This is a genomic window from uncultured Tateyamaria sp. (assembly GCF_947503045.1).
Taxonomy (GTDB): Bacteria; Pseudomonadota; Alphaproteobacteria; order Rhodobacterales; family Rhodobacteraceae; genus Tateyamaria.
In genome coordinates this window covers 1-224,535 of the sequence record NZ_CANNCF010000005.1, presented here as the reverse complement: position 1 = coordinate 224,535, position 224,535 = coordinate 1, and the positions used below count along the sequence as shown (strand labels likewise).

Below are 224,535 nucleotides of genomic sequence, written 5' to 3'. Positions count from 1 at the left end.
CAATCCCGCCAAAAAGGTTGTTCAGCACCAGATCGCGTGCTTGCTGCGCGGCTGCAGTCAGCGTCGTTGCAACTTCGGGCAAAGACGTGGCGAGCGACAACAGCAACAGGCCGACCAGCGACTTGGCCAGCCGGAACCGGTCCGCCAGCGCGTCCGCCGTGTAGGCAAGGCGCGCGCCCGCAATCCACACGCAAGCCGCGCAGGCCGCGAAGACCAGCAGACTTTGACCAAGCGTTGTGACGGGAATGTGCATCGCATTGGGTTAGCGAGATCTGCGCCCATGCCCTTGATTTTCCTCAATCGCCTGTCGATGCCGTATCCTATCGTCCGGCCATGACCATTGAGCATGGGCACAGCCCGCAAGAGATCACGCGTCGCCTGTCCGAAGGTCAGCGCTACAGCCCGTTAAAGGATATGATCTACGGCGGGATCGACGGCGCGGTGACGACCTTTGCCATTGTCGCAGGGGTGGAAGGCGCCGGGTTGTCGCACAGCATCATCGTCGCGCTTGGGCTGGCAAACATTCTGGCCGACGGGTTTTCCATGGCCGCCAGCAACTATTCCGGAACCAAGGCCGAACTGGATGACCGCAAACGCATCATCCAAATCGAACAACGTCACATCGCCAACCATCGCGAAGGCGAGATGGAGGAATTGCGCCAAATCCTTGCCTTGCGCGGATTGTCCGGCATCGTTTTGACGCAAGCCACGGCCGCGATTGCACAAAACGAGGAGAATTGGATCGCTCTGATGCTGACGGATGAATACGGTCTGACGCGAGATGATCCCAACCCCTTGCGCGCGGCACTGGCCACTTTTGCCGCGTTTCTGATGGCGGGCGCCGTGCCCCTGATCCCGTTTGTCTTTGGCCTGCACGACCCGTTTGCCCTGTCCGTCTGCGCAACGCTGATCACCTTCTTTCTGATCGGGGCCGGAAAGAGCCGCTGGTCCTTGGCCAAATGGTGGAGGTCAGGCGCCGAGACGCTGTTGATCGGCGGGGTCGCTGCACTATTGGCCTATGGCGTCGGCGGCTTGTTCCACCCTGGCTGATCTTACTTGAGCAAAGTCAATGCATTGCAAGTCTTGCAGGCTAGGATCGCCTTAAGGATAGGCCTGATCATGTTCGCAAGCTCCGTAAAACTCTTTTCCATCAACACATTCGATATCAGGATCGATCCGAGTTGGCTGATCATTGCGGCCCTGATCACCTGGAGCCTGTCGCAGCAGTATTTTCCTGACGCGGTGCCGGGCCATTCGGACCATGCCTATCTTGCGATGGCGGTCATCGCGATGCTGGGTCTGTTTGCGTCGCTACTGGTGCACGAATTGGCCCATTCCATTGTCGCCCGCCACTTGGGGGTGCCAATCAAATCCATCACATTGTTCCTGTTCGGCGGGGTGGCCGAACTTGAGGCCGAGCCGAAATCGGGGCTCAGCGAGCTGTGGATTGCACTTGCCGGTCCGCTGGTCTCGTTTGTTTTAGCGTTCGGTTTCTGGGGCATGTCCGGAGTGGCCAGCCTGACGGGCCTTGGGTCGGCGAGTGTCGAAATTCTGTCCTATCTGGCGCTGATCAATCTGCTGCTGGCCTTGTTCAACATGGTGCCCGCCTTTCCGCTGGATGGCGGTCGCGTGTTGCGGGCCTATCTCTGGCATCGTTCTGGCGACGTTCTGGCGGCGACGCGCACAGCCACGCGATCCGGCACGTTCTTTGCGTATTTCCTGATGGCGCTTGGGATCACGGCCATGTTTCAGGGCGCGCTTGTCGTCGGCCTGTGGCAGATGTTGATCGGCGGCTTTGTCCTGATGGCGGCGCGCGCGGCCTACACGGCGCAACTGACAAAATCGGTGTTGGAGGGGCAGGACGTCGAGACGTTGATGACCCGTGACCCGATCACCGTCAGCCCCGAAACGACCCTTGCCGCCTTGGTCAATCAGATCATGCTGCGCCACAATGTCAGTTTCGTGCCCGTCGTGGAGGGGTCGGTGTTGTTGGGCCATATCGACCGTTTGGTGCTGTCCGGCATTGATCGGGAAAACTGGGCCAGCACCCGCGTGGGCGACGTTTTCGTCGGTCTGCGGGACGACGTGATGGTGACGCCTGACACGTCCCTGCCGGACATACTGAATAGGATCAGGCAGACGGGGCGTCGAAAATTCCTCGTTGTGTCTGAGCACAGCCTGAAGGGGGTGATGACATTGTCCGATTTGACCCACGGCCTGACAGCAGAAACGCTGAGGCAAGATCAGAGGGGCACCGCCGAATCCTCGTAGATGACGGCACAAACGGGTTTGATTGAGCGCGGAATGAACAAGACTCCGATCCCTAGGCAATTTGAAAGCGACCTAAGGCAGGAAACGCCGAAAACTTTAAACCACTGACAGGCAAGCACATTTCGCAAGGTGATTGATGCGCTGGGTTGTGCTGCCAAGAACCAGACTGGACAGGCCGCTGAGTCCGCGACGCCCAGTCACGATCAGGTCGGCACCGATCTCTTCCGCATGCTGCAGCAGTTCGGTGGCCGCCTCGCCATGCGGCATATGGGTTTTGACCTTTTCAAACCCCAGGTCGGCGGCGATGGCCAGAACCTCGTCCAGAACATGCTGCCCTGCCTTTTCGATCTCGTCAAAGCTCGGCAAGGTGATTGCCGCGCGATAACCCGAAACCGCGCCAACCACGAAGGCGGCCGTTTCCGCATGCGGGACATGAACCAGCGTCACAGTACCCGAATAATACTTGCCAAGATCAAAAGCGATCCGGGCCGCATCCTTGGATTTCTGCGAGCCGTCCAGGCCAACGATGATGTTTGTGAACATGGTCTTTTTCCTTTGATGATGCCCTAGCCTGCAAAAAACGTGCGCGCACGCCGATGCGGGACAGGTCCCCACTATGTCTTCCCGAGCTTTGTCACGGCAAAATCGACGACCCTTGATGCATATCAATTCCAGCTTGCGCCACAGGCGCAGCATTTGGCAGGGTCAGTCAAAAGGGACACCTGTCATGGCCGATACTGCAACCGATAGTGCCGTCTTGCATGCCATCATGGACGCGGCGGTGGATGCGATAGTTGTTTCGGATCAGGCAGGTAAGATATTGCGCACAAACGCCGCTGCCGCGCGCATGTTCCAATTCGACGTGGCCGACATGCTGGGCCAGAGCGTCAACATTCTGATGCCCAAGGCCCTGGCCGCATTGCACGACGGGTTCATGTCCCACCACATCAAGACGGGCGAAAAGCGGATCATCGACATCGGCCGCGACGTTGAGGGGCAGCGCAAGGACGGTACCGTGTTCCCGCTGCACCTGTCCGTGGGCCATTCGCGGGTCGAGGGCAAGCGCCTGTTTATCGCAATCCTGCATGACCGCACCCACCGCAAGGCAACCGAGGATGCACTGGCCCGCTCGCAGCGCCTTGATGCCATTGGCGCGTTGACCGGTGGCATCGCCCACGATTTCAACAACCTGCTGACCGTGATCATGGGCAATCTGGAATTGCTCGAGATGCGCGGCGCGGATGAGCGCCAGATGCCGTTGATCAAGGACGCGCTGGCCTCTGCCGAAATGGGCGCTGACCTGACGACGCGGTTGATGGTCTTTGCCCGGCAGAGCAATCTCAAACCGGTCAAATCCGACCTGCGCGAACTATGTGCCAACACCCTCTCCCTGCTCAAACGGACCATCGGGGCGACCTATCGGATTCAGTCCGATTTTGCCGAGGACCTTGCGCCGGTAATGATCGACCCGGTTCAACTGCAATCCGCCCTGATGAACCTCGCGCTGAATGCCCGCGATGCGATGGGTGCGGGGGGAGAGTTGCTGGTATCCATCGCCAATGTCACCATCGACGACAGCTATATGGCGCAGGAAACCGATATCGCGCCGGGGGAATACGTGCGGCTGTCTATCAGCGACGATGGTGCGGGCATGAGCATCGAGGCGCAGCGCCGCGCGTTCGAGCCGTTCTTTACCACCAAGGCAGACACAGGCGGCACGGGATTGGGACTGGCGATGGTCTATGGCTTTGTCCGCCAATCCGGTGGTCACGTCACGCTTTATAGCGAGCTTGGTCTGGGTTCGAGTTTCGGTCTCTATTTCCCCGCCTTGGTTGAGGAGTCCACGACAGGCAGCGCCGGTCACACAACAGGCGAAAAACAGACCCCGCCCCGTGGCAACGGCGAGACGATTCTGATCGTCGAGGACAACGCGCGCGTGCGCCAACTGTCGATCGAGCGCATTCGCGATCTGGGATTTGCAACCCTTGAGGCGGAAAGCGGCGATCAGGCCTATGCGATGCTGAAGGGCGGCACGCAGGTCGACGTGGTGTTCTCTGATCTCGTAATGCCGGGCGGGCTGAACGGCTATGATCTGGCAGCGAAGATCGCGGCTGAATTTCCCAAGCTCAAAGTGTTACTCACCTCGGGATATGCCAGTGACGTGGTCACCGGGTCGATGGCGCATGACACGCCCTTTGACATCCTGCACAAACCCTACCGCCAATCAGAATTGGCAACGCGTCTTCAGGCGCTTTTGGCTGGAACCGTTGAGGGCTGAACGGCCTCCACATCGCAGGCGAACGTATACCCCACACCGCGCACCGTCTTGATCAGTTTGGGGTTTGACGGATCACGCTCGATCTTTTTGCGCAGACGCGCGACCTGATTGTCGATGGTGCGATCCAGCGGGCTCCATTCCGTGCCGCCGGTCCGGTCCATCAGCTGGTCCCGCGACAGCACCCGCTTGGGGCTGTTGAGAAACACGCTGAGCAGTTTGAAATCTCCGCTGGTCAGATCGCAGGACGCATCCTCGCGGTCGATCAGCTCAAGCCGGTCGGGAAAGGCTGTCATGCCATCGAAACAGAACTGTGCCCGTTCGGATTGCCCGTCACGGATCGGCGCGCCCGCCCCCATAGCCGCAGTGGCGGACCTGCGCAGGACACTGCGCACACGGGCAATAAATTCGCGCACATGAAAGGGTTTGGTGATGTAGTCGTCGGCGCCAACTTCGAGCCCGACAACGCGGTCAATCACGTCGTCCTTGCCGGTCACCATGATGATGGGCACGTTTGACGCCGCGCGAATCTGGCGGGCGATGTCGACCCCGTTGTCAGCCCCCAGTTGAAGATCAAGCGTGACCAGACCGACAGGCATCTCTGCGAGAATGCGCATGACCTCGGTGGCGGTTTCCGCCTCGACGACGCGCGCGCCCTCATCCTCAAGCACGTTGCGCAACAGGTTGCTGATCTTGGGATCGTCCTCGACCACGAGGACTGTCTGATCTTTCATTCCGATCTCTTTTCGCGTGTTTGTGCGGCGCACCGAAACACTCAACCGCCCGCCCGCAAACCCCGTGCCGGATCTGCGCGTTACAAAACGATACAAAAAACACCACATGCACAATAATTCAGATTACACAGGCGGATCAAGGTGACCTCGACTAACCGGAGGTCTGCCAGATGTATGTCACGATACCATGCGACATTGCCCCCTTCCCGTCCACCGCACCCCTTGCCTGCAGCGCGCCAAAAGCCGCCGAAGCACGCCTGAAACCGGGTGCATACCTGTATTTCGAAGGCGACGAGGTCGAATGGTTGTACCAGGTCACCAGCGGCGTGCTGCGTCTGACCCGGCTGTTGGCAGATGGTCGCCGGCAGGTCATCGCCTTTGGCTATCCCGGCGACATCGTGGGATTTCCGGCGGCGGGGTTGCATCACACCGATTGCGAGGCCCTCACGGATGTGCGCCTACAACCGTTCCGCCGGTCCCATCTGGAAAACGGTGAGGGTGATCCTGAATTGCACCGCGCCTTGTTGCAGGCCGCTTTGCGCGAAATCAGCGCGATGCAGGATCATTTCATGATGCTGGGGCGCAAATCGGCGACGGAAAAGCTGGCCTCGTTTTTGTCCGTTCTGTCGGACCGGGTTGGTGAGGATCTGGGTGCCTACCGCCAGATCAACCTGCCGATGAGCCGGTCTGACATTGCCGATTTTTTGGGACTGACCACAGAGACCGTCAGCCGCACATTCACCCAGCTGCGCAAAAGCCAGATCATCGCGATCCACAACATTCACACGATCATCATTCAACGCCCAACCGCCTTGCGAGGCCTTGCGGAAGGCAGCGACGACTGATCTGCAAGGATTTGTGCTGCAGGGACAAGCCGGGAAAGCCTCGCAAGGTTTGTGTGGCTTTCATCCGTTCAAGGCCGGGGCCACAGGTCACGTAGATCTTCCGGCAGATTTGCGCGGACATCCTCCACTTCGCCCCGGCTGATCCGGGCGTTGAGCAAATCGAACACACACCTGATGTCCTCGCCGCCGCGATACTCTGCCGTGTCCGCCATATGGTGGCCGATGAAGGCGGTGAAATCCGCCACCCGTCTTTCCCGGATCGGCGTATTCTTGGGCACCCAACCTTCATAGTAGAAACCGCGGATCAGGACCGGCAGTTGCGCAGAAAACTGGGCCACCTCATCGACCAGCAGATGGTCGCAGATGCGGTGCAAGGTCACGCGCATCAGCCGCAAAGCAGAGCGCTTCGAGGTCCAGTCCAACCGCCCTGCCAACTCGTTGATCCACTCATGGGTCAAATGAACGCTCTGATCGATCACTTCGAGGCCCTGCGCTGTCATGGTGCGTCTCCTTTGTATGGGTCAGTCTTCGATCGGCCTCATGTCCACGTCGAGGGCGAGGTCCGGATTGCCCATCAGGGACAGGAACACTGCGCGGGTCATCGCACCGATGCCCAACAGAACCAGCGTGTAATTCGCAACCCAGCCGACAAAGGGGATGAAGTTCAAAAGGGCGACAAAGATGATCGCTCCAGCCAAGATCAAGAGGCGTGCGACAATGCTGGGATCATCCGCTCCGCCCAGCCCGATCCAAAGGCGCATGGCGACGCTGTAGGCCCCAAGCGCATAGCCCAGGATCCAGGCCACCACGATGGCAAGCAGGGCGATGGGCACAAATGGGAGACCAATGATGGTCAGCCCGATGATCGGCACCATGCCAAACAGCATCGACAGGCCAATCACCCCCAGCATCACGGTCTGGCCCGGTGCTGACGCGATGCTGCGGCGCATGCGCGCCAGCCGTTTAGGCATGAAACCCAGCATGAGCGCGCCGAGGGCCATGAAGAACAGCAGGGACACGATGAAGCCAAAGGTCATTGAGGCAAAACCCGGCAAGCCGGGCATCTCTTTGCCGACCGTCTTCCATTCCTCAAAGACGCGCCCGCCGGTGAACTCTTCGAACGTGACGCGGTCCGGCGATGCCACGTGCGCGGGCACCTTGATCTTGTCCTTGGTGCTGTAGGTCAGCGTACCTGACACCACCGCATCCGGCCCAAGCGACAGCGTTTGCGCCACAATGCGCACATCACCCGAAATCTTGGCGTTCAGGATCACGTCTCGCCCGAGCACAGACAGCGCCCCGGCGACCGGTCCCTCAATCGTGACCGAATTGCCCATCAGGCGGGCATTGCCACGGGTGTCGGAACCGCTGTCGGTGCGCGCAGAGAACGCCATGACCGACAGATCCTCGCCGATGGTGCCTTGGATCACGACGGTTGCGCCCATGGCGTAAAGGTCCTCGGCTACGTCAACGTCCACCGACACATCAAACCCCGACAGATGCATATCGCCAAACGCCGCGCCCTTCACCCGGGCCGACCGTGCGGTGACAAAGGTGTCCCCCTTGGTATCGATCGCCTGGTTGACGAGACCGCCTGCAAAAAACGTGTCATCGGCGTTGCGGGTGGTCGCGGTTTCGGCAAGGGCCGCGTGCGCAAAGCCGATCACGGCCAGTGCGGCAAAAATTTTCGGGAAAGCAGACATCGTTGGCCTCTCTATCGGTCGTCTTGGTTCCCTCGTGATCTATGCCAAAGCCCATGCCTTCGATTGATCGGGATCAATCGGACCCAATCTGCGCCTTGTTAGATGGTGGCGGACACAAACAGTGTCGCCCGTTTTGAAAAGGAGTCTGCAGATGACACGGCAAACGCTTCCCCAGAACCACCGCACAGGTGGTGAAACCGCTCTGTTTCCTTCGTTGCAAAAGGAAATGAACCGCCTGCTGGACCAGTTCAAATCCAGCTTTCCGATGCTGGATGATGATGCCCAGCCCTTTGGTGCTGGCCCATCCTTTCCCGCCATCGACGTGGTCGAAACCGAAGAGACGATTGAGGTCAGCGCGGAAGTCCCCGGCGTCAAGGAAGACGATCTGGACGTGACGGTGTCTGGAGAGACGCTGGTGCTAAAGGGTGAGAAAAGCGCCGATCACGAGGAAAAGGACGACAGCTATCACCTGATCGAGCGGCGCTATGGCAGCTTCCGCCGTCACATCCCGCTGGGCTTTGCCCCTGACGAGGGCGCGGTGCATGCGGATTTTGCGGACGGGATCCTGAAACTCAGCATCACAAAACCCTCAACCGCCAAAGCAGCCGTTCAGAAAATAGCCATAAGGAAAACCTGATCCTCTACCGGGCGTGCCGCGCACGCCCCCGTTTCAAAGGAATAGATCCATGGCCCCCAAGACCATTCTGGTTTGTCTCACCACACCCGATCATGCCGAGACCCTACTCAAGGTTGCGGTCCCTCTGGCGCGCAAACACGACTCGCATCTGATTGGCCTGCACACGGTCGAAGCGCTGGTCGTCTACCCCGGCATCGCCATGCATATTCCGGACACTGCCTTTGCCGCGTTCAATGCAAGCCAGAAAGAAGAGGCCGAAGCCATCAAGGCGGTGTTTGAAAAACGCACTGGTCCCGAGGATTTCGTAAGCGAGTTCCGTCTGGTACGCGCCGAGGCGCAATCAGCCAGCGAGCGCATGATCGAAAGTGCGCGCGCGGCTGATCTGGTGATCATGGCGCATGAGGACAAGAACAGCGACCGCTATGACCAGCGCCATGCCCAGACGCAGGTGATCCGTGAAAGCGGGCGGCCCGTGATCGTGGTGCCGCTGGACTATGACGGCCCCGAAATCGGTGCAAACATCCTGCTGGGCTGGAGCGACACGCGCGAGGCCGCCCGCGCCGCCCATGACATGCTGGGCCTTGCCGATGAGGGGGCCGAACTGACCGTCTTGCGGGTCGGGCAAAGCAAACAGGATGCGTTCAAGGATTCCGACGCCATCGACATGGTCGAGATGTATGCCCGTCACGGCCTCAAACCCACGCTGGAGCATCGCGACCCGATGGGCGACAGCATCGCCGATGTGTTGCAATCGGTGGCCTTTGAAAAGGGTGCGGACCTGATCGTGACGGGGGCTTTTGGCCATTCCCGCGCCTATGATTTCGTGCTGGGGGCCACCACCTATGCCCTGTTGCGCGACCAGAAACTGCCAGTCCTGTTCAGCAAATAGCGGCAGGCACCAGGATGTCGGACCAGATCGGCAGATGGTCCGATGCCACCCGCGCAAGCGCGCTTTGCGCGACGCCCGCATCATCCAGTTCCACCCCGTATGACAGCGCAAACCTGTCCAGCGCCGCAATCGGGCGACGGGCGTGAAAGGACCGCCCGGGGCTGTGTGTCTCAAACCGCGCGGCCAGCGGTTCAAAGCCTCGTGTTTGCGACCATTCGTTGAAATCCCCGGCGAGGACGCAATACTGATCCAGATCAGTGGCGTGATTGAGAGCCGTGAGTTGAGCCCGCCTGTCGCGCCTGCGCAGCCCGAGATGTGCGGCCACGACGGTCAGCCCTGCGCCAACACCAAGGGTGAGGCGCACCGCTCCGCGCGGCTCAAACCCCGGAAGGTTCAGGGTTTCCACCTCCTCGACGTCGATCCCGGCGCGCACCATGATGGCATTGCCGTGCCAGCCGATGCTGATCCCGTTGCGGGAGACGTCAACCAGATCAAAGTCCGTCTCGGCCGCGATCATCGCACGTGGCAGGGCCGGTTGACGTGGGCCCATGCGTTTGTCCGCCTCTTGCAGTACCACGATATCCGCGCCCAGCGCGTTGATGACCTCCAGCGTCCGCTCTGGCCGTCGCTTTTGGTCAAGGCCGCGGGCCTTTCGGATGTTATAGCTGGCAATACGTATGCGAGAGGGCTGCATTCACACAATATAGGGATCTCCATGGCTGTTTGTACCGCCCAACCACGAACAGGCGCGCAATGAAACTGATCCGGGACAGCGGCGGCACCATGCTGGTGATCTGGGCCATGCTCTTGGGTACCGCGCTTGTCGCCCTTGGGCTTGCGCGCTGGTCGTTGGCATTTGTCAGCTTTGCCACGCTTGTCCTGTCGCTTGTGCCACCGCTTCTGGCGGCGCGCTGGTCGCTGAAACTGCCCCTGCCCTTTTTGCTGTTCACAACGCTGTTTTTCTTTGCCTCGATCTTTCTCGGTGAGGCGTTCGACTTTTATGAGCGCCTCTGGTGGTGGGACATCGCCTTGCACGGCCTGTCGGCGGTTGGCTTTGGCCTCACCGGGTTTCTTTTTGTGTTCATGTTGTTCGAAGGCGACCGCTTTGCAGCACCGCCTTCAGCCATCGCGTTCATCAGCTTTTGCGTGGCCATGACTGTCGGCGCCATCTGGGAAGTGTTCGAATACATGATGGACCTGTCCTTTGGGCTGAACATGCAAAAGTCCGGGCTGGACGACACGATGGGCGATCTGATCGTGGACGCATTGGGCGGACTGCTGGCCAGCGTAACGGGCTATTTCTATTTGCGCCGCAATGCCGCCGGTCTGCTGGGGCGTGGGTTGTCGCAATTCATCCAGATGAACCACCGGCTTTATCGCAAATACAAAGAACGTCTGAAAAAGTGACACCATCCACTGCGCCGCATTGAGCAATCTCAATCGGTGCGGTCCCGGTTGGCCCAAGATGATCGAACGCACGCGTATCAGGAGGCATCGCACATGGTCATCGCACCGCATTTCAACTCTGCACCCGAGCGTTCGAAACAAGGCCATCGCCAGACCGCCTGCACAATTCCCTTCGATCTGGATGTCAGCCTGTGTGGGCCAAATTGGTTTTGGCTGGGCATCACAATCGTAAGCGCGGCCGCTCTGGGGTTGTGAATGAGACTTGTCGTTGCCTTGGGCGGGAACGCCCTTTCCAAACGTGGGGAAGTGCTGACCGCCGCAGGCCAGCGCGCGAGCATTCGGGTTGCGGCCAAATCACTGGCTCAATTGCTTGAGGCGGGCCACGAGGTCGTCATCACCCACGGCAATGGCCCTCAGGTGGGATATCTGGCGCTGCAGGGTGGGCCATTTCCACTGGATGTGCTGGGGGCCGAGACCGACGGCATGATTGGCTACGTTCTGCAGCAGGAATTGGACAACGCCTATGCGCCCGACGCCAAATACGCCACGCTCCTGACCCAGATCGAGGTTGATCCGGATGATCCGGCCTTTCAGGCCCCGACGAAATTCATCGGACCGATCTATGACGAGGCCGACGCGGCCAGCTTGAGCGCAGAGCGCGGCTGGACCATCGGCAAGGACGGCGCGCACTTTCGGCGCACGGTTCCGTCCCCGCGCCCCCGACGTATTCTGGAACTGGACGTGATCAACCTGCTGCTTGAGCAAAAGGTGATCGTCATCTGCGCAGGCGGCGGCGGAATCCCGGTAGTCCAGAAACCCGACGGCACGATGATCGGGGTTGAGGCTGTCATCGACAAGGATCACGCCAGCGGGTTCCTTGCTCGGGCACTGAACGCCGATGCCTTTCTGATGCTGACTGACGTCGAAGGCGTGTTCGCCGATTGGGGCACAGCGGATCAGACTCTCATCCGTCATGCTACGCCTCGAGAGCTGTCAAAAATGTCGTTTCCCGCCGGGTCGATGGGACCGAAGGTCGAGGCCGCTTGTGACTTTGCCACGGCCACCGGCGGGTTTGCCGCCATCGGACGGCTGGCCGACTGCATGGCGCTGGTGAACGGCGCCCGAGGCACCCGCATCAGCCCGCAGGCCTGATCGGGTCCAGGGTCGCTTCGTACTGCGCCAGACGGCGCAACATGGCATCGCGTTCCTCCAGCAGGTCCAGAACAAGGGCAACTCCGGCCGTGTTTACCCCCAGGTCACGCTTCAGACGACCCGCTTTCTTGGCCCGGCGGATGCTCGTGCCGACAAAGCGCCAGTTGCTGCTGTTCCCGCCAATCGGATCCAGCACCCCGTGCTCGACCAGCTCGATCACCCATGCCTCGTCTGTCTGACAAAAGCGGCACAGGTCCTGCAATGTGAGCGTGTCCACAACTTCACTGCGTAAGGTCGTCTTTTTCATAGTCTAACCTCCTAGATGCGCACGGGGATCAAAGGGCATCTCACGTGCCATCCTTTCAAAGAATGCGCGGGCCTCCGATGTGTCCGCCTTTGGATTGACGATTTTAAGGGTGGCGTAGATGTCGCCTCTCGGCTGTCCCGGCAGGCCCTTGCCTTTGAGCCGGAGTTTCTGACCGGTGCGGGCGTTTTTCGGGATGCGCAGATCGATCCGGCCGTCGGGGGTGGGCATCGTCACGTGCCCGCCAAGGGCGGCCTCCCAAGGGGCAATGGGCAGATCAAGGTAGAGGTCCCTGCCATCGGGGCGATAGATGGGATGCGGAGCAAAAACGATTTCGAGAAACAGATCACCCGCGCCCGCTTCTGGCGCACCTTCGCCCGGCAGCCGGATGTGCTGCCCTTCTGTCACGCCCTTGGGCACGTGTACGGAAATGGCGCGTGTCTCCAGTGTGACCTCGCCATCGGGACTAAGGACAGGCGATCGCAGGCTCAATGTGCGCGCAGCTCCTTCATAGGCCTCTTCGATAGTGATCTCGATCCGCCCGTGACTATCAGCGCCCCAGCCTGTGCCCCGATCCGTCGCCGGATCAGCCCCGCGTCGAAACAGCGTTTCGAAAAAATCGCTGAACGTTTCACCCTCCCTTGGCCCACCTTGCGAAAAGGAAAAGCCGCTGTCCCATCCGGGGGGCGGTTGATATCGACCGTCGTGTCGCGGCGGTTCGCGCCCCAACTGATCATATGCGGCGCGGCGTTCGGGGTCCTTCAACACCTCGTAGGCCTCGTTTACTTCCTTGAACTTTGCTTCAGCTTCCGGGCCGGGTGCGATGTCCGGATGATACTTGCGCGCGGCCTTTCGAAACGCTTTTTTGATCTCGTCCGCGCCCGCATCTCGGGCGACCCCCAGCACCTTGTAATAGTCCTTGAATTCCATCAGCCTGCCGCCCGCCTGGTCCGGTCTAGGCATAGGATGCCACGCACTTTGCCTGGCAGGTTTGATCTGTATCAGTCGGATATCTGCCTGCGGCACGACGGGCACTAGAAGCGAAACGGTGGGCGTCCAACACACGTCACGCGTCCTATCTCCTTGCGCGCCCCCGCCCCACTGTCCTACATGGACATGGCAAGAAAATGTGAAGGACCAGCATCATGCGCCGCGTCAAACCAGAGGTTTGCAGATGAAAAGAGTCGTCGTCACCGGATTGGGCATCGTCTCATCCATCGGGAACAATGTGGACGAGGTTCTGGCCTCGTTGAAATCAGGCACGTCCGGCATCGTGGCCAGCCCCGAGATGGCCGAGCACGGCTTTCGCAGCCAGATCGCGGGCACGCTGAAACTGGATGTGGCCGAGCATGTCGAAAAGCGCAGCTTGCGTTTCATGGGACCGGGGGCGGCTTATGCCCATATCGCGATGAGCCAGGCGATTGCGGATGCGGGCCTTGAAGAAAGCGACATCGTGAACCCGCGCACCGGTCTTGTGGCCGGATCGGGGGGGCCGTCGACATCTGCCATGCTCGCCGCCCACCAGACCGTGCTGAAGACCGGCGCGACCAAGCGGATCGGCCCCTTTGCGGTGCCCAAATGCATGTCCTCGACGATCAGTGCGAACCTGGCGACAGGGTTCAAGATCAAGGGCATCAACTATTCCATCACGTCCGCCTGCTCGACCTCGCTGCATTGTATCGGCAATGCGGCTGAGCAGATCATGCTGGGCAAACAGGATGTGATGTTTGCGGGCGGTGCCGAAGAACTCGACTGGACCCTGTCCTGCCTGTTTGATGCGATGGGCGCGATGTCGTCCAAGTACAACGATGCCCCTGAAACGGCGAGCCGCGCCTTTGACGCCAATCGCGACGGGTTCGTGATCTCGGGTGGCGGCGGCATTGTCGTGCTCGAAGAGCTGGAACATGCCCGAGCGCGCGGCGCCAAGATTTACGCCGAAGTGACGGGATATGCCGCCACCTCGGACGGGCACGACATGGTGGCCCCCTCCGGCGAAGGTGGCGAGCGGGCGATGCGCGTTGCACTTGAAACCCTGCCCGAAGATCGCCGCGTCAGCTATATCAACGCCCACGGCACCTCGACCCCGGTCGGCGATGTGGGCGAGATCGAGGCCGTGCGCCGCGTATTTGGACAAGGCGCGACCCCGCCCGTCAGTTCGACCAAGTCGATGACAGGGCATGCGCAGGGGGCCGCAGGCGCGCTTGAGGCGATCTTTAGCCTTTTGATGCTCGAACATGATTTCATCACCCCGTCGATCAATGTCGAAACGCTGGACCCCAACCTTGATCCTGCCGAAATCGCGACCGATCTGCGGCTCGATGCAGGACTTGATTGCGTCATGACAAACTCTTTCGGCTTTGGCGGTACGAACGGGTCGATGATCCTTTCCAAATTTCATGGGTAAGCACTGAACATGTCCGATTTGCTAAAAGGAAAACGCGGCCTGATCATGGGGGTCGCCAACGATCGCTCCATCGCGTGGGGGATTGCAAAAGCGCTGCATGAGGCGGGCGCGGAACTGGCGTTCACCTATCAGGGCGAGGCGTTTGGCAAGCGGCTTGAGCCGCTGGCAGCGTCCGTTGGCTCTGATTTCATGGTCGATGTGGATGTGACGGATGATGACTCGCTTGATGCCGCCTTTGATGGGCTTGGCGCACGTTGGCCGACCATTGATTTCGTCGTGCATGCCATCGCCTTTTCGGACAAGTCCGAGTTGACCGGACGGTTCCTGAACACGTCACGGGCCAACTTCAAGCATTCGATGGACATCTCGGCCTACAGTTTCATCGAAGTCGCGCGACGCGCACATCCGCTGATGATCGACAATGGCGGCACGCTGTTGACCCTGACCTATCAGGGCAGCAACCGGGTTGTGCCGAATTACAACGTGATGGGTGTGGCCAAGGCGGCGCTGGAATCCGCGACCCGCTATCTCGCCAACGATCTGGGCCCCGAGGGTATTCGCGTGAATGCCATTTCACCCGGCCCTATGAAGACGCTGGCAGGTGCGGCCATTGGTGGCGCGCGCAAGACCTACAAGCACACGGATCTCAACGCACCTTTGCGCAGCAATGCGACCCTAGAAGCAGTTGGCGGCACGGCCGTCTATCTGTGTTCGGATGCAGGCGCCTGCACTACCGGAGAGATCATTCGCGTCGATGGCGGCTTTCACGTGCTGGGCATGCCGCAGCCGGACTACCTTTAAGGGTTTTTTCACCCTCTCGCCCAAAATTTGCCAACTTGAGCCGCTAGGCCACGTGCCATGGATACGGCTGAACTTGATCGCGCCCAGTCACTGGAGCGCACCTATGCGCGGCGCGCGGCGCGGACGCGTCGGTCCAAATGGCTGAGCGGTGTGTTGTTCTCACTGACCGGTATGGCGTTGATGCTGGTCTTGCGCCTGAACCCTGATCTGGTTGACGGGATAGCGGCCCTAACTCCCGGAACACCGGTTCCGAATGATCTGCGTACGATCGAAGAGCCGGTCGATATTCACCTGCGCGCCATGCCGCGCGATGTGGTGCCGGTGCGGCGCGGCGGTGCCCTGCCGGGGAATGGGCTGAGTTCAAACTGAATTTCTCATCTGAATCAGAGATTTAGTTGTGACGATCTAGCTCACTTTGTGGGCGCGTTGACGCCTGCCCCAAGCCGAAGGTCTTCTCCAAAATCGGTGTAGTGTTCTTAAACGAAAAAAAACATTTGACCGACTCGCGAATTGTTTATTATCGATTAAATACCGATGCGAGCCAAATGGCTTGCGTCATGCGGGGGAACAAATGACACAAGCGGACACGGCCACACCCCTTCTCAGGGCGCGCGGGATCACCAAGCACTATGGCGCGGTTGTTGCCCTCGATGCGGTTGATCTGGACCTGCACGCGGGCGAGGTACTGGGTGTTGTCGGCGACAATGGCGCAGGCAAATCGACCCTCATCAAGGCCCTGACCGGGGCCATCTCCAAAACCGCCGGAACCGTCGAGATGGACGGCAAGGACATTCAGATCACCACCCCGACCGAGGCCAAGGCGGCAGGCATCGAAACCGTCTATCAGGACCTCGCGCTGGTCAACGAATTGTCCATCACCAAGAACATGTATCTGGGCCGCGAGATCGTGCGCGATACGCTGTTTGGGCACCTCTTTGGCACGCTGGATTTTGCAAAGATGGACACCGAAATCCGCGCCCTGTTCCAGAAACTCGATATCCGCATCACCGATATCTACCGCGAGGCCGAGGCCTTTTCCGGTGGGCAGAGGCAGGCCGTGGCGCTGGCCAAGACGGTGATGTTCGGCAAGCGCATCGCCATTCTGGACGAACCCACTGCGGCCCTTGGGGTGCGCGAAAGCAAGATGGCGATGGATCTGGTCAGATCGCTGAAAGATCACGGCCTGTCGGTCATCATGATCACCCATAACATGCAGCATGTGATGAATTATTGCGACCGGGTGATGGTGCTGCGCCTTGGCCGACTGGCGGCGGTGCGTGATGTGGCGGACGTTGACGGCGACACGCTGGTCGGGCTGATCACCGGTGCTGCCGAAGACAAGGTGGCCTGAGATGACTGACCTGCCGCGCCCATCCGCCCCGCCAGTGTCGGCCCCCACCCCGGGTGGGTCCAACCTTGATGTGCTCAAGCACCAGTTCCAGCAGATCTGGCAAGTGCTGGCCGCCCTTGCGCTGATCTATATGGTGTTCTTTGTCCTGTCAGAACCCTTTCGCAGCTTTGATACGTTGTTGTCGATCTTTGGGCAGGCCGCGATTTTGGCCATTCTGGCCTGTGGCACCACGGTGGTGCTGATCTCGGGCGGGCTTGATCTGTCTGTTGGGTCGATCTTTGCCGTGGTCGGCGTGATCGTGGGCATCGTGCTGGCCGAATACCGGTTGCCCGTGCCCGTGGCCGTTCTGATCGGTCTGGCCGCCGGAGCACTGATGGGGGCACTCAATGGCACCATTCAGGTATTGACCAAGGTACCGGCCTTTATCGTCACGTTGGGCGGGCTGACCGCCTACAAAGGCATTGCCGAGATCCTCGCCAGCGGGCGCGATCTATCCCGCTTTCCCGAGAACTTTCAGGTGCTTGGATCGGGTTACCTTGTGCCCATGGGCATCATGTTCGGCGTCGCTCTGCTGACTGGGCTGTTTCTGACCAAAACGCGGCTCGGCAATCATGCATTTGCCATTGGCGGCAACGAAGAGGTGGCGCGCCTGTCAGGCGTGAATGTGCGCAAGAGCCGGATTTACTATTACATGATCGGCGGCGTTCTGGCCGCGACGGCTGCGATCCTCGAAGTGTCCAAACTGAACTTTGCGATGCCCGCCCGCGGCCAAAGCTACGAGCTGTTTGCCATCGCGGCGGTCGTCATCGGTGGGACCAGCCTGTTTGGTGGGCGCGGCGGGGTCGGCAAGACGCTGATCGGCATGCTGATCATGCAGACCATTATCGTCGGGCTGTCCTATCTCGGCGTTGGCACCTCGGTGCAGCGCATTGCCATCGGCATCATCATCATTCTGGCCGTCTACTGGGACGTCTGGCGACGGCCTGCGCGTTAGCGCGTCCACACAAGAATTCCGCCCGAAAGCCCGGGCACAACATCCCAAGGGAGGGAACCCATGACACTGAAAACCTTGAAGACCGTGGTGGCCACGGCGGCCCTGACGGCCACCCTGTCCGGTCCTGCGCTGGCCGAGAACCTGCGCATCGCCTACACTGGCTATTCCACCGACAACACGTTCTGGATCGGTGTGGCCAACTCTGCCGCCGCCAAGGCCGAGGAGATGGGTGTCGAGTTGCTGGACCTGACCGCGTCCTCCCCCGATGCTGCCGCGCAAAAGGACGCCGTTGATCGCGCCATCACCATGGGTGTCGATGGCATCATCATCGGCTCGGTCGACAACCGCGCCTTTGACGCCTCGCTCGACAATGCCAAGCGCAAGGGCATTCCGGTTGTGGCCGTTGATACGGGGATTGAGCACGAACATGTTGCAAGCCTTGTGCAGACCGACAATCTGGCCGCAGCCGGTATTGCGGGCGAATATATCGTCGGCCAGTTGGACAAGGGCACGGTCCTGATCCTTGGCGGCTCTGCCGGCCACCAGACCGGCAATGCGCGCCGCGACGGGGTCAAGACCGCGGCCGAGGCTGCAGGTCACGAAGTGATCTTTCAGATCTGCGACTGGCAAGATGCCTGTGCCTATGAAACCACGGTGAACTTTCTGCAATCCAATCCCGACATCAAGGCGATCTTTTCGGCCTGGGATCCAGGCGCGCTGGCGGCTGTTTCTGCTGCGACCGAACTGGGCAAGATGGACGATCTGGTTATCGTCGGCTTTGACGGCAATCCGGCCAACCTCGTGTCCATCGAAGCAGGCGAACAGGCGGCGACCATCAAGCAGGACAATGTGCGTATGGGGGCCGAAGCGGTCGAAAATCTGGTGGGCCTGATCAAGGGCGAGGAGGTCCCGGCCTTTACCCCGATCGACGGCATCCTGATCACTTCTGACAACGTGGCGGATTTCAAGTAAACCTGTCCCAAGGGGCCGTCCGCGCGCTGTGAGCGGCCCCGCACTTCTTGTTCAAGGACGCATCCCCCCATGCAAGTACTGGTCATCACCGCCGTCGGCCAAACCGGGTTCAGGACGGTCGACACCCCCAGACCGGGTCGGGCCGAGGTTTTGCTGGATGTGGGATTTGTCGGACTCTGCGGCAGCGATCTGAACACCTATCGTGGGGCCAACCCGCTTGCCACCCTGCCCCGCATTCCCGGCCACGAGATTGGCGGCACGATCCTGTCGCGCGGTCCTGATGTCCCGCCCGATTTCAGCCCCGGCAAGCGCGCCATCGTCATTCCCTACACGACCTGCGGCACCTGTTCTTCTTGCGCGATGGGCCGCCAGAACGCCTGTCGCCACAACCAGACACTGGGTGTGCAGCGCGATGGCGGTATGTCGTCACGCATCGCCGTGCCACACAACCACCTGATCCTGAATGATACGCTGTCCCTGTCCCAACTGGCGCTGGTCGAACCGCTCTCGGTTGGCTTTCACGCCGTCGCCCGTGGGCGCATTGGTCCCGACGATACGGTTGTTGTCCTGGGCGCAGGCATGATCGGCATTGGCGCGATCCTTGGTGCGCTGGCCGTCGGCGCGCGCGTGATTGTCGCCGAAATCAGCGCCTCGAAGCACGCCACGCTGATCGATTTGGGTGTGGATGCGGTGATCGACCCAAGCGCCGAAGACCTTGCCGCCCGCGTCGACGCGCTGACGGACGGCCAAGGCGCTGATGTGGTGATTGAGGCCGTTGGCCTGCCCGAGACCTTCCGCGCGGCCATTGACCTCACCTGTTTCGGCGGGCGCGTTGTCTATGTCGGCTATGCCAAGGCCGAGGTCAGCTACAACACCGCCATTTTCAACCTCAAGGAACTGGACATCATGGGGTCGCGTAACGCCACCCGTACCGATTTCGAAGCGGTGGTGACCTATCTCGAAGGCCACCCCTCCCTCGCCAGCCAGTTGATTTCGCGCATTTTCCCATGGGCCGAGGCAGAGGACGCCTTTCCCTATTGGGAGGCGAACCGGCAGGAAACGTTCAAAGTGATGATCGACTGCCAAGGGCAGGATGATGTCTGACGCCGCTATTCTCTCCCGCCGCTACGGCCTTGAGGGCAAGACCGCTCTGGTCACCGGCGGCGGCACGGGATTGGGCAAGGCCGTTGCCACAGCACTTGCCCAAAGCGGGGCGCGCGTGGTCATCGCGGGGCGCCGTGCCGAGGTGCTGGAAGCCACCTGCGCCGAGATCGGTCATGGGGTCAATCATCAGGCCATGGACCTCACGGACATGGCCGGGATCGCGGCGGTTGCCAGGGATTTACACGCCACTCACGGCACTTTCGACATCCTGGTAAACAACGCAGGCAACACGCTGAAAAAACCGTTCCTGGACTCCGACCTTGACGAGTTCGACAGTGTTTTTGACGTCCATGTGCGCGGCGCACTTGAACTCAGCCGTGCGGTCATGGGTCAGATGCAGGCCGATGAGACGCAGGGCTCAATCCTCTTTATCTCGTCGATGACGGCCTATATCGGGCAGCCCAACGTGTCCGGCTATACCATCGCCAAGACGGCGATCAACGGCGTCATCCGCGCCCTGTCGGCCGAGGTCGCAGGCAGCGGCATTCGCGTCAACGGCGTGGCACCGGGCTGGATCGATACGGATGTGTTTCGCACCGCCACCAAAGGCGATCCCGACCGCAAGGCCAAGATCATGGGCCGCATTCCGATGGGGCGGCTGGGCGAGCCTGAGGATATCGGCTGGGCCTGCGCCTTTCTGGCCTCGCAGGCGGCGCGATACATCACCGGGCAAGTGCTTCTGGTCGATGGCGGTGGTGCCACAGGGTTTTAACGGGGGAGAGACAGATGACCGATCAGGACATGTTCGCACAGATGAAGGAAACGCTGTTCACCGCCGTGATCGGCGACGTTCTGGACGTGCTGGGCTATCGCAATCAGTTCCTGCCGCAGCCCATCAAACCGCTGGTTCCCGGCACGAAACTGGCCGGACGCGCCATGACCGTGCTCGAGGCCGACTATCCCGGCGCGGGCGGTCCGGGGCCTCTGTCGGGCAAGCCCTTCGGGCTCATGTTCGAGGCCCTTGATGATCTGAAAGAGGGCGAGATTTACATCGCCTCCGGATCGTCCTTTGAATACGCCCTGTGGGGTGGGTTGATGTCGACCCGCGCGCTGCATCTGAAGGCGGCAGGCGCGATCCTTGATGGCTACGTGCGTGACACGGACGAGATCCGCGCGCTTGGCTTTCCGGTGTTTTCGCGCGGGGCCTTCGCGCAGGATCAGGGCATTCGCGGCAAGGTGCTGGACTACCGTGTGCCCATCAACGTCAAGGGCGTGCAGGTCGCTCCGGGTGATATGATCTTTGCCGATGACGAAGGGGTTCTGATCATCCCGCAAGCGGTCGAGCAGCAGGCGATCAGCGACGCACTCGCCAAGGTCGCCACCGAAAACGAGGTTGCCAAGGCGATCCGCGCGGGCATGTCCACGCAAGAGGCCTTTGCCACATTCGGCGTCATGTAGCACACTCAGCGCCACCACTCACACGCCACCGGGGCCTTTAATGTCGCGCGACAATTCAACCTACAAGGACAGCCTGAACCGCAGCCTCGATTACGTCGCGGCCTTGGGGATCGAGAACACGCTGCCTTCGGAGGTCGAGTTGACCCAGCGTCTTGGCATCAGCCGCACCACCGTGCGCGCCGTGCTGTCCCATCTGGACGAGGTCGGCATCATTTCGTGGTCAGGACGCAACAAGACGGTGCTGCGCGCCCCGAAGCCAGCCGACTATTTCGCCAAGGCCGAGACCCTGTCGACCAGCGAACGGGTGGAGACGCAGTTCATGGAATACCTGCTTGGGGGTGATCTCAAACCCGGCGCCATCCTGCACGAAAGTGATATGGTCCGCGCCTTTGGCGCCAGCGCGTCGGTCCTGCGTGAATTCCTGATCCGCTTTTCCCGCTTTGGCCTGATCGAGAAGGAACCAAACCGCCACTGGGTGCTGCGCGGCTTTACCCGCTCGTTCGCGATCGAGCTGTTCGACGTGCGCGAGATGTTCGAATTGCGCGCTTTTGCGACGCTCACGGCCAAGGGACCAGAGGGCGAAGCGCGGGCACGTCTCATCGCCCTTGAGGACGCCCACGAGGCCATCATCGCCGACATCGACGCGCAATATCTGAGCTTTCCCCGTCTGGATGAGCAGTTCCACCGGGTGCTGATGGAAGACCTCGGCAACCGCTTTGTCGATGACTTTGTTGAATTGGTTTCGGTGATCTTTCACTATCACTATCGCTGGAACAAGCGCGACGAGCGCGACCGCAACCTGGCCGCGGCGCGTCAGCATCTGGCCGTGATCCGCGCGTTGAAGGCGGGCGAGACCGACCGCGCGATGGACCTGTTTCAGGAACACCTCAATGCCGCACGCAGCACCTTGCTGAGCTCGGTACCGTGGGACCCGGAACCATGAACGCACATACTGATCCCCGGCTTTTGACCCTCGCGCCGGGCGACAATGTCTCTGTGCTGAAGGCCACAGTCGCGGCGGGCGAGGATATTCTGATTGGGGGCCAGTCGGTCCATATGCCCCAGACATTGGGTCTGGGCCACAAACTGGCTGTTGCGCCAATCCCCGCCGGGGAAGATGTGATCAAATACGCCTTTCCCATCGGCTTTGCCGCGCAGGATATCCCGCTGGGCGCACATGTTCATATCCACAACCTCACCAGTCGGCACACCACTGTCGAGATCATGGAGTAGCGCCATGTCACAGATGACAGCCTGGCCCCGCAAGGACGGTCGCAAGGGCATCCGCAACGTGGTGGTGGTCGCCTATCTTGTGGAATGCGCCCATCACGTCTGCAAACAGATCGCCCGCCCATTTGAGGAAAGCGACGTGCAGGTCATCGGCTTTTCGGGCTGTTTTCCGTCCCAATACGGGCAGGAGATGATGGAGGCGCTCTGCACTCATCCCAATGTGGGCGCAGTGCAGCTGGTGTCGCTGGGTTGCGAGAATTTCAAGAAGACGCAATTGGCCGACGCCATCCGCGCATCGGGCCGTCCGGTGAACGTGATCACCATTCAGGACAGCGGCGGGACGGCAGCGGCGGTCGCCGCAGGGCGCGATTGGGTCCGACAGGCCCAAGACCAGATCGCGATCTTGCCCAAGGTCGCGATGGACGTTTCCGAGCTGGTGATCGGCACCATCTGCGGCGGATCGGACGCGACCTCGGGTATCACGGGCAACCCTGCAGCGGGCATCGCCTTTGACCAGCTGGTGGCTGCCGGAGCCACCTGTATTTTCGAGGAAACCGGCGAGTTGATCGGCTGCGAACATGTCATGGCGGCGCGGGCCGCGCACCCCGATCTGAAACCACACATCATCGAAATCGTGGACAAAGCCGCCGCCTATTACGCGGCCATGGGATACGGATCCTTCGCCAACGGCAACGCCACAGGCGGGCTTTCCACCATCGAAGAAAAGTCGCTGGGTGCTTATGCCAAGTCCGGTCAAAGCCCGATCAGCGGCATCCTGCGTCCGGCTCAGCAAGCGGCAACTGGTGGTCTGTACCTGCTGGATGTGGTGCCTGACGGGCCGCCAAAATTCGGCTTTCCCAACATCAACGACAATGCCGAGATCATCGAACTGATCTCTTGCGGGGCGCATGCGGTGGTTTTTGTGACCGGGCGCGGGTCGGTTGTGGGTTCGGCCATTTCGCCGGTCCTCAAGGTCTGTGCCAACCCAGAAACCTATGCGCGCATGGCCGGGGATATGGATGTGAATGCGGGCCGTATTCTGGACGGCGCGGCCAGCCTGCAAGAGGTAGGGTCGGAGATTTTCGACAAGCTGATTGCCCTTGGCGCAGGCGCGCGTACCGCCTCGGAAACGCTGGGCCATGTGGAATTCGTGCTCACCTACAAGACCGCCACCCCTGCGGAACCCGGGTGCCATCCGAATTGAGGATTTCACGATGCTGAACGACACACACCGCCTGTCCTTGGGCACGGCAGCCCTGTCCGGCCTCTACCGCCCTGTTGCCCGCGTGGATGCCCAGCAAGTTCTGGAAACCGCATGGGATCGTGGCATCCGCTATTTCGACACCGCACCGCATTACGGCAATGGCGCCTCCGAAGGGTTGCTTGGCGATTTTTTGCGAGAACGCAGTGGCTGGGTGCTGTCCACCAAGGTGGGGCGGGTGCTGTCGCCGGACGCCAATCCGCCGCCTGTGGTCAACGGCTTTCACAACGCATGGCCCCTGAAACAGCGCTTTGATTTCACCTATGACGGCATCATGCGCTCGGTCGAGGACAGCTTTCAGCGGCTTGGTCTCAACCGCATCGACATCCTTTACGTACATGACATCGGTGACCCCGAGGCAGGCACCGACACCCCGCATCACCGCGCGCAACTGCTCGACAGTGGCGCGCGTGCACTTGAGATGCTCAAGGCCGAGGGCACCGTCAAAGCCATCGGTCTGGGCGTGAATACGGTCGAGATTTGCCAGGAGCTGGTGGGCGTCTTTGATATGGACCTGATCCTGCTGGCCGGGCGCTATACACTGCTCGACCAATCCGCCCGTGCGCACCTGTTTCCCAAATTGCGTGCGCACGATATCCGGCTGGTGATCGGCGGCGTGTTCAATTCAGGCATCCTTGCTACCGGCCCGGTACCGGGCGCGCATTACAACTATGCCCCTGCCCCAGAAGAAATCCGTGCCCGCGTCAGAGAGATCGAGGCGATCTGTGCCCGCCATGACACGCCCCTGCCGGCAGCCGCATTGCAGTTTCCAGATCAGGACCCGCTGATTGCCTCGACCCTGATCGGCACCACCAAGGCGTCCTCGCTCAGCCGCAATATTGCGCAGTTCAACGCGGACTTGCCAAAGGCCTTGTGGGAGGATTTGCGCGCCAACGGGTTTATCCAAGCAGGCAATTGAGTGACGTCGGCGCTCAGCGAAACGGCAATGGTCGTATCAGCGCGCCTTAGCCCGCCTCGACCGAGACCACTTCGAAATCAAACACCAGATCGCGCCCGGCCAGCGGGTGGTTGGCATCCAGCATCACCTGTTCGTCGTCGACCCCCGTCACCGTGACCGGCATCGGCTGGCCTTGCGGTGTCTGCATCTGCAACTGCATGCCGACCTCAAGCGCGATTTCGTCGGGGATCGCATCGCGTGGCACGCCCTGATGCAGGGCCGGGTTGATCGGGCCATAGGCGTCGGCACAGTCAATGTTCACCGTCTTTTTCTCGCCCGCCTGCATACCCGGCAAAGCCGCATCAAGACCCTTGATGATATGCCCGGCCCCGACCACGAATTCGAGCGGATCACGCCCTTCGGAGCTGTCAAAGGTGGTCCCGTCGGTCAGTGTGCCCGTGTAGTGGATGCGCACTGTGTCGCCGTCCTTGATCTCGGCCATATGGCGTGCTCCCTTCTCTTCGCGCAACACCCTGCCTGTATGTGGCCGCGTGGTAAACCCCACCTGCCCCCTTTTCGTCCCCGTGCACCCGTGCCACTCTGCGCCCACCAAGCGAAAGGTCCGGCCATGCCCATCACCACCTGCATCTTTGACGCCTATGGTACGCTGTTTGATGTGGCGGCCGCCGCCCGGCAGGCTGCAAGCGATCCATCCTTTGCCGCGATCAAGGACGATTGGCCCGCGCTGGCCGAACACTGGCGCGCCAAGCAGTTGCAATATACGTGGCTGCGCGCGGTCACCGACGCACACACGGATTTCTGGGAAGTCACGCAGCAGGGGCTCGACTGGGCGCTGGAAAAGACCGGCCATGACGGCGATCTGGCCCTGCGCGAACGCCTGCTCGCACTTTATTGGGAATTGCAATCCTATCCGGAGGTTCCGCTGATGCTGCACAGCCTCAAGGATGCCGGGTTGAACACCGCAATCCTGTCCAACGGCTCGCCTGACATGTTGGATGGGGCAGTGCAATCGGCGGGCATCGCGGATGTGCTGGATGATTGCCTGTCGGTGCAATCGGTGGGAATCTTCAAGCCCGACGCACGAGTCTATGATCTTGTGGGCCAGCGTTTTGACTGCGCAAAAGACGAGGTGCTGTTTGTGTCCTCCAACGGTTGGGATGCCGCCGCCGCCACGGGGTACGGATTTACCACGGCCTGGGTCAACCGCGCGGGCGAGCCAGTGGACCGCCTGCCCTGGGTGCCTGCACACAAGCTAAGCGATCTGAGTGGCATTCCGGCACTGGCGGCGGTCTGATGGCGCAGTTCACCACCTCTGACGGGCTGGATCTGTTCTACACGGATGAAGGTGAAGGCCTTCCCCTGCTGTGCCTGCCCGGCTTCACCCGCACCACGCAGGATTTTCAGTACGTCACGCCCCACCTGCCGCCCTGCCGCCTGATCAAGATGGACTATCGCGGGCGCGGGCAATCCGCGTTTGACCCGAACTGGCAGAACTATGACCTGCTCATCGAGGTGCGTGACGTGATGGAGCTGATGGATCATCTGTCACTGCCCAGTGTTGCGATCCTTGGGACCTCGCGAGGCGGCCTCAATGCGATGGGACTTGCCGCGGCCGCGCCGGATCGCCTGATCGGGGCGGCCCTCAACGATGTCGGGCCGGCACTGGATCCGGCGGGATTGGCGGGCATCATGGTGTATCTCGGCCGCCGCCCTGCGGCACGCAGCTTGGCCGAGGCTGCGATGGCCCTGCCATATGTCCTCAAAGGGTTCGAGGATGTGCCTGAAAGCCGCTGGATGCAGGAAGCGCGCACGCATTTTGTGGAAACCCCGGATGGTCTGGACATCACCTACGACCCGCATCTGCGCGACGCGGTCGAAGCGGGCGGCGAGATCCCTGACCTCTGGCCGCTTTTCGACGCGCTTGCGGGCAAGCCGACTTGCCTGATCCGCGGGGCCGGGTCGGATTTGCTGAGCGCCCAAACAGCCCAAAAGATGCAGGACCGTCGCCCCGACATGATCTTTGCCGAGGTGCCAAAACGCGGACATGTGCCGTTTCTTGACGAACCCGAGGCGGTGGCCGCGCTGTGCGCATGGATGGAGCAAATGCAATGAATATCGACATGATCCGCGCCGCCGCGCAGCGCCTAAAGGGGCATGCGCGAGTGACCCCGTTGCTCAACTCGCCTTTCATCGACGAGATCGCGGGACGCCGGGTCTGGATCAAACCCGAATGCCTGCAGCACACCGGCAGCTTCAAGTTTCGCGGCGGTTGGTCGGCCTTGTCCGCGCTTGACCCAGAAGTGCGCGCGCGCGGCGTCATCGGCTATTCCAGCGGCAATCATGCCCAAGGGGTAGCCCACGCCGCAACCCTGCACGGCGTGCCGTCGGTGATCGTGATGCCGTCGGACGCCCCGACCCTCAAGATCGCCAACACCAAGGCGCTGGGGGCCGAAGTGGTGTTGTATGACCGCGCCGGCGAAGATCGCGATGCCATTGGCGCGCGCATCGCCGAGGAACGTGGCCTGACTTTGATCCGCCCCTATGATGAACCGCAGGTGATCGCGGGCCAAGGCACCACCGGCCTTGAGATCGCCGAACAGGCTGCTGCCCATGGGGTACGCGAGGCCGACGTTCTGGTCTGTTGTGGTGGCGGGGGTCTGACCAGCGGCATTGCACTCGCCCTCGAGGCCGACGCGCCGGGCCTGCGCGCGCGCCCGGTTGAGCCCGAAGGGTTTAACGACGTCGCCCGCTCGCTGCGCTCGGGCCAGATTGAGCGCAACAGCCGGACCTCGGGCAATATCTGCGATGCGATCATCTCGCCCCAACCGGGTGACATCACGTTTCCGATCATACACCGCCTTTGCGGCCCCGGCCTCGTCGTGAGCGAGGACGACGCCTTGCGCGCCATGGCACAGGCCTTTTTGCGGTTGAAACTGGTGGCGGAGCCCGGGGGTGCGGTCGCCCTTGCTGCCGCCATGTGTCGGCAGGACCAAATAGAGGGCGAGGATGTGATCGTCACAATTTCGGGTGGCAATGTCGACCCGGATATCTTTGCACGGAGCCTCCAGACCCTCTCATGACCCAGTTTTCCATAGCCAGTTTCAACGTCAAAAACCTGATCGGACCGGATCAGGAATATTACCGTTTTCAAAGCTACACTCCTGAGGAATACGCTTGGAAAGCCGACTGGCTGGCCGAACAAATCCAGACCATGGACGCCGACATCGTCGGCTTTCAGGAGATTTTCGAGGAAAGCGCGTTGCGCGATGTTCTGGCCAAGTCGGATGCGGGCGGGATCGAGGACAATGCCGCCCATATTCCGGGCCCGAACAAGCGCTATCGGCGCAAGGCGATCTTTCGCAAGCTGGCCTACAGCCCCTATACGGACGCCGCACTGGCCGTCGCGCCAAACGTCAATGATGGTGGCCCCGGCCAGCGCCGCCCAGGTGTCGCGATCCTGTCGCGCCTCGGCTTTGTCGGCGCGCCCGAGATCATTCAGGACCTCGAAGACCCGCTCGACATCGGCTTTGGCCCGATGGGTCCCGAGGGCGGGGGCAGTTTCCGCCTGACTCGCCTCAGCCGTCCCATCCTGAAAGTGCGCGCGCCTGTGGGCAGCCATGTGATCACGGTATTCAACTGCCACCTCAAGTCCAAACTGGGCGAATTTGTGCGCCCTGCCGACGGCAGCGCTCCATCAGAAATCGACCTTACTCAATACGATGCCGTTGGGCGGGCCCTTGGTGGCTTGCGCGCCGCCTTGCGCCGCATGGCCGAGGCCTGGGTGCTGCGCCGCGCAATTGTGTCTGAGCTGCAGGCAGGTAATCCAGTCATGGTGCTGGGTGATTTCAACGATGGGGAACATGCGGTCAGCTCCGAAATCATCAGCGGTGAGACGCCGTTCAAGAACTACGCCTGGATGCTGCGCCACGACGCCAAAACGCCAAGGGACCGCTATTCCGAGGCGGAAGACACCCAGATCCGCGAGGACATCGAGGCCGTGCACCTGCATTCCGCCGAGCGGCAATTCGTCAAGAAATCCGCCCGCGACATGGTCTATACGGCTGCGTTTGGCGGGGTGTATGAAAGCATCGACCAGATCTACATGTCCCGCCACTTTCTGCCTGACGCACCGGAAAGCATCGGGCAGATGGACTATTTTTCCGTGTTGAACGATCATCTGACCGATGGCAGCCACCCCGAGGCACCGTATAACAAACTGGCCTCCGATCATGGGCAGATCATTGCCCATATGAAGCTAAAGGACTGAATTCTCATGCATATGGCAGATTTGGGTGACGTGCGCCTGCACTACCGGATTGATGGGCCCGATGATGGCGCACCCGTGGTATTTGCCAACTCGCTGGGCACGGATTTTCGCCTGTGGGACGCGATCATGCCGCTGTTGCCGGCGGGTCTGCGCATCCTGCGCTATGACAAGCGCGGGCACGGCCTGTCGACCTGCCCCGAAGGGCCTTACGCGATGGGCGCGCTGGTGTCGGATGCAGAAAAGCTGATGGATATGCACGGGTTCAATGACGCGTTCTTTGTCGGCTTGTCGATCGGCGGACTGATTGCCCAGGGCCTCGCCATCAAGCGACTGGACCTGATGCGCGCGATGGTGCTTTCCAACACAGGCGCCAAGATCGGGACCAAGCAGATTTGGGATGACCGGATTGCGGGCGTGAAATCGGGCGGGATCGAAGCCCTTGGTGACGCCACGATGGAGCGGTGGTTTTCCAAGGCGTTTCGCGACACGCCCGATCTGGAGTTGTGGCGCAACATGCTGGTGCGTCAGCAGGACGACGGCTATGCGGGCTGTTCGGCGGCGATTTCGGGCAGCGATTTTTATGCCACCACTGCAACCCTGCGCCTGCCCACGCTGGGCATTGCCGGGTCCGAAGACGGGGCGACGCCCCCGGACCTTGTGCGCGAAACCGTCGATCTGGTTCCAGGCAGCCAGTTCCACCTGATCCGCCGCGCAGGCCACCTGCCCTGCGTCGAGCAGCCCGAGGAATATGCGCGCGTCATCACCGACTTCATGCGCGCGACGGGGCATATCTGATCCATGGCCGCCAGCGTCTTTGCCTCGGCCCTCTACGGCTCTCTGTTCGACACGGGCGAGGTTGCGCGGCTGTGGTCCGACAGCGCCGAAGTGCGTGCAATGCTGCTGGTCGAAGGCGCCTTGGCCAAGGTACAGGGATCACAAGGCATCATCCCGGAATTGAGTGCTGCCTTCATCCACCGCTCAAGCCTTGAAGTGCAGATCGACCCGGCGGGGCTCGCGCGCGCGACAGCCACCAACGGGGTGAGCGTGCCCGGCCTTGTCACCGCCTTTCGCACCGCAATGGAGGCACCGGAACATGCCCAATACGCCCATTGGGGCGCCACAAGTCAGGACATCATCGACACCGGGCTGATGTTGCGCCTGCGTCAGACGCTGGCCGCACAAGAAGACACATTGCGCACCATCCTTCAGATCATGGGCCCGCAGGCCGAGGCCCATGCCGACACGCCCGTGGCGGCACGCACCTATGGCCAGCACGCCACCGTGACCTCTTGGGGGGCGATGCTGGCGCATTGGGGGCAACCGCTGGCGGACGCGCTTGAGCGCCTACCTGCGCTCCGAGATGCCTCCCTCTGGGTGAGCCTGAGCGGGGCCGCGGGCACAGCCTCCGCCCTTGGGACCGAAGCCGCCGAAACGCGCTCCGCCTTGGCCGAGGCACTGGGTCTGGGCGATCCTCGCCGCAGCTGGCACACCGACCGCGGGCCCGTTTTGCGCATTGCCGAATGGATGGCGGAAGTGACCGCGACGCTTGCATCCTTGGGACATAGCGTGATTGGCCTTGTCGGCTCGGACACCGGAGAATTGCGGCTGGACGGGGCGGGCAGCTCATCGACCATGCCGCAGAAACAAAACCCCGTGGCACCTTCCGTGCTTGTGGCACTGAACCACCAGATGGCGGGCCTGCGCGCCAGCCTGCAGGCGGCCAGCGCACATCAGTACCAACGCGACGGGGCGGCGTGGTTCACCGAATGGATGGTCTTGCCACAGGTGGCACTGGCAACCGCAGCCGCGCTTGAAACAGCCCGCGGGCTGGTCGAGAGCATCCGCCCCGACACAACGCAAATGCGTGCCCATGTTGACGGGCTGGGCCTGCTGCACGCCGAAGCGCTCAGCTTTGCCCTCGCGTGCCAGATGTCGCGGCCAGATGCACAGGCAGCGACCAAGGCACTGGTGGCGAAGGCTGTTGCCGACAATGTGCCGCTGAAACAGGTGGCGCAGGCCGCACATCCTGATCTGGCGGACAATCTGTTTGATCCAGCCGCGCAAATGGGTCTGGCCCCTGCGGATGCACGCGCCTTTGCCAAGCGGGTTGCCCGCCTTTGAAACTGCCGGTTGTCTTCATCCTGTTCACTGTGATGCTGGATGCAATGGGCATCGGGTTGATCGTGCCGGTCATGCCCGACCTGATCCTTGAGGTTGGCGGCAGCAGCCTTGGCTCAGCCGCACTTTGGGGTGGGCTGCTTTCGACGATCTTTGCGCTCATGCAATTCCTGTTTGGACCCGTGATTGGCGCATTATCTGACCGCTTTGGACGCCGCCCGGTGTTGTTGCTTTCGCTGGTGGTGATGGCGGCGGACTATCTGGTGATGGCGGTGGCAGGATCGATCTGGCTGTTGCTGGCGGGCCGGGTCGTGGGCGGGATCACGGCCGCCACGCAATCTACGGCAAATGCCTATATGGCCGACATCTCGAATCCGTCGGAAAAGGCTGCGAATTTCGGGTTGATCGGTGCGGCGTTCGGAATGGGCTTTGTCTTTGGCCCGATGGTCGGAGGGGCACTGGCCGAATATGGCACCCGCGCGCCGTTTTATGCGGCGGCGGGGCTCGCGGCACTCAATGCGGTGTTTGGCTATTTCGTGCTCAGGGAAACGGTGGACGACCGCATCCGCCGCCCGTTCGAATGGCGACGCGCCAACCCGTTTGGGCTGTTCAAATACCTGGCCCGCCTGCCGGGTCTGGGCCCGCTTCTGGTGGTGTTCTTCATCTACCAGGTGGCCTTTACGGTCTATCCCGCGATCTGGAGCTACTACACCCTTGAGCGTTTTGACTGGTCGCCGGGCATGCGTGGGCTGTCGCTGGGGCTGTTCGGGATATCCATGGCTATCGTGCAAGGCGGGCTGATCCGCCCCATCCTGCGCGTGATCGGCGAACGGGGATCGGTGATCTATGGTCATATCGCCGATGTCGGAGTGTTCTTGCTGATCGGTTTTGTCAGTTCAGGCACCTTCCTTTTGATCCTGACGCCGTTGGCGGCCCTTCCTGCAGTGATCACACCTGCGCTGCAGGGGATCATGTCCAAGGCCGTCGACGACAACCAGCAGGGTGAATTACAGGGCGCGCTGACCTCGGTTTCTGCGCTGGCGATGATCATCTCGCCCATGGTCATGACCTATGTGTTCTATTCCTTCACCGGGCCTGCCGCACCGTTCTACATGCCGGGGGCGTCGTTTTATCTGTCCGCCATCCTGATGGCGCTGGGGCTGATGGTCTTTCTGCGGGCTGGCAAAATCGCTGTGTCGTCGGACGCAACCGGTCAACCGCGCCCATAATCCGTCGCATTCGAGCTTGCAGGGGCGCCATGGCTGCGCCACCGTCCGGAAAAGCGCAACGCAAAATGCGCCTCGGCCATGACGCGACAAGGGAAGAATATGCAAACCATCAAAGCAGCCGTCTGCCACGAATTTGGCGCCCCTCTGGTGATCGAAGACATCCACCTGCGCGCACCTGATGTCGGCGAGGTCGAGGTGACCCTTCATGCGGTGGCGATCTGCCATTCGGATATCTCCTTTGCCGGTGGGGCCTGGGGCGGCAGCCTGCCTGCGGTCTACGGTCACGAGGCGGCGGGCAAGGTCAGTGCCGTGGGACCCAATGTGAATGGGGTGGCCGAAGGCGACAGCGTCGTCGTCACCCTGATCCGGGCCTGTGGCATCTGCCGGTCCTGCGCCGGGGGCAAGCCGACGATTTGCGAGACCCCCTATGACGGGGATGCAGGTCCGATCCGCACCACGGAGGGCGGCATGTTGCACCAGGCGATGGCCTGCGGGGCCTTTGCCGAAAAGGTGGTCGTAGATCAAAGCCAGTTGGTCAAAGTCTCGGACGCGATCCGCATGGATGCCGCCAGCCTGATCGCATGCGGGGTGATTACGGGCGTTGGAGCGGTCGTTAACGCCGCCGGGTTGCGCGCCGGGCAAGACGTCGTGGTAATCGGGGCCGGTGGCGTCGGCCTCAATGCCATTCAGGGCGCACGGATCGCCGGGGCACGCCGCATCGTGGCCGTCGACATGACAGAGGAAAAACTGGAGGACGCCAAGGCGTTCGGCGCAACCCACGGTGTGCTTGCCACGGGCGACACCCCGTGGCGCGCGGCCTTCAAGGCGCTTGGTGGCAAAGGGGCTGATGCGGTGATCGTGACCGTCGGAGCCATCCCCGCCTATGATCAGTCGCTGAAATACCTCGGCCGAGGTGGCAAGGTTGTGATGGTCGGCATGCCCCATTCCGGTGCCATGGCCGAATATGAACCCGTCACCGCCGCTTTCATGGGGCAGGGTCTGGTCGGTTCAAAAATGGGGGATGTGGTGATCCAGCGCGACATTCCGTGGATGGTCGATCTGTATGAACAGGGCCGTTTGCAGCTCGATTCACTGATTTCGGGCCGCTGGTCGCTGGAGCAGATCAACGAGGCGATTGCGGACACCAAGGCGGGCAAGGCCCGGCGCAATGTGATTGTATTTGACCACTGAAGGGGGGCTCTGCCCCCGTCCCGTGACGGGACTCCCCCGGGATTTTTTAAAAACAGAGAAGAGGGACGCGCACATGAAGCTTCGGGATCTCGAGATCATTGTCACCGCCCCTCCGGCGCCGGGCTGGGGCGGGCGGTATTGGACATTGGTCAAACTGACATCGGATGACGGGATTGTCGGCTGGGGTGAATGCTATGCTACAAGCGTGGGACCAGAGGCGATGCGCGCTGTGATCGAGGACGTGTTTGACCGCCACATGGCGGGCGAGAACCCCGAAAACATCGAGCTGATGTTCCGCCGCGCCTATTCCTCGGGCTTTACGCAACGCCCGGACCTGACTGTGATGGGCGCGTTTTCGGGACTGGAGATCGCCTGTTGGGATATTCTCGGCAAAGCGCGCGGGCGTCCGGTGCATGCGCTGCTGGGTGGGCGGATGAATGACCGCATCCGCGCCTACACCTACCTTTATCCCCTGCCCCATCATCCGCTGGATGAATTCTGGACCTCGCCCAAAATGGCCGCCGAGGCAGCACTTGATTGCGTTGATCGTGGCTATACAGCGGTCAAGTTCGACCCTGCCGGCCCCTATACAATGCGCGGCGGGCATATGCCGGGAATGCGCGACATTTCCCAGTCGGTGGCGTTCTGCAAGGCGATCCGCGACGCCGTGGGCGACCGCGCCGACCTGCTGTTCGGCACCCACGGCCAGTTCTCCACGGCGGGCGCGATCCGTCTGGGACAGGCGCTTGAGCCCTTTTCCCCCCTTTGGTTCGAAGAACCTATTCCGCCGGATGCTGTCGAAGAAATGGGAAGGGTCGCGCGCGCCGTGCGCATCCCCATCGCCACGGGCGAGCGACTGACCACCAAGGCCGAATTTGCCCCCATCCTGCGCAGCGGAGCCGCCAGCATCCTGCAACCGGCATTGGGCCGCGCTGGCGGTATTTGGGAGATGAAAAAGGTTGCCGCCATCGCCGAAGCCTACAACGCGCAGATGGCCCCACATCTCTATGCAGGCCCCATCGAGTGGGCGGCCAATGTGCAGCTTGCCGCCTCGATCCCCAACATCCTGATGTGCGAAAGCATCGAGACGCCGTTTCATGACCGGTTGATCAACGGCACAATCCGGGTCGAAGACGGATACATCACCCCATCCGACACGCCCGGCCTCGGGATCGAAGTGGACGAGGATCTTGCCCGCGCACATCCCTATACCGGCGACGAGTTGCATCTGCAGATGCAGGAAGACCCTTGTGATTATCAGAACGGCAACAATTTCGAAGGCGGCGCGCCTGCGCCGCGCGAGGGCTAGTCGACCTGCACCACTTCGTAGGCGATGCGCGGAGCATCACCCGAAGCAACGCCGCCCAGCGCGATGGAACCTGTTCCCGTCAGCGCGACAGTCTGGCGGCAAATGTAGAATTCGGGCGCATTACCGATGGCCAGCGTTGTGCCCGCCGAAGAGCTGTCTTTGAACTCGACAATGCCGCCGCGCACCGAAATGGCGGCATGTACGCGCGACACCCAGGCCTCGGGCACGACCAGACCGCAGGCCGAGGACCGGCCCACCGTGATATGATTGCCCTCATGAATGTCCTGTGACCAGTTCATCCACGACAGGCGCACGGCAGTCCTCGCGACTTGTTCCTTGCGTTGCGCCTGGAACATGGTGGGCTGGGCGGCAAAATTCGTCATCTCGCCGTCATCATCGCCCCCGGCCATCAGGGCAAAAATCTCGGTAGGCATGTTGATGCCGCGCAACGTGTGTTCGCCCAAGGACCGCAGCGCGCCCCGATCGGTATTCTTGGCATAGTTGACGAGGCTGCGGCTCATCAGCACTTCATTTTCCTTGGCCTGGCTGGACAGGCGGGCGGCGATGTTGATGGCATCGCCGAACAGTTCCGTGCCGCGATGAACCACCAGTCCCCAATGCAAGCCTGCGTGCAGCGACACCTCGCCCCGCGCGCCGTGGGTCATCATGTCACCTGCCGCTGCAATGGCGGAATCAGCCGATTCAAACAGGCACAGCACGTCATCGCCCTTGGAGCGCACAAATTCACCGCCGTGAATGGTGGCGATCTTTTGCATCCCCTCGACGCATTCAAACACCAGCTGGCTGGCGCGTTCGTCGCCGTGGGATCGGTATAGCGCAGTGCTGCCGGACACGTCCGCCAGCAATATGGCACGCTCAACCCTCATTCCAATGCTTCCCCCAATTTCGCGGCCCCCGCCCCAGACAGGCGCCGTCGGTCATTCGGAACAAAAAATAACAACCGTAAAAAGTAATTTCCGTATTTAGCGCCATATCTCGAAAGAAAGAAAGGGGGAGCGCGCGCTGATAAGCATCTGCCGGGGCAACAAGTTGTGATGCACCCTGATGGGCATCCCTTATCGGTAGAAAGAGACTGACGCCACAGCAAGATCCACCCGCATTTCGCGCCCTACCGCCAGGATGCCGATCCGGCGCAACCTCTCAGGCTCAAACGTGGCCTCCGTGCGATGGGGGATCAAGTCTGCAAAAGGCACGCGCACCGTTGTCCACGCGGCAGGTGCTTTGAACTCCGCCCGAAAGGATTGCCAAGGGCGGGTCAGCGCGTCCGTGCGCACCCGCAGATCGTAGGTCTGCTCATTGCCGAACACGTCAAATGCGATGCCGGTATAGGCGCTGGCATCGAATTTGCCCCCGTCGGCCAGATCAAAGGCGATCTGTACAAAGCCGCCATTGTTGTCGAGAGACACAGCGCCCGTCAGGTGCGTGGCGGTGCGCCCGGCAATGACTGCCTGCACGGCACTGCCCTGCGACACGCCGCCCATCACCGTGTCGGCGACATATTCCCAGTTCGGGGCAAGGTCCATGGCAGCCTCCTCAGCAGATAGCGGCAGGCAGGGCAGCACACAGAACACCGCCAAAACGCTACGTTTTGACAAGCGCCGCCCCGGTCGTGAGTGCATTGAGCTTGGCATAGGCGATGTCGGGATCAACCGCGCCAAAACCAGCAAACGTACCAAAGCCGCAATCGCTGCCTGCAATCACCCGGTCTGCCCCGACGATGCCGGTGAACCGCTCGATCCGCTGGGCCACCACCTGCGGGTGCTCGACAAAGTTGGTGGTGGTGTCCACAACGCCCGGCACCAACACCTTGTCATCCGGAATTTCGGAGCGGCGATCACGGAACACGGTCCATTCATGGGCATGGCGCGGGTTCGAGGTTTCAAACAGCACATAGCGCGCCTTGGTCGACATCAGGGTGGGAAACACCGTGTCCATGTCGATATCGCAGACATGCGGCCCCTCGTAATTCCCCCAGCAGATATGCACGCGCACCTTTTCGGCAGGCACATCCGACAGGGCATGGTTCAGCGCCTCCACATGGGCATCGGCGATCTTGATGAACTCGGCATCCGAAAGGTCCGAAAACAACATGTGACGACTGAGCGCGAGGTCAGGGCAATCCAGTTGCAGATCAAGGCCCGCGCCCACGATGGTCTCGTACTCCGCCTTCATCGCATCGGCGAGGGCGGCAAGGTAGGCATCGCGGGTCGGGTAAAAGTCGTTCTGCAGGAACAGAGAGATCACGCCCGGTGAGGCCGCATTCATGAAACCCTGTGTCGCGCCGTGTTTGGCCATTGCCGTCTTGAGGTTGGCGATATCCGTTTCCAACTCGCCCTGACCGCGGCTTTTGACCTCGCCTGTGCACATCGGGCGCGCATATTTCGGTGTTCCGCCATCGTCGGCCAAACGCTTGAGAAAGCTGGGGAATTGCTTGAGATCGGCGGGCGGATTGCGCGGGCTGTCCCCGGAAAAGCCGGTATAGCGGTCCTTGACGTAAGTCGCATAGGAAATCTTGGACGTCTCGCCATCGCTGACCACATCCACGCCTGCCGCGACCTGTTTGGCCACCGTTTCATCCACGGCCTTGGTCATCGCAGCATCAAAAGCGGCGGCGTCATAGTCTTCGCCCCGTTCGCGCGCAAAGATGAAATCGACGACCTCTTGGGTGCGTGGCAAGCTGCCGACATGGGTGGTGAGAATGGTCAATTTAGGTCTCCTGCTCGTGGTCTTTGCGCGCCATCAGCACGCTATGTGCGTTCGTTTCGGGGTCTTCGGCCAGAAAGCCGGTCATGCGCAGCCCGTTGTCCTCGAGACATGTCGCATAGCCCGCAGGCGACAAGGATGCGTGATAGACCGTCTCGCCCGCCACGGTGCCTGTCACCTCCCCGGCCTTGTGCCCCACGGTTACCAGCAGCGACCCGCCCGGGGCAAGGTGGCACGCCAGATGGGAAAGGCAGATGCGTTGTTCTTCGGGGCGCAGGTGAAACAGGCTGTTCCATGCGATGATGCCGTCAAATGTCTCACCCAGATCAAGGACGCGCATATCGGCCTGCCGCCAGTCTCCACCTGGCCAGCGGGCACGGGCGATGTCCAGCATTGCCTCGGCATAGTCGATGCCCGTGACACGGAAACCCTCGGCCATGAACCACCGTGCAATGGGCTCGCCCGCGCCACATCCAAGATCCAGAACGCGCGATTGCGCAGGCAGGCTTGCCGCAAAACGGGCCAGCCACCGCGCCTCGAACAGCGCCCGCGAGCGCGAGGTGTCATAGGCCGAGGCGTGGCGTTCGTATACGCGCCGGGTCTCATCGGCGAGAGGGTCGAGGTCACTCATGGTCAGGTCACTTCAATTCAACAAGGTCCGCGCCGTTCCAGTACCAGATAAACCGGCAACCGCCACTGCCTTGCCCTGCCGCATTGCACATCGACAAAGACCCGCCAACGGACACGCCCTGAAGGCCGTTGGTCAGCGGCAACAGATCCACTCCAAGTGCCAGCAGACCAAACGGCCCGCCGCGGCGGCCATAGGCACTGCTGAGGTAAACGTCAGCGCTGCACATCGACGCTCCGCAAAACGGACGGGCGAGGCCCTGGCTGCATGTCACACGGCCCCAGTTCAAAACGGCATCTTCAACCCCGTCTCCGTCGATCTCGCCCAGAAGGATCGCGCCCTCTTCGATCTGCGCCGCCCCCGAACAACCGTTGGAGATATGCGCACGGGCGTAATCGACCATGGCATCCGGCGACCCCGGTCCGGTGTCGTCATAAAGCACGCTGTTGTCGGCCCCCGGCCAGTACTGATCAAGTGGCGATGGCGCGGTCAGACCCGCGCGGCGGTATTCCGCGACGCAAAAGGCCATCGCCTCGGCCACGGACTGGTTCATGTTTTCGATTGTTATGCGCGTGTGCGGGCCAGCCTCGGCCCCGACGATCAGGTCATTGGCTGTCATCAGCGACAGAGGCAGCGCGTCGGTCATCGCCACTTCGGCCTGCCATTCACCGTCCAACTCGTTCCACGTGGTCACTGGCAGTCGGTAGCCGGTGGCGCCAGACCACACCACCACATCGCCGCGTTGGTAATACGTCTCGGGGACAGCAAGCAGTTCCGGGCGCAGACTGAAGATCAGATGAAAGGGTTGCGTGCGCGCCTCTTCATGGGCGCCGACGCTGACGGGTGGCAGGCCTTGTCGGGAAGGCCCGTTGCAGCGCACTGCAAAACCAGTCCCTTCCGCAATCGCCAGCCCATAAAACAGCGCTCCGTCATCCGCGGTGCGCGCCACCCAACCCGCATGGGCGGGCAGAACGGCGGTCGCAAGGATGCAGACCGCCGCCGCTATGGCCGTGCTCAGCCGGTCCATGTGGGTCCGGCAGGATCATCGGTCGCCACGATATGATAAAGCGACGCCTCGCCCGTCATCGACGGCACAGCACTGTGGCGGATATTCTCCGGCATGCTCATCGTGTCACCCGGCGCAAGGGTCGTGGCCCCGCCGTCCCACGTGATCCGCCAATGCCCGCGCATCGGCATCAGTACGGAAGGGCGATCATGCGTGTGCATCTCGTCTGTCGCACTGCCACGGGTGATCAGATCAACCTCGAACCCCGGCTTGTCGCGGATGATCCCGGTCTCGCCAATCACCTTGCAGGGCTGATGCTGGCCCAGCGCCATCATGTCGTAATAGCGGCGCACACCCATTCCGACGACCTGCATCGGCGTCATTTCGGGATAGGTTTTGAGGTCCTCCTCGCTCAGCAGCGGCATGGGCGCAACTCCATCAGGCAGGCTCTGGCCCTTTTTGCTGTCATAAAGCTTGCCGTTTTCGCCCAGCACCAACCCATGATCAGCGGCGTCTTCGATCACCTGCGGCGCCCAGATCACGCCGCCGCCCGCGTCGTCACCGCCAAGGATCGCCATGATCATCCCGTAATCGGTGCCGATATTCTCGAACCCCCGGAAAATGCCGGTGGGGATGTTGATGATGTCCCCTTCTTCCAGCACCACCTCGCCCGCCGTGCCCCAGCGCCCCCAAAAGAACCGCCAACGCCCGGACAGGACAAAGAACACTTCGGCCGTGCGGTGGCTGTGCAGCGAGTTGCGGCATTTGGGCGGTTGACCTGCCGCCCCGATGTTAAAGCCGTGTGGAATTGCGATATGCACATGCTGATCAGGCGATTCCGACACTCCGCCCCCGATGATGGTAAAGTTCTCCTTTTGATCGGAGCCGGGCGTGTGCGCGTCGATAAACGCGGTCTTGCAAGGCATCAGATCGCCGTAACGCACGATGCGCGGCTCCATCTCGGCGGGGGTCATATCGGGGTCCTTTCAGGTGGTAAAAGCGGTGTGGCAAGGGGGGTGCCGGGCGTCGTTCCGGTCAGCTCGGCATGGATCCAGACCATACGGTCGCAGAACCAGACTTTGGGCAGGATGGTGGCAACAAGGCCTGCAAGCAGGGCAAAGGGCTCAAGCGCGATCAGCCCGTAAACCAGCGGCACAACCCCAAGGGCGGACAGTCCCGTCAGCACGTGCGCGGCGCGGATGTGGTGCGCGGCGATGTTGTGACGGTCGCGCGCCAGAAAAACACGCTCGCCCAAAGTCGCGCGCGATGCCCAGCTGCCAAAATCCGCCGGCGGCGGAAACAGGCGCGGGTTGATCCATGTCCAAAGGCAGGCCAGCACAAACAGCGCCAGCGCCCACCAGCCAACCCAGATCCGCGCCCAGATGGCCAGCACGAGCAGCGGCAGACAACTGAACCGGGTCCAGACGCTCAGCGGGTTCGCATGACGCCGCCAATCGGCATCCTGCATCCCCATCAGGCGTTCGGCCGCGCGGTATATGTCGCTCATCCCTGCCCCTTCAGCGCTGCATTTTCGGCTTCAAGTTCGGCGATGCGCGCACCCAGCTTGTCCATTTCGGGACCCACCAGCTGCGCGATCTCTGCGGCATCAAAGCGGGGGGTGATGAATTGCGGGCAGTTCCAGTCAAAGGCGGCCAGCCGGATCGTCACCAGCCGCTCGACCGGCCCCTGCCCGTCCACAGACAGTTGCGCAGCAAGGTCCGGGTTGTCGCTTGCATCCTCGAACACAGCGTGGCCCTGCAATTTCATCCGGGCCTTGCGCGGATAATCCATAAGGAACAGCGACACGCGATCATCGCCCAACACATTGCCGTGGCTGATATGCTGCTTGTTGCCCTTGTAATCCGCAAAAGCCAGCGTGTGGTCATCCAGCACTTTCAGAAACCCCGCCGGGCCGCCCCTGTGCTGGACATAGGGCCAGCCGGTTTCAGACACCGAAGCCATGTAGAACGACGTCCGACCGGAGACAAAGGCGATATCATCCGCGCCCAGCGCCCGGGTGCGCGGCCCATAACCGCGGGCATACTTTTCACGCATGCCCTCGGCCTCTTGCAGGGCCTGCACGGCAGAGGTGAACATCAGCTCGTCATATCGCTCCATCAGTCCTGCCCTTCATTGTTCCGGAAAATATGCAAAATCCGACCCTATCCGGTCTGCAACAGGATTTGCTTCCAGATTGCTGTCTCGTCAAACAGCGCATATTCGCGACGCAGGCCCCATGGGCCAAACTCGGCATGGCTGATCCCCAACACATAGACTTCGGCCCCCGTGGGGGCCCCGAAATAGCCCCAGCCGTCATGCTTGCCATGCAAGGCCCAGCGGATTGCGGCCCGCGGCGGCATCAGGTCATCATCGCGCCCGATCTGGTGGTCAATGGTGAAGGTCGCATCCGGAAAAGAGGCCCGCAGACCCATCCAGAACCGATCCACCGGGCCGTGGCCGTGGCCGGTCACTCCACCGGGATATTCGGATTGCACCGCGCGATCAAATTCGCCCGGAATCGCCGCCATGTCCGCACCCATGATGCGGGTCAGGATATCGGCGTATTTCGCGCCCCACTCGTTGTCATTGCCGCGCCCCTTGTAGGGGCCGGGTTGGTCAGTGGCGGGGGTCAGCGGGGCCACGGCCCGGTCCGGGCCACCCTCGCGGGCGATCAGATCGGCGGCGTAGTCCTTGGCGTTCCAGCCGATCTGGTTCACGATGGCCGTCTGGTCCCGGATCAGCCATTCATCATTGATCTGATCATTGATCGCGTGGCAGTCCGCGATGATGCGGTATTGCAGCTTCTTGCCTGACGCCTTGCCATAGACGCCATCCGCCGTGTGCGTTGCCGTTGACAGGATGCGGTGGGAGGACAGCATGCCCTCGTCCGGGGTGCCCGACCAGATCACATCCTCGCCCAGCAGGGTCCGGTCGGGGAATTCCGCCAGCGTCGCCATGGTCGCCCCGATAACCTTTTCATTGCCGATGACCACCGACCCGGGCGCGCGCACAACAATTTCGGGGCTGTAATAGTGGTGCAGGGTCGCGATGCCGCGATCTTCCCAGATCTCCTTGGTGATACCGATGATGTAATCGGGGAAGTCTTTCCACCGGTTCGAAAAACCCTTCATGCGTTCCATCCTTTGGGTATGCGGGCAGAGCCGCGAATAATCAACGGCCCGTCCAGTGCGACGCGGCGTGGTTTGGTGTCCGGATCGGCAAGGCGATCCATCAGAATGTCGATGGCAGCCTCGGCCATCTGTCCGGCAGGCTGGCGCACGGTGGTCAGCGCATAGCTGGGCCAGGCCGACAGGGTCACGTCATCATAGCCCACAACCGAAACATCCTCCGGCACCGACAGACCCAGCTCAAAACGCAGCACATCCATCACCGCAAAGGCCATGTGGTCATTGGCGCAGAACACCGCATCGGGCCGCTCGGGGCCTGCGAACATCTCCCGTGCCACTTCCTGCGCCTTCTCGAACTGGAATTCGCTGACACCGCGCGCAAACAGCTTTTGGCCTGCCGCGCTCAGACCCGCGACAAAGCCCGCCTCGCGGTCGCGCTGGGTCGACGCGCCTTCCCACCCGGCGATATGGGCGATGCGGCTGTGCCCGCCTGCGACCAGGAATTCGGCCAGCTTGCGCCCGCCGTGATAGTTGTCCGACGTCACCGCAGACAGGCGATCATCATCCTGCGCGCGGTTGAACAGCACGATGGGAATGCCCGCAGCCTCGCAACGGCGGGTCACATCATTGGACATACCCACGCTGGCGGCGATGATGCCGTCGACCTGATAATCCAGCAATTCGTCCATCACCTCATCGGCCTCTTCGCCCGAGTTCGACGCCATGAAAACCAGCACGTGATAGCCCTGTTTCTGCAAGCTCCGGCTGAGCCGCTCGATGGCTTCGGGATAGAAATGGTTTTCGAGATACGCGACCAGCAGCCCGACAATCCGCGACCGCCCCGTGATCAGCGAACGCGCCAGCACATTTGGTCGATACCCCAGCGCCTCGGCAGCTGTGCGCACCTTTTTGGCCGTGCGTTCTGACACCGACGCCCCCGGCGTGAAGACGCGACTGACAGCCGAACGGGACACCCCCGCCCGTTCGGCCACATCCAGCGCTGTCACTTTCTCTCCCATCTCACCCCTGCTCGCACAGACGCTTGTAAACATGGGGGTTGGACACCAGCCCAAGCGGGCTAAAAACGTTGGCCCGGGCAATCCTGCGCCACAGTCCAAAAGCAACCTCGCCCGGCATCTGCCTTGGCGCGGTGGCCGCGCGGCTCCGCTGGATCACCTCGATATTGGGCCCGTTGTCGCGCATCAGTCTGCCGTCCAGCCTCCGTCGATCAACATCGAGGTGCCCGTGACCATGGCCGATGCGTCGCTTGCCAGAAACTGCACCGCCCCCATGATGTCACTGACCTCACCCGCGCGGGGCAGCTTGATCTTGTCCATGATCCACGCAAACCGCTCGGGGTTGTCGAATGTCGGCTGGCTCAGCGGCGTGCGGATGAAGGTCGGGCAAATCGTATTGATGCGGATGCCCGACTTGCCCCACTCGATGGCCATCGCCTTCACCATGCCCTCGACCGCATGTTTCGTGGCGCAATAGACGGCACGGTCAACTCCGCCCACATGACCCATCTGCGACGAGATATGGATGATCGACCCCGACTGTCCCGCCTGGATCAGCGCCCGCGCCGCCGCCGTCGACAAAAAGAACGCGCCTTTGACGTTGATGTCGAACACCGCGTCATAGTCATCGGGTGCCGTATCCACCGCCGCGCTGTGTCGCGCCAGACCGGCCGAATTCACCACCACGTCAAACGGGGCCTCAAACGCGGCATAGACCGCCGTCACGTCCGTCTGATCCAGTTGCAGCGCTTCTGCCGAGAACCCGGCATTGCGCATCGCGGCCACCGCATCCTCCAGCACATCGCCGCGCCGCGCGGCACAGACCACATGGGCCCCTGCCTCGGCCAGCGCCACGGCACAGCCGAGACCAATGCCGGATGAGGCGCCTGTCACCAGCGCCCGTTTACCAGCCAGATCCAGCGAGGGGGTCTTGGGCAGCGTACTCATAGCGCCCGCCCGGAGTCGCGATCAAAGCCCGTGCGCGCCTTGTTGAACTCGCGCATGCGCGCCAGCACGTCCACGCCAATCTGATCATACATGTGCAGCATATCCACCATCACCCAGTTCTCCCGTATCAGGCCCCCTTCCATACGCCAGAAATCAAGGCTGCGCATCGCCACTTTTTTATCCGTGGGTGGCAGGCCCAGCCAGCCGCCATGGGTGATCGTCTGGTACATGTTCGGCCAACCCGTCACTGCGGCGTATGCCCGGTCACCAAAGAAGTGATAGGTGATCTCGTCCACATAAGCGCCGCGATCCGGCATCGCGTTCAGAAACGGGATCTGGTGCCAGTCGCGAAAGCCCTGAATGCCCCGCCCGGTGCCGATGCCGGAAGGACCATACCACGTCATGCGCGGATGCCAGAACCGCTCCATCTCCATCACTTCGGGGCCGCCTTGGGAGGGGTGGCGTTTCATATGGGTGAGCATGTCGATGATGTGCTGGCAGGTGGCAACCCCTTGCGTAGCGTCATAGGGCCCGGGCACCAGCCCGTCACATGTGGCCGGCCCCGGCACATGCCACTCGCGCCCAAGGCTGGGCACCATCGGCCATGCCCCCGCCTGCATCATCACCTCGGGAAGGTCCCACAGCGCCTGCATTTCGACGATCTTGTCGCCCTCAAAGCGGTAAAACTCGTGAAAGCGCATATGCATCACGTGGCCTGTGGCCGGAATGTCGAGCCATGGGCGCCGGAACGTGCCGGTGTAATAGCCACCGCACCCAACCCAATTGTGCCCCTCCGGAGTGGGGCCCGCCATCACGATGTGATCGCGCCGCTCAAGATCGGGGATGGCGCCATGCAAGGGGGCATAGACCTTGTCCACATAGGCATCGACACCGACCGTGGTCTCGAACGGAAAGGCGAGGTTGAACTGAACATCCGGGGCACACAGCGCGCTCAGTGCCACCCGGACAGCATCGAGATCAAAGTCGTACATCGCAGCCCGCACTGGCGCCAGCAGGGCCTTGTGGGTGCTGTGGGCGTCGCTCATGCCAGGCGCTCCTGGACGCGGGCAAACAGATCAATCCCCATTTGGGCAAACAGGTGTATCATGTCGACAAATACCCAGTTCTCGGTGAATTGCCCGCCCGAGCGCAGCCAGAAATCAAGGCCCGACACCTCGATGCGTGCGCCGCTGGCCGGATGGCCCAGATAAGGGCCGGTATGGGTTGCGACTACGCCCTTGGGGCCAGAGGCGGCCACCATGCGGTCTTCTGCAAACAGGCTTTCCAGATGCATGACCTTGCGATCGGGAAAGGCGGTCAGCCACGGGCGTTGATGCAGGGTTTCAAATTCGGGCAGGGACAGGCAAGCCCCGATACCGCCGGGGCCGTACCACTTGATGTTGGGATGGAAAAAACGGGCCATGCCCATGCTGGACAGATCGTTTTCGTCAAAGGTGTTGAGACCGCCAAAGATCAATGACCGGCCCAACACCAGGCTGGTATCGCCCGCCTCGTCGTCCTGCGGTCCAACCAGCACACCGTCATAGGCCGTTGGGGCAGGATAGACGTGGGCCGCCCCGCGCGGGCGCGGCAAAACCGGCCAACCGATCTGGTCAAACCAGTCCACGAAATCCCAGATGGTCTGGGCATGGGTGATCTGGCCCTGCGCATCAAAGCGCAGGAATTCGCCCCAGCGAATTCGCAAACCCTGCGCCGTCGCCGGGATACCAAACACGTCGCTGCTGGCGTGACCAGTGTAATAGCCCGTTCCGGCAACCCACCATGCGCCATCACCGGCCACATCTTCGTGGGGCGAGGATTGACTACCCATCAGGATGTGCGTCTCACGACGCAAATCGGGGATGGCACCGCGCAAAGGTGCAAACATGGCCGAGACGATGCCAGTGGCTTGCGTGTGAATGCCAATCGGTTCCGGCCCCTGCCACTGTTTCAGCGCGCCCAGCAACGGCAGCGCCGTGTCCGGGTCGCGGTCAAGGGCTGCCCACAAGGTCAGCGCCGCGGCCTTGTTCCTTTGATTGATATCGCTGCCCATCAGGTCATCTTCTCTGATTTGAAAAATCCTGGGGGAGTCCGCAGGACGGGGGCAAAGCCCCCTACTCCGCCGCATCTCGTGCAGGCGCACCGGTGCCATATGGCACGTTCACCCCACCATAGCGGCGCACCCGCAGATTGCATTGCTCGGCGTGACCCACGAACCCTTCCAGCATGCACAGACGCGAGCCATAGGCGCCGATCTCGGCTGCGGCCTCGTCCGTGGTGACCTTTTGATAGCTGTGCGTCTTGAGGAACTTGCCGACCCACAGACCACCCGTGTAGCGCCCGGCCTTCTTGGTGGGCAGGGTGTGGTTGGTGCCGATCACCTTGTCCCCATTGGCCACATTGGTGCGCGGCCCCAAGAACAGCGCGCCGTAACAGGTCATGTTCTCAAGGAACCAGTCATCGCGATCCGTCATCACCTGCACATGTTCCGAGGCGATGTCATCGGCCACCGCCAGCATCTCGTCATAGCTGTCGCACAGGATCACCTCGCCGTAATCCTCCCAGCTTTTCGCAGCCGTATCGGCGGTGGGCAGGATGGTCAGAATGCGGTCGATCTCGACCAGCGTCGCCTCGGCCAGTTTGCGCGAGTTGGTGAGCAGCACGGCGGGCGAGTTGTAGCCATGTTCGGCCTGCCCCAAGAGGTCAGTGGCGCACATTTCGGCGTCCACCGTGTCATCAGCAATCACCATGGTCTCGGTTGGACCCGCGAACAGGTCGATGCCGACCTTGCCGAAGAGTTGGCGCTTGGCCTCGGCCACAAAGGCGTTGCCGGGCCCCACCAGCATGTGCACGGGGTCGATGGTTTCGGTGCCGATGGCCATCGCGCCGACGGCCTGAATGCCGCCCATGACATAGATTTCATGCGCGCCACCAAGGTGCATCGCCGCAATCACAGCCGGGTTCGGCTTGCCCTGCCAAGGCGGAGTGGCAGCGATGATGCGGGGCACGCCCGCCACGCTGGCGGTTGCGACGGACATATGGGCCGAGGCGACCATGGGAAACTTGCCCCCCGGCACGTAGCAGCCCACGGATTGCACGGGGATGTTCTTATGACCAAGGATCACACCCGGCATCGTCTCGACCTCGATATCCAGCATCGAGTCCCGTTGCGCCTGGGCAAAGTCGCGCACCTGCTGTTGCGCGAACTTGATGTCCTCCATCTCCCGCGGGGTCAGCTCAGCCATGAGCGCCTCGATCTCTGGCAAGGTCAGGCGAAAGCTGGCGGGGCTGTAATTGTCGAACTTTTCGGACAATTCGCGCACGGCCACGTCCCCGCGCGCGGCGATATCGGCAAGGGTCGCCTCCACGATGGCCCGGGTCTTGGCGTCATCTTCGGCCCGCTCGGCCTCGGGCTTGCCGCGTTTCAAATGTTCAATCGTCATCTCGTCACCTCATACGTCCGGGCGCGGCGGGGTCTTGTCGCCGCGATCAAAGGCTTCCCAGCCCTCACCATCAAAAACATCCCGCCCCAACTGGGCGAGGACATGGGGAAAATCGACCATCACGTAGTTGTCGGTGATCCGGCCGTCCTCCACTTTCCAGAAATCCATATAGCGGATCTCGATCCGCTTGCGGGTGGGGGCGATCCCCATGAATTCACCGGCATGGGTGGCCTCTTGCCGGCCAAAGGCCGCCGCCCATTCGCCCATGTAAAGGCGGGCCTCATCCACGCAGACCTTGTCCCGGAACGCGGCCTGAAACGGGCGCTGCCAGTTGTCCTGAAACTCCTGCAGACCGGTCTTGGTGCCGCAGCCGGTGTTGCCCATCCAGCGAAAGCTTTGGGCAAAGAACTGGCCGATGTCGTCGATGCGGTGGTCGTTCAGACCATCCACCATGCCTTCGATCACGGCGCGGGTTGCGTCGGTTTTGCTGAGGTCAGTGTCGCGGGTCAGAACAGCTTGGTCGGGGCGGGATCCTTTCATTGGATCATCCTTTCATATGAGGTTGGAATGGCGTCAGTGATCTGGCGCCCCCGCAAATGAAATCCCGTGGCATCCTGTTCAGCGCCGGGTGGCGTTGCATCCGGCCAGAGCGCGATGATTTGCTCATCAGCCTTTCACCGCCCCCGCTGTCAGCCCAGATACGATCTGGCGCTGGAATACCATGACCAGAAGGAACAGGGGCGCCGTAATGCTGACCGCCGCCGCCACCGCCTCGACCTGATCGGTCGTGGTGGTTTCGCGGTTGAAATAGCCCGCAATGGCCGGAACCATCGTCTGGTTCTGGGCATCCAGCAACAGGGCGGTGACGAGGAAATCGTTATAGCCCAGCAGGAAGCTGAACAGCCCCGTTGTGATCACTCCTGGCCACATGACCGGCATGATCACGCGCCGGAACGCCTGAAAGTGGGAACAGCCATCAACGCGGGCCGCCTCGTCCAACTCACTTGGGATGTTCTGAAAGAACGAGCGCAGCATCCAGATCGTAAAGGGCTGGTTGATCGCCACGAGCACCGCGATGATCGCCCAGGGCTGACCATAAAGCGTCGGACTGAGATCACCCAGGATCGGGCGCAGGATTTCCGCCGAGTTGATGAACCACGGCAAATAGCCCGCCACCAGCACCGAATGCGGCAGCGCGCGGAACACCAGCGCGACGATCAGCAGCCAGAAGGCCAGGTTCGATCCCGACCGTGCCAGCCCGTAGCCTGCAAGCGTGCCCACCGTCAGCGACACCGTCACCACGCCAGCGGTCACGATCATCGAGTTCATGAAGTTGCGATAGAACTGGTTCTCGCCCCAAACGGCCACGTAATGCTCAGTTGTGAGGCCGATGATCGGCGTGCCGAGCGGGCCAAGGATGCTGTTGAGCGCGCCGAACACGTAAGGCAGCACGCCAAAGAAGATCAGCACAAACAACAGGCCATAGACCAGCGCCCCGATCAGCCATCCCAGCGCGATCATACCGGGCGGCGTGAATCGCTCCACCAGTCCGGGCAGACGGGTGAACGCCCAACGGATCGCAAAGAACAGGAACACGAGGCCCAGCACGATGTCGATGAGGCTCAGCCCGTTTCCGGCCGCCCGCGTGGCAGGCCCGGTGATCACGTCCCACGCACTGGCCGCAAAGGCGTCACGCGGGGATTTCACGCTCATCACGGCAATCCACACGATGGGAAAGGCCGCGATCAGGCACCAGAAGGCGAGGAAGGCACCGGACGCAAGTTTGAGCGACAGCGGCTGTGCGGTGGCTTTGCTGGACATCAGTGTGCCCCTCCCTTGTGGTCGCGCCATGTGCGGCGCAGCGGCAGGATCAGCAGGATCACGATCCCGATCATGGTCAGCATCGAACTGGCCGCAGCCCGGCTGATGGCGCGGTTGCCCGCATCATCCGGCGTGAGGAAATTGAAGGTCAGCCATTGCAACGAGATCACGTGCGCCTCGCTTCGGAAGCCGATGATCTCGTCAAAGACCCGGTAGCAGTCCATCAGATGGATCAGCGCGATAAAGATGATCAGCGGCATCAGGTGCGGCACGATCACATAGCGCAGCCGTTCAAACCGGTTGGCCCCGTCGATGATCGCGGATTCCAGCGTGTCCATGTTCACGGTCTGCAGGCCTGCATAGAAGATTACAAAAGCAAAAGGCGCCACGTGCCAGACCCTGTAGAAATACATGAGCAATTCGATCGTCCAGGCCTGCGCAAACATGGCAATGTCCTGCCCGGTCCAGCGTTCCAGCGTGGCAGTAAGGATGCCATCCCCCACAAATAGCCAGTAGATCGAAAGCGACCCGATCACCGGCGTGATGATAAAGGGCAGGAGCGAGATAAAAATCACCGGCCCCCGCACCGCCTTGGTCGCATTGTTGACCGCGAGCGCAATGATCAGCCCGACGCCAATCACCAGTGGCAAGGTCAGCAGCGTGAACACCAGCGTAAAGCGCAGCGCCCGCCAGAAATCGATCTGCAGGATGTCACGCAGCGCGCCATTGCTCACTGCCTCCCAGACTTTGTCCATCTGCAGCACGTTGCGATAGCTTTGCAGGCCGACCCACGACGTCGTGGTGATCGTCTTGCCGGTTTCTTCGTCGATGGTGGGCACCGTTTTGACTTCGGTGGTGCAGGTCTGGGTCAGGAAACCGGGCGTGCAGGTTTCGACCTCGACCTGCTGCATGACCGGTTGGGTCACCTGAAAGGACTGGATGAACACCGAGATGAGAGGGGCCGCGATAAAGAGAAGCATCATGAACACGGACGGGGCGACGAACCAGAAGAATGTCTTGAATTTCATGCGGCAAGCCTTTCTGCGGCAGCGGCGGCGACAAAGCCTCCGATCTGCCATCCAATCATCATCGACGGGGCATTGGTGTTGGCCGAGGTGATGCGCGGCATCACGCTGGCATCGGCGACCCAGAGGTTCTGCACACCCTTGAGCGCACCCTGCGCATCAAGCGGCCCGCCAAGGGCCACGGTGCCCACCGGGTGATAGGCGGTGCCCGCGCGCATGCGGATCGTTTCGCGCAGATCATCGCCCGTCACGTCAGGGCCGGGAAAGGCCTCGGGCGCGCGGCGGGTGCCAAAATCGGCCTGCGCCAACAGCGCACGCAGCCGCGCCACACCGGCCACCATCATGTCAAGATCACGAGCATCGCCAAACAGGTTCAGATCAATCAGCGGCGTAAATCGGTCCTTGCCGATCCGCAAACGTCCGCGCGAACGCGGCTGGCACAGGCACACATCCGCAAAATAGCCCGCCCCCCAGACAATCGCCCGCCCCTTCCAACCCATCATGAAAGGCAGGAAATGGGTCTGAATCTCGGGCGTTTCACTGTCGGTGACGCTGTAGAACGCCCCAGCCTCGACCGTGTTTGAACTCAGCCGCCCGGAACGGGTCAGCAGCCATTGAAACGGCGACAGCGCCCAAAGGGGGAGCTGCGCCAACGTCAGCCCATAGCCTGATCCTGTGCCTGCAAAGTGCAGTCCGAACCCCGGATGATCATGCAGGTTGGCCCCGACTCCCGGCGCATCAAGTCGCACGTCGATTCCCGCTGCGCGCAGGTCGTCGGCAGGGCCAATGCCAGAACGCATCAGGATCATCGGCGATTCAATGCTGCCCGCAGACAGAACCACCCCGGCCCGCGCGATGATTTGCCGCCCGTCGCGCAGGGTGACCCCGGTGGCGCGGGTGCCATCAAAGCTCACACGGTCCACCTCCGCCCCGGTCAACGTCATGGCGTGCGAGGGGCGCAGGAATCCATCAGCCGCCGACCAACGCGCGCCGTTGCGCATGTTGCAGTGAAAGACACCCGCACTTTGGCGTTCAGGCGTGGGCGGGGCGTTTGGGTCATTGGCGGCAAAGACCGCGCCAAAGACCTCGGACAGCGGATGGGGATGAGGCAAACGGGCGGGCGACATGCGCGCCTCCACGTCGTTAAAGGCCGACCAGACGGTGTCACTGTCCCAGCCCGGCAAGTCCCAGGCATCGAAATCGCCACGGGTGCCGCGAAACCAGACCATGGAATTGATCGACCCCGACCCGCCCAACATCTTGCCGCGCGGCACGCTGACGGAACGACCGCCCGCGGTCTCCATCGGCACGGTCTGACGTTTCCAGTTCCGCGTGTTCGAGCGCATGAGGTTCACCAGCCCAAAGGGCACCTTGACCCGGATATCGCGATCCGATGGCCCCGCCTCGATCACACAGACCTGTGCGCCCGGTTGTTCGGCAAGACGCGCCACAGTCGCGCATCCAGCAGAGCCACCGCCCACAACAATATGATCAAATTCGGTTTGCATCTGTCCCCCGGAAGATCGGCTGGCCAGAACGTATCCGGCCAGCCGCATGGTTTGCTTATTCCAGCACACCGGCCTCTTTGGCCGAAGTGGTGTAGGCCTCTTCGATGGCCACCAGCGTCGCTGCAGCGTCACGCTCACCTGTGAGGAACGCAGGCAATTCGTTGCCCAGTGCCGTGTGCAGCAGACCCATCTGCGTGGTCGACGGATAGGCCGGTGCGGCAGGGGACGCGGTTGCCGTGGCAATTGCGCCTTCCGCCAGTGGGCCGGGCTCATAGCCTTTGACCAGCCAAATCGCCGCCTCGTTGTTGGCCTTGACCATCTCTTCGTCCAGACCTTCCATCGCCAGACGGAAGGCGGCGTCAGCCTCTTCGTCGGTGATGTTGGCGGCGATCACGATGCCGTCCCACCACAGCGTGGTGGCAGGTGCGCCGCCGTCCATCGCCATTGGGGCTGCGGCCATCTTGACCTTGCCCACAACCGAGCTTTCGGCTTCGTCATCCATGGCTCCGCCACGGCTGGCCCAAAGGTTGGAGATGGCGATCTTGCCCTGCTGGAACTGCTGCTGGACGTAGGTGGAATCGCTCACCAGCACTTCTGGGTCAGTATAGGCCAGCGTTTTCTCCATTGTTGCCAGCGCCTTGAGGCCAGCATCCGAGTTCACGGCCGTCGTGTTGTCGGCGTTAAAGAACGCGCCGCCAAAGCCGGGATACATGTTCACGAATTCCTGCGCGAGGTTCCAGCCGGACTTCATCGTGGCCCCGATGGGGTGATCCACAACGCCTGCGGCCTTGATGGTTTCAGCAGCAGCAAAGACCTCGTCCCACGTGGTCGGCACGTCGAGGTTCAGCTCTTCGAAGATGTCAGAGCGGTACATCAGGTGCTGAGTGTTGACCATCATGGCAATCGCCATGGTCTTGCCATCCACCTTGATCAGCTGGTTGGGCGACAGGTTCTGACCGTACTTGGCCACCAGATCGTCCAGCGGGCGGATCGTGCCTGCGTTCAAGAGCGGCGTGACGGTCCCGTTGGACACCCCACCAATGTGATAAAGCGACGGGTTGGCTTCAAAGGCGGCAGGCTGCTTGGTGCGGAATTCCTGATCAAGCTCGGCCTGGAAATTGCCGCACTCGGCCATGGCGTCGGTGACGGCTTTCCATGCTTCGAACCCTGCGGAGAGCGATTTCAGAGGCACCTCGTTTTCATAGGCGCAGGCCGCAAAGGCCGATGTGCCCATAAGCGAGACAGCGCCCGCCAGTGCCAGTTTCTTCAGATACATTTGCAAACTCCCTGTTGCGTATGTGCCGGTGCATCTTGCAAGTCTGCACCGACGTGGATTGGCCCGCGCCCCGGGTGCCCCCGGAGGTCGGGCAGGTCCGTCAGGCGAGGCGTTCGCCGGACGTACTGTCAAATGCGTGACAGATCGCGCTCGGGACGGAGAACGACACGGTGTCGCCGATCTCTGCCCGGAATTCCTTATGTGCCTTGACCGAAACCAATTGCCCGCCTGCGCGGACGGTCAGCATGGTCGCGTCCCCCAGCAATTCGATGGTGTAAAGCGGTGCGGTGATCTCGCCGCCCTTGTCGGCGACAGCAGCGTCCTCAGCCCGGAACCCCATAGTGACGGGGCCATCGGGTGCCGACAGGCCCGTGATCTCGACCTTGTCGCCGGTAAAGGTGCCGCCCGACATGGTGCCATCCATCAGGTTCATCGCCGGAGAGCCGATAAAGCTTGCCACGAACGTGTTGGCCGGGTTGTCATAGATTTCGGTTGGCGTGCCGACCTGCTGAACCTTGCCCTGTTTCATCACGACAACCCGGTCCGCCAGCGTCATCGCCTCGATCTGGTCATGGGTCACGTAGACGGTCGTGACCTTGAGCTCATGGCTGAGATTCTTGATCTGGGCACGGGTGCTGACCCGAAGCTTGGCGTCCAGGTTGGACAATGGTTCGTCCATCAAAAACACGTTGGGTTCGCGCACAATGGCACGGGCGAGGGCCACGCGCTGGCGTTGCCCGCCGGACAGTTCCGCAGGTTTGCGGTGCAGGAAGTCATCCAGTTCCACCATTGCGCTGGCGCGGCGCACCCGCTCATCATGGGTGGCGGGATCAGCCTTGCGCACTTTCAGCGGAAAGCGAATGTTTTCATAGACATCGAGGTGCGGGTACAGGCCGTAGGACTGGAACACCATCGCCACATCGCGGTCCTTGGGGTCCAGATCATTGACCCGCTTCCCGTCGATGATGATGTCGCCTTCGGTCGCGTCCTCAAGACCGGCAATCATGCGCATGGTCGTGGTCTTGCCACAGCCCGAGGGGCCCAACAGCACCAGGAATTCCTGATCAGCGATGGTCAGGTCAAAGTTATCGACCCCCACGAACGTCCCCCAACGCTTGTTGATATTGCGGAGCTGAATTTCGGCCATCGGAGTCCCTCGCAGCAGCTTGTTAACCAAGGCTAGACACCGGGTATGCGACTTGGCAACTGTTTTTTGCACACGTGTGCAAAATGACCGCCGGATCAGGGTTTGGCAGCGAAAATTCGTGGCGATTCCTTGCGCAAGGCGCGGACTCAGCCCTTTCTCAGGACCTCTACCGCGGCGCGAATCCCCTCGGCCGAAGGCAGCGTATCGCCATAGGCGCGGCCCGTGGCGATGAAACTGTCCTCTGCGGTGTAGCGTGCAATCTTGCGATGCCCGGCCTCGAAAAGTGCTGCCATGACCCCTTCGGCCACCCCACCCGAGCGCCGCGTTTCGTCCACCACCAGAATGTGGCTGCACCCTTTGACCGCATCCAGCAGGCTTTCGAAAGGCAAGGGGGCCAGCCAGCGCAAATCCACAAGCCGAGCGCCTTCGACCTGCGCCTGCGCCTGCGCGGCCAGATATCGGCCATTGGCAAATGTCACGATGGCCAGATCTCCGCTGCCCTCGACCCCGACCTGCCCCAACGCAATCCGTTGATCCGGTGCAGGATAGGTGCGCATCCACGCTCCGTCCCCGGGTTGTACATCCCGCATTGGATAGAGTGCGATGGGCTCGACAAAAACGCACAGCCGGTTTTCCTCGCGCGCAAGGCGATGGCATTCGCGCAGCATCATCGCCGCCTCCGCCCCATCCGAGGGGCAGGCCAGGATCAACCCGGGAATGTCGCGCAATACGGCCAACGCATTATCGTTGTGAAAATGCCCCCCGAACCCCTTTTGATAGCCCAAGCCCGCAATGCGCAGCACCATCGGGTTGGCCCACTGCCCGTTGGAAAAGAACGGCAGCGTCGCGGCCTCGCCCCGGATCTGGTCTTCGGCATTGTGCAGATAGGCCAGGAACTGGATTTCAGGCATGGGAATGAACCCATTGTGGGCCATGCCGATGGCCAGCCCTAGGATCGACTGTTCATCCAGCAGCGTGTCGATCATGCGCGACGGACCAAAGCGGTTCAGCAGCTTTTGCGTCACTCCATAGACCCCGCCCTTGCGGCCCACATCCTCACCCATGATCACGGTTTCGGGATGGGCAAGCATCAGGTCCGTCAGCGCCCAATTGATCAGCCGCGACATCGGCTGAGGTGTGTCCAACTGTGCAAAGTCTGATCCAAAGGCCGCAGCACGCGCCTCCGGGCTTGGCCCATTGCTTGGCGTGCAGTCCCGTTTGGGCGGAACAATGGCCGCCATCACCTCTGCGGCCCCTTTCAAGGGTGCCGCCTTGGCCACTTCGGCTGCTTCGGTACGACAACGCGCGAGCGCGGTCTCGTAAATGCCGAGAACATCGGCCGCGGACATGCCCTGCGCGACCAGCCCTGCGGCCGAGTAAAGCAGCGGATCATTGGCCTCATCCGCTTCGACCTCGGCGCGCGGCAGGTAACTGGTGGCGACATCCGCACCGGCATGCCCATACAGACGCACCGTGCGCAGGTGCAGCACGGCCGGTTTGCGATGGGTGCGCACATATGCGGCAGCTTCGCTGGCCGCGCGATGCGCATCCCAAAGATCACAGCCATCGCCCGCGAAATAGGTCAGACCCGGACGATGCGCGAGGCTGGCAGCCACCCACCCGGCAGGTGATTTCGTCGAAATCCCGATCCCGTTGTCCTCGCAGATGAACAAAAGCGGCAGGGGCACGCCCTGCACGCTGGTCCAGCCTGCGGCATTGATGGCACCCTGTGCTGTGGAATGATTCAGCGAGGCGTCGCCGAAACTCGCCACTGTAATGCCGTCGCGTGGCAGGATCGCCGCCTCGGAACGGATCTTGCGCGCCAACCCGATGCCGAACGCCGCACCCAGCGCCTTGGGCAAATGGCTGGCAATCGTCGAGGTCTGCGGCGGAATGAACAGATCGCGGCTGCCCAGCACCTTGTGCCGGCCCCCGCTGGTCGGATCATCGGCCGCACAGGCATAGCTGAGCAGCATGTCGCGGCACATGTCCTGCCCTTTTTGCGCGGCCCGGGCCACCTGAAACGCACCGTCGCGGTAATGAAGAAAGGCGATGTCATCGACACGCAGCGCATGGGCCACCGCCGCCATCCCCTCGTGCCCGGACGAGCCGATGGTGTAAAACCCCTGCCCGGCCTTTTGCATCTCCCGGCTGACGATATCGAGCGCGCGCGTCAGGCACTGGTGCTCAAACAGTGCGCGCGACGTGGGGCTATCAAGGCCCTGCGGCACCACCTCAGGCAGGTTGCCAGCAGTCACCCGGGCCAGAAAATTGTCGTGAACGATTGAAACGCGGTCCATGAGGCCTCTGTCGGAGTAAAGATTTCAATGCCTCCGGCGTTGGTATTTTTGGTCAGAAGAAACATACTCCGCACTTCTTCTGACCCGAAATACCATCGGGGGTCAGGGGGCAGACAGCCCCCGGTCATGGCTTTAGAAAAAGGCCTGCAGCCCGGTCTGCGCGCGCCCGAGGATCAAGGCATGCACATCATGGGTGCCCTCGTAGGTGTTGACCGTTTCAAGGTTCATCATGTGACGCATTACCTGAAACTCTCCCGATATCCCGTTGCCGCCATGCATGTCGCGGGCATGGCGCGCGATCTCCAGCGCCTTGCCGCAATTGTTGCGTTTGACGATGGAAATCATCTCCGGTGCGGCCTGGGCTGCGTCCATCAACCGGCCGACCTGCAACGAGGCCTGCAGGCCCAGCGCGATCTCGGTCTGCATATCGGCCAGTTTCTTCTGAAACAGCTGGGTCTGGGCCAGCGGCTTGTTGAACTGTTTGCGGTCCAGACCATATTGGCGCGCCGCGTGCCAGCAGAACTCTGCCGCGCCCAGCGCCCCCCAGCTGATGCCGTAGCGGGCCCGGTTCAAACAACCGAACGGGCCCTTGAGGCCCTGCACATCGGGCAGCAGCGCATCTTCGCCCACTTCGACATCCTTCATCACGATCTCGCCGGTGATCGAGGCGCGCAAGGACAGCTTTTGCTGGATTTTCGGCGCGGACAATCCGTTCATCCCCTTTTCAAGGACAAAGCCGCGGATCTTGCCGCCATGGGCGTCGGATTTGGCCCAGACGACAAAGACATCCGCAATAGGCGCGTTTGAAATCCACATCTTCGCGCCGTTCAGCACGAAACCACCGTCAGTCTTTCTGGCGGTCGTCTTCATCCCCGCAGGGTCAGACCCCGCGTCGGGTTCCGTCAGGCCAAAGCAGCCGATCCATTCGCCGCTGGCGAGTTTGGGCAGGTATTTCTGGCGCTGCGCTTCGGAGCCATAGGCATAGATCGGATACATCACGAGGCTGGATTGCACCGACATCATCGACCGATATCCCGAATCGATGCGCTCGACCTCGCGCGCCACAAGCCCATAGGACACGTAAGAGCCGCCAAGTCCGCCATATTCCTCGGGCAGCGTCACACCCAGCAGGCCCATCTCGCCCATTTCGCGGAAAATGTCCGGGTCTGTGGTCTCATCGGCAAAGGCCTCGACAATGCGCGGGGCCAGCTTTTCCTGCGCATAGGCGGCGGCGGAGTCCTGGATCATCCGCTCGTCTTCGCTTAGTTGCTGGGACAGGCGGAACGGATCGGCCCAGTCAAAGCTGCCCAGATCGGGGGCATCCTTGGCCTTGAGGATCTTGGCTTCTGCATTCATCAGAACTCTCCTTTGCGGAATTGGCGCGCAGCACAGTATGGCAGCGATCAGTGCAACATTCTAACCTGGCCCCGTTGTGCCGCGAACCGATGCGCAAAGGCAACGTATGTCGGGGTGTTTTTTGCACGGTCTGCCCGCCCGCAAGACCGACACGACGCCTCGCCGCACTGCCCGCATTTCAGACAAGTGCCCAGACGCTGCCGTCCTGTCGCCCCATTTTCGCCCCATTATACGCCCATACACTGACACATATGATTCTGACTTTCGGGTGGGGCCGAAATAAACAAGGAGTGCTGCCATGAAGCGCGCGTTTTCCATAGTGGCAACGGTTGCCGCCCTGTCCGTTGCATCCGCTGCGGCTGCAACCGAACACACTATTCTCATTCTGCCGGATGCCTATTTCCCGCAGATCACCTATGTCGACAACGGTGACTCGGTCCGCTTCGTCAACGTGTCGGGTGCAGAGCACAACATCATCGCACAGGACAGCAGCTGGGAAATCGGACCCATTGCTGATCAGGGCGAAGCTGTTCTGTCAGTCAATTCGGTCACCGAACGGTCCTTCTTCAACAAGGACGCCACCGGCGAAGACGGCACCTATATCGTGCAAGGCGACATCAGCTTTGACACCGCACCCCTGAACTAAGTCAGGGACGGGTCAATCGGTTCAATCAGATCAGGCCCGCTGGCCCTGTTCGAATTGACGCTTTTGTCGACCCGGTGCCAGTACAGTGTATCATCAGTGGCCGCACGCATCAGCGTCGCGGCCCCTTTGCCCTGTTCGCCCAGCCATAACGGAATATCACCCGGTTCCAGTATCACCGGCATGCGGTGATGGATCGCTGACATCGGCGCATTTGCACCTGTCGTCACGATGGCCGCCGTGCGCATGCCTTCTGTTTCGCCCTTGACCGTCCAGTCCTGCCAGATCGCCGCAAAGGCCAATGGCGCGCCATCGCTGCGACGAATGTACCAAGGCAGGCGCGCATCCCCGTCCCGCGTCCATTCATAAAACCCTGATGCCACGATCACGGCCCGCCGCGCGCGGCAAGCGGCGCGAAAGGCGGGCTTTTCCGCGATGGTTTCGCTGCGCGCATTGATCAGCAGCGGGCCATCATTGGGCTTTTTGTACCAATGCGGGATAAACCCCCAGCGCATCGCCGTCAGCCGCCGCTGCCCGTCCAGTGTGCTGACCACATGCACCGCGTTGGTCGGGCACACGTTGTAGTTCGGCACATCAGGCAAGTCATTGGCCGGCACCGCATTAAACAGCTGCGCCATGGCGTCACTCGGCAAGGTGATGGAAAAGCGGCCACACATGGGGACAGAGCATGGAACGGCGCGGCGGCGCAGGCAAGCCGCTTGCAGCGCAGGCAAGCCGGCGGCATGGTCGCGCGATGACACGCACTCCACTGAACATCGCCCTGCCTTATTATTCCGGCGCCGGTCACACCGCCCAGATAGCGAAGGCCATCGCCGAAGGTGCCTTGGGCGACGGTGTTGTGGCCCATGTGCTGGATGTCGAAACCATCTGCGCCGCCGACTGGGCCACACTGGATCAGGCCCACGCCATCCTGTTTGGCGCACCAACCTATATGGGGTCGGTCGCCGCCCGCTACGGTGCCTTCCTCGAAGAGGCGGGCGAGCGCTGGATGGACCTGGGCTGGAAGGACAAGATTGCAGGCGGCTTTACCGTCGCCACCTTTCCGTCCGGGGACAAGCTGGCCACTTTGCAGCGGTTTTCGGTCTTTGCCGCGCAAATGGGCATGATCTGGCTGGGCCCTGCCGAAATCGGCGCACCCGTCTATCCCGAGCGGGAAGGGGCGAATGCCGATGGCAGTTGGTTGGGCCTCATGGCCAGCAGCGCACGCACCCCGCGCGGCGCAGTGCGCGCAGGTGATCTTGAAACGGCAAAGCGGTTTGGGGCGCGCGTGGCGCAGATGACGATCCGGTTCAACTCATAGGGTGCAGGACACCTGCACCTTACGCGCTCAGCCAATGCGGGCCGGCCAAGAAAAGACCCCGCCTGCTTGGCGCAGACGGGGCCGTTGTCAGAAGCCGTAAGGCGCACCCATTGGTGCGCCCGCCAATTTACTTCGCAGTGATGCGTCCATCCGTGTAGGGCGTGAACGGCCCCTTGGCGGCCAGAAATTCTGCCGTGACGTCGGCCAGATCAGGGCCATAGTCATAGGCATTGGCCGCGTCCTTGAACATCGCATAGCCGTCGCCGCCATTGCGCACATAGTTGTTGGACACAACGCCGTACATCTTGGCCATGTCGATTGGCGCACCGCCAACCATCACGTCGCTCACACGGCTGCCCGCAGGCTGGGCCGCGTCAAAGGCATAGCTCATCCCCGCCACTTGCGGGAAACGCCCGGCCCCATCTTCGATCTGGCTCACGCCGTTTTCGAGGGCGGCGACAATGGTTTCACCACTGACCTGGAAGGTGGATAGCGTGTTCTGGAAGGGCAGCACGGTCAGCACCTCACCCATGGTGACAGGGCCCGCATCGATCGAGGCGCGGATACCGCCCCCGTTCTGGATGGCGATCTCGATGCCCTGATCCTTGACCCTGTCCAGCATCGCATCGGCAATGAGCGAGCCCATCGAGCATTCCTTGGCGCGGCAAACCTCGCGGTCACCGCCAATGGGCTCTGCAGCCTCGGCCACCACGCGGTTGCGGATCTCGTCCAGCGGCTCGGCGGCTTCGGCGATGCGGGCCTTGACCCCCTCATCCTCGGTGACGGCCGCGTCGATGATCAGCGGCGCGCCCGCAGCCTCGGTGATTTCGCCCGCCTCGTTGAAGGTCACATTCAACTCGCCAAGGAACTTGCCATAGGCATAGGCCTGCACGATGGCCGTGCTGCCAACCATGGTGGGATAAGGCCCCTCGGCGCGCTCCATATCACCCAGCAACGTGTTGGAGTGGCCGCCCACGATCACGTCGACGCCCGTTGTTTCGGCGGCGACCTTCTGATCGACGCCATAGCCCGAGTGGCTGAGCACGACGATCTTGTTCACACCCTGCTCGGTCAGCTTGTCGACCTCGCCCTGCACTGCCGCAACCGGATCAGAGAAGGTGATGTTTGGACCCGGGCTTGCCAGTTCATGCGTGTCTTCGGGGGTCAGGCCAATCAGGCCGATCTTTTCGCCACCGCGCTCGATGATCACCGATTTTGGCAGCTTGTCGGCAAGCAACGGCTCTTGGGTCACATCCGCATTGGACATCAGGATCGGGAATTCGACCGCATCCATGAAGCCGCGCAACACTTCGGGGCCATCGTCGAACTCGTGGTTGCCCACGGTCATCGCGTCATAGCCCATCTGGTTCATCATTTCCGCCGCCAGAGCACCCTTGTAATAGGTGTAAAACAGCGTGCCCTGGAACTGGTCGCCACCGTCCACAAGGATCGAATTATTCGACCGCCCGCGGGCGTCGTTGATCGCCGTGATCAGCCGGGCCGAGCCGCCAAAGCATTTGCCTTCGGCGTTGTCTTCCGCACCGCAGCCGCTGTCATACTTGTTGATGGGCTCAAAGCGCGCATGAAAGTCATTGGTGTGCAGGATGGTCAGCGTGTAATCCGCCGCCGCGGTGCCTGCGCTGAGGGCCAGCGCGGCGGCGCCCATTAGAAATCGGGTCATTTGGAGTCTCCCAGGTTGGTTATGACGGTATCGTGACTCCAAGTCGCGCCGAGAGTCAAAGCCAGATATGATCCGCTGACGCAACGGAGAGGTGACAGCGCGCTCTTGACCGTTTGCTGGGCGACAGGCATCAGGTGCCCATGCTGATTTACAAGATTTTCCGCGCCCCCGAATGGGCCACACTGCGCCGCGACGGGACCACCACGGGCGCGCCCATCGACGTGGCTGACGGCTATGTCCACTTTTCCACAGCAGAACAGGCAGGCGAAACAGCGGCAAAGTATTTTGCCGATGTGGATGACCTGTTCCTGATCGCGGTCGAGACGGACAGCCTAGGCGACGATCTGAAATGGGAACCCTCGCGTGGAGGTGCCCTCTTCCCCCACCTTTACCGCGAATTGGCAATCGCCGATGTCCACTGGGCGCAACCCTTGCCCATCGTGGACGGCGTGCACCAGTTTCCCGTCGGGGGCGGGTTCGACACATGAGCGACCACCATATCGATCCGACCCGCGCGCAGTTCCAGGCCTTCAAGGGTCTCGACCGGGATCACCCTATCGACATGCTCAATCTGGTGCGATTCCGCGATCTGGCCAACTACCCCGGCGATCACGAACTGGCCCGCGACGGGCTGACCGGGGCCGAAGCCTACGCGCTATATGGCAAGCAAACCGCTGCCATCCTGAAAAAGGTCGGCGGCAGCATCCTGTGGCGCGGTGGTTTCGAGACCACCCTGATCGGCCCCGAGGGCGAGGCGTGGGATGCGGTGTTCATCGCCCGCTATCCAACCGCACACGCCTTTCTCGCGATGATCTCCGACCCCGACTATCAGCGCGCCGTCGTGCACAGGCAGGCTGCCGTTGCCACGTCTCGCCTGATCCGCACCCAAGGCGCAGGTGGCGGGGACAGCTTCGGATGAAGCGCGCCATCGAGCAGTTCGGCGTCGCGGCCCTGCGCCGTCTGGATCCCGAAACCGCGCATGGGCTGGCGCTCAAGGCTTTGCACACTCCGCTGGCGCACTTGCCGGGTCCGGTGACAAGCGCGCGCTTACGTTGTCAGATCGCCGGTCTGAGCCTGCCCAACCCCGTGGGCCTCGCCGCTGGCTTCGACAAGAACGCCACGGCCACTGCCCCCCTGTCACGCGCCGGTTTTGGCTGGATCGAGGTGGGCGCCGCCACCCCCCTGCCCCAACCCGGCAACCCGCGCCCGCGCCTGTTCCGTCTGTCCGAGGACAAGGCCGCCATCAACCGCTTCGGCTTTAACAATGACGGGATGGAGGCGATCACCCGGCGCCTGTCCAAACGGCCCAGGGGCGTGCCCGTCGGCCTCAATCTCGGGGCCAACAAGGACAGCGCCAACCGGGCCGAGGATTTCGCCCGCGTGCTCGCCCACGCCGCACCCCATATCGACTTTGCAACCGTCAACGTCTCCAGCCCCAATACCGAGAAACTGCGCGACCTGCAGGGGCCGATGGCACTGGCAGCCCTGCTGGACGGCGTGATGCAGGTGCGCGGCAAAGTGCCCGTGTTTCTCAAGATCGCGCCCGACCTCACCGATCAGGATCTGGCCGACATCGCCAAGGTGGCGACCGACGCGCGCATCGCCGCGATCATCGCCACCAACACCACGCTGGATCGCGCGGGCCTCAACAGCACACATGCACAGGAAAAGGGCGGCCTGTCCGGCCAACCTTTGTTTGAAAAATCCACCCGCGTTCTGGCCAAACTGCACAATCTTGCGAACATCCCGCTGATCGGGGTCGGCGGTATCTCTTCAGCGGAACAGGCCTACGCCAAAATCTGCGCCGGGGCCTCGGCGGTGCAACTCTATACCGGGCTGGTCTATGGCGGGCTCAGCCTTGCAGCCACGATCGCACGCGACCTCGACACTCTGCTGGAACGCGACGGCCACGCCTCCATCGCGGCAGCCACAGGCACAAAAGCCAAAGACTGGCTCTGATCCAACTTCACTCGGCCAGATAAACTCCGGGGGTCTGGGGGCTGGCCCCCGGTCAGGAAAATACCTTCAATTTTCCTGCCCCGCCCCACGTTCAAGCGCGGGGTAGCGCGCGCCCAAAGTCAATCCGCGCGCCACAAAGGAAATCAGCAACGCCGCCCACAGCCCATGGTTGCCCATCACCGGCAGCATCACCAGAATCGCAATCCAATAGATGGCGAACGAGACCGCCATCATGTTGCGCATATCCCGCCCACGCGCGGCACCGATGAAAATGCCATCCAGCATCCAGGCGGCACAGCCCAGCAACGGGGCCACAACCATCCACCACAGATAGGCACGTGCCTCGATCTGCACATCCACGTCCTTGGCCATCAGATCGATCAACCACGGCCCGGCGAACAAAAACGCCGCCGCCGTCACCACACAAACCACCAGCCCCCAAAGGCTCGTCAGCAGCGCCGAGCGGCGCACGCGGCCCGGATCGCCCCGCCCATAGGCGCGCGCGATCAGCGTCTCGGCGGCAAAGGCAAAGCCATCCATCGCGTAAGCCGTGATATACATGAACTGGATCAGCACCTCATTGGCCGCCAGCGTCACATCGCCAAACCGCGCGCCGATAAAGACAAAGCTGGAAAAGATGATCATCAGCATGGCCGAGCGCAGCAGGATGTCGGTGTTGAGCAGCGCCATGCGGATCAACTTGGCCCGCTCCAGCACACGACTCCAGTCGCGCCAGGCCGGACGGACAAAGGCCGCACGGCAAAACCACAGCCCCAGTCCCGCGCCCAGCAATTCCGCGATGACCGTAGACAGCGCAACCCCGGCTACACCCCAGCCAAACCCGAGAACAAAAAGAAAGCTGAGCGCGATATTGACCCCGTTCATGCCGAGCTGAATCCAGAACACGGCACCCGTGCGTTCCATCGCAACCAGCCAGCCGGTCAGCGCATAGACCGCAATGGCCGCAGGCGCGGTCCAGATGCGGATATGCAGGTAAGTGCGGGCAAGGCTTTCGACCTCGGCACTGGCGGGAGAGAGCTGGAACGCCGCCCAGAACAGCGGCACCTGTAACAGGATCAGACCCAGGCCCCCAATCGCCGCCACCATCAGCGCGCGGGTCAGCCAGGCCGACACTTCGTCGTCATCACCAGCCCCGGCGGCCTGCCCGACCAGCCCCACCGTGCCCATGCGCAAAAAGCCGAAAATCCAGTAGACCGTTGTGAGGATAATCGCGCCCATTGCCACGGCCCCGATGGGTGCGGCCTCGCCCATCTGACCCACGACACCCACGTCCACGGCCCCGAGGATGGGCACCGTGGCATTGGACAACACGATGGGCAGCGCGATCTTCAACACCCTGCGATGGGTCAGCGGTGCGGGTGGCACCGATGGGGACACGGCTGTGCTCACCGGCGCTGCGGCATCACGAAATGACCGGTGGCTTGGGCAAACAGCCGGTCACGATTGTCCTGCCAGCCCTCGACATGAACGGACGCATAGCGCCGCCCGGACCGGTTGATCCGCGCGCGCGCATAGGCATCACGCGGCAGGCCGGACCGCAGGTAGTCAATGGAAAAATCCACCGTCTTGGGCAGGCGTGGCAGCGGCGGCCCGCCGGGCAAATCGAAATCCAGCGCACCGCTTTCGATATCCTCCCACAGGTAGGACCAACTGAGCGTGATCACCGCCGTAACCTCGAGAAATGCGGCCGTCACACCGCCATGCAGGGCGGGCAGCATCGGGTTGCCGATCAACTTGTCGGCAAAGGGCAGAACGGCCGTCAGCTCGTCGCCGCGCCGGTCGATGCGCACGCCGAGATACTGGATGTAGGGCACCCCTTCGACCAGTGCACGTAAGGCTGCATCGCGACGTTGTTTGACCACCTGAACCGGCTCGGGACGTTTCATCGCGTGCCCTCCACGGTAAAGGCGCCGGTGGCGGTGGCCACCGGGTTTTCCGTATCCTCATCCGTGGCCGTGGCACGCACAAACGCGACCGAGCGGGTGACGTGATAGCACACCGCGCGGGCCGTGATGGCCTGCCCTGGCGTGGCCGCGCGCATGTAGTCGATGCGCAAATCCAGCGTTGCCGTGCCACCTTTTGTCTCCGGATGGCACATCACCGCCGCCCCGCAACAGGTGTCCATCAGCGCCGACACCGCCCCGCCACTGATCACCCCGGTCTCGGGATCACCGATCAGGCGCTCATCATAGGGCATCGACATCACCGCCTCACCATCCTCCATCTGCGCCATTTCCATCCCCAGATCGCGGGAATGGGGCAGTGCCTCGAAAAACTGGCGGGCGGCGTTGAGAATGTCGGACATTGGGCTCACGTCTTGCTGAACTGTCATCACGTTATGGGCAAGCGTCCGGATCAGGGCAAGGCGGCTGTTGCCCTCGGCCCGGTCCCGCCTTAGGATTCAACCCAAGGAGTGAGACACGCATGGCCGACGACCGCCTGAGCTTTAAGCAGATGTGCGCCGAGTTCGAAGTGACGCCGCGCACGTTGCGCTATTACGAATATATCGAACTGCTCAAGCCCGACCGCGAGGGTCGATCCCGTTTCTATGGCCCGCGCGAACGGGCGCGGATGAAGCTGATCCTGCGCGGGCGCAAGTTCGGCTTTCAACTTGAAGACATCCGCCAATGGCTGCTGATCTATGAAAACGAGGGCAACGAGGCGCAAATGCGCGCATGGGTGGACCTCGCCGACGGGCAACTGGCCGAACTCGAGGAACAGCGCAAGCAACTGGCCAACGCCACGGCCGAGCTGAAGGACCTGCGCGACAGCGTCGCCAACGAACTTGCCTCCAAATAGGGCAAAGGCGGCCCCGGGCGTGACCTGAACACGCGCCATATCCGCCCATCGATTTGACCTGTGCCAACGACGTCCTAAACCATATCGGGCACGGGTAAGGGTAAAGACGTCATGACAAAAACGGCAAGAACGGTTCTGATCCTTGGTAGCGCGCCCAACGTGCTTGCCGCCCGCGACCTGCCCAAATCCCTGTTTTCCTCGATCGTGGCGATCAACAACGCCTGGAACGTGCGCGAGGACTGGGATTATCACATCTCGCCAGACGATTTCCCCGACATCCGCAAGCCAGACCGCCTGCGCGCGGGCCAGTCCCTGATCGGGGCCAATGACTATGTGCCGGCAAACAATGCCTATGGCGGCATCGTCTATGCCGGGGCAACGATGGCCTTCACCGCGGGCTACTGGGTGCTGGCCGCGTTGCGCCCGTCGGCCATGGTCTTTGTGGGCTGCGACATGGTCTATTCGGGCACCGGCAATCCGCATTTTTACGGCAAGGGTACGGCTGATCCGCTGCGCAACGACATCACCCTGCGCAACCTCGAAGCCAAATCCGCCCGCCTGATGCTGCACGCTTCGCAACAAGGGTGCGCCTGCGTGCGCGCACCCGGCGGAGAAAGCCGGCTGGTCTTTCCCCCGATGGCGCTTGAGGACCTCGGTCAGATCGACATGCCCCGCATCCGCGCCAATCCCACCGCCTTCAACCGCGCGCAAAGCTATGAGGACAGCCTTGGCTATTTCGTCGAATCCGGTCGGTATTGGGATGCGGCGCCGAATTATTCGACAGATCATCTGGACGCGATTGACCAATTGTGGATCAACGCCGGGGACAGCGCCGACGCGCAAATGCAGCCCTCGGCCTGAGACGCGCCGCTCAATCGCGGTGACCGATACCTCTCCCAAATCAGGCCCGTTTTCGGTCGCAAACAGCAGTTGACGCGGCTCACATCTACGTCACCTGCAGAAGTGACGTAACGTATGACTTACGTCAACGTCACTGTTTGGTTGAATCGAATCTGAGGCTGGCCCATGTCATGGCCGTAACACGACATGCGAGCGAGTGAGATGACCGAGAAAACCATGACCATCCGTGAAATGTGTGACGCCTTTGATGTCACGCCGCGGACTCTGCGATTTTACGAAGCCAAGGAACTGCTGTTTCCCATCCGCGAAGGGCAAAAACGCCTGTTCACCAAACGTGACCGCGCCCGGCTCAAACTGATCCTGCGCGGCAAGCGTTTTGGTTTCAGCCTCGAGGAAATCCGCCAGTTGCTCGACCTTTATGACATGGGCGACCAGCAACAGACCCAGCTGGCGCGCACCTACGAGATCGCAAGCGACCGCCTCGCCGACATAGTCGCCCAGCGCGATGAGCTGAACGAAGCAATCGAGGATCTGCAGGACCAGTTGAAATGGGGTGAGAAGATGCTTGCCTCGATGAACTCGACAAAGAACGCCGCTGAATAGTGCGGCCACGCATTCCACAAAATTCGCCGCAGAACAGTGCGGCGATGAATTCGACAAAGAACCGCCGCTGAATAAGCACAGCAACACGACAGGGAGAGACACCATGCCCAGCTACACCCCCCCCACCAAAGACATGCAATTCATCCTGCACGATGTGCTGAACGTCACAGGCAGCGATATTCCGGGCTATGATGAGCTTGAGGCCGACTTTACCTCTGCCATCCTCGAAGAAGCAGGCAAGCTGACATCCGGAGTCCTCGCCCCGCTGAACGTGGTGGGTGACACCGAAGGCTGCCGCCTCGAAAACGGGATCGTCTACACGCCCACCGGCTTCAAAGAGGCGTTCGAGCAGGTCAAGGAAGGCGGCTGGCCCGGCCTCGACATGCCCGAAGAATTTGGTGGGCAGAATATGCCTTACGTGATCGGGACCGCCGTGGGCGAGATGTTCTCGTCCGCCAACATGGCCTTTACCATGTATCAGGGCCTGACCCACGGTGCGGCCTCGGCCATCCTCGCACATGGGTCACAAGAGCAGAAGGAAACCTACCTGCCCAAGATGGTGTCCTGTGAGTGGACCGGCACCATGAACCTGACCGAACCCCATTGCGGCACCGATCTGGGCCTGATGCGCACCAAGGCCGAACCCCAGGGCGACGGCAGCTACAAGATCACCGGCCAGAAGATTTTCATCTCCGCCGGTGAGCACGACATGGCCGACAACATCATCCATCTCGTGCTGGCCAAGATCGTGGGCGGCCCCGAGGGGATCAAAGGTGTATCTCTGTTTATCGTCCCCAAATTCCTTGTGAACGAAGATGGCAGCCTTGGCGCCCGCAACGGCGTGGCCGTGGGCAACATCGAAGAAAAAATGGGCATTCACGGCAACTCGACCTGCGTGATGAACTATGACGGTGCCACCGGCCACCTGATCGGGGAAGAGCACAAGGGCATGCGCGCCATGTTCACCATGATGAACGAAGCGCGCATCGGTGTGGGCATGCAAGGCCTGTCCCAGGCCGAAGTCGCCTATCAGAACGCGCTGGACTACGCCAAGGATCGCCTGCAAGGGCGCGACGTGACGGGCACCAAGAACCCGGACGGTCCCGCCGATCCGCTGATCGTGCACCCAGACATCCGCCGCTCGCTGATGGACCAGAAGAGCTTTGCCGAGGGCGCGCGTGCCTTTGTTCTGTGGAGTGCCACGATGATCGACGCCGCCCATCGCGGCAAGGACGCGGATGCGGACGGGATCGTGTCGCTGCTGACACCCATCATCAAAGGGTTCCTGACCGATCAGGGCTATGACATGACCATCAAGGCCCAGCAGGTCTATGGCGGGCATGGCTACATCGAGGAATGGGGCATGTCGCAATACACTCGCGACGCCCGGATCGCGATGATCTACGAAGGGGCCAACGGCGTTCAGGCGCTCGACCTCGTGGGGCGCAAGCTGGCACAGGATGGCGGCAAGCACGTGATGGCATTCTTTGATCTCGTCAAATCCTTTATCAAGGACAGCGCAGGTCAGGACGAAGCGTTCGACAAGGAGTTCCTTGAGCCCCTGAAAGCGGCTTCAAAGGATCTGCAGGCGGCGGGGATGTATTTCATGCAGAACGGCATGACCAATCCCAACAATGCGCTGTCGGGGTCCTATGACTTCATGCACATGTTCGGACATGTCTGCATCGGCCTGATGTGGGCACAGATGGGCAAGGCGGCGCGCACAGCACTGGCAAATGGCACCTCCGATCCGGAGTTCTACGAGACCAAACTGGCCACGGGCCGTTACTACATGGCGCGCCAACTGCCCGCCACGGCGCTGCACCTGACCCGCATTCAGTCGGGCGGCGACACAGTTATGGCGCTGGAGGCCGCAAACTTCTAAGCTGGTGAGGCGGGGGACACCCCCGCCTGACGTTTTGAGGGTTCCGTTTGAAGTCTGTCCTTGGTTTTATCAGCACAATCAGCGGTATCGCCTTTATCCTTCTGCTGGTGCGGGCAGGCTATGGCGTGATTGCAAGCGATGTGCAGGCAGGTGGTGGACCACCAGACTTTGACGGATTGGTGAGGCCCTACCTCATCTGGGCCGCCGTCGCCCTCGCCCTCAGCATCGTGACCCACCAGTTTAAGAAGCGGATATGACATGCCCAAACGCTTTCGCCTGACCCGCCGTTTTCCGGTCGCCATGACCGAGGACGGCTACCGACGCCTCAAGCGGTTCGCCGCCGAAGCGGGGTTGGATGAAGGCGAAGCGCTGTCCTTTCTGTTCGAAAATTTCGACAGTGTCATGAATGAGGAAAATCTGACGGCACGTTTGCGTCTATTCAATTCAGAACTTGAGGCCCGCAAACGCTGAACATCTTCTTCTGGGGAGGAGAGATATGAAAGACCTGGATCACAGCCCGACGGGCTGGATGAGCGATGAGCACGCAATGATCGCCGACATGACGGCGCAGTTCATCTCCAACGAATGGGCACCACAGTTCGAGCGCTGGCGCAAGCAGGGCGAAATGGACCGCTCCACCTGGGCGCAGGCGGGCGAATTGGGCCTGCTCTGCCCCTCTATCCCCGAGGCATATGGCGGGGCGGGCGGCGATTTCGGCCACGAGGCTGCGATCCTGATCGAAGCGGCGCGTGGCAATCTGGCCTCTTGGGGTCACGGCATTCATTCGGGTATCGTCGCGCACTACATCCTCGCCTATGGGACCGAAGATCAAAAAGCCCGCTGGCTGCCCAAGATGGTGTCGGGCGATCTGGTTGGCGCCTTGGCGATGACCGAACCCTCGACAGGATCAGACGTGCAGGCGATCAAGACCCGCGCGATCCGCGAGGGCAATGCCTACAAGCTCACCGGTTCCAAGACCTTTATCACCAACGGGCAGCACGCCAACCTGATCATCGTGGCGGCCAAGACAGACCCGAGCCTTGGCTCCAAGGGCGTCTCGCTGGTGGTGGTCGAAACCGAAGGGGCCGCCGGGTTCGAACGCGGCCGCAACCTCGACAAGATCGGCATGCACGCATCCGATACGTCCGAGTTGTTCTTCGACAATGTTGAGATTGCACCAGAGAACATTCTTGGCGGGGCCGATGGTCAGGGCTTTTATCAACTCATGCAGCAACTGCCACAGGAACGCATGATCATCGCCTGTTCGGCTGTGGGTGCGATGGAAGGGGCGGTGGAACGCACCATCGCCTATTGCAAGGAGCGTGAGGCCTTTGGCGGGCCGATCATGCAGTTCCAGAACACCCGCTTCAAACTGGCCGAGGCCAAGACCAAGACCATGGTAAGCCGTGCCTTCTTTGATGAATGCATGGCCGAACATCTGCGCGGCGAACTGACGGTCGACAAGGCCGCGATGTGCAAATACTGGACCACGGACACCCAAGCCTGGGTGCTGGATGAATGCCTGCAACTGCACGGCGGTTACGGGTTCACACAGGATTACGACATCGGCGGGATGTGGACGGATGCGCGCGTACAGCGGATCTACGGCGGTACAAACGAGATTATGAAAGAGCTGATTGCGAGGGCGTTTTGATGGCCCAACCTTCGCGGCCTGTGGCGCACCGACCCTCCGGGGGGAGTTTTCCTTGCCAAGTGAAGCACAAGGCCGCGATCCACCCCACACTCCGGCCCGACCGCTTGGCGGAACGCAGGCAAGAGCGCGGGGCTTCACTCGGCAACTTGCTCAACTCTCCAGTCTGCAAGCTGTCCCTGTCTTCCCATGGACATGGTGAAGAAAACGTAAATGCGCTTCACTTGGCGAGATAAACTCCACGGGGGGTCCGGGGGGTGTGAAACCCACCGGTCCTGCCCTCTCAGATATTCCGACCCGAAAGGCCCGACGACATGACTCTCAAACTGCATTGCTTTGGCGAAAGCGGAAATTCCTACAAGGCCGCGCTCGCGTTGGAGCTGTCCGGCCTCGATTGGGAGGCGGTCTATGTCGACTTTTTCTCAGGGGCCACCCGGACCGAGTCCTACCGCGCGCTCAACCAGATGGGCGAAGCGCCCCTGTTGATTGATGGGGACAAAAGGATCTGCCAATCCGGTGTCATCCAGCAATATATCACCGACAAGACCGGCAAACACGGCGGCGTCGGTGAGGACGCCTATGAAGTGTTGCGCTGGGTCTTGTGGGACAACCACAAGCTGTCGTCCATGGCCGGTGTCACCCGTTTCCTGATGAATTTTCTGCCCGAGGAAAAGCGCCCGCAAGAGGTGATCACCTTTTATCAAGGGCGGCTCAAAGGCGCCTATGCCGTGCTTGATGCGCATCTGGACGGGCGGGACTGGATCGTCGGTGACGCGCCGACCAATGCGGATTTCAGTTGCTGCGGATATCTCTATTATCCCGAACCCTTTGGATTTGTGCGCGCTGATTGGCCCAATATCGATCGCTGGCTGACCAACCTGCAAAACCTGCCGGGCTGGAAAGGCCCCTATGACCTCATGCCCGGCTCGCCCGCTGACCGGGCGTAATTGAAAGTTTACGTGAAACGCCGCAACGTCACCCTTGATTAGACCAACCGGTCCAGCCCACCTAAGACAAGAACACGATGCCTCTGGCAAAAGGACGAACACCATGACCGAAGCCTATATTTATGACGCGATCCGCACACCGCGCGGCAAGGGCCGCAAGGATGGCAGCCTGCACGAAGTGACCTCGCTACGTCTGTCTGCGCAGACCCTCAACGCCCTCAAGGACCGCAACGGCTTTGACGGCCACGCCGTCGAAGACGTGATCTGGGGCAATGTCACACAAGTCATGGAACAGGGCGGTTGTCTGGCCCGTTCCGCGGTGCTGGCCTCTGATCTGGACCAGAAAATCCCCGGCCTTGCCATCAACCGCTTTTGCGCCTCGGGCATGGAGGCCGTGAACCTCGCCGCCAACCAGGTGCGCGGTGGCGCGGGTGATGCCTATATCGCCGGCGGCGTCGAGATGATGGGCCGCGTGGCGATGGGCAGCGACGGGGCCGCGATTGCAGCCGACCCCAGCATCGCCATGGACACCTATTTTGTCCCCCAAGGCATCAGCGCCGACATCATTGCGACCGAATACGGCTTTACCCGCGATGACGCGGACCAGCTGGCCGTCGCCAGCCAGCAGCGCGCCAAGGCCGCCTGGGACGATGGCCGCTTTGCCAAGTCGGTGATCGAGATCAAGGACGTCAACGGCCTGACCATTCTGGACCATGACGAATACATGCGCCCGCAGACCGACATGCAAAGCCTTGGCAGCCTGAACCCGGCCTTTCAGGCCATGGGTGAGGTCATGCCCGGTTTCGACAAGGTCGCGCTGATGAAATACCCCCACCTTGAGCGGATCAACCACATCCACCATGCCGGAAACTCCTCCGGTATCGTGGACGGCGCCGCCGCCGTGCTGATCGGGAACAAGGAATTCGGCGAGAAATGGGGCCTCAAACCCCGCGCCCGCATCCGTGCCACCGCCAAGATCGGCACCGATCCGACCATCATGCTGACAGGCCCTGTGCCTGTGACCGAAAAGATCCTCAAGGACAACGGCATGGACATTTCGGACATCGACCTGTTCGAGGTGAACGAGGCCTTTGCCTCCGTCGTGCTGCGCTTCATGCAGGCTTTTGAGGTCGATCATGACAAGGTCAATGTGAATGGCGGTTCGATTGCCATGGGCCACCCGCTGGGGGCAACTGGGGCGATGATCATCGGCACCTTGCTGGATGAGCTTGAGCGCGCGGACAAGGAAGTGGGGCTTGCCACATTGTGCATCGCCTCTGGCATGGGAGCCGCCACAATCATCGAGAGAGTGTAATGGTCAACCGGGCCGGACATCAGGTTCAGCACGCCGAGGCCATGCTGGTGATGCAGGACGTGCTGGACATCCAGTCCCGCGCCCTGCTCACCTGCGATGTCGCGTCGATGCGCTCAACGCTGAACCTGCCCTATCGACGGATGACCATGGATATGGACGTGATCATGGAAACCGAGGCCGATCTGGCCCTCGGGATGGAAGCGTTCTCCGGCTCTCTGGTCAGTCTTGGGGTCAACCATTTCATCCGGCTGGCCACGGACGCGGAATTCCTCAACGACGACGTGATTGAGGGGCACTATGTGACCCATGCCCTGCGCAATGCCATGCAGATGGTGCCCAGCTATCACAACCGCATCGTGCTGCAGAATTTTGACGGCACGTGGCGCACCATCGAGGTGGAAAGCAAGCTGGAGGCCAAACGCTGGCCCATCAGCCTGCTGCGGGTTGCGGATACCGGAACCTTGCGCAAGCCGAAATCAGAGCATGACGCACGACGCTCATCGGACAAGCCCTTGCCCGTCTATCAGCGTTTTCTCGACCGTCTGACCAGCGCCACGGTCGAGCGCAACTTTGACGCCTATATCGCGCTGTGCGATTTGCCCTACACCTCGCATGGCAACCACGTGGACACGCTGTTGTCCTCGCCGGATGATGTGCGTCCATTCTTTGACCTCACCGTCGAGCTGATCAACGGCGACACTGCGGACGCCTTTGTGCGCAGTGCCGACACCGCCCAGTTTCTCGGATCCGACATGATCTGCGGATATCACCAGAGCCTGTTCCTCAAGGATGGGCAAAAGGCGATCCCGCCGATCAAATCCCGCATGATCCTCAAACACACCGGCATGGGTTGGAAGCTGAAACACGTCACCAACGCCATCGCCAACCCGACATACCCCTATGGCGCGCCAGAGCCGACAGATGCCCTGCCGACGCACCGCGAAATTCAGGAAAGGACCAAATCATGGCCGACTTCACACTGACAAAAGACGCCGAGGGCGTTGCCACCATCACATGGGACGTTGCTGACAAATCCATGAACGTGATGTCGTTCGAGGGGCTCGAAACCCTGAACGACCACATCGACGACGTCCTAGCCGACGACACGGTCAAGGGCGTGGTCATCACCTCCGGCAAGGACACGTTTGCGGGCGGTATGGATTTGAACCTGCTGGCCAAGATGAAGGAAGACGCAGGCGACGACCCGGCCAAGGGTCTGTTCGAAGGCACGATGAAAATGCACGGGCTGCTGCGCAAGATCGAACGCGCAGGCATGGACCCCAAGACCAACAAGGGTGGCAAGCCGATTGCCGCTGCCCTGCCCGGCACCGCCGCCGGCATCGGGCTGGAGCTGCCATTGGCCACGCACCGCATTTTCCTGGCCAACAACCCCAAGGCCAAGGTCGGCCTGCCCGAAATCATGGTCGGCATCTTTCCGGGTGCGGGCGGCACCACCCGGCTGGTGCGCAAGCTGGGGGCCATGGGCGCCTCGTCCTTCCTGCTGGAAGGCAAGATGGTCAGCCCCGACAAGGCCAAGGGCACTTTGGTCGACGAAGTGGTCGATGATCCGGTCGCCGCAGCCCGCGAATGGGTGCTGAAGGCCACAGATGCCGATATCCTGAAACCCTGGGACGCCAAGGGCTACAAGATGCCCGGTGGTGCCCCCTATCACCCTGCAGGTTTCATGACTTTCGTGGGTGCCGCCGCGATGGTCAACGGCAAGACCCAAGGCGTCTATCCGGCGGCCAAGGCGTTGTTGAGCGCTGTCTATGAAGGCGCGCTAGTGCCCTTTGACACCGCCCTCAAGATCGAGGCGCGCTGGTTCACCAATATCCTGCTCAACCCCTCGTCGGGCGCGATGATCCGCTCGCTGTTCCTGAACAAGGAAGCGCTGGAAAAAGGCGCTGTGCGCCCGGCGCGAGTACCGGACCAGCGGGTCAAGAAACTGGGCGTACTGGGTGCAGGCCTGATGGGCGCCGGTATCGCGCTGGTCTCGGCCCAAGCGGGCATCGAGGTCGTCCTGATCGACCGCGATCAGAACGCGGCGGACAAGGGCAAGGCCTACACCGCCAAATATGTCGAAGGCGGTATCAAGCGCGGCAAGACCACGCAGGAAAAGGGCGATGCTTTGCTCGCCCGCATCACCGCCACGCCTGATCTGGACGCGCTCAAGGGCTGCGATCTGATCATCGAGGCCGTGTTCGAGGACCCCAAGGTCAAAGCCGAGATCACCCAAAAGGTCGAAGCGATCATTCCTGACGACTGTATCTTTGCCTCAAACACGTCGACCCTGCCGATCTCGGAACTGGCAAAGGCATCAAAGAACCAGGATCAGTTCATCGGCATTCACTTCTTCTCGCCGGTCGAGAAGATGCTGCTGGTGGAAATCATCAAGGGCGCCAACACCGGCGACCGGGCCGTGGCCAAGGCGCTCGACTACGTGCGCCAGATCCGCAAGACGCCCATCGTTGTGAACGATGCGCGGTTCTTCTACGCCAACCGCTGCATCATTCCATACGTGAACGAAGGCGCGCGGATGGTCACCGAGGGCGTTGAGCCTGCGCTGATCGAGAACGCTGCCAAGCTGGTCGGCATGCCGCTGGGTCCGCTGCAACTGACAGACGAGACGGCCATCGATCTGGGCGCCAAGATCGCGCGCGCCACCATGGCCGCGATGGGTGATGCCTATCCTGCCAGCGGCGCGGACGATCTGATCTTTTGGCTTGAGGCCGAAGGGCGTCTGGGGCGCAAGGCCAATGCGGGCTTTTACGCGTATGACGAAAAGGGCAAGCGCGTTGGTCTGTGGGATGGTCTGAACGAGAAATACCCTCTGGCCGACGATCAGCCCGAAGTGGTCGAAGTGCAGCATCGCCTGCTGTTCAGCCAGGTCCTTGAAGCCGTGCGCGCGCTGGAAGAAGGCGTGCTGATGGACATCCGCGAAGGTGATGTGGGCGCGATCCTCGGTTGGGGCTTTGCCCCTTGGTCGGGCGGGCCGCTGTCATGGCTTGATATCATCGGCGCGCCTTATGCCGCCGAGCGGTGCGACCAGTTGGAAGCCAAGTATGGCGAACGGTTCAAATGCCCTGCCCTGCTGCGTGAAATGGCCGAGAAAAACCAATCCTTCTACGGAAGGTTCGGACCCAAAGACGCCGCAGCCGCGTAACACCGCGACGGATTTGAAAAAACAAAAAGAGGCCCCGCAGTGCGGGGCCCTTTTTTTCGTGCGCTCGGTTCAACCCTTATGCGGTGCGCGCCTCCAGGTCACGCGCCGCAGGGGCTGTCAGGCCGCCATACCGTTGGCGTCCTCGAGCATCATGCACTCGACCAGAAACCGGGCTTCTTTGACCGGGATGACGTCATAGACGTCGTTTTTCAGGCCGAAATCGGACAGGCGCACCTCGGCGGGGGGACAATGCACAAGGGCGCCGCCTTGGGTGTAGATCACCTGTGCGCCTTCAAAGACGAGCGTGATCACTTCGATTTGTGCAGCACAGATTGAGCGGGCAATCCCGCGATACCCGACCAGCGCCTTGGCTGGCACGATGGCAAACGGATCGCCATGGGCGTCACAGGCCGCTTCGCTTTCGATCAGCACCCCCTGATCGGGCAGCAATTCGAGGTCCTGCGAGTTCCCCAAAGCCCCCGCAGGCACCATCACCGACGCATAGGATGCAGGCGCCATCATGTCCGCCACCCGGAACATCTCGCGGCGCACCTCGATCACCGGACGCAGACCGTTGTCGAATGTCAGGATCAGATCACCTGCCGCGATCGCCTCGACCGGGCGCCAGCCCATCGCCGTGGCCACATGCCCACCGGCCAGCAACCCGCGCGTTTTCAGCGCAGCCCCGTCGCTGGCCGCCGAGGTATCCGCCATGTAGCGTGGCGCGGTTTTCGTAGCCCATCCAAACATCTCATCCATCCCCATGGTGACAGCGCCTTGGTTTGCGCCGGTTGCGTTCGATGACTTCAGTTGGGGTGATTCCCGGGGCAATCCCGCGCCGCGATTCAGGCAGAAATCGGGCACTGTCGCCCAGTGCCGCGCCAATTCCGGGGAATTGTCCAAAACTGTCCCTGCTTTCGCGACAATGTATCGCCAAATTCAATTTGGGCGGGTTTCAGTCAAAGCCGTAGCCGAATCTTTCGATGTCCACGGCGCAGGCCTCGGCCACCGCCGCGCGAGCGGCATCCGTGTAGTAGGTCCGGTAATCTTCGCCACGTTCCGAGACGTTTGTCCGTGGCAGGTCCAAGCTGAAACCCAGATGATCCCAAAGCGGTGCGGCGTCGGTCTCGAAATCTTCGAGCCGGATATAGAGGTCGCAGCGTTCCACTCCGCGCGCGTCTGTCATGTAATGCTGCGCCGGGGCGGCACGCATCGTGGCGCGGGTCTGGGGCGCGCAGGCGAAGTCGGTGAAGTCCATCTGCGCGGCCAGTTGCACCGCCGGGTGATCAAAGCGCTGATCCCTGAGCCAATGGTAGTAGCTGACCATCCGGTCCCACGGGTTGCGCACGAGAGTAAAGGCAAAGAACCCGTCAAGGCTGGGCACAAGCCCGTCGATATCGGCCAGTGTCGAGTGTTTCCACAAGCGTCCCTGCGTCTGCGCATCCTTGACCCGGTGGCGGCGTTTGAGCGCCTTGGGCGTGTCGCCCAGCATGATGTCATCCTTCATCGCCCGCCCCTCAAGCGCGAGCGCCATGGCGGTGCCCCCGGTCTTGGGGGCATGGATAAAGACGTAATTGCGGCCCGGGCTGAGGATCATGCGCCCAGCCTAGTGATGCAGGCCCGGACGTCCATGTGGGATTTGCATATTTTACGGAACAATGAAGACAGGCTCGCCTTGATTTTCAATCCTTGCACCTCTTTGCAAAAGGTCACACCATCGGATCGCGAAAAGTGTTGCGGGGGAGAGGCATCATGGGTTGGATGGCGGATGAAACCGGTCTGGACAAGACACCGGCGAATTATGTGGCGCTGACGCCCTTGTCGCATCTGCGCCGCGCAGCCCATGTGTTTGCGCAACGCACGGCGGTGATCTACGGCGCGCATCGCGTTTCTTACGCACAGTATCATGATCGCTGCACCCGCTTGGCGTCGGCCCTTGCTGCCCGTGGCGTCGCGCCCGGTGATGTGGTTGCCACCCTGATCCCCAACCTGCCTGCACAGGCGGAGGCGCATTTCGGCGTGCCGGCTTGCGGTGCGGTGCTCAACACGATCAACACCCGTCTGGATGTGGATACAGTTGCCTATATCTTTGATCATGGCGGGGCCAAGGTCGTGCTGGTCGATCCGCAATTCCTTGATCTGGCCGAAGCGGCCCTGTCTGCAATGGAGGGCCCCAAGCCCGAGTTGATCGAAGTGGCCGATGACGCGGCGGGATGGCCTGCCTCGGGGCGGCACGCGGTTTATGAGGAGGTGCTGGCCGCCGCCGATCCCGAATTTGATTGGGTCATGCCTGAGGATGAGTGGGAGAGCCTTGCCCTCAACTATACCTCTGGCACAACCGGGCGCCCCAAGGGCGTCGTTTATCACCATCGCGGCGCCTACATGATGACGATGGGAACCGTGATTTCGTGGCGGATGCAACTCAACCCCGTCTTCATGGCCATCGTACCCCTGTTCCATTGCAATGGCTGGAACCACACGTGGATGATGCCCCTGCTGGGCGGCACGCTGGTGTGCTGCCGCGACATCGCGGCGGGGCCCATCTATGACGCCATCGCCGACGAAGGGGTCACCCATTTTGGTGGCGCACCCATCGTACTGAACATGCTGGTCAATGCCGATGCGGGTGACCGTCGCCCGTTCGATCACGTGGTCGAGGTGTTCACTGCCGGCGCCCCCCCGGCCCCGGCCACGCTGGGCAAGATCGAGGCCCTCGGCTTTAACGTCACGCAGGTCTATGGGCTGACTGAAACCTATGGCCATGTCACCGAATGCATCTGGCGCGGCGAGGACTGGAATGGACTGGAACAGGGCGACAAGGCTGCGATCAAGGCGCGTCAGGGCGTGGCCATGCCGATGATGGAGCATATCACCGTCATGGACGCGGACATGGCCCAGGTGCCCATGGACGGCACCGCGCAGGGCGAGATCATGATCCGGGGCAATTCGGTGATGAAGGGGTATTACAAGAACCCGGCCGCCACGGCCGAGGCGTTCGAGGGGGGCTATTTCCATTCCGGCGACATCGCGCTGCAACACGAAGATGGCTATATCCAGATCGCCGACCGGGCCAAGGACATCATCATCTCGGGCGGCGAAAACATTTCGAGCGTCGAGGTCGAAGGGGTGCTGATGGGTCATCCGGATGTCAACCTGGCTGCTGTCGTGGCAAAACCGGACGAGAAATGGGGCGAGGTGCCGTGCGCCTTTGTCGAGTTGAAAAGTGGCACAGCCCCGAGCGAGGCTGATCTGATCGCCTTCAGCCGCCAGACGTTGGCCGGGTTCAAGGCCCCCAAGAAAGTGGTATTTCAGGAATTGCCCAAGACCTCGACCGGCAAGATCCAGAAGTTCGAGCTGCGCAAGCTGGCCGCCGAAATCTAGGAATGGTCTGCTGTCGCCGAGCTCGCAATTTCGATAGTGTTCTCCTTTCGCCGTTCCAAGCCCATATTGCCGCATTTCTGTGCCGCGGGGCAGGCCCGGTTTTCGGAAAATCGTAAACCGTCGCCATGAATAATGGACAGGAATGGGCCGGTTCAGATAGGCAGGACACATTGGACCCGCGCGCTGTCGCGACATTTTGCGGTGCGGGGGCTGTTTTGTGATTTTTCTTGAGTGCCACGCCATTTGATACATAGTTCAGTCTTTGACGAACGGAGCCGTTCATGCCGCAGTTTCTACAGATCGCCGCGATTGCCGTTGCCACTTTTGGAACTGGGGCGGCAACCCTGTCGGTCATGAAAAACGACATACCGGACCTCGCCGTGCCGGAGGGGGATTGGGCTGCAACGGGTGCGTTGGATGGGATGACGTTCCAGATCCATGGTGAGGATCCGTCCAGTGGCGCGGTACTGGAGGATAACATCCTCTTTCGCGATGGCACCTTCCTGTCGGTCGATTGCGAAGACTACTGCAACTTTGACTGGTCAGATTATCAAACCAAGGAGGTCGACGGCGTGATCCACTTTACGACCAGTGCAATCTGTCCCGATGCCCCTCATACGATTGTGTGGTACGGCACGATCACAGGTGACAGGGTCGCGAGTGATGTGACCTGGACGACACGGCGCTGGTACTGGACCAATCAAATCGCGGTCCGGATTGTTGGTAAGGCAGTCACGTCCGACGCAGTATCCGGCTGAGCAGGTCGCATGACATCCGAAGGGCCGAATTGGCCCGGCCTTATCCTGAAATTCGCTTTGTTGGTTGGCTTTATCGCGCTTGCCACGTGGGGCGCTCATTTCATCCGGGACACGCTGGACCTTCAGATCCGGCCGAGCAACGAGCAACAGGTCCACAAGGCCATCATGATCGGTGCGGTGGCTTATGTCGTGCTGCTTGCCATACCCTTCGTGCCGGGGGCAGAGATCGGCATGGTGCTGCTTGCCGGATTTGGCGCAGCGATTGCGCCCCTCATTTATGTCTGCACGGTCGCCGCGATGATGCTGGCCTTTACGGTCGGGCGCTTCCTGCCCATCGGTGCGCTGGAGCGCCTGTTGCACGCGTTGCGAATTCGGCGTGGCGCTGCAATGGTGGCCCGCGCCGCGCCGTTGTCGCAAGACGAGCGCGTGGCGATGCTGATGGAAGGGCAGTCAAAGCGCGTTCTTCGCCTGGCCTTGCGGTATCGCTATGTCGCGTTGGCGGTCGCCGTGAATATGCCGGGCAACTCGATCATTGGCGGCGGTGGCGGCATCATGATGATTGCGGGTCTGACCGGAATATTTTCACCATTTTCGACATTCCTCACCGTCATTCTGGCCGTATCGCCGGTGCCATTGGCCGTCATTTTTCTGGGCGTTCAACTCTAGGCTTTGCGCCGTCGCCAGCCAGGATCGGTTGCCGAATAAATGCCTGGCCGGTGCAGCCGCCCTGAGCCCGCGACACTCACTCCTTGGCATAGCCGATGGTCTGCAACGCGTCCTTGATCTCGTCCAGAATGGCCGGATCGTCGATGGTCGCTGGCAGCTTGAATGGCTGGTTTTCCGCGATCTTGACCACCGTGGCGCGCAATATCTTGCCCGAGCGGGTCTTGGGCAGGCGATCCACGATCAGCGCCTGTTTGAAGGCCGCCACCGGCCCGATCTGGTCGCGCACCCGTTTTACGCATTCGGCGGTGATCTCGTCATGAGGGCGGTTCACGCCCTTGGTCAGGCACAACAGGCCCAGCGGCGCCTGCCCCTTGAGCGGGTCCGAGACGCCCACGACGGCGCATTCGGCCACATCCGGGTGCCCCGCCAGCACTTCTTCCATCGCACCGGTGGACAGACGGTGACCTGCGACGTTGATCACGTCATCGGTGCGCGCCATGATGTAAAGATAGCCGTCCTCGTCCATCATGCCCGCATCGCCCGTTTCGTAGTAGCCGGGGAAGGTGTTGAGGTAGGATGACTTGAACCGTCCTTCGGCGTTCCAGAGGGTCGGCAGGGTGCCGGGCGGCAGTGGCAGCTTGATCGCGATGGCCCCGAGCGTGCCGGGTTTCACCGGATGGCCCGCCTCGTCCAGAATCTGGACGTCATAGCCGGGCATCGCCACGGTGGGCGAGCCGATCTTGACCGGCAGCGCCTCAAGCCCTGCGGGGTTGCCTGCGATGGTGTAGCCCGTTTCGGTCTGCCACCAGTGGTCATAGACGGGCACGCCAAGCAGGTCTTGCGCCCATTCGATCGTGTCAGGATCTGCCCGCTCGCCCGCGAGGTAAAGCGCGCGCAGGCCCGAGAGGTCGTATTTGGCCCGCTCCAGCCCCTTGGGGTCCTCGCGCTTGACCGCGCGGATGGCGGTGGGGGCCGTGAAAAAGGATTTCACGTCGTGTTCCGCGATCACCCGCCAAAAGGTACCCGCATCAGGCGTGCCAATTGGCTTGCCCTCGAACACCACCGTTGTGTTGCCGTGGATCAGGGGCGCGTAGCAAATATAGGAATGGCCCACGACCCAGCCAACATCCGAGGCGGCCCAAAAGACCTCTCCCGGTTCGACCTGATAAATGTTTTTCATCGTCCAGTTCAGCGCCACCAGATGGCCGCCCGTGGGACGCACGACGCCCTTGGGCGCGCCGGTGGTGCCGGAGGTGTAGAGAATATAAGCCGGGTGATTGCCGGGCACCGGGACACATGGGGCTGCATCAACGCCCACTTGCGCGTCATGCCAGTCCACATCGCGTGCGCCCATCTCGCAAGGGCCCTGTGCGCGCTGCAGGATCACACAGAACTCGGGGCTGTGGTCGGCCAGATCGATGGCACCGTCCAGCAGCGGCTTATAGGCGACAACGCGCCCCGGCTCGATCCCGCAAGAGGCTGCGATGATCGCCTTGGGGGCGCAATCGTCGATCCGCACCGCCAACTCGTTCGCAGCAAAGCCGCCAAAGACCACCGAATGGACCGCGCCCAACCGCGCGCAGGCCAGCATGGCCACAAGGGCCTCAGGCACCATGGGCATGTAGATGATGACCCGGTCGCCCGTGGTCACACCCTTGGCCGCGAGAGCCCCGGCCAGTGCTGCCACCTGTGTCTGCAATTCGGCGTAGGTCGTCTTGGACCCCGTGCCAGTGATCGGGCTGTCAAAGATGATGGCGACCTGATCGCCGCGCCCGGCTTCGACATGGCGGTCGACCGCGTTCCAGCAGGTATTCACCTCGCCATCGGCAAACCATTCATAGATGTGATCGCCGCGATCAAACAGTGCTTTGGACGGCGGCGTGGACCAGTCAATGGCCTGGGCGGCCTGCATCCACCACGCCTCCGGGTTCGCTTTCCAACTGTCATATTCCGCGCGATAGCCCATCGTTTTCCTCCCCCGACGTCCTTCGCAACAGGGTTACGCGGCACAAGCAGACAGAGGCAAGGGCTGTGAGCGCCAACGGGGCTGCAAATGCCCACAAAATTAGCGGTTTGCCGCCCGCGTCCGGCTGATGCGGATGGCTGAGCGGCAATCCAGATCGTCCGTGACCGAACAACTGACAGGATGCGGGCGGGAATAGATGTAGCGTTTGGTAAAGCCGCCATTCTCCGTTTCAAAGGTCCGGATCACCGCCCGGTAGGTCTCGCCCTGATAGGTAAAGGTGCTTTCGCGCTCTTCAACCACTTCGGCGCAGCCCGCAAGGCAAAGGGCGGCAATCAATCCTGAAATAGCTTTGGTCAAATTCAATCTCCCCAGTGTGAACGGGTCGGATATCCCTAGGACCACCATTGCAGCGGACAGGGCGCAAATCCAGTCATCCGCCTTCTCTGATTTCAAAAAAATCCCGGGGGGAGTCGCGCCCGCGCGACGGGGGGCCGGCCCCCCCCCTGCACGCGGGCGGATGCGAAAACGGTCAGCCGTAATGCGTCACGGGCGTGCCCGCCACAGCCGACATATTGAGCAATCCGCGCGCCGTGATCGACGGGCTGACGATATGGGCGCGGTTGCCCATGCCCATCAGGATCGGACCCACCTCAAGACCGCCGCCCTTCATCTTGAGAATGTTGCGCACGCCCGAGGCCGCATCCGCATGGCCGAAGATCAGCACATTCGCTGCCCCCTCCATCCGGTTGTCAGGCAGTTGGCGCGCACGCAGCTCTGCATCAAGGGCAGAGTCCACGTTCATTTCACCCTCGTAGCAAATATCATGTTCCTGGGCGTCCAGAATGGCGATGGCCTCGCGCAGGCGGTTGCCCGACCCATCCCCCTGATTGCCGAACTGCGATTGCGAGCAAAATGCGATCTTGGGGGTCACACCAAACCGGCGCACGTGGCGGGCAGCGGCCACAGCCGTTTCCGCCAGTTGCTGGGGCGTGGGATAGACGTGCACATGGGTGTCGGCGATGAACAGCGGCCCATCCTCGAGGATCATCATCGACAGCGCGCCAACCGGGTGCAGGCCATCGCGGCCCAGCACTTGGGTGATATAATTGAGGTGCCAGCGGAATTCGCCGAACGTGCCGCAGATCATGCTGTCTGCCTCATCCCGGTGCACCATCACGGCCCCAATGGCAGTGGTGTTGGTGCGCATAACGGCGCGCGCAATGTCAGGCGAGACGCCCCGGCGGCACATCAGGTTGTGGTAGGTTTCCCAGTAGTCGCGATAGCGCGGATCGTTTTCGGGGTTCACCAGTTCGAAATTCTCACCAAGGCGCAGGTTCAGGCCCGCACGCTCGATCCGGGCCTCGATCACTTCGGGGCGTCCAATCAGGATCGGCGTTTCGGTGGTTTCCTCGATCATGGCTTGAGCGGCGCGCAGCACACGCTCTTCTTCGCCTTCGGCAAAGACGATGCGGCGCGCCTTGGCGCGCGCAGCCTCGAACACCGGGCGCATGAGCAGCGCGGATTTGAAAACCGAACCATCAAGCTTGATCTTGTAGGCTTCGAGATCGTCGATGGGGCGCGTGGCCACGCCGGTTTGCATCGCGGCGCGGGCAACGGCGGAACTGACAATGCCCACAAGGCGCGGATCGAAGGGTTTGGGGATGAGATAGTCGGCCCCAAAGGTCAGTTGCTCACCCTGATAAGCGGCGGCGGCTTCGGCACTGGTTGTGGCGCGCGCAAGAGCGGCGATACCGTCGATACAGGCCAATTCCATCTCGTCATTGATGGTGGTTGCCCCGACATCCAGTGCGCCACGGAAGATGAATGGAAAACAGAGTACATTGTTGACCTGATTGGGAAAATCCGAGCGCCCCGTGGCGATGATCGCATCCGGTGCCACTTCGCGCGCAAGGTCGGGCAGGATTTCCGGGGTCGGGTTGGCCAGCGCAAAAATGATGGGCCGCTTGGCCATTTTGGCGACGTATTCTTGGGTCAGCACGCCAGGACCGGACAGGCCAAGAAACAGGTCTGCGTCGTCAATGACATCGTCCAGCGTGCGCTTGTCACTGGCCTGGGCAAATTCGGATTTGACCGGGTTCATGTCAATCTCGCGCCCTTCGTAGACGAGGCCATGAATGTCGCAGAGCCAGACGTTTTCGCGTTTGACCCCCATTTTGAGCAGCATGTTGAGGCAGGCAATGCCCGCAGCCCCGCCGCCCGTTGACACGATCTTGATATCCTCGAACTTCTTGTCCGCCACGTGCAGCGCGTTCGTGGCCGCGGCCCCCACCACGATGGCGGTACCGTGCTGGTCGTCGTGAAAAACCGGGATGTTCATCCGCTCGCGGCAGAGCTTTTCGACAATGAAACAGTCCGGCGCCTTGATGTCTTCAAGGTTGATGGCGCCGAAGGTCGGTTCGAGCGCGCATACGATATCCGCCAGCTTTTCCGGGTCACTTTCGTCCACTTCGATGTCGAAACAGTCGATCGAGGCGAATTTTTTGAACAGGACAGCCTTGCCCTCCATCACAGGTTTGGACGCGAGCGCGCCGATATTGCCAAGTCCCAAAACCGCCGTCCCGTTGCTGACCACGGCCACCAGATTGCCGCGCGCGGTAAAGCGCGAGGCGTTGGCGGCGTCCTCTTTGATCTCGAGACAGGCCTCGGCCACGCCGGGCGAATAGGCCCGCGCCAGATCACGTCCGTTGGCCATCGGCTTGGTCGCGCGGATTTCCAGTTTCCCCGGTTTGGGGAATTCGTGATAGTCGAGGGCCGCCTGGCGCAAGGATGGTTGATCTGACATTCTGTCCCCCGAAATTTGAATATGGTTTAGCGTTAAACTATTTTTCGAGCCTCAACAATTGACCAATGTTCATCACCGCCAAGAAGTGATCGAGATGGGCGCGTGCCGCGCACGACATCATGAGGGGGCCAGCCCCCATTGCTTTCGCAATTCCCCCGGAGTTTATTTGGCCAAGTGAAGGGGATTGGAATGGCTGAAGTGCGCGCAGAGATACGGTTGCCGACGCAGGAATTGCGCGATGACATACCGTTTTTCACCAAGGTGTTGGGGATGCGGATGGACATGATCTATCCGGCCGACGATCCGTCGGTTGCCGTGTTTTCGGGCCACGGGGTGCGGGTGCGCATCGAAGCGGGCGCGCAGGAGCCGCCCGGGACCTTGCGCATTCTGAGTGATGATCCGGACGGGTTTGCGGATGGTCAGCGGGTGATCACGGCCCCCAATGGCACACGGGTCGAGATCACGGAGTTGAACCCACCCCTTGCGATGCCCGACACGGTGCACAGTTTTGTGGTGCGCCGCCTTGCCGATCAGGCCCCGTGGGTCATTGGTCGGGCGGGCATGCACTACCGCGATCTGATTCCCGACCGCCTTGGCGGGTCGATCATTGCCAGTCATATCCGCATTCCCTATGGTGGCCCGGTGCCCGATATGGTGCATTACCATACCGTCGGGTTTCAGCTGATCTTTTGCTACAAAGGATGGGTCGATCTGGTCTACGAAGATCAGGGAGAACCTTTTCGCCTGCATGCAGGCTGTTGCGTGATCCAGCCGCCCGAGATCCGCCATCGGGTGCTGTTTGCCAGCGAAAACATCGAGGTGATCGAGATCGGCGTGCCTGCCGAACATGTCACCACCATCGATCACGACATGGAATTGCCCAACGGCCCGCCCAATCCCGAAAGCCGGTTCCAGGGACAACGCTTTGTTCATCACGAGGTGGACAAGGCTGTCTGGGGGCCGTTCCGACTGGCGGGATTTGAGGCGCGTGATACCGGGATTTCGGATGGTACTCAAGGGGTGGCCGGTGTTCAGGTTGTACGTCGAACAGGCGGGGCGGTCGACTGGGCGGCCCATGATTGCGACATCCACTTTACCTTCGTGATGGGGGGGACCATGCGCCTTGAAAGTGCGGCGCAGGCCCCGGTTGATCTGGCCCCCGGGGATGCATTTGTTATCCCGCCGCAACTGGCGGTGCGCTATGCGGACCCGTCAGACGATCTGGAATTGCTGGAAGTGTCGCTGCCCGGGGTTTTTGCAACACGGTCGGTTCAGGCACCATCCTGAAGCGCCGGATCAGCCAATTGAAGCGGCATGCATCCCGGGTTTTGCCGTCGCGCCTATTGACGCGGGCGATCCTGCCCGTCGTCACGGCGCCCGCATCGCGCTGGTCGCGGGGCCTCTGGCCATGGTCATGCATTGTTTGGTTTTGCTCGTTTTCGAACTCCGCTATGGGTTGATTTCTGATCGAACGCGATGCGACATGGTCCGGTTCGGGTCGAGGGAAGAGTGATGGACGAGTTAAAAGCAGCGGCGCTGGCAGTGCGTGAAAACGCCCATGCCCCGTATTCAAAGTTTCAGGTGGGAGCCGCCATCCGGACAGGCTCGGGCGCGATTTACGCAGGCTGCAACGTGGAAAACGTGGCCTATCCGCAAGGCATCTGTGCTGAGGCCGGGGCCATCGCGGCGATGGTGGCGGCGGGCGAGCGAGACATCACCGCAGCTTATGTTGTGGCTGGCAGCCCGACCCCTGTGCCCCCGTGCGGCGGGTGCCGCCAAAAGCTGGCCGAATTCGCGCGCGGCGACGTGTCGATCACCATGGCCACCACCGGCGGGGTCGAGCAGGTGATGAGCATGGCCCAGTTGCTGCCCGGCGCATTTGGCCCGGAACATATGGACAAAAAGTCATGAGTGACGCCCGCAGCATCATTGCCAAATTGCGCAAACGCCAGACCCCGACCCGTGACGATCTGAACTGGTTTGCCCGTGGTCTTGCCGATCAAAGCGTGACCGACGCGCAAGCCGGGGCCTTTGCCATGGCCGTGTGTCTGAACGGTCTGGGCGATGTGGGTCGCGTGGCGCTGACAATGGCGATGCGCGATTCAGGGCGCGTTTTGGATTGGGATCTGGATGGGCCCGTGCTCGACAAGCATTCCACGGGCGGTGTTGGCGACTGCGTGAGCCTTGTTCTGGCCCCTGCCCTTGCCGCATGCGGGGCTTTTGTGCCGATGATTTCGGGACGCGGCTTGGGCCATACGGGCGGAACGCTGGACAAGTTGAGCGCAATCCCCGGCCTGTCCACCCAACTCAGTGGCGAGCAATTGCGCGACGTGGTCACCCGGGCGGGCTGTGCCATTGTCGGGGCAAGCGCCGATATCGCCCCGGCGGACAAGCGCCTTTATGCGGTGCGCGATGTGACATCGACCGTGGAAAGTCTTGATCTGATCACCGCCTCGATCCTGTCCAAAAAGCTGGCGGCGGGCCTTGATGGGCTTGTCCTGGACGTCAAGGTCGGATCAGGCGCGTTCATGAAGGATCGCGCGGCGGCAAGTGACCTTGCCGAAGCATTGGTGCGCACGGCCAATGCCGCCGGGTGCAAGACCACGGCACTGATCACCGATATGAGCCAACCGGTGGCCCCGGCCCTTGGCAATGCGCTTGAGGTGGCCGAAACCATGAAAGTGCTGACCGGGCAGACCAAGGGCAAACTGGTCGAGATGTGCGCCAGCCTTGGTGGGGTGTTGCTGGCCAACGCGGCCGTCGTGGAGGACGTGCAGGCCGGGGCCGATGCCATTGCCGCAGCCATCGCCGACGGTCGTGCTGCCGAACGGTTTGGCGCCATGATTGCTGCGATGGGCGGGCCGGTGCAATTCGTGGAGAGCTGGCCCCGCTTCTTGCCCGAAGCGACGGTGATCCGCGAGATTGCGGCCCCTGCATCGGGCTATGTTTCGGCGATGGATGGCGAGGCCCTTGGTTTGGCGGTGGTTGAGCTGGGTGGCGGGCGCAAGGTCGAGACTGATGCGCTGAACCTGGCGGTTGGCCTGTCCGACGTGGTCCGCCTTGGCACACAGGTCAGCAAGGGCCAGCCCCTCGCCGTTGTCCATGCGGGGCGCGCGGCGGATGCGGACCGGGCTGAAACCGCCCTGCGTGCAGCCATCACGATCACGGTGGCGCCTGCGGACAGTCCTGACCTGATCCTTGATTGGGTTGGCTGATGGCCCGTGCCTTTCTCGTTGTGATGGATTCGGTGGGCATCGGCGGTGCCCCGGATGCGGACGCCTATTTCAATGGTGAACTGCCGGACAGCGGGGCCAATACGCTGGGCCATATTATTGAGGCCTGCGCTGCAGGACGTGCAGAGACCGGGCGCAGCGGGCCTTTGGCTATTCCCAATCTGACGCAGATGGGGGTGGTTGAGGTCATGGACCTTGCCAATGGTGGTGTGGCCCCCGCGACGCTGTCAGGCGCGGCCACGGAAATCTCGCGCGGCAAGGACACCCCGTCGGGGCATTGGGAACTGGCCGGGGTGCCGGTGCCGTGGGACTGGCACTATTTTCCCAATACCGACCCAGCCTTTCCCGAAGAGATCGTCAGGGCAGTTTGTGCCGCTGCCGGAACGGATGGGATCTTGGGCAACTGCCATGCCTCGGGCACCGAGATCATCGAGCGCCACGGAGCTGACCATATTCGCACGGGTTGGCCCATCTGCTACACGTCGGCGGACAGCGTTTTTCAGATTGCCGCCCATGAAGAACATTTTGGCCTCGACCGCCTGCTTGAACTGTGCGCCACGATGGCCCCCACCCTGCATGAGATGCGCGTGGGTCGGGTGATTGCCCGCCCCTTTGTCGGTGAGCCCGGTGGTTTTTCACGCACCACCAACCGCAAGGATTATGCCATCACCCCGCCTGCTCCAATCCTGTCGAACTGGGTGCAGAATGCCGGGCGTCGCGTCTATGGCGTTGGAAAGGTTGGAGATATTTTCTCCATGCAGGGCTTTGACGATGTGCGGAAGGGCGCGGATGCCGACCTGATGACCCATCTGGTCGATCTGATGGACACGGCCGAAGACGGCAGCCTGACATTTGCCAATTTCGTGGAATTCGACAGCCTGTATGGGCACCGCCGCGATGTGGCAGGCTATGCCCGTCATCTGGAGTGGTTTGATGCCGCGATCGGCAAGGTCCGCGCGCGTTTGCGCCCCGGAGATTTGCTGGTTCTGACGGCTGATCATGGCAACGATCCGACCTGGGTAGGCACCGATCACACCCGCGAACGAGTGCCGGTGCTGGTGGATGGCTATGACGGTCCGCCACTGGACTTGATCGGTTTTGTGGATGTGGCGGCCCTTGTGGCGCGGCATCTGGGTGTGTCACCAAAATGAGCGCCTGACGGCGCGCGCGATACCTTGGCGCTGACGCGCGCTGGGGCTCTGCCCCAGACCCCGGGATTTTTTTAAATCAGAGAAGCAGGGGACCTGCGCAGGGGATTGTCCTTGGCGCGTGGGCGCGGCAGTAAGGGGGCACAGAGGAGCCTGCCATCATGTCCCAACATCTGACCATCGTTGACCACCCGCTGGTGCAACACAAGCTGACCATCATGCGCGCCACTGACACGCCCACGGCGGTTTTCCGTCAACTGTTGCGCGAGATCAGCCAGCTTTTGGCCTATGAGGTCACCCGCGAGCTGGAGATGACCACCAAGCGCATCGAGACCCCGATGGCGGAGATGGACGCGCCGACCCTCGCGGGCAAGAAGCTGGCCCTGATTTCGATCCTGCGTGCGGGCAACGGATTGCTGGATGGGGTGCTCGAGTTGATCCCTTCGGCGCGCGTCGGCTTTGTCGGCTTGTACCGGGATGAAGAGACGCTGCAACCCGTGCAATACTATTTCAAAGTACCAGAAAGCCTTGACGATCGCCTTGTCATTGCGGTTGATCCGATGCTGGCCACGGGCAATTCCTCGGCTGCCGCCATTGACCTGCTGAAAGGGGCGGGTGCCACCAATATCCGCTTTCTCTGCCTTCTGGCCGCGCCAGAGGGAATCGCCCGTATGAAAGAGGCCCATCCGGATGTCCCGATCGTCACGGCGGCGGTCGATGAGCGTCTGAATGAGGTTGGATATATCGTTCCGGGCCTTGGCGATGCAGGGGATCGCATGTTTGGCACCAAATAGCCGCCGGACGCCTTTACTAACCTGTCCTGATGAGTCATCGTTTCCTCTATATCTTGCGGGGGATATGATGGACTTAACAAGATTTTTGGCGATCGCTGTGATCGCTTTTGGCTTTGGCACCAGTGTTTCGGTTGCGCAGGATCTGAGCAACGTGCAGGGCCCGGCAGAACTGCCACCAGCCTCTTATCGCGGCGCGCAATATGTCGACAGCCGTGGCTGTGTGTTCATTCGTGCAGGCATCGATGGCAACATCAACTGGGTGCCCCGCGTGAACCGCCAGCGCCAGCCGATCTGCGGGCAAGTGCCGACACTTGGCGGCCCGATCCGCACGACCGAGAGCGACCCTGTCCGGCCTCCAGCCACTGCGGCACGCGCCCCTGTTGCCGCTGCCCCCGCCCCAGCCCCTCGGCCAGCCACCCGTCCGGTTGCGGCCCCACGGCAGGTGACAACGGCGGCCCCCAGCAAGCCCGCGCCCGCCCCGGTTGTCGCACCTCGCCCCGCCCCGAAACCTGCGCCTGTGCGCACGACTGCCAGCACCAGGCCACCGGCCCCGGTCAAGAGCAACGTCAGCCCAAAGACACGCGTCCTGCCGCGCCACGTCTATGATGCCCGCACCGCGCGTGGGACGTTCCCGGTGCCCAAAGGCTACCGCCCTGTCTGGGATGATGACCGTCTGAACCCGCGCCGGGCCGAACAATCGCTTGAGGGGATCGCCCGCACGCGGCTGATCTGGACACAGACCGTGCCACGCCGTCTGCTCGACACGGCCACCGGAAAGGATGTGACCACCACGGTGGCCCTCGTTTATCCCTTTACCGACACTGCAACCCAATCGCGCGACCTTGGCACCGTGACGCTGGTGCATCGCGATGGTCAGTTACAAAAGCGGATTGTGCGCAACAAGGCCAAGGCACCTGTGCCCGCTGCATCGACGCGACCAACTGCGACCGCCACAGCCCCGGTCAAGATCAAGGCAGGGTCGACAGCGCGTTATGTGCAGGTGGGCACTTTTGGTCGGCCCGCCAATGCGCAGGCCGCTGCCCAACGCATTTTACGCTCGGGCCTGCCCGCCAAGATCGGCCAGGTGCAACGGGGCGGGAAAAGCTATCAGATCGTTCTGGCCGGACCTTTTGCAAATGGTGAGCCGCTGGCGCGCGGGTTGCAGACCAGCCGGGCAGCCGGATTCCGGGACGCTTTCATCAAGTAAGACCGAGCAGGTCGGCGTGACCAAGTAAGGCGGACCTTGATCCGCCTTCAATTTTCGCAGATCGCCTGTAATTGCAGCCAATCCCGGTCGGGCATGATCGGCTCTGACGGTTTGCCCGCCATCGGGTCTGCCTCGATCAGGGCGAGGGTTTGTTCACCTGAAATGTCGCGCGCCCGTGCGTAGGGCGTGCTACGCAGTTCTGCCGCTGCAAAAGCGGGCAAGACGTCGTCCGGTGGCAGAGTCGGCGCAAATCGCGAAAGCTGTGCCGTTGTGAAGTTGTCCAGCACACTGGCCGGAACCGCGCCGGTGGTCAGCAATGTCGCCGAGGCGCGCACACCGCCATGTTCGAGTAAGGATCGCAACGGCGGGTGCGAGGCGCTGCGCACCTGTTCGACCAGCGCATAGCCCGCAGCCACATCCGGTTCTTCGTAATCCTCGACCAGCGTTCGATTGAGCAGAACGGTGCCACCCGGCAGGGTCAGCGCCTCGCGCACTCCGCCGGGGACGATGACGACACGGGTGGCCCCCGTGCGTTTGGCCAGTTCTGAAAGGGCTGAGCGCGCCTCGGTGCTGCGGCAGCGCGTGCCTGACACCCGTTCGATGCGCACGAGCAATGCGGCCCCGATCTCGGCCTCTTTCACCGGGGGCACGACGCGCATGGCGTGATCGATCAGCGCACCGGGCAGCCAGATCACCGCAACGGCCACGACAATCGAGACCGAGACGGCGGCACCCAGCCAACGCAACCGACCCGGGCGCGGACGCGCGCGCGCCACTGCCTGACGCAGTGTGTCGATGGCATCGATGATCTCGGCCTCGGTTGGTGCGAATTCCAGCGTCTCGCCCGGATCACCGTCAGGATAGAACACCGCCCGCCCGTCCATATCGGCACTGCGTTCGATAGCGGCCAATGACCAGTGGGTGACAGCGCGGTCGTTCAGGTCCGAGATCACCAGCGTCGCATCGCCGATGGACACCACGACTTCGCGCTTTTGCGCATCGGGCGTATTGCGCCACAGGCCCGTCGCTTCGAGCCGGTCATATTTGCTGAGTGCCGTCATGGTAGCGGGGCCCGCTCGCGCCTCTCGTTGATTGGGGAATTTCTAGCACGCACAGCCCCCTGCGCCAAGCGATCACAAATGTGGAACCGGGCAAAGCGTGATTTGACCCATGCCGATTCACCCTTAAGGTGAAGGCAGGTTACTAGAAAAGGCACATGACATGAGATCATCGATATCAGCCGCCCTTGCCGCTTTGCTGATGCTGCTGGCCCCGCCGACCGGCGCGCAGGCCGCAGAAGGCACGCGCATTCAGGTCACCGGAGAAATCATCGACACCTGGTGCTATTATTCAGGTGTCATGGGCAGCCCGGACGCGGTGGTCGGATCGGCCCACCACACCTGTGCATTGTGGTGCAGCGCGGGGGGCATCCCGGTCGGGTTGCTCGCCGAAGACGGCACCGTCTACATGGTGCTCAAGGTCGGGGACGACACAGAGTCCGCAAGCGGGGATACGATGCTGAGCCTTGCAGCGCACACGGTCGAGGCTGACGGTATGCTTTATCAGCGTGATGGTCTGAACTACCTCGTCGTGGCCAATGTGGTGTCGGACATGGACATCACCAATCAGAACCACAACGATTATGGCAACGTTCCCCCTTTCTCGATCCCGGATCCGAACAAATGAAACATCTGATTGCATGTCTGGCGCTGATCGCCAGCCCGCTCGCCGCGCAGGACTTTTCCGAAGGGTCCAAAGCCAAAAGCTGGAACCTCTATGCCGAGGTCCCTGCCAAATTCGAGGCCGAAGTGGTGGACGTGCTGTGCACCTTGACCGGCGATTGCCCCGAGGATTGCGGCGCAGGCAAGCGCCAGATGGGCCTTGTGCGCAGTGCAGATGACGTACTGATTTTGCCGATGAAGAACAGCCAGCCTGCCTTTACCGGTGCCGCCGTTGAGCTTGCGCCCTTCTGTGGGCAGACCGTGACCGTGGATGGCTTGCTAATCGACGATCCGGACCTTGGGGCCAAGAATGTCTACCTGCTCCAGACCATTCAGGCAGCTGATGCCGACCCGATCAAGGCCAACAAGTGGACCAAGAACTGGGCCAAGGAACATCCCGAAGCCAAGGGCAAAGGGCCATGGTTCCGCCGCGATCCCCGGATCAAGGAGATCATTGCCCGAGAGGGCTATCTGGGTCTCGGTCTTGAGGAGGACCAGACCTATATCGACGAGAATTTCTAAGCCATGCGTGCCCTGATTGCCGCTCTGTGTCTGGCGGCCCTGCCCGCAGCGGGGCAAAGCCCGTTTCCCGTGAACATCGGCGGGCCGTTCACTCTGGTGGACCAGTTTGGCCGGACCCGAACCGAAGCTGATCCGGAAGGTCGCGCGCAGCTTGTGTTCTTTGGCTATGCCAATTGCCTCAACATCTGCTCTACGGCGCTGCCCCTGATGGCCGAAGTGGTGAACGTGCTGGCCGAGGATGGGATCACGGTGACGCCGGTGATGATCACGGTGGCCCCGGATCAGGACCGGGTCGAGACGATGGGTGCGCCTCTGGCCGAAATCCATCCCGATTTCATCGGGCTGACCGGGGACGACGTCGCGCTGCAAGAGGCCTATGATGCCTTTGCCGTCGAGGTCACGCCGCTGTTCCAGGACCCCGAATACGGCTGGATCTATGCGCATGGCAGCTTTGTCCATCTACTCGACGCCTCGGGCGAGATGCTGACGTTGCTGCCCCCGATCCTTGATGTCGATCAGGCCGCAGATATCGCACGCGGCTATCTGGAACCGCAAAGCTAGGGCGCATCAGGATGCGCCTTACGGTAAGGCGGAGGTGTCCTCCGCCCTGCTTTGCGCTCCGGTTGGGGGCTCTGCCCCCGGCCTTGCGGCCTCCCCCGTGGTATTTTTGGTCAGAAGAAGTTCATGCGGTTCTGGCGTCAGGCCGTAAGGTTCTGCGATGGCCCAAACGTGGTCAGGGATCATGTTTTTCATCTTTGCAGGCAAGGCGTGGCGCAGGTGCAGGATGGTTTCTGCCGCCTTCATCTCGACCCGTGTGCGTGCAAATTCGAGGCCGCGCGGGCCGGTGCGTGGTTGCAGCCAGCTGACGATGGGGCGCACCCATTTGGGCATGCGCCGCAGCGGCAGCCCGCCTGCTGCCCGCTCGATGTTGGCGATGAAGCCTTTGACGGCGGCGGCCCGTTTGCCTTTTGATCCCGGCGCGCTCAGCGTGATGCGGTCGCCCAACCGTTCGAGCATTTCTGCCCCGCGCGCATTGCGCACGATCAGCCACTGATCGCCCTCGCCAGCCATGTACCCGACGGTGATGTCGGCCAGCACGTTTGTGTAATCCACGCAGGTCTTGCAGGTCAGCGGAAAGAAGTCCGCAGGCAGGTCAGAAATGGGCAGGCTCAGAAACGGAATCAGACGTTGGCGCCCGTCGGCAAAGCGCAGTTCGACCCGGTAATCGGCGCGGAATTCGAGGTAGGTGATGTTGTCCGGATCTTCGTCCAGCAAGGCGAGAAACCGGTGGAAGTTTTCGGTGGTTGTATTGTCCGAGCAGGGGGTGCCGATGACATAGAGGCGCTCTAGGCCCAGGGATGCCTCCAGTTTGCGCAACGCATAGACCTGGCACGGGATGCCGATCACGGCGAGGCGTTTGAACCCTTGGGCTTGAGCCTCTTCCAGCAAGGCCAGCAGCGGCGCATAGCCCATGCGCATGCCGCGTGCGCGGGCCATGTCGGCGGGGTCTGTGATCAGTGCTGGCTGCGGTTTCCAACGGTCCCGGGCGTCCGGCACCATGGTCAGTACCGAATCGACGCATCCCCGCTCCAGCAAATCGGCGGCCAACGAGGTGGTGATCCCGGTCCATTGTGCGCCCTCTTTGGCTGGGGTCATCGCGGCGCGATACATCGCCTGAAAAGGGCCGAAAAACCGTTCGTCCCCATCCTTGCGCGCGCGCCCATGTACGGCGCGTTCCATGCCCGGATAGTCCGGTTTGATGAACTGGCAGGCGGTACCGCAGGCCGAAGGGTCGGCCATGCGCGACACGCCGCAATCGGTGCACAAGGATCGTGGCACCGGGTCACGCAAGATCACGTGAATTGCTCCGAAATCAACCGCTCCTCCAACCCATGGCCGGGATCAAAGAGGATGCGGTGCACGACGGCCGGTTCTGACTGGATTTCGACACGCACCACGTCACGGATCGACCGGGAATCCGCTTCGGCCATGACGGGGCGCTTTTCGGCCTCCAGCACGTCAAAGCGGACCTGGGCCATCTTGGGCAGCAAGGCACCACGCCAACGCCGAGGGCGAAAGGCCGCAACCGCCGTCAGGGCCAACACGTCCGAGCCAATCGGCAAAACCGGCCCATGGGCGGAATAGTTATAGGCGGTGGATCCAGCGGGTGTCGCCACCAGCGCGCCGTCACAGACCAGCTCGTCCATACGCAGGCGTCCATCCACCGTGATGCGCAGCTTGGCCGCCTGCGGACCTGCGCGCAGAAGCGACACCTCGTTGATGGCGAGAGCCTTGTGGGTGTCCCCGTGCGCATCCAGCGCGGTCATGGTCAAGGGGTTCAACAGGGCTTCCTCCGCGGCCTCCAGGCGACCCTCAAGATCGCCTTCGCCATATTCATTCATCAAAAAGCCGATTGTACCGCGATTCATCCCGTAGACCGGCGCATTCAGGTGCTGCGAGCCGTGCAGGGTTTGCAGCATGAAACCGTCCCCCCCAAGGGCCACGATGACGTCCGCATCCTCAAGATGCGCATCGCCATATCGCGCCACCAACGCGGCCCGCGCCGTCTGGGCCACAGGCGCCGCACTTGCGGCAAAGGCAATCTTGAGCGGCATGAGATGTTTCCTATGGTGGCGACTTCGCGCCAAAAGAACCATATATTTTCACCCCTTACCAGCATTGCCGCCGCGCGGGCCAGATTAGTCGCTTTACATCCTTTGCGAGAGGTCCGGTTTCCGATAGGAAACGACCCAAATTGTCCCCGACTCGCATCCTTAGGAGAACGATCATGAACGCGCCGCATCGAACCGACGGTTTTTTCACCCAGTCCCTGGCGGACCGCGATCCGGAGGTGTTCGCCTCGATCCGGGATGAGTTGGGCCGTCAGCGCGACGAGATCGAGCTGATTGCATCGGAAAACATCGTCTCGGCCGCCGTGATGGAGGCGCAGGGCTCGGTCATGACCAACAAATACGCCGAAGGCTATCCGGGCCGGCGCTATTATGGCGGGTGTCAGTTCGTGGATGTAGCGGAAAACCTTGCGATTGAGCGGGCCAAGCAGCTGTTTGGCTGCGATTTTGCCAATGTGCAGCCGAATTCGGGCAGCCAGGCCAACCAGGGTGTGTTCCAGGCGCTGTTGCAGCCGGGCGATACGATCCTCGGCATGAGCCTTGATGCGGGCGGTCACCTGACCCACGGGGCCAAGCCCAACCAGTCAGGCAAATGGTTCAACGCGGTGCAATATGGCGTGCGCCGCGACACGCTCGACATCGATTATGACCAGATAGAAGAGCTGGCCGTCGCCCACAAGCCGCAAATGATCATCGCGGGTGGCTCGGCCATTCCACGGGTCATCGATTTTGCCCGCATCCGCGAAATTGCGGACAAAGTGGGGGCCTTTGTGCTGGCGGATGTCGCCCATTTTGCCGGGCTGATCGCCGCGGGTGTATATCCAAACCCGTTCCCACATGTGCATGTTGCCACCACCACCACCCACAAGACCCTGCGTGGTCCGCGCGGCGGCATGATCCTGACCAATGACGAGGCGCTGGCGAAAAAGTTCAACTCGGCGATCTTTCCCGGCATTCAGGGCGGGCCGCTGATGCACGTGATCGCGGCCAAGGCCGTGGCCTTCGGCGAGGCCTTGGAGCCGTCTTTCAAAACCTATCAGCAGCAGGTCATCAAGAACGCGCAGGCGCTGGCCGATCAGCTGCACAAGGGCGGGCTTGATACGGTGACGCATGGCACGGACACGCATGTGATGCTGGTCGATCTGCGCCCCAAAGGCGTCAAGGGCAATGCCATTGAAAAGGCGCTGGGACGCGCGCATATCACTTGCAACAAGAACGGCGTGCCGTTTGACGATGAAAAGCCGACGATCACCTCCGGCATCCGTCTGGGTTCGCCTGCGGGTACGACGCGCGGCTTTGGCGAGGCCGAGTTCCGCCAGATCGGCGACTGGATCAACGCGGTGGTCGATGGGCTGGCAGAAAGCGGCGAAGACGGCAACGCCGAGGTCGAGGATCGGGTGAAAGGCGAAGTCGCCGAGCTGTGCAAGCGGTTTCCAATTTACCAAGCCGGGTGAGCGTAACGCCCTGATGTCATGACAAAAGCCCGCAGTGGTCGCTGCGGGCTTTTTCAATGGATGCTTTGGACTGGCGTCCGTAATTGCCTGCCCGTTTCACCGGTGTTGGATCTGCAGCGCATTGCAGGCCCGGATGCGTCAACGCCCGGCAGACAGTTGCATTCTCCGCTCAATCGTATTGACGAAAGCTGTGATCAGCCCGGCCAGCACAAGATACAGGATCGCAGCATAAAGATACGTGGTGAGATCGAAGTTGCGTGCGAACACGGTCCGGGTCTGCCCCATCAAATCCAACACGGTGATGGTCGAGATCAGGGCGCTGCCCTTCATCATCAGCACCAACTCGTTGCCATAGGCAGGCCACGCAATCCGAATCGCTTGTGGCAGCATGATGCGGCGCATGGCGCGCAGCCAAGGCATGCCGATGGACAGGGCCGCCTCAAGCTGGCCGCGATCCACATTCGCAAGGCCACCGCGGAAAATCTCGGACACGTAGGCGCTGGTGTTGAGGGTTAAGACCAAAAGACCAACCAGCCACGGGTTCTTGAAGAACGACCACAGGATGGGCCCAAGGATGTCTTCACCAAGGCTGCCAAACCCGAAATAGATGATCCAAAGCTGCACCAGAAGCGGGGTGCCGCGAAAGACATAGACCAGCGCCGTTGCAGGCCACGCCAGCGGGCGGCGCCCGCTCATCCTTGCAAGCGTCAGGCCAATGGCAAGGAAAAAGCCGATGCCGCAGGCCAGCACCAAAAGCTCGATTGTGACCAGAAATCCGTCGATGAATCGCGGGCAGGCCTTGCCAAAGAGATCGCCGGACAATGGTGACAGGCCAGCACAAACGCTGTCCGAGATGAGATATTTGAATTCCTGATACATGTCAGACCTCCGCAACGCCGCGACGGGCGCGTGCCTCAAGCGAGGCCCGACCGATGTCGGACACGGATGTCATGATCAGGTAGATCACCCCGGCCGCAGTGAAGAACAGGAGCGGCCTGATTTCGGTCTCACCCCCCAACTTTGCGATGCGCAACAGCTCGTTCAAGGCAATGACAGCCGCCAAAGACGTGTCCTTGAGGACCACCATCCACAGGTTGCCAAGGCCCGGAATCGCAAAGCGCCAGAGCTGCGGAAAACGGATGCGCAAAAACACTTGCCGTCTGGTCAGGCCGATGGCGGCACCGGCCTCGATCTGTCCCGTGGGGACGGCCAGATATGCGCCGCGAAAGATCTCGCAGGCATAGGCAGCAAAGATGAGCGACAGGCCAATGACCGCCGCCAGAAATTTGGGAACCTCGTATCCCGCCTCCAGCCCAAGGCTGGTTGCGGTCCAGTTCAGCAGGCGATCCGAGCCAAAGAAAACGATGAGCAGGATCAGGAATTCGGGCACACCGCGCACGAACAGGGTGTACCCGGATGCCGGCCACCTGAGCAGGCGTGAAGAGGACAGTTTGGCCCCCGCCAGAAGCAGCCCAAGGACCAGCCCCGCGGTCATCGCACATAACGCCAGTTGCAGGGTCAGGAATGCGCCTTTCAGCAGATCGTCCCCCCAACCACCCTGCCCGAACGACAACGGGCCCAGTAATGTGTGCAGCGTTTCCATAATGGACCTGTCCCGGTCAGACGGAGCGCAACACGACGTGCCGCGCCCCTGCTGGATCAGAAGATATCGACGCCGAAATATTCGACGCTGATCGCCTCATAGGTGCCGTTGGCGCGAATGGCAGCCAATGCGGCGTTCAGGGCAGCGGCCAGATCAGCCTCGCCCTTGCGGATTCCGATGCCGATCTTGTCTTCGATATCGATCCGGTCACCAACAAAGCCAAAGCCGTCATTCTCGCCGACCCATGCCGCACCGGGCAGAAAGTCGACAACAACCGTATCGACCCGGCCCGCTTTGAGGTCGGAAAACGCGGCCGGGTTCGTGTCGTAAAGGCGAATGTCGGCGCGACTGCCATAGGTGTCCTCGGCCCATTGCGACCCGATGGTGGAGCGCTGCGCGCCAATCGAGGCGTCTTTCAACGTATCTTGGGTGATTTCGGTGTCGCTGGCCGCCACAACACTGAGGTAGTTGCTGTAGTAGGGGTCAGTGAAATCAATGGCTTGCTGGCGCTCTTCGGTGATGGACATGGAGGCGACAATTGCGTCGTATTTGTCGTTGACCAGCCCCGGAATGATGCCGTCCCAGTCCTGGGCGACGATCTCGCATTCGCGCTTCATCTCGGCACAGAGCGCCTTGGCGATTTCGACGTCAAAGCCAACCAGTTCGCCATCCGCCGTGACGTTGTTGAACGGAGGGTATGCGCCCTCTGTTGCGATACGCAATACATCCTCGGCCTGCGCCGCGGTGCCCAGTGCGAGGGCCATCAGGCCCGCTGTAATTGTCGATTTCTTCATTCTCTCTCTCCCTTTGGTGATGTGATTAGAGGACTTTGGCCAGGAACTGCTGGCACTCTCTGGATTGCGGGTTGCCGAAAACTTCGTCCGGCGTGCCTTGCTCTGAAATCTTGCCTTCATGCAGAAAGATCACCTTGTCGGAGACCTCTCGTGCAAAACCCATCTCGTGGGTGACGACGACCATCGTGCGGCCCTCATCCGCGAGGTCGCGCATGACGCTCAGCACCTCGCCGACCATCTCGGGATCCAGCGCCGAGGTCGGTTCATCAAATAGAAGAACCTTTGGGTCCATCGCCAAGGTGCGCGCGATGGCCACGCGTTGTTGCTGGCCGCCGGACAGCTGGTTGGGGTAATTGTGCCGCTTGTCCGCGATGCCGACGCGTTCCAGCAAATGTTCGGCGCGGTCCGTCGCTTCGGACTTTGATTGACCGAGAACCTGCACCGGCCCTTCGATGACATTTTGCAGGATCGTCATGTGGGCCCAGAGGTTAAACCCCTGAAACACCATCCCCAGCTTGGAGCGGATATCGCACAGCGCCCTTTGATCCGTGACCTTGCGCACGCCATGTCTGCTGACGGACAGCGGCAGGCGGGTCCCGTCGATCGAGATTTCGCCTTGGTTCGGCATCTCGAGCAGGTTGATGCAGCGCAGAATGGTCGACTTGCCCGACCCCGACGCACCCAGCAGCGAAATGACCTGATGCTCGTCTCCGGTAAAGCTGACACCCTTGATGACTTCGAGGTTGCCATAGGATTTATGCAGCCCCTCAACCTTCAGATAGGCGCGATCCTGAACGTCAGTTTTCATCTGCGTGCCTCCCGGCAAATGGGGCAGCGACGGCAGCAAAACCGCGCATGGCCGGACGGTTCATCCGGGCGACATTTGATGAGGTGTCGTAAGCATCCATCTTGGTTTGACGTTGTTCACTGGCAAAACCTGAGCATGAATTCAAAAGGCTATAAAATATAAAGTTTACGGAACTATGTGCATGAAATGTACAATAGGCATTTCGACCATCAAATTTCTATTTCTTGTACACCGAGGCCTATATTTAATATTTTATATACTTAGCGCATTGTGCTTTTCAGGCGACAAAAGCGCATCAGGTATTCCGCCTGATGACCATTCGATAAGGAAAATGAAAATGCTCGTCGGTGTCCCCAAGGAAATCAAAAACCATGAATATCGCGTCGGACTGACCCCCGAAAGTGTCGGGGAACTGATCGCTCATGGTCATCAGGTGATCGTCGAAACGCAAGCCGGTGCCGGGATTGGCGCAGAGGATGCGCATTATACCGCGATCGGTGCCGAAGTTGTGGCAGATGCGGACGCGGTATTTGCCCGCGCCGCCATGGTCGTCAAGGTGAAAGAACCCCTCGCCGTTGAGCGCGCCAAGCTGCGCCCGGGTCAAATTCTGTATACATATCTGCACCTTGCCCCCGATCCGGAACAAACCAAGGATCTCGTGGAATCAGGCGCAATCTGCATCGCCTACGAGACGGTGACGGACGCTGCTGGCGGCTTGCCCCTGCTCAAACCCATGAGCCAGGTTGCCGGTCGCATGTCCGTTCAGGCAGGCGCCGCTGCGCTTGAAAAGGCGCATGGTGGCCGCGGTGTCTTGCTTGGCGGCGTGCCCGGTGTTGCGCCTGCCAAGGTCACCATCATTGGTGGCGGGGTCGTGGGCTTTAACGCCGCGCAAATGGCAGTTGGCATGCAGGCGGACGTGACGATTCTCGACCGCTCACCAACAACGCTGGACCGCCTGTCGAACCACTTTGGCGCATCTGCAAAGGTGGTTTTCTCCACACGCGCAGCGCTGGAAGCCGCGGTAAAGGCGTCCGATCTGGTCATCGGCGCGGTTCTCATTCCCGGCGCAGCGGCCCCGAAATTGGTGGATCGCGCCCTCATCGACGATATGAAACCCGGTGCGGTGGTCGTCGATGTGGCCATCGATCAGGGTGGGTGTTTCGAGACGTCCAAGGCGACGACTCACGCCGACCCGACCTACCTTGTGGGGGACGTGGTGCACTACTGCGTGGCGAACATGCCGGGCGGTGTGGCACGCACATCCACCTATGCGCTGAACAACGCCACCCTGCCCCATGCGGTTGCCATCGCGAACAAGGGCTGGAAGCAGGCGATAACGGACGACAAACACCTCGCCGACGGCCTAAACGTCGCCAACGGGCATGTGACTTACGCCGCCGTTGCCAAAGACCTCGGCTATCCGCTGGTCTCGCTTGAGGATGCTTTGGCCAGCTAAGAGAATGGAGGGCTTGTGCGGGCGCAGCCCGCCGCCCCCGCCACACGAAGGTATGAACCCGGGAGCGCGGCAGGTCTCTGCCGCTTCCAGCCCCCCAACACTGTCGGTAACGAACTCGTGAGGGCACTATTTTGCCTTCAGGCCTTGGATGGCTACACACCTGTAGATAGATGAAATCCAGAAGGCGAAACACGTCAAAGGAATCATCACATGTCGGACACCACTCTTTCCACTGAGACCGCAGCGGACGAAGCGCACAGCTTTGACGAATACAACGCCGTGAAGGCCGCCTTGAAACCTTACATCGATGCGGCGAAACTCGGCGACGGGACACTGGCGCGGTCTGCCTTCTTTGACCACGCTCATATCGTCGGAACCATTGGCGGGACATTCCGCAACTCTGATGTCGAGGCGTTTGAGGCGTCGATTTCGAGCAACGGACCCTCGCCGCAGGTCGAACACCATATCGCGTGGATCGACATTTCGGGTCCGGCCGCCGCTGCCCGCGTGGAATTCATTCACTGGGCCGGCCACCGGTTCACTGATTTCTTTGTCCTCTACAAGCAGGACGGCGCCTGGAAGATCAGCGGCAAGGTCTACAACGCGCACGCCAAGACCTGACGCGCCTCCGCTGAACACAGCCTTCTTTCGGTGCTTGTGCTGCAAGGAACGCTCCTGCTGCGTCCGTGCCCCTCAAAAGTCAAAATCTCAAGGAATACCCCATGACGTTCGAAGAAGCTGTCGCCACACATGCCCCCGCCTGGGTTGGCATCTGGCTGAACTTTCTGCTTTTGGGGGCCATCGTGCTGCCCCTGACCCTTGTCATCTGGAAATCGACTCGCCTCACAGCGCTCTTTGCACTGCTGGCGGGTGTCATTGGCGTTGTGGGCGTGATGACGATGTATGAGCAGTTGGGCTACGTCAAACTGCTTGGCCTGCCCCATATCATCGCCTGGACACCCCTTGTCATCCACCTGTGGTTCAAGATGAAATCCCCGGATGTCAGCCGCGTGCCGCGGGTGATCATGGGCGTCGCCTTTGCGACGATGATCATCTCTCTCGCCTTCGATTACACGGACGTCATCCGCTACATCGCCGGTGAACGCACGCCGCTTGCTGTGGCTGCGACCTGACCCGTGGTCGAGGCCAAAATACACATACCCATATCGCCGATCCGGACAAAGACCGGATCGAATTGCTCCAAACCCTCACACCCCAAGGTCTGAAAAACATGCTTGACTCCATTACCACTTCCGCTGGCTCGGTCGAAAACTTCCCAATCTCGAAACGCTGGCCTGCTGTGAACCCGAACATTCTGCAGCTCTATTCCATGCCAACCCCGAACGGCCAGAAAGTGTCCATCATGCTCGAGGAAATCGGGCTGGACTACGAGGCACACAAAATCCCTCTGAACGACGAGGGCGTGTCTTCGCCCGAATTCCTGTCCCTCAACCCCAACAACAAAATCCCCGCGATTGTTGATCCGGACGGGCCCGGCGGCCAAGCCTTTGGCCTGTTCGAAAGCGGCGCGATCCTTACCTATCTGGCCGAGAAATCCGGCAAGTTTCAGGGCACGACCGAGGCTGAACGCTGGGAAGTGCAGCAATGGCTGATGTTCCAGATGGCCGGGCTTGGCCCCATGTGCGGTCAGCTTGGCTATTTCATCACGTTTGCGGGCAAGGACATCGAAGACAAGCGCCCGCGCGATCGTTACCTGAACGAGGTCAAACGCCTGCTCGATGTGGTCGAACGTCGGTTGGCAGATCGTGATTGGCTGGCCGGAAGCTACTCCATCGCAGATATGGCCGTCGCACCTTGGTTGAATTGCATCGAACAGTTCTATCACGCAGGTGACATGGTCGGGCTGCGAGACCGCAAGAACCTGTCTGCCTATATGGATCGGTTCAATGCACGCCCCGCCGTCATGCGCGGAGAGAACATTCCCGCGCACGACTGGTAAAGAGCGTTGAGTGGTCCTTGCGTGCAGATCAAATACTGCGCGCGACTGTCCGGCCCGCTCCACGCATCAGGCCTTCCGGACTTTTTTTTCGGGAGGTCCAGGACAAACAAGGATATGAACATGGCGATCTCACCAGACGTAGCACCGAACCGAATTCTGTTTGCAATGCTGCGCGTGACCGATCTGGAACGTTCGGTGGCGTTTTATCGCGACATGCTTGGCATGACGGAATTCGAGCGCGAAACCTTTGCCGAGGCCAATTTCACGGTGGTGTATATGGGTTATGGCAACAAGGACCAGGGCGCCATTCTCGAGCTGACCTATAACGAAGGCAACGACGGCTACGAACATGGCACGGCCTTTGGCAATATTTCACTGGAGGTCGACGATGTCTTTGCTGTTGAGGCGTTTCTCAAGGAGCACGATGTGACGATCCTGCGCCCCGCAGGGAAACTGGCGATGACCTCGAAAGAGCTTGGGCGTGAATACACGCTCGCGCATATCGCCGATCCAGACGGGTATCGCATCGAGTTGATGCAAACTCTCAAGGCCTGAAGGCACCCTTTCATTGGACACCCCAACGGATTGAATTCGTTCCGCCCGCCTGATCGCCACGCCCCGGCGTTCAAGCAAGCGACGACCTTACAGATCCAGCGCCTGCATCGAGACGATCTTGCCACTGTCAAGCGCGCGCGATCCCAGCTTCACGAAACCCGTCTTTTCGTGAAAGTTGAGCGAGCCGACGTTTGGCGGCTCAAGGTCCATTTCGGCGGCCATCACAGTGCACCCCGTCGCCTTGGCCGCTTCGGCCACATGGGCGTAGAGCTTGCCGCCGATGCCATGGCCACGGCCGTCCTTGGAGATCACGATACGGTCGATATAGACAAACTTGTCCAGCCGTTGGCCGAACCAGTCAAAGTTCGCATTCTCGTAAGCCGCACCGGCCGTCATGGCGAGCACGAAGCCGAGAACCTGACCATCTTTCTCGGCCACGATGCAGTAGTCGGACAGTTCAAACAGATGATGAAACCGCGCATCATCCATCGGGCTGGTCACCGCGACCACATCCCGGTTCAGCGCCACAATCGTGGCGGTATCAGCAAGGGTCGCGTCGCGTAGCCGGATCATTTGAACATGTCTCCATCAAAGGTGTCACGGTCAGTGAACCACATTGGGTGATGTCTATAAAATATAAAAATTGACATCCCAGTGACAGTAAATGTACTGCAAACCTATGCGACTGACCTACCGCCAAGTGGAATACCTTCGAGAGCTCGCGCGTCATGATAGCATAGCCGCAGCGTGCAAGGTGTTGGCCATTTCGCAATCCTCGGTGCTGGCCGCCATTGATGTGGCCGAGGATGTGACGGGCACGCAATTGTTTACGCGCCGCAAGGGTCATGGCATCGCGCTAACCCCGGCGGGCCGCACGTTCCTGATCTCGGCGCACCGGTTTCTGGCCTCTGGCGAAGAGTTTTCGCGCGCGCTTGAACAGTTTTCCGAAACCTCTGGTGCTACGCTGCGCATTGGCTGTTTTGTCCCCTTTGGCGCGCTGCTGATTCCCCCGGTGATAAAGCGATATACAGAACAGATCGGCAGTTGCGAATTCACCCTTCTGGAAGGGGATCAGACAGAACTGCGCGCCTGGCTCGCCTCGGGAGAGGTTGACCTGATCGTGACCTACGACATCGGGCAGGAGTTCGGCAGCAGCATCACGCCGATCTGCAAATTCCCGACCCACGCCCTAGTTCGAGCCGACAGCAAGATCGCCGAAATGCCCGCGGTCTCTCTCAAGAAACTGGCAGAGCATCCGCTGGTCTTGCTCGATCTGCCTGAAACGCGGGTCTACCTGCTGGGGCTGTTTGACAACGTAGTGAACCGTCCAAGGATTGGCCTGCGGACGCGGTCCTATGAAACGGTCCGTTCCGCTGTGTCAAATGGGCTGGGCGTATCGATCCTGAACATCAAACCGACGCCCGAAACGATCCCCGACAACGACAACCTCGCGCGTGTGCCGCTGCTGGAAAACCTGAGGCAACCAACGCTACTGGTTGCTGACCCTTACGGTGCGCAAAAGCCGGCCAGCGTCAGCGCCTTTATTTCGGCACTGCACAGCTACCTTGGCGAAATCGGCCCTGAACAGTTCGCGGTTGTACGTTCGGGCGACGCCGATGGCTTGATGTTTCCCGCACCCTAGCAGAGCACGCCGTTCGCCTTCAGCTCACCTTCCAGCCGGTCAATCACCTGCACATGGAACGCATCCGCATAGGCATCGGGCTGTTGACCGGTGATCCGCGCGTGCAATGGGTCTTCGGCATGGATGGACGAGCCTGACATCTCTTCCAGCATCGCATGGCCGCAGAACGGCACATAAAGCTCGGAATAGCCCCCTTCATGCGCGGCGACCAGCCGCCCGTTCGTGACCTCCATCACTTGCCGCGTCATCAGCCGGTACGTGTCGGGCGAGCACATCATCCGTGCGAGGGGATCAAAGCCGGACGCGTCAAAGCCGCACGCGATAATAACGAGGTCTGCGTCGAAAGATTTCAGTTTGGGAATCACGAGGCGTTCCATAACGTCCAAATAGGCCTTGTGCCCGCAACCCGGTGGCAACGGAATGTTCATGTTCAGACCGGCCCCCTTGCCGGTGCCGGACACTTCGGTGCCCCCGGTGTCATGGGGGTAGCACCGGTCCTGATGGATAGAGATTGTCAGCACGTCGTCGCGGTCCAGATAAATTGCCTCGGTCCCGTTGCCGTGGTGCACGTCCCAGTCGAGCACCGCAAACCGTTTGCCCAGCCCCTGGGCGCGCGCGGCCTCAATCGCGATAGCGATATTGGCGAGCAGGCAAAACCCGTTCGGGAAATCGGGCAGACAATGATGCCCCGGCGGGCGCGACAGGGCATAAGCGTTGCGCGCCTGACCGGTCTGCACCCGCTTGATCGCTTCAGTCACCAAACCCGCGGAAAGGGCCGCAATCTCGAACGCCCCGGAACCGAAAGGCGTGCGCAAACCAAGCTCACCGCCGCCATTGTCCGACATTTCCTTGAACGTATCGAGGTAGCTTTGCGGATGCACCCGCAGCAGATCATCCATCGAAGCGGGTGCCGCACTGTCCATGTCCAACTCGTCCGACAGGCCCGTCACGTCCATCAGGTTCTTGAGGCGGCGCTTGGTTTCAGGGGCCTCGGGCAAGCCGCCCGACACCATCGGCTGGACCAGCCCACCCACGGGGGACAGCAATGCGTAGTTTCCGCCATAGTGCCAGAAACATTTTTCATCCCAGAGAAATGCAGTCTTGTCGCTCATCTTATGTCCTTGCCGGGTTTGCGTGGGCGGAAAGCACCTGTGCTGCGGCGGCCAGCGCCCCGCTGCCATGCGGTATGTTTTGGGCGATCATGGCCGTCTCGATCGCGCCAAGCACGCCCATGATCATGTGGATATTCAGATGACCCATATGGCCGATCCGGAAATGATCCTCCAGCTCTTCGGGCGGAAAGCCAAGCGAGTTTCCAAGCGTGACACCGGCCTCGTTCTGGCACCACATACGGATCTTGTGCGCGACGCCGGGGTCCGTGTTGATCGTGGTGACCCCTGTTGCGCGACGGGTTGGATCGGCAATGTTGAGACGCAGCGCGCCTGCCTGCCCCCACGCTTCACAGGCGGCCCAGACGGCCTTGGCAATCGTTTCGTGACGGGCCCAGACGGCGGGCATTCCCTCTTCGTGCACCATCATGTCGAGCGTTTCGCGCAAGGCGAACATCAGATGACCCGGAGGACTGCCAGACCAGCGCGGATAGAAGGATTTCGACTTGGCCCGGTCCGTCCAATCCCAGTACTGGCCCGGATTGGCATGGGCGCGCGCTGCGTCGGCCTTGTGGTTGAAGAATACGAAGGCGAGGCCAACAGGGTTCATCATCCCCTTCTGACCGGCCGAGACCATGACATCGACACCCAGTGCGTCCATCTCGAATCGGTCACAGCCCAGCGAGGCGATGCAGTCGACCATGAACAAGGCATCATGGCCTGCCGCATCAATCGCACCGCGCAGGGCGGCAATGTCATTGCGCACGGACGAGGACGTTTCGGACTGCACCGCCAGCACGGCCTTGACGGTGCCTGCTGTGTCGGCGCGCAGCACCTCTTCCAACCGCATGGGGTCTGCATATTCGGTCATGCCGTATTCGACAAACTCGACCTCTACTCCAAGCGTTTCCGCAACTGTTCCCCACTTGTGAGAGAAGAACCCGTTGCTGAGCACGACGATCTTGTCCCCGGTTTTCAGCGTATTGCGCAGTGCAGCCTCCCACGCGCCGTGACCATTGGCGAGGTAAATTGCGGCTAGGCCATCCGTTCCGGCAACGCGTTTCAAGTCATCCAGCAGACCGTCGGTCATCTCGACCAGCTCGCCATCGTAAATGCTGGCCGAGGGGCGGTGCATCGCATTCAAAACGCGGTCGGGAATGACCGATGGCCCGGGGATGGCCAATATGGATCTGCCTTGGTTCAGCGACATGTCAGGAGATCCTTCTTGTTTGCATGAGGGCGCCGTTGCGCGGTTAAGCCTTGAACAGACCAAACCACTTTGTCGTAAGTCTATAAAATATAAAATTTGGACGAGCTAGAACTTAGAATGATTTTATGAGACCAGAAGGCCATGCATGCACACTCCATGCACATCTTGCGTCAAATTATATATTTTATAGCATTGCCAAATCGTGCTCAGTTTCCCGTCAAACGGATGAGGAAAGATGATGATCGACGCACGCAAATTCTACATCAATGGTGCCTGGGTTTCTCCACACGCCGCGGCTGACCGCACTGTGATCGACCCATCTCTGGAAGAGGCATATGCCACAATCTCGCTGGGCGATCAGGCGGATACGGATGCCGCCGTCGCGGCTGCCAAGGCGGCGCTGCCAGAATGGAGCGCCGCACCTAAGGAGCACAGACTAGCGGTTCTGCGCAAGGTGCTGGACGTCTACAAACGCCGCAGCGCCGAAATGGGCGAAGCGATGTCCAAGGAAATGGGCGCGCCCCATGATCTGAGCCACGGCATCCAGACCGGCATTGGTGCGATGCACATTCAGGCCTTCATCGACACGCTGGAAAAATTCGAATTCGAACAAGCGTTGCGTGACGACGCCCCCAATGACCGCATCATTTATGAACCCATTGGGGTATGCGCGCTGATCACCCCATGGAACTGGCCGATGAATCAGGTGACCCTGAAGGTCATACCGGCCCTTGCCGCAGGCTGCACCATGGTTCTGAAACCGTCCGAAGAGGCGCCGATGTCCTCCCTCCTCTTTGCGGAGATTCTGGACGAGGCGGGTGTGCCCGCCGGTGTCTTCAACCTCGTGAATGGCGACGGCGCGGGCGTCGGGACGCAATTGTCGGGCCACCCCGATGTGGCCTTTGTGTCCTTCACTGGCTCGACACGCGCAGGCACGGCGATTTCGAAAAACGCGGCGGACACAGTGAAACGCGTGTCGCTGGAACTAGGCGGCAAGGGGGCCAACATCATCTTTGCTGACGCAGACCCGGATGCGGTGCAGCGCGGCGCCATTCACTGTTTCAATAACACCGGCCAGTCGTGCAACGCCCCGACCCGGATGCTGGTGGAACGCTCGCGCTACGACGCCGCGGTGCAGGAAGCCATCGATACCGCCGAGGCGCAGGCCGTCGATATTGCCGCCAAGACGGGTGACCACATCGGCCCGATGATCAACCAGGCCCAGTTCGACAAAGTCCAGTCCATGATCGAGGTCGGCATCAAGGAAGGGGCCAAGCTGGTCGCGGGCGGAACGGGTCGCCCGCAAGGGCTGAACCGGGGGTATTTCGTTCGCCCCACCGTCTTTGCCGACTGCAATAACGACATGGATGTCATGCGTCAGGAAATTTTTGGCCCTGTGCTGTGCATCACGCCCTTCGACAGCGAATACGAAGCGATCGAGATCGCCAATGACACGCCTTACGGCCTGACAAACTATGTTCAAACCACCGACGCAAAACGCGCAAACCGTGTTGCGCGCGCCCTGAAATCGGGCATGGTCGAAATGAACGGCAATTTCCGCTCTGCGGGCGCGCCATTCGGTGGGTTCAAACAATCGGGCACCGGGCGTGAAGGTGGCGCTTGGGGGCTGGAGGAATACCTGGAAGTCAAAGCGGTCGGGGGATGGTTTCCCGAAGCGTAACTTCCGCCCACCCCACAACACCAAGGAAGCCACATGGCCCTGAATGACAAGCAGATCAACGCCCTTGCCGCCGCCTATGACGAGGCGGAAACGACGCGCGTTCTCACACGAGCGCCGTCCTGTTTGCATCCGGATTTCTCAATCTCGGATGCCTACAAAGTTCAGTCGGCCTGGGTCGATCTGCGGCTTGCCAAGGGCGAGCAGATCGTGGGCCACAAGATCGGCCTGACCAGCCGCGCCATGCAACTGGCCGTGGGTATCGACACCCCGGATTACGGCGTGCTGACCGATGCGATGGTCATTGATGATCGGGCGGTCATTGCTGCGGATCGCTTTATCATGCCCCGATTTGAGGTGGAGCTTGGATTCAAGTTGAAATCCAGCCTTTCTGGGCCGGATGTCACCATCTTTGATGTTCTGAACGCGACGGACTGGGTGATTCCGGCGATTGAGGTGATTGATTGCCGCTCTGCTCTGGTTGACCCAGAGACCAACAAACCCCTGAATGTAAGGGACTCTATCGCGGACAACGCGGCCAATGGTGGTATCATTTGGGGTGGCTTACCGATGCGCCCCGACGAGGTGGACCTGCGACTGGTGCCCGGCATCCTCTACAAGAACGGCAAAATCGAAGAGACCGGCGTGTCTGCCGGTGTTTTGGGCCATCCCGCGAACGGACTGGTCTGGCTGACGCGAGAGCTGCACAAGGTCGGCGCATCGCTCGACGCGGGCGAATTCGTGCTTGGTGGCAGCTTTACCCGGCCCGTGGCGGGCCTGCCGGGCGACAGCATTCAATGCGACTTTGGCTCCATGGGTCAGGTGTCGTGCTCAATTGCGGGGGACAGCTAATGCCCGCCCCGACGAACCTCTTCAAAAAGAACCTGCTGGCCGGTACACGTCAAATGGGTTGCTGGGTGGGCCTTGCCAACGGCTATGCGGCCGAGATCGCGGGCACCGCCGGATTCGACTGGCTTTTGATTGACGGCGAACACGCGCCGAATGATTTACGTTCGATCTCGGATCAGGTGGCGGTCTTGCAGGCCAGCGACAGCGAGGTTGTGGTGCGCCTGCCCAATGGCGACACGGATCTGATCAAGCAGGTGCTGGATGCAGGCGTGCAAAGCCTGCTGATCCCAATGGTCGAAAGTGCCGAGCAAGCGCGCGAACTGGTCCGGGCCGTCCGTTATCCACCGCACGGCGTGCGCGGCGTCGGCTACGCCCTCGCCCGCGCCTCACAATTCGCCGCCATCCCGGACTATTTTGCGACGGCCGACCAAGAAATCTGCCTTCTGGTTCAGGTCGAAAGCAAGGCTGGGCTGGACGCATTGGGTGACATTCTGGGCGTCGATGGTGTTGATGGCGTTTTCATTGGCCCGGCTGATCTGTCCGTCGATCTGGGCTTTGCGCCGACAGCGGATGCACCCGAGATCAGGGCCATCGTTCTGGACGCCATCGACCAGATCGCGGCCAGTGGAAAGGCGCCGGGCATTTTGACACTGGATCAAGGCTTCATTGTTGAGTGCCTCGCTCACAAAGCGACATTCGTTGCGGTGGGAATCGATGTGTTGGTCCTCGCCAATGGCCTACGGGACATGGCGAAGGCCGCCCAAGACGCGGCTGAAAAAGCGTAAGCGTCAACGCGTCACCCATTCCCCGAACTGTCGTTTGTTACAGGTGTCGCACTTGATGCGCGCCGCATGACATCCGGCGCTGCACCACGCGCATCCGTTTTCAGACAGCACGGCCAAGGCACGCAAGTCATATCTCAAACGCCTGCTGGGCTGAGCTTTGCTGCTGCTGCAGCATTGCTGTCATTACATTTGGGCAGGCAGATAGGTCCCCTCGCCAACCTTCTCGGGAATGACCGTCAGGCGCATCAGAACACCTGTGATTGAACTTTCTGTGAGGAGTCGACTTTCACCCTACACAGATTTTCTACATGCATATAGATAGAAGTTAGACATTGTAGCTGAAAGGATAAGGCCATGCTTGCATCACGCTCCGCACCTTCGCAACTGATCGACAGCGTTCTTAGCGCTGATATCTCCATCATCGAAAATCTCCTCACCGAGTCCATCGAGGCATCGACCCCTTCAACGCAGCCCTGCCACGACCGGGCGCACCATGTGTCCTCGATTGATCTGGTCGGAGACGAAGCCGCAGCACTGGTGGAGTTCACCGATTGCACAGGCTCGTCGTTCACGGATCTCTACGTGCTGCAAAAGCACGACAAGACCTGGATGATCGAAAGCAAAGCCTGGGATTCCCACGCATTCAGCTGACGCATCCACCGCTCACGATCACCCTCCCTGAAAGGAAACAAAATGCTTGGTAAGACACTCAAGAGTACCGCACTTGCATTCAGCCTGCTGGCCCTGCCACTGCAAGCGGTCTACGCGTCTGAAGACGATAAAATTGTTGAACAACAAAGCTTTGACGAATACGCCGCCATCGAAGAAGCCCTGCAACCCTACATCACAGCGGCGCGCACAGGCGAAGGCCCTCTAACGCGCTCCGCCTTTTATGACCATGCACATATCCTGGGTTCGATTGGCGGCACGGTGTACAATCTGGACGCCGATACATTTGCAGGCGCCGTGGCCGAAGGCGGCCCGTCAGAAAACGTGCGCCACCACATCGCGTGGATCAACGTATCAGGTCCTGCCGCAGCCGCGCGCGTCGAATTCATTGACTGGGGCGGCAACAGATTCACCGACTTCTTCATCCTCTACAAAGAGGAAGGTGCATGGAAAATCAGCGGCAAAGTCTACGATTCTCACACAAACAACTAGGCCAGTTTGCTCGCTCAGAATTCGGAACCGATCGGTAACGAATGTTTGACTTGCTGCACCACCCGTATCTCTACAAATTCTATCTGTAGATAGATACCTGCAAGCTACCACTCACGACCAAACCTCTAAAAGGATAGACCTATGAAAAACCTCGCAACATCCGGCGTCGTCGCACTGTCTCTGCTGGGCGCAGCTTTCGCCATGACCCCCGCCTTTGCCGCCGATGAATTCAATGTAGCACCCGGCATGACCTATGCTGGCGCACCGCTGGGCCTGCACGGCGCTGACCCCGTTGCCCTGCTGGACGGCACGCAAGTGGACGGCGATCCTCAGTTCTTTGCCGCCTATGATGGCGTTGCCTATTACTTCACAAGCGAAGCCAACAAAGCCGCGTTCGAAGCGAGCCCCGCCAAGTACATGCCTCAGAACGGCGGCTTCTGCACATTCGGCGTGGCCTTCGCCAAGAAACTGGACGGCAACCCCGAGTACTCGGCTGTTGTCGACGGCAAGCTGTACGTTTTCCTGAACGGCGACGTTCTGAACCAGTTCATGGAAGACAAAACAGGCATCATTACCAAAGCGGACGAAAACTGGGTCAACATTCGCAGCACTGCTGCAACTGACCTGTAAGAGCGCGAAATACAAAGAAGGGGGAGCCTATTGCAGGCTCCCCCTTCTTGATTCTGGACCGGGTACCACGATGGTGAGGTCACGAAACGAAGAACACCTAATCTGTCAATCTGATGCAGGACCGCTTCACTGCTGGTCGGATAAAACCCCCCGCTGCGCACCAGGTCGCAGCGGGGGGTTTTTTTGTTTTATGCATCGAGGCCCAGTGGCAGCCGACGCCGCCGTTCGCCTGTCGCGGCGAAGAGCGCGTTGGCGATGGCTGGCGGAACCGGTGGCAGGCCGGGCTCTCCTACACCTGTCGCGGGCACCGAGAACGGGTGCTTGGCGATGTGCGTCACAACCTTGCGGGGGAAGTTATCCGCCCGCACAACGTCGTAGTCGTAGAAGTTCTCCTGCACGACCGCGCCGTCCTCAAAGGTGATCCCGGAATGCAGTGCCGTGGTCATGCCCATGACGGCCGCGCCCTGCATCTGGCTTTCGATACGTTCGGGATTGGCGGCAAATCCGCAATCGATGGCCATGTGCATTTCGGGGATGGTGATGGTGCCATCCACGATCTTCAGATGCACGGCGCAGGCCACGTACGACACAAAGCTGCGATGCACAGCGAGGCCAATCCCTTCACCCGGCGGCAGCTCCTTGCCATAACCGATGCCATCCGCGGCCAGCTTCAGCGTGTCGGCCATCCGGCCCGTGTCGATCGGGAACTCGTCCCAGGACTCGCCATAGTTCCAGAAGTTCTCTGGGAACGCAGCTTCGGCATAGTCCAGCTTGCGCGGTGTCCCGAGCAATTCCAGCCACATGGTCAGCTGATCCTTGCCCAGTTCATCGGCCAATTCTCCGACAAAGGACCCAATCGCCCAGGCATGCGGCAGGTTCGACACGGCTCGGAACCAGCCGATCCGTGTGTGCGCCAAAGCCTTACCGTTCTCGGCCCGGATGTTCGGGATGTCGAATGGCAAATCGGTCAGTCCCATACCCTGCTCAAGCGGCAAAACGTTGCCTTCATCAGGTGCAAAGGTTGACAGGATCGACGGTTGGACCGCCCGATGATGCCACCCGGTGACCTTGCCCGCTTCGTCCAGCGCCACTTCGATCTTTTGCGCCGAGATGGTGTGATAGAACGAGTGCTTTACGTCGTCTTTCCGCGTCCATTGTACGCGCACCGGTGTTTTGGTCTCACGTGACAACAGGGCTGCTTCGGTGACATAATCATCACATCCGGCCTGATGCCAAATGTCTCACTCCCAAACATCTTCCCGGTGCGGCCGAACCCACAGATGATTTCGTCCGCCACCAGCAGGATGTCGTACTTGTCGAGAACGGCCTGGATTTTCTCCCAATAGGTCTTGGGCGGAATGATGACTCCGCCTGCGCCCATCAACGGCTCGGAATAGAAGGCGGCAACGGTCTCGGGGCCTTCGGCTTGAATGAGATTGTCCAGATCCTGCGCGCAACGCGTGGCGAATTGCTCTTCGCTTTCTCCGTCGCGGCCCTCTTTCCAGTAGTGCGGACAGGTGGTGTGAAAAATCCCCGGAATCGGCAGATCAAAGGATTGCTGCATGTAGGGCAGACCGCTGAGGCTGGCTGCACCCACCGTTACACCGTGATAGGCCCGCTCGCGGGAAATGATCTTTTTCTTTTCCGGCTTGCCCATCGCATTAGAGCGGTACCAGATCAGTTTCATGATCGTGTCGTTGGCCTCGGAGCCGGAGTTGGTGTAGTGCACCTTGCTCATCGGGACGGGCGCCATATTGATCAGCCGTTCGGCAAGGTCGATGGCCGGTCCGTGCGACTTGTGGGTAAAGTTGTGGTAAAATGGCAGGGCCTGCATCTGCCGCGTCGCCGCATCGATCAGGCGCTGCTCGCTGAACCCGACCGCGACGCTCCAAAGGCCTGCCATCGCTTCGATGTAACGCTTGCCGGTGTTGTCCTTGACATAGATGCCCTCGCCGCCGGTCATGACCGTCGGCCCAATTTCGGCATGGCGCGCGGCGTTGGTGTAGGCGTGCATGTGATAAGCGATGTCGCGGGCTTCTTGTGAATTGGGCATGATGTTCATGTGATTTCTCCTCGTCTGTCACACAATCAGGACGCAGCACACGTGCAGGATAGGGACGGGTCATGGCAGCTTTGGGTCTTTTTGTGCCGCAGGTGTCGCACACCGTATATTCCCCCGAAGCACAGAAATTGTGCAAAACCGGGCGACGCTGCTACCGCGATGGGGATATGTACCGCGCCCTCTTCTGCCACATAGATTGGTGTTCACCACATGATTGAACGCGCGCCCGACCAGGCCACCACCAACAGGCAACCGGCAGGGTCCAAATGCGTCTGGGCCTGTTGCGCGCTGTCCGTTGAATGACCTGAACGACAAGAGAGGATATCCCCCGTGAGCCTTATCAACCTGAAGACCCCAGATACGATTGCCCCGCCCGCGGGCCCTTATTCGCACACCGCTGCCGTCACGATCGGTGATGTCGAGTTGATCTTTGTCGCCGGAGAATGGTCCACCGACATCGATGGCAATCTGGTCGGCGAAAATGACATGTTCGCGCAGACCCAGCAGACCCTGAAAAACATTCAAAGCGTTCTCGAAGCGAATGGCGCATCTTTCGAAGATGTCTTCAAGATGAGCGTCTACGTCACGGACATGGATCGCCGGCAAGAAGTGTCTGATGCACGCAAGGCGTTCCTGCCCAGCCCGCCGCCGATCTCTTCGATCTTCGAAATCAGCAAGCTGGCACTGCCCGGCCTGATGATCGAAATCGAAGCCGTGGCCGCGAAAAAGGTTACGGCCTGATCGCTGACGTGCTAGGAGGCAATCCTGCATATAAAAGGCGCCAGGGCAGTGCACCCGGCCCGATGTTTCGAATGAACGAAACCGACCTCTTGCCAGCCAATGCAACCACCGCGATGCCGGATCCACCTGTTCAACAATATTTACACCTGATGCAACCCATACAGGGACCCCCATGACCAAAGCCGCCGACAACAGCCCGTACCAAAAACCCTGCGTCGCCGTCACCGGGGCCAGCCGTGGCATTGGCCACGAGATCGTCAAGGAATTCCACACTTCGGGGTGGGAGGTCTTTACGCTCGCCCGCACGCCGTTTTCCCAAGTCTGCCCTTGGGCAGAAGGCATCGTGAAACATATCGAGGTGGATCTGGGTGACAAGGACTCGATCTGCGCAGCCGCCCAGGCCCTGCGCCAGCAACTGGGCGGGCGCGGCCTGAATGCACTGGTCAACAATGCGGGCATCTCGCCTAAGACCAAGGATGGCGGGCGCTTGACAGCGACAGAAACCAGCCTGGAGACGTTTCAGCAGGTGCAGATGATCAACCTGATCGCACCGCTGATGCTGTGTCAGGAACTGCTTGAACCGCTGGAACAGGCCAAGGGGTCAATCGTGAATGTCAGCTCGATCGCGGGAACGCAGGTCCACCCCTTTGCCGGTGCGGCCTATGCGGTGTCAAAGGCCGGGCTGTCGGCGTTGACCCGCGAACTCGCTTTCGAGCTTGCCGGTCGGAACGTGCGGGTGAACGCTGTTTCGCCGGGCGAGATCGCCACATCGATCCTGTCCCCCGGCACCGAGGAAATGGTCGAACGGGATGTGCCGATGAAACGGCTCGGCAGCCCTCAGGAAGTGGCCGAAGTGGTCAGCTTCCTGTGCAGTTCAAAATCGTCTTACGTGAACGGGGCTGAAATCCCGATCAATGGCGGCCAACACCTGTAACGCGCAACGGCCCGATCAGGATTTGACAAGAAAAAAGGTGACCAGGCGGAGGCGTTCTGGTCACCTTTCTTTTGGTTTGGAAACCGCATGTGGTGTCCACTCTGCGGTTTCCTCACCGGTTGCTGGCATCACCGCTTAGGCGTTGACGGCAACTTTCTCTTTTGGCACGTCCCACGCGGTCGGCTGGAACGGCGCGTCGATGGGTGTTTCCGAAATGTGGTTGGTGTAGTTGGACAGCGTCTTCAGACCTGTGCCAAGGATCACATCCAGAATGTTCGCCTCGGTGTAACCGGCGGCGAGGAACGCATCGACCTGGGCTTGTGTGACATAGCCGCGTGCTTCGTTCAGCTGTGCCGTGAACACATGCAGCGCTTGCAGTTTGGGGTCAGCGATCTCTGTGCCATTGCGCAGGGCGGCAACGACATCGGCGTCAACCTTTTGCATCTGCGAAATGGTCGAGTGTGCGGACATGCAGTAGGTACACCCGTTCAGACGGCTGTTGGTCATCATGACGATCTGGCGTTCGGTCGGGGTCAGATCGGTCTTTTCAAAGTGGCTGGACAGGACGCCATAGGCTTCGATCATCGCAGGCGATGCGGCGAACACGGCTGTCAGGTTCGGGATGAACCCATAGGCTTTTTCGGCCTGTTCCAGAAATGGTTTGCTGGCTTCGGGGGCGGTGTCTTTGGTTTGTACGGGCAGATGGCTCATTTTTGATTTCCTTATGTTGGGCCGCACGTTTCGAGTGGCCTGCACCGACGGTGCAGACATCAAAAACGAAAGGCTATTGAGTTGAGGGAGGAGGAAACCTGCCGGACAAGACCCGGCAGGCCGTCGTTCAGTTTTTGGCGTGCGAGTCAAAAACCTTGCTGCTGATCTTCCATGTGCCGTCTTTCTTGTAGAGCACAAAGAAGTCTGTGTAGCGCATACCGCTCCAATCCAGGATTTCGACGCGCGCAGCAGCCGCCGGACCAGAGATGTTGATCCAGGCGATATGGTGCTGAATGTTGTCGGACGCGCCACCTTCGGTCACGGCACCGCCAAATGTATCGGCGTCCATTTCGAAGGTTTCGCCGGCGATCGAGCCGACAACATAAGCATGATCGTAAAAGGCGCTGCGCGACAACGCGCCGTCACCCAGTTTGGCCGCTTTCAGATAAATATCCAGTGCGGCTTTGATTGCAGCATATTCGCCAAAGCTGTGCGCTTCGTCTGCTGCGGTCAGTTTTGTCAGGTCTGTCTGTGTTCCGTCGGGCATTGGTCTCTCCAAATGGAAGTCTCTCTGCCGACAATCTATCTATATACCAGTAGATATCAAGTGGTGACTTAGCCTATGTGTTCACGAATCCGTCAAGTGAGCGATCCACGACAGAGGCGTCCCCTTCCAACCGCGCCAACAGTAGCGATCCTTCCAGCGCACTCACATATTGCAGCGCAACTGCCGGTGGGTTTGGATGCCCAAGGGCCGAAAACTGCTTGGCCAGCCAGTTCTGAAAGTCGCGAAAATACAGCGCCAGGGCCTTGCGCACAGCCGGGCTGATGCTTTCGAATTCCGCTGCCATCATGCCGCACATGCAGATCTTCTCTTCGCCGATATACCCTTTAAAATGCGTCACAATCGATTCAAGACGGTCCGCCGGGTTCGCCACGTCGTCGTCAAGACGCTTGAATGCAGCCTCGAGGGCCTCGCGGTGACGCTCGACCAAAGCCAGGGCCAGATCAGCCTTGGATTTGTAATGGTAGTGGATGCTCGACGTCTTGATGCCAACCTCCGCCGCAAGGTCCAGATAGCTGAACCCGTTAAAGCCCTTTGACTGCGTCAGATTCTCGGCGAGGTCGAGAATGCGGGTTTTTGTGTCTGTCATTTGATCGTCTTTCTTCAGAACTTTTCACACCACGGACGCACATCAAGCTCGTGCGTCCAGGTCGAGCGTGGCTGTTTGTGGAGGTTCACGTAGATTTCGGCAAGGTTTTTGGGGTCCATATGTGCATCTCCCCCGGGATCAGCGTGTTTGTGGCCCTTGATGACACCGTCAATGACGACATGGGCGACGTGAATGCCCCGTGGCCCCAGCTCTCGCGCCATGCATTGCGCCACGGATCGCAGTCCGAATTTGGACCCGGAAAACCCGAACGAGGTGGCATTGCCACGCAAGGAGGCCGTCGCGCCCGAAAAGATGATCGTGCCTTCCTCTCGTGCTACCATCCGTTTTGCGATGGCCTGCCCGAATACAAATCCGCCGTAGGTTCCAACCCGCCAAGCGCGTTCGAATTCACTCGGTGCGAAATCAAGGATCGACCCTTTCAAAAAGGCCCCGGCATTGAAAACAGCGCATTTGATTGGGCCAAGAGTGCGTTCCACATGATCCACTGCGGACTCAACCGCTGCGGACTCAACCGCTGCGGCATCGGTCACATCGGCCGGAACCGGGACCAATCCCGCCCCGTGCTTTGCAGCCACGTTCTCAAGCGGGCCGACAGACCGCGCGATCATCCCGACGCGCAAGCCCTCATCAACCAGTCTGAGCGCCGTCTCTTCACCCAACCCCGGTCCAAAGCCTGCAATGATCGCGGAACCTGCTGATTGCGTCATCCTGATCACCTTTCTGCCAACCCGATTGCTGGCTACGCTTTTACATCTGCGGCATACCGATAACGCCATTTCCGCCTTCACATAATGCGAGCGCGGGTTTGTATCAATGACTTTGTCTATCTATACATGTGTTAGTTTTTGCAGCTGAAAATGGCGCAGCCCTCTCTGCAGACATTCATCTGCGGCAGCTCCAATTATCGGTTTTGTCACTCTTTCTGTCGCTCCAGCCGGCTTTGGCCACCGCATGAAATTGTCACATGCCTCCATTGAACCTAGAGTTGGCGGGTTCGCGAAGTCTTTGCCGGAGCCAGCATGCATATCCCCCCTACCCCGCTCTATTCATCTCGCCGCTCTGCCGTGATCGCCGATAACATCGTGGCGACGTCACAGCCCCTTGCCGCGCAGGCTGGGATATCGATGCTGGCGCGGGGTGGGAACGCCGTGGACGCCGCAATTGCCACTGCGATCGCGTTGACTGTCGTTGAACCAACCGGCAACGGGATCGGATCGGATGCATTCGCAATCATCTGGGATGGATCGAGGTTACACGGCCTCAATGGCTCCGGGCGGTCGCCGTCGGGATGGCGGCCAGAACGGTTCAGCGGCCTCACCGAGATGCCGTATCGGGGTTGGGAGTCTGTCACTGTCCCGGGTGCGGTTTCAACGTGGGTCGCCTGCGCAGACAAATTTGGAAAATTGCCTTTCAGCACACTTTTTGAACCCGCGATCCGCTATGCAGAATCCGGGTTTCCGGTATCGCCGATTATCGCACGTCTCTGGCAACGTGCCGCGACCGAGTTGCGTGACCAACCTGGCTTTGCCGAGACATTCCTGGTGGACGGGCGTTCGCCGTCCGCGGGCACTTATTTTCGCAGCCCCGGACATGCAAGAACCTTGAAAGCCATCGCCGAAACACATGGTCGTTCTTTTTACGAAGGCGAAATCGCGGAAGAGATCGAAGCCTATGCCAAGGGGCATGGCGCCGCATTGACGGTCGATGACCTGGGCAATCATCGCGTTGACTGGTGTGGAACGATCTCCCGCAGCTTTGATGACAAAACGCTCCACGAAATCCCGCCAAACGGTCAGGGTATCGCTGTGCTGATGGCATTGGGGATCCTGTCCCAGACAGATATCCGAAACATGGCCGTTGACGACCCGCAGGCGGCGCATCTTCAGATCGAGGCCATGAAACTCGCGTTGCGCGATACGGAGCAATTTGTCTCTGATCCGGACCACATGAAATCCGTCACCATGGCTGATCTGCTGGATGACTGGTACCTGTGCGAACGCGCGAAAGAGATTGATGAGAATGCGGCAACTGACTTTGCAGCGGGCGCTCCGAAACACGGCGGGACGGTCTATCTGACAGCCGCGGATACCGACGGGATGATGGTGTCCTTCATTCAGTCGAATTACGCCGGTTTCGGTTCGGGTGTCGTGGTTCCGGGGACGGGGATCGCATTGCAAAACCGTGGCGCAGGATTTTCGCTCGACCCGGCGCACCAGAATTTTGTCGGACCGGACAAGCGTCCATTCCACACCATTATCCCGGGCTTTTTGATGGGACCCGAGGCGCCCTTGATGAGCTTTGGAGTGATGGGCGGGCCGATGCAGGCTCAGGGACATATCCAGATGGTTCTGCGCACTCAAGTCTTTGGTCAGGACCCGCAAACAGCCATCGATGCACCGCGTTGGCGGGTGACCGACGGGCTTGGCGTGGCTTGCGAGACGGCCATGCCCGAAGCGACACGGTCGTTTTTGCAATCAAAAGGGCACCAGATTTCCCTCGAACAGCCCGACAATGCGTTCGGCTTTGGCGGTGCCCAGATCATTCAAAAGCTACCGGGACAGGGCTACATCGCGGGCTCTGACCCCAGAAAGGACGGAGCCGCGATTGGGTTTTAGCGAATTTACCACAAGTCACGGGTCCTAACCGCCGACCACTGTTTGCTTCAAGCAGTGGCATCAACGTGTCCGCAAAACACAGCGTTCAATAGGTTTGCTTGCATCCTGCCGAAGGCCGTTGAAGTATCAAAGTATGACTGACGAAGAGGTTTCAAGATGCCCGCCAATGAACCTCGCCTGCGATCAAAGGACATCGAGGCATTCCTGTCGAACCGGACGACCTACGCCTTTGATCCCTCCACCCTGAAACGGGTCGCGACTGTGATGTATCATCCGAATGGTGAATGCAGCGCTCTGTTCGAGGCTGGAGGCGGAGACGACGGACATTGGGGGATCGCCGGAGAGACCTATTGGACGAAATACAGGGCGTTTCGCGACGGGTCCAAAAACGTGTTCTATCTGGAATGGGTAGCTAAGGACGTGGTTCAAGCGTACTACATTGACGGGTCCCGTGCCTTCCTGCAGTCCGGGCAAAGCGAATTGGACGAAACTGATGATGTTAGACCATGAGGCGCTGCGAACGGCTGATCCGAGCGACATCCGCACGGCCATTCGCAACGGAAGTTATAGCGGCCATACGGCCGGGCTCGCGCCGGATCGGTTGCAGGTCAATCTGGCAATCATGGCCGAAGAATTCGCCCTCGATTTCGCGCGGTTTTGCCAGCGAAATCCGAAACCTTGCCCACTGGTTGGTGTCAGTGACACCGGTGAGCGGGTTCTGCACACTTTGGGGCACGACTTGCGGGTGGATACCGATGCACCGGGCTATTGCGTCTATCACAACGGTGTCTTGCAACAGCAACCAACGGACATTTCGGACATATGGCAGGATGATTTCGTTACGTTCGCGCTGGGATGCTCGTTTACGTTCGAGCATGCGCTCGCAAAGGCCGGTATCGCCATGCGCCACATCGATCAGAACCGCACCGTCCCGATGTATCGAACATCCCTTGATCTTGTACCGGCAGGACCATTCGGTGGAGGAATGGTTGTCTCCATGCGCCCGCTCCTTCCCCAAGACATCGAGCGTGTTCGATCCATATGTGCCGAGTTCCCCTTGGCCCATGGCGCACCGGTTCATGTGGGGGACCCAAGCGAAATCGGGATCACTGACATCAACGCGCCCGAATGGGGCGACGCCGTTGACATCCGCGACGGTGAGGTCTGCGTGTTTTGGGCGTGCGGCGTGACGCCGCAAAATGCTGCGATCAGGGCTCAGCTGCCGGTCTTCTTGTCGCACAGGCCCGGCGCAATGCTGATCACGGATGTGGACGAGCGAGCGAACCCGCCCGTCCTGCAAGACTGAGATTACTTGATCTCGAATCCAGAAGCCGCGCCTATCGTTTCATTCCAGGCCGCAGCACAGGCGTCGCCGCACCGCTCTTTGTAGGCCGGAAGGACGGCCATATTCGCAGCCTCGTTTCGCAGCGCGATATCCGCATCCGAGATCGGAACAAGCGTCATGTCTGCGGCGTCACCATAGGGACAGGCACCACCGGTGTTGCATGACAGACCATCCGCGGTTTCCGTGGTCGCCAGCGCAAACATCTTGCCCTCAAGCTCCATCAGTCCGGATTCGATAACAGCCTGATCCACAGGATCGACACTGTTCCACCAGTCCATATTGGCGATATGCGCGATGACTCCGTGATTGATCGGCAAGGCCGAGATGTAGTTGGCAGGTTCATGCCATTTGGCCAGGAACCCCGAAAGCGCGCCGGTAATGGCGCAGTCGATCGTGCCGTTGGCCATGGCGGTTGGAACCTCCCCAAAGGCCATGCCAATTGGTGAACCACCAAGGTATTCGATGAACACCTGCTGGGACGCCCCCGAAGCGCGCACTTTGCGGTCTTTCATATCCGCAATTCCCGAAAAGGCGTCGCGGCAATAGATGACCTGGCTTTGATACGTGCCATATCCCAACAGCTTGATGTTGTGCGTCTCGGCCAGCTGTTCGGTGTGATAGGCCCGGAACGCTTTTGCCGCATTGTATACCGCTTCGACATCTTCGACGACGCCGACAAGGTCGGTTGCTTCATTCATTGGAACAGAGCCGGACGTGTAGGCCAGAACCTGATGGGCCATCTGCACGGTGCCATCCGAGACGAGATTGAACAGCTCGCCCCCTTTGAAACCCAGCTCATTGAATGGCTTGAGGTTGGCCTTGATGCTGCCGCCCGATGCCTCGACAATGGTTTCGTTCCAGAACGGCTGTTCCATGTCCTTGTACATGGACAACACACTGATCGAGCCGACCACGTTCAATTCGGTGTCAGCCATGGCAGGCACCGCCAAAATGGATGCCGCCACGAGCGCGGCACAGGTTGATTTACGTTTCATTAGTTGACCTCCTTGTTGATTGGTATGACCGACAGAGCCGGCCTAGTTTGGATTTAGAAATTCGGGCAGCCACAGGGCCAAGCCGGGAAACAGGATCAGAAGGCCGATCATGCACAGCATGGCTATGAGGAACGGCAGTGCCCCTTTGAAAAGATCACCGATGGATCCGCTGGTTCGCACACCCTGGACGATATACAAGTTCAGTCCCACCGGTGGCGTGATGAGGGCGGCTTCGATCAGGATCACAAAGATGATCCCCCACCAGACAGGATCATAGCCAAGCCCCACGATCACCGGGACAACGATGGGTGTGGTGGCGATCATCATCGAGATGGTCTCCATGAAACACCCCAGCACGAGGTAAAATCCGATGATTGCCAGCAACATGCCAAGCGGCGGCCAGCCAATGCTGAGGATCGAACTGGTGATCGCTTCGACCAGCCCGATCGACACCATCACGAGGTTCAGAAAGAAGGCTGCCAAGACAATCAGCATGATCATGCAAGTTGTGCGCACGGTTCCTTCGATGGCGCGCAGGACAACAGGCAAGGACAACTGCCCGTTCAACGCGACGAGCCCAAAGGTCGCCATCAATCCAAGAGCGGCAGCCTCGGTCGGGGTGGCCAGACCTGCATAGATCGACCCCACAACCACAAGAAACAGCCCCAAGGGCGGCAACAGATGGGGTAAGCCTGAAATGCGCGCTGCCCACAGTGATCCTTCGGTCCGATCACCGCGCACCAGTGACGGCACCAGCAGCACCGATATCAGCACAATGCCCGAAAACAGCAGCGCCAACAGAAAGCCCGGAATGAAGCCAGCGGCATAGAGATCGACAACCGATGTATGCGACAACACCGAATAGATGATCATGTTGATCGACGGCGGGATCAGAATGCCCAGCGTGCCACCTGCGGCAATCGACCCCAAAAAGAGGGGGCGGTTGTAACCACCCTTGTCCATATTCGGCACAGCCACTGTGCCAATCGTCGCCGCCGTTGCTAGCGAAGATCCGGAGGTCGCGGCAAATACCGCGCTTGAAGCGATGTTGGTGTGGATAAGCTGACCGGGCACCTTGGCAAACCAAGGGGACAAGGCGGAAAACAGGCGCTCGGATACACCGGACCGGTGCATCAACTCGCCCATCATGATAAACATCGGGGCGGCGATCAGGATGAAATCGTTGGAATGGCTCCACATGACTGTGCCAGCGGCGGCGGTCATTGGAATGAACGCAAAGTTCTCGGACAGAATGTAGCCCGTAATCGCCAGAACGGCCGCAACGGGCAGGCTTAGGGCAAGCCCGACAAGCAACAGGATGAGGGATGCCTTGATCACGGCGGGTCACCCGGTGTCGGCATACCAATCTGTTCCAACTCGTCCGTCAGGCTGGCATTTGACAATGCGGCATCAAAAGCCGGCGCATCGCCAGCCCATATCCGCACCACAGCATAGAGGGGCGTCAGCACAGCAACGGTCGCAAACCAGACGAGGCCCATCCACCAGATGCTTTGCGGAATGACCAGTGGGACTTGCAGTGTCGACTCGGATCGCGCGTTAAGTTTCCAGCTGTCCGACAGGACGTCGAACGTGAAATACGCGAGTGCCAATGCCGTCACCGCCAGTGACACCGAGGCGATCAGGTCCACTGTTCTGCGCAGTGGCTGCGGTAGTTTCGCTGTCAGGATATCGACCCGGATATTCGCTTTGGTGGTGACGGTATAGCCCATTCCCAGTCCGATACAGGCCGCCAGAGCGTAGCCCGAAACCTCAAAACTTTCGACAAGTGTTGACCCGGTGATTGCCCGGCTTGCCACATCCAGACAAATAGGTATCGCACAACCAAATATGATGATCGCCCCGGCCAGCCATGCCAGCCAGAGTGATATACGTTGCAAGGCACTGTGCAGGGACTGCATCAATCAACAGTTGCCGATTTGTGCGGCAAGGGCATCATATTGCGCAAAAGCCTGTAGTCTGGCGCCCGCGCGGCGCCTCGAATTCGGCCAACATGTCGTGATTTATTCATTTGTTGCAACGCCCCACGCTCACCCGAGACAGGTTACGTCTCGACCCATTGCGCAAGCAATGTATAGTTCTGCATAGTTACATACAAAAAGCGTATATTTAGATCATGAAAATCCGCCAGCTTGAAGCATTTCGCGCGACCGTCATCGAAGGCACAATGTCCGCCGCTGCCGAAGCGTTGCGGACCAGCCAACCCACCATCAGCCGCCACCTGATCGAACTGGAACGCACATTGCAGGTGCAGCTTTTTCGCCGAGAGAAAGGGCGCGCGCACCTGACCCACGAAGGTTTGCAATTCTATCGCCGGGTCGAGGAAGTCTTCAGCGCGTTCACTTCGCTTGGCTCTGTCGCGCAGGATTTGCGCGATGACTCCGCCCGCGAAATTCGTATCACCGCCTCTTTCGCATTTTCGATGACCATCGTGCCCGACGTGATGGCGCGGATGCTGCAGAAGTTTCCCGATTTGCGTGTCCAGGTGTTGACCGTCGACAAGAACAGCTATTTCGAGGCCCATTGCGAAACCGAATTCGATGTCATTCTGGGTAACCGCATCGGTTTCGAAAGCACGATGAAGCAGGTTCCTCTGGCAGAAGTGGATTTCATTTGTGCACTTCCGTCAGACCACAGACTGGTCGGCAAGGACGAAATCCACGTCTCCGATCTAGAAGGCGAAACCATGATTTCGCTTTTGGAGGAGGACAAGCGATTGTTCCTAAAGCACGAACGGCTCTTTGAGGACGCAAAGGTCAACGTCACCCAGAACCTTTACTGCCATAGTTCCGCCTCGGCCTACGCCATGGTGCGGCGGGGATTGGGCATCGCTCTTATGGAACCGTTCAGCGCAGCAATCTGGGAACAAAACGGCGTCGTCACACGCCCTTTCCGTCCGCAACTCACCTACGAATACGTCGCAGGACTAAAGCCCGGCGTACATCCATCGACCATCGTGAGCGAAGTCATTTCAACCGCAAGAGACGTGCTTTCCAGGTTTAGTCAAGGATGACGATCCTTTGGTGCGAAGTGTCTTTTCCTATCTGGAATGGCGATAGCAGAGATCGGTTTTCCCAGTGGGAAATGCTGCTTCGGTCCCGCTTCTGCGAATGCGCACACCCAGGGATCTTGGTACCGCAGGAAACGGCCCGCACCGAAGCATCGTGACCGCATGCTGGATGCACGGATCGAACCATCAACTTTGGCTGGCGAGCCAGAAGGACTCGTCGATGCCATGCTGTCGCCAAGGTCGGCTCCGAGCACGTGTTGCGACATTCAAATGTACAGCCAATGATCGCCAACTACGATGGCGCCAGCCCATCAAAATGACGCTCGTCGGCACTCCGTAGGCAATTGCACCGGGATCAGGTGGAATGGGCCACCAGCGGCGGTGACGTTGTGCCGCCGGGCCGTTTCTCCTAGTCTGATCTGAATGGTTTCTTCCGGGACAACAGGTCAAATGGACGGCAAATCGCCAGACAAGGACCAGAGACGCGATTTACATGGCACCTCTTTTGTGGCGCCGGACGGCGAGTTTGAGGACATTGTCCGGGGCAATATTGCATGGATGCTTGCGGTCGCCCGGCGTATTCTGAGAGACCCGTCGATGGCCGAAGACGCCGTGCAACTGGCATTTGCGAAAATTCACCGGAAGCTGGAGGGTTTTGAGGGCAAATCACGCCTTAGCACGTGGATGCACCGGATTGTTGTGAACGAGGCGCTGATGATGCTGCGCAAGCAAAAGCGTGAAAACGTACACCCGATCGACCCGCTGCTGCCCGAATTTGATGCCAATGGGTGCCGCGTCGACGATCCGTTTACCGTTTCGGAAACATCCGAAGATCAGCTGCAATCGCGGCAGGTGCGCGAGATCATGAAAGAAAAAATCGACGAATTGCCAGAGCCCTATCGTATCGTTCTTGTGCTTCGTGACATCGAAGAGATGCCGACAAGTGACGTTGCGGAAGCTCTGGAAATGAGCGAGGCGAACGTCAAGGTCCGGCTGCACCGTGCAAGAGCTGCTTTGAAGAAACTGCTGGAGCCCATGATGCGGGGAGGTGCGCTATGAGTAAGTCCGGGCGAACGATGACACGGCGCATGCACGGGGTTCTGTTCAAGTTCCCGGGGATGATCACTTGCAACGAGTTCGAGGATTTCATCCTGGTCTATCTCGAGGACGAATTGCCGCCCGCCAAGAAACGCCTGTTCGAACTGCATCTGAAAGTGTGCAAATCCTGCCGCTTGTATCTGGCCGCCTACCGGCGGACGCTGGCGGCGACCAAAGCCCTACAAAAAGATTATGACGCGCTTGAGGAAACCGTGCCCCAAGACCTGATCGAAGCGATTCTGGCGACCAAGGATGACAAACCGCCGAGATAGGGTTTGCAGTTTTGCTCCCGGCCCGCGGCGGCGTGACACCAAGGTGCTGCTTGCCGGGCAATTCTGAGCGCCGTTCGCTGCGATGCGACCCGGAAATGGCGTTTCGGTTACCCGCAGCGGTTTAAATTCAACGAAACTGTAACGCGGGGCGCTGTGGATGCATCTGAAGTCGTAACAGTAGGTTAACAACAAGGCGCGCATCCGCGTCAGAGGGGGCAGAGCTTGATCGGTTTGGTCATCATCAGTTTTGTAGCCGCGGCCTATTGCCTGATGGCCGTGCGCCTGTCGCGTACAGTGATAACAGCTCCGATCCTGTTTCTCGCCATGGGCGTTGTGTTGTCTGAAACAGGGTTGCTGCCAGCCGGAGAAATCCACGACGTTCTGCATCTGGTCGCCGAAGTGGCCTTGATCGTGCTGCTGTTTCTCGACGCCGCGCAGATTGATCTGCGCACGTTGAAGCGCCGGCATGTCTGGCCGCAACGGATGCTGTTGGTTGGGCTGCCGCTGGCAATTCTGTTTGGCACTTTTTCAGCCTGGTCACTGATGCCGGACTGGCCACTTTTGACCGCAGCACTCGCCGCCGCCATTTTGTCGCCGACGGATGCTGCCCTCGGCCAGCCGGTTGTGACAAACCCGGATGTACCTTTGCGCCCGCGCCGCGCTCTGATTGTCGAAAGCGGTCTGAATGACGGTCTGGCACTTCCCGCGATCCTGCTTTTTGCAGCCCTGGTCAGCCACGACATGTCTCAAAGCTCGACCGGCTGGTTGATCTTCGGTGCCAAGCAACTGGTGCTTGGGCCCGTGGCGGGCATTGCTGTCGGGTTGCTTGGGGGCTGGGCGTTGTTGCGGGCCAAGACCCTATCATCGACGTCCGAAGCCTACGAGGGCATCGCAGCCATTGCGATGGCAGCCGGTGCCTATTTTCTGTCTGACCTGATCGGCGGCAACGGGTTCATTTCGGCCTTTGTAGCCGGGCTGTGTTTCGGCAGCGTGGTCAAAGGACAGTGCAAGTTCGTCTATGAATTCACCGAGGGCGACGGCCAAATTCTGGCCTGGGCGGCATTTCTGCTGATTGGCGCGGGCCTCGTCCCCGAGGCCATCGCGCATCTGACCTGGCCGATGCTGGCACTGATCCTCGTCAGTCTTTTCGTGGTGCGCCCGCTGGCCATCTGGCTGTCGCTCATGGGCACTGACGCATCCGGGACGACGCGGCTTTTCTTTGGCTGGTTCGGGCCGCGGGGTCTCGCCACCGCGCTCTTTGCGCTGCTGGTGCTTGAAACTCTGCCGCATCGGGCCGGAGACCAGATTTTGTATCTGGCGATCAACGCGGTCTGGATCAGCGCGCTGTTACACGGAGTGAGCGCGGCCCCGGCGGCCCGCTGGTATGGCCGGAGGATTGCGGCAAAGGGCGACTGCCCGGAAACACAAGGGCAGGACGAGTAGCCATAACCACTCACGGACGCGTCCAGTTCACACGCACGAAACAAACCAGTCACGTAGGGAGAAGCTCATGAAAAAGGTGCTCATTGCCAGATCGGAGAACCTGCCGAACCGCAAACCGACTATCCCTGCACTGACGGGCGCCTTTGGGCACGATCACCTGCCAAGACTCAATGCCGACGATCTGACGACTTGGAAGTGCGAGGTGGCCGCGCTGTCTGGCGTGGCGTTCAGTGGCATTCAGTAAAGGGGACTTCAGATGAGCTCTGCGGAACTCGACTGGATTGCGGTCGGTCGTGTCGATGATTTGCCCGAGGGCGCGAAAATACCGCCACCGCCCGCAGGATATCAATCTGCCTTGTTCATTTCGATGGCAAGTGCCGGCGAATGGCCGGTCTGGGAAACCAAACTCGTGAACCCATCCCTTGCCGGTCTGTGCGGCGGCCATGGAAAGAAGGTCACAAAGTACGAGGATATCGCGCCCGCCACCGCCGCAGCCAACGATGTCAAAGGTGCGGCGCGAGGCGAATTCATGACTGATGCCGCGCTGGTCTGAGAAAGGAAATGGACATGTCCGATCTGAAACGCAGCCTCGGCACGCCCAAGGCACTGGCGCCGTCCCGCGCGGTGGCCCACAGGGCCGTGCAATTCCTGACAGCCGCGGCACGGGCCAACCTCCGGGCGGCACCGGATGACAGCCATTCCAATCTGGAATGGTCACCAGAGAAACAGGCGTTTCTCACTCACCCGATGCCCGTCGGCCAAGGTCACTGTCAGGTGGGTCTGTCGCCCGCATCGATGATCCTGGTCTTTGTCTGCTCGGATGGGCCGTCGCGCCAGCTTGACCTGCCGGGACGCAGCTGTGCCGAGGCAATGGCCTGGCTCGACGAACAGCTTGAGGACGAAGGCATGCTGCCCGCCTCGGTCGCAAAGATCCCCTACGCGCTGCCCGAAGACGTGGCGCAGATTGACGTGTTCCCCAGTATGTCCGGCTTGCGTCTCGATGCATTGATGGGTTGGTACAGCCTCGCCGTGAGAACAATCACGCCTTTGGCGCGCGGGCTGGCCGACGTGAGACCGGGTCCGAGCCAGATCCGATGCTGGCCGCATCATTTCGACATCGCAACATACGTGGCGCTCGAAGAAGGTGATGCCGAAACCGCGCGCGGCATCGGCGTGGGGCTTTCGCCGGGCGACCAAAGCTACGATCAGCCCTATTTCTACATGTACCCGTGGCCACAACACAAAAGCGGCGCGTTGAGCGGTGCGATCGAACCGGGCCACTGGCACAGAAATGGCTTTGCCGGGGCTGTGGCAACAGGTGATGAGTTGCTTGCGCAACCGGATATTTGCACCGGAACCCAGCAGTTTTTGCAGCGCGCCTTCGACATCGGGCGCACAGCACTGAAAGTGTCATGATTGCCGCGCTGACATTGCTTTGCCTGCTGGCGCTGTCGATGATTGTCGTTCGCATCGGCAGTACGGCGTTGCGCCTGACCGGCATGTCCCAAGCCGCCGCGCGTTTTCAGGCCTTGTCGGCATTCTCAGGCACCGGCTTTACCACTTCGGAAGCCGAAGAAGTCATGCGCCACGCTGCGCGGCGCAAAATTCTGTCATCACTGATGGTGATCGGCAATCTGGGCGTCATGACAGTTCTGTCCACGATCATTCTGGGTCTCCTGAGTGCCAAGGACGACTCTGGTTTGGCGACAATCATCTATATGGTGCTGGCGGTCTTGGCTGCCTGTTTTCTGGCCCTCAGTGAACGGCTGGATGTCACCATGTGCGGTTTTGTTGAAAAAGGACTACTGCACTTGGGATGGGCAAGCGCCGACAGCCGCACCGTTCTTGCCGAGTTCCCCAATGGCGATCAACTCGTCGAGTATAAGTATTCCGGCGCCGCCATATTGCCCTTGGACACGATCCGGACGGCTTTCCCAGAGCTGAAAACCCTGCGGGTCAATGGGCTGGACGTAAGCACGGCCACCAAACTTGCGTCACAAGATCGATTGCTGTGCTTCGCGCATTTCACTGTTCAGCAAGAAGTGTCCGACTGGTTGGGACAGCTTTAGCCCGTCCCCATTCTGAGCATCCGCTTTAAGACCACCGCGCTGCACAAGAAAATTGGCAAGCCACGTCCGAAGCAACATCTTGCAACCGCGTCAGAGAAAGAGTGTGAGCCCAGTCATGGACACGATCAGGAACAGGATGGTCATTATGCTGCCGGAGCCAAGAAAATCCACGACCCGGTAGCCTGCGGGGCCCATGATCAGCGCATTGACCTGATGTGTCGGGATCAGAAACGAATTCGAGGTCGAGATCGCAACCGTCAAAGCAAAGACGGCTGGATCGCCTCCCGACGAGATCGCGATTGAGATCGCCAACGGCACAAGCAATACGGTAGCGCCGACATTTGACATCACCAGCGTGAAGATCGTTGCCAGAATGGCGAGCCCAGCCTGCAGCGACCAAAGTGGCCAGCCATCAAGCAGTGCAAGAATTTGTTCTGCAATCCATGCGGCCGTTCCCGTGTTTTGGACCGCAGTCCCCAAGGGGATCAGGGACGCCAAAAGAAACACAGTGCTCCAGCTTACCGCGCCATAGGCTTCGTCGACCGATAGAACCCGTGACAGGATCATCCCGACCGCACCCAGCAGCAGGGCAAGTGACAACAGCAAATCCGTAAACAGGATCAGGCCGAGCGTCATAAAGAAGAAGCCGAGCGCCCAGTTCACTTTGTGTGGTCGCAGCTCTTCTTGCGGGAAATCCGACGTTACAACAACGAAGTTCTGGTCAGATTTGAGACGCGTGAGCCGTTCCCATTGGACGTGGACAACCAGCGTGTCGCCGGCTTGCAGAAGCACTTCGCCGATATGGGTGGCGACATGATCTTCGGTTTCAACATGGCTCAGAGTTTCTTCGCCACGATGTATCGCCAGAATGGACAGACCGTGTGTTTGACGCAGGCGGAGTTCGATGGGCGATTGACCGATGACAGACGACCCCGGCGGAACCACGACTTCGGCGACACCCGACTCGGTCGCGGCAAAGTCATCGGCGAACACATCGAGGCCGGGCAAAATCTCCAGACTGTAGGGTTCGGCAAATTCGTCCTGCAGCACCCGCCGCAGGCCGAGAACGGCCAGGCGCGCGGGCGCCTCGATCGTGGTATCCGCCATTGGTGCTATGACCTTGTGACCTCGATATGAGGTGCCTAGGATGTAGATATGGTGCGCGACCATGATATCGGCCAGCGTTTGACCAATCAGGATCGACCCTTCGGGAACGCGGACCTCGAACATATCGGCGCGCAGCCCATAGGTGTTTTCCACATAGGTCTGCATTGAGCGTGCCGCGCCTGCGTCCTCACCGCGCCCCCGCTGTCCGGGCAAGATCCAACGCCCCAGGAGCACAAAGTAGAGAACGCCGGTGAGGACCAGCATCACGCCAATCGGTGTGACCGAAAACAGACCAAAGGGCACCATCTGTTGATCGTCCGGCAATGTCCGGTTCGCCGAAATCAACAGGTCATTCAGCAAGATCAACGGAGAGGACCCGACCATCGTAATGGTCCCCCCGAGGATGGCGCAAAACCCCATCGGCATGGCCAGACGGCTCATTGGAATTTCCGTTCTGGCGGAAATTCGACTGATGACAGGCAGGAACAGGGCGGCTGCCCCCACGTTCTGCATGAAGGAACTGATGACACCCACGGTGCCCGAAACGATCGGAATAATGCGTGTTTCGCTCGTCCCTCCGCGCTTCAAAATCAGCGCGGCGACTTTCGACATCAGGCCCGTCTTGTCCAGCCCGGCCCCGATGATCATGACGGCTATGATTGAAATGACCGCGTTTGACGAGAAACCTGAAAACAGCTCTGACCGATCAGCGAGGTTTTCCAGCCCGGGCAAAGTGCTGAGGGCACCCAGGATCACCATGACGAGGATAGCCGCCAGGTCGATGCGAATGATCTCGGAGACGAACAGAAACACCGTCAAACCCAGAAGCCCGAGGACCACCATCATTTCGAAAGTCAGAACTGTTGCTTCCATCGCCTCTCCCTGCTCAGGAGCTTAGCGACGGTTTTTCATTCCGCATAGGTCCAGTCTTGCGAAGCGTCTTGGCCAGTGATTGATGTCTTGATGCCAGGTTTTGGACAGCGGCGGGTGAGGCAATCGTCACGCATACTGTTTTTTTCCGCGTTGTGGTTGGTCAATCCGCAGGATGCGGTGAGGATGACAGATGTCCGATTTACAGAAGTGCGCTACTACAACAACTATTGAGACCAAGGGTTGCTCTAGGCCGCGCGGCGGGTCCGGGGCTTTTGCAAAAAAATGATGCGGCCCCGGATCCAAGTACGGCTATAAGCCCGGAGCCGACACCCCTTCAAGGGAATTGGCCGTTTTGCCCAGGCTGGAGCCTAGGTTATTCAATCGGATCGGGGATACAGTTCCAGCACAGCGACATGTGCCGCAGCCGTCCAAGCTTCCGTGGCGTTAAGAGGAAGCTTTTTGGGATCGCTAAGATCGAAACTTGGCATTCGAATGTGATAGAAATTCTTTACGAGGGTTTCGTCCTTCAACTGCATATTGAAAAACCCAACCTCTCCCGTATCCGGGTCTGATTTGTAACTGTCGCAGTAGATGGCAAACTGCGCACCTATGTCGGGCTCTTTCTTGGGAAACCGGACGACCGTTGTCTGGCAAATGTCTGTGTAGTAATTGATTTGGCCCTGAACGTAGGTGTCTAAATTGCCGGTCAACGCATTCTCTGCCGTGACTGCATATAGCTTTGTCCAGTTATCGAAGGTCTCGCCTTTCGGGATCATCTCCCAAATGCCCATTTCATGGTCGTCGCCGATATATCGCTGGTCCTGAAATACCTCGCTGTCTGTGAATGAACTTCCCGGAGTCAAGGACTCGCGCGAACTCCACGGCGGCAGCGCAAAACCAGCAATAACGGAGAAGGTCTTCAGAAACATCTCAGGCGAATTTGGTGCCAACAACGTTTGCCCAAACAGTGGAGATGCACAAAACAGGAAAAGTGCGCAGCATCTGACCATATTCATTTTTTTGCTCCTTTGTTCTCCAGTGTTGGCACCTTACGGGCTGACTGAGACAGTTGACGATAGGTGCATTTTGAATTCCAGCATTTAATGCTGACCGAGCGTCGCCTTTTCCGCATTACCTCAGTCGGCCAAGCCGGAAACTTGGCGCCTGCAGCGCCCGGCCAATTTGGCGGGCCGCACCGTAGCAATAGCATCGGTGGCACATCTGCAAGTGTGGGTCGGGAAAGCTGTTCTCAGCCAGATACCCGTACCCAAATGGCCGTGGCGTCGTCGCTGACCTTGAATCTCGGGAACCGGAGGCAGGCCGCATCAGCTTGCTCGATTGCGCGCAGATCATCGACAATTCTCCCAAGCCCTTCGGACCGTATGACGGAAACCATCTCTCGAGCGGTGTATGCTGCGTAGTCGGTGACAATACTGGCGAACCCGTCGCTCATCAAAAGCAACTCGTCGCCGACAGAGACGTCAAAATCCGCATATCGCGTCACTCCCGCGGATGCCTGCGCGTCCGGGCTGAGCGCAATGTGGTCTGCCCGCGCGCGGTGCGCCCGCCGGTTTTCCAGCGCGGTATCGGACAAGACAGACGCGGCGCCTACGCCGGGTCCAAGGGACAATGCATCTGCCGATTCCGCGCTCGTGTCGGGCTCGCCCGTGCACCACACCGCGTCATCCCCCGACATCAGCAAGACCGGACTATCGGCGGCCCAGGCGACAGATAGCTTTTCTTCTATCAGAAGGGCGGCGGCAAAGGCGGCCTTGGGCACCTCCCATGGGGCGGCGACCTCCCTTGTCCTTTGCGCCACAAATTGATCTTCGATCCGCGAAAATGCAGTTTGACACGTTTTTTGCATGTCGCGCGCCTCTGAGACGGCAAAGGCAGCACTTGCGGTTGATGCGAGCCATGCAGCACCACCCTGAGACCCAAGCAAGCCCGGTTCGGACATGTCGGTTGCCCCGTCAATGACCCAGGCGAGATGGGTGTTTGCCCCGCACCGGTCATCGTTCGGTTTTTGGGCGTTTCCGTTGACGCTAACGGTCTGAATAACGTCGAAATGCATGGCGATCCGATCTCCCATCAGGGCAAGGCTAGTTTGACAGTAACCGGGCAGGTCCCGCGCGTTTCGTTACGGGCCTGTCGAATGGTGTTCGTTTGCCGTGACACCAAGCGTTTGCAGGCCCGTCAAAGTCCCAGATATCCGATTGACGTCGGTCAATCTGGTTTTCCCAGGCACCAATCCACCCTGCAGGCCGATGATACGCGCAGGAACCGTTGTGGCCGCCCGCAGCGCATCCGCAAGATCAATGCCCACCCGGTCGACAAGAACGCGCACCGCCGTGGTCAGGTCCAGATCGGCACCAGCCAGCGTGCCGTCCTCCAGCGTCAAGCGGCCGTCCTTGCGGGATATTCGGCGCCCATCAAGATGAAATTCGGCCATGTCTGTCCCTGCCACGGCCATTGCATCGCTGACAAGGAACAACGCACCCGGTTCTCGCTTGCTTGCCCACGCCGACCGCAGAGATGCGGGATGGACGTGTATCCCATCGGCGATCACCCCGGCGGACAGTTGGCCCAAGTTTAGGGCTGCGCCGACCAGACCCGGCTTGCGATTTCCAAGCTGGCTCATCGCGTTGAACAGATGCGTCACGCAAGACGCGCCCGCCTTTGCATAGGTGCGACAGGTCTCGAAATCGGCGTCCGAGTGGCCAAGTGAGACAAGGATGCCCGCCTGCATCATTTGGCGCACCTGATCCGGCGTGACACTTTCCGGTGCGATGGTGATTTTGAGGACCGGAATGCCGGCTTTCGCCGCCAGCAACTGCTGAAGATCGGCATCGTCCATTGGTCGGATCAGCGCAGCATCATGGGCCCCTTTGCGCGCAACGGACAGGTGCGGCCCCTCAAGATGCAGCCCCTTGACCCCAGCCATACCTGCATGCAGAGCCGAGCATACAGCCTCGATGGCCGCTGTCGTCTTGTCCGGGCGGTCCGTGATCAGCGTCGGCAGGATCGCGGTGGACCCGAGGGATCGGTGTGCCTCGGCAATGCGCGCCAGTGTCTCGCGGCTTGGATCATCATTGAACATGACGCCGCCGCCGCCATTGACCTGAAGATCGACATAGCCCGGTGCCAGGATGTCGCCGTCCAGATCAATGACGCGATCATCAGGCCCGCTCCCGGTGTCCGGCGCCAGACCCACAAACACACCATCGCGAAACTGCGCGGCAGTGCCGTCGTACAAACGCTCGCCGTCAAAAACGCGGCCGCCAATGAATGTGCTGGTCGCGCGCGTCATACGGTTTCGGTCACTTTCTTGAGGTGGCGCGGCGTGTCCGGGTTGATGCCGCGGGCACGGGCGACCGTTTCGACCATGCCATAGAACGACACGATGGCGGCGATGGGGTCGGTCAGCCAATGGTCGGTTCTTGTGTGCGGCAGCGCGGTGGCCTGTTCGACTTTGGCCGATGTCGCAAAGACCGTCGCGCCTTTGCTTGCCAACGCGTCTGCGACCTCGGCCAGGCTGCCCTCGGCGGCGTCCCCAGCGGCAAAGCCGATCACCGGGAACCCCTGTTCAACGATGGAGACGGGGCCATGCAGCACTTCGGCGGACGAATAGCTTTCCGCGTGGATCAGGCATGTTTCCTTGAATTTGAGCGCTGCCTCGTTGGCGATGGCCCAAGAGGGTCCGCGTCCCAGCGTGAACAGCGATCGCCCGTCCATCGCTGCGGCGGCATCGGACCAGTCACAGGCAGTTGCGCTTGCAAGATGGGCGGGCAGCGCGTGGATCGCAGCCACAAGATCGGCGTCCTGCTTGATTTCGGCAATCAGCCAAAGCCCGGCAACCAGCGATGTGACAAAGGTCTTGGTCGCGGCGACGCTGAGTTCTGGTCCGGCATGGATCGGCAGCGTGTTGGAGGCGACCTGCGCCAGATCGGAAGCCGGGTCGTTGGTGATGGCGACGGTCATGCCACCTGCGCCCGCAACGGAATTCGTCATGCGCACGATGTCCGGGCTCATCCCCGATTGCGAGACCGACAGGCACAGCGCGCCTTTGGCCATCAGATCGACGCCGTAGATGGAGTTTACAGATGGCCCGACCGAGGCCATGGGGCGTCGCAGCACCAGTTCGCTGGCATATTTCAGGTAGGTGCAGGCGTGATCGGACGACCCACGCGCCACAGACAAAAGAAAGGTCGGGTCCATCGCGCGGGCCGCCGCAGCGGCGGTGCGGATGTCATCGCCCCCGTGCGACAATAGACGTGCAACGGCATCCGGGATTTCCAGGATTTCCCGGCGCATGAGGGTGGTGTCAGAGGTCATCTCGGCGACCCTTTCAATGAGAGAGGCGCAGTTCGGCCACGAAATCGTAGGCGTCACCACGATAGATCGAGCGGGTGAGCTCCGCGACCCGCCCGCTTTGCAAATAGGATGTGCGTTGAATGCGCAGACCGGCTGTGCCTTCGGCGACGTTCAACAACTCCGCCTCTTGCGCCTCCAGATTGATGGCAGAGATTTTCTGGACAGCGCGGATCGGGCGCATGCCGGACTGTTCCAGTAATTCATAAAGTGACGTCGTCACCGCAGTGGGATTTGGCAGGATATCAAGCGGCAGCGCCGCGCGTTCCAGCGCCATGGGCCGCCCCCCCGCCTCGCGCAAACGGTAAATCCGCGACACCTGATCGCCTGCAGCAAGACCAAGGGCCAGCACCTCGTCCGGAGAGGGCATGAAGATCCCCCGTTCAAGCCATTTGGACGTGGTCTCCAACCCGCGCCGCTGCATGTCCTCGGAAAATGAGGTCAGGTGCGACAGCGATTGTTCCACTCGCGTGACCGGTTCGCGCACGAATGACCCCGACCCCTGGCGCTGCTCCACGGTGCCCTCGCGCACCAGTTCCTGAATGGCCTTGCGCACGGTGACGCGGGACAAATCGGTGATCTCCGCAATCTCGCGCTCAGGCGGCAGCGACGAGTTCGGCGCAAGAATGCCGTCTTCGATCCCCGCCTCAAGCCGTCTGCGCAACTGCACATAGCGCGGTCCGGCAGAGCGGGTCAGCCAGCCTTCGGGGCGCAGGAACTCAGCAATGTCCATGTGTCATCTCCATCTCCCGCGCGAGTGCAATCGCCCCGTCAAGCGGTTGCCCCAGCGGTTCGGCGAGGTCGGGTTTCATGTCGTCAGGCATATAGGGCGCGTAGTGCGGCCCGATCCCCCCAGTGAGGCAAATGGTCAGACCGGGGGTCCACCCCATCTGCCGGAGATCGAACGCGATATGGTCAGCCCCGGCTTGCAGGATGGCCAGTGCGACTGCATCACCACTTTTGGCATTGACTGTCACATGCGGGGCAATCGTGCCAAAGTCGGCAGGCCGTGCGGAGCGCGCAAATTCCGCCACGCGCTCGGCGCTCTGGAACCGGGCCTTCAAGTCGCCCACCAATGCGGAGGCAGGGGCGAACCCATCCACCTCGCGCAAATACTGTGTCAGCGCCTTGCGTCCAACCCATTGGGCAGACGCCTCATCCCCCAGGGTTGCGCCCCAACCACCGCCAAATCGTTCCTTGCCGCCCGTTTGCGCCGCAAAAAAGGAACCTGTTCCGCAGTGGGCGACAAACCCGTCGCCCTGCCCCAAAGCACCCCGCAGCGCAGCCCGCCGATCATCGGCGTAGCACACGTTTTGCAGCGGCAGCTTGGACTTCAAACGTTGGACCTCTGCCGGTCCCGTCGCTCCGGCCAACCCGACAAAAGCTGGCAGGTCGTACAGGGTTTCAACGCTTGTATCCGCCAAGCCCGCCAGAGCGGCGATCCCATCCTGCAGCCGCCGCACCGCACCGTCGAAATCCGTTGACACATTGGCTGGCCCTGCTTCGGCGACCACGCGCCCTTGAGCGGTTTGCAAAGCAAAACGGCACCGCGTTCCGCCGCCATCGACGGCAAGGACTGAGGTGTTGGGCGAATCTGTCATGTAGATACCTTTATAATACCTATTGTGCATTTTAAAGGCCTAAATAGTACCAACCGTCTCACATCGACTGCTATAGGCCTGAATATTATGGCAAGAATGTGGCGAAAAATTAAATGGTAGACAAATGGTATCTAAAAGGTATGTTGATCGAAGCTTGAGGGAGAATCGCGTGTCAGCGAACACCACGGAACATTTGCACGATAGCGCGGTCGGTTTGGATCAGCGGCCTCCGGTGGAGATCGCTGCACTTCTCGCGTCCGGACAAGTTGCCGCCGCCGCATGTGTTCAGCAGGCAATCCCTGCTATCTGCGCTGGCGCAGAAGCCATGGCGCGCACGATCAACGCCGGCGCCTGCCTCCACTATGCCGCTGCGGGGTCATCGGGGCTGATGGCAGCCGCGGATGCGCAGGAACTTGGCGGAACCTTTTCAATCCCTGCCGCACAATTGCGCATACATATGGCCGGTGGACTGCCCATGGGCGTCGAGATGCCGGGCGACACCGAAGACGCCACGGATGGGCTGGCGGCGGCAATGGCCGAGCTGTCCGAAAAAGACACGATGATCGCGGTCTCGGCCAGCGGATCGACGCCTTACACCATCGAGGCCACACGCATTGCCAAGTCAAAGGGTGCAACAGTTATCGGGATTGCCAATAACGCAGGCTCTGACCTTTTGAACATGGCAGACCATGCCGTCTTGCTGGCAACGCCGCCCGAGGTCTTGTCCGGATCGACCCGCATGGGTGCCGGGACGGCGCAAAAGATTGCGCTCAACACGCTGTCGGTGCTGATGGCGGTGCATCTGGGGCACGTGCATGACGGCATGATGGTCAATGTGCACGCCGACAATATCAAACTGCGTGCGCGGGCCTGCGGGATCGTTGCCCAGATCGCCGGTGTGCCCGAGACAGCCGCGCGCGACACGTTGGATGCCGCAGGGGGCCACGTCAAAACGGCTGTTCTGATGGCCGCCACGGGGTTGGCGCGGGATGCGGCACAGGCCCGGCTGAAAGACACACATGGACATTTGCGCCCCGCATTGGAGCGCACGGTTTAAGACATCACATGAGTTGCAATCTGGGAGGAACCAATAATGACACGCAACACGATCAAACTGGCATTGCTGAGCACCGCGCTCACCGCCACAGGAGCCATGGCGCAAGACGTCACGCTTACAATCGAAAGCTGGCGCAACGACGATCTGGTGCTTTGGCAGGACAAGATCATTCCGGCATTCGAGGCCGAGCATCCCGGCATCAAGGTGAATTTCACACCCTCCGCCCCTGCCGAATACAACGCCGTCCTGAACTCCAAGCTCGATGCGGGCTCTGCCGGTGACATCATCACCTGTCGTCCGTTCGATGCCTCGCTTGCGCTGTTCGAGGCGGGCCATCTGGCCGACCTTGATGACATGGACGCGATGAGCAACTTCTCGGACGTTGCGAAATCGGCGTGGCAGACGGATGACGGCGCGGCCACCTTCTGTGTGCCAATGGCGTCGGTCATCCACGGCTTTATCTACAACAAGGACGCCTTTGCCGAACTGGGCGTCGATGTGCCGAACACCGAAGACGAGTTCTTTGCCGTGCTTGAGGCATTCAAGGAAGACGGCACCTACATCCCAATGGCCATGGGCACCAACGACCAATGGGAAGCCGCGACCATGGGCTACAACAACATCGGTCCCAACTACTGGAAGGGCGAAGAAGGCCGGCGCGCGCTGATCGCGGGCGAACAGAAGCTGACCGATGCGGCATGGACGGCCCCTTACGCGACGCTTGCCAAATGGGGTGACTATCTGGGCGACGGATACGAGGCGCAGACCTATCCCGACAGCCAGAACCTGTTCACGCTGGGCCGTGCGGCCATCTATCCGGCAGGCTCTTGGGAGATCTCTGGATTCAATGCGCAGGCCGATTTCGAAATGGGCGCTTTCAAGCCGCCGGTGCAGAACGCAGGCGACACCTGCTACATCTCGGACCACACCGACATCGGCATCGGCATGAACGCAGCGACCGACAATCCCGAAGCGGCCAAGACCTTTCTGGCCTGGGTCGGCAGCCCGGAATTCGCGGTGATCTTTGGCAATGCCTTGCCCGGCTTCTTCCCGCTGTCAAAAGAGCCGGTCGAACTGAGCGATCCGCTGGCCAAGGAAATCGTTGGCTGGCGTGGTGAGTGCGAGAGCACGATCCGCTCTACTTACCAGATCCTGTCGCGCGGCACGCCGAACCTCGAAAACGAGACCTGGGGCGCGTCCGTTGCGGCCATCAAGGGCACCTCGTCGCCCGAGGAACTGGGCGCCGAGCTGCAGACCGGCCTCGCCAGCTGGTACGAACCACAGCAGTAACCCCTCCCGTTACTGCCTTGTCCGGGCGGCCTTTCCCGCCCGGACCCTTCAGGAGATTTCCAAATGCAACGCGCTCGTACACGCTGGCACATCGCTGTGTTCCTGGCACCCGCCGTGCTGGTCTACACCGCCATCATGATCTTTCCGCTGTTCAACACGCTGCGCCTCGCGCTCTACAGCAAAGTGGATCAGGAACGTATCTATGTCGGCCTCGACAACTTTCGCACCCTGTTCTTTGACCCGTTCTGGTCCGAACAGTTCTGGAACGCGCTTGGAAACAATTTCTGGTTCTTCATCGTACACATGCTGGTGCAGAACCCGATTGGCGTGGCACTGGCCGCGATCCTGAGCCACCCGCGCTTGCGCTTTGCCGCGCTCTACCGTTCGGCCATTTTCATCCCGACGATCCTGTCTTTCGTGATCGTCGGCTTTGCGTGGAAACTGATCCTGTCGCCGATCTGGGGCATCGCACCCAGCATGCTGGACTTTGTTGGTCTGAAATCACTGTTCTCGCCATGGCTGGGCAAGGAAGAATATGCGCTGACCACGCTGGCGCTGATCTCTGTGTGGCAGTTTGTCGGCATCCCGATGATGTTGATCTACGCCGCTCTGCTGTCGATCCCCGAGGAAATCATTGAAGCGGGCGAAGTGGACGGTATCACCGGTATCTCGGCCTTCTGGAAGATAAAGCTGCCGCTGATCCTGCCCTCCATCGGGATTATCTCGATCCTGACATTCGTTGGCAATTTCAACGCCTTTGACCTGATCTATGCCGCCCAGGGCGCGCTGGCCGGCCCTGATTTCTCGACCGATATCCTTGGCACGTTCATGTACCGCACCTTTTTCGGGTTCCAGCTGCAGCTGGGGGATCCACATATGGGATCGGCCATTGCCAGCGGTATGTTTGCAATCATCCTCCTCGGGGTCTGTATCTACCTGTTTGGCATCCAGACCCGGATGCGCCGGTATCAAATGTGAGGATGCTAAGATGAACAAAGCCCGCACAAACCCATTCAACACGACCGCCATGCATGGTGCGTTGATCCTCTACACGCTGATCGCGCTCTTCCCGGTTTTCGTGATCCTGATCAACAGCTTCAAGACCCGCAAGGCGATCTTTCGCGAACCCCTTGCCTTGCCGGATGCCGAAAGCTTTTCGATGATCGGCTATCAGACCGTGATGAAGCAGGGGGATTTCTTCCTCTACTTCCAGAATTCGATGATCGTGACGGTCGCAACGCTGTTCTTTGTCCTGCTCTTTGGTGCCATGGCGGCCTTTGCGCTGGCCGAATACCGGTTCAAGGGCAACACGCTGATGGGGCTGTATCTGGCGCTTGGGATCATGATCCCAATCCGCATCGGTACGGTGGCCATCCTCGAGATGATGGTGGCGGGTGGTTTGGTGAACACGCTTTGGGCGCTGATCCTTGTCTATACGGCACAGGGCCTGCCACTGGCGGTCTTCATCCTCAGCGAATTCATGCGGCAGGTGTCCGATGATCTCAAGAACGCCGCCCGCGTGGATGGCCTCAGCGAATATGCGATCTTCTTCCAGCTTGTCCTGCCGCTGGTGCGCCCTGCCATGGCGACCGTGGCCGTTTTCAACATGATCCCGATCTGGAACGATTTGTGGTTCCCGCTGATCCTGGCCCCCGCCGAAGAAACCAAGACGCTGACACTGGGGTCGCAAGTCTTCATCGGTCAGTTCGTCACAGACTGGAACGCGGTCCTTTCGGCCCTGTCCATGGCCATCCTGCCGGTGTTGATCCTCTACGTCATCTTTTCGCGGCAATTGATCCGCGGCCTGACATCCGGAGCCGTCAAATGACCCGTGTTCTGATTGCAGGATTGGGGAATATGGGCCTGTCCCATGCCTTGGCCCACCACCACGCGGGGTCAGAGATTGTCGGACTGGTGAACCGATCCGAGGTTGCCTTGCCCGACACGCTGGCCGGCTACCCGCGTTTCAAAAGTTTCGAAGAGGGGATGGAAACCAAGCCGGACCTCGTCGTCATTGCGACCTATTCCGACAGTCATGCGGATTTCGCCTGTGCGGCGATGGAGGCAGGTGCGCATGTCTTTGTCGAAAAGCCACTGGCCACCACGGTTGCTGATGCGCGCCGCGTTGTGGAAACGGCCCAAAGGCTGAACCGCAAGCTGGTCGTGGGTTACATCCTGCGCCATCATCCGTCGTGGATGCGCCTGATCGACGAGGCGCGCGGCCTTGGCGGGCCATATGTGTTTCGCCTGAACCTCAACCAACAATCGTCCGGCGCGGAGTGGGAGACCCACAAGGCGCTGATGCAGACCACCAGCCCGATTGTCGATTGCGGCGTGCACTATGTGGATGTGATGTGTCAGATCACCGATGCCGATCCGGTGCGCGTGCATGGCATGGGTCTGCGCCTGTCGGACGAGATCGCCGAGGACATGTACAACTATGGCCAGTTTCAGGTCGTCTTTGAGGACGGGTCGGTCGGCTGGTACGAGGCCGGATGGGGGCCGATGATGTCCGAGACCGCGTTCTTTGTAAAAGACATCGTCTCCCCCAATGGCTCTGTTTCGATCACCGACGGCAACAAGGGCGCCTCAAGCGACATCGACGGCCATACGAAAGTCGGCGGCATCCTTGTGCATCGCCCGGACGGGGATCAGACCATCGAGATGCCGGACGAGCCCTGCCATCAGAAACTGTGCGACGCCGAGCAGGCCTATGTGCTGCGCGCCATTCACGACGACATCGACCTCACCCGCCACATGAATGACGCGGTGCAATCCCTTGCCATTTGCCTGGCTGCCGATGAAAGCATCCGCACCGGTGCGCCCGTATCCCTCAAGGAGCCAAATCGATGACTGCTTTGACCCTGACAAATGTGAACAAGTCCTTTGGCGACGTTCACGTGCTGAAAGACATCAATATCGAGGTCGAGGATGGCGAGTTTGTCGTGTTCGTCGGCCCATCGGGTTGCGGCAAATCCACGCTTTTGCGCGTGATCGCGGGGCTGGAGGATGCGACGTCGGGCGAAGTGCATATCGGCGGTACTCTGGTCAACACCACGCCACCGTCGAAACGCGGCATTGCCATGGTGTTCCAAAGCTACGCGCTTTATCCGCACCTGAATGTGCGCAAGAACATGTCGCTGGCCCTGAAACAGGAACGTCAAAGCAAGGCCGTGATCGAGGAACGGGTCGCGAAAGCCAGCAAGATGCTGGACCTTGAGGCCTATCTTGACCGCTACCCGTCCGAACTGTCGGGTGGCCAGCGCCAGCGTGTTGCCATCGGCCGCGCCATCGTGCGCGAACCAAAACTCTTTCTCTTTGACGAACCACTGTCGAACCTCGATGCCGCGCTGCGGATGAACACGCGGCTTGAGATCGCGAACCTGCACGACACGCTGGCGGCCTCGATGATCTACGTGACCCATGACCAGACCGAAGCCATGACACTGGCAGACAAGATTGTCGTGTTGCGGGACGGTCGGGTCGAACAGATCGGTAGCCCGATGGAGCTCTACAACAATCCGGTCAACCAGTTCGTCGCGGGTTTCCTCGGCTCGCCTGCGATGAACTTCATGCCTGCTGGGTTTGTCTCCGAAGGCGACACAAGAACGCTTGGCGTACGCCCCGAAGATCTCCGCCTGCAACCGGATGGCGATCTGTCCGCGGCGGTCCAGCATGTGGAGCACCTTGGCGGTGACACCAATGTCGTCGCTCGGGTGAAAGGCACCCAGATCACCGCCCGCCTGTTCGGACAGCATTCAATCCATCAAGGTGAAACGGTCAACTTCGGGTTTTCGCCGGGGCGGGCTTTTTACTTCAACGCAGATGGGCTGCGCATTTAGGGCGGATAAAAAAAGAGCCCTGACTTCGAACTGGGCCTGAGTAGTGGCGATCAAAGCTCGCTTTGAAGTTGCGGCCAGCGGCCAAGAAGGGAACAGCCGACAACACGCCGCGAGACCAGATCGATGACAGCCGCAATCTGGAGCCAACCGTCCGCGGTACAAACTATGTGAAATCGTCGTCCATTGGGCGCGGACCGACGCGTGCCGACAGAGCCGACTTGGTATTTTCTGATGCAAATTTCCGCTTTGCAGATGCAATCATTGCACTTTAATCGTTTAGGGCAAGCGGAAGGCAGTTGGCCCGTAACAAAGTCACTATGGCTCGGAGTGTCCTGAAGTGGAACAGGACCATGAAGAAACCCCGATTTCTCAGCAGGAAGCGCGCGAACTGATTGAACGAAACGCAGGCACGGTTGGCATCCGGTGGTACCTGAGCTTGATCTTGATAGCTGCGGTTGTGATTGCCACTGTCTCGCTCCTTACCTCTTCAAATCCAGCTTCCGCCAGCGATTTTCTTGTGCTGCTCATCCTGATCTTGTTTGTGTCGCTCACTTTGAGTGTGTTGTTCATCGTACATACAAAACCGGTTTCTTTTGATCAGCATGGTGTCTCCATTGGCTGGCTCTGGAGTGAAAAGACGCAGTATGACTGGGACCAAGTTGTCGAGTTACGCAATGTGCCATTTCTCCCGGGCGTGGCGGCACTCAACCTGAGCGACCGCAAGAGTTGGCCAATCTTTATGGACCTTGATCATGCAAGGCATTTGAGTGATGCGATTTCAATTTGGAAGTCCGCACGTTAGACGTTTTGGCGTCGTCGGAGACGGAAGAACATCCCGCAATACGATGTGCCGTCAATGTCGAAACACTGGTCCAGTCCGCATCAATCATGGACCTTGCCTGCGTGTCATCCGAAATTGAAAGCACTGAAGCGAAAACGGGTTTTGACCCGAGCCGCAGCCACGATGATCGGCGAATTCAAACTTCAGCACTTGTTTCGCGATCACGCTGCACAAGGCGCCCGAAAACTTCCGATTGATAGTTGTTATCCCCTCAAGCTAAACGCTTTGAAAATTCCGGCGGGAGCAGAATGACTGATCAACAGGGCGATGCACGCCATCTTGAGACGCTGGATCGCGATCTTGACCGTTTTTCAAACCTTGAGATGGCCACAAGCTATGTGTCGCGCCCGTTGGTGGGACCGGGGATATCGCTTGTCTTTGTGGTCTTGGCTGGTCTCGCTGCGGCTCTGTTTTTCGGGCAGGCGAACAATTCGCTGATCGTGATCGTGGCCGCATGTTTCGGCGCATATATGGCGTTGAACATCGGGGCGAACGACGTTGCAAACAACATGGGTCCAGCAGTCGGAGCGAATGCGCTCACGATGGGCGGGGCCATTGCAATTGCTGTCATTTTCGAAAGCGCCGGGGCGTTGATCGCTGGCGGGGATGTGGTTTCCACGATCGCCAAAGGGATCATTGCACCAGAAAGCATGGGCACCGCCGAAGTCTTCATCTGGGCCATGATGTCCGCGCTTTTGTCAGCAGCGCTTTGGGTCAATCTGGCCACTTGGGTCGGTGCGCCGGTTTCGACCACACACTCCGTTGTTGGCGGCGTTATGGGTGCGGGCATCGCAGCGGCTGGTTTCGCCGCCGTCAGTTGGCCGACGATGAGCGCCATCGCGGCCAGTTGGGTTATTTCGCCGGTTCTGGGTGGTGCGGTCGCGGCGCTCTTTCTTGCCCTGATCAAGTCGAGAATCATTTACCGAGAGGACAAGATTGCCGCGGCCCGCACCTGGGTGCCCGTTCTCGTCGGCATCATGGCCGGTACGTTTGCAGCCTATCTCGCACTCAAGGGGCTCAAGAAGATCATCAAGATCGACTTGCCAACCGCGCTTTTGATTGGCGCGGCAATTGGTGCTCTGGTCTGGGTGGTGATGATCCCGATCATCCGCAAACAATCCGAAGGGCTCGAGAACCGGAACAAGTCGCTCAAGGTCCTGTTCGGTATCCCGCTCGTCGTTTCTGCAGCTCTCTTGAGCTTTGCGCACGGTGCCAATGACGTCGCAAATGCCGTTGGCCCACTCGCCGCCATCGTCCAAGCATCGCAATCAGGCAACTTTACCGAGGCAGTCCAGATTCCCATCTGGGTGATGATCATCGGGGCGTTCGGGATATCCTTCGGCCTCTTCCTGTTCGGCCCAAAGCTCATCCGCATGGTGGGCAGCCAGATCACCAAACTCAATCCAATGCGCGCGTATTGCGTCGCCCTGTCAGCCGCGATCACCGTCATCGTCGCGAGTTGGTTGGGCTTGCCTGTCAGTTCAACACATATCGCGGTGGGCGGTGTTTTCGGCGTCGGTTTCTTTCGTGAGTGGGATGCCGAGCGCAGGATTCGCAATGCCAGGCTTGCAATGCCTGATCGGACGGCTTTCGCGCCTGAAGAGCGGCGGCGACGGAAACTGGTCCGCCGCTCTCACTTCATGACCATCATCGCGGCTTGGGTGATTACGGTGCCTGCGGCGGCTCTGCTGTCGGCGACGATTTTCCTTGTGGTGACGAGCGCAATGGGACCCATGTAAGCATTAATTCGTCACCATATGCTGACACTGCCCAGAGCGGTCACTCGCGTCGCAAAAAGCGTTTGTTTTGCGCGTTGGCTTGCCATGGCAACTCAGACACTGGCAGCGCAACGCGCAGCTTCACAAAGAATCTCCACGCAGGAATGCAGTTCTACTATGCTGCCAAAATAGCCGATCCGCTGTTTCAACAGTTTTCGGACGCCGTTCTTCTCGGGCCTTCGCGGCCCGTGCCAGGACAACTCTCCATTTTGCAGAAATGACGCAAGACATTGACGCAGTGCTCCGTCATGCACATAGCGGCGCCTTGAGGTTTCAAAAGCTACGATTTTCCAAGAAACCTTTTCCGGGCGTAGCAACCCACTACAGTCATTTGTGACGGCGTTCATACGCTGCGATCGCAGTCTAAATTCCGGACGTCCACTGCGCGCAGAACGACCCCAACAGACCTCTGTAGTCCTACGGATTTCAAAACCACGCCAAGAGGTTATGCTTGACCTGACTTAACGATGCACTTCCCCCATCGCTCGTAACGGAACCGACCACGTGGCAGAAACAATGCGATCAGCCCCAGAATTCATGCGCCGACCGATGGCACGGGTGATCGCCTGGGCGCTTATCTGTGGCCTTGCGCTTGCAGTGCTCGCCGGTTTTGAGCGCAGTACACGGCTGGCTGACCTGACGGCTCAAAGCGAGCGCCTACACGCCGTCGCGTCGCAACGCGTAGACCAGCATGATGCACACCTGACGGCTCTCTCGGCCATCGCGGTGGCCGGAGTGGAGCAGCGTCCGGACCTTTTTCGCGATGTCGCGGCCGCGATCATGCAGTTTTACCCCCGGATCATCGGGATCTCCCTTGTACCGCTCGATGGAGAAAGCAGCCTGCTGGAGATCGGGATCAACGAGGCCGAGATCACGGATGTGATCCGCGCGGCGGTCAACCGCTCGACTGGCACCCCGGTCCTTGTGCGGTATCCGTCAGACCGCCCGGCCTATCTGATCGTCAAACGGAGCCCCAACTCCGACGCGGCACGCTACGGGCTCGCCCTCGTTATCGACGCCGCCGCCCTGCTGAATGGAGATTCCGCCTACTGGACACAGGCAGAGGCGTCGCGCTGGTTGGCCCTTCCCGACCAGACCCTGCTCGTCGGTGTGGACAGCGACGGCCCCGCGCCGCACTTCGTCCGCGCGCTTTCGAGCGGCACCCAACCACTTGAACTGAAGACGGCGATCCGCATGACAGTTTCGGACGTTTTGCCTCCCGGTCGGGTCGCCATTGTTCTTGCCCTCATCGCACTTGGTGCCCTTGCGCTGCGCGCGATAGGACGGCAACGCGCCAAGGTGCGCGCCGCCGAAGCGCGGGTCGAGTTGAGTGGTCTTGAGACCCGGCTCAGCCATGCCTCACGAGTGAACGCGCTCGGCGAGATGGCAAGCGGAATGGCTCATGAACTGACCCAGCCTTTGACAGCTATTCTGGCACAGGCGCAGGCGGCCCGGCATCTTGCCGCACGCGGAGACACTGAGCGCGTCGCGGCTGTCCTTGATGACGTGGTCGGGCAGACGCGGCGCGCCTCTGAGATTCTGGCGCGCCTTCGCACCTGGACCCGGCCCAGAGAGCGAAATGCCGAAGCAATCGACCTGAGAGAATGTGTCCGCGTCGCCGAAACCTTGCTCGCCGGGCAAGCGGCAGAACTTGGTGCCCTTCTCGACGTGGCGGTGCCATCAGCGCCGCTATCAGTGGAGGGTGATCGCGTGGAACTGGAGCAGGTCCTGTTCAACCTGATGCGAAACGCCCTTGATGCGGTTGCCGAGAGTACAGGCGCCCGCAAGGTCGGCGTGGCGGCCTTTTTGGACGGCGATACGGCAGTGATCGATGTCAGTGACACCGGCCCTGGCATCCGGCCCGACATACGGGGCCGGCTGTTCACACCGTTCGTGACAACGCGGGAACATGGTACGGGCCTTGGCCTCGCGCTCAGCCATCGTCTGGTCGAGCGGGCCGGCGGTGACCTGACCGTCGTCGAAACCCGCGAGGGCGCGCGATTCCTGATCAGCCTGCCGCTCGCCCGCACTGTCCGGGAGGCCGCGGAATGACCGCGCCGGTTTACCTCGTTGACGACGATGCGGCGGTGCGTGACGCGCTCTCGCTGCTTCTCTCGACGGTGGGGATTGACGTCATGGCCTTTCCCGGCGCCGAGGACTTCCTGTCGGCCCTGCCAAAGCTCGATCCGGGATGTCTCATCCTCGACATTCGGATGCCTGCGATCTCGGGGTTGAAACTTCAGGAACGCCTGACCGCAAGCGGCGTGTCCTGGCCGACGGTGGTGATTTCGGGCCACGGCGATATCGAGGCCTGCCGAAAGGCGTTTCGCAATGGCGCCATCGACTTCCTGTCCAAACCGATCGACGAACAGGACCTCATCGACGCCATTCAAAAGGGTCAAGCGGTGCTCGGCCGGGCGGCCGAAGCGGACGCCGAGCGGGTAGAAACCATGGCGCTCATGGCCGGGTTGACGCCGCGCGAACGAGAGGTTCTATCACTCGTGGCGCGCGGATTCGCGACCCGAGACATTGCCGTGGCACTCGATGTCTCACCTCGAACCGTGGAAAGCCATCGCGCCGCTATCGGGGCCAAGCTCGGAACCACCTCCCCCGCAGAGATGACGCGTCTCTGGATCGAGGCCGAGAGCGCTCCGTAGTTCTACGGAGGCACCGGATCCACCTACGAATGGGTCAGGGCCCGCCCTCGGCGTAAAAGTCTCCCCATCACCAGCAAAGGAGAACCGACATGCTCAGAACAACCGCACTTCTCGCCGTCCTTGCCGCCCCCATAGCCGCCGCAGCACAAGACCTGCCGACCAGCCCTTATCTGCCACTCACCATGGCGAGCGAAGCTGCGAGCGCGGCGCTCGAAGCCTGTGCGGCTGACGGCTACAGTGTAAGCGTTGCCATCGTCGCCCGTGACGGTGCAACCAAGGTGCACCTGAAGGCTGATGGCTCGGGCCCGCATACTGTTGGCAGCGCACAGGGCAAGGCCTTCTCATCGGCCTCGATGGGCCGTGACACTGCCGGTCTTGCGCAGTTTATTGGCGAGAACCCGCAGCATGACGGATTGCGCTATATGGATGCACGGATGGTCATCCAGGGCGGTGGCCTGCCGATCCGTATCGGCGGCGCCCTGGTGGGTGGTATCGGTGTCGGAGGTGCACCTGGCGGGCATCTCGACGAGGCCTGCGCCCGCGTCGGGTTGGACGTCATCGGCGCTGAATAAGTTATTGCTGGGTTCGCGCGATGCGCGCGCGGTCCCTCCTTCATGAACCCTTTTGAGAAAGGTAATTTCCATGCAGCGCCTTCCCTTGATTGCCCTTCTCATTGGTCTGTCCGCCCCGCTTTGGGCGCAAACCGCCCCCTCGGCACGCGAAATCGCGGCCTATGACGGTCTCTTCCGTGCGGCGTATCAGGGCGACGTCGCCGGAATCGAGCAACTGGTCGCGCAAGGTGCTGACGTCAATTCCCGCGACTCCAGTGGCCGCACCCCGGTGCACGTCGCCGCCTTCGCCTCCGAAGATGAAACGTTGCGCGCGCTTGCCGAGGCCGGAGCGGACATGAACGCGCTTGAACACCGGGCCTATGATGTCGTGACCATTGCCGCTGTGGCGGACGATCCCCAACTGATGTCGCTGGCGATTGACCTCGGCAATGATCCGGGGCTTGTCACCAGCCCCTATGATGGCACCGCCCTTATCGCGGCCGCCCATCTCGGTCATGTCGAGGTTGTGCGGCGTCTGATCGATGCGGGCGCACCGCTCGATCACATCAACAACCTGCACTGGACGGCCGTCATGGAGGCGGTGGTGCTGGGCGATGGCGGACCGGATCATCTGACCGTGCTCGACGCGCTTCTCTCCGCCGGGGCCGACCGAACACTTGCGGACCGCGCGGGCGTCACACCGCTCCAACATGCCAAAGCGCGCGGATACACCGAGATGGTTGCGCGTCTGCAAAGAAACGACTGAATCGCTGATCCTCAGCGCCAGAGACGGGCGACCCGCAGGCACCAAGCCAGTGGTGGTTGCCTTATCCGGGTAACGGACGACACCGTCGCAACACTTGCACGAGGGTTCAAAACCATGTGGCGGCAATCAGGCGATTTCGAACGCCTTGCCGAAGCTCTGCTCGAGGCTGGCTAGCCTGACTGAGGCCATTTGTGCGCCGCGCAGCATTTTTTTGAAAACCACCTTCATAGGATAACCATCGCTGCGACAAGGGAGGGCAAATGCGCGGCCTTCGATCGCTACTGTTCAAAAAACCACGCGGACATAGTCGGAATTGCATTGCCTCGCGCGTCCTTGCAGCATGTGATGACAGCAACGGAGAAAACGATGATCTATGCAATTACGATCTATGGAGAAGCAGGGCTGTTCGAGTCACTCCCCAAGGAACGGCAGGACGAAGTGATGGCCGGGCATGGTGCGCTGCAAGAGGCGCTGAGAAAAAGGGGTGAGTTCGTCTCGATCAAGCTGATGCCGCCGACCTCGGCAGTGATGCTTGAACCCGCCCCCGCCGCGGATCAGCCCCCATTGATCGTAGACGGACCCTATGCCGAAACGAAAGAGAGTTTTCTGGGGTTCTACGCAGCGGAATTTGACAACCTCGACGATGCGCTGGCCCATGCCAAAATGATCTCGTCCCCGGTGGCGCGGCTCGAAGTGCGGCCCGTGGCATGGGCGGGTGGCACGATTTCGTCGGAATAGGGACGTGTCGGATTGGTTAACGGCGACTTTCACGCAACAGCGCCCTCAAGCGCTGGCCGCACTTACCCGCTACTTTCGCGATATCGACGTGGCGGAAGACGCCTTTGCCGAGGCCTGCCTCAAGGCCCTGAAGGTCTGGCCGCAGGCAGGCGCGCCGCGTGATCCGCTGGCCTGGTTGCTGACCACCGCCCGGAACGCGGGGCTCGACACTCTGCGCAAGTCCCAGCGGCACCATGCCATCCTCGCGCGCCACAGTGCAGAGTTTCAAACCATGACAGAGGCCACACCCGACCCTGATGAACTGCGCGATGATGTGCTGCGCCTGTTGTTCATCTGTTGCCACCCGGAGCTGGAGCGGCGCGATCAGATCGCCATCGCACTACGGATTGTCGCCGGGCTCAGCGTCGCGGAAATTGCACGCGGCTTCTTGATCAAGCCCAAGGCGATGGAACAACGGATCACCCGCGCCAAAAAGAAGATCGGCAGTGGCTCCGTCGCCTTTGAAACGCCCTCCCCCCAAGAGCGAGGCGCGCGGCTGGGTGAGGTCTCGCTCATGGTCTATTTGATGTTCAACGAAGGTTGGTCTGCTTCTGGCGGCGAGACCCAGATCAAACTGACAGTCTGCGAAGAGGCGATCCGCCTCGCGCGTCTGCTGGCCAATCTGTTTCCTGCCATGGGCGAGCAAGTGGCGCTTTTGTCGCTGCTTCTGTTCCAGCATTCGCGGCGCGATGCCCGCATGGATGCCAACGGTCGGCTGGTCGCGCTGGACGATCAAGACCGCAGCCAATGGGATATGTCCCAGATCGCCGAAGCAACCGCACTGCTGCAAAAAGCCCAGCGGATCAATCACAGGGGCGTCTATATCATTCAGGCCGCTATTGCAGCGGTCCATGCCCGCGCGCGCACGGCCGAAGACACCGATTGGTCGATGATCGCGGCGCATTATGCCGCTCTCTATGCACTGCAACCTTCGCCGGTCGTGCGCCTCAACCAAATCGCAGCGCAGGCAAAGATTGAAGGCCCGGCATACGCGTTGGCCGCATTGGAGCCACTGGCTGACGAGTTGGCACAGTACCGCTGGTTCCATGCCATGCGGGGGGGCCTTTTGCAGGATACCGGCAATCATCCGGCGGCCATCACGGCCTTTGAAACCGCGCTGTCTCTCGGTCCGACGGCACCAGAGCGCATAGCCGTCGAAGAAAAAATAGCGCTCAGCAAAAAAGAGTCGCCCGACCTGTAGGGATCGGGTGCGGTCGTGCGTCCTTGTATCAGACCCGCAGTGTGCGGGCACACACAAGGGAGACAACAGATGAGTATTCTTGACATGACGGCAATCGGCAACGCGGGCTGGATCGGGCACGCCGGGCCGGATCAGGACAAGGCCAAAGCCTTTTATCAAGATGTCCTGGGCTGGACGATCAACAACATGCCGATGCAGGACGGGTCCAGCTATTCGGCGGTTGCAGTGGGCGAAACGGCGATTGGCGGGTTCTCTCCCATGCCCGAGGATAGTGGCAGTTGGACGATCTTTTTCACCGTTGCCGACGTTGACAGCAGCGTCGCCACGGCGACGGAGAAAGGTGCCACCGTCCTGCAGCCACCCATGGATATGCCTGGGGTGGGCCGCATGGCGACACTAACCGATCCGCAGGGGGCACGTTTTGCCGTGATCACCTATGAAAGCATGATGGCTGAGACGCAGGAATAAGAGGTCCCCCAGATGGAACACACGCCACAAATCGCGCTGGTCGTTACGGCGATTTTCGTCCTGCTCAGCATCCCGATGGCGATCTTGGTCGGGGTGCACCGGGCCAAAACAGGCATCCTGCTGTTGCATGGTGACGATGACGCGCTGCTGCGCCTGATCCGGGCCCATGGCAACTTTGTCGAATATGTACCGCTCGCACTGCTGGCTCTGGCCGGTGCGGAAATTGCCGGAGCGGCGCCATGGCTGGTTGCGAGCTGCGGTGGGGTCCTCATCCTGGCGCGACTCATCCACTACTTTGGACTGCGGGCCTCGGCAGAGAGCAAAGGGCGCGCCATCGGGGCCGGACTGACAAACCTGCCAATGCTTGTGCTTGCCGTTGCCATCCTCTGGCACCTTCTTGTGGCCGCCTGATGCCCTTTGACGAGAGCCTCAACCAGCACATGCGCGACGCGCTCGCCGCGCATGTGGGCATCACCGAAAAGCGGATGATGGGTGGCCTCTGTTTCTTCCTCAACGGCAACATGCTGTGCGGTGCGCGTCGCCACAAAGACGGCGTCGGACGGTTCATGTTCCGCGTCGGGAAAGACAACGAAGCGGTGGCCTTGGCAGACCCGGCAGCCAGTGAAGTCATCCACGGCACACGCAAGCTGGGCGGCTTCATCCTGGTGGATGAGGCCGATTGCCCGGATCCGTCGATGCAGCGCTGGTTGCAGATGTGCCTTGCACATGCGGCAGCCCTGCCCGCGAAAGAATAAGGCATATCTCATGAGCACATTTGACAGTTACAGCCCGGACGCGCTGCACTTCCTGCGCGACCTGAAAGCGAACAACACCAAAGACTGGTTCGTTGCAAACAAGGTGACTTACGAACAACACATCAAGGAACCCACCAAGACCTTTGCGAATGACCTGGCCAGCGCGCTTGGCGATCTGACCGGCCAACCGCACGGCAGCAAGATTTTTCGGATTCATCGCGACATCCGCTTTTCAAAGGACAAGACGCCGTACAACGCGCATATCCACATCGCCTTGCGACCGGAAAGTGCAGTAGCGCAGCCGCCCATGTGGTTCTTCGGCCTTTCGCCCGAAAAACCGACGCTTGGTTGCGGCGTGTTTCAATACGAAAAAGAAGCACTCGCCACCTTCCGCACCGCAATGGCAGGCCCTCAAGGGGCAGAGAAGGATATTGAAAACACCGCCTTGAGCACGTTCCCCAATTCACCGGCTGTGCGTCGGGGCGCATAACTGATTTCAACTTACCAAGACGCCCCACTGCTGCCGTTCACTTGGCGAGCAGAATGCTGTGGTGCGGTCTGCGATCATTTCGATGATCAGCGCGGAACCAGCATACTGGCCACTGACATATCGTCATTCCGGCGAACAGCGAGGGTGAGCCGGTCAAGGTTCTGGGCGTTTGCCTGGACCAGGATTTCCGGCAGCGAGGTGCGTTTATTGAATGGTGTTTCCGATCTCAAATCGCCGACCAGGATGTCACCGACTTCAAATTCGCTGCCCGCGGACACGTCTGTCACAACCGTGGACCACGCGCCGTCGATCATGCGGGCTTCGAAAGCTGTGCCGTCGAGGAGCGAGGTCTTGTGGATCACAGCCGCCGAAACCAATTCAACCGCGGCCTCGTTCTGGGAAGCGCCAGCCAGAATGGACAACTGCATCGTGCCACCCTCGGGAGCCTGCATCATCTGATGTAGCGCAGAGTCGATCTCTGAATTGGCCTCCAACGACATGCCGTTGATTGCATATACCGTGTCGGTCGCGACTGGCAGGACGCCGGTCAAATCAACGGACCAGGCCGACGTGACTTGAGGCAAGTCAAAACTCTCGACCAGAAAGTCTGGTGCTGCTTCAGGCGTGTCTGCCAGCGGTTCTAACACCAGTTCGGCTTCGACCGTTGCCTCATCTTGCTCAAGGCTGAGGCCAGCGGATACAATTTCGTCCTCGGCGGCGCTGTCGGCAAGTGCCGGGTCAATATCCTCGGCAAGGGCCGGATTCAGAATGCTGGCCAGCGAAAATTCCGGTGCCGGCACATTCTCCGCTGCCACAACATCGGATGCCACATCCGTTTCTACGAGCGATGCGGTTGCGATCGCGTCGGAGAGTATTGCTTCGGGGGCATCCTGTGCCGTGGTCTCGGCTTCGGGTTCTGTCGCCGCCGCCGGAATATTCAGGAGTGCACTGAGATCCGCAGCAGGCGTCGCTCTCTCGGACGGACCAGATACAACAGCATCTGTTGGAAGTGCGAGGGCCGCAGTCTGGACTTGCTCATCAAGAACAAGAGCCGCGCTTTGGTCTGGCTCTGAAAGAGCAAGAGCCGCAGTTTGGGTCGGCTCAGCAGCAGTGAATGCCGCTGTGGTCTCGTTAGTTGTCGGGGCGGTGTCATTGCTTTGCAGGATATAGACGGCACCGATGATCGGAATGACGAGTGCAATACCGCCCAACAACCGTGCTTTGGTTTTGTTCGTCGTGTCGGACACTGGCTTGGACGCCAGTATGTTGCCGTCTTTCGATTTTGCAGGTGCCTTGACCCCTCCGGAGGGACCCGTGCCCTGCAGGAGTTCGCGCCATTGATCTGCAGATGCGATACGGTCATTGGGCAGGATCGCCATGGCGGTATCAATCGCCCGCAGGAACGGATCGGAATATTCCGACATCCGTCCAGCGACGGGCACGTAAGGATCACCTTCACCGGCTGCAACGGCCGCAAGGCGCGTTTGCGAACCGGCGGGAAGGTCGCCAGTGATCAGATGATAAAAGGTCGCCGCCAAGGCATATAGATCGCTGAACGCGCCCTGAGCGGCACCCGAGACGTAGAATTCCTGCGGACTGTATCCGTCCTTGATGACACGCAATTCGGAGAGCTGTCGGCTTTCCAGCCCAAAATCTTCGCGTGCGGCGCCAAAATCGATCAGGATCGGCTCCAAATCCGATGTCAGCATGATGTTGTCGGGCGAAATATCGCGGTGCAACATGCCCCGATCATGGATTGCGCCAACAGCACCCAGCACCTTGGTGAGGATCACCTCGATCTGTTCCGGTTCCGGGCGGTCCTGCTTTCCTTCGATCACTTCCAGAAGGTCAGAGCCATCAATGTAATCAAGCGCCATATAGGCGGTTTCGTTTTCTTCAAAGACCTGATGCACGCCCACGATATTGGGGTGTTTGACCTTGGCCAGGCTGTGCGCCTCGTCAACGAATTTGCTCACGATGGAGGTGAATCCCTTGACGTGCGAACTGCTGCGCGCCCGGACGGATGTGGCGGACCGGCGGCAGAATGTGCCGGGGAAACACTCTTTGATGATGACCTTACGATTCAGCGAATTTCGCGCAAGGTAAGTGATGCCAAATCCGCCCGCTTGAAGGAAAGAGTCGATCGTATACTGCCCCTGCATCAATTTGTGGCCAGGCGCCAGTTCGTCGCTCGTTGCGCCATCGAAATCAGGTTCTATTGCTTTGGGATGCCCCATACCGAAAATCCACCGTATTTACACACATAATTCACCGCTTATTGAATTGAATAAAATTGTCCGGAACGTGGCATCTTTCTGATCTAATTGAGATTTTTGCTGATGGATCACACGCATTCCGAGCTTTCCGACAACTCATGCGCGATCTTGGCGGACTGTTGTGCGCCGCCAATATACTTCTTTGAAAAACCGTCAGTTTTTTTCTCAAACTGGACATAAATTTGCCTAAAATTTCAGCGATCCGGTAATCAGAACTATTGAGAAAGAGTAGAAAAATGATCAAACAAGTACTTGGAATCGCTGTATTAGCTGGCATTATCGCCGGACCTGCAGCCGCACAACAGGCATCATCAGGTGTGTCTCCGTATGTCATGAACACACTGTTCGTCGTCTTCTGCGGCGTTCTGGTTATGTGGATGGCCGCGGGCTTTGCGATGCTCGAAGTGGGCTACGTACAAACCAAAAGCGTCGTCGCACAATGCGCCAAGAATATTGGCCTATTCGCGATTGCTTCCACGGCCTTCATCCTGACGGGTTACGGCATTATGTTTCCGAACGGCGCATGGATCCTTCCCGGTGTCCTGGGATATGACGGGGTCATCGAAATCACGGATGTCGTAGACTATGGCAGCGACTTCGTCGGACGCGGGCACGCTGGTGCCGCTGACATCTTTTTCCAGTCGATGTTCTGTGTGGCGATTGCCTCAATCGTATCCGGGACAGTTGCGGAACGTATGAAACTGGCGCCATTCTTCATTTTCACGGCGATCTTCACAGCCGTTATCTATCCCATTCAGGCCTCGTGGACCTGGGGTGGAGGTTTCCTTGCATCTGACTTTGGTTTCAAGGACCTGGCAGGCAGCACCGTCATTCACGTCGTCGGAGGCACAGCAGCACTGATTGGTGCGCTTGTCGTCGGGTCGCGGACAGGCCGGTTTGTTGATGGCAAGACCGTTCCTCTTGGCAACGCGTCAATGCCGCTGGCAACCATTGGCACATTGATCCTGTGGATGGGTTGGTATGGATTCAACGCAGGCTCCTACCTCAGCTTCTCGTCGGATGCAGACGCAACGAACGTGGCGCGCATTTTCCTCAATACGAACATGGCGGCTGCTGGCGGGGTTATCGCTGCGGCGTTCATCTCCTACTTCAAAGAGAACCGCTTTGATCTGTCGTTCATGCTGAATGGCGCGCTGGGTGGTCTGGTCGCAATCACGGCGGAACCTTTGTTCCCGACACCGCTGATGGCGTTCTCGATCGGTGTTGGCGCGGGTCTCATCCTGTTCTTTGCGATCCAGCTTCTGGAAGACCTGAAGATCGACGATGTTGTGGGTGCCATTCCGGTTCACCTGTTCTGCGGTGTGTGGGGCACAATTGCCGTCGCATTCACCAATGCGGACGCTACCATCTTTGGCCAACTCGTCTCCGTTGCGATTGTCATGGCCTATGTGGCGGTCGCATCAGGTTTCGTCTGGTACGTGCTGCACAAGTCCATCGGCTTGCGCGTGACATCCGACGCCGAGGATGTCGGGATTGATCAAAGTAGCCTGGTGCTCAACACCTGATCTTTGGATCTCGACGTCACTGACGTTCTTAGCCAAGGCAATCCGAAACGGACTTGCCTTGGCCACAGAGGCAGACGGAAATCTGTCAAATCCAGAATGAGGGAATGCGCCGCGCAGGTCGCGGCTGGTGTTTCCCGGAGTGAAGACGATGAAAAAGATTATGAGTGGCTTCGCGGTCTCGTTGGCGATTATGTCCTCAAGCAGCAGCGCCGAAGTCTTGTTGACCGTAGATGGAAGAGAATACACGCTGACGGCCCTGATGGAGAATTGCCAGACTCTGGTGAAAGATCCAGCAAAACAGATTGCCTGTTTCAACGCTGTATCGACCTTGCTGGAACAACAGACAAGTCAGGCAGAACCAGAAACGCCCACTGACGCGCCAGCCGCTTTGGAAGCATTGCGCACTGTGGCTCAGTACGAGGGTGACGATTCAGGCCTGATCATTCGAGGGACAGATTGTAACGCTCAGATTCTCTACTATGCGAATTACTTTCACATCAGCCGGCGCAATGTGTCTTCGATCGACCTGTTCAGCACCCGGTTCGATGCATCCAAGGTGGACCATGATAAAATCAGCCGCGCTGCGGGCGGCCAGGCCCTTGTGTCCAAAGGTGCGATGCACTCAGGCGCGATTGCCGCATCAATCGGCGGACAGGCCATGGATTCGGCTCAGTATGGAATTGCGCCCAAATCTGCGCGGATGACGGTTGCTGACTACGCAGTCGAGATGGCTGAGCAGCTGACGGCAACCGAAAGCAGCGAATTTGATTTCGTGCTGGTTCACCCGGCAAAACAGCAATCGAGCACTCAAATTTGGAACGCCTTCGATGCCTACCTCGCGGCATGCCAAGGGTAGCTTCGCTCAACCGGCGTAGGCGCTTGCCGGTCCAAATGTGAGTGTTTGAAGGAGAGATGTGAAATGTTCGTAGCTAATGATCGGTGAGCACTGAGGAAGGACGTGCCCTTTCGACTGGGCCGGTTCATCGAGTGCCCGGTACAAATCAGAAATTCCCGCGACGGGCCCATTGCCGACCTCGGATACAGCGGGCATCCGGGGGGTCACGCCCCTCTCCACGGGGACGGCCCATAGCCGTCAAACTGCTGGTGTCATTGTTCTGCATTTTTTCATTGGAGAATGTATGCTTCGCGGAACAACCAATCGATTAATCAAAAACGATGACCGCTTCGATCAAGGTGACAATCCGGTTGTCTCAAAACCGACCAAGCCGTGGTTTTGTCAGCAAACGAAAGCGAATGGAACTCTAAAACCCGGCCGCAGTGGGGAGCAGGTCAGGAGTTGTGCCGTCGTGAACCTGGCGCTTACTTCTCCGCCAAACCGTCGCAAAATCAAACAGAATGATGAGCCAGATCCTCTCTTAGCTCTGGCCGCCATCTGTTCCAATACCCCTGACGACGGACACGCTATGTCTTGTATTATCGCTTGGTCACACTGACCGGGCGTGGCGAGAAATCTCGACGAGCTTTCGTTTTATTAGCCAAATGACACAGACGGGCACTAGTATCGCATGCAAAATTAAATCGAAGAAATTAGTGCTCAAATAACCAAAGGTCCATGTGATTTGAGCAGCAAGGAGCGTCGCCAGAATGAAAAAATGCCGCCGCCAAAGTGTCCAGAGTATGCCAACTAAGGTCACAACTGCCGGAGCGAGAGGGCCATAGCCCATCCGATAAGGATCGACGGTAAACACTCCGATGGAGGCTGCAATAAAAAGAGTGGAAACGATCAGCACCAAAATGACGTCTAGGGTGTGAAATGGCGCGATCTCAATCCACGTACGCCCAAGCACGTCGCGTAAGGCCAATGCCGGAAGAAGAAAACCAAATGGTGCGAGGATTGCCACCATGAGCGGCATAACACTGGGCAATACGAGGCTGGCGACTGCAACGACTACCCCTAGCCCAAGCGCTACTTTAAGCTGCGAAACAGTCAGAGCCACCCGGAAACCGATCCAGAAAGCGATGATCAACCAGGCCAAAAGGTCAAAGTTCATTGAGCATCAACCCATGCGTTATTGAGTACATGGGCCCGGATCCCCTTTTTACTTCCGAACGAGTATACTAACAAAAGCGATCCATCAGGCAGTTGCGCGAAATCCGGATAGCGCACTTCACCTTCGCCGTTTTCAAGCACCGCAATACGCTCCCACTCATGCCCGTCATCAGCAGAGATAGCGAGCGTCAGCGTGTGATTATGGGTAGGATCATCGTTGAAAGCCATCAAGACGCGGCCATCATTCAGCCGGGTTGCAGCGACCGGCGAATTTGGATTTGGCAACCCAAGTAGTTTTGGCGCACCCCAACTTTGTCCGCCATCCTCGGTCCAAGACGCGATTAACCTGTCTGAATCCTTGTCATAGTTACGCGATAGCGCCACGGCCTTTTTAGGCCCCAGCACTACGACTTCCGGTTGAATTGCAAAGCGACCTTGCGTAATGCGACGTTTGTCGACCACGTTTCCCGCTTGATCTAGCCGTACAAGTTCTCCAAAGGCATTCCCCATCTCGAAGTAAGCCGGGATGGCAACGCTGCCATCCACGTAGCGCAGAGTTGAATTCCGGACCAGATATGAGCGGTTTAACATCGGTGAAAGCCGCAGCTTACGAACCGTTGAGACTTCATCACCCACAAACTCTACCCGCGCGATGGAGGCCGCAGCCCAACCACCCACGGACACCACGGTTGCAAGCGCCGCTTTCTCCCCCTCAGCGAATTGTATCGTGTTTCCGAGCGACCATATTTCCTGTGACGGTTGTGTCGCTCTCACCAAATCGTGGCGATCAAAGAACTCACTGACATCTTCTGCCTTCCAGTCACTCTGGCCGTCCTTAAGAGTGATATCCACACTCTTGATCACGACATCTTCGTGACTTTCCCGTGTGCCTTCGAACCACACAACCTGCACACGATCCTCAAAAGTTCTAATGGCAGGCGCATGTGCCGAGGCTGGGCTAGACTCGTAGTCGAACACTGTCATGAATAGTGGGTCACCGCCTGTGGCGGGTGATTCTACCACAGCAAATTCCCAGGAGAGGGGCTCTTCAGTGGTTAAAACGTATGCCGTCAGTATGATGGATAGTGAACAAGCTGTGAGCGCTTGAAAACGAAAGCCCTTCATTACCCCCGCCGTCGCTTAATGTTCTGCGCGCTCGTCACAAGAAGCAGCGCAAAGGCGCCTAAACAGACCTCGTTCAGTTCTCCGCGTTTCGACGAAGGAATCTGATCGATAACTATCGCGAAGGTCAACATTGCAATGCCATGGTGAATTTTGGGCACTGGAAAATAAAGGCTGGAGACCAATCGATGTACACGCTTTCGCCGCGAATAAAGGACAGGCAAGATTAGATAGAAAACCACAAGAAATAGACCAAGTATCTTGCCAAAGACCAATTTGTTCAGGTTAACACCCCGCACCTCGAGGTTGTGTAGATTTGTTTCACTCTGACGATTATTTTCTAAGAAGAATTCTCCGGTTTCTATGCCGAAGATTCTCTGACCCCAAGATATTTCTTCCCCAGACACAAAAATCAGCGCTACTATCATGAGAACGCTGAAAACTGAAAAACAACGCGGATGCGTTTCACGTTCCCGAAGAAAGCGGATTGCCAATATGATTGCCGCCGAAAACAACATAATCGCTGTAGACGTCTCTAATATTCCATCCTCAGGCACGTAAGTGTTGCGGAAGAATTCTTCATCGGAGAACGCCAAATAAAACCCAATAGCAATGATCGCTGCTAAAAATACATAGATCGTAACTTCGATCCAGGTGAGAATGTTTCGCGTCCCTTGGTCCATATCTGCCCTTACTAGTCTACATGTGTATAGATAACACATCGATCCGGATTCATTGAAAAATATGCGCCTGATCGTGTGGTCCTGCTCAGAGTCAAGCTTATCCTAAGTGCGCTGTGCTTGGTACACCAAAAGTGGCTTCAGGTGCCTGACGTCAGACATTTTGGTGCACCGGAGGGGAACCGCCTAGCACTTTGTTCTGCGCCGGAGCTTCTTGAAGAGTTAAAGGATTGATCCTTAGTTTTCAGGTCTGAGCCGAAAGTTATCCACAGGCTAGCGCCTTTGCCGAGGCGGCTGTGGGTGACGATGATCCTGTCGGCAATGCGCCCGACTTGCTGCCCGCACCAGAGGTGTCGCTGTGAGCTGTGCAACGCCCGAGTCTACTGGCAAGCTGGCGGCACAATTCAAAGTATCGCGAAGCAATCACGTAAAACAAAGCCGAAACAGTCACACCTTACTTTTCGCACGATGCCGGAAGAACGTACCAACCTGAACCACCCGATGGGGCAAGCTAAGGACGCATCGATGAAATGATGGTGCCATTTTAACCAGCCAAGGCTGCGGTGATCGCCTATTTTTTGCCAGTATTGCGAACGGGATTTGTCCGATTACAATCGGGTTTAGTTTGGGGTCCTCGGCCACCGTCTTTCTTGGCACAGGTGCAGATTATGGCAGCTAAAACCGAAGATCACGGCCATCTTTAGGGTATCACTCAAGGCTTTTTGTCTTCCGGCTTCTGCTTCACCAGTTGCCCAACTTTTAGTTGAACTTTGCTTTGTCGTCGTCCGTCTCAAGTTCGCGTGGCGTTGCGGGACCTTCAGCCTTTCGCGTCGCCAAATGCGTTCGACCCGCTCGTGGTTCACAAACCACCCCGCTTTGTTCAGCAAACCCGTAACCATGCGATAGCCGTAGCGACAAGCTTCGGGACGCTGGCGACTACGTGCGGCGGGTGGATCGAGCAGATCCTGTCGCGGTTCGGCGCAGCGGCTCTTGCGGGTTTCCGCACGTCATTGTGCTGGAAGGTGCAGCCTGCATTCCAAAGAGAAGCTTGGCGGACGACCTGCGATGGCCTAGCGTTGCTGGCGGAGGAGTCTTGATGAGTGATCGTGACGCCATCAAACTGGAGCACTATCTGGCGATTTCGCGTGCCATCGGCGGAGAACTCGATTTTCAAAACGTGTTGAATCGGATCGCGGGCGCGGTGAAATCCACGCTGCTCGATTACGATCACATGGACGTCGCTGTTATATTGCCAAGCGACAAATCCATGCACGTCGCCATCGAAACCGGTGTGAAAACCTTTTGGGGACGAGATGGAAAACATCAGGAAAACAAGTTTTCACCGATCCGCCAAATGCTGTCAGGTGAGGTGGATCTCCTGACGACGAGCGATGCATGGGAAGACCCCAGGTTTCACTTCGAAGGCTCGTTCGATGAACCGATTTTTGCAGCCAACCTTCACAGCCGAATTCATGTGGCGCTGAACGTGCATAGCGAGGTTTTGGGCGCGCTCAACATCTCGTCGCACAAGAAAAACGCATATAGCGAGAACGACGTCGAAGTGGCGCGCAATATTGCTGATCTGATCTCGCCCTACATTTACGCCCTGTCGATGGGTGAACAGGCGCGCGTGTCGGCTTTGGCAGAAGGCGCCGCACGCGGTCGGGAACAATCCCTGCGGCTGGGCGCGCAGAAACTGACCGAAGCGATGGAGGCTGAACGCCAGCGTTTGGGGATGGAACTTCATGATCAGACATTGGCAGATCTGTCGGCGATTTATCGAAGGGTGGAGCGGCTCGCCGAGGTCCCACAACCGGAAGGACGCGAGCTGCGTCATGTGTCTGATACAATTTCGCGCAGCATGGCCGAATTGCGCGGCATCATCGAAAACGCCAAGCCCGGTGTTCTTGATCTTTTTGGACTGACCCAAGCCATCGAGGCTCAGCTCATCCGGTCGACCCAAGGGCTTGATCGCCAGATTGCCACTTCGATCACGGACAGCACAAACAACGCAATGGATCGTGGTGCATATCGAATTCGTCTGGCCGTGTTCCGCATCGTGCAAGAGGCGGTAACCAACGCCGTCAAGCATTCGGGGTGCGGGGCGATCAGCGTGGCGTTGTCACAAGAAAACGACGCAATCCGGGTCGAGGTGTCCAACGATGGGGTCGAACCCGCCGAAGGGTGGCGTCGTTCGCCGCGTGGCGTGAACAACATCAAAGTGCGTGCGGATTTGATCGGGGCGACGGTGGCCTTTGTGCGGAACCCATGCGGCACAGGCAGCAAGACCATCCTGACTGTCCCATTGGCCGAGCTTGAAGAACAAGGCGAGCCTGATGCGGATGAAGGGCCTACTTTCCAAGGCTTGGAGACTGCTTTTGGTGCACAGCTTCATACTGAGGACGTTTAAGTGAATATTCTGATTGCCGAGGATGACCCTTTTCATCGATCATTTCTGTCAAGCACAGTGCGCAGCGCTTTGCCCAATTGCGATACACTGCACGAGGCACGCGACGGTAGTGAGGCGATCTCGCTGGCGCTGGAACACGAGATCGACGGGGTGGTGATGGATCTGCAGATGCCCAATGTCAGCGGCATCGCAGCAGCCTCGTCAATCTGGTCGAAACGCCCAGATATGCGCATTCTTTTCTGGTCGAACTATTCTGACGAAGCGTATGTGCGCGGCATCTCCAAGATCGTACCCAAGGAGGCGGTCTACGGCTACCTGCTCAAGACCGCATCAGAGCACCGGCTTGAACTGGCCGTGCGCGGCGTGTTTGAGGAAGACCAATGCATCATCGACCGCGAGATCAGAGGCGTGCAGCAGCGCAGCGAAGATCTTCACGAAGGTCTTTCAAACACCGAGTTCGAAGTGCTCATCGATATCGCCCTTGGCATGACCGACAAATCCATCGCCATGCGCCGCTCTATATCGACCCGGTCAGTCCAAAGCCGCCTGAAGCAGCTCTATGAAAAACTGGGCATCGATCCGGGAAACGCGCAAACCAATCCGTTCAACTCGCGCACGCGCGCTGTGGCCATCGCATTGTCGCGCGGCCTGTTGAACCTCGAAGGCATGTCCGTGGCGGATGCCGAAATGCGCACGTGGCTGGATCAGCAGCATAATGCAGAAGGCCAAACAGATGCGGGAACCCGCATGAAGCGCTGTTAAGACACGCAGCCCTAGCGTCGCTAAGGCAGGTTCCGCAACGACAACGCAGCCATAAACTGACGCATAATAAGAACAAGAAAGGGTGGTTCACAAGAAAATCAGCCGTTCAACCAAAACTGACTTGAATTGGGAGGAAGAAATGAAAGCTTCAACACTGGGTACAATTTGCCTGACGGTCGCTGCTGGTTTGATGAGCACATCTGCCATCGCCGACACGTCAGACAAGCGCATCGCATTGTCCAACAATTATGCGGGCAATTCGTGGCGTCAGGCGATGCTGACAAGCTGGGAAAAAGTCGGAGGTTCAGCCGTTTCAGATGGCACCGTCGCAGCCGCGGACGCATTCACCACAGCTGAAAACCAGGTGACCGAACAAGCCGCACAAATCCAAAACCTGATACTACAAGGCTATGATGCCATCGTCATCAACGCCGCGTCTCCCGAAGGGTTGAACGGCGCTGTAAAAGAGGCGTGCGACGCTGGCGTCGTTGTCGTTTCCTTTGACGGCATCGTGACAGAGCCGTGCGCCTACCGGATTGCAGTTGATTTCAAAAACATGGGCAAAGTACAGGTCGAATATCTTGCAGGCCGCATCGACGGCGGCGATCTTCTGGAAATTCGAGGTCTTGCTGGCGTGTTCGTCGATGACGAGATTTCCGCAGGCATTCATGAAGGTGTCGCCGAAAACGCGCAATTCAAAATCCAAGGCTCCGTGCATGGCGATTGGGCGCAAGACGTAGCTCAAAAAGCTGTGGCTGGCATCTTGCCAAGCCTGCCCGAGATCAAGGCCGTGGTTACCCAAGGCGGTGACGGATATGGCGCAGCACAGGCCTTTAAGGCAGCGGGTCGTCCAACACCGATCATCGTGATGGGCAACCGCCATGACGAGCTGACCTGGTGGAAAGAGCAAAAAGACGCAAACGGCTATGAGACAATGTCAGTCTCGATTGCGCCCGGTGTGTCGACCCTTGCGTTCTGGGTGGCTCAGCAAGTGCTTGACGGCAAAGAAGTGCCACAAGACTTGTCGGTGCCATTTCTGACCATCACACAAGATACACTTGAGGTCAGTCTGTCCAACACGCAGGCTGGTGGTGTCGCAAATGTCGAGTACTCTCTGGATGACGCGAAAGCGGTTATCTCGGGTAACTGATCCTCCCTGGGCTTTTGAACCGCATGAACTTAGTGAATTGAGAACAACATGCGGGACAAAGCCTTGGTTTCGATGAGCGGCGTCGAAAAAAGTTTCGGCGCCGCTCGCGCTTTGACAGGTGTTGATCTGGAAGTGGCGCGCGGGGCCTGTGTTGGTCTGGTTGGCCACAATGGTGCAGGCAAATCTACCTTGATGAACGTGCTTTCGGGCGTGATCAAAGCCGACGCAGGGCATGTCTCAATCGGCGGCGAACCCTTGGACGCCAGCTATGACACAGCGCGCGCGGCAAGCCTTGGCGTGCGCACCGTCTTTCAGGAACTCTCACTGTGTCCGAACCTGACAGTGGCAGAAAACCTGCGCATTTCTCACCCGTCGATCAAAGGTTTTGGCTGGCGCAAATCCGCACGCAATGTCATCGCAGATCAGCTTGACCAGATGTTTCCCGGCCATGGAATTTCGGCCGATGCCGAAGTGGGCAGCCTGTCGATTGCGCAGCGTCAAATCGTCGAAATCGCCCGGGCCTTTTCCAAAGTTGAAAGCAGTATTGAACTTGTCATTCTTGACGAGCCGACGTCCTCGCTTGATCAGAACACAGCCGCGCAACTGGTGGCCTTTGTGCGCAGTTTCGTGGCGGATGGTGGCAGCGTCATTTTGATCTCGCATCTGCTGGGCGAAATTCTCGAAGCCTCTGACCAGATCGTCGTGATGAAAGATGGACGTACTGTCGCGGTTGACGCGGCAAGCAATTTTGATCGCGACAGGCTGGTGCGCGACATGGGCGATGTACTGACTGAAACCAGCAAATTCGGCGGCCGCGCCTCAACAAAACAAAATGCGCCAGCGGTGATTTCCGGAGGAGAGCTCACGGTCTATCCTGGCGAAATCATCGGGTTCGCAGGCCTCAGCGGGCACGGTCAAACCGACACGCTGGTACGCATTTTTGAGGCATCCCAAGGCGCACGCAACACGCTAAGTGTGAGCGAACCTGCGGTTTTCGTCGCGGGCGACAGACAGACCGACGGCGTCTTCCCGCTTTGGTCAATCTCGCAAAACATCTTCGTCAGCTCTCTGGAACGCCTGACCAAAGGGCTCGCCATCAACTTCGCGCAAGCCGAAGATGAAGCCCAGCAGTGGCAAAAAACGCTGTCGATCCGCACGCCGGATATGAAAAACAACATCCTGTCACTCTCTGGCGGCAACCAGCAAAAGGCACTTTTCGCCCGTGCACTTGGCGCCAAGGCCCCGATCATCCTGATGGACGACCCGATGCGCGGTGTGGATGTGGGAACCAAGCAAGATGTCTATGAAATCCTGTCGCAAGAGGCTGAAAAAGGGCGCGCCTTGGTTTGGTACACAACCGAAACTGACGAGCTGAAACACTGCGACCGCGTGTATGTATTCCGCGAAGGAAAAATCATGGCTGAACTCTCGGGCGATGATCTGACCGAGGCGAACATCCTGAGCAATTCCTTTGATAAAGAAGACGCATAAGGTGCAACGTTTTCTAACCCCCAATGCCCTACGTACGCTTTTGCCGGTTCTCTCCCTGGCAGCCCTGCTTGGCGCAATCTTTTATCTTCAACCGCGCACGATGAGCTATTTCGGCCTGAACCTTCTGCTCAATCTGGCCGTTCCCATTGCGCTGGCCACAATCGCGCAGATGTTCATTCTATGCGTGAACGATCTTGATCTGTCGCTGGGCGCCTTTATCTCGCTGACCGCCTGTATCACGGCAACTTGGCTGTTCGACACACCCTTTCTGGGCATCCTCGCACTGTTGGCCTGCATTGCGGCCTATGGCGTGATGGGCGCACTGATCCACCTGCGGAACCTGCCGTCCATTGTGGTGACTCTGGGCATGTCTTTTGTCTGGACCGGCATTGCCGTCTTGATCCTGCCGACACCGGGCGGGTCGGCACCCGACTGGATCAGAACGTTGATGACGCTGAAACCCGCCTTTGTCCCGTTCCCGATCATCGCCTCGGTCGTCATTGCGCTTGTGGTGCATATCGGCCTGATGCGCTCGGCCACAGGGGCGGTGCTGCGCGGTGCGGGCGGCAATCCGAAATCCGTTGAACGTGCAGGATGGTCGCTGTTGCGGGTGAAAGTGACAATGTTCTCCCTCGCTGGTCTGTTCGGCGTGCTCTCTGGCATGGCGCTTGTCGGGCTCACGACCTCGGCAGATGCCAACATTGCGCTGCGCTACACACTCCTTTCGATCGCCGGTGGCATCTTGGGCGGCGGCGAATTTGTCGGTGGCCGCGTCTCTCCTATCGGAGCGGTCATCGGCGCGATCACCCTTGCATTGGCGGGTTCTTTCCTAAGCTTCCTGCGACTCAACCCGGATTGGCAAATCGGGGCGCAAGGCGCGATCCTGATTTTGGTGTTGGCGCTAAGGCTGCTGATCAGCGCAAGAGAGAACCGGTCATGACCGCGCTGATACAAAAGCCGTGGATCTGGGCGTGGATTGGCGCTGTTTCCATGTGGTTGATCATCACCATCGTCACAGACATCGGTGCAGGAGCCGAAGTGATGTCTGCTGCTGCCTCCTTCGGAACCTTTTTTGTCATCGTCGCCATCGGACAGATGTTCGTGATAACCTTGGGGCCGGGCAATGTTGATTTGTCCATTCCCGCCTGCATGACGCTGTCCGCGACTCTGGCCATGAAGTTCATGAACGGGGATCCGTCTCTTTTGCTGCCAGGGCTGCTGATCTCCTTGGGCGTTGGTCTGGTGATTGGCACGCTGAACTTCCTGCTCATCCTGTTTTTGCGTATTCCACCGATCATCGCCACGCTGTCAGCGTCGTTTCTTTATCAATCAACAGCCATCTGGTCGAACCGGGGATTGCGCGTCAAACCGCCTGAGCTTTTGGGCGACTTCGCGGTTGCAAAGGTGTTCGGGGTGCCCTTCCTGACACTCGCCGCACTGGTTTTGACGGTCGCGATGGCATTCCTGTTGCACCGCACCCGGTTCGGCCTGTCGGTCTTGTCGATCGGGCAAAACCAAAAAGCCGCGAAACTGGCCGGAGTCCGGGTCGAGCGTGTGCGCTTTGTCACCTATGTCATGTGCGCCGTGCTGGCCGCAATTTGCGGGTTCTTCCTTGCAGGTTTCTCCGGTGGCGCGGCGCTGAACATGGGCGAGCAATACCTTCTGATGTCCATCGCCGTCGTCGTCATCGGTGGAACATCCGTGGCTGGCGGTTTTGCCAACCTGACCGGTCTTTGGGGCGCGTCACTGTTCATGTTCCTGCTGGTGTCGATGCTCAACACCTTCGGTTTGTCCGCTGGCTTCCGCCTGATCTTCACAGGCGCTATTATTGTTGCGGTGATCGTGATTTCGGGCCGGAAAACTTAGAGCGTACGCGTCCTAGAGGCCCTTCAATCGAACATTGGGAAGACCGTGGCCGGTGGTTGAATGTCGTGGCAGAACTATATCTTGTCAGGCGGGAATATGCTGGCTTTTCTGTCTATCCAGATGGAAAGACTGAATCCCGCAAGCAGGCCAAGCCCGATCATCAGTGACGAATAGCACAGCGGTCGGCCGGTTTCGGAACGCGGACAGGTGGGTATGCCAGCCAGTTCAAGACTGGTGCCTGCCAGCGCCAGGCCGACGACCGGTGCCGCCCCGACAAAGAAGAGCCATTTGAGGCCCCGCCACCCGATACTGACCGCCGCGCCCATCGCCGCATAGGATATGGAGACCACATGGCAGGCCGGTATCGGTCCCAGCATCGGGCAGGCATTCCCGGTTTGTATCTGCGTCAGCGAAATCGGGACAATCCTGCCCAGCACCACGAGGCAGGCAAGCAGTACAGCTGCGCGCAACAGGCGGCTGATCCAGATCACAGGCCCGGATTTTCAAAGGCTAGGGTTTCATCCCGGAAGCTGCCGCGCTGTGTTTCGGTTGCACCTCCGAGATAACGCACCACCACGGATGTGGCTTGTTGCTGGCCCAGTCCTGCGATGATCACCCGGCTGCTGTCAGAGGCCAGCCCTTCGCCTGAGACATAGGGTTTGTGCAAAACTGTGCCGTCCTCCAGCGTGATCTCCACCATTGCACCAATGCTGTCAACGTCTTGCGGCAACACTATCTTCAGATAGCCATTGGCCGTGTCGCCCTGGCTGAGAAATGCCTGCGATTTGCCCGCGATGTTGATATGCACCACGTCGGGGCGTCCGTCGCCGTTGAAATCGGCGGTCAGCGGCGAAATGGAGTATTGTCGGTTCACGACCCCGTTCATCGCTCCTATTTCGGCCATTTCACCAGAGGCGGTCTGGACCAACATGCGCCCGGGCAGGCGCAGCCAGCCGATCTTGTGGAAAGGGGCAGAGACGAAGTTCTGCGATACAATCAGGTCCTCGCGCCCATCGAGATTGAGGTCTTCGTGGCTCATTCCCCACGCGAATTCGTAATCCGCGATCTTCAAGGCCTCGGCTTGATCGGTGAACCCGCCCTTGCCATCTGCCACGAAAGCAATCCACTTGCGATGCAACGGCTGGTCCTCGCGCAAATCGCCGCGCACCATAAAGGTCGGCGGTGTCGATCCGATGTTTGAAAAGCTGTAGTCGGTCAACCCGTCGTTGTTGAGGTCGGCAATGCCAATGCCCATCGGGTAGGATGGCAGATCCGAATTCGGATTGGCCACGTTCGTGAAATTGCCTGTGCCGTCATTGAGGTAGGTGCGGACATGGCCCGTGTCATGGGCCACGATCAGATCCAGATCACCGTCCCCTTCAAAATCACCGAAAGCGGCCTGAAAGGTGTTGTGCAGATATTGCAATCCGCGCGCTTTGGTTTCGTTGGAAAAGCTGTTGTCGCCGTTGTTGATGAACAGCTCCGACGTGCCGCCATAGCCCTCTTTATTGAATATGTTCAGACCTTCGATCAATTCGTTCCGGATGTAGCCAGAGATATACATGTCGAAGTGGCCATCACCATTCACATCCGCAACAGCTATCGACAAACCTGTGGTCTTGTCGTTCATCTCGGCATCTAGTTTCTGTGCGGTGAAAGTCCCGCCGGTATTGGTGTAGAGCCAGATGCCCTCGGGATGAGTGACCAACATGTCGGGTTGACTGTCTTTGTTGTGATCAATCACGAGTGCGCCAAGCGCCGTGCCGTCCGCCTGTTTGGACAGACCCGCCTGATCCGGGACCTCTGCGAAACTTCCATTCTCGAATTTGAAAACGCCGTTTTCCTGTTGATAGCCGCCGCCAATGAACAGCTCTTCGGTGCCATCTCCATCGATGTCGATTGCCGCGCTCCCGGTAATGGGCAGCGATGTTGCATCCGCGTGTTGTTGGTCGAACGGCACCTCGACCTGTGTGAATTCGGGCACCACTGTGTCGCCCAGATCAACGTCATAATCCACGCGCCTGTCGTTTATCGTATAGGCAGCCATGGCGATCATCATCATCAGGATCAGGGCCATCATGACGCGGGGGATGTATTTCAATTTACCAAGCACGTTTCAGCTCTTTTCGTTCAGTTTCAATGCGTAGATGAGCGATGCCGCGAACAAGGCAAAATAGGCGACGTTCAGCGCAATCGGCATGATGAACTTCCCGACCGCAGGGGCGGTGAAGAAGATCGCGAAGGCAAGGATGATCAGAAAGATCGGATTGAGCAGCGCCAGCCAGCGCGGGTAGTGTGTCCGCCCGGTAAGGCAGAGCCAGACGAAGAGCGCCGAGAGCACCAGCACGGCGACCCGCACGACCTGCAGCAGGTTTTCATAGCGCAATTCGTACAGGGCCAGTTGATCCGCCGGGCTTCCAGTTGCGACCAACTCGACCGCTGTGGCGCGCGAGCCAATCCAGACCGCGCCGATGATGCAGCCATAGGCCATCACCACCCCGGCGATCCGGGCCGCGGTTTCACCGGCAGGCCGCAGCATCAGGTAGATGTGGCAGGCCCCCACCACGTAAAGTGGCGCACCGAACACGCCGATGAAATGACCAATTGTGGCGCGGTCGCGGGTCACCCCTTCGAAAAAGGCAAAACCCTCGGCGTAACGGGCCTGCGGGTCGTAGTGCAGGAGAAACTCGCCAACTCCGACAAGGATCGAGGCGAATAAGCCGGCCAGTCCGGTGGCGATGATCAAACGCCTCTGGCTGGTCGAAACATGCTGGTTTCTCACAAGGGATACCTTTCCGGCATGGTCCAGAAGTTGCCCTGAATTCGGACCAGTGGTCGGGCCGCCGACCCGGGCGGCGGGCTTTCGCGGATCAGCACCGCGATGTCGGACAACACGTTGCGGTTGGTCCGATAATAGGCGTGTCCGGTCAGGCCGCTGACCCCTTCGACATTCACGAAATTCACCGTTTTGACCTCGTCAAAGATCGCACGTTCCTCAAGACCGACATCACCAGCGCTCAGCCTGCCGAACCTCTCTCCGGACATTAGGCGCTGCGCCAGCCCCAAGGCGGTGTCACCACGGTTCATGTAGACGGTGATCTGTCCAATGGAGGCGCCGAACCCTTCAGCGATCAGCCGCTGGCGCACGACCGAAAAATCAAGATCAGGGGCCGCCAGTATCAGATTTGCGATCTTCAGAACCTTCTTGGGATTCCTGCCCTGATTACGGACCGCAATGATCATTTCTCGCAATGCGGTGGTTGTCACATCCGTGCCCCTGCTGTGGGCGACGATGTGGATTTTCCTGAGTTCCGGAATTTCGGCGAGCTGCCGCAGGAATTCCTTGAGGTGAAAGACCGTGAATTCGCCGGATTCCCGATCCGTGAAATACCCGAACAAGCCGCCTGCACCTGCCGGCCAGGAATAGGCAATCGGTACGCCGCTGCGGCCACTGAAGTGCCAGATGTCCGCTAGCGAAAACACCGCGTCCTCAAAGCTGTTATTGAAGCCATGCACAAAGATGACGACTTCTTGCCTGTCGGCCAGACGCATCTGTTTGCGGACCTCGGCCTGGAACGCCGCACGCTTGCGGTTGTAGGAGGCGAGCGCCGCAGGGACGGGCACGGGGCGGCCGTTGGCTACGCGGAAGGGGGTCGGCGTCGCATCAAAGCGCAGGATTTCGCGGGTTTGGACAATGCTGAGCGGCAATTTCGAGGCCCGTTTCGTGGCCCCACTTGCCGTTGTCAGTTGCACCCAGTCTTCTCCTTGGCCAAACGAAACTGTCGATGCGCCGAACACCATCGCATTCGAGCGGCCCGCCCCGTAGGTGACGGAGGGCGCGGTGCTCACCGCGGCCCGGTCTGTGACGTAAAATATCGGGGATTGGACAGCCTGAAACGCAGCAGGGACATCGCCCTGTGGATAGGCCCCGTCCAGAAAGACATTTGGTGTGGGCGCCAGAACCCGCTCTGCGCTGCAGGCGGCAAGGGTGAGCACCGTGATGAAGGCCAGAAGCCGCTTGAATGGGATCATGAAAGTGCCACCTGGTTGAGTTGCTTATTTGTCGCGCTGTGTGCGCAATGGCCAACCCACTCCAAATGGTCTGAAAAGGTCAAGGCTGCGATGCCTGTTTCTGCATCGTCGCTCATCTGTCCTCGCATCGAAATTCACAGTCCATTTACTATTGGATGCACCCACGCAGTAAAACGTTACAACTTTTTTTGAAAAATGCGCGGATCACGTTGATTTGGGCTGCCAGCCACTGCTTGTGTGGCCTGTTTCGCCCAAATGAGAGACCCACGCCCGCCATGTGTAACGAAACCGTGAATCCCGGCATCTAATGTCTGTCGGGTTACGCGGTGCCGCTGACCGGCCCGGCCAAAAAAAGCAAATCAAGCGTCAGCGGTGAGGGAAAACAATGTCGAGAATACTAACAATCCTGTTGCGAGAGCGCAGGAATTGGCTGCTGGCAGGCCTTGGTGCGACAATCGTCCTGACGGTCTTTATGGAAGGGGTCGCCAGATTGGTGCTGGGCGGGCCGATGAAGCCTGCGGCGATGATATGTGCGTTGCTCGGGCTGGATCAATCGTACCTCTGGCTTGGAGAGATCGCACATTACGCCACCGGTCTGATCGCCTTTCCAGTTGGCTTCATTCTGGTCACGACCATCCTTGATCTACGCCCCACCCTCAGTACCGGCGCGCTTTGGGGAGTTGTTCTCTGGCTTGTCGCAGGGCTGGTTTTGGCGCCCCTTTCAGGTGGCGCAATATTTTTTGGGGGCGGTCGGATGATGCTGGCCTCATTGGTTGCGCATTTGGCTTATGGCGGCACTTTGGGACACCTTTATCAAAGAGTCCAAAAGACGCGCCTCTAGCGATCGTCCGCTGGTGATTTCAATTGCCATTGATCAGCAGCGCCGGATCGGTCTGCCGGTCTTCTTCGCCACATGAAATGTAACAGGAACTCGGCCAGCAGAGTCAAATCTGCCGATTTCGCGCAGCTGGTTTTGGTTGGTTCAGAAAGAAAATTCGAAAGTAGGATCCCTTGAAAGGACAACCACCGACAGATCAGAGTGACAAACAAGCCGCGCAGGAAGAGGAGGGTTTTGACCGGCTTGTCCGCGACAATATCGGCTGGATGCTGTTTCTCGCCGCGCGTATCCTGAATGACGGAACAAAGGCTGAGGATGCCGTCCAGAATGCCTTTTCCAACATCCACAAGGGGTTGGAGAACTTCGAAAACCGCGCCAATCTGAAAACATGGATGCATCGGATCGTCGTCAATGAGGCGCTTATGCTGCTGCGCAAGGACAGGCAGCTCAAAGAACTGCCAATCGACGATTCATATCCGCTTTTCGATCAAAACGGATGCCGGGTCGTAGACCAGGCGGTCACCTGGGAAACAGCGGAGATGAACCTGACGGCGCAGCAAACCCGCGAGATCGTCAGAGATGAGATTGCCAAGCTCCCGGATGACTTGCGGATCGTTCTCATTTTGCGGGACATCGAAGGGGTATCGACAGCAGAAGTCGGCAAACTTTTGGAACTGAACGAACCTACAGTTCGCGTCAGACTACATCGTGCCCGTGTAGCACTTAAGAAACGGCTGGAACCGCTGATCGTGCGAGGTGAGCTGTGAACCTTCTGGTGGACAGAACCCGGCGAAGGATTCACGGGGTGTTGTTCAGGCTGCCGGGAATTGTCAATTGCGAAGAGATTGAGGGTTTCATCCTCGATTATCTGGAAGACGAACTGCCGAAGTGCCAGCGCCAGCCGTTCAACGTGCATTTGGCGATGTGCAAGTCCTGCAGGACCTATCTGGCGGACTACAAGACGACGCTGACCGCAACTGCTGCCCTGTCGAACGAAGGCGACATCGCGCTTGAAGATGTGCCCGAGGATCTCATCGCGGCGATCCTGAGGCCACGCTGCCCCTGACAGCGAAATGCCACCGGTTTTGGTAACCTTTTTGCGTTCCGGTGCATCTAACCCTCAGAGGCGGCGCGGGTGCGCTCCACAATCGGGGGGTAGTCAGCGCAATGCTGTCACGAAATATCATAGTCGGCTTGCTCAGCTTTCTGACTCTTATCGACCTTTTTGGCTCTCAGGCAATTCTACCGCAATTGACCCGCGCCTTTGATACCGATCCGGCCTCTATGGGGCTGGCGGTGAACGCCTCCACCCTCGGGATGGCGGCCGCAGGTCTGGCTGTTGCCCTGTTCAGCCGGCATATTGATCGGGTCCGGGGCATTTGGTTGAGCCTCGCCTTTCTGGCGATTCCGACGACCCTGCTGGGTGTGGTGGACGACTTGACACTCTTTACCTGGCTGCGCGTTGCGCAAGGCGCGCTGATGGCCACGGCATTTACCCTCACGATGAGCTATCTGGCAGAGGAATGCAGCGCCGCCGAAGCTGCCGGTGCGATGGCGGGGTATATCACCGGCAATGTGTTGTCCAATCTGGTTGGGCGATTGATGGCTGCCAATTTTGCCGATTGGTTTGGCCTGTCAGTCAGCTTTTGGCTGTTTGCGGTGCTCAATCTTGCGGGCGCGTTGCTGGCCTATCTCTGCCTCGGTCAGGCCACTGCCCGGCAGGCTGATCCCAATGGCCCTTCTGTGATGGAGGTTTGGAAAATCCATCTGACCAACCCGCGCCTGCAGGCCAGCTTTGGTCTGGGTTTTCTGATCCTGTTCATCTTCCTGTCGGTGTTCACTTATGTGAATTTCGTGCTGTCGGCACAGCCCTTTGGGTTGACCGGCCCGCAGCTTGGCATGGTCTATTTCGTCTTCCTGCCGGCGGTTTTCACGACGCCACTTGCCGGCAAGATGGTCGCGACCCGAGGTGTCTACTTTGCATTCTTGATGTCCATGGGATTGGCCGCGGCGGGCCTACTGGCCTTGCTGACAAGTTCGCTCGTGCTGCTGGTTGCCGGCCTTGCGGCCATTGGCGTGGGGACGTTTTGTGCGCAAGCGGTTGTGTCCGGCCAGATTGGCGCCGCCGCAACAGCGGACCGGGCAACAGCCAGCGGCCTCTATCTGACCAGCTATTACCTGGGCGGCCTTTTGGGAACCGCGATCATCGGAACTGTCTTTACGGCGGCAGGTTGGGCGCCGGTCGTCTATCTGCTGCTGCTGATCACCCTGTTTTCCATGATCGCGGCGTGGCCGCTGCGCCGAGCGGAGCCGGTTGCCAGTACATGAGACACGATGCTGCAGGAACCAGCGGCCCCGACCGACCTTTGCCTTTCACTCACGGAGCACTTGAATGACCGATATAAAAACAGCCGTCGTCACAGGATCATCCAGCGGCATCGGCCTTGGCATCGCCAAAGGTCTTGCCTCTGCTGGCATGAACGTCGTCATGAACGGCATCGAACCGCCGGGGGAGGTTGAAGCCGCACGCAAAGCGCTTGAAACGCAGCACGGGATCAGAGCGGTCTATTCCCGCGCCAACATGATGACACCCGAAGGCCCAAAAGAGTTGATTGCCTTTGCCGAAGAGAGCTTTGGCCGGGTCGATGTGCTGGTCAACAACGCGGGTATTCAATTCGTCTCTCCCATCGAAGACTTTCCGGACGACAAGTGGCAGGCCATCATAAACCTGAACCTTTCGGCGGCGTTTTATACGACCAAGACTGCCGTGAGCGGCATGAAGGCGCGCGGCTGGGGGCGGATCATCAACATCGCTTCTGCCCATGGGTTGGTCGCTTCGCCATTCAAGTCCGCCTATGTGGCGGCCAAGCACGGTATTCTGGGACTAACCAAGACCGCAGCCCTGGAGGCGGCGGAACATGGCGTCACCGTCAACGCCATCTGTCCCGGGTATGTCTGGACGCCGCTGGTGGAAAAGCAAATCCCCGACACCGCCAAGGCGCGCGGCATGACCGAAGAACAGGTCAAGCGCGACGTGCTGCTCGCCGCCCAGCCCACCAAGCAGTTCGCGACTGTCGACGAGATGGCAGACCTTGCCGTCTTCCTGTGCTCGGACGGGGCGAAATCCATCACCGGTGCTGCGCTGCCCGTCGATGGCGGTTGGACAGCGCACTGATGTCACTTTTCTGCCCAAAAGGAGGTTTGAGATGAAAACGATCCACATATCCGTCGCCGCTGCAGTTGTCTGCGCAAGTGCGGCATTCGCCTTTGATCTGTCAAACGTGAAAACCAAAGAGATGGAAGGCCTTATTGGACCAACGGCAGGCGCCAAGCTGAAGCCCAAGGTCATCGCCACTCAGCCGCTTGAATCAGAAGGCATTGCGGAACTGGCTGGTCGCAACTTGCGCACGCGGTTCTGGGCGATTGGCGGTCCTGACGGCATCGTGCCCATTCACGGGCACGAGGACCGGCCTGCGGTGTTCACAGTCGCAAGCGGAGAAATCTACGAATATTCCAGCCTTGAGGACAAGCCGATCCTGCACAAGACGGGCGGGCTTGCAAAGGAGGAGGGCAAGCTGGCCCATTGGTGGCACAATGCAGGGAGTGAAACCGTGCATCTGATCGCCTTCGACCTGCAGCCTGTTGCCAAGGACTTTTCAGCCGTCAAGGTGGGTCCGGTTCCGGCGCAAACGAGCTATGATCTGCCCGTGTCTATCGGTGCAGATCACGACCTGCTGGGTGTTGTGGACATCGGGGCGCATTTCGGCGGTGCCTATGGAAATGGATGGGCCTTGACGACCTATCGGGCAACGATCGTGCCTGGCGGCATGTTCCCCGATTTCACGGGCCCCGGAGAACCCCTGCAGGTTTTTGTCTGGAAGGGAGAAGTTGTGGAACATCGGTCAGATATGGCCGAGCCGCAAATGCTGACGGAACGCACTGGCAGCAATCTTGCCAATGGCGCGACGGCTTATTGGGAAAACACCGGAACAACGCCTGCGGAGCTCTACTTCGGGGTGATTGAACCGCTGACCGAAGTCGCCGGAATTGAACCTGTCGGAGTCCTGGCCCATGGCGAACACTAAACCGGCCAATGGTTCCCGGCCACCTCGGGAGAAATCAGTGCACAGCACTGTCAGGAGGATCAAGCCCATGGGGCAGACCAAGAAAATCAACCTCGCGCTTCAGGGGGGCGGTTCGCACGGCGCCTTCACCTGGGGTGTGATTGACCGTATTCTGGAAGATGGGCGGCTCGAATTCGAGGCCATATCAGGCACCTCGGCAGGGGCGATGAACGCAGTCGTCTGCGCCGATGGCATGATGCGCGACGGCAATGATGGCGCGCGCGAAAGGCTGGAACACTTCTGGCTGCAGATGAGCAAATCCGCCAGGAGCAGTCCGATCAAGCGGACACCGATCGACGTATTCATGGGGAACTGGAGCCTGGAACATTCGCCGGGCTACCATTTCTTCGATGCGCTCACCCGGGTGATGTCGCCCTACCAGACCAACCCGTTCAATATGAACCCTTTGCACCGGCTGATCGAAGAGGTGGTGGACTTTGACCGTGTCAGGGCCTGTGATTGCACCAAGCTTTTTATCTCGGCAACCAATGTCGAGACAGGGCGGGTCAAGGTGTTCGACTCCAAGTCGCTGACGGCGGACATGGTGATGGCCTCTGCCTGTCTGCCAATGGTCTTTCAGGCAGTTGAGATTGACGGCGTGCCTTACTGGGACGGCGGCTACATGGGGAATCCGGCGCTCTTTCCCTTTCACACGCAAACCGAGTGCTCCGACATAGTTGTGATCCAGATCAACCCGGTTGAACGGGCAGGCGCGCCCAGGACGGCGCAAGAGATCATGAACCGGGTGAACGAAATCAGCTTCAACTCCAGTCTGCTGAAGGAGTTGCGGGCGATTGATTTCGTGTCCCGCATGATCCGTGAGGGCAAGCTGTCGGACAACGAATACCGCGACACCCGTGTGCACATCATCGAGAACCAGGATGTGCTGAAACCGCTGGGCGCATCTTCCAAGTTGAACGCGGAATGGGCCTTTCTGACTCATTTGCGTGATCTGGGCCGCGCCACGGCACAAAACTGGCTGGATGCCAATTTTGCCCATATCGGCAACAAGGCAACCGTTGATGTCGCAGCGTTGTTTCAGGGTATCGGTCCCCAGCATCAAGGATGAACAAATGACGCAGAGCTTTCCAAGATCCGGCCCGCTGCCGGAGGTCGATACCAATGCCATGATCGAGGTCGACCGGCTGATGATGGAGGACTTCCAGATCAGCCTTTTCCAGATGATGGAGAATGCGGGCCGGTGTCTGGCAACGCTGGCGCGGGATCTGTTTCTGGGGGGCAGCGCATTGGACAAGCGCGTCGTGGTGCTGGCGGGCAGTGGTGGCAACGGCGGCGGTGCGTTGACGGCCGCCCGACGGCTGGCGACATGGGGTGCCAAGGTTTGCGTTGTCCTGGCCCAGGACCGCAACAGGATGGCCGAGGTGCCAAAGGCGCAGCTCGACATCCTGTTGCGGCTTTCAAACGTGGTAGAAATGACGCCCCAGGAGATCAACGCGGCTGCCGACGTCATTCTGGACGGGCTGATCGGCTACAGCCTGTCCGGCGCGCCCGGCGGACGGGCGGCTGAATTGATCGACTGGGCCAATCACAACGCGGCCCCGACGCTCGCGCTGGATGTCCCGTCCGGATACGACGCGGCCACCGGAAAGATCATGCACCCGGCCATCAAGGCGGCAGCAACTCTGACGATTGCGCTGCCGAAACTCGGGATGCAGACCGGCCTGAACGCGCCCCATGTCGGGGCTCTTTATTGTGCGGACATCAGTGTGCCGCCCGAACTGTACGGGTTGTTGAACCCGGGCATTGATGTGGAAGCTTTCTTTGATAGCAGCGATATTGTCAGGGTCATCTGAGCAGGCATGCCTGCACCGGGCTCCTGTAACAGTATAGGCCAATTCAACTTGAGGGTGTGCCAACCTCCGGAAAAGACCGGGTAAATTGGTATTCGGGCATTGCGATAATTGGCGTGTTGCTGGATGATCCTCGTTCAGACGAGTATTCGGACAGATACCTGATCAGAGTGGCTCGTACTGTGGCAACAGGTGCGCAGACATTGAAACAGGAAAACACTCAAAGAAAGCCCGAGACTGGCATTGAGGCCCTGGAAGATCTGCAAACCTTTGTGCGGGAAAACTCCGGCTGGATGATCGGGGTGGCGGCGCGCATATTGCTTGACCGCCAACATGCCGAGGATGCCGTTCAGACCGCCTTTGCCAAAATCATCAAGAATGCAGAGACCTATTCTGGCCAGGGCAGCTTTCGTGGATGGATGCACCGTATCGTGATCAACGAAGCCCTGATGATCCGGCGCACCATCAAGCGGCGCAACGAAACAGATATTGACGCGCTGTTGCCCGAATTCGACAACGGCGGCTGCCGGATCGATCCGCAACTTGCAGAAACCCTGACACCGGAAATGATACTGTAGAACACCCAGCTGGTCCGTGTGATCACAATGGCGATCAAGACCTTGCCGGAGGATTATCGCATTGTTATCTGCCTTCGTGATATCGAGGGCCTCAGCACCACGGAGACTTGCGAGGTGTTGGGTATCAGTGAAGCGAATGTGAAAGTTCGGCTGCACCGGGGACGGGCCGCTCTCAAAAAGCTTCTTCAAGACAAGAAGAGCGATGGCAAGATATGACCGAAGAATACAAACCAACGCTACGTCGCAGATTTGCCGCACTCGTTCACAAGGCACCGCTCATGATTGATTGCCCCGAGTTTGAAGCCCTGATCGACGACTATATCGACAAGAATCTTTCTTGGCGCGCAGCGCTGCGGTTCGATATGCATCTCATGGTCTGCCGAGAATGCCGAAACTATCTGGCCGGGTATCGCAACGCGATCAACGTGGCCAAGACGCTGGTGGACGTGCCTTTCTCTTCCATGGGCATGGGCGAAATTTCGGACGGCTTTGTTGCGAAAGTGATCGCCCAGCAGGAAGCCGAATTTAGAAACAAGTGATCCGGTCTCAATTGGCACTACATGGCGCCCGGCAAGCCCATGCAGAACAGCTTTGTCGAACGCTTCAACGGACGGATGCGCGAAGAGTGCCTGAATGAACACCTGTTCCCGTCTCGTCGTCCATTGGGCTCGAACCAATGGCGCCTTCAACGGACGAACATGCCTGCCGCATGATCGCGGCATGTTGCGCCGACTACAATCGGCGCCGACCTCAGTCCAGCCTCGCTGATCTGACGTCATACGATTATGCTAGCCCGTTAAGGGAGGATCAAAACCTGAACACAGCTAACTCTTAATAGCGGACTCCATGGAGAGAAGGAGCAGGCAACGGGTGCCGCCGCTTTACGTTAGACTAGAAAGTTAACAGAGCATACCGAACGGACTTCAATTGAGTTCCGTCGCTAGCTCAGCTTGTCCCAACTGCCTAATAGTCATCGCGCACAACACAAACTCGACCAGCGGTCACAATGGCAACAAATCAGTGTGCCGTCGTGTTGGTTGGAAGGATGCAGGGCAAAGAAAACCAATTTGCCTTGAGCCTATATTGAGCAAAAAATACCAACGGTCAGTCTAAGCCATTGATTTTATGGTGCCCGGGGGCGGAATCGAACCACCGACACGAGGATTTTCAATCCACTGCTCTACCCCTGAGCTACCCGGGCACGGGATGAAGGCGCCGCCTTCTTGGGTGGACGCGTGATAGGACGAAGACCAAACACTGTCCATAGAAAAACCGACAAAAATCTGCGCAAGGCACACATCGCAGCGTCAGTGTGTTGTCGGCTCCTCATCATCGCGGATTTCGGCGTCCTCTTCGCGCTCGGACGGGATGGCGTAGCCGCCGTTCACCCAGCGCGCCAGATCGACATCCGCGCAGCGCCGCGAGCAGAAGGGGCGATAGTCGCGCGCCGTCTCGCGCTGGCAGATCGGGCAGGTCACGCCAGCACCTCCGACAGCGGCAACCTCGCGCGTTTGCGTTGCAGCTCGTAGTGGCCCAACGGGGTCCAACCCGCCAACACCGTGTCCACATCATCGGCGCGAAATGCGGCGCGCAGGGCAGCCTCGAAGCTGCGGCGTTCCTTCTTGGGCATGGGGGCGAGATCGACGGTGATCTGCCCGCCAAGGCCGCGCACGCGCAGGGCTGCGGGCAACAAACGGGCGCAGGCCATATTCGCCTTGAGCCCGGCAGCGAATGATCCGTCCGCCCCGGTGTTCACATCCACAGCGACCAGCGCGCGGGTGACCTCGACAAACATCGAGGCCCCATTGCCCAGAGCGACGTTCGCCCCGCGCGCGTCGTCGATCGCGTCCAGCACGCCGTGGCTTTCAAAGCAGCCCGTCTGCGTCACCACATCCGCCGCCATCACCCAGTCGCGCCAGGCCAGCACATGGGGGCCATCGCCCTGCGCCAGAACCTCGGGGCCGGAGCCATTGTCCCCGATCACCTGTTCGGCCAGTTCGCGCATCGCGGCGATGTCGTCAGCGATGTCGCCCGCCTCTGCTCCGGCTGCGGCCGAGCGAAGGATGAGGCCCATCGCGCTGCTCTCCATCCCGTCATGGGCGAGGGCCAGCAGCGCGTCGCGCACCTCGTCATCGCGAATGCTGCGCGACAGGTTCAGCCCCGGCGCGTCGGGGGTGACGATGGCATAGCGGCTCTTGAACAGCAGCTTGTGGGTGACGGGAATGGCCTTGCCCGGCTCGGCGTAGCCTGTGACCTGCACCTGCAGCACTTCGCCCGAGCCAATCCCCTTGACCCCACGCAGATAGGCCTGCCCGTCCGGCGTCTTGAGAAAGATGCCGCCCTGCCCCGCCACAGGACGGTCCGTGACGGCGCGATAGACAGTGCCCGGACGCGGTGCGTCGCCATCGATCAGCAGATCGCTCAGGCGGCCATCGACCATCAGCGCGGCAGCCTCGCGCCCCGCAATATGATCCAACAATATCTGGTTGCCCTTCATGCCCACACCTTCAATCCAGCCGCCTGCAGCAGCCCTGCGGTCTCGGCCAGCGGCAGGCCGACAATCCCGGTGAACGAGCCTGAAATCCACGGGATCAACGCCCCGGCAGGCCCCTGAATGCCATAGCCCCCTGCCTTGCCGCGCCAGTCTCCGGTGGCGAGGTAGGCGGTGATTTCGGCCTCTGACAGTGACTTCATCCGCACGATGCTGACCACGTCTTTTTCCCAGATGCGGTCGCTTTTGCGCACGGCAACGGCGGTGATCACGCGGTGACGGCGGCCCGACATGGCGGCCAGAAAGGCACGCGCCTCGTCCGCATCCGCAGGCTTGCCCAAAATGCGTCGACCCAGCGCAACAGTGGTGTCAGCACAAAGCACAACATCACCCTCATCCGCCTCAACCGCAGCCACTTTTTCACGGGCCATGCGGGCGCAATAGGGGCGCGGCATCTCGCCTTTTTCAGGTTCTTCGTCGATGTCGGGGGGGCGCACGGCATCCGGCACAAGGCCCAGCTGCCCAAGCAGCTCAAGCCGTCGCGGGCTGCCTGATCCGAGTATGAATCCGGTCATCTCAGCGACGGTGCGCGCAACGCGCACACCCTATTTGAAGCGGTAATTGATCCGCCCCTTGGTCAGGTCATAGGGGGTCATCTCGACCTGCACCTTGTCGCCTGCCAGAACACGAATCCGGTTCTTGCGCATCTTGCCTGCCGTATGTGCGATGATCTCATGGCCATTCTCTAGCTCGACCCGAAACGTCGCATTGGGCAGGAGTTCCTTTACGACACCGGGAAATTCGAGCGTATCTTCCTTGGCCATGGTCTCTCCTTGTCTACACGGTCCGCCACATATGCGGACGCGCCACTAAATGCGCCTGATGAGGCAATAATTCAAGGGCTTTAACGCTTTTCATCAGCGGTGGAATTGCAAACGTGTCGTCACTGCGCGGCTTTGACCGACAATTTAAGGGCCCGGTGGGTGCGGGTTTTGGAAAAGGCTCTGGAATCAAACCATTGGCATGACGGGGACGGGATCGGCGCGGCCCGACTGCTGCGCCCAGTCGCGGCGGTTGAGGACAATGCCGTTGCGGCGCACCTCTGCAACGGCTCCCAGATCAACCTCGCCGTAGACCCAGCCGGGTGTGTTCAACTCGCCCAGCGCAATGACGCCGGTATCGGGAAAACCGCGATCCGGCGGGCCAAAGATGCCGCCCGCCCCGGTGTTTGTGTCCACCGCAGGCGACCATGCCGCCTGCCCCACAACCGAGGACATCACAGTCACGCACTGATTTTCCAGCGCCCGCGCCTGCGCCCCGATGCGCACCCGGGAATAGCCCGACAGCGCCTCGGTCACGGACGGCACCAGCAGGATATCCGCCTCGGCCAGCGCGCGACCCAACAGCGGAAATTCGCTGTCATAACAGATAAGTACGCCGATCTTGCCGAGGGACGTGTCGAAGATCTGCAAGGGCCCGCCGGGCACCACATCCCACACTTCGGCCTCAAAGCGGGTCATGATCTGCTTGTCCTGGACCCCGCGCGCACCCGAAGGTGCAAAGAACCGCGCGCGGTTGACCGGGCGATGCACGCCTTCGGGCAAATCATCCGTGGCCGGCCCGGACGCCGCGAGGATATGCACGCCATGCATGGCCGCCAATTGAGCATGCAGCGCATCGGCCTCCTCCAGCCGGTCGGCAACCGCATGGAGCGACGCCTCAAGATCTCCCGCAACCTCAAGGCCCGCCAATGTGGCCAGTTCCATCGCCCCATATTCAGGAAACACCAACAGCTCCGCCCCGTTGCCCGCCGCCTCGGTAACCCAGGCGGTCAGCTTGTGCGCATAACCCGCCCAATCGGGCAGAACATCGAGCGGATAAGAGGCTGTTGCGATTTTCATACCCCCCATGATGCCCAGCCCGGATCACAGAGGCAAGTATCCACTATCATCACAAAACCGGAATATAGGCCGAAGAATTTCTATTTTTTCATTGACCTGTTACATCCACAGTTTCAATAAACACAAAACTGGACAAAGGGACCAAGATGCTCAGCAAAGGCGTGACATTGCGCGGCCTCGAAGTGTTCGAGGCGCTGGCCGCCACCGGATCGGTGGCGCAGGCGGCGGTGTCGACCGGGCTCAGCCAGCCTGCGGTCAGCCAGCAGTTGCGCAATCTCGAAACGGCGCTGGCCACAGACCTCATTGATCACGGCAAACGGCCCATGAAACTGACCCCGGCGGGGTACAGCTTTCTCGCGCGGGCCGAGGCAGCACTGTCGCAGCTGCGCTTGGCCCAGTCCGAGCTGACGGTAATGGACCTTGCCCACCTCTCCGCACTCTCCATCGGGGTGATTGATGATTTCGAGAACGACCTGACGCCCCGGCTGGTCACGATCCTCGCCGACAGCCTGACCCGGTGCAAATTCACGCTCGCCACCGCCCCCAGCCACGAAATCCTGCAGGCGATCACGGACAAGCGGCTGCACATGGCGATCTCGGCCAGTGACGGCACGATGCGTGACGGGGTGATCGAATACCCGCTGGCGCGTGATCCGTTCATCCTTGTCACTCCGCGCGGCACGGGCAATCGCGACGACCTGCTGGCCAGCCTCAGCGCCCTGCCCTTCCTGCGGTACGAGCGCGAACAGCTGATCTCGCGCCAGATCGAGGCGCATCTGGCGCGCCAGAAACTCGACCTTGTCGACCGGTTCGAAATCGGCAGCCATCTGGCGCTGATGGCGATGGTCGCGCGTGGCATCGGCTGGGCGGTGACCACGCCGCTGGGCTTCATGCGCGCAGGGCGCTTTCACGATCAGGTGGACGCCTACCCCCTGCCCTTCAGCCCGTTTTCGCGCACGATCTCGCTTTATGCCAGCGCCGACTGGGCCGGGAATGTCCCCACGGATGTGGCCACCACCATGCGCCGCCTGATCCAGACACACATGATCGACCCTGCCCTTGGCCACCTGCCCTGGCTGGCGGGCGAGTTGCGGTTGCTCGACGGCTAAGCCCCTCTTGCCAGCGCCCACCGCGCTTGATCTGATGGCGCGAGAACAAAAGGCAGCACGTCATGGCACATCCTTCCATCGTCATCCTCACCGGCGCAGGCATCTCTGCGGAAAGCGGGCTGGGCACCTTTCGCGACGAGGGCGGGCTTTGGGCGCAGCACCGGATCGAGGATGTGGCCACGCCCGAAGGTTTTGCGCGCAATCCGCAACTGGTGGTCGATTTCTACAACACCCGCCGCGCACAAGCGCATGAGGCTGTGCCCAATGCAGGCCACGCCGCCCTTGCCCGTCTGCAGGCCGAACACAAGGGCGAGGTCCTGCTGGTCACCCAAAACGTCGATTCCCTGCACGAAAAGGCGGGCAGCCGGGATGTGGTCCACATGCATGGCGCGCTGAATTCAGCCCTGTGCGGCGCCTGTGATCACCGCTGGGAGGCGCCGCTGAAGATGAAGGTGGGCGAGGCCTGTCCACGCTGCGACAAACCCACAGCCCGGCCCGACATCGTCTGGTTCGGCGAGATGCCCTACTACATGGACCGGATCGAAATGGCCCTTGCACGGGCCGACATCTTTGCCGCCATCGGCACCTCGGGCAATGTCTACCCGGCGGCGGGCTTTGTGCAGATGGCGGCCCATGTGGGCGCGCGCACGGTCGAGATGAACCTCGACCCGTCCGAAACCGTCGCCCTGTTCGAAGAAACACGGCCCGGCAAGGCGTCGGTCACGGTGCCTGAATGGGTCGGGGATATTCTGGCCGAGTAGGGCGCAGGACACCTGCGCCTTACCAAGGGGCTGGCCCGTAAGGCGCAGGTGTCCTCCGCTCTGCCCGATCAGTGCGAATGCGCCCCGTCTTTGGGCGCGCGCTCGTTGTCCACGGGCACAGTCACGACCACCTCACCGGCCCGCTCGAACACCAGCGTCACCGCGATCTCTGCATCCTGTTCCAGCGGCCCGGTCAGGCCCATCAGCATGACGTGCTGGCCGCCGCGCCTCATCTCGATCATCTCTCCGGCAGCAACGGGAATGCCGCCCTCGATCTCGCGCATCTGCAGGATGCCGTCACCTGCATCGATATGGGTGTGCAATTCGACCCGCTGGGCCGCATCACTGCGCGCAGCGATCAGACGATCATCCTGTCCGCTCATGTTGTGCAGCGGAATAAAGGCCGCGCCCGATTTCGCCGCCGGGCTGGCGGCACGGGCATAAGGCTCCATCGCCATAAAGCTGTCAGCCGCCGCAGGCAGCGCCATCAGGGTCGCGGCCGCAAAGGCCAGGGCTTGTGTTCGCAAGGACATGACAGTCCCCTTTTCTTGATCTGAATTTGTGGTGAAAGAGGCCGTTCAGATCAGCCGAGGCGGCCCGCGCGCCTGTACGTACCACAAGGTGCGGATGCCATTGAGCGGGACAGGCGCATGACCCACGTGATGGGCAAAGACCGGGGCCGCGCCCGGGGCCGCACTGTCCAGTGCCAGCATATCCAGCCCGTGCAGGGCACAGTCCGGGCACTGATGCGGCGCATGGGTCGGCGTGCCATCGGCCCCGACATAGATCACAACCGTGTCGGTGCCCGCACAGATCACCATCTGCCCCACCGCCCGGTCCGCACCGCGCGCCGCACCTGCGCTGTGGCTGGTCAGGACCAGCATCAGGCAAAGCATCAGGGACAAAAGGCGCGCGATCATGGCAAAAGCCTACGCGAGTCGCAGGGCGCGCTCAACTGTGACACATGGGCCTGCGCCGATGTGGGGTGCGGACGGGCGTCAAACCCGGCAAGCGTTCTAACCCATCCCGCCTGCGGCAAACGAAAAACCCCGCCTGCGCGGGGCAGACGGGGCAATCTCTTGGCAAGCTGTCGAAAACGCTTATGCCTCTGCGGCCTGCGCCTTCATGATCTCTTTCTTCACCTTCAGCACGCTTGCGGACAGTTCAGCGTCCTTGGCCTTGGCCAGGAACCCGTCCAGCCCACCGCGGTGATCCACGGTACGCAGCGCTGCGGCAGAAATGCGCATCTTGATGCCACGGCCCAGTGTCTCGGACTGCAGCGTCACATCGTTCAGGTTCGGCAGGAAACGCCGACGTGTCTTGTTGTTGGCGTGGCTGACATTGTTGCCAGTCATCGGGCCCTTACCGGTCAATTCGCATACACGCGACATGGCTCATCCTCGTCATCTGCTGCAAAGGTCCGCCCTTCGCAAATATAAAAAGGGCACCGCGACGCAGTACCCGGGAATCTGGTCTGGGCGTGATTAGGCCCAAGGGGTGTCCGCGTCAACCCCTCGGCGCGTGCACAAAGCGGGCAAATGGCGCCCCTAGCGCTGCAAACAGGTCCGCACCAGTTCCTGCGCTGCGGCCACGGGCGTCAGCGCGCCCGAGGCCACCTGTTCGGCCAGCCCGTCCATCGCGGCGCGCACATCACCCTCGCCCAGTTGCGCCAGCAAGGCCTGCCGCACCTCTTCCTCGAACCAATAGCGGGCCTGTGCGGCCCGCGTGGCCTCGAAAAACCCGCGCGCGCGGCGCCAGTCCACCAGCGCCTGCATGTCCGCCCAGGCCGCCTCCAGCCCCTCTTCGGCAAGGGCCGAGACCATCATCGCACGCGGATAGCCCTCGGGATCCTGTGCCCGCTTGCGGAGCAGGCGTAGCGCCCCTGCATACTCCGCACAGGTCCGCGTGGCGGCCGGTTTCAGATCACCATCAGCCTTGTTGATCAGGATCATGTCGGCCATCTCCATGATGCCGCGCTTGACCCCCTGCAACTCGTCCCCGCCCGCCGGAGCCAGCAGCAACAGGAACAGGTCCGCCATCTGCGCGACCACCGTCTCGGACTGGCCCACGCCCACGGTCTCGATCAGCACCACGTCAAACCCGGCCCCCTCGCAAAGCGCCACCGCCTCGCGGGTGCGCCGCGCCACACCGCCCAGATGGGTGCGCGAGGGCGAAGGGCGGATGAACGCCGAAGGCTCTCGGGCAAGGCGATCCATTCGCGTCTTGTCGCCCAGAATGGACCCGCCCGACCGGGCCGAGCTTGGATCAACCGCGAGCACTGCCACGCGCAACCCCTGCCCGATCAGCATCATGCCAAAGGCCTCGATAAAGGTGGATTTGCCCACACCCGGCGTGCCCGACAGCCCGATGCGCAGCGCCTGTCGGTCGCGCGGCAGGGCCGAGATCACCTCCGCCCCCTCAGCCTGATGATCCGCACGCGCGCTCTCCACCAGCGTGATGCCACGGGCCAGCGCCCGGCGCTCGCCGCCTGCAATGCGTTCTGCCAGATCGGTGGTGTCCATCGCCCGCTCTCCCTCAAGGTGTTGTGGGAAAGGCGCGCCCAAATGTCCAGTGTTGGCGCGCCCGCTCAGTTCGGCCATAACCCGGCTCATGAGCGCCCCACTCCCCATCGACGCAATCCTGCCCGAGCTGATCGACACCCTGCGCAGCCACGGTCGCGCCGTGCTGCAAGCCCCCCCGGGCGCAGGCAAGACCACGCGCGTGCCGCTGGCAATGCTTGAGGCCGGGCTGACGCAGGGCAAGATTCTGATGCTGGAACCCCGCCGCCTTGCCGCACGCGCCGCCGCCGACCGCATGGCGCAAACCTTGGGCGAAAAAACCGGCCAAACGGTCGGCTATCGCATCCGGGGCGACAGCGCGGTCAGCAAAGATACCAAGATCGAGGTCGTCACCGAAGGCATCCTGACCCGCATGTTGCAGGACGCCCCCGACCTGCCGGGCATCGGGGCTGTCATCTTTGACGAATTCCACGAACGCTCGCTCAACGCCGATCTCGGCCTCGCCCTCTGCCTTGAAGTGGCCGAGGCGCTGCGCGACGACCTGATCCTGCTGGCCATGTCCGCAACGCTGGACGCCGCGCCCGTGGCCGAGGTCATGGCCGCCCCGATCCTGACCTCAGAGGGCAAAAGTTTCGAGGTCACCCCCCATTGGCTCGACAAACCCCTGCCCAAGGACAACCGGTTCGAAGCCGCCATGGCCGACCTCATCCTGCAGGCGCTGGGCGAAACGGACGGCTCCCTCCTCGCCTTCCTGCCGGGCGAGGGCGAAATCCGGCGCACGCTGGCGCTGATCGAGGCACACCTGCCCAAAGGCACCACCGCGCACCCGCTCTTTGGTGCGATGGATTTCAAGGCCCAGCGCGCCGCCATCACCCCGTCGGATCAGCGCAAGGTGGTGCTCGCCACCTCCATTGCCGAAACCTCGCTGACCATCCCGGATATCCGCATCGTGGTTGATGGCGGACGGTCGCGCCGCGCGCAGTTCGATGCCGCCTCGGGCATGTCGCGGCTGGTCACCGAACGGGTCACACGGGCCGAGGCAACCCAACGGGCCGGCCGTGCAGGTCGCGTCGCAGCGGGACACGGCTACAAGCTCTGGACGCGGGGCGAAGACGGCGCGCTCGCCGCCTTCCCGCCGCCCGAAATCTCCAGCGGAGACCTTGCAGGCTTTGCGCTCGAACTGGCAGTCTGGGGCAGCGACGCGGACCTGCGCTTTGTCACGCCGCCCCATGCAGGCCGGCTGTCAGAGGCACGCCAACTCTTGCAGATGCTCGGCGCGCTCGACGAAAACCTACGCATCACCGATCACGGACGCGCGCTGGCGCGCCAACCCCTGCATCCACGTCTCGCCCATATGCTGGTGACCGCAGGCGGGCAGGCCGCCACCCTCGCCGCCCTGCTGGCCGAGCGTGATCCCCTGCGCAATCGCGGCACCGACCTCGCGCTCAGAATGCGCGCCATCGCCGACCCCAGCGCCTTTGCGGATGCCCATCGTGGCGCGATCCAGCGCATAAGAGACGAGGCGAAACGGCTCAGACGCGGCACCACCACCCAACCCAAACTGGACTTGGGCGAAATGGCGGCCCTCGCCTATCCCGACCGGATCGGCCTGCGCCGCGCAGGTGATGCGCCGCGATACGTGCTCTCGGGCGGAAAGGGCGCGGTCCTGCCACAAGGCGATGCCCTCTCAGGTCACCGCCTGATCGTCGCCACCGATCTCGACGGCGACCCGCGCGAGGCACGGATCAGACAGGCCGCGGCGCTCAGTGAGGCATCGCTCACCACCCTCTTTGCAGACCAGATCACATGGCAAGACACCTGCCTCTGGTCCAAACGCGACCGCTCCGTGCTGACACGCCAGCAACGGGTCTTCGGCGCACTCGTGCTCGAAGACCGCCACTGGCCCGACGCGCCCGAGGCAGAGATCGCGCGCGCCATGTGCGAGGGCATCCGCGAATTGGGCCTCTCCCCCTCACGCGCCGCCCGCCGCCTGATGGCGCGCGCCGCCCTGATGGACAAATCCTTCCCCGACATCTCCGAACCTACATTAATGGACACGCTCGAAGACTGGCTGCTCCCGCACCTGACAAACATCCGCTCGGCAGCAGACTGGAAAGCCTTCGACATCCTGCCCGCGCTGCAGGCGCTCTTAGGCTGGGACTACACGCGAGCACTCGACCGCGCCGTGCCCGGCCATTTCCAGACCCCGCTGGGCCGCAAGATCGCGATTGACTATGACGAGGCAACGCCGGGCATCTCCGTGCGCCTGCAGGAAATGTTTGGCGTCACACAACACCCGATGATCGGACAGACCCCGCTGCAGATCACCCTGCTCTCCCCCGCCCAGCGCCCGGTACAAGTCACCTCCGACCTGCCGCGCTTCTGGGCCACATCTTACGAGGACGTGCGCAAGGACATGCGCGGCCAATACCCCAAGCACCCCTGGCCCGAAGACCCGACCCAGGCCGACCCCACCTTACGCGCCAAACCCCGCAAGTAAGGCGCGACGACCGGGGCCCCTCTTCTCTGATTTCAAAAAATCCTGGGGAGGTCCGAAGGGCCGGGGCAAAGCCCCTCATAAAAAAATGTCGCCGCAGGGCGGCCTTTGGATCACCGTTCGCCGCCTTTACCAGACCGCGAATGTGCCAAACCGGTGCACAGCCTGTGTACGTTCTGTGCACAGCTTGTGCATCGCCCATTTCACCGATTAACCCATATAAACAAAGGCTGAATTACTTAAACGCAACAAAACACCGGTCCCACCCAGCGCACGCTGATCGGGGCGGGAGGCAACAGGCGCGCCGCGCTATCCGCGAATGTCGCGTGGGCTCAAACCGGGCGGGCCCTCGCCCGCAGCTTCCGCCGCGCGGATCAGGCTGCGCATCCGCGCGTTCAGCGGCGCCTGACGCCCCAACCGATCCGCCAGATGCAGGATCGCGCCCTGCAGGGCATCCACCTCGGTCTTGCGCCCCTGTTTCAAATCATCCCACATCGACGACCGGGCTTGCGCGTCGATGGTCAGCATGCTCGCCGCGATCACGCGAAACAGCGGCGTGGGCAGGCGCAGGATATGTGGAATGAGGCCGGGCGGCGCGCTTGTCGTCTTGGCCGGCGTGATCCCGGCTGCCCTGAGAATGCGAAGCGCCTCAGACATCTGATCGGCCAGCAGACGACGCCATGCCCTGTCCTGCAATTGCTCCAGCAACGGCAGGTCGGCCAGCGCATTGACCGCATTGCCAAGGTTTAACAACAACTTGCCCCACTGGATCGCCTCGATGTTCTGCACCGAGCGCCAGGCCATATGTGCATGGCTGAGGTCCGCGATCGGGCCCGCCTCGACCAGAATATCACCCGACGAGGCGCGGTGAAAATGACCGGGAGCCTTGGTCACCACGTTGAAGGGTACGGTGGCCGCACGCACGTCGGCACCCGTCAGAACGGTGCGCAGAGTGCTCGCATTGGCCACGCCATTTTGCAGGCTGATCACCTGCGCGGCAGGGGCATGGGCCGCGATCAGGCGGGCCATCGCCTCGGTATCGCCGGATTTGACGCTGACCAGAACAAGGGTCGCGCCGTCCAGCGCAACACCCGCGTCATCCGTCACCGCAACATCCCGAAGATGCAGATCAAGCCCGGCAAAATCGCTCAGCCGGAGCCCATGCTGTTCCAGCGCTGCCACCTGCTGTAGCCGCGTCAGAAACCGGACGTCAAAACCCGCATGCGCCAACACGCCGCCCACAAAGCAGCCGATATTTCCGGCTCCTGCAATGGTGATCCGCGGCACACTCATCGTCTCACAGACCCAGGCACCAGCGCATGATCGCCTTCTGCGCATGCAGCCGGTTTTCGGCCTCGTCAAAGATCACCGAATGGGGGCCGTCCATGACTTCGGAGGTGGCCTCGTCATCGCGGTGTGCGGGCAGGCAGTGCATGAAGAGGCTGTCGGGTTTTGCCTTTGAAATCAGCTCCTTGTTGACCTGATAGCCGCGCAGCTGGTTGTGCCGCCGTTCCCGCGCGGACTGCGGATCGTGCATCGACACCCATGTGTCGGTGACCACCAGATCAGCGCCCTCCACAGCCTCGTCCGGGTTGCGCACAGTGGTGTAAAGCCCGTCCAGACTGCGCTCGGGATCAAGCGGCTCAGGCCCTGTAAAGACCAGATCGAACTCGAACTGTTTGGCCGCATGGGCAAAGCTTGCAAAGACGTTGTTGCCGTCGCCGGACCACACCACTTTCTTGCCCTTGATCGGTCCGCGATGTTCCTCGAAGGTCATCACGTCGGCCATGATCTGACACGGATGCGTGCGGTTGGTCAGCCCGTTGATCACCGGCACCGTGGCATGTTCTGCCATCTCCAGCAGCGTGGCCTCCTCAAAAGTGCGGATCATGATCAGATCGACATAGCGCGACAGCACGCGGGCGGTGTCGGCGATGGTCTCGCCATGCCCCAATTGCATGTCCGATCCAGACAGTACCATCGTCTGCCCGCCCATCTGGCGCACGCCCACGTCAAAGGAGACGCGCGTGCGGGTCGACGGCTTTTCAAAGATCAGTGCAACCATGTGCCCGGCCAGCGGCTGGTTGTCGTCGGGCATACCTTTGGGACGACCAGCGCGGGCTTGTTTCATGGATTGCGCGCGATCAATGATGTTGCGCAGATCGGTTGGTGCAGTGGTGTGGATGTCAAGAAAATGGGTCATGTCAGCGTCTCGATAAAAAGGTGCGCCGGGGACTGTCCGCCCCCGGAAAATTCTGGTTCAGCAAAGGATCAGACCGCGAGGCTGGCCGCCGCCTTGTCGAGGCGGTCAACGGCATCTGCGATCTCTTCATCCGTTATGTTCAGCGGAGGCAACAGCCGGATCGTGTTGTCGGCCGCAGGCACGGTCAGCAGGTGCTGGTCATAGCCGGCCTGCATCACGTCACTGTTGGCGGCCTTGCACTTGATACCCATCATCAGACCCTGCCCGCGCACGCTGTCAAAGACGTCCGGATGGGCGGCGATCAACCCTTCGAGCTTTTGGCGCAAGAGGCCCGCCTTGCGGTTCACATCGGCCAGAAAGGCGGGCGTGTTGATCACATCCATCACCGCGTTGCCGACCGCACAACCCAGTGGGTTGCCACCATAAGTGGACCCGTGCGTGCCGGCGGTCATGCCGCTGGCCGCCTCTTCGGTGGCCAGAACACAGCCCAGGGGGAAGCCGCCGCCAATGCCCTTGGCCACCATCATGATGTCCGGCTCGATCCCGGCCCATTCATGGGCAAACAGCTTGCCCGTGCGGCCCACCCCGCATTGTACCTCGTCAAGGATCAGCAGGATACCATGCTCGTCACACAGATCGCGCAGACCCTTGAGGCACTGATCAGGCAGCGGAACGATCCCGCCTTCGCCCTGCACGGGTTCGATCAAGATGGCGGCAGTATCGTGATGGATCGCAGGCGCAATCGCCTCGTGATCGCCAAAGGGCAGATGAATAAAGCCCGGCAGCAACGGGCCAAAGCCTTTGGTCATCTTTTCCGAGCCCGCCGCGGCAATCCCGGCGGCCGAACGGCCATGGAAACTGCCCGAAAAGGTGATGATCTCGGTCCGGGCCGGATCACCCTTTTCGTACCAGTATTTGCGCGCCATCTTGACGGCCAGTTCGCAGGCCTCGGTGCCCGAGTTGGTGAAGAACACCGTATCGGCAAAGGTGGCATCAACAAGCTTGTCCGCCAGCACCTGTTGCTGCGGGATCTGGTAGAGGTTCGAGGTGTGCCAAAGCATGCCCGCCTGTTCGGTCAGGGCTTTGGTCAGCGCCGGATTGGCATGACCAAGGGCGTTCACCGCGATCCCCGCTCCAAAATCCAGAAAGCGTCGCCCATCCGCCTCGATCAGCCAGGAGCCTTCGCCTTTGACAAAGCTGAACGGCGCGCGGTTGTAGGTCGGCAATACGGAAGAGATCATCTGGATCGTCCTTGTGAAAGGCCTCAGGGCATGCGCTTTGGTGCATGAGCCATCAGGCAGGGTCAACATAATTGAGAGGGGGCGGTGCGCACAGGCACCCGTGATCGTTCGCAGGTTTAGCTGTGTCGGGCGTGTCGTCGGAGGGATACGCAATTGATCATGCGCATCTGGTAGCGCTGCGCCGCGCCGCGCGCCAGTCCTTTTTCCTTGCGTTGCCCTGCGTTCGGGCGCACGAGCGGCGCATGTACGCCGCCAAGACCCACAACCCGGCCCTCGCCGCATCGCTGATCGCGGTGGCCTGCGCGTTCATTGCGGCGACAACCCTGATTGCCAAGACGCTGGCCACAACGCAGTTTGGTGCGCCCATGCACCCGTTCCAGATCGTGTTCGGGCGGTTCCTGTTCGCCTTTCTGGCCTTTGCACTGGCCAGCCTGATCCTGCGCCCCACGCTGCAACGCCCACATCTGCCGCTGCACGTCGCGCGCACACTCGGGGGCTGGGCCGGGCTGACCCTGATGTTTGCAAGCGTGGCCCATATTCCACTGGCGGACGCGACGGCGATTTCGTTCCTCAATCCCGTTTTTGGCATGATCTTTGCCATCCCGCTACTGGGTGAAAAGGTCGGCAAATGGCGCTGGATCGCCGCCGCCATCGCCTTTGTCGGCGCGCTGATCCTGTTGCGCCCCACACCGGAAAGCTTTCAACCCGCTGCCCTCCTGGCCCTGGGTGCTGCTGTCATTCTGGGGTTTGAGCTGAACATCATCAAGAAACTGACCGGGCGGGAGAATCCGTTTTCGATCCTGCTGATCAACAATGCGATCGGCGTGTGCATCGCCACGCTGGCTGTGCTTTGGGTCTGGATCTGGCCAAGTCCTGCGCAATGGGCCCTGATGGCCACGCTGGGCTGTGCAATGGCCGTGGCGCAGACCTGTTTCGTGAATGCAATGGCGCGGGCGGATGCAAGCTTTGTCGCGCCCTTTACCTATGGGACCCTGATTTTTGCCGCGGTCTATGACGTGTTGTTTTACGATGTGGTGCCCGATGGGGTCACGATACTGGGCGCCAGCATCATCATCGCCGGGGCCTTTTTGCTCGCCTGGCGCGAGGGGCGAAAGGTTCGCTCGGAAGATGGTCATGCTCCCTTGTAACTTTGGCACGCGCCATTAGAATAAGGCGCTGACACGAAATTCCGGGCGGCCCCTGCGAGAGGGCCGCTTTTTAGCTAAGAAAGCCTGCCGATGTCCTGGACTGACGAGCGCGTTGAACTTCTCAAGAAGATGTGGGGCGAGGGCCAGTCGGCCAGCCAGATCGCAAAGGAGTTGGGCGGCGTGACCCGCAACGCCGTGATCGGCAAAGTTCACCGTCTGGGCCTGTCCAACCGCGCTGGCAGCGGCGCAAGCCCCGCCAAGGCCGAAGCCAAGGCCAAGCCCGCCGCCCCCAAGGCCGAGGCCAAGCCCAAACAACCACAACTCAAGACCGAACCGGCGATCAAGCCCGTGCCCGCAGGTGAGGCCAAGCCCAACCTGCCCGCCCGCAAGCAGATCATCCCCGCAGGCCAGCCCCTGCCACCGCAACCCTCGGCCAACGAGATCAGCCCCGAGGCGCTCGCCAAGGTCAACGAGGTCGAGAAGAAATCAAAGAAGATCAGCCTGATGGAACTGACCGAGCGGACCTGCAAATGGCCCGTGGGTGATCCGGCAACCGAGAATTTCTGGTTCTGCGGCCTGCCTGTCCAGCAGGGCAAGCCCTATTGCGAGGCCCATGTGGGTGTGGCGTTCCAGCCCATGTCCTCGCGCCGCGACCGCCGCCGCTGATCCGATTGCGGCTGCGCCACGACATGTTTCAGGGGGCGTTGCCCCCGTCGCGTGCCGCGACTCCCCCATGGTATTTTCAGTCAGAAGAAACACCTGACAAGGTGTTCAAGATCGGGCAGTCCGGCCGGTCATTGCCGTGACAGGTTTGAACCAGGTTCTTGAGCGTGTTTTGCATCGCTGTGAGGTCGGCGATCTTGGCCTCGATTTCGCTCAGGTGTGCCGCGGCGATTTTGCGCACATCGCTGCTGGCGCGGCTGCGATCCTCCCATAGCATCAACAGGGACCGGCAGTCGTCGATGGAGAACCCTAGTGCGCGTGCGCGCGCCAGAAAGTGCAACTGGTGCAGTGCGGTTTGTGTGAAGGTTCGATAGCCGTTGTCGCTGCGTTCAGGCCGGATCAGGCCGATCTCTTCGTAATAGCGGATGGTTTTTGCGGGCAGGCCGGTGGCCGTTGCGTCCTGAGAAATGTTCATGTCTGTCCTTTCCCGCGCAGGCGCAGCGCGTTGGTGACCACAAAGACCGAGGACAGCGCCATGGCCAGTGCCGCCAGAGGAGGTGAGAGTTGCGGCCCGCCAAAGGGCACCAGCAGTCCCGCCGCCACCGGGATCAGCAGCGCGTTGTAGCCAAATGCCCAACCGAGGTTCTGGCGGATGTTGCGCAAGGTCGCGGCACTGATGTCGAGTGCGCGCAGCACGGCGCCGGGTTCGGGCGACATCATCACCACATCCGCCGCCTCGATGGCCGCATCATTGGCCCCGTTCACCGCCAGCCCCACATCCGCTGCGGCCAGAGCGGGCGCGTCGTTGATCCCGTCCCCGACAAAGGCGACGGGGCCATATTCGGCGCGCAGGCCTTCGAGCGCTGCAACCTTGCCGTCGGGGCGCACATTGCCCACCACCGTGTCGATCCCGAGCTGTCCTGCCACATGATCTGCCGTGCTTTGTGCGTCACCCGAGATCATGGCGACGGTCCGCCCTGTCGCCCTGATCCGCGCGATGGTTTGCGCAGCCCCGGTGCGGATCTGGTCGCTGACAGCGATCACGCCGACATGGACCCCGTCGACCGCCACATGAATTGGAGTCGCACCGGTCTCGGACCAATTCTGCGACTGCGCCAGCCATGTTTTGGACGGTCTGATGCCCGCCTGCGCCAGCATGTCCGGGTTGCCGATCACGACGTGCTTGCCTTCGACCGTGGCGGTGGCCCCTTGCCCGGGTGTCGCGGCGAAGTCGGCCGCATCACTCGGCACCGCCTCCGCCGCTGCGATGATCGCCCGCGCAATGGGATGTTCTGAGTGCTGCTCGACCCCCGCGGCGAGGCGCAGCATGCCCTTGGGGTCCCCTGCGGCCATATCCGTTACGGCGGGGGTTCCGACGGTCAGCGTGCCGGTCTTGTCAAAGGCGATCACGCGCGCATCCTGCAGCCGTTGCAGCGCCGCCCCTTTGTGAAACAGCACGCCGAGTTCTGCAGCCCGGCCCGTGCCCACCATGATCGACATGGGCGTGGCCAGACCCATCGCGCAAGGGCAGGCGATGATCAGCACCGAAACCCCGGCGACCACCGCAGGACCAAGCCCGGCAAGCGCCCACCAGATGGCAAAGGCGAGCGTGGCGATGACGAGAACCACCGGCACGAACCACGCGGTGATGCGGTTGACCAAGGCCTCGACCGGCAGGCGCGCGGCTTGAGCGGCCTCGGTTAGCGCAGTTATGCGCGCCAGCACCGTATCGCGCCCCACATGGGTGGCGCGGTAAATGAGGCTGCCGGTGGTGGCGAGCGTCCCTGCACTCACCGGATCGCCTGTGCGCTTGAAGACGGGGATCGGCTCGCCCGTCAGCATGGCCTCGTCGATATGGGTTTCGCCGCTGATCACCTCGCCATCCACCGCGATGCGCCCGCCGGGGCGGACGCGCAAGAGGTCGCCGACCTGAACCTCAGACAAGGGGACATCGGCAAAGGTACCGTCCCGCTCGACTTCGGCCGTGTCCGGGCGCAGGCCCAGCAGGCGGCGCACGGCATCCCCTGTATGCCCCTTGGCGCGCGCCTCAAGCCAGCGGCCCATCAGGATCAGGGTCACAATGACCGCAGCGGCCTCGAAATAGACACCTGCGGGGGGCAAGACACCCGGTGCGAGCACCGCAAGGGCCGAAAACAGGAACGCCGCCCCGGCCCCGAGTGCCACCAGCGCGTCCATGTCGGGGCGCGCCTTGAGCAACCCCGGCACACCGCGCCGGAAGAACCCCGCCCCCGGTCCGGCCAGCACAAGGCCGGTGAGGACAAGCTGGATCGTGTGGCTGGTGCCCATGCCGATGGTGGCCGCGATCCAATGGTGCAGAGCCGGGACCAGGTGGCCACCCATCTCCATCACGAAGACCGGCAGGGTCAGCAGGGCCGCCAGAACGAAGCGACGGAACAACGGCTGCGCAGAATCAATCGGTGCTGCCTCGGGGACCGCGTCGCGCGGGGCGTAGCCTGCATCGGCAAGGGCCGCGCGCAAGGCTTCCGGATCCCCCAGCACGTCGGCGTAAATCTCGTGGGTGGGCAGGCGCGCCTCGGCCTTCAGCACGCCGGGAAGGGCCTGTGCCGCCGCCTCGATCCGCCCCACGCAAGAGGCGCAGGACATATTCGGGATCTCCCAACGCACCTGCGTCACCTTTGCCGGATACCCCGCCGCCGCAAGCGCCTTTACCGCCGCATCCGGGTCGACCCCGGCAATGCGCGCGGAGTGATCGGCGAGGTTGACCCGCACATTCTGCGCCCCCGGCAGCGCCTGCAGGGCCGCCTCGGCCCGCCCGACGCAGGAGGCGCAGTTGAGGCCAGAGATGGCGAAGGAGAGTGAGCCTTGTGTCATTGCCATTACATAGGGGTTCCAGTCGCTGGAAGGTCAAGTGGGGATGGCCCATCCGTTGAAACATTGTTCAACGCAGGTGTGAGTTGTGCCTGTCGCAGACGCATGACAGGAAGGCAAAAGACCGCGACCCAAGTGGAAAGACGACCGATGATAGACATGCCCCCTTCTCCGCCGCGCGCCGCTGATGTGCTGGCCGCCCGCCTATACGATGCCGGGTGCCGCCACGCCTTTGGGATGCCGGGGGGCGAAGTGCTGACGCTGGTTGATGCACTGGAACGGGCGGGCATCCGGTTCATCCTGTGCAAGCACGAAAACGCCGCCGCCTTCATGGCCGAAGGGGCGTGGCACCGCACGGGCGCGCCTGGCATTCTGGTGGCAACGGTCGGGCCTGGTGCGCTCAACGGTGTGAACGCGGTTGCCAACGCCCATCAGGACCACGTGCCGCTGATCGTGCTGTCGGGATGCGTCGATGCGGACGAGGCGCAGACCTATACCCATCAGGTACTGGACCAGACGCAAGTGTTCCGCCCGATCACCAAGGCGACCTTTACCCTCAACACCGGCGCGGCCCATGTGATCGCCGACAAGGCGGTGGCCATCGCGACCGAAGGGCGACCCGGCCCCGTCCACATCGATGTGCCCATCACCGTGGCTGTCACCCCCGTCACGCCCGAGATCCCGACCCGGCGCACCGTGGCCACACCGGTGGTGCCCGCCCCGGCCCAGCTGAGCGAGATGCGCACGCAACTGGCCAGGGCCGAACGGCCCGTTCTGATCGTGGGCGTTGATGCGCTGACGCAAGGATTTGATGCACGTCGCTGCGATATCTCGGAGGCGTTGCGCGCCTTTGTCGACACCTTTCAGGTGCCCGTTATCACGACCTATAAAGCCAAGGGCTTGCTGGCCGAGGATCATCCGCTCGCCCTTGGTGGCGCGGGCCTGTCGCCCAAGGCGGACGCTGTGCTGTTGCCGCTGGTCCAGCGGGCCGACCTGATCATCGGTCTCGGCTATGACCCGATCGAGATGCGTACGGGCTGGCGGGATTTCTACTTTCCCGGCATCCAGACCATGATCGACATCACGGCAGAGCCGAACCACCACTACATGCATCAGGCCAGCATCAACGTGATCGCCGATTGCGGTGCAACGCTCGCAGCCATCAGCGAAGGCGTCGCCCCCCGCCCCACATGGGTCGACGGGGATGTCGCACAAGCCAAGGCGGACCTCGCCGCCGCCTTCCCCTGCGATGACGACTGGGGGCCTGCCGCGATCATCGACACCTGTCGCGCCTCGCTGCCGCGCGATGCGCTGGCCACAGCGGACAGCGGGGCGCACCGCATCCTGCTCAGCCAGATGTGGCCCTGTTACGAACCGCGTGGCCTCATGCAATCCTCCGCACTGTGCACCATGGGCTGCGCCATCCCGCTGGCAATGGGCGCGCAAGTGGTCGAACCCGAACGCACCGTTGTCAGTTTCTCTGGGGATGCCGGGTTTCTGATGGTCGCGGGCGAATTGTCCACGGCGTCTGAGTTAGGTCTCAAGACCATCTTCGTGGTCTTTGTCGATGCCTCTCTTGCGCTGATCGAGCTGAAACAACGCCAACGTCAGCTTGGCAATGCGGGCGTGGATTTTGCCAAACATGACTTTGCCGCGATGGGCCGCGCCTTTGGCGGGGCCGGGCACACGGTGACTTCGCGGGCCGAACTGCGCGACGCACTGGATGCCGCCCAAAACAGCGATACATTCAGCGTCATTGCATGTGTGATCGAACGGGGCGCCTATGACGGACGCATCTAAACCCGGCGCGCTGGACGGCGTCTATGTACTTGATTTGTCGCGCATTCTGGCTGGGCCCACGGCCACGCAACTGCTGGGCGATCTTGGGGCCACGGTAATCAAAGTCGAAAACCCCAAGACGGGCGGCGACGACACGCGCGGTTGGGGGCCAAACTATGCCAAGGGGCTGGACGGCGCAGCCACCGACCTATCGGCCTATTTCATGGCCGCCAATCGTAACAAGCAATCCATTGCGGTCGATATCTCGACCCCGGAGGGACAGGACATCGTGCGCCAACTGGCGGCGCGGGCCGACATCGTGATCGAGAACTACAAACCCGACGGCCTTGTGAAATACGGGCTCGACCATGCCACGCTGCGCAAGGCGCATCCGGGGCTTGTCTACTGCTCGATCTCGGGCTTCGGGCAAACAGGGCCGAACCGGGACAAGCCGGGCTATGATCTGATGGCCCAAGGCTATGGCGGGATCATGTCGCTGACGGGCGAACCGGACGGCGCGCCGATGAAAGTGGGCGTCGGCATCGCCGATGTGATGTGCGGGATGTATGCGACCATCGGCATTCTGGCCGCTCTGCGCCACCGCGATGCAACCGGCGAAGGACAGCATATCGACCTCGCCCTTGTTGACGCACAAATGGCGTGGCTGATCAACGAAGGGTGCAATTTCCTGACCTCCGGGCAGGTGCCCGAACGGCGCGGCAACGCGCACCCCAACATTGTACCTTACGATGCCTTTGCCACGAATGATGGGCATATCCTTGTCGCTGTTGGCAACGATTCCCAATTTGCGCGGTTTTGCGATGCGATTGGGGCGCCAGAACTGGGCCGTGATGCGCGCTTTGTTACAAATCTGGGCCGGATCGAGCACCGCGAGGCGCTGATCCCCGCCCTGCGCCCGCGGCTGGCGGCGATGAGCAAGGCCGAGGTTCTGGACAAATTGCAGGCGGTCAAAGTGCCCTGCGGTCCGATCCACGATCTGGCCGAGGCGCTGGGGTCGGATCAGGCGCAGGCGCGCGGCACGGTGATCAAAGTGCCCCGCGCGGATGTCACAGACGGACACGTCCGTCTTTTGGCGAATCCGCTCAAGTTTTCAGCGACTCCGGTGCGCTATGACCGCCCTCCGCCCCGGTTTGGGCAGGACACGCAAGCCGTTCTGGCGACACTAAAATCCGAAAAATCGCAAGACAACTGAGCGTAATCCAAGCGCTTTGGCTGAAAATCGCCACTTCTGCGCGAGAATGCTGAAATTTTGCTCACAAAAACTGTATTCGCCCTTCACGTGTGCGTGTGGCCCTCGCGCAATGGCTCCCATTGCAGGCCAGATGCTTTAGACCAGAGACACGTCACTGTAAAAAAGGTTCGCCGTTCATGATGCACGATATTTGCCAATCTCCCGTCAGCCTGGAGGATCCAGCCCTTCTGGCGGAATGGAACGGGATGATCCGCGCCTTTATGGCCCACGGGACAGCGACACCAAACCATCTGGGCGCCGTGCTCAGCGGCGCGCCGGACTTTGCCATGGGCCACGCGGCCAAGGGGCTGTTTTCGCTGATGATGGGCCGCAAGGAACTAAACGCGGTGGCCCGCGAGGCCGGACAGACGGCTGTGGCCGCCCTTGCCGCATCCGGCGGCAGCCCGCGCGAGAGGCTTTGGGTGCGCGCCCTTGGTGAATGGCTCGAAGGCCGCCCATCAGGCGCCATCGCCGCAATGGAACGCATTCTGGTGGATCACCCCACCGACACCCTATCGGCCAAGGTCAGCCATGCCATCCGCTTTATCCTTGGCGACGGCGTCGGCATGCGCGCCTCGATCGAGAACGTGCTGGACGCCCACAAGGGCCACGATCTGGAAGGGTATGTGCTCGGCTGCCACGCCTTCACCCTCGAAGAGACGGGCGAATACGACGCCGCCGAGGCCGCGGGCCTCAAGGGTCTGCAACTGGCCGGAGACGACGCCTGGGGTCTGCATGCGGTGGCCCATGTCTATGACATGACGGCCCGCCCGGATCACGGCATTTCGCTGATCGAAAACAACTGTTCGGCCTGGGATCACTGCAACAACTTCCGCTACCACGTGTGGTGGCACAAGGCGCTGCTGCATCTGGACCGGGGCGAGACCGACATCGTGCTGGCGATCTATGACGCGCAGGTGCGCGCCGACAAGACCGATGACTACCGCGATATGGCCAATGCCACCTCGCTGCTGATGCGGCTTGAGCTGGAAGGCGTCAACGTCGGACCCCGCTGGGACGAACTGGCCGATCTGGCGCAAAATCGCACCGATGACGGCTGCCTTGTCTTTGCCGACCTGCATTACATGCTGGCCCTTGGTGGTGCCGGGCGCAGCGACGCCCAAGAGGCGATGACCCTGCGCTTTGCACAGGATGCGATGCGCACTGGCGAGATGCCCGCGCGGGTCGCCAACCCGGGCAAGGCCGCGCTTGCAGGGCTCAACGCCTTTGCCGAAGGACGCTATGATCTGGCTTTCCAGAACCTCGCCGCTGCCCGACCCGCCATGCAGACCATCGGCGGCAGCCACGCCCAGCGTGACGTATTTGAACGCATGACCATCGATGCGGGCCTGCGCGCCGGCATGGTCGATGCAACCGAAGCCCTGATCGAAGACCGCATCGCGCGGCGCGCCGGGGTCTTGGATCGTTTTGCAACCACCCGTCTTGCCAGCATCGGCGAAGCGCGGCGGATTCCTGCGCAATAACGCGCAGGCCATCCCTGCGTATCCGCGCGTGAGACGAGACTCTTTGAATGAAGAAGATTAAAGAGCGGCCATGACGTTTGCCGACCCAACCCAATCCACCGCAGCCCCCGTGGCTGCTGCCTCCGCATCCCCGGTGCGGGTGCGCGACATCCGTCTGGATTTTTTCCGGGGGCTGGCGATGTTCATCATCCTGTTTGCCCACACACCGGGCAACTTCCTGACGTCGTGGATTCCGGCACGGTTTGGCTTTTCGGATGCGACGGAAATCTTTGTGTTCTGTTCGGGCATGGCCTCGGCCATCGCCTTTGGCGCGACCTTTGATCGGGCGGGCTGGGCCCTTGGCACCGCGCGGGTGGCCTACCGGATCTGGCAGGTCTACTGGGCCCATATCGGGCTGTTCTTTGCCACCGCCGCGATGCTCGCCTATCTCACCAATCTCGACATCACGACCCGCAACTACTGGGGGCAGCTGAACCTGTGGATGCTGTTTGTCGAAGGCGAACACTGGAGCAACCCGGACATCCTGTTCCGCTTCATGACCCTGCAATGGGTCCCCAACCTGTTCGACATCCTGCCGATGTACATGGTGATCCTCGCCATGATGCCCATCGTGATCCTGTTGGGCCGCGCCCATATCGGTCTGTTGGCCGCGGCCAGTTTCATCCTGTGGTTCTTTGCCCAGCGCAAATTCATGGAAAGCCTCGGCCTGCCCTACCTCAACTTCACGGCCGAGCCATGGGTGGGCAATGATGACTGGCAGCGACGCTGGTTCCTCAACCCGTTTGGCTGGCAACTGGTGTTCTTCACCGGCTTTGCCTTCATGCGCGGCTGGATTCCCAAACCGCCCGTCACACCGCTGCTGATCGGCATCGCGGCCTTCATCGTGCTGGCCAATGTTCCGCTCTCCAATATCGGCGTGCGCGAATTCGGCTTTGACTGGGCGCGGGACTGGCGCGCGGACAACCGTCAGTGGATATCCAAGACCGACTTTGGCCTACTGCGCTATGTGCAATTCCTTGCGCTGGCCTACCTGTGCTGGGTGATTGCGGGTGACAAGGGCAACCGCATTCGTGCCGGGGCGAGCGTGCTGGGCCAGCTTTGGGGCCGTATCCTGCGCATCATCCTCAAGGTTGGACAACAGTCGCTGGCCGTCTTTGTCGTGTCGATCTTTGTGGCGCGCTTCAATGGCTTTGCGATGGATATGCTGGGGCGTGACACCGGAACATCCTTGGCTGTGAACGCGTTTGGTTGTGGCTGTCTGATCCTGACGGCCTATCTTGCAGGGTGGTTCAAGACGACCCCCTGGAAACCAAAGGGCACCTCCTGATGCTGCGCCGTGAATTCCTTGCAAGCCTTGCCGCTCTGGCCGCCGCCCCGCAATCATCGTGGGCGCAAGAGGCGGCCGAACCCGGGCTGCAACTGGGCGATGCGACGGCCTTTTCCCCGTCCGACGTTGTTGAACGCGCCCGCGAGATGGCTGCGCGCGACTATGCCCCCCGCCCGCTGATCCCCGAGGCGTGGCGCAACCTGACCTATGACCAGTATCGCAAGATCTGGTTTGACGCGCGCAATGCGCTCTGGGAAGGCTCCGATGCGCCGCAACGGATCGATGTGTTTCCCCCCGGTCTCTACTTTCCCCAGGCCATTCGCACTTACGTGGTCGATGGCGATCAGGCCCGGCCACTGACCTTCGACATGGGTGTGTTTGACACCACCGACAAGTTTCCGGATGTGCCCATCGACGACACACTGGGCTATTCCGGTCTGCGCCTGCGCGCCGAGTTGCGCCAGCCCGGCATCTACGAGGAATACGCCGTCTTTCAAGGTGCCAGCTATTTCCGTGGCATTGGCACGGGCGACATCTACGGCCTGTCCGCGCGCGGCCTTGCGCTCAAGACCGGCGATCCGATGGGCGAAGAGTTTCCCGACTTCACCCATTTCTGGCTTGAACGGCCCGACCCGGGTGCGGCCAGGATCATCCTGCATGCCCTGCTCGACAGCCCGTCCTGCACGGGCGCCTACCGGTTCGAGATCATGCCCGGCCAGCCCCTGGCGATGCTGGTCGAGGCCGAGATTTTCGCGCGCACCACGCTGACCCATGTGGGCATCGCGCCGCTGACGTCCATGTTCCTCTTTGACGACATGGACCGGCAACGCTTTGACGATTTCCGCCCCGCCGTGCACGACAATGACGGGCTGATGATTCACAATGGTGGCGGCGAGGTGATCTGGCGCCCATTGGCCAACCCGCTGACCCTGCAGATCTCGGCCTTTGGCGACAACAATCCGCGCGGCTTTGGGTTGATGCAGCGGGCCCGCAGTTTCGAGGATTTCAACGATCTCGAGGCGCTCTATCACCGCCGCCCCGGCCTATGGGTGACACCCGGTGAGGGCTGGGGACGCGGCAATGTGCAACTGGTCGAAATCCCCGCCGACCGCGAGATCTACGACAACATCGTCGCCTATTGGCGCCCGTCCGCAGATATCGAGCCCGGCACCTCGCACAAGGTCACCTATCGCCTCGATTGGGGCAGCGACCCGGCACCCAAGGCCGCAATGCCGCTGCGTGTGCTCAACACTGCCGCAGGCGGACGCCCCGAAGGTGGCCGCATCTTTGCCATCGACTTTGAAAACGCCGACCACGTCCCCGACGACCTCAGCAAGATCGAACGGCTGGTCCGCTCCTCCTCTGGCGAAGTGACCGAAGGCATCGTGCAGCGCAATCCGGCAACGGGTGGCCCCCGCCTTGCCTTCACCTTTACGCCAGGAGAGGCGACATGGGCCGAATTCCGCGCCCAGTTGCGCCTTGAGGGCGGCCCGCTCAGCGAAGTGTGGCTGTACCGGTGGACACAAACATGACGGCGCACAGCCATATGCCCTCGCGCGCGCCGCTGGCGATGCCGGAACAGGACTTTGGTGTCGCACCCGACATCGCGGTGCCTGCGCCCGCAAAGCGTGACCCGATCTGGCGGATTGCGGTGTTTGCCCCTGCGCTGGTCACCACCGCGCTGATGATCTGGGCGCTGCACGGTCTGTTTTCGTCTTCGGGGATGAGCGGGCTGGAATATGTCCTGCTGACCCTGATCGGCCTCACCTTTGTCTGGGTCACGCTGGCCGTGTCCTCCGTGACCGTCGGACTGGTCGGGCGGCTTGATCCCGTTGCGGACGCCCCACCAAGTGCCCCGCTTGATGTGGCCCTGCTGGTGCCGGTCTATAATGAGACGCCCTGGGATGTGTTTGGCAACGCATCGGCCATGCTCAGCGACCTTGAGCGGCAACAGGGCGGACACCGCTACAGCCTGTTTGTGCTGTCGGACACGCGCGATGACGCGATCGCAGCACAGGAATGGCAGGCCTATCAGGCGCTCAGCGCATCGGCCCCGTTCCCTGTCCACTACCGCCGCCGTGCGGACAATAGGGATCGGAAGGTGGGCAACCTGCTCGACTGGATCACCGGATGGGGCGCGGCCTACGAGGCGATGGTGGTCCTGGACGCCGACAGCCTGATGACGGGCCGGGCCATTGACCGGCTGGCCTGCGAACTGGCCGCTGACCCACAGACCGGCCTGATCCAAAGCTGCCCGCAACTGATTGGCGCCGACACCCTCTTTGCCCGCATGCAGCAGTTTTCCAACGTCGCCTATGGCTGGCTGCTGGCCGAAGGGCTGGCCCACTGGTCGCGCACCGAAGGCAACTATTGGGGCCACAACGCGATTATCCGCACACGCGCCTTTGCCGCCTCTGCCGGTATCCCGCACCTGCGCAGCCTGACGGGGCGGTCCGATCTGATCCTCAGCCACGACTTTGTCGAGGCCTCACTGTTGCGCCGCGCTGGTTGGCGGGTGCGCCTTCTGCCGCGCATCTCGGGCAGTTTCGAGGAAACCCCGGGCACGCTGATCGACTACGTGGTGCGCGACAACCGCTGGTGCCGGGGCAACCTGCAACACTTGCGCCTGCTGGCCACGCGCGGGCTGCATCCGGTCAGCCGCTTTCACCTGTTTCAGGGGGCCGCGGCGTATCTGATGTCACCTGCATGGTTTGTGCTGCTGGTGTTCTGGGCGCTGCTGGGGCGGGATGCGACCACCAATGTGATCAGCTATTTCAACGAGGCCAACCCGCTGTTCCCGAACTGGCCGCCTGCGATGACCCATATCGACAGCGCCGTGTTTCTGCTGGTGATGTATGGTATGCTGCTGGCCCCGAAATTCGCCTCGGCCACGATCATCATCGCCCATGCCAAGGCGGTGAAACTCTTTGGCGGGCGCTGGTCCTTTGCCCGCGCCGTGCTGGTCGAACTGGCCCTGTCGATTGCCTATGCGCCGATCATGATGGTGCAACAGACCCGCGCCGTGCTGCGCTGCATCTTTGCGCGCGGCAACGGCTGGAACCCGCAACGGCGCGCAGCCCGGGCCTATCCGCTGACAACGCTGATCAAGTTCCACTGGGTCGAGACGCTGATTGGTGCGCTTTTGCTGGCCGGGCTGCTGGCAGGCCTCGTGTCCTGGTGGCTGATCCCGATCATGGCAAGCCTTGCGCTGGCCATTCCGCTGTCAGCGCTCAGCGCCACAAACGCGAGGATGCTGCGGCTCGACAACCCTCTGACCTTGCGCGAACCCACCATCGTGGCCCGCGCCCGCAGCGCACGTGCCGTGATGCGCGCGCAGATCGAGGCGCCGGACATCGCCGCCGAATAAACGGCGGTCTCGATCTACTTACCTTCAATTTGAATGAATCCGGTGCAGCCGCGCCAAATCAAACATGTCGTGCGCGCGCCAGCGCGCGCCGTTTGGCAGCAGCTATTCAGGCGTCCACGCGACCAGTGGCAACCCGCGTTTCAGCCAGCCGGGTCCGGCCCCCGACCCAAGCATGCCTTCGGGCACGTCTATGATGTTGGTAAAACCAGCGGCTGTCAGCCGCGCCGTCAGCCCGCGCGAACGCACGCCGCGCGCGCAGATCAACGCCACAGGCGCGTCGGTGCGCCCCCCGGTCTGTTCCAGCAATGCTTCGGTAAAGTCGTCGCGGCGCATGTCCAGCGGCACCGCCCCTTCGCCCACACCTGTACGCTGCCATTCATCGGGGCGGCGGATGTCGATCAGCAAAACGGCGCCCGAAAGGGCGGCGCGATGCACGTCGGGCACGCTCAACGTGCCCTCCACCCCGGCCTGGGCTGAGATGTTGTACCAGCGGGACGCAAACAGCGTCCCGCCGACGATCAGGGCCCCCGCTCCGACCCCAAAGGCCCGGCGCGAGAGGCGCGTCGGACCGGATTTGTGAGGATGCGGGGCGTGAACCTTTGTCATATCAGCTCTTTGGTGCTGCGCTTGAGAATTTGGGGATCGGGCTGACCGAGGCAGGCTCGGGATCCAGCGACACCCAGTTGGATGTTGACGACTTGATGTTGCCCGGAATGTCTTCTTCCCAGAAGCTGACGACGGCAGTGTTGATGTTCAGGAACAGTTTGCCATCCACGATCCGCCACAGGTTGGGGTTGGCCGGCACCTTGCCGCCCTGCGCCACACCATAGGCACAGTGCCCATCGTATTGAGGCGCATATTTCGCCGGATCAGCCACAAACGCATCCCGGTTTTCTTCGGTGGCAAAGGCGAATGTCGCGCCATTGTAGTCCGCCGTGATCGAGGCCTTGCCCGGCACACCGGCAGGCTGCGATTGACCCACGGGGGCCTGTTCCAGCCCGAAATAGGCGACCACATCATATCCCGAAACCGCGTAACCGGTGTCGTCAAGATATTGGGGACCAGCAAAGGCCGCTGATCCAAGGGTCAGCGCGCTTGCAGCCGCGGCGAGGGTCAGGGTGAAACGGTTCATTACGAAGTGTATCCTTGTGCTAGAAGTACATTTGGTCAACTGCCAAGCGACAAATGCGGTCTTTGGCCCGTCGCCTTTCCAACTATAAGATGTGCGCCGCACAGGTATCAGACCGTCTCGCGTGGATGTGACCACATGCAAGCCGGACGTGATCGTCCCCCCTTAGCGCAGCCGTGGCGGGCGGTCAGGATCGGACCCGGGCGCTTGCGGTTCCGGTGCGCGCACAGGTGCCACCTGGGGCAGATCAAACCGCAGGCCCACCCGCGCCAGCCGCGCCGTGATCGCATCCGTGGCGTCGAAAAAGGCGACATCCATCGCCCCTGCCTCGATCCCGGAAAACACCAGCGCCTCGGAGGCCGCGCGCGCCAGTGCAGGTTCGGCCCCCGGTGCCGCGCCCACAAAGGCCAGCATATGCCCCCGCGCACCTGCCGCGTCCGTGCTGCCCACAAGATAGGCCAGTTGCGCAAGGCCCGTGGCCGTGGCCAGCTTGGCATCCAGTGCCGAAATCAGCACATCCGGCAGCCCGGTTGGTGCCGACACTTCGGCCAGTGGCACCTCGACCTCGTCGGGTGCATGGCCCAGCGTCTGCGCCAGCCACGCCACCCCCTCTGCATCCAGCAGAAACGAGGATGGCGCCACATCGAGGTTCAGTCCCAGCCCAAGACCCTGTTCGGCCAGCAAACCCGCGATCACCCGCCCCGACAGTGCGGCATAAGGGGCTTCAGCACCGACAAAACCGCTCAGCCGCTCCGCCCGGTCAAAGACCAGCACAATCGGCCCGGAGCCGGGATCAAAAACCTGCGGTGTGACCGCATCGCCCGTTGCCTCGCCCTCGAGCAGCAAGAACAGTTCCGCATCTCCCAGCCGTTCGAAAAAGCGCAGGCGTGCTGCGTCGTCCTCCGGCGCGGCTGTCATCGCGGCGTGGGCGGCGTCCAGCGGGGTATGCGTCATGCAAGTACGTCCTTCACGCGGGCACGCAGGGCGGGCAGCACCTCGGTCTCGAACCACGGGTTTTTCTTGATCCACCCGGTATTGCGCCACGAGGGATGAGGCAAGGGAAAGGCGCGCGGTGCGTGGTCGCGCCAGCCTGCAACGGTGTCCGTCACGCCCGTCTTGGTGCCCAGATGCCAGCTTTGGGCATAGCCACCGATCAGCAGGGTCAGGGGGATATCGCCGATATGCGCCATCGCCTGCGCCCGCCAAGTGGAGGCACAGATCTTGGGCGGCGGGCGGTCCGACCCCTTGGCGTCATAGCCCGGAAAGCAAAAGGCCATGGGCACGATGGCCACGCGGGACTGATCATAGAAAGTGGCCTCATCCACGCCCAGCCAGTCGCGCAAACGGTCCCCCGACGGATCGGTAAAGGGTTTGCCGCTTTCATGCACCCGCGCGCCGGGCGCCTGCCCTGCGATCAGGATACGCGCTCCGGGTTTGAACCAGACAACCGGGCGCGGGGCGTGCCCGGTTTCGGTGGCGGCAAAGCGATCAGCACACAGCGTGCAGGCGCGGATATCAGCAGGCAGGTCCATCTCTCTCAGCTAAGCGGTCCTGTCGCGTTCGGCAATCATTTCGACAGTTATCGAAATAAAACTTGTCGTGATGCAGTTATTTCGATAATTCTAGAAATATGAAAATGGAATCGCCCTCTCCGCTCGATCTGACCCGTGCTGCCAGTGCCTTTGCCGCACTCGGGTCCGAACAACGCCTGTCAGTTCTGCGCACCCTCGTGCGCGCCGGACCCGAGGGGCTGAGCATTGGTGATCTTGGCGCCCGGACCGGCGTGACCGGGTCGACCCTGACCCATCACATGAAAATCCTGTCGACCGCTGGACTTGTGACCCAGGCCCGGCAGGGCCGTTCGATCATTTGCGCCGCCGTCGCCTTTGACGAGGTCGAAAGCCTTTCCAATTTCCTGTTGACCGAATGCTGCGCGGACAGTGCCGCCCCAAGCAAGGATCACCCTCATGGCTGACACAACCACCACCACGGCCGCCGTAAGCTGGCGCAAGCGGATTGACGGCGCGTGGCTGATCTCGGCCCTGCTGCTGGCGCTGGTGGCCCTGTTCGACATTGGCCAGTTCCTGCCAACCGTCACTTTCGCCGCCAAGGCTCTGGCAGGCACCGCCCCGTTCATCGCCTTTGCGGTCCTCGCGGTCGCGTACCTCAAGGCGACGGGGGCCGAGAACCTTTTGGCCAAGGCGTTCGAGGGCAATCCGGCGCGCATGATCGTACTGGCCGCCCTGCTGGGTGGCCTCTCACCCTTTTGTTCCTGCGAAGTGATCCCCTTCATCGCCGCCCTGCTTGCCGTGGGCGCGCCACTCGGGGCTGTGATGGCCTTTTGGCTGGCCTCGCCGCTGATGGATCCGGCGATGTTTGCGATCACCACCGGCGCGATTGGCACCGAATTTGCCATCGCCAAGACACTGGCCGCCGTCGGTCTGGGCATCTTTGGCGGCTTTGGCACGCAACTGCTGTCCAACACGCCTGTCTTCATCGATCCCTTGCGCGAAAAGCCCAGCGTGGGCGGCTGCTGCGGCGTGAAAAAACCGTTCTCGGCCAAGCCTGTCTGGACCTTCTGGCGCGAAAAGGACCGGGTGCTGACCTTTCGCGACACCGGGCTTGAGAACGCCGTCTTTCTGCTGAAATGGCTGACGCTGGCCTATATCGTCGAGGCGCTGATGGTGCATTACATGCCCGCCAACCTCATCGCCAATGTGCTGGGCGGGGATGGCGTGGGCACCGTGATCCTTGGGGCGCTGGTGGGCATGCCTGCCTATCTCAACGGCTATGCTGCGGCACCACTGGTGGCCGAACTGCTGGAACAGGGCATGTCAAACGGGGCCGCCATGTCCTTCATGATTGCAGGCGGTGTCAGCTGCATTCCGGCGGCCATCGCGGTCTGGGCGCTAGTCAAGCCACGGGTCTTTGCCGCCTATCTCGGCTTTGCCCTGACCGGGTCGATCATCGCCGGTATGCTTTGGCAACTGACCGCCTGATATCGGCGCTGTACCCACCTACATTCACCCATCTGTGTGCGCAAAAACCGATTGTTCCACCTTGCGCGACAATGCGCGGTGAAACCTGTACATTTAACATGAACTTAGACATAGTACGGCCATAGTTGAGGATTAGGCCGTTAACACACCTCTGGTAAGGAGGGGCCACGTTACCCACCTAAAGCACGGGGACGACAGCAGCACACCGCGGAGCAACGGGATGCTAGAGTTTGAAAATGTATCCAAGTCCTTCTGGACGGGCACACAGCGCAAGGTAATTCTTGACCGTGTGTCATTTCGGGTGGAATTGGGCAATTCCTTCGGGGTGCTCGCCCCCAATGGCACCGGCAAGACGACGCTGATCAACATGATGGCGGGGCTGGAAAAACCCGACGAGGGCGAGATCCGGCGGATGTGCAACATCTCCTTTCCGCTGGGTTTCATGGGTGGGGTGATTTCCAAGATTTCGGCGCATGAGAACTGCCGTTATATTGCGCGGCTTTATGGGCTGGACCCGGACTATGTCGAAAGTTTCTGCCGCTGGCTGTGTAACTTGGGCGAGTATTTCGACCAGCCCATCGGCACATATTCCTCCGGCATGCGGGCACGGTTTTCGTTCTCGCTGATGCTGGCGCTCGACTTCGACATCTATCTGATCGATGAGGGGATGCCATCCTCCACGGACGTCGAATTCAACCGAAAAGCAGGCGAGGTGTTGCAGGAACGGCTGCGCACCACAACAATTGTCATCGTGTCACATCAGGCCCAGACGCTCGAGAAATTCGCGCGTTCCGCCGCTGTCCTTCTGGATGGCAAGCTGCATATGTTCGACACGCTGGAAGAGGCGAAACGGCTTTATGACTACGAAACCCAAGGCTAGAAAATTCCGCATAAAACGCACCGCTCCGATGACCGGGGCGAGCGAAGCGCCCAAGGAAACGGGCGCCGAACAGCCGCGCGCGCAAGCGCCCGCGCCCAAGAGCCCGCCGCCGACGCCGCCTGAGCCGACGGCCGCACCGGCCGATGTGTCCACGGCCGATCAAGTCGCAAGCGAGAACACCATCGACGCCATCCGCCAGGAAGGGCTGACAGGGCGTCAGTTGCGCATGGCCCGCCGGGTTGCGCAGAAACACAACCTGCCCGCCACATCGGATTTCGACGCTGTGCGCCTGTTGCGCGCCCAGGGCATCGATCCGTTCCAACGCTCCAACATGCTGGAACTTGTGGTGCCACAGGCAGGGGCCGAACAGCACGAAGGTGGGGCACCCGATGCCTTTGCCAGCCTGCCCGCCGCTGCCGGAGGCGCCGGCGCCGAGGCGCGCGAGAACCGTGTCCAATTGCCCCAGACCATCCCGGTCAAGAAACAGCAACTGCCCTCGACCGAGGTCAGTCCGGCGGATCGTCGTGCGCAGGAAATGCGCAACATCCAGCGCGACATTGCCCGCCGTCGGCGCAAGAAAACGGGCATCCTGCTGGTGCGCCTTGCGTTCTTTGTGATGCTGCCGACCCTGCTGGCGGGATACTATTTTTACGCCATCGCTACACCGATGTATGCGACCAAGTCCGAATTTCTGATCATTCAGAACGAAGGATCCGGCGGCGGTGGCCCCCTTGGCGGGCTGTTGCCCACCCAGTTTGCGACCAATTCCGACAGCATCGCGGTGCAGGGATTCCTGCAATCCAAGGACGCGATGCTGCGCCTTGATCGCGATCTCGGCTTCAAGGATCACTTTACTCAGGGCTGGATCGACCCGATCCAGCGCCTGGGCGAAAACCCCACCAATGAAGAGGCCTACAAGACCTACAAAAAGAACGTCAAAATCGGCTATGATCCGACCGAGGGCATGATCCGCATGGAGGTCGCAGCCGCCGATCCGCAAGTCTCGGCCGACTTTTCGCGACAGCTGATCGATTATGCTGAACAGCGGGTGAACAACCTGTCTGCCCAGAAACGCGACGACCAGATGCGCGATGCCCGCCAGGGGTTCGAACGGGCCGAAACCGAACGGCGCGATGCGCAAGAGGCGCTTGTACGCCTGCAGATCGAAGGCTCCACCCTGGACCCTGAGGGCGTCATCGCCTCACTGCGCGCGCAGATTTCGACCCTTGAAACCCAGATCATCGAAAAAGAGATCGAACTGGCCAGCCTTCTCAACAACGCGCGCCCCAACCAGAGCCGGGTGGATGGTGCGCGCGGTACGCTGGAGATTCTCAAAACCCAGCTGAACCTGCTGAACAACAAGATGACGGATGTGTCCAAGGGCGAAAATTCGCTGGCTGAACTGGCCGCCCGCATCCAGATCGCACAGGCCGACCTCGCGGCGCGGGACATGATGATGCAATCGGCCCTGCAAACCATGGAACAGGCCCGCGTCGAGGCGTCCCGCCAGGTCCGCTACCTGACCGTGGCCGTCGATCCGATCGCAAGCGAAGAACCGTCCTATCCCCGCGCCTTTGAAAACACGATCTTGGCATTTCTGGTCTTTGCAGGCATCTATCTGATGATTTCGCTTACCGCGTCCATCCTCAGAGAACAGGTAACCAGCTAACATGACCCATGTTTCAGTCGCCGGCCTCACCATCGGCAACGACCGCCCGCTGACGGTGATCGCAGGCCCCTGCCAGATTGAAAGCCTGGATCAGGGCCACGAAATCGCAGGCCGCATGCAAGAGGCCTGCGCGGCCGCGGGCGCGCAATACGTGTTCAAGGCAAGCTACGACAAGGCCAACCGCACCTCCCTGTCGGGCCAACGCGGGATGGGCATCGATGCGGGCCTCGCGGCGCTCCAGTCGATCAAGGCCACCTTTGGCGTGCCAATCCTGACGGACGTCCACAACGAAGCCCAATGCGCCATCGCCGCAGAAGTCGCCGACATCATCCAGATCCCCGCCTTCCTCTGCCGCCAGACCGACATGTTGCTGGCCGCAGGCAACACAGGCGCGGTGGTGAACATCAAAAAGGGCCAGTTCCTTGCCCCCTGGGAAATGCCCAACATCATCACCAAGGTCGAAAGCACCGGCAACACCCGCATCCTGCTGACCGAACGCGGCACCTCCTTTGGCTACAACACGCTGGTGGCCGACATGCGCAGCCTGCCGCAGATGGCCCAGACCGGCTATCCCGTGGTTATGGATGCCACCCACTCTGTGCAGCAGCCCGGTGGCAAGGGCGGCTCCAGCGGCGGGCAGCGGGAATTCGCGCCTGTGATGGCGCGCGCGGCCGTGGCCCTCGGCGTGGCTGCCGTGTTCATCGAAACCCATCCAGATCCCGACAGCGCGCCCTCAGACGGGCCAAACATGATCTATCTCGACCAGATGCCCGCGCTGGTCGACACGCTCATGCAGTTTGACAGATTGGCCAAGGCCAACCCTATTTCGATCTGACCCACATCCCAAGACCGAGTATTTCCCGATGAAAAAACCCAGCCCGACCGTGACCCCCAACACGTGGGAATTCCTGCGCGATCCGATGATCGCCCCCACCGGATTTCGCGAATATGACGCGCGCTGGAAATACCCCGACGAGATCAATCTGCCCGGTATCACCGCCCTTGGCCTTGGCCTTGGCACACAGATGCACCGGCGCGGGATCAAGCCCGAGATTGCCGTGGCCAACGACTACCGTGACTATTCATTGTCGATCAAGAATGCGCTGATCCTGGGCCTCATGCAGGCGGGCATTCAGGTCAAGGACATCGGCCCGGCCCTGTCCCCCATGGCCTATTTCAGCCAGTTTCATCTCGACGCGCCTGCGGTCGCCATGGTCACCGCCAGCCACAATCCCAACGGCTGGACCGGGGTCAAGATGGGCTTTGAACGCCCGCTGACCCATGGCCCCAACGAGATGAGCGAGCTGCGCGAGATCGTGCTGAACGGCAAGGGCGAAGCACGCCCGCGCGGCGGTTATGAATTCGTGGACGGTGTGCAAGAGGCCTACTTGCAGGACCTTGTGGGCGATTTCAAAATGACCCGCCCGCTCAAGGTGGTTTGCGCGACCGGCAACGGCACGGCTGCCGCCTTTGCGCCCGAACTCTTCCGCCGTCTCGGCGTCGAAGTGGTCGAAAGCCACAACACGCTCGACTACACCTTCCCCCACTACAACCCCAACCCCGAAGCCATGGAAATGCTGCACGACATGGCGGCCTCGGTCAAAGCGTCAGGAGCGGATTTCGCCCTTGGCTTTGACGGCGACGGCGACCGCTGCGGCGTCGTCGATGACGAGGGCGACGAAATCTTTGCCGACAAGGTGGGCGTCATCATGGCCCGCGATCTGGCCAAGATTTACCCCAACGCGACCTTTGTGGCGGATGTTAAATCCACCGGCCTGTTCGCCTCGGACCCCGAATTGCAGAAACACGGCGTCACTGCGGATTACTGGAAAACCGGGCACAGCCACATGAAACGCCGGGTCAAGGAACTGGGCGCGCTGGCGGGGTTCGAGAAGTCGGGGCACTACTTCCTCGCCGAACCCATCGGGCGCGGCTATGACTGCGGCATGCGCGTGGCGGTCGAAATCTGCAAGCTGATGGACCGCAACCCGGACATGAAGATGTCCGACCTGCGCCGCGCCCTGCCCAAGACCTACGCGATGCCGACCCTGTCGCCCTACGCCGCCGATACCGAAAAATACGACATCCTAGAGCGGATCGTGGCCAAGCTGGTGGAACGTCACGAAAGCGGAGGCACCCTTGGCGGACGGGCGATCAAAGAGGTCGTGACCGTCAACGGCGCCCGCGTCATCCTCGACAACGGCGGCTGGGGCCTCGTGCGCGCCTCGTCCAACACCCCCAACCTCGTCGTGGTCTGCGAAAGCCCCGAATCCGAAGCCGAACTGCGCGCCATCTTCAACGAGCTGGACGCAGTCATCCGCACCGAACCGGGCGTGGGCGATTACGACCAGACATTCTGAGGTGCGGCGAACGGCTCGGACGGCAGGTTAGCGGACGAAGTTGCCATTGGCGAGAGCTTCGTCAACTCCTGATGCGCAGGTCAAGGCGTTCTGTCACGAAACGCTCTCGGCTACTGCGCAGGAACCTGCGCACCCACCCTTGGCAAATCCTCGTCCTCGACACCGGCGAGCAGGTACAGACCGACGGCTGTATTGGCCGTAGCAATCGCCAGGTGGATGCGAATATCGATAGGCTCAGCGACATAGGGACCCGCGGTACCAGAGGTCAGGTATATGTAATCCACCAGCGTATGCAAGAAGATCAACGGCAGCAGGCTTCCCGTCCGCAGGAAAAGCGCGCCGTAGAGCATCGCAAAGCCGAAGGTGGCTCCGAACTTATCGATCCATTCGAGTACTGAGAACTCTTCAAAAAACGCGTTCGTCAGATGTCCTGCGCTGAAGATGGCGGCCGCGATCAGCACAGCGCCCCATTTCCCGTATTTCATAAGGACCGGAATCGCGATGCCGCGCGCAAACCCTTCCTCACTGACGCCCGTTGCGAGGACGGCAACGAAAAAGAGCATGACACCGCCTGCAGCGATCTGGACGCTTCCGTAAAGTAGCGCCGGTACGAACAACACCATAGCGGGATAGATCAAGAGATGCACATTGCGGACCTGCCCAGTTAATCCGCTCACCCGCCACCAGCCCATCGCCCAGATCAACCACAATATGAACAACGACTGGACGGTCGGGATGATCGCGCGCAGTGGTGTCAGATCAAACCCGAGCACGTTTGCAGCCACGACGAATGGCATAGCCAGAATTTCCTGCAGGATGGCGAGCGCAATCACGAAAAGGATCGGATAGGCAGCTGCGTGCGCACGGAGTTTCGAAATAGCTTTCTCTCCCGGGTGTAGGATCATTTAAGAAACGATGCGTTTCGTAATGATTCTTGTCAAGCGCCGCCGCGTATCGTCAAATACCGCTGAAGCAGAACCGAGACCCAACTTGCATGCAAAATGACCGACCGAAGCGGGGCAGGCCGCGAAGTGGAAGATCGCGCAAGGCGATCCTTGCGGCAGTGCGCAAACAGCTTCTGGCTGACGGATACCTTCGACTGACAATCGACGCTGTGGCAGCAGAGGCCGGTGTCAGCAAGGCCACGATCTACCGATGGTGGAAGACGAAGGGAGAGCTCGTTCTTGAGGCGGCAGAGGCGGATATCTCGATTGGCCTCGTTCCTGAGACGGCCGATCCGCGCGTTGATGTAGAGGCAGCGATCGACCAGCTCATCGAGACGTTTTCGCGACCGCTCGCGTCGGTGGTTATCTTCGCGGCCATTACGACCGGGGGTAACGATCCGGTCATGGCGCAAATCTTCAGGGACAAATACGTCTATCCGTGGCGCGTTTCAGCCACGTCCACACTTGTCCGCGCATTGCCTAAGCACAAAAGCCACTCGGAAAACGTGCAATTCCTGCTCGACGTCATTGTCGGGACAGTCTTCCAGAGAATCCTCGTCCTGAAAGAGCCGAACACCGCCGGTCTGAAGGACAGGCTGATCGCCCTAATCCACTTGTAGAGAACGTGCGCCCGGTGGCAGGACCGCTTTGGGCTCATTGCTGCCGTCGGTGCTGACGCGGCATGGGCATATAGCCACAATGAACGAACGCAATGGCGGCCCAGAGCTGCCCTTCGCCTGACCATTAAGATGCTGCAGTCGCAGCCCGCAAAGCTGATGGGGTGGATGGCTCCTGCTTCAACCGGCGTCGCAATGCGCCATAGTGCAGGTGTCAAAGTCTGCTTATGAG

234 protein-coding genes, 1 tRNA gene and 2 pseudogenes (1 of these 237 only partly in view) are annotated in these 224,535 nt (G+C 60.5%); 140 read left to right on the top strand and 97 right to left on the bottom strand.

Annotated features, from left to right (window positions below; genetic code table 11):
• Nucleotides 1-253, bottom strand: partial view of a hypothetical protein gene (locus tag Q1A89_RS19845; protein ID WP_299732636.1) — the start only. The gene continues 785 nt to the left of window position 1, outside the view; 253 of the gene's 1,038 nt are visible here — the first part of the coding sequence; its start codon is at nt 251-253; its stop codon lies beyond the left edge, outside the window.
• A gap of 80 nt (nt 254-333) precedes the next feature.
• Between Q1A89_RS19845 and Q1A89_RS19840 the strand changes: the two genes are divergently transcribed.
• Together Q1A89_RS19840 and Q1A89_RS19835 are read left to right on the top strand one after the other, a co-directional pair.
• Entirely contained in the window at nt 334-1,050 is a 717-nt protein-coding gene (locus Q1A89_RS19840; protein WP_299732633.1) for a VIT1/CCC1 transporter family protein, read from the top strand.
• A gap of 69 nt (nt 1,051-1,119) precedes the next feature.
• Nucleotides 1,120-2,271, top strand: coding sequence for a site-2 protease family protein (locus Q1A89_RS19835; RefSeq protein WP_299732630.1), 1,152 nt, complete (start codon nt 1,120-1,122; stop codon nt 2,269-2,271).
• A 96-nt stretch (nt 2,272-2,367) separates the two neighbouring features.
• Here the strand turns inward: Q1A89_RS19835 and Q1A89_RS19830 are convergent, their stop codons facing one another.
• On the bottom strand, nt 2,368-2,814 hold the full coding sequence (locus Q1A89_RS19830; RefSeq protein WP_299732627.1) for a universal stress protein: 447 nt from the start codon (nt 2,812-2,814) through the stop codon (nt 2,368-2,370).
• A gap of 184 nt (nt 2,815-2,998) precedes the next feature.
• Between Q1A89_RS19830 and Q1A89_RS19825 the strand changes: the two genes are divergently transcribed.
• Nucleotides 2,999-4,549 (top strand): PAS domain S-box protein, encoded by a 1,551-nt coding sequence (locus tag Q1A89_RS19825; protein WP_299732624.1) that lies wholly within the window; start codon nt 2,999-3,001, stop codon nt 4,547-4,549.
• On the opposite strand, the gene Q1A89_RS19820 is transcribed toward Q1A89_RS19825, so the two are convergent.
• Nucleotides 4,516-5,280 carry a response regulator gene (locus tag Q1A89_RS19820; protein WP_299732621.1) on the bottom strand — a complete coding sequence of 255 codons (765 nt, stop codon included), beginning with the start codon at nt 5,278-5,280 and terminating at the stop codon, nt 4,516-4,518. The genes Q1A89_RS19825 and Q1A89_RS19820 overlap by 34 nt on opposite strands.
• A 170-nt stretch (nt 5,281-5,450) precedes the next feature.
• Here Q1A89_RS19820 and Q1A89_RS19815 point away from each other — a divergent pair, with 170 nt between their 5' ends.
• Nucleotides 5,451-6,125: a helix-turn-helix domain-containing protein gene (locus tag Q1A89_RS19815; protein ID WP_299732618.1), complete on the top strand. Its 675-nt coding sequence runs from the start codon at nt 5,451-5,453 to the stop codon at nt 6,123-6,125.
• 68 nt (nt 6,126-6,193) lie between these two features.
• Here Q1A89_RS19815 and Q1A89_RS19810 read toward each other — a convergent pair whose 3' ends face one another.
• Both Q1A89_RS19810 and Q1A89_RS19805 read right to left on the bottom strand, forming a co-directional pair.
• On the bottom strand, nt 6,194-6,625 hold the full coding sequence (locus Q1A89_RS19810; protein WP_299732615.1) for a DUF2267 domain-containing protein: 432 nt from the start codon (nt 6,623-6,625) through the stop codon (nt 6,194-6,196).
• A 21-nt stretch (nt 6,626-6,646) separates the two neighbouring features.
• On the bottom strand, nt 6,647-7,828 hold the full coding sequence (locus Q1A89_RS19805) for a hypothetical protein (protein WP_299732612.1): 1,182 nt from the start codon (nt 7,826-7,828) through the stop codon (nt 6,647-6,649).
• Between the two features lie 151 nt (nt 7,829-7,979).
• On the opposite strand from Q1A89_RS19805, the gene Q1A89_RS19800 reads away from it, so the two are divergent.
• Together Q1A89_RS19800 and Q1A89_RS19795 are read left to right on the top strand one after the other, a co-directional pair.
• The gene (locus Q1A89_RS19800; protein ID WP_299732609.1) at nt 7,980-8,465 is read left to right on the top strand and encodes an Hsp20/alpha crystallin family protein; all 486 of its coding nucleotides are present in this window, start codon (nt 7,980-7,982) and stop codon (nt 8,463-8,465) included.
• Between the two features lie 49 nt (nt 8,466-8,514).
• Nucleotides 8,515-9,354: a universal stress protein gene (locus Q1A89_RS19795; RefSeq protein WP_299732606.1), complete on the top strand. Its 840-nt coding sequence runs from the start codon at nt 8,515-8,517 to the stop codon at nt 9,352-9,354.
• On the opposite strand, the gene Q1A89_RS19790 is transcribed toward Q1A89_RS19795, so the two are convergent.
• The gene (locus Q1A89_RS19790) at nt 9,344-10,048 is read right to left on the bottom strand and encodes an endonuclease/exonuclease/phosphatase family protein (RefSeq protein WP_299732603.1); all 705 of its coding nucleotides are present in this window, start codon (nt 10,046-10,048) and stop codon (nt 9,344-9,346) included. The genes Q1A89_RS19795 and Q1A89_RS19790 overlap by 11 nt on opposite strands.
• 59 nt (nt 10,049-10,107) lie before the next feature.
• On the opposite strand from Q1A89_RS19790, the gene Q1A89_RS19785 reads away from it, so the two are divergent.
• Entirely contained in the window at nt 10,108-10,761 is a 654-nt protein-coding gene (locus Q1A89_RS19785; protein WP_299732600.1) for a hypothetical protein, read from the top strand.
• 255 nt (nt 10,762-11,016) lie between these two features.
• The gene (locus Q1A89_RS19780) at nt 11,017-11,913 is read left to right on the top strand and encodes a carbamate kinase (RefSeq protein WP_299732597.1); all 897 of its coding nucleotides are present in this window, start codon (nt 11,017-11,019) and stop codon (nt 11,911-11,913) included.
• On the opposite strand, the gene Q1A89_RS19775 is transcribed toward Q1A89_RS19780, so the two are convergent.
• Together Q1A89_RS19775 and Q1A89_RS19770 are read right to left on the bottom strand one after the other, a co-directional pair.
• Nucleotides 11,897-12,220: a chaperone modulator CbpM gene (locus Q1A89_RS19775; RefSeq protein ID WP_299732594.1), complete on the bottom strand. Its 324-nt coding sequence runs from the start codon at nt 12,218-12,220 to the stop codon at nt 11,897-11,899. The genes Q1A89_RS19780 and Q1A89_RS19775 overlap by 17 nt on opposite strands.
• 3 nt (nt 12,221-12,223) lie before the next feature.
• Complete coding sequence (locus Q1A89_RS19770) at nt 12,224-13,180, bottom strand: DnaJ C-terminal domain-containing protein (protein WP_299732591.1); 957 nt, start codon at nt 13,178-13,180, stop codon at nt 12,224-12,226.
• A 211-nt stretch (nt 13,181-13,391) separates the two neighbouring features.
• On the opposite strand from Q1A89_RS19770, the gene fabB reads away from it, so the two are divergent.
• The 13 genes from fabB (at nt 13,392) to Q1A89_RS19705 (ending at nt 24,711) form a co-directional block, all read left to right on the top strand.
• Nucleotides 13,392-14,621, top strand: a complete 1,230-nt coding sequence (gene fabB, locus Q1A89_RS19765) for a beta-ketoacyl-ACP synthase I (protein WP_299732588.1) — start codon at nt 13,392-13,394, stop codon at nt 14,619-14,621.
• A gap of 9 nt (nt 14,622-14,630) precedes the next feature.
• A complete protein-coding gene (locus Q1A89_RS19760; RefSeq protein WP_299732586.1) occupies nt 14,631-15,422 on the top strand; it encodes an enoyl-ACP reductase in 792 nt (263 codons plus the stop codon).
• Between the two features lie 57 nt (nt 15,423-15,479).
• A complete protein-coding gene (locus tag Q1A89_RS19755) occupies nt 15,480-15,791 on the top strand; it encodes a hypothetical protein (RefSeq protein ID WP_299732583.1) in 312 nt (103 codons plus the stop codon).
• 202 nt (nt 15,792-15,993) lie between these two features.
• Entirely contained in the window at nt 15,994-16,773 is a 780-nt protein-coding gene (locus Q1A89_RS19750) for an ATP-binding cassette domain-containing protein (RefSeq protein WP_299732581.1), read from the top strand.
• Nucleotide 16,774: 1 nt separating this feature from the next.
• Nucleotides 16,775-17,767: an ABC transporter permease gene (locus Q1A89_RS19745; RefSeq protein WP_299732578.1), complete on the top strand. Its 993-nt coding sequence runs from the start codon at nt 16,775-16,777 to the stop codon at nt 17,765-17,767.
• Nucleotides 17,768-17,827: 60 nt separating this feature from the next.
• Nucleotides 17,828-18,739: a sugar ABC transporter substrate-binding protein gene (locus Q1A89_RS19740; protein ID WP_299732575.1), complete on the top strand. Its 912-nt coding sequence runs from the start codon at nt 17,828-17,830 to the stop codon at nt 18,737-18,739.
• A gap of 69 nt (nt 18,740-18,808) precedes the next feature.
• A complete protein-coding gene (locus Q1A89_RS19735; RefSeq protein WP_299732572.1) occupies nt 18,809-19,843 on the top strand; it encodes a zinc-binding alcohol dehydrogenase family protein in 1,035 nt (344 codons plus the stop codon).
• Nucleotides 19,836-20,615: an SDR family oxidoreductase gene (locus tag Q1A89_RS19730; RefSeq protein ID WP_299732569.1), complete on the top strand. Its 780-nt coding sequence runs from the start codon at nt 19,836-19,838 to the stop codon at nt 20,613-20,615. The genes Q1A89_RS19735 and Q1A89_RS19730 overlap by 8 nt, the downstream gene beginning before the upstream one ends.
• Nucleotides 20,616-20,629: 14 nt before the next feature.
• Nucleotides 20,630-21,301, top strand: coding sequence for an RraA family protein (locus Q1A89_RS19725; RefSeq protein WP_299732566.1), 672 nt, complete (start codon nt 20,630-20,632; stop codon nt 21,299-21,301).
• A 40-nt stretch (nt 21,302-21,341) separates the two neighbouring features.
• Nucleotides 21,342-22,244 carry a GntR family transcriptional regulator gene (locus Q1A89_RS19720; protein WP_299732563.1) on the top strand — a complete coding sequence of 301 codons (903 nt, stop codon included), beginning with the start codon at nt 21,342-21,344 and terminating at the stop codon, nt 22,242-22,244.
• A complete protein-coding gene (locus tag Q1A89_RS19715) occupies nt 22,241-22,534 on the top strand; it encodes a UxaA family hydrolase (RefSeq protein ID WP_299732560.1) in 294 nt (97 codons plus the stop codon). Before Q1A89_RS19720 ends, Q1A89_RS19715 begins: the two co-directional genes overlap by 4 nt.
• 4 nt (nt 22,535-22,538) lie before the next feature.
• Nucleotides 22,539-23,735 (top strand): UxaA family hydrolase, encoded by a 1,197-nt coding sequence (locus Q1A89_RS19710; protein WP_299732557.1) that lies wholly within the window; start codon nt 22,539-22,541, stop codon nt 23,733-23,735.
• A gap of 10 nt (nt 23,736-23,745) precedes the next feature.
• Nucleotides 23,746-24,711, top strand: a complete 966-nt coding sequence (locus Q1A89_RS19705) for an aldo/keto reductase (RefSeq protein WP_299732554.1) — start codon at nt 23,746-23,748, stop codon at nt 24,709-24,711.
• 46 nt (nt 24,712-24,757) lie between these two features.
• Here the strand turns inward: Q1A89_RS19705 and Q1A89_RS19700 are convergent, their stop codons facing one another.
• A complete protein-coding gene (locus Q1A89_RS19700) occupies nt 24,758-25,192 on the bottom strand; it encodes a peptidylprolyl isomerase (RefSeq protein WP_299732551.1) in 435 nt (144 codons plus the stop codon).
• Nucleotides 25,193-25,318: 126 nt separating this feature from the next.
• On the opposite strand from Q1A89_RS19700, the gene Q1A89_RS19695 reads away from it, so the two are divergent.
• From Q1A89_RS19695 to Q1A89_RS19655, 9 genes are all read left to right on the top strand, one after another.
• On the top strand, nt 25,319-26,005 hold the full coding sequence (locus Q1A89_RS19695; RefSeq protein ID WP_299732548.1) for a haloacid dehalogenase type II: 687 nt from the start codon (nt 25,319-25,321) through the stop codon (nt 26,003-26,005).
• Complete coding sequence (locus tag Q1A89_RS19690; protein WP_299732545.1) at nt 26,005-26,823, top strand: alpha/beta hydrolase; 819 nt, start codon at nt 26,005-26,007, stop codon at nt 26,821-26,823. The genes Q1A89_RS19695 and Q1A89_RS19690 overlap by 1 nt, the downstream gene beginning before the upstream one ends.
• Nucleotides 26,820-27,791 carry a threonine/serine dehydratase gene (locus Q1A89_RS19685; protein WP_299732838.1) on the top strand — a complete coding sequence of 324 codons (972 nt, stop codon included), beginning with the start codon at nt 26,820-26,822 and terminating at the stop codon, nt 27,789-27,791. The genes Q1A89_RS19690 and Q1A89_RS19685 overlap by 4 nt, the downstream gene beginning before the upstream one ends.
• Nucleotides 27,788-28,978: an endonuclease/exonuclease/phosphatase family protein gene (locus tag Q1A89_RS19680; RefSeq protein ID WP_299732542.1), complete on the top strand. Its 1,191-nt coding sequence runs from the start codon at nt 27,788-27,790 to the stop codon at nt 28,976-28,978. The genes Q1A89_RS19685 and Q1A89_RS19680 overlap by 4 nt, the downstream gene beginning before the upstream one ends.
• A 6-nt stretch (nt 28,979-28,984) precedes the next feature.
• Entirely contained in the window at nt 28,985-29,773 is a 789-nt protein-coding gene (gene pcaD / locus Q1A89_RS19675) for a 3-oxoadipate enol-lactonase (protein WP_299732539.1), read from the top strand.
• 3 nt (nt 29,774-29,776) lie between these two features.
• Nucleotides 29,777-31,099, top strand: coding sequence for a lyase family protein (locus tag Q1A89_RS19670; RefSeq protein ID WP_299732536.1), 1,323 nt, complete (start codon nt 29,777-29,779; stop codon nt 31,097-31,099).
• On the top strand, nt 31,096-32,325 hold the full coding sequence (locus tag Q1A89_RS19665) for a TCR/Tet family MFS transporter (protein WP_299732533.1): 1,230 nt from the start codon (nt 31,096-31,098) through the stop codon (nt 32,323-32,325). The genes Q1A89_RS19670 and Q1A89_RS19665 overlap by 4 nt, the downstream gene beginning before the upstream one ends.
• Nucleotides 32,326-32,424: 99 nt before the next feature.
• Nucleotides 32,425-33,516 (top strand): Zn-dependent alcohol dehydrogenase, encoded by a 1,092-nt coding sequence (locus Q1A89_RS19660; protein ID WP_299732531.1) that lies wholly within the window; start codon nt 32,425-32,427, stop codon nt 33,514-33,516.
• Nucleotides 33,517-33,589: 73 nt separating this feature from the next.
• The gene (locus tag Q1A89_RS19655; RefSeq protein ID WP_299732528.1) at nt 33,590-34,825 is read left to right on the top strand and encodes a mandelate racemase/muconate lactonizing enzyme family protein; all 1,236 of its coding nucleotides are present in this window, start codon (nt 33,590-33,592) and stop codon (nt 34,823-34,825) included.
• Here Q1A89_RS19655 and Q1A89_RS19650 read toward each other — a convergent pair.
• The 23 genes from Q1A89_RS19650 to Q1A89_RS19540 form a co-directional block, all read right to left on the bottom strand.
• Nucleotides 34,822-35,712, bottom strand: a complete 891-nt coding sequence (locus Q1A89_RS19650; RefSeq protein ID WP_299732525.1) for an adenylate/guanylate cyclase domain-containing protein — start codon at nt 35,710-35,712, stop codon at nt 34,822-34,824. The genes Q1A89_RS19655 and Q1A89_RS19650 overlap by 4 nt on opposite strands.
• 189 nt (nt 35,713-35,901) lie before the next feature.
• The gene (locus tag Q1A89_RS19645; RefSeq protein WP_299732522.1) at nt 35,902-36,369 is read right to left on the bottom strand and encodes a CIA30 family protein; all 468 of its coding nucleotides are present in this window, start codon (nt 36,367-36,369) and stop codon (nt 35,902-35,904) included.
• A 58-nt stretch (nt 36,370-36,427) separates the two neighbouring features.
• Nucleotides 36,428-37,552 carry a cobalamin-independent methionine synthase II family protein gene (locus Q1A89_RS19640; RefSeq protein ID WP_299732519.1) on the bottom strand — a complete coding sequence of 375 codons (1,125 nt, stop codon included), beginning with the start codon at nt 37,550-37,552 and terminating at the stop codon, nt 36,428-36,430.
• A gap of 1 nt (nt 37,553) precedes the next feature.
• The gene (locus Q1A89_RS19635; protein ID WP_299732516.1) at nt 37,554-38,180 is read right to left on the bottom strand and encodes a class I SAM-dependent methyltransferase; all 627 of its coding nucleotides are present in this window, start codon (nt 38,178-38,180) and stop codon (nt 37,554-37,556) included.
• A 7-nt stretch (nt 38,181-38,187) separates the two neighbouring features.
• Nucleotides 38,188-39,204, bottom strand: coding sequence for a hypothetical protein (locus Q1A89_RS19630; protein ID WP_299732513.1), 1,017 nt, complete (start codon nt 39,202-39,204; stop codon nt 38,188-38,190).
• Nucleotides 39,192-40,157, bottom strand: coding sequence for a cupin domain-containing protein (locus Q1A89_RS19625; protein WP_299732510.1), 966 nt, complete (start codon nt 40,155-40,157; stop codon nt 39,192-39,194). The genes Q1A89_RS19630 and Q1A89_RS19625 overlap by 13 nt, the downstream gene beginning before the upstream one ends.
• A complete protein-coding gene (locus Q1A89_RS19620) occupies nt 40,154-40,690 on the bottom strand; it encodes a DUF6653 family protein (RefSeq protein WP_299732507.1) in 537 nt (178 codons plus the stop codon). The genes Q1A89_RS19625 and Q1A89_RS19620 overlap by 4 nt, the downstream gene beginning before the upstream one ends.
• Nucleotides 40,687-41,301 carry a pyridoxamine 5'-phosphate oxidase family protein gene (locus Q1A89_RS19615; protein WP_299732504.1) on the bottom strand — a complete coding sequence of 205 codons (615 nt, stop codon included), beginning with the start codon at nt 41,299-41,301 and terminating at the stop codon, nt 40,687-40,689. Before Q1A89_RS19615 ends, Q1A89_RS19620 begins: the two co-directional genes overlap by 4 nt.
• A 44-nt stretch (nt 41,302-41,345) precedes the next feature.
• On the bottom strand, nt 41,346-42,314 hold the full coding sequence (locus Q1A89_RS19610; protein WP_299732501.1) for a nuclear transport factor 2 family protein: 969 nt from the start codon (nt 42,312-42,314) through the stop codon (nt 41,346-41,348).
• Nucleotides 42,311-43,330, bottom strand: coding sequence for a LacI family DNA-binding transcriptional regulator (locus Q1A89_RS19605; RefSeq protein ID WP_299732498.1), 1,020 nt, complete (start codon nt 43,328-43,330; stop codon nt 42,311-42,313). The genes Q1A89_RS19610 and Q1A89_RS19605 overlap by 4 nt, the downstream gene beginning before the upstream one ends.
• Before the next feature lies 1 nt (nt 43,331).
• The gene (locus Q1A89_RS19600) at nt 43,332-43,514 is read right to left on the bottom strand and encodes a hypothetical protein (protein WP_299732495.1); all 183 of its coding nucleotides are present in this window, start codon (nt 43,512-43,514) and stop codon (nt 43,332-43,334) included.
• Nucleotides 43,514-44,275 carry an SDR family oxidoreductase gene (locus Q1A89_RS19595; protein WP_299732493.1) on the bottom strand — a complete coding sequence of 254 codons (762 nt, stop codon included), beginning with the start codon at nt 44,273-44,275 and terminating at the stop codon, nt 43,514-43,516. The genes Q1A89_RS19600 and Q1A89_RS19595 overlap by 1 nt, the downstream gene beginning before the upstream one ends.
• Complete coding sequence (locus Q1A89_RS19590; protein WP_299732491.1) at nt 44,272-45,321, bottom strand: ester cyclase; 1,050 nt, start codon at nt 45,319-45,321, stop codon at nt 44,272-44,274. The genes Q1A89_RS19595 and Q1A89_RS19590 overlap by 4 nt, the downstream gene beginning before the upstream one ends.
• A complete protein-coding gene (locus Q1A89_RS19585; protein WP_299732488.1) occupies nt 45,318-46,328 on the bottom strand; it encodes an ester cyclase in 1,011 nt (336 codons plus the stop codon). Before Q1A89_RS19585 ends, Q1A89_RS19590 begins: the two co-directional genes overlap by 4 nt.
• A 61-nt stretch (nt 46,329-46,389) precedes the next feature.
• Complete coding sequence (hisD, locus tag Q1A89_RS19580; protein WP_299732484.1) at nt 46,390-47,718, bottom strand: histidinol dehydrogenase; 1,329 nt, start codon at nt 47,716-47,718, stop codon at nt 46,390-46,392.
• A 9-nt stretch (nt 47,719-47,727) separates the two neighbouring features.
• Nucleotides 47,728-48,258, bottom strand: coding sequence for an ester cyclase (locus Q1A89_RS19575; protein WP_299732481.1), 531 nt, complete (start codon nt 48,256-48,258; stop codon nt 47,728-47,730).
• A gap of 126 nt (nt 48,259-48,384) precedes the next feature.
• Entirely contained in the window at nt 48,385-49,539 is a 1,155-nt protein-coding gene (locus tag Q1A89_RS19570) for a carbohydrate ABC transporter permease (RefSeq protein WP_299732478.1), read from the bottom strand.
• Nucleotides 49,539-50,567 (bottom strand): sugar ABC transporter permease, encoded by a 1,029-nt coding sequence (locus Q1A89_RS19565; RefSeq protein WP_299732475.1) that lies wholly within the window; start codon nt 50,565-50,567, stop codon nt 49,539-49,541. Before Q1A89_RS19565 ends, Q1A89_RS19570 begins: the two co-directional genes overlap by 1 nt.
• The gene (locus Q1A89_RS19560; protein ID WP_299732472.1) at nt 50,564-52,120 is read right to left on the bottom strand and encodes a GMC family oxidoreductase N-terminal domain-containing protein; all 1,557 of its coding nucleotides are present in this window, start codon (nt 52,118-52,120) and stop codon (nt 50,564-50,566) included. Before Q1A89_RS19560 ends, Q1A89_RS19565 begins: the two co-directional genes overlap by 4 nt.
• 7 nt (nt 52,121-52,127) lie before the next feature.
• The gene (locus Q1A89_RS19555) at nt 52,128-53,348 is read right to left on the bottom strand and encodes an extracellular solute-binding protein (RefSeq protein WP_299732470.1); all 1,221 of its coding nucleotides are present in this window, start codon (nt 53,346-53,348) and stop codon (nt 52,128-52,130) included.
• 100 nt (nt 53,349-53,448) lie between these two features.
• The gene (locus Q1A89_RS19550) at nt 53,449-54,495 is read right to left on the bottom strand and encodes an ABC transporter ATP-binding protein (protein WP_299732467.1); all 1,047 of its coding nucleotides are present in this window, start codon (nt 54,493-54,495) and stop codon (nt 53,449-53,451) included.
• 146 nt (nt 54,496-54,641) lie between these two features.
• Nucleotides 54,642-56,795, bottom strand: coding sequence for a thiamine pyrophosphate-dependent enzyme (locus Q1A89_RS19545; RefSeq protein WP_299732464.1), 2,154 nt, complete (start codon nt 56,793-56,795; stop codon nt 54,642-54,644).
• Between the two features lie 132 nt (nt 56,796-56,927).
• Nucleotides 56,928-58,151 (bottom strand): acyl-CoA dehydrogenase, encoded by a 1,224-nt coding sequence (locus Q1A89_RS19540; RefSeq protein ID WP_299732461.1) that lies wholly within the window; start codon nt 58,149-58,151, stop codon nt 56,928-56,930.
• A gap of 298 nt (nt 58,152-58,449) precedes the next feature.
• Here Q1A89_RS19540 and Q1A89_RS19535 point away from each other — a divergent pair, with 298 nt between their 5' ends.
• Nucleotides 58,450-58,797: a hypothetical protein gene (locus tag Q1A89_RS19535; protein ID WP_299732458.1), complete on the top strand. Its 348-nt coding sequence runs from the start codon at nt 58,450-58,452 to the stop codon at nt 58,795-58,797.
• Here the strand turns inward: Q1A89_RS19535 and Q1A89_RS19530 are convergent.
• Complete coding sequence (locus tag Q1A89_RS19530) at nt 58,794-59,471, bottom strand: SOS response-associated peptidase (protein ID WP_299732455.1); 678 nt, start codon at nt 59,469-59,471, stop codon at nt 58,794-58,796. The genes Q1A89_RS19535 and Q1A89_RS19530 overlap by 4 nt on opposite strands.
• Nucleotides 59,472-59,548: 77 nt before the next feature.
• Between Q1A89_RS19530 and Q1A89_RS19525 the strand changes: the two genes are divergently transcribed.
• A complete protein-coding gene (locus tag Q1A89_RS19525; RefSeq protein WP_299732452.1) occupies nt 59,549-60,115 on the top strand; it encodes a flavodoxin family protein in 567 nt (188 codons plus the stop codon).
• Between the two features lie 127 nt (nt 60,116-60,242).
• Here the strand turns inward: Q1A89_RS19525 and Q1A89_RS19520 are convergent, their stop codons facing one another.
• Nucleotides 60,243-61,796, bottom strand: coding sequence for a bifunctional metallophosphatase/5'-nucleotidase (locus tag Q1A89_RS19520; protein WP_299732448.1), 1,554 nt, complete (start codon nt 61,794-61,796; stop codon nt 60,243-60,245).
• Between the two features lie 140 nt (nt 61,797-61,936).
• Between Q1A89_RS19520 and Q1A89_RS19515 the strand changes: the two genes are divergently transcribed.
• Genes Q1A89_RS19515 through Q1A89_RS19505 form a run of 3 tightly spaced genes read left to right on the top strand, consistent with a single transcriptional unit; the run spans nt 61,937 to nt 63,755 of the window.
• The gene (locus tag Q1A89_RS19515; RefSeq protein WP_299732445.1) at nt 61,937-62,284 is read left to right on the top strand and encodes a DUF952 domain-containing protein; all 348 of its coding nucleotides are present in this window, start codon (nt 61,937-61,939) and stop codon (nt 62,282-62,284) included.
• Nucleotides 62,281-62,715 carry a DUF1330 domain-containing protein gene (locus Q1A89_RS19510; protein WP_299732442.1) on the top strand — a complete coding sequence of 145 codons (435 nt, stop codon included), beginning with the start codon at nt 62,281-62,283 and terminating at the stop codon, nt 62,713-62,715. The genes Q1A89_RS19515 and Q1A89_RS19510 overlap by 4 nt, the downstream gene beginning before the upstream one ends.
• Nucleotides 62,712-63,755 (top strand): quinone-dependent dihydroorotate dehydrogenase, encoded by a 1,044-nt coding sequence (locus Q1A89_RS19505; RefSeq protein WP_299732440.1) that lies wholly within the window; start codon nt 62,712-62,714, stop codon nt 63,753-63,755. The genes Q1A89_RS19510 and Q1A89_RS19505 overlap by 4 nt, the downstream gene beginning before the upstream one ends.
• 66 nt (nt 63,756-63,821) lie before the next feature.
• On the opposite strand, the gene Q1A89_RS19500 is transcribed toward Q1A89_RS19505, so the two are convergent.
• The 3 genes from Q1A89_RS19500 to Q1A89_RS19490 are packed head-to-tail and all read right to left on the bottom strand — an operon-like array spanning nt 63,822 to nt 66,081.
• Entirely contained in the window at nt 63,822-65,165 is a 1,344-nt protein-coding gene (locus Q1A89_RS19500) for an MATE family efflux transporter (protein ID WP_299732438.1), read from the bottom strand.
• The gene (locus tag Q1A89_RS19495; protein WP_299732436.1) at nt 65,162-65,662 is read right to left on the bottom strand and encodes a PaaI family thioesterase; all 501 of its coding nucleotides are present in this window, start codon (nt 65,660-65,662) and stop codon (nt 65,162-65,164) included. Before Q1A89_RS19495 ends, Q1A89_RS19500 begins: the two co-directional genes overlap by 4 nt.
• Nucleotides 65,659-66,081 (bottom strand): PaaI family thioesterase, encoded by a 423-nt coding sequence (locus tag Q1A89_RS19490; protein WP_299732835.1) that lies wholly within the window; start codon nt 66,079-66,081, stop codon nt 65,659-65,661. The genes Q1A89_RS19495 and Q1A89_RS19490 overlap by 4 nt, the downstream gene beginning before the upstream one ends.
• Before the next feature lie 119 nt (nt 66,082-66,200).
• Here Q1A89_RS19490 and Q1A89_RS19485 point away from each other — a divergent pair, with 119 nt between their 5' ends.
• The 11 genes from Q1A89_RS19485 (at nt 66,201) to Q1A89_RS19435 (ending at nt 77,000) form a co-directional block, all read left to right on the top strand.
• Nucleotides 66,201-66,575, top strand: coding sequence for a MerR family DNA-binding transcriptional regulator (locus Q1A89_RS19485; protein WP_299732433.1), 375 nt, complete (start codon nt 66,201-66,203; stop codon nt 66,573-66,575).
• Between the two features lie 111 nt (nt 66,576-66,686).
• Nucleotides 66,687-67,436: a hypothetical protein gene (locus Q1A89_RS19480; RefSeq protein ID WP_299732430.1), complete on the top strand. Its 750-nt coding sequence runs from the start codon at nt 66,687-66,689 to the stop codon at nt 67,434-67,436.
• 201 nt (nt 67,437-67,637) lie between these two features.
• Nucleotides 67,638-68,039 carry a MerR family DNA-binding transcriptional regulator gene (locus Q1A89_RS19475; protein WP_299732427.1) on the top strand — a complete coding sequence of 134 codons (402 nt, stop codon included), beginning with the start codon at nt 67,638-67,640 and terminating at the stop codon, nt 68,037-68,039.
• A gap of 103 nt (nt 68,040-68,142) precedes the next feature.
• The gene (locus tag Q1A89_RS19470) at nt 68,143-69,924 is read left to right on the top strand and encodes an acyl-CoA dehydrogenase C-terminal domain-containing protein (RefSeq protein ID WP_299732424.1); all 1,782 of its coding nucleotides are present in this window, start codon (nt 68,143-68,145) and stop codon (nt 69,922-69,924) included.
• A gap of 47 nt (nt 69,925-69,971) precedes the next feature.
• Nucleotides 69,972-70,181 (top strand): hypothetical protein, encoded by a 210-nt coding sequence (locus Q1A89_RS19465; protein ID WP_299732421.1) that lies wholly within the window; start codon nt 69,972-69,974, stop codon nt 70,179-70,181.
• Nucleotide 70,182: 1 nt separating this feature from the next.
• The gene (locus Q1A89_RS19460; RefSeq protein ID WP_299201830.1) at nt 70,183-70,395 is read left to right on the top strand and encodes a hypothetical protein; all 213 of its coding nucleotides are present in this window, start codon (nt 70,183-70,185) and stop codon (nt 70,393-70,395) included.
• Nucleotides 70,396-70,420: 25 nt separating this feature from the next.
• Nucleotides 70,421-71,578, top strand: a complete 1,158-nt coding sequence (locus tag Q1A89_RS19455) for an acyl-CoA dehydrogenase family protein (RefSeq protein ID WP_299732418.1) — start codon at nt 70,421-70,423, stop codon at nt 71,576-71,578.
• Between the two features lie 311 nt (nt 71,579-71,889).
• Nucleotides 71,890-72,522 carry a glutathione S-transferase gene (locus Q1A89_RS19450; RefSeq protein ID WP_299732415.1) on the top strand — a complete coding sequence of 211 codons (633 nt, stop codon included), beginning with the start codon at nt 71,890-71,892 and terminating at the stop codon, nt 72,520-72,522.
• A 103-nt stretch (nt 72,523-72,625) separates the two neighbouring features.
• A complete protein-coding gene (locus Q1A89_RS19445; protein WP_299732412.1) occupies nt 72,626-73,837 on the top strand; it encodes an acetyl-CoA C-acetyltransferase in 1,212 nt (403 codons plus the stop codon).
• On the top strand, nt 73,837-74,820 hold the full coding sequence (locus tag Q1A89_RS19440) for a hypothetical protein (protein ID WP_299732409.1): 984 nt from the start codon (nt 73,837-73,839) through the stop codon (nt 74,818-74,820). The genes Q1A89_RS19445 and Q1A89_RS19440 overlap by 1 nt, the downstream gene beginning before the upstream one ends.
• The gene (locus Q1A89_RS19435; protein WP_299732406.1) at nt 74,802-77,000 is read left to right on the top strand and encodes a 3-hydroxyacyl-CoA dehydrogenase NAD-binding domain-containing protein; all 2,199 of its coding nucleotides are present in this window, start codon (nt 74,802-74,804) and stop codon (nt 76,998-77,000) included. The genes Q1A89_RS19440 and Q1A89_RS19435 overlap by 19 nt, the downstream gene beginning before the upstream one ends.
• 117 nt (nt 77,001-77,117) lie before the next feature.
• On the opposite strand, the gene Q1A89_RS19430 is transcribed toward Q1A89_RS19435, so the two are convergent.
• Nucleotides 77,118-77,750 carry a Hint domain-containing protein gene (locus Q1A89_RS19430; protein ID WP_299732403.1) on the bottom strand — a complete coding sequence of 211 codons (633 nt, stop codon included), beginning with the start codon at nt 77,748-77,750 and terminating at the stop codon, nt 77,118-77,120.
• 205 nt (nt 77,751-77,955) lie between these two features.
• Nucleotides 77,956-78,597, bottom strand: a complete 642-nt coding sequence (locus Q1A89_RS19425) for a sulfotransferase family 2 domain-containing protein (protein WP_299732400.1) — start codon at nt 78,595-78,597, stop codon at nt 77,956-77,958.
• Nucleotides 78,598-78,752: 155 nt separating this feature from the next.
• Here Q1A89_RS19425 and Q1A89_RS19420 point away from each other — a divergent pair, with 155 nt between their 5' ends.
• The 3 genes from Q1A89_RS19420 to Q1A89_RS19410 all read left to right on the top strand — a co-directional run bounded on the left by Q1A89_RS19420 (nt 78,753) and on the right by Q1A89_RS19410 (nt 81,805).
• The gene (locus tag Q1A89_RS19420) at nt 78,753-80,381 is read left to right on the top strand and encodes an AMP-binding protein (protein ID WP_299732398.1); all 1,629 of its coding nucleotides are present in this window, start codon (nt 78,753-78,755) and stop codon (nt 80,379-80,381) included.
• A 281-nt stretch (nt 80,382-80,662) separates the two neighbouring features.
• Entirely contained in the window at nt 80,663-81,139 is a 477-nt protein-coding gene (locus tag Q1A89_RS19415; RefSeq protein WP_299732396.1) for a hypothetical protein, read from the top strand.
• Nucleotides 81,140-81,148: 9 nt separating this feature from the next.
• Nucleotides 81,149-81,805 (top strand): hypothetical protein, encoded by a 657-nt coding sequence (locus Q1A89_RS19410; protein ID WP_299732394.1) that lies wholly within the window; start codon nt 81,149-81,151, stop codon nt 81,803-81,805.
• A gap of 76 nt (nt 81,806-81,881) precedes the next feature.
• Here the strand turns inward: Q1A89_RS19410 and Q1A89_RS19405 are convergent, their stop codons facing one another.
• The 3 genes from Q1A89_RS19405 to Q1A89_RS19395 all read right to left on the bottom strand — a co-directional run bounded on the left by Q1A89_RS19405 (nt 81,882) and on the right by Q1A89_RS19395 (nt 86,574).
• Entirely contained in the window at nt 81,882-83,771 is a 1,890-nt protein-coding gene (locus Q1A89_RS19405) for an AMP-binding protein (RefSeq protein ID WP_299732392.1), read from the bottom strand.
• Between the two features lie 99 nt (nt 83,772-83,870).
• Nucleotides 83,871-84,128 carry a hypothetical protein gene (locus Q1A89_RS19400; RefSeq protein ID WP_299732390.1) on the bottom strand — a complete coding sequence of 86 codons (258 nt, stop codon included), beginning with the start codon at nt 84,126-84,128 and terminating at the stop codon, nt 83,871-83,873.
• A gap of 172 nt (nt 84,129-84,300) precedes the next feature.
• A complete protein-coding gene (locus Q1A89_RS19395) occupies nt 84,301-86,574 on the bottom strand; it encodes an NADP-dependent malic enzyme (protein ID WP_299732387.1) in 2,274 nt (757 codons plus the stop codon).
• A gap of 189 nt (nt 86,575-86,763) precedes the next feature.
• Here Q1A89_RS19395 and Q1A89_RS19390 point away from each other — a divergent pair, with 189 nt between their 5' ends.
• From Q1A89_RS19390 to Q1A89_RS19365, 6 genes are all read left to right on the top strand, one after another.
• The gene (locus tag Q1A89_RS19390) at nt 86,764-87,861 is read left to right on the top strand and encodes a cupin domain-containing protein (RefSeq protein ID WP_299732384.1); all 1,098 of its coding nucleotides are present in this window, start codon (nt 86,764-86,766) and stop codon (nt 87,859-87,861) included.
• A gap of 225 nt (nt 87,862-88,086) precedes the next feature.
• Nucleotides 88,087-88,485, top strand: coding sequence for a cytidine deaminase (locus tag Q1A89_RS19385; RefSeq protein ID WP_299732381.1), 399 nt, complete (start codon nt 88,087-88,089; stop codon nt 88,483-88,485).
• Nucleotides 88,482-89,789 carry a thymidine phosphorylase gene (locus Q1A89_RS19380; RefSeq protein WP_299732379.1) on the top strand — a complete coding sequence of 436 codons (1,308 nt, stop codon included), beginning with the start codon at nt 88,482-88,484 and terminating at the stop codon, nt 89,787-89,789. Before Q1A89_RS19385 ends, Q1A89_RS19380 begins: the two co-directional genes overlap by 4 nt.
• Nucleotides 89,789-90,958, top strand: a complete 1,170-nt coding sequence (locus tag Q1A89_RS19375) for a phosphopentomutase (RefSeq protein ID WP_299732376.1) — start codon at nt 89,789-89,791, stop codon at nt 90,956-90,958. The genes Q1A89_RS19380 and Q1A89_RS19375 overlap by 1 nt, the downstream gene beginning before the upstream one ends.
• A 158-nt stretch (nt 90,959-91,116) precedes the next feature.
• Nucleotides 91,117-91,749, top strand: coding sequence for a uracil phosphoribosyltransferase (gene upp / locus Q1A89_RS19370; RefSeq protein ID WP_299732374.1), 633 nt, complete (start codon nt 91,117-91,119; stop codon nt 91,747-91,749).
• Between the two features lie 85 nt (nt 91,750-91,834).
• Entirely contained in the window at nt 91,835-92,956 is a 1,122-nt protein-coding gene (locus tag Q1A89_RS19365) for an SPOR domain-containing protein (protein ID WP_299732371.1), read from the top strand.
• A gap of 47 nt (nt 92,957-93,003) precedes the next feature.
• On the opposite strand, the gene Q1A89_RS19360 is transcribed toward Q1A89_RS19365, so the two are convergent.
• Nucleotides 93,004-94,017 (bottom strand): hypothetical protein, encoded by a 1,014-nt coding sequence (locus tag Q1A89_RS19360; RefSeq protein WP_299732368.1) that lies wholly within the window; start codon nt 94,015-94,017, stop codon nt 93,004-93,006.
• Between the two features lie 160 nt (nt 94,018-94,177).
• Here Q1A89_RS19360 and Q1A89_RS19355 point away from each other — a divergent pair, with 160 nt between their 5' ends.
• The 3 genes from Q1A89_RS19355 to Q1A89_RS19345 are packed head-to-tail and all read left to right on the top strand — an operon-like array spanning nt 94,178 to nt 95,760.
• Nucleotides 94,178-94,642 (top strand): hypothetical protein, encoded by a 465-nt coding sequence (locus Q1A89_RS19355; RefSeq protein WP_299732366.1) that lies wholly within the window; start codon nt 94,178-94,180, stop codon nt 94,640-94,642.
• Complete coding sequence (locus tag Q1A89_RS19350) at nt 94,639-95,199, top strand: hypothetical protein (protein ID WP_299732364.1); 561 nt, start codon at nt 94,639-94,641, stop codon at nt 95,197-95,199. Before Q1A89_RS19355 ends, Q1A89_RS19350 begins: the two co-directional genes overlap by 4 nt.
• Nucleotides 95,200-95,202: 3 nt before the next feature.
• Nucleotides 95,203-95,760, top strand: a complete 558-nt coding sequence (locus Q1A89_RS19345; protein ID WP_299732361.1) for an SCO family protein — start codon at nt 95,203-95,205, stop codon at nt 95,758-95,760.
• An 18-nt stretch (nt 95,761-95,778) separates the two neighbouring features.
• Here the strand turns inward: Q1A89_RS19345 and Q1A89_RS19340 are convergent, their stop codons facing one another.
• Nucleotides 95,779-96,999: a Coenzyme F420 hydrogenase/dehydrogenase, beta subunit C-terminal domain gene (locus Q1A89_RS19340; RefSeq protein WP_299732832.1), complete on the bottom strand. Its 1,221-nt coding sequence runs from the start codon at nt 96,997-96,999 to the stop codon at nt 95,779-95,781.
• Nucleotides 97,000-97,052: 53 nt separating this feature from the next.
• A complete protein-coding gene (locus Q1A89_RS19335) occupies nt 97,053-97,814 on the bottom strand; it encodes an NAD kinase (RefSeq protein WP_299732358.1) in 762 nt (253 codons plus the stop codon).
• Nucleotides 97,815-97,987: 173 nt separating this feature from the next.
• On the opposite strand from Q1A89_RS19335, the gene glyA reads away from it, so the two are divergent.
• The gene (gene glyA, locus Q1A89_RS19330; protein WP_299732355.1) at nt 97,988-99,283 is read left to right on the top strand and encodes a serine hydroxymethyltransferase; all 1,296 of its coding nucleotides are present in this window, start codon (nt 97,988-97,990) and stop codon (nt 99,281-99,283) included.
• 138 nt (nt 99,284-99,421) lie between these two features.
• Here glyA and Q1A89_RS19325 read toward each other — a convergent pair whose 3' ends face one another.
• From Q1A89_RS19325 to Q1A89_RS19310, 4 genes are read right to left on the bottom strand one after another with little or no spacing between them, the layout of a single operon-like run.
• The gene (locus Q1A89_RS19325; RefSeq protein ID WP_299732352.1) at nt 99,422-100,162 is read right to left on the bottom strand and encodes an ABC transporter permease subunit; all 741 of its coding nucleotides are present in this window, start codon (nt 100,160-100,162) and stop codon (nt 99,422-99,424) included.
• Between the two features lies 1 nt (nt 100,163).
• The gene (locus Q1A89_RS19320) at nt 100,164-100,886 is read right to left on the bottom strand and encodes an ABC transporter permease subunit (protein ID WP_299732349.1); all 723 of its coding nucleotides are present in this window, start codon (nt 100,884-100,886) and stop codon (nt 100,164-100,166) included.
• 56 nt (nt 100,887-100,942) lie between these two features.
• Nucleotides 100,943-101,680, bottom strand: coding sequence for a transporter substrate-binding domain-containing protein (locus Q1A89_RS19315; RefSeq protein WP_299732346.1), 738 nt, complete (start codon nt 101,678-101,680; stop codon nt 100,943-100,945).
• A 25-nt stretch (nt 101,681-101,705) separates the two neighbouring features.
• The gene (locus Q1A89_RS19310) at nt 101,706-102,488 is read right to left on the bottom strand and encodes an ATP-binding cassette domain-containing protein (protein ID WP_299732343.1); all 783 of its coding nucleotides are present in this window, start codon (nt 102,486-102,488) and stop codon (nt 101,706-101,708) included.
• 337 nt (nt 102,489-102,825) lie between these two features.
• On the opposite strand from Q1A89_RS19310, the gene ald reads away from it, so the two are divergent.
• The 5 genes from ald to Q1A89_RS19285 all read left to right on the top strand — a co-directional run bounded on the left by ald (nt 102,826) and on the right by Q1A89_RS19285 (nt 106,459).
• On the top strand, nt 102,826-103,944 hold the full coding sequence (gene ald / locus Q1A89_RS19305) for an alanine dehydrogenase (protein WP_299732340.1): 1,119 nt from the start codon (nt 102,826-102,828) through the stop codon (nt 103,942-103,944).
• Nucleotides 103,945-104,154: 210 nt separating this feature from the next.
• Nucleotides 104,155-104,565, top strand: coding sequence for a nuclear transport factor 2 family protein (locus tag Q1A89_RS19300; RefSeq protein WP_299732337.1), 411 nt, complete (start codon nt 104,155-104,157; stop codon nt 104,563-104,565).
• Nucleotides 104,566-104,666: 101 nt separating this feature from the next.
• A complete protein-coding gene (locus Q1A89_RS19295; RefSeq protein ID WP_299732334.1) occupies nt 104,667-105,077 on the top strand; it encodes a hypothetical protein in 411 nt (136 codons plus the stop codon).
• A gap of 98 nt (nt 105,078-105,175) precedes the next feature.
• Nucleotides 105,176-105,904, top strand: a complete 729-nt coding sequence (locus Q1A89_RS19290) for a glutathione S-transferase N-terminal domain-containing protein (RefSeq protein ID WP_299732331.1) — start codon at nt 105,176-105,178, stop codon at nt 105,902-105,904.
• Between the two features lie 120 nt (nt 105,905-106,024).
• Complete coding sequence (locus Q1A89_RS19285) at nt 106,025-106,459, top strand: VOC family protein (RefSeq protein WP_299732328.1); 435 nt, start codon at nt 106,025-106,027, stop codon at nt 106,457-106,459.
• An 87-nt stretch (nt 106,460-106,546) separates the two neighbouring features.
• On the opposite strand, the gene Q1A89_RS19280 is transcribed toward Q1A89_RS19285, so the two are convergent.
• Nucleotides 106,547-107,032: a GNAT family N-acetyltransferase gene (locus Q1A89_RS19280; RefSeq protein WP_299732325.1), complete on the bottom strand. Its 486-nt coding sequence runs from the start codon at nt 107,030-107,032 to the stop codon at nt 106,547-106,549.
• A gap of 106 nt (nt 107,033-107,138) precedes the next feature.
• On the opposite strand from Q1A89_RS19280, the gene Q1A89_RS19275 reads away from it, so the two are divergent.
• Complete coding sequence (locus tag Q1A89_RS19275; RefSeq protein ID WP_299732322.1) at nt 107,139-108,101, top strand: LysR family transcriptional regulator; 963 nt, start codon at nt 107,139-107,141, stop codon at nt 108,099-108,101.
• Here the strand turns inward: Q1A89_RS19275 and Q1A89_RS19270 are convergent.
• A complete protein-coding gene (locus Q1A89_RS19270; protein WP_299732319.1) occupies nt 108,098-109,213 on the bottom strand; it encodes a class II histone deacetylase in 1,116 nt (371 codons plus the stop codon). The two genes, Q1A89_RS19275 and Q1A89_RS19270, sit on opposite strands and share 4 nt — an antisense overlap.
• Before the next feature lies 1 nt (nt 109,214).
• On the bottom strand, nt 109,215-110,420 hold the full coding sequence (locus Q1A89_RS19265; RefSeq protein ID WP_299732317.1) for an aminotransferase class V-fold PLP-dependent enzyme: 1,206 nt from the start codon (nt 110,418-110,420) through the stop codon (nt 109,215-109,217).
• A 238-nt stretch (nt 110,421-110,658) separates the two neighbouring features.
• On the opposite strand from Q1A89_RS19265, the gene Q1A89_RS19260 reads away from it, so the two are divergent.
• The 6 genes from Q1A89_RS19260 (at nt 110,659) to Q1A89_RS19235 (ending at nt 115,523) form a co-directional block, all read left to right on the top strand.
• On the top strand, nt 110,659-112,101 hold the full coding sequence (locus Q1A89_RS19260; protein WP_299732829.1) for an aldehyde dehydrogenase family protein: 1,443 nt from the start codon (nt 110,659-110,661) through the stop codon (nt 112,099-112,101).
• 33 nt (nt 112,102-112,134) lie between these two features.
• Nucleotides 112,135-112,950 (top strand): 2-oxo-hept-4-ene-1,7-dioate hydratase, encoded by an 816-nt coding sequence (hpaH, locus tag Q1A89_RS19255; RefSeq protein ID WP_299732314.1) that lies wholly within the window; start codon nt 112,135-112,137, stop codon nt 112,948-112,950.
• A complete protein-coding gene (locus Q1A89_RS19250) occupies nt 112,950-113,732 on the top strand; it encodes an HpcH/HpaI aldolase/citrate lyase family protein (protein WP_299732311.1) in 783 nt (260 codons plus the stop codon). Before hpaH ends, Q1A89_RS19250 begins: the two co-directional genes overlap by 1 nt.
• Nucleotides 113,733-114,086: 354 nt before the next feature.
• Nucleotides 114,087-114,383 carry a nuclear transport factor 2 family protein gene (locus Q1A89_RS19245; RefSeq protein ID WP_299732309.1) on the top strand — a complete coding sequence of 99 codons (297 nt, stop codon included), beginning with the start codon at nt 114,087-114,089 and terminating at the stop codon, nt 114,381-114,383.
• 42 nt (nt 114,384-114,425) lie between these two features.
• Nucleotides 114,426-114,893, top strand: a complete 468-nt coding sequence (locus tag Q1A89_RS19240) for a nuclear transport factor 2 family protein (protein ID WP_299732307.1) — start codon at nt 114,426-114,428, stop codon at nt 114,891-114,893.
• Nucleotides 114,894-115,034: 141 nt separating this feature from the next.
• Complete coding sequence (locus Q1A89_RS19235) at nt 115,035-115,523, top strand: YHS domain-containing (seleno)protein (protein WP_299732305.1); 489 nt, start codon at nt 115,035-115,037, stop codon at nt 115,521-115,523.
• A 188-nt stretch (nt 115,524-115,711) separates the two neighbouring features.
• Here the strand turns inward: Q1A89_RS19235 and Q1A89_RS19230 are convergent, their stop codons facing one another.
• Together Q1A89_RS19230 and Q1A89_RS19225 are read right to left on the bottom strand one after the other, a co-directional pair.
• Complete coding sequence (locus Q1A89_RS19230) at nt 115,712-116,713, bottom strand: molybdopterin cofactor-binding domain-containing protein (RefSeq protein WP_299732303.1); 1,002 nt, start codon at nt 116,711-116,713, stop codon at nt 115,712-115,714.
• Complete coding sequence (locus tag Q1A89_RS19225) at nt 116,656-117,585, bottom strand: aminotransferase (protein ID WP_299732301.1); 930 nt, start codon at nt 117,583-117,585, stop codon at nt 116,656-116,658. Before Q1A89_RS19225 ends, Q1A89_RS19230 begins: the two co-directional genes overlap by 58 nt.
• 330 nt (nt 117,586-117,915) lie before the next feature.
• Between Q1A89_RS19225 and Q1A89_RS19220 the strand changes: the two genes are divergently transcribed.
• Both Q1A89_RS19220 and Q1A89_RS19215 read left to right on the top strand, forming a co-directional pair.
• Nucleotides 117,916-118,326, top strand: a complete 411-nt coding sequence (locus Q1A89_RS19220) for a RidA family protein (RefSeq protein WP_299732299.1) — start codon at nt 117,916-117,918, stop codon at nt 118,324-118,326.
• Between the two features lie 172 nt (nt 118,327-118,498).
• Nucleotides 118,499-119,260 (top strand): SDR family oxidoreductase, encoded by a 762-nt coding sequence (locus Q1A89_RS19215; RefSeq protein WP_299732296.1) that lies wholly within the window; start codon nt 118,499-118,501, stop codon nt 119,258-119,260.
• Nucleotides 119,261-119,395: 135 nt separating this feature from the next.
• Here the strand turns inward: Q1A89_RS19215 and Q1A89_RS19210 are convergent, their stop codons facing one another.
• The 4 genes from Q1A89_RS19210 to Q1A89_RS19195 form a co-directional block, all read right to left on the bottom strand.
• Nucleotides 119,396-119,971 (bottom strand): carboxymuconolactone decarboxylase family protein, encoded by a 576-nt coding sequence (locus Q1A89_RS19210; RefSeq protein WP_299732293.1) that lies wholly within the window; start codon nt 119,969-119,971, stop codon nt 119,396-119,398.
• A gap of 127 nt (nt 119,972-120,098) precedes the next feature.
• Entirely contained in the window at nt 120,099-120,518 is a 420-nt protein-coding gene (locus tag Q1A89_RS19205) for a nuclear transport factor 2 family protein (RefSeq protein WP_299732290.1), read from the bottom strand.
• A 73-nt stretch (nt 120,519-120,591) separates the two neighbouring features.
• Nucleotides 120,592-121,125 carry a TetR/AcrR family transcriptional regulator gene (locus Q1A89_RS19200; RefSeq protein WP_299732287.1) on the bottom strand — a complete coding sequence of 178 codons (534 nt, stop codon included), beginning with the start codon at nt 121,123-121,125 and terminating at the stop codon, nt 120,592-120,594.
• A gap of 14 nt (nt 121,126-121,139) precedes the next feature.
• Nucleotides 121,140-121,853 carry an SDR family NAD(P)-dependent oxidoreductase gene (locus Q1A89_RS19195; protein ID WP_299732285.1) on the bottom strand — a complete coding sequence of 238 codons (714 nt, stop codon included), beginning with the start codon at nt 121,851-121,853 and terminating at the stop codon, nt 121,140-121,142.
• A gap of 312 nt (nt 121,854-122,165) precedes the next feature.
• Between Q1A89_RS19195 and Q1A89_RS19190 the strand changes: the two genes are divergently transcribed.
• From Q1A89_RS19190 to Q1A89_RS19180, 3 genes are all read left to right on the top strand, one after another.
• The gene (locus Q1A89_RS19190; RefSeq protein ID WP_299732283.1) at nt 122,166-123,761 is read left to right on the top strand and encodes a gamma-glutamyltransferase family protein; all 1,596 of its coding nucleotides are present in this window, start codon (nt 122,166-122,168) and stop codon (nt 123,759-123,761) included.
• A gap of 156 nt (nt 123,762-123,917) precedes the next feature.
• Nucleotides 123,918-124,271, top strand: a complete 354-nt coding sequence (locus Q1A89_RS19185; protein WP_299732281.1) for a hypothetical protein — start codon at nt 123,918-123,920, stop codon at nt 124,269-124,271.
• A complete protein-coding gene (locus tag Q1A89_RS19180; protein ID WP_299732279.1) occupies nt 124,255-125,067 on the top strand; it encodes a putative hydro-lyase in 813 nt (270 codons plus the stop codon). The genes Q1A89_RS19185 and Q1A89_RS19180 overlap by 17 nt, the downstream gene beginning before the upstream one ends.
• Nucleotides 125,068-125,069: 2 nt before the next feature.
• Here Q1A89_RS19180 and Q1A89_RS19175 read toward each other — a convergent pair whose 3' ends face one another.
• From Q1A89_RS19175 to Q1A89_RS19165, 3 genes are read right to left on the bottom strand one after another with little or no spacing between them, the layout of a single operon-like run.
• A complete protein-coding gene (locus Q1A89_RS19175; RefSeq protein WP_299732276.1) occupies nt 125,070-126,101 on the bottom strand; it encodes a TRAP transporter substrate-binding protein in 1,032 nt (343 codons plus the stop codon).
• Nucleotides 126,102-126,143: 42 nt separating this feature from the next.
• On the bottom strand, nt 126,144-127,439 hold the full coding sequence (locus Q1A89_RS19170; RefSeq protein WP_299732273.1) for a TRAP transporter large permease: 1,296 nt from the start codon (nt 127,437-127,439) through the stop codon (nt 126,144-126,146).
• A complete protein-coding gene (locus Q1A89_RS19165; protein ID WP_299732270.1) occupies nt 127,436-128,020 on the bottom strand; it encodes a TRAP transporter small permease in 585 nt (194 codons plus the stop codon). The genes Q1A89_RS19170 and Q1A89_RS19165 overlap by 4 nt, the downstream gene beginning before the upstream one ends.
• A 215-nt stretch (nt 128,021-128,235) precedes the next feature.
• Between Q1A89_RS19165 and Q1A89_RS19160 the strand changes: the two genes are divergently transcribed.
• The 8 genes from Q1A89_RS19160 to Q1A89_RS19125 all read left to right on the top strand — a co-directional run bounded on the left by Q1A89_RS19160 (nt 128,236) and on the right by Q1A89_RS19125 (nt 134,011).
• Nucleotides 128,236-129,132 (top strand): LysR substrate-binding domain-containing protein, encoded by an 897-nt coding sequence (locus tag Q1A89_RS19160; RefSeq protein WP_299732267.1) that lies wholly within the window; start codon nt 128,236-128,238, stop codon nt 129,130-129,132.
• A gap of 447 nt (nt 129,133-129,579) precedes the next feature.
• Nucleotides 129,580-130,188: a sigma-70 family RNA polymerase sigma factor gene (locus tag Q1A89_RS19155; protein WP_299732264.1), complete on the top strand. Its 609-nt coding sequence runs from the start codon at nt 129,580-129,582 to the stop codon at nt 130,186-130,188.
• A complete protein-coding gene (locus tag Q1A89_RS19150; RefSeq protein ID WP_299732261.1) occupies nt 130,185-130,499 on the top strand; it encodes a zf-HC2 domain-containing protein in 315 nt (104 codons plus the stop codon). The genes Q1A89_RS19155 and Q1A89_RS19150 overlap by 4 nt, the downstream gene beginning before the upstream one ends.
• 222 nt (nt 130,500-130,721) lie before the next feature.
• On the top strand, nt 130,722-131,942 hold the full coding sequence (locus Q1A89_RS19145; RefSeq protein WP_299732258.1) for a cation:proton antiporter: 1,221 nt from the start codon (nt 130,722-130,724) through the stop codon (nt 131,940-131,942).
• Nucleotides 131,943-132,009: 67 nt separating this feature from the next.
• Nucleotides 132,010-132,186 (top strand): hypothetical protein, encoded by a 177-nt coding sequence (locus Q1A89_RS19140; protein ID WP_299732256.1) that lies wholly within the window; start codon nt 132,010-132,012, stop codon nt 132,184-132,186.
• A 12-nt stretch (nt 132,187-132,198) separates the two neighbouring features.
• Nucleotides 132,199-132,495: a hypothetical protein gene (locus Q1A89_RS19135; RefSeq protein ID WP_299732254.1), complete on the top strand. Its 297-nt coding sequence runs from the start codon at nt 132,199-132,201 to the stop codon at nt 132,493-132,495.
• A 14-nt stretch (nt 132,496-132,509) separates the two neighbouring features.
• Nucleotides 132,510-133,358 carry a hypothetical protein gene (locus tag Q1A89_RS19130; RefSeq protein ID WP_299732251.1) on the top strand — a complete coding sequence of 283 codons (849 nt, stop codon included), beginning with the start codon at nt 132,510-132,512 and terminating at the stop codon, nt 133,356-133,358.
• Complete coding sequence (locus Q1A89_RS19125; protein ID WP_299732249.1) at nt 133,355-134,011, top strand: hypothetical protein; 657 nt, start codon at nt 133,355-133,357, stop codon at nt 134,009-134,011. Before Q1A89_RS19130 ends, Q1A89_RS19125 begins: the two co-directional genes overlap by 4 nt.
• A 90-nt stretch (nt 134,012-134,101) precedes the next feature.
• Here Q1A89_RS19125 and Q1A89_RS19120 read toward each other — a convergent pair whose 3' ends face one another.
• The 7 genes from Q1A89_RS19120 to Q1A89_RS19090 all read right to left on the bottom strand — a co-directional run bounded on the left by Q1A89_RS19120 (nt 134,102) and on the right by Q1A89_RS19090 (nt 141,963).
• Nucleotides 134,102-135,991 (bottom strand): SLC13 family permease, encoded by a 1,890-nt coding sequence (locus Q1A89_RS19120; RefSeq protein WP_299732246.1) that lies wholly within the window; start codon nt 135,989-135,991, stop codon nt 134,102-134,104.
• Nucleotides 135,992-136,368: 377 nt separating this feature from the next.
• Complete coding sequence (locus Q1A89_RS19115; RefSeq protein ID WP_299732243.1) at nt 136,369-137,007, bottom strand: hypothetical protein; 639 nt, start codon at nt 137,005-137,007, stop codon at nt 136,369-136,371.
• A gap of 233 nt (nt 137,008-137,240) precedes the next feature.
• Nucleotides 137,241-138,083 (bottom strand): protein phosphatase 2C domain-containing protein, encoded by an 843-nt coding sequence (locus Q1A89_RS19110; protein ID WP_299732240.1) that lies wholly within the window; start codon nt 138,081-138,083, stop codon nt 137,241-137,243.
• Nucleotides 138,084-138,131: 48 nt separating this feature from the next.
• Complete coding sequence (gene nagA, locus Q1A89_RS19105; protein ID WP_299732237.1) at nt 138,132-139,301, bottom strand: N-acetylglucosamine-6-phosphate deacetylase; 1,170 nt, start codon at nt 139,299-139,301, stop codon at nt 138,132-138,134.
• Nucleotides 139,298-140,326, bottom strand: a complete 1,029-nt coding sequence (locus tag Q1A89_RS19100; protein ID WP_299732234.1) for an SIS domain-containing protein — start codon at nt 140,324-140,326, stop codon at nt 139,298-139,300. The genes nagA and Q1A89_RS19100 overlap by 4 nt, the downstream gene beginning before the upstream one ends.
• Before the next feature lie 13 nt (nt 140,327-140,339).
• Nucleotides 140,340-141,095 carry a GntR family transcriptional regulator gene (locus Q1A89_RS19095; RefSeq protein ID WP_299732231.1) on the bottom strand — a complete coding sequence of 252 codons (756 nt, stop codon included), beginning with the start codon at nt 141,093-141,095 and terminating at the stop codon, nt 140,340-140,342.
• A complete protein-coding gene (locus Q1A89_RS19090) occupies nt 141,082-141,963 on the bottom strand; it encodes a BadF/BadG/BcrA/BcrD ATPase family protein (protein ID WP_299732228.1) in 882 nt (293 codons plus the stop codon). The genes Q1A89_RS19095 and Q1A89_RS19090 overlap by 14 nt, the downstream gene beginning before the upstream one ends.
• Before the next feature lie 124 nt (nt 141,964-142,087).
• On the opposite strand from Q1A89_RS19090, the gene Q1A89_RS19085 reads away from it, so the two are divergent.
• The 18 genes from Q1A89_RS19085 (at nt 142,088) to Q1A89_RS19000 (ending at nt 158,436) form a co-directional block, all read left to right on the top strand.
• On the top strand, nt 142,088-143,020 hold the full coding sequence (locus Q1A89_RS19085) for an N-acetylmuramic acid 6-phosphate etherase (protein ID WP_299732225.1): 933 nt from the start codon (nt 142,088-142,090) through the stop codon (nt 143,018-143,020).
• 36 nt (nt 143,021-143,056) lie between these two features.
• Nucleotides 143,057-144,310: an ABC transporter substrate-binding protein gene (locus Q1A89_RS19080; protein WP_299732222.1), complete on the top strand. Its 1,254-nt coding sequence runs from the start codon at nt 143,057-143,059 to the stop codon at nt 144,308-144,310.
• Between the two features lie 63 nt (nt 144,311-144,373).
• Complete coding sequence (locus Q1A89_RS19075; protein WP_299732219.1) at nt 144,374-145,288, top strand: sugar ABC transporter permease; 915 nt, start codon at nt 144,374-144,376, stop codon at nt 145,286-145,288.
• 10 nt (nt 145,289-145,298) lie between these two features.
• Nucleotides 145,299-146,138 (top strand): carbohydrate ABC transporter permease, encoded by an 840-nt coding sequence (locus tag Q1A89_RS19070; RefSeq protein ID WP_299732216.1) that lies wholly within the window; start codon nt 145,299-145,301, stop codon nt 146,136-146,138.
• Nucleotides 146,135-147,163, top strand: a complete 1,029-nt coding sequence (locus Q1A89_RS19065; RefSeq protein WP_299732213.1) for a Gfo/Idh/MocA family oxidoreductase — start codon at nt 146,135-146,137, stop codon at nt 147,161-147,163. The genes Q1A89_RS19070 and Q1A89_RS19065 overlap by 4 nt, the downstream gene beginning before the upstream one ends.
• A complete protein-coding gene (locus Q1A89_RS19060; RefSeq protein WP_299732210.1) occupies nt 147,160-148,152 on the top strand; it encodes an ABC transporter ATP-binding protein in 993 nt (330 codons plus the stop codon). Before Q1A89_RS19065 ends, Q1A89_RS19060 begins: the two co-directional genes overlap by 4 nt.
• Before the next feature lie 337 nt (nt 148,153-148,489).
• Complete coding sequence (locus tag Q1A89_RS19055) at nt 148,490-148,954, top strand: hypothetical protein (RefSeq protein ID WP_299732207.1); 465 nt, start codon at nt 148,490-148,492, stop codon at nt 148,952-148,954.
• A gap of 287 nt (nt 148,955-149,241) precedes the next feature.
• A complete protein-coding gene (locus tag Q1A89_RS19050; RefSeq protein WP_299732204.1) occupies nt 149,242-150,732 on the top strand; it encodes an inorganic phosphate transporter in 1,491 nt (496 codons plus the stop codon).
• A 576-nt stretch (nt 150,733-151,308) separates the two neighbouring features.
• Nucleotides 151,309-152,823: an ATP-binding protein gene (locus Q1A89_RS19045; RefSeq protein ID WP_299732201.1), complete on the top strand. Its 1,515-nt coding sequence runs from the start codon at nt 151,309-151,311 to the stop codon at nt 152,821-152,823.
• A complete protein-coding gene (locus Q1A89_RS19040) occupies nt 152,820-153,428 on the top strand; it encodes a response regulator (protein ID WP_299732198.1) in 609 nt (202 codons plus the stop codon). The genes Q1A89_RS19045 and Q1A89_RS19040 overlap by 4 nt, the downstream gene beginning before the upstream one ends.
• A gap of 89 nt (nt 153,429-153,517) precedes the next feature.
• Complete coding sequence (locus Q1A89_RS19035) at nt 153,518-154,000, top strand: heme-binding protein (RefSeq protein WP_299732195.1); 483 nt, start codon at nt 153,518-153,520, stop codon at nt 153,998-154,000.
• 70 nt (nt 154,001-154,070) lie between these two features.
• Nucleotides 154,071-154,745, top strand: a complete 675-nt coding sequence (locus Q1A89_RS19030; RefSeq protein ID WP_299732193.1) for an ankyrin repeat domain-containing protein — start codon at nt 154,071-154,073, stop codon at nt 154,743-154,745.
• Nucleotides 154,746-155,111: 366 nt separating this feature from the next.
• Complete coding sequence (locus tag Q1A89_RS19025; RefSeq protein WP_299732190.1) at nt 155,112-155,483, top strand: YciI family protein; 372 nt, start codon at nt 155,112-155,114, stop codon at nt 155,481-155,483.
• A 4-nt stretch (nt 155,484-155,487) separates the two neighbouring features.
• A complete protein-coding gene (locus tag Q1A89_RS19020; protein WP_299732187.1) occupies nt 155,488-156,723 on the top strand; it encodes a sigma-70 family RNA polymerase sigma factor in 1,236 nt (411 codons plus the stop codon).
• Between the two features lie 69 nt (nt 156,724-156,792).
• Complete coding sequence (locus Q1A89_RS19015; RefSeq protein ID WP_299732184.1) at nt 156,793-157,191, top strand: VOC family protein; 399 nt, start codon at nt 156,793-156,795, stop codon at nt 157,189-157,191.
• Between the two features lie 12 nt (nt 157,192-157,203).
• Complete coding sequence (locus tag Q1A89_RS19010) at nt 157,204-157,602, top strand: MAPEG family protein (RefSeq protein WP_299732181.1); 399 nt, start codon at nt 157,204-157,206, stop codon at nt 157,600-157,602.
• Nucleotides 157,602-157,946 carry a TfoX/Sxy family protein gene (locus Q1A89_RS19005; RefSeq protein WP_299732178.1) on the top strand — a complete coding sequence of 115 codons (345 nt, stop codon included), beginning with the start codon at nt 157,602-157,604 and terminating at the stop codon, nt 157,944-157,946. Before Q1A89_RS19010 ends, Q1A89_RS19005 begins: the two co-directional genes overlap by 1 nt.
• Nucleotides 157,918-158,436: a DUF2461 domain-containing protein gene (locus Q1A89_RS19000; RefSeq protein ID WP_299732176.1), complete on the top strand. Its 519-nt coding sequence runs from the start codon at nt 157,918-157,920 to the stop codon at nt 158,434-158,436. The genes Q1A89_RS19005 and Q1A89_RS19000 overlap by 29 nt, the downstream gene beginning before the upstream one ends.
• Nucleotides 158,437-158,522: 86 nt before the next feature.
• Here the strand turns inward: Q1A89_RS19000 and Q1A89_RS18995 are convergent, their stop codons facing one another.
• Nucleotides 158,523-160,598: a serine/threonine protein kinase gene (locus Q1A89_RS18995; RefSeq protein ID WP_299732174.1), complete on the bottom strand. Its 2,076-nt coding sequence runs from the start codon at nt 160,596-160,598 to the stop codon at nt 158,523-158,525.
• Nucleotides 160,599-160,930: 332 nt separating this feature from the next.
• On the opposite strand from Q1A89_RS18995, the gene Q1A89_RS18990 reads away from it, so the two are divergent.
• Nucleotides 160,931-162,238, top strand: a complete 1,308-nt coding sequence (locus tag Q1A89_RS18990) for an ammonium transporter (RefSeq protein WP_299732172.1) — start codon at nt 160,931-160,933, stop codon at nt 162,236-162,238.
• A 148-nt stretch (nt 162,239-162,386) separates the two neighbouring features.
• On the top strand, nt 162,387-163,094 hold the full coding sequence (locus tag Q1A89_RS18985; protein ID WP_299732168.1) for a hypothetical protein: 708 nt from the start codon (nt 162,387-162,389) through the stop codon (nt 163,092-163,094).
• A gap of 589 nt (nt 163,095-163,683) precedes the next feature.
• Here the strand turns inward: Q1A89_RS18985 and Q1A89_RS18980 are convergent.
• The 4 genes and pseudogenes from Q1A89_RS18980 to Q1A89_RS18965 all read right to left on the bottom strand — a co-directional run.
• Nucleotides 163,684-164,250, bottom strand: a complete 567-nt coding sequence (locus Q1A89_RS18980) for a hypothetical protein (RefSeq protein WP_299732166.1) — start codon at nt 164,248-164,250, stop codon at nt 163,684-163,686.
• Complete coding sequence (locus Q1A89_RS18975; RefSeq protein ID WP_299732163.1) at nt 164,247-165,233, bottom strand: sialidase family protein; 987 nt, start codon at nt 165,231-165,233, stop codon at nt 164,247-164,249. Before Q1A89_RS18975 ends, Q1A89_RS18980 begins: the two co-directional genes overlap by 4 nt.
• 140 nt (nt 165,234-165,373) lie before the next feature.
• Nucleotides 165,374-166,054: a hypothetical protein gene (locus Q1A89_RS18970; RefSeq protein ID WP_299732160.1), complete on the bottom strand. Its 681-nt coding sequence runs from the start codon at nt 166,052-166,054 to the stop codon at nt 165,374-165,376.
• A gap of 800 nt (nt 166,055-166,854) precedes the next feature.
• A pseudogene (locus tag Q1A89_RS18965) lies at nt 166,855-166,965 on the bottom strand (IS3 family transposase); the annotation flags it as partial.
• Nucleotides 166,966-166,991: 26 nt separating this feature from the next.
• On the opposite strand from Q1A89_RS18965, the gene Q1A89_RS18960 reads away from it, so the two are divergent.
• The 6 genes from Q1A89_RS18960 to Q1A89_RS18935 all read left to right on the top strand — a co-directional run bounded on the left by Q1A89_RS18960 (nt 166,992) and on the right by Q1A89_RS18935 (nt 173,730).
• Nucleotides 166,992-168,461 (top strand): ATP-binding protein, encoded by a 1,470-nt coding sequence (locus tag Q1A89_RS18960; protein ID WP_299732157.1) that lies wholly within the window; start codon nt 166,992-166,994, stop codon nt 168,459-168,461.
• Nucleotides 168,462-169,223 (top strand): response regulator transcription factor, encoded by a 762-nt coding sequence (locus tag Q1A89_RS18955; protein WP_299732154.1) that lies wholly within the window; start codon nt 168,462-168,464, stop codon nt 169,221-169,223.
• Between the two features lie 139 nt (nt 169,224-169,362).
• Nucleotides 169,363-170,373 carry an ABC transporter substrate-binding protein gene (locus Q1A89_RS18950; RefSeq protein WP_299732151.1) on the top strand — a complete coding sequence of 337 codons (1,011 nt, stop codon included), beginning with the start codon at nt 169,363-169,365 and terminating at the stop codon, nt 170,371-170,373.
• A gap of 72 nt (nt 170,374-170,445) precedes the next feature.
• On the top strand, nt 170,446-171,864 hold the full coding sequence (locus Q1A89_RS18945; protein ID WP_299732148.1) for a sugar ABC transporter ATP-binding protein: 1,419 nt from the start codon (nt 170,446-170,448) through the stop codon (nt 171,862-171,864).
• Between the two features lie 100 nt (nt 171,865-171,964).
• Nucleotides 171,965-172,804, top strand: coding sequence for an ABC transporter permease (locus Q1A89_RS18940; RefSeq protein ID WP_299732146.1), 840 nt, complete (start codon nt 171,965-171,967; stop codon nt 172,802-172,804).
• Entirely contained in the window at nt 172,801-173,730 is a 930-nt protein-coding gene (locus Q1A89_RS18935; protein ID WP_299732144.1) for an ABC transporter permease, read from the top strand. Before Q1A89_RS18940 ends, Q1A89_RS18935 begins: the two co-directional genes overlap by 4 nt.
• Nucleotides 173,731-173,804: 74 nt before the next feature.
• Here Q1A89_RS18935 and Q1A89_RS18930 read toward each other — a convergent pair whose 3' ends face one another.
• The 4 genes from Q1A89_RS18930 to Q1A89_RS18915 are packed head-to-tail and all read right to left on the bottom strand — an operon-like array spanning nt 173,805 to nt 177,762.
• Complete coding sequence (locus tag Q1A89_RS18930; protein WP_299732142.1) at nt 173,805-174,221, bottom strand: hypothetical protein; 417 nt, start codon at nt 174,219-174,221, stop codon at nt 173,805-173,807.
• Complete coding sequence (locus tag Q1A89_RS18925; protein ID WP_299732140.1) at nt 174,218-175,843, bottom strand: VCBS repeat-containing protein; 1,626 nt, start codon at nt 175,841-175,843, stop codon at nt 174,218-174,220. The genes Q1A89_RS18930 and Q1A89_RS18925 overlap by 4 nt, the downstream gene beginning before the upstream one ends.
• A 3-nt stretch (nt 175,844-175,846) precedes the next feature.
• The gene (locus Q1A89_RS18920; protein ID WP_299732138.1) at nt 175,847-176,512 is read right to left on the bottom strand and encodes a DUF6796 family protein; all 666 of its coding nucleotides are present in this window, start codon (nt 176,510-176,512) and stop codon (nt 175,847-175,849) included.
• Nucleotides 176,509-177,762 (bottom strand): alpha/beta hydrolase, encoded by a 1,254-nt coding sequence (locus Q1A89_RS18915; protein WP_299732136.1) that lies wholly within the window; start codon nt 177,760-177,762, stop codon nt 176,509-176,511. Before Q1A89_RS18915 ends, Q1A89_RS18920 begins: the two co-directional genes overlap by 4 nt.
• A 385-nt stretch (nt 177,763-178,147) precedes the next feature.
• Here Q1A89_RS18915 and Q1A89_RS18910 point away from each other — a divergent pair, with 385 nt between their 5' ends.
• From Q1A89_RS18910 to Q1A89_RS18855, 12 genes and pseudogenes are all read left to right on the top strand, one after another.
• The gene (locus Q1A89_RS18910) at nt 178,148-178,603 is read left to right on the top strand and encodes a DUF6789 family protein (protein WP_299732134.1); all 456 of its coding nucleotides are present in this window, start codon (nt 178,148-178,150) and stop codon (nt 178,601-178,603) included.
• Between the two features lie 170 nt (nt 178,604-178,773).
• A complete protein-coding gene (locus Q1A89_RS18905; RefSeq protein WP_299732131.1) occupies nt 178,774-179,367 on the top strand; it encodes a sigma-70 family RNA polymerase sigma factor in 594 nt (197 codons plus the stop codon).
• A 38-nt stretch (nt 179,368-179,405) separates the two neighbouring features.
• Nucleotides 179,406-179,666, top strand: coding sequence for a zf-HC2 domain-containing protein (locus Q1A89_RS18900; protein WP_299732128.1), 261 nt, complete (start codon nt 179,406-179,408; stop codon nt 179,664-179,666).
• A 101-nt stretch (nt 179,667-179,767) separates the two neighbouring features.
• Complete coding sequence (locus Q1A89_RS18895) at nt 179,768-180,928, top strand: MFS transporter (RefSeq protein ID WP_299732125.1); 1,161 nt, start codon at nt 179,768-179,770, stop codon at nt 180,926-180,928.
• A gap of 64 nt (nt 180,929-180,992) precedes the next feature.
• Nucleotides 180,993-181,775, top strand: coding sequence for a 3-hydroxybutyrate dehydrogenase (locus Q1A89_RS18890; RefSeq protein WP_299732121.1), 783 nt, complete (start codon nt 180,993-180,995; stop codon nt 181,773-181,775).
• A gap of 31 nt (nt 181,776-181,806) precedes the next feature.
• The gene (locus Q1A89_RS18885) at nt 181,807-182,685 is read left to right on the top strand and encodes a hypothetical protein (protein ID WP_299732118.1); all 879 of its coding nucleotides are present in this window, start codon (nt 181,807-181,809) and stop codon (nt 182,683-182,685) included.
• 67 nt (nt 182,686-182,752) lie between these two features.
• Entirely contained in the window at nt 182,753-183,793 is a 1,041-nt protein-coding gene (locus tag Q1A89_RS18880; protein ID WP_299732115.1) for a patatin-like phospholipase family protein, read from the top strand.
• A gap of 4 nt (nt 183,794-183,797) precedes the next feature.
• Complete coding sequence (locus tag Q1A89_RS18875; RefSeq protein ID WP_299732112.1) at nt 183,798-184,538, top strand: NAD(P)H-hydrate epimerase; 741 nt, start codon at nt 183,798-183,800, stop codon at nt 184,536-184,538.
• Between the two features lie 200 nt (nt 184,539-184,738).
• Entirely contained in the window at nt 184,739-185,113 is a 375-nt protein-coding gene (locus Q1A89_RS18870; RefSeq protein WP_299732109.1) for a sigma-70 family RNA polymerase sigma factor, read from the top strand.
• 18 nt (nt 185,114-185,131) lie between these two features.
• Nucleotides 185,132-185,329, top strand: coding sequence for a sigma-70 family RNA polymerase sigma factor (locus Q1A89_RS18865; RefSeq protein ID WP_299732106.1), 198 nt, complete (start codon nt 185,132-185,134; stop codon nt 185,327-185,329).
• The gene (locus tag Q1A89_RS18860; protein WP_299732103.1) at nt 185,326-185,652 is read left to right on the top strand and encodes a zf-HC2 domain-containing protein; all 327 of its coding nucleotides are present in this window, start codon (nt 185,326-185,328) and stop codon (nt 185,650-185,652) included. The genes Q1A89_RS18865 and Q1A89_RS18860 overlap by 4 nt, the downstream gene beginning before the upstream one ends.
• 6 nt (nt 185,653-185,658) lie before the next feature.
• A pseudogene (locus Q1A89_RS18855) lies at nt 185,659-185,948 on the top strand (transposase); the annotation flags it as partial.
• Nucleotides 185,949-186,239: 291 nt separating this feature from the next.
• Here the strand turns inward: Q1A89_RS18855 and Q1A89_RS18850 are convergent.
• The 6 genes from Q1A89_RS18850 to Q1A89_RS18825 all read right to left on the bottom strand — a co-directional run bounded on the left by Q1A89_RS18850 (nt 186,240) and on the right by Q1A89_RS18825 (nt 189,505).
• Nucleotides 186,240-186,314 (bottom strand) — tRNA-Phe (locus Q1A89_RS18850).
• 106 nt (nt 186,315-186,420) lie between these two features.
• Nucleotides 186,421-186,591 (bottom strand): DNA gyrase inhibitor YacG, encoded by a 171-nt coding sequence (gene yacG, locus Q1A89_RS18845; RefSeq protein ID WP_299732100.1) that lies wholly within the window; start codon nt 186,589-186,591, stop codon nt 186,421-186,423.
• Nucleotides 186,588-187,610 (bottom strand): ribonuclease E/G, encoded by a 1,023-nt coding sequence (locus Q1A89_RS18840; protein ID WP_299732097.1) that lies wholly within the window; start codon nt 187,608-187,610, stop codon nt 186,588-186,590. The genes yacG and Q1A89_RS18840 overlap by 4 nt, the downstream gene beginning before the upstream one ends.
• Nucleotides 187,607-188,179, bottom strand: coding sequence for a Maf family protein (locus Q1A89_RS18835; protein ID WP_299732094.1), 573 nt, complete (start codon nt 188,177-188,179; stop codon nt 187,607-187,609). The genes Q1A89_RS18840 and Q1A89_RS18835 overlap by 4 nt, the downstream gene beginning before the upstream one ends.
• 30 nt (nt 188,180-188,209) lie before the next feature.
• A complete protein-coding gene (gene infA / locus Q1A89_RS18830) occupies nt 188,210-188,428 on the bottom strand; it encodes a translation initiation factor IF-1 (protein ID WP_005978431.1) in 219 nt (72 codons plus the stop codon).
• 186 nt (nt 188,429-188,614) lie between these two features.
• Nucleotides 188,615-189,505, bottom strand: coding sequence for a carbon-nitrogen hydrolase family protein (locus tag Q1A89_RS18825; protein ID WP_299732091.1), 891 nt, complete (start codon nt 189,503-189,505; stop codon nt 188,615-188,617).
• Nucleotides 189,506-189,651: 146 nt separating this feature from the next.
• Between Q1A89_RS18825 and Q1A89_RS18820 the strand changes: the two genes are divergently transcribed.
• A complete protein-coding gene (locus tag Q1A89_RS18820; RefSeq protein ID WP_299732088.1) occupies nt 189,652-190,614 on the top strand; it encodes a LysR family transcriptional regulator in 963 nt (320 codons plus the stop codon).
• Nucleotides 190,615-190,676: 62 nt separating this feature from the next.
• Nucleotides 190,677-191,375: an NAD-dependent deacylase gene (locus tag Q1A89_RS18815; protein ID WP_299732085.1), complete on the top strand. Its 699-nt coding sequence runs from the start codon at nt 190,677-190,679 to the stop codon at nt 191,373-191,375.
• Between the two features lie 68 nt (nt 191,376-191,443).
• Here the strand turns inward: Q1A89_RS18815 and Q1A89_RS18810 are convergent, their stop codons facing one another.
• The 4 genes from Q1A89_RS18810 to meaB all read right to left on the bottom strand — a co-directional run bounded on the left by Q1A89_RS18810 (nt 191,444) and on the right by meaB (nt 193,897).
• The gene (locus Q1A89_RS18810) at nt 191,444-191,908 is read right to left on the bottom strand and encodes a copper chaperone PCu(A)C (protein WP_299732082.1); all 465 of its coding nucleotides are present in this window, start codon (nt 191,906-191,908) and stop codon (nt 191,444-191,446) included.
• A gap of 45 nt (nt 191,909-191,953) precedes the next feature.
• Nucleotides 191,954-192,295: a hypothetical protein gene (locus Q1A89_RS18805; RefSeq protein ID WP_299732079.1), complete on the bottom strand. Its 342-nt coding sequence runs from the start codon at nt 192,293-192,295 to the stop codon at nt 191,954-191,956.
• 180 nt (nt 192,296-192,475) lie between these two features.
• Complete coding sequence (rpmB, locus tag Q1A89_RS18800; RefSeq protein ID WP_299732075.1) at nt 192,476-192,766, bottom strand: 50S ribosomal protein L28; 291 nt, start codon at nt 192,764-192,766, stop codon at nt 192,476-192,478.
• 156 nt (nt 192,767-192,922) lie between these two features.
• Complete coding sequence (gene meaB / locus Q1A89_RS18795) at nt 192,923-193,897, bottom strand: methylmalonyl Co-A mutase-associated GTPase MeaB (RefSeq protein ID WP_299732826.1); 975 nt, start codon at nt 193,895-193,897, stop codon at nt 192,923-192,925.
• An 88-nt stretch (nt 193,898-193,985) separates the two neighbouring features.
• Between meaB and hrpB the strand changes: the two genes are divergently transcribed.
• On the top strand, nt 193,986-196,394 hold the full coding sequence (gene hrpB / locus Q1A89_RS18790) for an ATP-dependent helicase HrpB (protein WP_299732072.1): 2,409 nt from the start codon (nt 193,986-193,988) through the stop codon (nt 196,392-196,394).
• 306 nt (nt 196,395-196,700) lie between these two features.
• Here the strand turns inward: hrpB and Q1A89_RS18785 are convergent, their stop codons facing one another.
• The 3 genes from Q1A89_RS18785 to Q1A89_RS18775 all read right to left on the bottom strand — a co-directional run bounded on the left by Q1A89_RS18785 (nt 196,701) and on the right by Q1A89_RS18775 (nt 199,835).
• Nucleotides 196,701-197,684 (bottom strand): 2-dehydropantoate 2-reductase, encoded by a 984-nt coding sequence (locus Q1A89_RS18785; protein WP_299732069.1) that lies wholly within the window; start codon nt 197,682-197,684, stop codon nt 196,701-196,703.
• A gap of 4 nt (nt 197,685-197,688) precedes the next feature.
• On the bottom strand, nt 197,689-198,594 hold the full coding sequence (gene argF, locus Q1A89_RS18780) for an ornithine carbamoyltransferase (RefSeq protein ID WP_299732066.1): 906 nt from the start codon (nt 198,592-198,594) through the stop codon (nt 197,689-197,691).
• A gap of 68 nt (nt 198,595-198,662) precedes the next feature.
• Nucleotides 198,663-199,835: an aspartate aminotransferase family protein gene (locus Q1A89_RS18775; RefSeq protein ID WP_299732063.1), complete on the bottom strand. Its 1,173-nt coding sequence runs from the start codon at nt 199,833-199,835 to the stop codon at nt 198,663-198,665.
• Nucleotides 199,836-200,077: 242 nt separating this feature from the next.
• On the opposite strand from Q1A89_RS18775, the gene Q1A89_RS18770 reads away from it, so the two are divergent.
• Both Q1A89_RS18770 and Q1A89_RS18765 read left to right on the top strand, forming a co-directional pair.
• Entirely contained in the window at nt 200,078-200,983 is a 906-nt protein-coding gene (locus Q1A89_RS18770) for a DMT family transporter (RefSeq protein WP_299732060.1), read from the top strand.
• Nucleotides 200,984-201,073: 90 nt separating this feature from the next.
• The gene (locus Q1A89_RS18765) at nt 201,074-201,649 is read left to right on the top strand and encodes a GcrA family cell cycle regulator (RefSeq protein ID WP_299732057.1); all 576 of its coding nucleotides are present in this window, start codon (nt 201,074-201,076) and stop codon (nt 201,647-201,649) included.
• A gap of 76 nt (nt 201,650-201,725) precedes the next feature.
• Here Q1A89_RS18765 and cueR read toward each other — a convergent pair whose 3' ends face one another.
• Nucleotides 201,726-202,121 (bottom strand): Cu(I)-responsive transcriptional regulator, encoded by a 396-nt coding sequence (gene cueR, locus Q1A89_RS18760; protein WP_299732054.1) that lies wholly within the window; start codon nt 202,119-202,121, stop codon nt 201,726-201,728.
• Nucleotides 202,118-204,499, bottom strand: a complete 2,382-nt coding sequence (locus tag Q1A89_RS18755; protein WP_299732051.1) for a heavy metal translocating P-type ATPase — start codon at nt 204,497-204,499, stop codon at nt 202,118-202,120. The genes cueR and Q1A89_RS18755 overlap by 4 nt, the downstream gene beginning before the upstream one ends.
• Nucleotides 204,500-204,655: 156 nt before the next feature.
• Here Q1A89_RS18755 and Q1A89_RS18750 point away from each other — a divergent pair, with 156 nt between their 5' ends.
• The 6 genes from Q1A89_RS18750 (at nt 204,656) to mdoH (ending at nt 213,705) form a co-directional block, all read left to right on the top strand.
• Complete coding sequence (locus Q1A89_RS18750) at nt 204,656-206,296, top strand: thiamine pyrophosphate-binding protein (protein WP_299732048.1); 1,641 nt, start codon at nt 204,656-204,658, stop codon at nt 206,294-206,296.
• Nucleotides 206,280-207,488, top strand: coding sequence for a CoA transferase (locus tag Q1A89_RS18745; RefSeq protein WP_299732045.1), 1,209 nt, complete (start codon nt 206,280-206,282; stop codon nt 207,486-207,488). Before Q1A89_RS18750 ends, Q1A89_RS18745 begins: the two co-directional genes overlap by 17 nt.
• Before the next feature lie 176 nt (nt 207,489-207,664).
• Nucleotides 207,665-209,011 (top strand): tetratricopeptide repeat protein, encoded by a 1,347-nt coding sequence (locus Q1A89_RS18740; RefSeq protein ID WP_299732042.1) that lies wholly within the window; start codon nt 207,665-207,667, stop codon nt 209,009-209,011.
• Between the two features lie 70 nt (nt 209,012-209,081).
• Nucleotides 209,082-210,338, top strand: coding sequence for an OpgC domain-containing protein (locus Q1A89_RS18735; RefSeq protein ID WP_299732039.1), 1,257 nt, complete (start codon nt 209,082-209,084; stop codon nt 210,336-210,338).
• Nucleotides 210,338-211,870, top strand: coding sequence for a glucan biosynthesis protein G (locus Q1A89_RS18730; protein WP_299732036.1), 1,533 nt, complete (start codon nt 210,338-210,340; stop codon nt 211,868-211,870). The genes Q1A89_RS18735 and Q1A89_RS18730 overlap by 1 nt, the downstream gene beginning before the upstream one ends.
• A complete protein-coding gene (gene mdoH / locus Q1A89_RS18725; RefSeq protein WP_299732033.1) occupies nt 211,867-213,705 on the top strand; it encodes a glucans biosynthesis glucosyltransferase MdoH in 1,839 nt (612 codons plus the stop codon). The genes Q1A89_RS18730 and mdoH overlap by 4 nt, the downstream gene beginning before the upstream one ends.
• 102 nt (nt 213,706-213,807) lie before the next feature.
• On the opposite strand, the gene Q1A89_RS18720 is transcribed toward mdoH, so the two are convergent.
• The 4 genes from Q1A89_RS18720 to Q1A89_RS18705 form a co-directional block, all read right to left on the bottom strand.
• Nucleotides 213,808-214,311, bottom strand: a complete 504-nt coding sequence (locus Q1A89_RS18720) for a rhodanese-like domain-containing protein (protein WP_299732031.1) — start codon at nt 214,309-214,311, stop codon at nt 213,808-213,810.
• A 1-nt stretch (nt 214,312) separates the two neighbouring features.
• Nucleotides 214,313-214,837, bottom strand: a complete 525-nt coding sequence (locus Q1A89_RS18715; RefSeq protein WP_299732029.1) for a YHS domain-containing (seleno)protein — start codon at nt 214,835-214,837, stop codon at nt 214,313-214,315.
• Between the two features lie 162 nt (nt 214,838-214,999).
• Nucleotides 215,000-215,788 carry an SseB family protein gene (locus Q1A89_RS18710; RefSeq protein WP_299732026.1) on the bottom strand — a complete coding sequence of 263 codons (789 nt, stop codon included), beginning with the start codon at nt 215,786-215,788 and terminating at the stop codon, nt 215,000-215,002.
• Nucleotides 215,785-216,366, bottom strand: a complete 582-nt coding sequence (locus Q1A89_RS18705) for a uracil-DNA glycosylase family protein (protein ID WP_299732023.1) — start codon at nt 216,364-216,366, stop codon at nt 215,785-215,787. Before Q1A89_RS18705 ends, Q1A89_RS18710 begins: the two co-directional genes overlap by 4 nt.
• A 98-nt stretch (nt 216,367-216,464) precedes the next feature.
• Here Q1A89_RS18705 and Q1A89_RS18700 point away from each other — a divergent pair, with 98 nt between their 5' ends.
• From Q1A89_RS18700 to Q1A89_RS18675, 6 genes are all read left to right on the top strand, one after another.
• Complete coding sequence (locus tag Q1A89_RS18700) at nt 216,465-216,809, top strand: metalloregulator ArsR/SmtB family transcription factor (protein ID WP_299732020.1); 345 nt, start codon at nt 216,465-216,467, stop codon at nt 216,807-216,809.
• Nucleotides 216,802-217,833, top strand: a complete 1,032-nt coding sequence (locus Q1A89_RS18695) for a permease (RefSeq protein WP_299732017.1) — start codon at nt 216,802-216,804, stop codon at nt 217,831-217,833. Before Q1A89_RS18700 ends, Q1A89_RS18695 begins: the two co-directional genes overlap by 8 nt.
• 220 nt (nt 217,834-218,053) lie before the next feature.
• A complete protein-coding gene (locus Q1A89_RS18690) occupies nt 218,054-218,713 on the top strand; it encodes an ATP-binding cassette domain-containing protein (RefSeq protein ID WP_299732014.1) in 660 nt (219 codons plus the stop codon).
• Complete coding sequence (locus Q1A89_RS18685; RefSeq protein ID WP_299732011.1) at nt 218,691-220,382, top strand: capsule biosynthesis protein; 1,692 nt, start codon at nt 218,691-218,693, stop codon at nt 220,380-220,382. The genes Q1A89_RS18690 and Q1A89_RS18685 overlap by 23 nt, the downstream gene beginning before the upstream one ends.
• Nucleotide 220,383: 1 nt before the next feature.
• Nucleotides 220,384-221,217, top strand: a complete 834-nt coding sequence (gene kdsA, locus Q1A89_RS18680) for a 3-deoxy-8-phosphooctulonate synthase (RefSeq protein WP_299732008.1) — start codon at nt 220,384-220,386, stop codon at nt 221,215-221,217.
• A gap of 28 nt (nt 221,218-221,245) precedes the next feature.
• Nucleotides 221,246-222,742 carry a phosphomannomutase/phosphoglucomutase gene (locus Q1A89_RS18675; RefSeq protein WP_299732005.1) on the top strand — a complete coding sequence of 499 codons (1,497 nt, stop codon included), beginning with the start codon at nt 221,246-221,248 and terminating at the stop codon, nt 222,740-222,742.
• A gap of 110 nt (nt 222,743-222,852) precedes the next feature.
• On the opposite strand, the gene Q1A89_RS18670 is transcribed toward Q1A89_RS18675, so the two are convergent.
• Nucleotides 222,853-223,647: a CPBP family intramembrane glutamic endopeptidase gene (locus tag Q1A89_RS18670; protein WP_299732002.1), complete on the bottom strand. Its 795-nt coding sequence runs from the start codon at nt 223,645-223,647 to the stop codon at nt 222,853-222,855.
• A gap of 158 nt (nt 223,648-223,805) precedes the next feature.
• On the opposite strand from Q1A89_RS18670, the gene Q1A89_RS18665 reads away from it, so the two are divergent.
• Nucleotides 223,806-224,306 carry a TetR/AcrR family transcriptional regulator gene (locus Q1A89_RS18665; RefSeq protein ID WP_299731999.1) on the top strand — a complete coding sequence of 167 codons (501 nt, stop codon included), beginning with the start codon at nt 223,806-223,808 and terminating at the stop codon, nt 224,304-224,306.
• The last annotated feature ends 229 nt before the right edge of the window (nt 224,307-224,535 follow it).

Coding starts and splice junctions, on each gene's coding strand:
- Q1A89_RS19840 (WP_299732633.1), top strand. CDS start 334: ATGACCATTGAGCATGGGCACAGCCCGCAAGAGATCACGCGTCGCCTG.
- Q1A89_RS19835 (WP_299732630.1), top strand. CDS start 1,120: ATGTTCGCAAGCTCCGTAAAACTCTTTTCCATCAACACATTCGATATC.
- Q1A89_RS19830 (WP_299732627.1), bottom strand. CDS start 2,814: ATGTTCACAAACATCATCGTTGGCCTGGACGGCTCGCAGAAATCCAAG.
- Q1A89_RS19825 (WP_299732624.1), top strand. CDS start 2,999: ATGGCCGATACTGCAACCGATAGTGCCGTCTTGCATGCCATCATGGAC.
- Q1A89_RS19820 (WP_299732621.1), bottom strand. CDS start 5,280: ATGAAAGATCAGACAGTCCTCGTGGTCGAGGACGATCCCAAGATCAGC.
- Q1A89_RS19815 (WP_299732618.1), top strand. CDS start 5,451: ATGTATGTCACGATACCATGCGACATTGCCCCCTTCCCGTCCACCGCA.
- Q1A89_RS19810 (WP_299732615.1), bottom strand. CDS start 6,625: ATGACAGCGCAGGGCCTCGAAGTGATCGATCAGAGCGTTCATTTGACC.
- Q1A89_RS19805 (WP_299732612.1), bottom strand. CDS start 7,828: ATGTCTGCTTTCCCGAAAATTTTTGCCGCACTGGCCGTGATCGGCTTT.
- Q1A89_RS19800 (WP_299732609.1), top strand. CDS start 7,980: ATGACACGGCAAACGCTTCCCCAGAACCACCGCACAGGTGGTGAAACC.
- Q1A89_RS19795 (WP_299732606.1), top strand. CDS start 8,515: ATGGCCCCCAAGACCATTCTGGTTTGTCTCACCACACCCGATCATGCC.
- Q1A89_RS19790 (WP_299732603.1), bottom strand. CDS start 10,048: ATGCAGCCCTCTCGCATACGTATTGCCAGCTATAACATCCGAAAGGCC.
- Q1A89_RS19785 (WP_299732600.1), top strand. CDS start 10,108: ATGAAACTGATCCGGGACAGCGGCGGCACCATGCTGGTGATCTGGGCC.
- Q1A89_RS19780 (WP_299732597.1), top strand. CDS start 11,017: ATGAGACTTGTCGTTGCCTTGGGCGGGAACGCCCTTTCCAAACGTGGG.
- Q1A89_RS19775 (WP_299732594.1), bottom strand. CDS start 12,220: ATGAAAAAGACGACCTTACGCAGTGAAGTTGTGGACACGCTCACATTG.
- Q1A89_RS19770 (WP_299732591.1), bottom strand. CDS start 13,180: ATGCCTAGACCGGACCAGGCGGGCGGCAGGCTGATGGAATTCAAGGAC.
- fabB (WP_299732588.1), top strand. CDS start 13,392: ATGAAAAGAGTCGTCGTCACCGGATTGGGCATCGTCTCATCCATCGGG.
- Q1A89_RS19760 (WP_299732586.1), top strand. CDS start 14,631: ATGTCCGATTTGCTAAAAGGAAAACGCGGCCTGATCATGGGGGTCGCC.
- Q1A89_RS19755 (WP_299732583.1), top strand. CDS start 15,480: ATGGATACGGCTGAACTTGATCGCGCCCAGTCACTGGAGCGCACCTAT.
- Q1A89_RS19750 (WP_299732581.1), top strand. CDS start 15,994: ATGACACAAGCGGACACGGCCACACCCCTTCTCAGGGCGCGCGGGATC.
- Q1A89_RS19745 (WP_299732578.1), top strand. CDS start 16,775: ATGACTGACCTGCCGCGCCCATCCGCCCCGCCAGTGTCGGCCCCCACC.
- Q1A89_RS19740 (WP_299732575.1), top strand. CDS start 17,828: ATGACACTGAAAACCTTGAAGACCGTGGTGGCCACGGCGGCCCTGACG.
- Q1A89_RS19735 (WP_299732572.1), top strand. CDS start 18,809: ATGCAAGTACTGGTCATCACCGCCGTCGGCCAAACCGGGTTCAGGACG.
- Q1A89_RS19730 (WP_299732569.1), top strand. CDS start 19,836: ATGTCTGACGCCGCTATTCTCTCCCGCCGCTACGGCCTTGAGGGCAAG.
- Q1A89_RS19725 (WP_299732566.1), top strand. CDS start 20,630: ATGACCGATCAGGACATGTTCGCACAGATGAAGGAAACGCTGTTCACC.
- Q1A89_RS19720 (WP_299732563.1), top strand. CDS start 21,342: ATGTCGCGCGACAATTCAACCTACAAGGACAGCCTGAACCGCAGCCTC.
- Q1A89_RS19715 (WP_299732560.1), top strand. CDS start 22,241: ATGAACGCACATACTGATCCCCGGCTTTTGACCCTCGCGCCGGGCGAC.
- Q1A89_RS19710 (WP_299732557.1), top strand. CDS start 22,539: ATGTCACAGATGACAGCCTGGCCCCGCAAGGACGGTCGCAAGGGCATC.
- Q1A89_RS19705 (WP_299732554.1), top strand. CDS start 23,746: ATGCTGAACGACACACACCGCCTGTCCTTGGGCACGGCAGCCCTGTCC.
- Q1A89_RS19700 (WP_299732551.1), bottom strand. CDS start 25,192: ATGGCCGAGATCAAGGACGGCGACACAGTGCGCATCCACTACACGGGC.
- Q1A89_RS19695 (WP_299732548.1), top strand. CDS start 25,319: ATGCCCATCACCACCTGCATCTTTGACGCCTATGGTACGCTGTTTGAT.
- Q1A89_RS19690 (WP_299732545.1), top strand. CDS start 26,005: ATGGCGCAGTTCACCACCTCTGACGGGCTGGATCTGTTCTACACGGAT.
- Q1A89_RS19685 (WP_299732838.1), top strand. CDS start 26,820: ATGAATATCGACATGATCCGCGCCGCCGCGCAGCGCCTAAAGGGGCAT.
- Q1A89_RS19680 (WP_299732542.1), top strand. CDS start 27,788: ATGACCCAGTTTTCCATAGCCAGTTTCAACGTCAAAAACCTGATCGGA.
- pcaD (WP_299732539.1), top strand. CDS start 28,985: ATGCATATGGCAGATTTGGGTGACGTGCGCCTGCACTACCGGATTGAT.
- Q1A89_RS19670 (WP_299732536.1), top strand. CDS start 29,777: ATGGCCGCCAGCGTCTTTGCCTCGGCCCTCTACGGCTCTCTGTTCGAC.
- Q1A89_RS19660 (WP_299732531.1), top strand. CDS start 32,425: ATGCAAACCATCAAAGCAGCCGTCTGCCACGAATTTGGCGCCCCTCTG.
- Q1A89_RS19655 (WP_299732528.1), top strand. CDS start 33,590: ATGAAGCTTCGGGATCTCGAGATCATTGTCACCGCCCCTCCGGCGCCG.
- Q1A89_RS19650 (WP_299732525.1), bottom strand. CDS start 35,712: ATGAGGGTTGAGCGTGCCATATTGCTGGCGGACGTGTCCGGCAGCACT.
- Q1A89_RS19645 (WP_299732522.1), bottom strand. CDS start 36,369: ATGGACCTTGCCCCGAACTGGGAATATGTCGCCGACACGGTGATGGGC.
- Q1A89_RS19635 (WP_299732516.1), bottom strand. CDS start 38,180: ATGAGTGACCTCGACCCTCTCGCCGATGAGACCCGGCGCGTATACGAA.
- Q1A89_RS19630 (WP_299732513.1), bottom strand. CDS start 39,204: ATGGACCGGCTGAGCACGGCCATAGCGGCGGCGGTCTGCATCCTTGCG.
- Q1A89_RS19625 (WP_299732510.1), bottom strand. CDS start 40,157: ATGACCCCCGCCGAGATGGAGCCGCGCATCGTGCGTTACGGCGATCTG.
- Q1A89_RS19620 (WP_299732507.1), bottom strand. CDS start 40,690: ATGAGCGACATATACCGCGCGGCCGAACGCCTGATGGGGATGCAGGAT.
- Q1A89_RS19615 (WP_299732504.1), bottom strand. CDS start 41,301: ATGGAGCGATATGACGAGCTGATGTTCACCTCTGCCGTGCAGGCCCTG.
- Q1A89_RS19610 (WP_299732501.1), bottom strand. CDS start 42,314: ATGAAGGGTTTTTCGAACCGGTGGAAAGACTTCCCCGATTACATCATC.
- Q1A89_RS19605 (WP_299732498.1), bottom strand. CDS start 43,330: ATGGGAGAGAAAGTGACAGCGCTGGATGTGGCCGAACGGGCGGGGGTG.
- Q1A89_RS19600 (WP_299732495.1), bottom strand. CDS start 43,514: ATGCGCGACAACGGGCCCAATATCGAGGTGATCCAGCGGAGCCGCGCG.
- Q1A89_RS19595 (WP_299732493.1), bottom strand. CDS start 44,275: ATGAGTACGCTGCCCAAGACCCCCTCGCTGGATCTGGCTGGTAAACGG.
- Q1A89_RS19590 (WP_299732491.1), bottom strand. CDS start 45,321: ATGAGCGACGCCCACAGCACCCACAAGGCCCTGCTGGCGCCAGTGCGG.
- Q1A89_RS19585 (WP_299732488.1), bottom strand. CDS start 46,328: ATGGGCAGCGATATCAATCAAAGGAACAAGGCCGCGGCGCTGACCTTG.
- hisD (WP_299732484.1), bottom strand. CDS start 47,718: ATGACGATTGAACATTTGAAACGCGGCAAGCCCGAGGCCGAGCGGGCC.
- Q1A89_RS19575 (WP_299732481.1), bottom strand. CDS start 48,258: ATGAAAGGATCCCGCCCCGACCAAGCTGTTCTGACCCGCGACACTGAC.
- Q1A89_RS19570 (WP_299732478.1), bottom strand. CDS start 49,539: ATGTCCAGCAAAGCCACCGCACAGCCGCTGTCGCTCAAACTTGCGTCC.
- Q1A89_RS19565 (WP_299732475.1), bottom strand. CDS start 50,567: ATGAAATTCAAGACATTCTTCTGGTTCGTCGCCCCGTCCGTGTTCATG.
- Q1A89_RS19560 (WP_299732472.1), bottom strand. CDS start 52,120: ATGCGGCTGGCCGGATACGTTCTGGCCAGCCGATCTTCCGGGGGACAG.
- Q1A89_RS19555 (WP_299732470.1), bottom strand. CDS start 53,348: ATGTATCTGAAGAAACTGGCACTGGCGGGCGCTGTCTCGCTTATGGGC.
- Q1A89_RS19550 (WP_299732467.1), bottom strand. CDS start 54,495: ATGGCCGAAATTCAGCTCCGCAATATCAACAAGCGTTGGGGGACGTTC.
- Q1A89_RS19545 (WP_299732464.1), bottom strand. CDS start 56,795: ATGGACCGCGTTTCAATCGTTCACGACAATTTTCTGGCCCGGGTGACT.
- Q1A89_RS19540 (WP_299732461.1), bottom strand. CDS start 58,151: ATGAATGCAGAAGCCAAGATCCTCAAGGCCAAGGATGCCCCCGATCTG.
- Q1A89_RS19535 (WP_299732458.1), top strand. CDS start 58,450: ATGAAGCGCGCGTTTTCCATAGTGGCAACGGTTGCCGCCCTGTCCGTT.
- Q1A89_RS19530 (WP_299732455.1), bottom strand. CDS start 59,471: ATGTGTGGCCGCTTTTCCATCACCTTGCCGAGTGACGCCATGGCGCAG.
- Q1A89_RS19525 (WP_299732452.1), top strand. CDS start 59,549: ATGACACGCACTCCACTGAACATCGCCCTGCCTTATTATTCCGGCGCC.
- Q1A89_RS19520 (WP_299732448.1), bottom strand. CDS start 61,796: ATGACCCGATTTCTAATGGGCGCCGCCGCGCTGGCCCTCAGCGCAGGC.
- Q1A89_RS19515 (WP_299732445.1), top strand. CDS start 61,937: ATGCTGATTTACAAGATTTTCCGCGCCCCCGAATGGGCCACACTGCGC.
- Q1A89_RS19510 (WP_299732442.1), top strand. CDS start 62,281: ATGAGCGACCACCATATCGATCCGACCCGCGCGCAGTTCCAGGCCTTC.
- Q1A89_RS19505 (WP_299732440.1), top strand. CDS start 62,712: ATGAAGCGCGCCATCGAGCAGTTCGGCGTCGCGGCCCTGCGCCGTCTG.
- Q1A89_RS19495 (WP_299732436.1), bottom strand. CDS start 65,662: ATGAAACGTCCCGAGCCGGTTCAGGTGGTCAAACAACGTCGCGATGCA.
- Q1A89_RS19490 (WP_299732835.1), bottom strand. CDS start 66,081: ATGTCCGACATTCTCAACGCCGCCCGCCAGTTTTTCGAGGCACTGCCC.
- Q1A89_RS19485 (WP_299732433.1), top strand. CDS start 66,201: ATGGCCGACGACCGCCTGAGCTTTAAGCAGATGTGCGCCGAGTTCGAA.
- Q1A89_RS19480 (WP_299732430.1), top strand. CDS start 66,687: ATGACAAAAACGGCAAGAACGGTTCTGATCCTTGGTAGCGCGCCCAAC.
- Q1A89_RS19475 (WP_299732427.1), top strand. CDS start 67,638: ATGACCGAGAAAACCATGACCATCCGTGAAATGTGTGACGCCTTTGAT.
- Q1A89_RS19470 (WP_299732424.1), top strand. CDS start 68,143: ATGCCCAGCTACACCCCCCCCACCAAAGACATGCAATTCATCCTGCAC.
- Q1A89_RS19460 (WP_299201830.1), top strand. CDS start 70,183: ATGCCCAAACGCTTTCGCCTGACCCGCCGTTTTCCGGTCGCCATGACC.
- Q1A89_RS19455 (WP_299732418.1), top strand. CDS start 70,421: ATGAAAGACCTGGATCACAGCCCGACGGGCTGGATGAGCGATGAGCAC.
- Q1A89_RS19450 (WP_299732415.1), top strand. CDS start 71,890: ATGACTCTCAAACTGCATTGCTTTGGCGAAAGCGGAAATTCCTACAAG.
- Q1A89_RS19445 (WP_299732412.1), top strand. CDS start 72,626: ATGACCGAAGCCTATATTTATGACGCGATCCGCACACCGCGCGGCAAG.
- Q1A89_RS19440 (WP_299732409.1), top strand. CDS start 73,837: ATGGTCAACCGGGCCGGACATCAGGTTCAGCACGCCGAGGCCATGCTG.
- Q1A89_RS19435 (WP_299732406.1), top strand. CDS start 74,802: ATGGCCGACTTCACACTGACAAAAGACGCCGAGGGCGTTGCCACCATC.
- Q1A89_RS19430 (WP_299732403.1), bottom strand. CDS start 77,750: ATGTTTGGATGGGCTACGAAAACCGCGCCACGCTACATGGCGGATACC.
- Q1A89_RS19425 (WP_299732400.1), bottom strand. CDS start 78,597: ATGATCCTCAGCCCGGGCCGCAATTACGTCTTTATCCATGCCCCCAAG.
- Q1A89_RS19420 (WP_299732398.1), top strand. CDS start 78,753: ATGGGTTGGATGGCGGATGAAACCGGTCTGGACAAGACACCGGCGAAT.
- Q1A89_RS19415 (WP_299732396.1), top strand. CDS start 80,663: ATGCCGCAGTTTCTACAGATCGCCGCGATTGCCGTTGCCACTTTTGGA.
- Q1A89_RS19410 (WP_299732394.1), top strand. CDS start 81,149: ATGACATCCGAAGGGCCGAATTGGCCCGGCCTTATCCTGAAATTCGCT.
- Q1A89_RS19405 (WP_299732392.1), bottom strand. CDS start 83,771: ATGGGCTATCGCGCGGAATATGACAGTTGGAAAGCGAACCCGGAGGCG.
- Q1A89_RS19395 (WP_299732387.1), bottom strand. CDS start 86,574: ATGTCAGATCAACCATCCTTGCGCCAGGCGGCCCTCGACTATCACGAA.
- Q1A89_RS19390 (WP_299732384.1), top strand. CDS start 86,764: ATGGCTGAAGTGCGCGCAGAGATACGGTTGCCGACGCAGGAATTGCGC.
- Q1A89_RS19385 (WP_299732381.1), top strand. CDS start 88,087: ATGGACGAGTTAAAAGCAGCGGCGCTGGCAGTGCGTGAAAACGCCCAT.
- Q1A89_RS19380 (WP_299732379.1), top strand. CDS start 88,482: ATGAGTGACGCCCGCAGCATCATTGCCAAATTGCGCAAACGCCAGACC.
- Q1A89_RS19375 (WP_299732376.1), top strand. CDS start 89,789: ATGGCCCGTGCCTTTCTCGTTGTGATGGATTCGGTGGGCATCGGCGGT.
- upp (WP_299732374.1), top strand. CDS start 91,117: ATGTCCCAACATCTGACCATCGTTGACCACCCGCTGGTGCAACACAAG.
- Q1A89_RS19360 (WP_299732368.1), bottom strand. CDS start 94,017: ATGACGGCACTCAGCAAATATGACCGGCTCGAAGCGACGGGCCTGTGG.
- Q1A89_RS19355 (WP_299732366.1), top strand. CDS start 94,178: ATGAGATCATCGATATCAGCCGCCCTTGCCGCTTTGCTGATGCTGCTG.
- Q1A89_RS19350 (WP_299732364.1), top strand. CDS start 94,639: ATGAAACATCTGATTGCATGTCTGGCGCTGATCGCCAGCCCGCTCGCC.
- Q1A89_RS19345 (WP_299732361.1), top strand. CDS start 95,203: ATGCGTGCCCTGATTGCCGCTCTGTGTCTGGCGGCCCTGCCCGCAGCG.
- Q1A89_RS19340 (WP_299732832.1), bottom strand. CDS start 96,999: ATGGCCGACCCTTCGGCCTGCGGTACCGCCTGCCAGTTCATCAAACCG.
- Q1A89_RS19335 (WP_299732358.1), bottom strand. CDS start 97,814: ATGCCGCTCAAGATTGCCTTTGCCGCAAGTGCGGCGCCTGTGGCCCAG.
- glyA (WP_299732355.1), top strand. CDS start 97,988: ATGAACGCGCCGCATCGAACCGACGGTTTTTTCACCCAGTCCCTGGCG.
- Q1A89_RS19325 (WP_299732352.1), bottom strand. CDS start 100,162: ATGTATCAGGAATTCAAATATCTCATCTCGGACAGCGTTTGTGCTGGC.
- Q1A89_RS19320 (WP_299732349.1), bottom strand. CDS start 100,886: ATGGAAACGCTGCACACATTACTGGGCCCGTTGTCGTTCGGGCAGGGT.
- Q1A89_RS19315 (WP_299732346.1), bottom strand. CDS start 101,680: ATGAAGAAATCGACAATTACAGCGGGCCTGATGGCCCTCGCACTGGGC.
- Q1A89_RS19310 (WP_299732343.1), bottom strand. CDS start 102,488: ATGAAAACTGACGTTCAGGATCGCGCCTATCTGAAGGTTGAGGGGCTG.
- ald (WP_299732340.1), top strand. CDS start 102,826: ATGCTCGTCGGTGTCCCCAAGGAAATCAAAAACCATGAATATCGCGTC.
- Q1A89_RS19300 (WP_299732337.1), top strand. CDS start 104,155: ATGTCGGACACCACTCTTTCCACTGAGACCGCAGCGGACGAAGCGCAC.
- Q1A89_RS19295 (WP_299732334.1), top strand. CDS start 104,667: ATGACGTTCGAAGAAGCTGTCGCCACACATGCCCCCGCCTGGGTTGGC.
- Q1A89_RS19290 (WP_299732331.1), top strand. CDS start 105,176: ATGCTTGACTCCATTACCACTTCCGCTGGCTCGGTCGAAAACTTCCCA.
- Q1A89_RS19285 (WP_299732328.1), top strand. CDS start 106,025: ATGGCGATCTCACCAGACGTAGCACCGAACCGAATTCTGTTTGCAATG.
- Q1A89_RS19280 (WP_299732325.1), bottom strand. CDS start 107,032: ATGATCCGGCTACGCGACGCGACCCTTGCTGATACCGCCACGATTGTG.
- Q1A89_RS19275 (WP_299732322.1), top strand. CDS start 107,139: ATGCGACTGACCTACCGCCAAGTGGAATACCTTCGAGAGCTCGCGCGT.
- Q1A89_RS19270 (WP_299732319.1), bottom strand. CDS start 109,213: ATGAGCGACAAGACTGCATTTCTCTGGGATGAAAAATGTTTCTGGCAC.
- Q1A89_RS19265 (WP_299732317.1), bottom strand. CDS start 110,420: ATGTCGCTGAACCAAGGCAGATCCATATTGGCCATCCCCGGGCCATCG.
- Q1A89_RS19260 (WP_299732829.1), top strand. CDS start 110,659: ATGATCGACGCACGCAAATTCTACATCAATGGTGCCTGGGTTTCTCCA.
- hpaH (WP_299732314.1), top strand. CDS start 112,135: ATGGCCCTGAATGACAAGCAGATCAACGCCCTTGCCGCCGCCTATGAC.
- Q1A89_RS19250 (WP_299732311.1), top strand. CDS start 112,950: ATGCCCGCCCCGACGAACCTCTTCAAAAAGAACCTGCTGGCCGGTACA.
- Q1A89_RS19245 (WP_299732309.1), top strand. CDS start 114,087: ATGCTTGCATCACGCTCCGCACCTTCGCAACTGATCGACAGCGTTCTT.
- Q1A89_RS19240 (WP_299732307.1), top strand. CDS start 114,426: ATGCTTGGTAAGACACTCAAGAGTACCGCACTTGCATTCAGCCTGCTG.
- Q1A89_RS19235 (WP_299732305.1), top strand. CDS start 115,035: ATGAAAAACCTCGCAACATCCGGCGTCGTCGCACTGTCTCTGCTGGGC.
- Q1A89_RS19225 (WP_299732301.1), bottom strand. CDS start 117,585: ATGAACATCATGCCCAATTCACAAGAAGCCCGCGACATCGCTTATCAC.
- Q1A89_RS19215 (WP_299732296.1), top strand. CDS start 118,499: ATGACCAAAGCCGCCGACAACAGCCCGTACCAAAAACCCTGCGTCGCC.
- Q1A89_RS19210 (WP_299732293.1), bottom strand. CDS start 119,971: ATGAGCCATCTGCCCGTACAAACCAAAGACACCGCCCCCGAAGCCAGC.
- Q1A89_RS19205 (WP_299732290.1), bottom strand. CDS start 120,518: ATGCCCGACGGAACACAGACAGACCTGACAAAACTGACCGCAGCAGAC.
- Q1A89_RS19200 (WP_299732287.1), bottom strand. CDS start 121,125: ATGACAGACACAAAAACCCGCATTCTCGACCTCGCCGAGAATCTGACG.
- Q1A89_RS19195 (WP_299732285.1), bottom strand. CDS start 121,853: ATGACGCAATCAGCAGGTTCCGCGATCATTGCAGGCTTTGGACCGGGG.
- Q1A89_RS19190 (WP_299732283.1), top strand. CDS start 122,166: ATGCATATCCCCCCTACCCCGCTCTATTCATCTCGCCGCTCTGCCGTG.
- Q1A89_RS19185 (WP_299732281.1), top strand. CDS start 123,918: ATGCCCGCCAATGAACCTCGCCTGCGATCAAAGGACATCGAGGCATTC.
- Q1A89_RS19180 (WP_299732279.1), top strand. CDS start 124,255: ATGATGTTAGACCATGAGGCGCTGCGAACGGCTGATCCGAGCGACATC.
- Q1A89_RS19175 (WP_299732276.1), bottom strand. CDS start 126,101: ATGAAACGTAAATCAACCTGTGCCGCGCTCGTGGCGGCATCCATTTTG.
- Q1A89_RS19165 (WP_299732270.1), bottom strand. CDS start 128,020: ATGCAGTCCCTGCACAGTGCCTTGCAACGTATATCACTCTGGCTGGCA.
- Q1A89_RS19160 (WP_299732267.1), top strand. CDS start 128,236: ATGAAAATCCGCCAGCTTGAAGCATTTCGCGCGACCGTCATCGAAGGC.
- Q1A89_RS19155 (WP_299732264.1), top strand. CDS start 129,580: ATGGACGGCAAATCGCCAGACAAGGACCAGAGACGCGATTTACATGGC.
- Q1A89_RS19150 (WP_299732261.1), top strand. CDS start 130,185: ATGAGTAAGTCCGGGCGAACGATGACACGGCGCATGCACGGGGTTCTG.
- Q1A89_RS19140 (WP_299732256.1), top strand. CDS start 132,010: ATGAAAAAGGTGCTCATTGCCAGATCGGAGAACCTGCCGAACCGCAAA.
- Q1A89_RS19135 (WP_299732254.1), top strand. CDS start 132,199: ATGAGCTCTGCGGAACTCGACTGGATTGCGGTCGGTCGTGTCGATGAT.
- Q1A89_RS19130 (WP_299732251.1), top strand. CDS start 132,510: ATGTCCGATCTGAAACGCAGCCTCGGCACGCCCAAGGCACTGGCGCCG.
- Q1A89_RS19125 (WP_299732249.1), top strand. CDS start 133,355: ATGATTGCCGCGCTGACATTGCTTTGCCTGCTGGCGCTGTCGATGATT.
- Q1A89_RS19120 (WP_299732246.1), bottom strand. CDS start 135,991: ATGGAAGCAACAGTTCTGACTTTCGAAATGATGGTGGTCCTCGGGCTT.
- Q1A89_RS19115 (WP_299732243.1), bottom strand. CDS start 137,007: ATGAATATGGTCAGATGCTGCGCACTTTTCCTGTTTTGTGCATCTCCA.
- Q1A89_RS19110 (WP_299732240.1), bottom strand. CDS start 138,083: ATGGGAGATCGGATCGCCATGCATTTCGACGTTATTCAGACCGTTAGC.
- nagA (WP_299732237.1), bottom strand. CDS start 139,301: ATGACGCGCGCGACCAGCACATTCATTGGCGGCCGCGTTTTTGACGGC.
- Q1A89_RS19100 (WP_299732234.1), bottom strand. CDS start 140,326: ATGACCTCTGACACCACCCTCATGCGCCGGGAAATCCTGGAAATCCCG.
- Q1A89_RS19095 (WP_299732231.1), bottom strand. CDS start 141,095: ATGGACATTGCTGAGTTCCTGCGCCCCGAAGGCTGGCTGACCCGCTCT.
- Q1A89_RS19090 (WP_299732228.1), bottom strand. CDS start 141,963: ATGACAGATTCGCCCAACACCTCAGTCCTTGCCGTCGATGGCGGCGGA.
- Q1A89_RS19085 (WP_299732225.1), top strand. CDS start 142,088: ATGGTATCTAAAAGGTATGTTGATCGAAGCTTGAGGGAGAATCGCGTG.
- Q1A89_RS19080 (WP_299732222.1), top strand. CDS start 143,057: ATGACACGCAACACGATCAAACTGGCATTGCTGAGCACCGCGCTCACC.
- Q1A89_RS19075 (WP_299732219.1), top strand. CDS start 144,374: ATGCAACGCGCTCGTACACGCTGGCACATCGCTGTGTTCCTGGCACCC.
- Q1A89_RS19070 (WP_299732216.1), top strand. CDS start 145,299: ATGAACAAAGCCCGCACAAACCCATTCAACACGACCGCCATGCATGGT.
- Q1A89_RS19065 (WP_299732213.1), top strand. CDS start 146,135: ATGACCCGTGTTCTGATTGCAGGATTGGGGAATATGGGCCTGTCCCAT.
- Q1A89_RS19060 (WP_299732210.1), top strand. CDS start 147,160: ATGACTGCTTTGACCCTGACAAATGTGAACAAGTCCTTTGGCGACGTT.
- Q1A89_RS19050 (WP_299732204.1), top strand. CDS start 149,242: ATGACTGATCAACAGGGCGATGCACGCCATCTTGAGACGCTGGATCGC.
- Q1A89_RS19045 (WP_299732201.1), top strand. CDS start 151,309: ATGCGCCGACCGATGGCACGGGTGATCGCCTGGGCGCTTATCTGTGGC.
- Q1A89_RS19040 (WP_299732198.1), top strand. CDS start 152,820: ATGACCGCGCCGGTTTACCTCGTTGACGACGATGCGGCGGTGCGTGAC.
- Q1A89_RS19035 (WP_299732195.1), top strand. CDS start 153,518: ATGCTCAGAACAACCGCACTTCTCGCCGTCCTTGCCGCCCCCATAGCC.
- Q1A89_RS19030 (WP_299732193.1), top strand. CDS start 154,071: ATGCAGCGCCTTCCCTTGATTGCCCTTCTCATTGGTCTGTCCGCCCCG.
- Q1A89_RS19025 (WP_299732190.1), top strand. CDS start 155,112: ATGATCTATGCAATTACGATCTATGGAGAAGCAGGGCTGTTCGAGTCA.
- Q1A89_RS19015 (WP_299732184.1), top strand. CDS start 156,793: ATGAGTATTCTTGACATGACGGCAATCGGCAACGCGGGCTGGATCGGG.
- Q1A89_RS19010 (WP_299732181.1), top strand. CDS start 157,204: ATGGAACACACGCCACAAATCGCGCTGGTCGTTACGGCGATTTTCGTC.
- Q1A89_RS19005 (WP_299732178.1), top strand. CDS start 157,602: ATGCCCTTTGACGAGAGCCTCAACCAGCACATGCGCGACGCGCTCGCC.
- Q1A89_RS19000 (WP_299732176.1), top strand. CDS start 157,918: ATGCGGCAGCCCTGCCCGCGAAAGAATAAGGCATATCTCATGAGCACA.
- Q1A89_RS18995 (WP_299732174.1), bottom strand. CDS start 160,598: ATGCAGGGGCAGTATACGATCGACTCTTTCCTTCAAGCGGGCGGATTT.
- Q1A89_RS18985 (WP_299732168.1), top strand. CDS start 162,387: ATGAAAAAGATTATGAGTGGCTTCGCGGTCTCGTTGGCGATTATGTCC.
- Q1A89_RS18980 (WP_299732166.1), bottom strand. CDS start 164,250: ATGAACTTTGACCTTTTGGCCTGGTTGATCATCGCTTTCTGGATCGGT.
- Q1A89_RS18975 (WP_299732163.1), bottom strand. CDS start 165,233: ATGACAGTGTTCGACTACGAGTCTAGCCCAGCCTCGGCACATGCGCCT.
- Q1A89_RS18970 (WP_299732160.1), bottom strand. CDS start 166,054: ATGGACCAAGGGACGCGAAACATTCTCACCTGGATCGAAGTTACGATC.
- Q1A89_RS18950 (WP_299732151.1), top strand. CDS start 169,363: ATGAAAGCTTCAACACTGGGTACAATTTGCCTGACGGTCGCTGCTGGT.
- Q1A89_RS18945 (WP_299732148.1), top strand. CDS start 170,446: ATGAGCGGCGTCGAAAAAAGTTTCGGCGCCGCTCGCGCTTTGACAGGT.
- Q1A89_RS18940 (WP_299732146.1), top strand. CDS start 171,965: ATGAGCTATTTCGGCCTGAACCTTCTGCTCAATCTGGCCGTTCCCATT.
- Q1A89_RS18935 (WP_299732144.1), top strand. CDS start 172,801: ATGACCGCGCTGATACAAAAGCCGTGGATCTGGGCGTGGATTGGCGCT.
- Q1A89_RS18915 (WP_299732136.1), bottom strand. CDS start 177,762: ATGATCCCATTCAAGCGGCTTCTGGCCTTCATCACGGTGCTCACCCTT.
- Q1A89_RS18910 (WP_299732134.1), top strand. CDS start 178,148: ATGTCGAGAATACTAACAATCCTGTTGCGAGAGCGCAGGAATTGGCTG.
- Q1A89_RS18895 (WP_299732125.1), top strand. CDS start 179,768: ATGCTGTCACGAAATATCATAGTCGGCTTGCTCAGCTTTCTGACTCTT.
- Q1A89_RS18890 (WP_299732121.1), top strand. CDS start 180,993: ATGACCGATATAAAAACAGCCGTCGTCACAGGATCATCCAGCGGCATC.
- Q1A89_RS18885 (WP_299732118.1), top strand. CDS start 181,807: ATGAAAACGATCCACATATCCGTCGCCGCTGCAGTTGTCTGCGCAAGT.
- Q1A89_RS18880 (WP_299732115.1), top strand. CDS start 182,753: ATGGGGCAGACCAAGAAAATCAACCTCGCGCTTCAGGGGGGCGGTTCG.
- Q1A89_RS18875 (WP_299732112.1), top strand. CDS start 183,798: ATGACGCAGAGCTTTCCAAGATCCGGCCCGCTGCCGGAGGTCGATACC.
- Q1A89_RS18860 (WP_299732103.1), top strand. CDS start 185,326: ATGACCGAAGAATACAAACCAACGCTACGTCGCAGATTTGCCGCACTC.
- Q1A89_RS18840 (WP_299732097.1), bottom strand. CDS start 187,610: ATGAAGGGCAACCAGATATTGTTGGATCATATTGCGGGGCGCGAGGCT.
- Q1A89_RS18835 (WP_299732094.1), bottom strand. CDS start 188,179: ATGACCGGATTCATACTCGGATCAGGCAGCCCGCGACGGCTTGAGCTG.
- infA (WP_005978431.1), bottom strand. CDS start 188,428: ATGGCCAAGGAAGATACGCTCGAATTTCCCGGTGTCGTAAAGGAACTC.
- Q1A89_RS18825 (WP_299732091.1), bottom strand. CDS start 189,505: ATGAAAATCGCAACAGCCTCTTATCCGCTCGATGTTCTGCCCGATTGG.
- Q1A89_RS18820 (WP_299732088.1), top strand. CDS start 189,652: ATGCTCAGCAAAGGCGTGACATTGCGCGGCCTCGAAGTGTTCGAGGCG.
- Q1A89_RS18815 (WP_299732085.1), top strand. CDS start 190,677: ATGGCACATCCTTCCATCGTCATCCTCACCGGCGCAGGCATCTCTGCG.
- Q1A89_RS18810 (WP_299732082.1), bottom strand. CDS start 191,908: ATGTCCTTGCGAACACAAGCCCTGGCCTTTGCGGCCGCGACCCTGATG.
- Q1A89_RS18805 (WP_299732079.1), bottom strand. CDS start 192,295: ATGATCGCGCGCCTTTTGTCCCTGATGCTTTGCCTGATGCTGGTCCTG.
- rpmB (WP_299732075.1), bottom strand. CDS start 192,766: ATGTCGCGTGTATGCGAATTGACCGGTAAGGGCCCGATGACTGGCAAC.
- meaB (WP_299732826.1), bottom strand. CDS start 193,897: ATGGACACCACCGATCTGGCAGAACGCATTGCAGGCGGCGAGCGCCGG.
- hrpB (WP_299732072.1), top strand. CDS start 193,986: ATGAGCGCCCCACTCCCCATCGACGCAATCCTGCCCGAGCTGATCGAC.
- Q1A89_RS18785 (WP_299732069.1), bottom strand. CDS start 197,684: ATGAGTGTGCCGCGGATCACCATTGCAGGAGCCGGAAATATCGGCTGC.
- argF (WP_299732066.1), bottom strand. CDS start 198,594: ATGACCCATTTTCTTGACATCCACACCACTGCACCAACCGATCTGCGC.
- Q1A89_RS18775 (WP_299732063.1), bottom strand. CDS start 199,835: ATGATCTCTTCCGTATTGCCGACCTACAACCGCGCGCCGTTCAGCTTT.
- Q1A89_RS18770 (WP_299732060.1), top strand. CDS start 200,078: ATGTACGCCGCCAAGACCCACAACCCGGCCCTCGCCGCATCGCTGATC.
- Q1A89_RS18765 (WP_299732057.1), top strand. CDS start 201,074: ATGTCCTGGACTGACGAGCGCGTTGAACTTCTCAAGAAGATGTGGGGC.
- cueR (WP_299732054.1), bottom strand. CDS start 202,121: ATGAACATTTCTCAGGACGCAACGGCCACCGGCCTGCCCGCAAAAACC.
- Q1A89_RS18755 (WP_299732051.1), bottom strand. CDS start 204,499: ATGACACAAGGCTCACTCTCCTTCGCCATCTCTGGCCTCAACTGCGCC.
- Q1A89_RS18750 (WP_299732048.1), top strand. CDS start 204,656: ATGCCCCCTTCTCCGCCGCGCGCCGCTGATGTGCTGGCCGCCCGCCTA.
- Q1A89_RS18745 (WP_299732045.1), top strand. CDS start 206,280: ATGACGGACGCATCTAAACCCGGCGCGCTGGACGGCGTCTATGTACTT.
- Q1A89_RS18740 (WP_299732042.1), top strand. CDS start 207,665: ATGATGCACGATATTTGCCAATCTCCCGTCAGCCTGGAGGATCCAGCC.
- Q1A89_RS18735 (WP_299732039.1), top strand. CDS start 209,082: ATGACGTTTGCCGACCCAACCCAATCCACCGCAGCCCCCGTGGCTGCT.
- Q1A89_RS18730 (WP_299732036.1), top strand. CDS start 210,338: ATGCTGCGCCGTGAATTCCTTGCAAGCCTTGCCGCTCTGGCCGCCGCC.
- mdoH (WP_299732033.1), top strand. CDS start 211,867: ATGACGGCGCACAGCCATATGCCCTCGCGCGCGCCGCTGGCGATGCCG.
- Q1A89_RS18720 (WP_299732031.1), bottom strand. CDS start 214,311: ATGACAAAGGTTCACGCCCCGCATCCTCACAAATCCGGTCCGACGCGC.
- Q1A89_RS18715 (WP_299732029.1), bottom strand. CDS start 214,837: ATGAACCGTTTCACCCTGACCCTCGCCGCGGCTGCAAGCGCGCTGACC.
- Q1A89_RS18710 (WP_299732026.1), bottom strand. CDS start 215,788: ATGACGCATACCCCGCTGGACGCCGCCCACGCCGCGATGACAGCCGCG.
- Q1A89_RS18705 (WP_299732023.1), bottom strand. CDS start 216,366: ATGGACCTGCCTGCTGATATCCGCGCCTGCACGCTGTGTGCTGATCGC.
- Q1A89_RS18700 (WP_299732020.1), top strand. CDS start 216,465: ATGAAAATGGAATCGCCCTCTCCGCTCGATCTGACCCGTGCTGCCAGT.
- Q1A89_RS18695 (WP_299732017.1), top strand. CDS start 216,802: ATGGCTGACACAACCACCACCACGGCCGCCGTAAGCTGGCGCAAGCGG.
- Q1A89_RS18690 (WP_299732014.1), top strand. CDS start 218,054: ATGCTAGAGTTTGAAAATGTATCCAAGTCCTTCTGGACGGGCACACAG.
- Q1A89_RS18685 (WP_299732011.1), top strand. CDS start 218,691: ATGACTACGAAACCCAAGGCTAGAAAATTCCGCATAAAACGCACCGCT.
- kdsA (WP_299732008.1), top strand. CDS start 220,384: ATGACCCATGTTTCAGTCGCCGGCCTCACCATCGGCAACGACCGCCCG.
- Q1A89_RS18675 (WP_299732005.1), top strand. CDS start 221,246: ATGAAAAAACCCAGCCCGACCGTGACCCCCAACACGTGGGAATTCCTG.
- Q1A89_RS18670 (WP_299732002.1), bottom strand. CDS start 223,647: ATGATCCTACACCCGGGAGAGAAAGCTATTTCGAAACTCCGTGCGCAC.